Genomic DNA, 227,218 nt, shown 5'->3' with positions numbered 1-227,218 from the left:
TCGGGGCAAGGGTTCGCGGCCGGGTCGGGGCACGGGTTCGCGGCCGGAGCGTCTCCGCGGTGTCCCGCCCGTACGGGGATGCCGTTCCGGTACGGGGCTGTCGTCCCGGGCTGCTGTCGTCCCGGTACCGGGGTGGCGTCTCCATGGGGGTGCTGCTCGCGCCCGGGTGCGGTCCGGCGTGGTGTGCGCCGCCCCGAACCGGGTGCCGGCTCCGTGCGGGGGCGTCCTTCCGGTACGGGGTGCCGCCCCCGTACCGGCCCGTACCGGGGCGCCGGCTCCATACGGGGGCGCTCTCCCCGTACCGCGCCGCCCCCCGTACTGGGAGGTGGCGCGGGCCGGAGCCGCCGGTGGCTGCCGTTGCCGCGGCGCGGACGGGGGTGCGGGAGCCGGGCGTCAGGGGCCGGGTACCGCGCCCGTGCCCACGTTCACCGCGGTGTGCAGGACGGCGTCCCCCGGGCGGCCGCCGGAGCGCTCCCTGAGCATGCCGTCCAGGATCCGGCCCACCTCGGCCGCCTGGGGCCCGGAGAGCGCGGCGACCCACCGGGCGCCGAGGGGATTGCTGCCGCGGAGGGTGTCCAGGAGCTCCTGCGACGAGGCGAAGGAGGTGTCCATCACCTCCTGCCGGACCGTCACGCCCGTCAGCCCCGCGTCCCGCAGCACCGTCGCGAAGCGGTCGGGTGCCGCGAGCCGGAAGGGCGGTGGCGGCGGGTCCGCCGGCAGCCCGGCGAAGCCGGGGACCGCGGCGCGCAGCGCTGCCGCCGCCCATGCGAGGAACTCGACCCGCGAGGGCGGGCCGAACGCCGCCACCAGCACCCTGCCGCCCGGTCTGGTGACCCGGACCATCTCCGCGAGCCCGCGCCCGATGTCGGGGAAGAGGCTCACGCCGTTGAGGGACGCCGAGACGTCGAACGCGTCGTCGTCGAGAGCGAGGTGCTCGCCGTCCATGACGAGTGCCCGGACCCCGTGGAGGCCCTCCGCACGGGCGCGGGCGGACAGCAGCCGGACCATGGCCGGTGCCAGGTCGACGGCGGTGACCAGGGCGCCGCGGCGCGCGGCGGGCAGGGCGAGGGCGCCGCTGCCCGCGGCCACGTCGAGGAAGCGGGTGGCGGGGGTGAGGGCCGCCCCGGCGAGGAGGCGTTCGCCGAAGCGGAGGGTGTGCGGGGTGGTGTGGCGGTCGAACGCGGGGGCCAGCGCGTCCCAGGCGGCCCGGTCCCGGTCGGTCGCGTGCTGCTTCGCTGAGGCGGTCATGACGGCGGCTCCTCGTGTCCGGCGCTCTGTGCGAGTGCGGCGTCCAGGGCCGCCACGAGCGCCTCGGGGTGCTCCAGATGGGCGTCGGCGCCGCAGTCGTCGATGACGTGCAGCGGCCAGCCGTACCGGGCCGCGGCCGACTCGCCGAACCGCAGGCGGGCCTCCGGGTCCTGGCGGCCCCAGACGAGGCTGGTCGGGGCGCTGATGCGGGCCAGCTCCTCCTGAGGGATCGGGCGCAGCGCGAACTCCTTGAGGAGGGCGCGTCCCGCCGCTTTGCCGCCCGGGGCGCGTACGCGGTCGAGGACGTAGTCGGCGAGGCCGTCCCAGTCGCCGCCCATCTCCTGCCGCACGCCGTCGAAGTCGACCATGCACCGGCCGAGCATGCGGTCGCGGGTGCGTTCGGTGGTGCGCAGCTGGTATGCGGCGACGCTCAGTGCGAAGCGGGGCTCCGGCCGGAAGGGGCCCAGGCCGAACGGGTCGACGAGGACGAGCGCGGCGATCCGGTCGCCTCGGCGTGCCGCGTGGCGGGCGGCGACGGCGCCCCCGAGGTTGTGGCCGACCACGACCGGCGGTGCGGCGCAGGTGGCCGCCACGAGCTCGTCGAGCCAGGCGGTGACCCGGTCGGCGGTGAGGGGCGGGCCGTCCGGGAGTCCGGAAGCCCCTTGTCCCGGCAGGTCGGGGACGACGAGGGACCAGGACGGCACGAGCCGGGGGACCACGCGGATCCAGCCGAGGGCGGTCTGCCCGATGCCGTGCAGCAGGACCATCGGCGGACCGCTGCCGCCCTCCAGTACGGCGGTCGGGATGCCCGCCGCCACGCGGCGGTGCTCGGTGAGGGGGATCCCCGCCAGCAGCCGCCGGCGGGTGTCGGTCGCGGCGGCCGGGTCCGCCGGTGCGGCCGCCTTCCGGGTGCGTGCGGATGTGCGGGTGGTGTCCATCGCCGTCTCCTCTCCGGACCTCCCCCGTGTCTCTGTGCCTTCAAGGAGAGTCTCGGCGGTGGGCGGCGGTGGCCGCATCGGACGCATCATGTATCCCTCCGCCGGCCGCGGATGGGTCGAATCACCCACGGGGCGGCGGCGCGAGGCCGTGTTCGTACGCGTAGGCGGTCGCCGCCGTGCGGGAGGGGACGTCGAGCTTGGCGAACATGTTGCTCAGGTGCCGGGCCACGGTCTTCTCGCTGATGACCAGGGCGGCGGCGATCTCGCGGTTGGTGGCGCCGGCGGCGACGAGCCGCAGCACCTCCGCCTCCCGCGGGGTGAGCCCGCCGGGGAGCCGGTCGGCGCCCCGGTCCGGTGCCGCGCCGGTCCCGCGGGCCAGGCGGTCCGCGGCGGCCAGGTCCGGGGCGGCCCCGAGGTGGGAGAACACGGCGCGGGCGGCGTCCAGTTCCAGCGCGGCGGTGTCGTGGTCGCCGAGCGCGGCACCGGCCTGCGCCATCAGCAGGCGCACCCGTGCCGCCTCGTAGGGCGCCGCGAGCTGCTGCCACGCCGACCACGCGCGGCGCAGCGCCTCCCAGGCCGCCTGCGGTCGGCCTTCGGCGAGGAGCACCGCGCCGTCGGCGCCTGCCGCGACGGCCCGCAGGTACGGCGACGTGAGCGCGGCCGCGACCCGCGCGAGCGCGTCGGCGGCGGTGCGGGCGGCGCCGGGGTCGCCCGCCGCGAGGGCGATCTCGGCGTAGGCGGCGAGGACGCGGGAGCGCCGCACCTGGTCGTCCTCGGTCTCCGCGGCGACCCTGCGGATCGCGGTGAGGGCGTCGTCGGGCCTGCCCTGGGCCAGGCGGAGCAGGGCGAGCCCGGGTTGCGCCGGATGCCCCCACCGGTCCGCCTCGCGGTAGGCCGCCTCGGCGTCGGCGAAGGCGCCGCGCAGGCGCAGCAGTTCGGCCCGCTGGTAGTGGGCCATGCCGACGGCGGGGTCACCGGACGGCGTGGCGAGATGGGCGCATGCCTGCCGGGCTTCCGCGAGGGCGTCGGCCCAGTCCCCGCGCAGCTGCATGATCTCGGAGCGGTGGACCAGGCACTGGCCGCGGTAGGGCTTCAGGTCGGGCTGGTCGGCGCACCAGCGGCTCAGGGCGGCGGTCCACTCGGCGGCGCGGTGCACGTCGAAGACGTCCCGGCAAGCGATGATCACGGCGCAGTAGACGAGTCCGGCGGCGATCGGGGACACTTCGCCGGCGGTCACGCCGACCATGGCCTCGTCAAGCAGCGCGAGGCCGCGGGCGGTCTCCCCGGAGCCGATGAGTGCCTGGCCCTGGCCGAGGCGGCTGAGGGCGACGAGGTCGGGGTCGCCGAACCGGTCGGCCACGCGGCCGGCCTCGGTGAACCGGTCGCGGGCCGCGGTGTGGTCGCCGGCGCCCATGGCCTGCAGTCCGGCCGGCACCAGCAGGTACCCGCGCTCCACGGGGTCGCCGCCGGCCGCCTCCAGGAGGCGGGCGGCGCGGCCGAACCAGCCGCCGGCGCGTTCGTGGTGCCCGTACCGCGCCAGGGTGAGGCCGAGCCAGAAGGCGCAGCGCACGGCGGGCCCGGTCGCGCCCTCGGCGCACAGGGCGACATGGGCCCGCTCCCAGGCGTCGACGGCCTGCTCCTCGTGCCCGGTGAGGTAGGCGGCCTCCGCGAGCAGGACGAGGTCGGACGCGGTGGGAGCGCCCGGCGCCGGGCCCCCGGAAGGGGCGCCGCGCGCTCGGGGGCGCTCCCCGTGCGCGGCCGCCCCGCGGTCGCGTCGCGGTCGGCGGCCCCGTGGTCCTGGTCGGGGTGGGTCGCCCGGCATCCTGCTCGGGGGTGGGGCGCCCGGCGGGCCCCGCGGGGTCCGCGGCGGACAGCAGGGCGTACGCCTCCGCCCACGCGCGCCGCCGGAACGCCTCGCGGCCCGCCGCGGCAGGATCGGGGACGCGGCGGGCCGGGGCGGGGCGCGGTGTCGGGCGTCCTCCTGCGGGGCGGGTCCCGCCCGCGCGGGGCTCCCGCCGTGCCGCCCCGGTCGTCCGCTCACGGTGTGCCCGGGCTCAGGGGCGCAGGACGACCTTGCTGACGCCGTCCTCCTTGCGCTGGAACATCCGGTACGCGTGCGGCGCGTCGGACAGCGGCAGGTGGTGGGTCGCGAAGTCGTCGACGCCGAGCGGGTCGTCGTCGGTGAGCAGCGGCAGGATCTCGTCGGTCCAGCTGCGGACGTTGGCCTGCCCCATGCGGAGCTGGATCTGCTTGTCGAAGAGGGTCATCATCGGCAGCGGGTCCGCGGCGCCGCCGTACACGCCGGACAGGGAGATCGTGCCGCCGCGGCGCACCATGGCGATGGCGAGCTGCAGGGCGGACAGCCGGTCGGTGCCGGCCTTCCGGTGCAGGCGCGCGGCCCATGTGCGCGGCAGCAGCCCGGCGGCCTGCTGCTGGGCCCGGGCGACGGGGCTGCCGTGCGCCTCGGTGCCGACGGCGTCGATCACGGCGTCGGGGCCGCGGCCTTCCGTGCGGTCGCGGACCGCGGCGACCAGCTCGTCCTCGCTGTCGTACGAGGTGAGGTCGAAGACCTCGACGCCGCGGGTTCGGGCGCGGCCGAGGCGCTCCGGGACGAGGTCCACGCCGAACACCCGGTCGACGCCCTGGTGGAGGGCGATGCGGCAGCTCATCTCGCCGATGGGGCCGAGGCCGAGGACGGCGAGGGTGCCGCCGGGCGGCACGGCGGCGTACCGGACGGCCTGCCAGGCGGTGGGCAGCACGTCGGACAGGTACAGGAACCGGTCGTCGGGCGGCCCCTCGGGCACCTTGATGGGTCCGAACTGCGCCTGGGGGACGCGGAGGTACTCGGCCTGCGCACCGGGCACCGAGCCGTAGAGCCGGGAGTAGCCGAACAGTGCCGCGCCGGTGCCCTCGTCGGTGACCTGGGTGGTCTCGCACTGGGTGGGCAGGCCCTCGTCGCACGCCCAGCAGTGGCCGCAGGCGATCTGGAAGGGGACGACCACGCGGTCTCCGGGTCGGAGGTCCGGTACTTCCTCGCCGGTCTCCTCGACGATGCCGATGGGTTCGTGGCCGAGGATGTCGCCGGGTGTCATGAAGGGACCGAGCACCTCGTAGAGGTGCAGGTCCGAGCCGCACAGTCCGGTGGAGGTGACGCGGACGACGGCGTCGGTGGGTTCCTCGATGCGCGGGTCCGGGACGGTCTCGACGCGGACGTCGCGCTTTCCGTGCCAGGTGACGGCCCTCATGGGTGGGACTTCCTTCCGCTCGCGTCAGCGTCCCCTGCGGGTACCCGTGCCGGGGACGGCGAACCGTCGCACAGCACCGCGGTGCGCGGTTCGCGGGGCCCGCCGGCTGCCGGACCGGCGCGTCCCGGCCATCCCGGGGGACGGCCTGCGGCCGGGGTCCGGCGCCCGGACGGATCGCGCGCCTCCTTCGGCCGGCGGGCAGCGATCACGCGTCCCGTCACCCCGCCACCTCGCCCCCTCCCGCCCCTGGGGACAGCCTGCGTGCGCCCGTCGTCCGTACGCGGCGGTCCCGCTCGCGGGGCGCGGCGTGCCGCGGTACGCGCCGGCAGCCCGGCCGTGGGCAGCGGTGTGCGGTCCGGCGGCACTGCCCTGCCGAGTTGCCTGCCGCCGTCGCGGCGCCCCGCGGTCGGCAGGCGCGGCGGCGTCGCCTCTCTTTCGGACAGAGTTCGCCGCGGGGTCGGGCCGACTCTTCCTAAAAGGTTTAGACCAATGATAGGGATGGTCACCTACACGGCTCATTCAGCTACGCTGAGCGAAAATTGAGGGTTGAACATGGCTGAACCTCACGCTCCCACGGCGATTCCGCTCTACCTCCGGGTCGCCGCCGCGCTCCGGGACGACCTCACGCAACGCAGAATCGCCCCGGGCGCCCGGCTTCCCTCGGAGCGCTCGCTCGTGGACCGCTTCCAGGTGAACCGGCAGACCGTGCGCAGCGCGCTGCGGCTGCTGCGGGAGGAGCGGCTCGTGGTCACCGAGCGGCGCGGCACGTTCGCCGCCACGGAGCCCGGCCCGGTGGGCGGCGGCCCGGTCCTCGGGCCCGGCCTGATGGAGTTCCCCTGCGCGGTCGCCGCGCCCGGCGGCGGCGGGCGGCGCCGTTCGCCGCGGTGGAGGCGACGCTGGCCTGGGAGGCCGCACCGCCCGGGGCCGCGGAACTGCTGGGCCTGCTGCCGGGCGAGCCGACGCTGGTGCACCGGCACCGGCTGCTCGGCGCGGACGGGACGGCCGAGCGGGAGGCCGTGTCGCGGTTCTCCCGGCACGCCCTGGCGGAGGTGCCCGAGCTGGCCCGCTACCGGCGCCACGACGCGCGGGCGGGGCGTCCCGACATGCGGCTGCTGTACCAGTGGATGCACCGGGCGGGGCTGCGGCTGACGCTGCGGGAGTCGATCGGCGTCCACGTCCCCGCGGCCACGGCGTGCCTGACGGTCCACCGGGAGGTGCACGACCAGCACGGGCACGTCCTGGAGGTGACGGACATCCGGTTCGCGCCGGAGTCGGCGCCGCTGACGTACGAGTTCACGGGCTGACCCGTTCAGGGGACGGCGAGGCCGGCGGCGCGGGCGGCGCGCCCCAGGACGTCGGTGAGCATCCCGGGGGTGAGCCTGCCGGTGAAGGTGTTGCGCTGGCTGACGTGGTAGCAGCCGAAGACCGCCAGGTCCCGCGCGCCTGGGCCGGTCGCGGCGAGGGTGGCGCGGGCGCCGTGCCCGAAGGCGGGGCGGGGCCGCGGCACGGACCAGCCCGCCGCGGCCGCCGCCGGGAGCGCCGCCTGCCAGCCGTACCCGCCGAGCACCACCAGGGCGCGCAGGGTGGGGCGCAGCAGGGCCAGTTCGCGCACGAGCCAGGGGCGGCAGGTGTCGCGTTCGGCGGGCGTGGGGCGGTTGGCGGGCGGAGCGCAGTGGACGGGCGCGGTGACCCGGACTCCGGTGAGGCGCAGCCCGTCGTCCCGCGACACGGCGTCGGCCCGGCTGGCGAGCCCCAGCCGGTGGAGGGCGGCGAACAGGGCGTCGCCGGAGCGGTCGCCGGTGAACATGCGGCCCGTGCGGTTGCCTCCGTGGGCGGCGGGGGCGAGGCCCACGACGAGCAGGGAGGCGTCGTCGGGGCCGAAGCCGGGCACGGGCCGGGCCCAGTAGTCCCAGCCCTCGTAGGCGCGGCGGCCCTCGCGGGCGATCTGCTCGCGCCAGGCGACCAGGCGGGGGCAGGCCCGGCAGTGCGTGAGCCGCTCGTCCAGCGCGGGCACGGCGGCGGCGCGCGCGGCCTGGTCGGCGGGGAAGCCCGGCTCGTCCGGGCGTGCGGAGGGCATACGGCCGACGGTACCCCGCCGCGGCGCGCCGGCCGGGGCACACTGGCCTCATGACGGCGAAGCGCAGCGCGGGCCTGCTGCTGTTCCGCACCGCGGCGGGCGGTGGCGCGGAGGTGCTGCTCGCCCACATGGGGGGGCCGTTCTGGGCGCGGCGGGACGCCGGGGCCTGGTCGGTCCCGAAGGGCGAGTACGAGGCGGACGAGACGCCTGAGGCCGCCGCGCGCCGGGAGTTCGCGGAGGAGCTGGGGCTGCCGGTGCCCGGGGGTCCGCTGCTGCCGCTGGGCGAGGCGCGCCAGTCGGGCGGCAAGGTGGTGGCGGTCTGGGCGGTGGAGGCGGATCTGGACCCGTCGCTGGTGGTGCCGGGCACGTTCACCATGGAGTGGCCGCGCGGCTCCGGGGCCGTGCGCGAGTTCCCCGAGGTGGACCGGGTGGAGTGGTGCACGCCCGAGGAGGCCGCGGTGCGCCTGGTGACGGGTCAGCGGGTCTTCGTGGACCGGCTGTTGGAGTACCTCCGCGGACGCGGCGCGGGGTGAGTGTCAGTGCCGTGCGCGACAGTGGGGGGATGACCGTGACCCTGACGCCCCTCGAACGCGCCGCGGCACAGGCGTACCTCCGGCTCCTGGAGACCACGCGCGCCGTCCTGGCGGACCCCGGCCTCGCCCCCATGGCGGCCGTGCACCTGTCGTCACCGATGGCGGAGGCCGACGCCGCGCTGCGCCGTGCGGGCCTCGCGGGCAACGAGGAGCGGCTGCTGCGGCTCGTGTCCGCGGTGCGGATGCCCTGCCCGGGGCCTGGCGGCCCACGGCGGTAGGGCGGAAGCACACTGCCGTGGGGTGCGAAGAGGCGGCGCGCCCGAAGAGGCGGCGCGCCCGTCGGCGGGCGCTGTGTGTGGGGCCTGCCCGCCCGTCGGCGGGCTGCGTGAGGCGCCTGCCCGCCCGCAGGGTGCTCGGTGAGGCGCCTGCCCGCCCGTAAGGCCAGCGCCGCGAGCGGGCGTACGACGCCGGGAACGGCGACCCGGAAGCGGTCCGGCCGCGTGCCCCCGCTCCTCCGGTCAGCGCCCCGCCGAGGCGGCACCGGCGGGCACCCGCGCCGCCCTCGGCCCATCGACGTCCGGCGCACCGGCGTGCAGTGCGCCGCCGCCCCCGGGTGGCGGCCATGAGCACCGGCCCCCGCCTGGGCCGACCTGGTACGCAACCGTCGGCAGCCGGGCTCTCGCGGCAGCCGGCCGCCGCGCCTTGACCCGGTTGACCACCGCGAACGCCACGCGGCCGGGGGGCCGTAGCGGTCCGGCGGGTCAGCCCTCCAGCCAGCCGTGGTGGCGGGCCAGCTCGGTGACGCGGGAGCGCACCCGCTTCAGCTGGGACGTCGTGAGGGTGCCGTCCGCCTCGATGAGCGCCTCCGTCAGCTCCGCCTGGAACTCCGCCGTGGTCAGCACGTCCAGTCCCTCGTCGTCCAGGTCCTCCACCGGGACGCGGTCCGGCACCGCCGCGACCGGGGCGCGGCGCCCCGCCGAGCGGTCCACCAGGCGGATCTCCGACGCCTTGGGGCCCTTGTCGCCCATCTCCAGGTAGAACTCGACCTCACGCCCGGCCTGGTACAGGTACTTGTCGTCCACCAGGTCGTTGGCGTGCATGAAAACGTCCTCGCCGCCCTCGCGGGGGACGATGAAGCCGTAGCCGCGCACCTCGTCGAACCGCAGGATCTTCCCCACCATCAGCACAGCCGTACCTCCACACCTCGCCGCTGCGTGCCGGGCCACACCCTAGTGATCCGCCGGGGCGGCGCCGTCACGGGGTGGGCCCCGGTGCGCCTCGGCCCAGCAGCTCCGCGAGGCCCGGCCGCGTCGCGGCCAGGACGACGCGGTCCTCGGCCCGCAGAACGTACCCGGGGTGCAGGTCCCACACCAAACCGGTGTTGCGCAGGCCGCCGCCCTCGGAGTGGACCGCCGCCAGGTCCGGTCGGCGCTGCTCCGGCGCCGTCGCGTCCAGGGCGACGACCCGCCACGCGCCCGGCCGGAACGCCTCCGCGACGGTGCGGCCCTCCAGTTCGGGGTGCCCCGCCACCACGACCGCGGCGAAGAGCAGCACCCGCCGCTCCACCGGCATGGCCCCGAGGATCTGACGGCCCATCATCGCCCCGGCGAAGGCCGGCGCCGCCAGGTGCGACACGCTGCGGCTGCGGGTGAGGGCCTCGGGGTGCGCCACGCGCAGGGTGCGGTAGACCGCGGTCGCGATGTCGTCGTCGTACAGCCGCAGCACCACCCGCAGGTCGGCGCGCAGGGACCGGGCGTAGAGCACCGCTTCGAGGTTGGTGATGTCCAGGCTGGTGAGGGCCAGCAGCGAGTGCGCCTTGTGGAGGCGGGCCGCCTCCAGCACGCCTTCCTCGGTGGCGTCGCCGAGGACCACGGGCACGCGCAGCCGGCGGGCCGTGGCGATGCCCCGCGCCTCCGGGTCGGACTCCACGCAGACCACGGGGATGTCCAGCTCCCGCAGCCGGCTCAGCACGCGGGTGCCGACCTTGCCGAGCCCGATCAGCACCACGTGGCCGGACAGTCCGCGCGGCGGGCGGCGCAGCGCCGTCGCGGTGCGGAAGGTGCCGAGCGCCTCCAGGATCGCGGCGACCAGGACGGGGAGCAGCAGCAGCCCGACGAAGCCGGACAGGATCTGCAGGACCTGCCGTTCGACGGGCTCCCCCACCGCCGGGTCGCCGATCGCGAACAGGTCGAGCAGCGTCAGGTACGCCGCCCGCAGCGGGCCCGCCTCCCTGGTGGTGAGCCACATGGCGACCGCGATGCCCGCGACGGCGAGCACCAGGCCGGCGAAGGACCAGCGCAGGCGCCGGGAGAAGAAGGAGCGGAGCGGCACGGCACCGGTGCCGAGCCGCTGGGGGCGGAGGGTGGGGCCCGCGTACGAGATCGCCTCCAGCGCCACGATGCCTCGCCCGGGTGCGGCGGCGACCGTCCGGTCGTCGGGCAGCAGCTGCGGACCCTGTTCCCCGCTGCTGTCGGAACCGTCGCTGCCGGCCGGGTCGTTGGCGCTCGACGACAGCAGGGCGAGCGGGCACAGTCCGTGGTCGGCCACCTCGCCGCGGCCGGGCGGGGTGCGTTCGACGGCGCGCAGCAGCAGCCCGTCCGCGTGGATGATCTTGCTGGTTCCGGCGACGGCGGTGGCCGCGAGCGCCGGGGCGGCGGTGTCCGCGTCGGACAGCACGGTGGTGGAGGCGTCGAGGACCTCCGGGTCGATGTCCGGCAGGGCGAGGGCCGCGGCCTGGTCGAGCAGTTCTTCCAGGTGCTGGCCGAGCTTCCGGTTGTACATGCGGATGACGAGCCGCAGCGCCGGGTTGAGGCGGCGTGCCAGCAGCGCGGTCCGGATGTTGGTCTCGTCGTCCTCGTGGACCAGGGCCAGTGCGGCGGCCCGCTCCACGCCGGCGTCGAGCAGGGCGGCCTCGTCGACGTCGGCGACCTCCAGCAGCCGCACGTCGGCGTCCGCGGGGTGCCCGGTGGCGGGGGGTTGCGGGGCCGTCGCGTCCCCCGCGGTCCGGCCGCCGGGCCCCGTCCGGGCGTCAGGGCCAGGGCCGGGGCCGCCGGTCCGGGACACCGCGGCGGACATCCGGCCGAACAGGGCGAACGCGCCGCGGCCCGGCCGGGGAGCCGCCGCCGTGCGCTGCTGCGGTACGGGGGCGGTGCGGCCGGGGACGACGAGGACCACCCGCTCCCGGTAGACGTCGTGCAGTTCGCGCGCGAGGCGGTCCGCCAGCGCGTCGTCGCCGCAGACGACCATGTGTCCGGTGTCGGGGGCGCGGGAGGGCTGCTGAGGAATCGGAAACACCCGCCAAGCATGCCGGTGGTCCGCGCCGCCCCGTCCACGGGGTCGGGTGGGACGGCCGAGCGAGGGCCTTGAGGGGCAGGGCAGTTGGGGGTCGCGGGCCGGTGGCGGCCGCGCCCCCGGGCGGCGGGGGCACCGCCCGGCGTCCCGGGGTCCGCGCCAGCGGATCTCCACCGGGACGCGATGCCGGTGACGCACCATCACCGCCGGCGGCTCCCCGTCCCCGCCGCCCCCGTCCCTGGAGGTCTTTCGTGACGTCGACTGCCGACCGCACCACCGCACCCGCCCGCAGGCGCCCGCGGGCGCTGCCCGCCGCCGCCTGCGCCGCCGCGCTGCTGCTCGCCGCCGGCTGCGGCTCGGACGGCGGGGGGCCCGGCGAGGCGAAGGGAGGGGTGCCGGTGGTGGAGCAGGGCAAGCTGACCACGTGCACGCACCTGCCGTACCCGCCGTTCCAGTCCGAGCGGGACGGCCGGGTGGTCGGCTTCGACGTGGCCCTGGTCGACCTCGTGGCAGAGGACCTGGGGGTCGAGCAGAAGATCCTGGACACGCCGTTCGAGAACTTCAAGACCGGGGCGTTCCTGAACTCCGGCGAGTGCGACCTCGCCGCCGCGGGCATGACGATCACCGACGAGCGGAAGAAGAACGTGGACTTCTCGCTCCCGTACTTCGACGCCACCCAGGCGCTCCTCGCCTCGAAGAAGAGCGGCGCCGCCTCGCTCGCGGACGTCAAGGCGCGCACACTGCGGCTGGGCGCCCAGGCCGGGACCACCGGCGAGAGCCACGCGAAGAGCCAGGGCCTCGATCCGGTGGCGTTCGAGAGCTCCGACGCCGTGCTGAACGGGCTGCGCACGGGGCAGGTCGACGCCGTCGTCATCGACTACCCCGTCGTGCAGGGCTGGCTCAAGGACCCGGCGACCGCGGACGCGTTCCGGCTGGCCGAGGACATCGAGACCGGCGAGCAGTACGGCTTCTCCGTGAAGAAGGGCAACGACGCGCTGCGGGCCGCCATCGACAAGGCGCTGCGGGACGCCAAGGCCGACGGCACGTACGACAAGCTGTACGAGGAGTGGATCGGGCCGCTGCCCGCCTCCGCGAAGGACGCTTCGTGACGGGTCGGTCGACGCGGCGCCGGCGGCAGCGGGCCGTACGGGGCCTGCAGTACGCGGTGTTCGCCGCCGGGGTGGGGCTCGTCGCCGCCACGGCCGACTGGGCGCGGCTGCGGCAGCAGTTCGCGCAGCCGGACCTGGCGCGGCGGCTGTTCCCCGAGATCATCACCACGGCCCTGCTCAACACCGTGGTCTACACGCTGTCCGGTTTCGTGTTCGGACTGGTGCTGGGCCTGGTCGTCGCGCTGATGCGGCTGTCGTCGGTGGCGCCCTACCGGTGGCTGGCGGGCGCCTACATCGAGTTCTTCCGCGGCCTGCCCGCCCTGCTGATCTTCATCTTCGTGGGGGTCGCCGTGCCGCTGGCCTTCCCCGGGACGGAGGTCCCGGGCGGTACGTACGGGAAGGTGGCACTGGGCCTGGGCCTGGTGGCGGCGGCGTACATCGCCGAGACGATCCGCGCGGGCATCCAGGCGGTGCCGCGCGGCCAGTGGGAGGCCGCACGCTCCCTGGGCTTCTCGCAGGCCCGGGCCATGGTGTCGGTGGTCGTCCCGCAGGCGCTGCGGATCGTGGTGCCGCCGCTGACGAACGAGCTGGTGCTGCTGTTCAAGGACTCGTCGCTGGTGCTGTTCCTGGGGGTGACGCTGGAGGAGCGGGAGCTGACCAAGTTCGGCCGGGACCTGGCCGGCCAGACGGCCAACTCCACACCGATCCTGGTCGCGGGGCGGTGCTACCTGCTGGTGACGGTGCCGCTGGGCCTGGTGGTGCGCCGTCTTGAGGCGCGTGCGGGAAGGGGCCGATGAGCATGGGGGGCGCGAGGACGCGGCCGGAGGTCGAGATCCGGGGGCTGCGCAAGGCGTTCGGCGGCACCGAGGTGCTGCGCGGCATCGACCTGGAGGTGGCGCGGGGCGAGGTGGTGTGCGTCATCGGTCCTTCGGGGTCGGGCAAGTCGACGCTGCTGCGGTGTGTGAACCTGCTGGAGGAGCCGACGTCGGGGCGGGTCGTCGTCGGCGGAACCGAGGTCACGGACCCGGATACGGACATCGACGCGGTGCGGCGCGGGATCGGCATGGTGTTCCAGCAGTTCAACCTGTTCCCGCACGTCACCGTGGAGGAGAACCTGACGCTGCCGCAGCGCCGGGTGCTGCGGCGCGGCAGGGCCGAGGCGGTGCGGGTGGCGCGTGAGCACCTGGAGCGCGTCGGCCTGGCGGACCGGGCCGGCGCCTACCCGGCGCAGCTCTCCGGGGGGCAGCAGCAGCGGGTGGCGATCGCACGGGCGCTGGCGATGGACCCGGAGGTGATGCTGTTCGACGAGCCGACCTCGGCACTGGACCCGGAGCTGGTCGGGGAGGTGCTGGCGGTGATGCGGGGGCTCGCCGGGCAGGGCATGACGATGATGGTCGTGACACACGAGATGGGCTTCGCCCGCGAGGTGGCGGACCGGGTGGTGTTCATGGACGGCGGACTGATCGTGGAGGAGGGCCCGGCGGATCAGGTCGTGGGAGCGCCCAGGGAGGCGCGGACCCGGGACTTCCTGACGCGGATCCTGCACCCGGCGGCCGCGGGCGGACCGGGCGGAGGCCGCTGAGCCCCTGCCCGGGACGGGGCCGGCGGCACACGGCTCAGCAGCTCAGCAGCTCAGCAGCACGGCGGCTGGCGGCTGGCTGGCTGGCTGGCTGGCTGGCTGGCTGGCGGCTGACCGTAGACCGCGTACGGGGGAATCGGGCGGAGACCGCGACGCAGGCCACCGCGACGGCCGGGCGGCCCGGCAAGAGGGCCGGGGCGGCCGGCGGCCCGGCGGCCCCGCGAGGAGAAGCGGGAGCCGGCGGCCGGGGGCGGGCCGGTGACCCGGGGGCGGGCCGCCGTGCGGAGCCGTCCGGAGGAGTTCGCGGACCGGGAGGGGTGGAACGCGGCGTTGCGGGTACTCGGGCCGCTCCCCATCCGAGGCGGCCCAATGTGAAGGGGGCGCAAAAAGGTGACACAAGCGCATGAGGCCCAGCGGCGCGGCGGCGCCGGGCCCGCGGGTTCCGCGGAGCTGCGGATCGCGGAGCCGGCCCCCGTGCCCGGCGAGGTGGCAGGCGGCCCGCCGCTGCCACCGGACCGCACCCAGGCCATCCTGGAGGCCACCAAGCAGGTGGCGGGCCTGCTCAAGAGCGGCGGGCACCGCTTCGCGCTCGCAGGGAGCGTCGCCGCGTACGCGCACGGCGTCCCGGCCAGCCTCCAGCACGACACCGACTTCGCCATCCTCCGCGACGACGAGGAGGCGGTGACGCGGGAGCTGGAGCAGGGGGGCATCAAGGTGCGCAGAGCTCCGGAGGACTGGCTGATCAAGGCGACCTGCCGCGGTGAGGAGATCGACCTGATCTTCGAGCTGGCCCGGCACCCGGTCACGGAAGACCTGCTGGACCGCGCGCTGGTGCTCCCCGTCGACTCGGTCCACATGCCGGTGCTGGCCCCCACCGATCTGATGGGCAGCCAGCTCGCGGCGTTCTCGGAGCACCACTGCGACTTCGGTGCGGTGCTGCCGATCGCCCGCGCACTGCGCGAGAAGATCGACTGGGAGGCGCTGCGCCGGGACAACAAGGGGGCTCCCATGCCCGAGGCGTTCCTCTTCCTGCTGGAGCGCCTGCACGTCATCCAGCCGAGGGAGGAACTCCCATGAGCGGCGCCGACACGGCCGAATACCGCATCGCCCACCTGCGGGACCGGCTCGCCAGCGAGGACATCGCGGAACTCGGCGTGCGGATCGAGCAGCGCGGCGCCGGCGTGATGCTGTACGGCACCGTGTCCACGGTCGCCTGCCGCAACGAGATCCTGCGCATCGCCCAGGACGAGCTGTCCGGGCTCCCCCTCCACGAGGACCTGGTGGTGGCGGTCACGGACGCCCCGAACCATCCCGAGGAGCTGTCATGATCCGGGTAGCGGCGGTCGGCGACATCCATCTGTCACCGGACGGCGCGGGGACGCTGCGGCCCGCGTGGGACACCCTGGGCGAGCGCGCGGACATGCTGCTGCTCGCCGGGGACCTGACCCGGCACGGAACGGTCGAGGAGGCGCGGGTGGTGGCCCGCGAGGTGGCCGGGCTCCCGGTGCCCGTCGTCGCGGTCCTCGGCAACCACGACTACCAGAGCGACCTCCAGGACGACGTCACGGCCGTCCTGGAGGAGGTCGGTGTGATCGTGCTGGAGGGGTCGGGGACGGTGCTGTCGGTGGGCGGCACCCGGGTCGGCATCGCCGGTACGAAGGGCTTCGGCGGCGGCTTCGCGGGGCGCAGCGGCGGCGAGTTCGGCGAGCCGGAGATGAAGGCGTTCATCCGCTACACCCGGCGCTGCGCCGAGGGGCTGGCCGCGTCGCTGCGGGCCCTGAAGGAGGCGGACGGCTGCGCCGTGCGGATCGCGCTGACGCACTTCTCGCCGGTGCCGGACACCCTGGCCGGGGAGCCGCCGGAGATCTACCCGTTCCTCGGCAGCTACCTGCTGGCGGAGGCGGTGGACGACGCGGGCGCGGACCTGGCGGTGCACGGCCACGCGCATCTGGGGACCGAGCACGGCATGACCAGCGGCGGCGTGCGGGTGCGGAACGTGGCGCAGCCCGTGCTGGGCAGCGCCTTCGCGGTGTACCACCTGCCGGTGCACGTCTCGCCCACCTCCCTGGTCGCGGGGCAGGAGGAGGCGGTGGCCGTCCGCTAACCGGGCGGGGGCGGGGGGCCGGCGGCCTCGCGGACCGCGGTGTGGACGGCTCGGGCGAGGCGGGCGCCCCACAGGGAGCGCGGGCCCGCGAAGGCGTGGGCCTCGCCGTCCCGGCCGGGGGCGCGGGCGGCGACGCACACGGCGTCGGTGGGGGTGCCGGAGCAGTCGTAGCCCGTGTCCAGCAGCGCCTGGACCTTGGCTTCGGTGGCGGTGGCGACGGCGTTGACCAGCGCGGCGTCGGTGAGGGCGACGGGCAGGGCGACGACGATGTTGACCGTGCCCGGGGCCGCGGGCACGGCCGTGCCCCGGCCGGGTGCGGCGGCCCACCCCCGCACGCCCAGCCCGGCGGTGGCCACGGCCTGCGCGCCGCCGTCCTCGCCCCGGCCGTGGGCGCGGACGTCCGCGGCCGTCATCAGCCCGACGCCCGGGCCCGTCACCCCGGCGGCGCGGGCCAGTTCCGCCAGGTGCCGGGCCGGATCGGTGCGCCGGTAGCCGTGGGACACCTGGGCGTTGAGGACCCAGGACCGCTCGCCCACGCCGCCGCCGAGCACGGCGCTGCTGATCATCCGCCAACCCGCCCCGGCCCGCCACAGCAGGCCGTGCAGCCGCTCGCCGTCCTCGGTACGGCCGAGCCGGTCGACGTGCAGCAGTCCTCCTGCGGTGCGGGGCGGCGGGACGACGGCGGACACGATGCGACTCCTCGGGGGCGGGAACCGACTGATCCTACGCCGTGGCCCGCCGCGGCCCGGTGGCCGGGAGATCCGGTGCCGGGAGCCGGGAGCCGGACGGCAGACGGCAGACGGCAGACGGCAGACGGCAGACGGCAGACCATGAAGGGAAGGCCGCGGACGGCCGACGGCGGGAAGGCGCAAGCGGCAGGAGGCTGTGGCGGAGGCGGCGTCAGGGGCGGCGTCCGCGTACCGGAGGCTGCTGCGCCCACCGGCCGCGCCGGCACCGTTAGGACCAGGCGTCCCGCGGGTAACGGGGGTACGGCACCATCGGGCACACCAGGTCAGGAGTCGCATCGTGACGGACGACAGCCGCAAGACGCCCGCCGGCGGGGGCGGACGGCGTACACCCGCCACCGCGGCGGGCCCCGGCAGGCGGCCGGCCGCCGCGTGACGGGCGCCGTGCCCGCGCCGGCGGCCCGTGCCTCACGGGCGGCGCCAGGCGTCGCTGTCCAGGTGGGAGCCCGCCTGCGGGCCCATCCGCAGCATGCCGCCGTCCACGGTCCAGGACGCGCCGGTGACGTACGAGGCGTCCTCGCCGGCCAGGAACGCGATGACGGCCGCGACCTCGCGGGCGTCGCCCGGGCGGCCGAGCGGGATGCCGGGGCGCTCCCGGGTGCGGACGTCGACGTCCTCCTGGCCGGTCATCGGGGTGGCGATCTCGCCGGGCGCCACCGCGTTGACGGTGATGCCGTGCTCCGCCAGCTCCAGGGCGAGGACCTGGGTGAGCAGGCCGAGCCCGCCCTTGGCGGCGCAGTACGGGGCGGCTCCGACGCGCGGCTGGTGCTCGTGCACGGACGTGACGTTGACGATGCGGCCGCCGTCGCCCTGCGCGATCATCCGGCGGGCGGCGTGCTGGCTGCACAGGAACGGGCCGATCAGGTCGACGTCGACGACGTCCCGTACGACGTCGTACGGCAGGTCGAGGAAGGGCGTGGCGGTTCCGATACCGGCGTTGTTGACGAGCACGTCTACACGGCCGAGCCGTGCGGCGAGTTCCTCGACGGCCTGCGCCGCGTCGGGCAGCGCGGTCAGGTCCATGGGCGCCAGTTCGGCGCGGCGCCCGTGGGACCGGACCTCCTCGGCGGTGCCGGCGGCGCCCTCGTGGTCGCCATGCCACGTGATGCCGACGTCCATGCCCTGCCGGGCGAGGTGGACGGCGGTGGCGCGGCCGATGCCGGAGTCGGAGCCGGTGACGATGGCGACGCGGGCGCCCTGCCGGGCGGGGGTGCGCTGGTTCATGTGTCGGCCGGTACCACGGGCGGCACACCGCAAACGCCGGGCCCGGCGGGGAGGTGAGGTCGCCCGATGGCGAAGGCACACGAGCCGCGGGGCGCCCGGCGGACGCCGGAGGCCCGCGACGCGGTGGTCAAACTGGTGCGGCGGACCACGGAGCCCGTCGCCGCGCAGACGCTGCGCTCGACGGCGGCGGCCGTCATCTCGTACGTGGTGGCGCTGATGTTCCTGCCCGCGCAGCCCGCCCCGCTCACGGCTCCGCTCACGGCGCTCCTCGTGGTGCAGGTGACGCTGTACGCGACGCTCACCAACGGCATCCGGCGGGTGAACTCCGTGGTGGCGGGCGTGCTGGTGGCGATCGGCTTCAGCACGCTGGTGGGGCTGACGTGGTGGAGCCTCGGCCTGACGATCTTCGCGGCGCTGATCGTGGGTCACCTGGTCAGGGTCAGCGAGTACGTCCCCGAGGTGGCGATCAGCGCGATGCTGGTCCTCGGGGTGACGCAGGCCGTGGGGTCGGCCGCCTGGCACCGGGTCCTGGAGACACTGATCGGGGCGGGGGTGGGCCTGCTGTTCAACCTGCTGCTGGCGCCGCCCGTGTGGGTGGAGTCGGCGGGCGCCTCCATCCAGGGGCTGGCCCGCGGCATGGGGAACATGCTCCGCGAGATGGGCGACGACGTGGCCGGTCTCGGCCATGTGCCGGTGGCGCACGCGGCGGCCCGCCTGCACGAGGCGCGGCGGCTGGACCACGACATCGTGGAGGTGGACGCGTCGCTGCGGCAGGCCGAGGAGAGCCTGCGTCTGAACCCGCGGGTCCGGCAGGGGCTGCTGGCACGGGTGGCGCTGCGGACGGGCCTCGACACGCTGGAGATCTGCGCGGTGGTGCTGCGGGTGCTGTCGCGGACGATGACGGACCTGGCGAAGTTCCGGACGGATGAGCGGTTGTTCCCGCCGGACGTGGCAGCCGGGCTCCAGCAGGTGTTCGGCCACATGGCTCGGGCGGTGGAGAGCTTCGCGCAGCTCGTCACCACGCAGGTCGCGGCCCGCGCGGAGGAGGCCGAGGACCGGCTCGGGGAGGCGCTCGCGGCCGGCAGGGCCGCCCGCGACCGGGTCGCCGACCTGCTGCTGGAGGACGTGCAGGAGCATCCGCGGCAGTGGCAGCTGCACGGGGCGCTGCTGAGCGAGATCGACCGGATCCTGGACGAGTTGGACGTCGACAAGCGGACGGAGCGGCTCACGCAGGAGCTCGACCGGCGGGCGGCCGAGCTGGGCGAGCGCTACCCGCGGCTGGCCACGCTGGCCGCCCGGCTGCGCAGGGAGCTGTAGGGGCGACACGCCCTGCCGACGGGCGCCGCCCGCGGCCGGCCGCGGGTGTCCCTGGCCGGCCCGGTCCCCGCGGCGGCGGGCCCGCGCCGGGCCCGCGCCGGTGGGCGGCCCGCCCTGACCCCAGCGGTCGGAGCGGCGGACGAGCACGGCGGCGGGCACCGGCGGCGGGCGGGCGGCGAGCGGCGGGGCACCGGACGGCGGCCGGACGGCGAACGGCGGAGCCCGCGCGCGAGCGAGCGAGGCGCAGCGCACACCGCGCGCAGGAGAGGCGCGGCGGATACCGGGCGCAGGACGGCAGGGGCGGCGCTCGCCGGGCGCGGGACGGCAGGGGGGCGGCGCTCGCCGGGCGCGGGACGGACGGAAGCGCGGCGGAGATAAGGAAGGCCCCGGCTGGACGGGGGAACCAGCCGGGGCACGGCGGACTTGTGAAGGGCCCTTCACAACCGCATAGATGAACGATAAACCATTGGGCCGAGTTCAAGCCAGCCGACCCGGGGGTACCCCGGTGCGATGAGCCTCACAAAGCCGCTCGCCGTGGTCACGGGCGCATCCAGCGGGATCGGCCTGGAGTTCGCGCGGCGCTTCGCGGAACACGGGTGGGACCTGGTGGTGTGCGCCGAGAACCGGGCGCTCTCGCGGGCCGCCGACGACCTGCGCCGCCGCGGTGCCGACGTCCGCCAGGTGCGGGCCGACCTCGCGACCTACGACGGCGTCGAGCAACTCGTCCAGGCGGTGGCCGCGACCCGCCGGCCGGTCGCGGCCGCCGTACTGAACGCCGGGACCAGCGTCGGCGGCGCCTTCCTCGACGTGGACCTGGCCGATACCGCGCGGGTCGTCGACCTCAACGTGTCCTCCACCCTGCACCTGGCCCGCCGCCTGCTGCCCGGCATGGTGGACGCCGGGGCGGGGCGGCTGCTGGTCGTCTCCTCGGTGGCGGCCGAGGTCCCCGGGCCGTACCAGGCGGTCTACCACGCCTCGAAGGCGTTCCTGCTGTCGTTCGCCGAGGCGCTGCGCGACGAGCTGCGCGGCACCGGGGTCACCGTCACCGTGCTGCTGCCGGGCGCCACCGACACCGACTTCTTCCGGCGCGCGGGCCTGGAGAACACACGGCTCGGGCGGCAGCCGGGCAAGGACAGCCCCGCCCTCGTGGCCGCGCAGGGCCTGCGGGCCATGGCCCGGGGGCGCGGGCGCGTACGGGCGGGCTCCCGCCGCAGCAGGGCCGAGGGCCTGGCCGCCCGGCTGCTGCCGCACGCGGTGACCCTGCGCGCGGCGCGCGCCCTGGCCCGCCCCCTCGAACCGCGCCCCGGTGAGCGCCCCGCAGCGGGGTACCCGCCGCGGCGGGAAGCAGCCGAGCAGCCACCCGGAAGGAGGTGAGCCGTGATGGCCGAGAGGCGTTCACCGCAGGACGACGACCGGCAGCGTGAGCGGCGCCGGGCCGACGAGGAGCTGGCGCGGATCCGCGGGCAGGCAGCCGTGGAGTCCGGCGACGACGACTACTGGCCCGTACGCCAGACCACGCCCTCCCAGGCGGAAGGCGAACCGGCGGAGGGAATCCCGGACCCGGAGGACCAGACCAGCAGCACATGAGCACCGGCCGTGCCCCGCCGGGCCCCGCAGCAGTACGGGGCCCGGGCGGGGCACGGCCCTGGCCGGCGGATCGGAGCCGGCCGTACGGGACGGAGGGCCGGCGCCTGCGGAACGGAGGCGGACCGGCGGCGGCCACGGGGCGACCTGCATCCCGGAAAGCCGGACAGCGAGCAGGTGGCTCATGCGCGACCGTGCCGCGTACGCCCTCCTGCGGATCGCACCGTATACGCATAAGGTGATCGATTACGGACAGTCCGCATCACCACGGGAGGCGTCGCCGCATGAGTCCTCCGCCCGCCGCGTACGCCGTGGTCGTCCCCACCGTGGGGCGCCCGTGCCTCGCCGACTGCCTGGCCTCCCTCGCCGCGAGCGAGGGTCCCGAGCCGGCCCGGATCGTCGTCGTCGACGACCGTCCCGGCCCGCCGGCCGCCCCACTGCCGCTGGAGGCCCTCGGCGGCCTCAAGGACCGGGCCGCCGTGCTGCGCAGCGGCGGGCGGGGGCCGCCGCCGCCCGCAACACCGGACTGCGTGCCGTCGGCGAGCCGTGGACGGTCTTCCTGGACGACGACGTACGGGTCTCCCCCACCTGGCGGACGGACCTCGCGCGGGACCTCGACGGGGCGTCCCCCGACACGGGCGGCATCCAGGGGGTGCTGCGCGTCCCGCAGCCCGCCGACCGCCGGCCGACGGACTGGGAGCGCAGCACGGCGGGGCTGGAGCGGGCCCTGTGGGTGACCGCCGACATGGCGTACAGGACGGACGCGCTGCGGGCCGCGGGCGGCTTCGACGAACGCTTCCCCCGCGCCTTCCGGGAGGACGCGGACCTGGCGCTGCGGGTGCTGGACGCCGGGTGGCTGGTCCGGCGGGGGCAGCGGCGCACCGACCACCCCGTGCGGCCCGCCGACCGGTGGGTGTCGCTGCGGATGCAGCGGGGCAACGCCGACGACGCGTTGATGGCGCGGCTGCACGGGCCCGACTGGTGGGAGCGGGCCGCCGCACCCCGGGGCCGCATCCGGCGCCACGCGGCGGTCACGGCCGCGGGCGGCCTCGCGCTGCTCCTGGCGGCGGTCGGCAGGCGCAGGGCGGCGGGCGTCGCGGCGGCCGGCTGGGCGCTGGGCACCGCGGAGTTCGCCTGGGCCCGGATCGCCCCGGGTCCGCGCACCCGGGACGAGGTGCTGACGATGGCGGCGACCAGCACGCTGATCCCCGTCCTGGCCGTCTGGCACCGGGTCTCCGGCGAGGTGCGGTACCGCTCGGCGGGCTGCTGGAACGGCGGCGCCGAGGGGGACGGGGGTGACCGGGCATGACCGCTCCCGCGCCGGGCCGCCGCCTCCCGTCCCCCTCGTCCGCCGCCGGGGCGGACGAGGCCGCCGCGGCTCCCCCGGTGTCCCGGCCGCCGTCCCGTGCCGCGGCCCCGGCGCCCCCGGACGCGGCGTCGCGCCGCCCGGCCGCCGGCGCCCGCTGCCGCGCCCCTCGGTGTCCGCGCCGGACGCCTCGGACCACCCGCGGGCGGTCCTCTTCGACCGGGACGACACCCTCATCGTCGACGTCCCGTACAACGGCGATCCGCGGCGCGTGCGGCTCATGCCGGGCGCGCGGGAGGCCGTGCGGCTGCTGCGGGCGCGCCGCATACCGGTCGGGGTCGTGTCGAACCAGTCGGGCATCGGGCGGGGCCTGCTGACGGAGGCCGCCGTCCTGGAGGTGAACGCCCGGGTGGACGCCCTGCTCGGCACGCCGCTCGACGTGTGGCTGCACTGCCCGCACCTGCCGGAGGACGGCTGCGGCTGCCGCAAGCCCGCCCCCGGGCTGATCCTGGAGGCCGCGTGGCGGCTGGGGGTGGACCCGGAGCGGTGCGCCGTCATCGGCGACATCGGCACGGACATGGACGCGGCCCGCGCAGCGGGCGCCCGCGGGGTCCTCGTGCCGACGACGCGCACCCTGCCCGCCGAGGTGGCGGCCGCGCCCGACGTGTGCCGCGACCTGCTCGGAGCCGTCCGGCACCTGCTGGGGCACCCGTCGACGGTGCGGAGGCCGCTGTGAGGGCGCTGGTGGTGCGGCAGGACAGCTTCGGGGACGTGCTGCTCGCCGGTCCCGCGGTACGGGCGGTCGCCCACCGGGCGGACCGGGTGACCCTGCTGTGCGGGCCGCTGGGGGCGCCGGCCGCGCGGATGCTGCCGGGCGTGGACGAGGTCCTGGTCTGGGAGGCGCCGTGGGCGGGGTTCAGCCCGCCGCCCGTGGACCGCGCGGACGTCGAGCGGACGGTGGACCGGCTGGCGGCGGCCCGGATCGACGCGGCCCTGGTCCTCACCTCGTTCCACCAGAGCCCGCTGCCGGCCGCGCTGCTGCTGCGGCTGGCGGGCGTGCCGTACATCGCCGCGGACAGCGTCGACGCGCCCGGCTCCCTCCTGGACCTGCGCCACCGGCGGGCCCCGCACGCGCACGAGGCGGAGGCCGCGGCGGACCTGGCGGCGGCGGCGGGCTTCCCGCCGCCCCCGGCGACGACGGGCGGCTGCGGGTGCGCCACGAGCCGGACGGCGCCCGCGGGCTGACGGGCCCGGGGCCGTACGTGGTGGTGCACCCCGGCGCGAGCGTTCCGGCGCGCTGCTGGAGCCCGGAGCGGTGCGCCCAGGCGGTGCGGCTGCTGGCGGAGGCCGGGCACCGGGTCGTCGTGACGGGCGGGCCGGCCGAGCGGGACCTCACCGCGTTCGTGGCGGGCGCCCACGGCCTGGACCTGGGCGGGCGGACGTCGCCGCCGGAGCTGGCGTCGGTGCTGGCCGCCGCGGACGCCGCCGTGGCGCCGAACACGGGGCCCGCGCACCTGGCCGCGGCGGTGGGCACACCCGTGGTGTCGCTGTTCTCCCCGGTGGTCCCCGCCGAGCGGTGGGCGCCCTACGGGGTGCCGCACGTGCTCCTCGGCGACCAGGGCGCCGCCTGCGCCGGGACCCGTGCGCGCACCTGCCCCGTGCCCGGGCACCCGTGCCTGGACGAGGTGACGGCGGAGGACATCGCCGCGGCCGTCGGGAAGCTGCTGGAGGACTCCGGCGCACCGGCGGCCCGGGCGGGCGGCCCCCAGGACTCCGGCGCACCGGCGGCCCGGGCGGGCGGCCCTCCGGTCCCCGCCGCCGGAGCGGACGCTCCGCGCGCCGGCGGCCGCGGACGCGGGGCGGACGCCGGAGGGGACGGGGATGAGCCGGGGGATGAGCCGGGCGGCGGACGGCACGGGGCCGCGCATGCTGGTGCTGCGCGCCCTCGGGCTCGGGGACCTGCTCACCGGGGTGCCCGCGCTGCGGGCGCTGCGCCGCGCCTTCCCGCTCCACGAGGCCGTGCTGGCCGCCCCCGCGCCGCTGGAGCCCGCCGCGGCCGCCAGCGGTGCCGTGGACCGGCTGCTGCCCGCCGCCGCCCTGGGCAGGGCCGTGCCGACGCGGCTCGACTGGACGGGGCCGCCGCCCGACGTGGCGGTGGACCTGCACGGCCGCGGCCCGTCCAGCCATCTGCTGCTGGAGCGGCTGCGGCCGGGGCGGCTGCTGGTGTTCGCCCACCCCGGGACACCGCACCTCCACGGGCCGCGCTGGACCGCCGAGGAGCACGAGCGGGACCGCTGGTGCCGGCTGCTGGAGTGGTACGGCATCCCCGCCGACCCCGGCGACCTGCGGCTGCCAGCGCCCGCGGCGCCCTCCCCGCGCCCGGTGCCGTCGTCCTTCACCCGGGGGCCGACTCGGGGGCGCGGCGCTGGCCGCCGGAGCGGTACGCGGCGGTGGCCGGGGAGCTGCGCCGGCGCGGCCGGCGGGTCGTGGTGACCGGCGGTCCGGGTGAGGACGCCCTGGTGGCGCGGGTCGCCGGGGCCGCCGGTCTGGGCCCCGGTGACGTGCTGGCGGGCGGTCTGCCGTACGGGCGGCTGGCCGCGCTGTGCGCCGGAGCCGCCGCCGTGGTCAGCGGCGACACCGGCATCGCGCACCTGGCGGTGGCGTACGGGGCCCCGACGGTGACGCTGTTCGGGCCCGTGCCGCCGCGGCTGTGGGGGCCTCCGCCGGATCCGCGGCACGTGGCGCTGTGGCATCCGCGCCGTACGGGGGACCCGCCGGGGGACCCGCATGCCCGGGCGCCGGACGCGGCGCTGCTCCGCATCCGGCCGGACGACGTGCTGGCCGCCCTGCACCCGCTGCTGGAGGTCTCCCCCCGATGACGTCCCCGTCCCGCACCACCGTCGTGGTGATCACCCGCGACCGCCGCGACCAGCTGCTGCACACCCTCGACCGGTTGGCGGCGCTGCCAGGGCGGCCGCCCGTGATCGTCGTCGACAACGGTTCCACGGACGGCACCCCGGACGCCGTGGCCCGCCGCCACCCGGACGTGACGCTGCTGCTGCCCGGGCGGAACCTCGGAGCCGTCGGCCGCACCCTGGGCGCGCGGCGGGCCGCGACACCGTACGTGGCGTTCAGCGACGACGACTCGTGGTGGGAGCCCGGCGCCCTCGGCCGGGCCGAGCGGCTGCTCGACGCCCATCCGCGGCTGGGCCTGCTCGCGGCGCGCGTCCGGCAGGGCGACGGCGGGCCGGACGACCCGCTCGGCGCGGAGCTGGCCGCGTCCCCGCTGGGGCGGGCCGAGGACCTGCCGGGCCCGCAGGTGCTCGGATTCCTGGCGTGCGCGGCGGTGGCGCGCCGCACGGCGTTCCTGGAAGCGGGCGGCTACCACCCGGTCGTCTTCTTCGCCGGGAAGGAGACGCTCCTGGCCTACGACCTGGCGGCCCGCGGCTGGGGGTGTGCCACTGCCCGGAGGTGGTGGCCGTGCACCGGCCTGAGGGCGGCGTGCGGGAGGGCCGCCGGGCACTGATGCGGCACAACGCCGTGCTGACCACGTGGCTGCGGCGCTCCCCGCGGTGGCGCTGCGGCGCACCGGCGCCCTCGCCGCGGACGCGCTCGTACGGCGGGACGGCGGCGGGCGGGACGCCCGCCTGGCCCTGCGCGGTGTGGCCGCCCGGCTCCCGGCGGCGCTGCGCGCGCGCCGCCCGCTGCCGCCCTCGGTGGAGGAGGCGGCCCGACGCGTGGACCGGGCCGGGCGGCCCGGTCGCGGTGCGCCGCCCGGCGGCGCCGCACGGTCCGCGGCGGAGCGGGAGGCGTCGGTGCCGTGACCTGCCACGACCCCCGTACGACCGTCGTCGTGATCACCCGCAACCGCCGGGACGGGCTGCTGCGGACCCTGCGCGCGCCGGCGGCCCTGCCGGAGCGCCCGCCGGTCGTCGTCGTGGACAGCGCCTCCACCGACGGCGCCGCGGACGCCGTCGCCCGCCACCGCCCGGAGGTCGCGCTGCTGCGGCCCGGCCGGAACCCGGGCGCCGTGGGCCGCGACCCCGCCGTGCGGCGCGCCGGTGCGGGCGTGCGGGGAGGCGCCGGCGGGGCTGCCGCGGGTGCTGCGGGAGCGCCGGGTCGTCCCTCCGGAGGTCGAGGCGCGGTCGAAGGCGCTGTCCCGGGTGCAGCGCTTGTCGAAGGCGCGGCGGTACGTGGGCTGAGGAGGGTGCCGGTACGCGGCTGAGCGGGGGGTGTGCGGCGGCTGGGCCGTTCGGGTGAGGCGCGGCCCCTGCCCGGTACGCCCGGTTCGCCGGGACTATTTCGGGTACCCGGCGGCACATGATCACTGTTGGGGTCGAGGAAGAGTTCTTCCTGGTCGACCCGGTCACCTGCCTCCCCGTGCCGCTCGCCGAAGAGGTGCGCACCGCGGCCGGGCTGGAGCCGATCGTGGACGCCGCGGAGGTCCAGTCGGAGCTCCTGCAGTCCCAGATCGAGGTGGCCACCCCGATCTGCACCGGGCTCGACGAGGTCGGCGGCCACCTGCTGCGGCTGCGGCACGCCCTGGGGACCGCCGCGGAGAAGAACGGCTGCCGGATCGTCGCGGCGGGCACGGCCCCCTTCCGCGAGGCGGCGCCGGTGCCGGTCACGGAGAGCGCCCGCTATCTGGCGATGCGCTCGCAGGCCCCGCAGCTGGTCGAGGAGCAGCTCGTCAACGGCATGCACATCCACGTCGGGGTGCCCGACCGGGCCACCGGCGTCGGGGTCCTCAACCGGATCCGCCCCTGGCTGCCGGTGCTGGTGGCGATGTCGGCCAACTCGCCCCTGTGGGACGGGCGCGACACCGGGTTCGCGAGCTGGCGCACGGTGATCTTCGGCCGGTGGCCGGCGGCCGGGCCGCCGCCGCACTTCGCGGACCTGGACGACCACGACACCCGGATACGGGTCCTGCTGGAGTCGGGGGCGATCTCCGACACGGGTCAGCTGTACTGGCAGGCCCGGCTCTCCGACCGCTACCCGACGGTCGAGGTGCGCTGCATGGACGTGCAGCTGCGGGCCGACACCGCGGTGATGTTCACGGGCATCGTGCGGGCACTGGTCGCCACGGCGCTGCGCGAGGAGGCCGCGGGCGCGCCGCCGCCCGTGTGCCCGCCGGAGCGGCTGCAGGCGGCGAACTGGTACGCGGCCCGGCACGGGCTCAGCGATCTGCTGATGGACCCCGACGGGCGCTGCCGGCGCGCCGGCGACGTGCTGTGCCTGCTGCTGGACGCGGTGACGCCCGCCCTGGAGGAGACCGGCGACACCCGCGAGGTGAGCTCGCTGGTGCACCGGCTGCTCCAGCAGGGAACCCCCGCCGACCAGCAGCGCAGGGTGCTCGCTGAAGGCGGTCCGGCGGCGCTGACCGACCTGCTGATCACCGAGACGGTGGCGCCGTGAGCGGCGGGAGCGGGGTGGTCCCCGGGCAGTGGCCGCCGCTCCGTACCTCACCCGTACGGAGCAGACCGCCGCGCCACCGGACCTCTTCCGCCCAGCCTGGTCACAGGCGCCGCGTCCCGGGGCGGACCGGTGCCGAGGCCGGCTCCCGGTCGGCTTCCTGCCGGTGCGGGCGACCGCCCGCCGGGCGGGGCGGCCCCCGGAGCCGTACGGGAGGCCCCGCGCGGGCGCCTGCCCGGCGCACCCGCCCGCCGGGCGGCGGAGCGACCGGACCGGCGCCGCGCCCGCGGGACCGGCGGAGCCGCCGAGGCCCGCGGATCGCCGACTCTCCCGCCGGACCGCACGCCGCCCCCGGACCGCCCGGCCCACCGGAGGCGTCGGCCACCGCACCGGGACGGCGCCCCCGGCGCCCTACCGCACCCGAACCCCGACGACACGCGGGAGACCCCGGCCGCAGCCGAGGTCCCGCAACCACCCGCAGACCCGCACGACACCCGAGACCCGCACGACACCGGGCCGACGGCCCGGCGGACAGAGGAGGCCCCCGGATGAGGCCCGAGTTCCCGCGCACCTGGCAGCACGCCGTGGTCACAGGCGGCGCCGGCTTCGTCGGCTCCCACCTGTGCACCGCGCTGCTGGACGCCGGTACGGAGGTCACCTGCGTGGACGACTTCAGCACCGGCCGCCGGGCCAACGTGGCCGCCCTGCTCGACCGGCCCGGTTTCCGGCTGCTGCAGGCCGACGTCGCCGAACCCTTCGCCGTGGACCGGCCGCCCGACCTGGTGCTGCACTTCGCCTCGCCGGCCTCGCCCGCCGACTACCTGCGGCTGCCGATCCACACCCTGGAGACCGGCAGCCTCGGCACCCGGCACGCCCTGGAGCTGGCGCACCACGCCGGGGCGCGGTTCGTGCTGGCGTCCACCTCCGAGGTGTACGGCGACCCGCAGCAGCATCCGCAGAGCGAGCGCTACTGGGGCAACGTGAACCCGGTCGGACCGCGCAGCGTGTACGACGAGGCCAAGCGGTACGCCGAGGCGCTGGTGACCGCGCAGGCCGGCACGTACGGCACGGACGTCGGCATCGTGCGGCTGTTCAACACGTACGGCCCCCGGATGCGCGGCCACGACGGGCGGGCGGTGCCGACGTTCATCCGGCAGGCGCTGGCGGGTGAGCCGCTGACGGTGACCGGGGACGGGCGCCAGACCCGCTCCCTGTGCTACGTCGACGACACCGTGCGCGGGGTGCTGGCGGCCGCGGCCCACGGCATGCGCGGGCCGGTGAACATCGGCAACCCGGACGAGATCACCATGCTGGACCTGGCCCGCCTCGTCATCGCCCTGACCGGGTCCGACTCGGACGTCCGCTACATCGAGCGGCCGGTGGACGATCCGGCGGTGCGCTGCCCGGACATCACCCTGGCCCGGGACAAGCTCCAGTGGGAGCCGCGCGTCGACGCCGAGGAGGGGCTGCGGCGGACCATCGACTGGTTCCGCGCCCACTCCGCCGGCCCCGACCCGTCGCCCGGCGCCACGACGGCGGCCCCCCGCCCCTGACACCGCCGTCCGGACCCGCCGCCGGACCCTCCGGTGCCGGTCGCGCCCGTGCCCGTCCCGCCGCACCCCGGCAGGCCGCGGCACGCCGGCCGCCCTCCCCGTACGCGCCCTTCCCTCCCGACTCGCCGAAAGGCGGACGAGCCCATGCGCATCCTCGGTATCAACGCTCTCTTCCACGACCCGGCAGCCGCGCTGGTCATCGACGGGCGGGTGGTGGCCGCCGCGGAGGAGGAGCGGTTCTCCCGACGCAAGCACGGCAAGCGGCCGGTGCCGTTCTCCGCCTGGGAACTGCCGGAGCAGGCCGCCTCGTGGTGCCTGCACCGGGCGGGGCTGCGTCCCCAGGACCTGGACGCGGTGGCGTACTCCTTCGACCCCGGCCTCGCCAGGCCCGCCGCCGACATGGGCCTGGACGACCCGTGGGACCACCTGCGCCTCACCTACGCGCGCGAGGCACCCGGCTTCCTGAAGACGGCGCTGCCCGGCCTCGACCCGGCCGCCGTGCGGTTCGTGCCGCACCACATGGCGCATGCCGCGTCCAGCGCGTTCGCGGCCGACGGCGAGGGCGTCGACAGGGCGTCCGTGCTGGTCCTGGACGGGCGCGGCGAGCGGGCCTCGCACCTGGCCGCCCGCCGCGTGCACCACCGGCTGGAGCCGCTGGCAGCGCAGGACCTGCCGCACTCCCTGGGCCTGGTCTACGAGGAGTTGACGGCCCATCTGGGCTTCCTGCGGTCCTCCGACGAGTTCAAGGTGATGGCCCTCGCCTCGTACGGGCGGCCGCGGATGCGGGACGAGCTGCGGCGGTACGTGTACCCGACGGGCGACGGCGGTTTCCACGCCTCCGGGGTGCCCTGGCACGAGCTGTGCCCGCCCAGGGGGGCGGAGGAGGCGTGGACGCAGGACCACGCGGACCTCGCGGCCAGCGCCCAGGCGGTGCTGGAGGAGACCCTGCTCGACCTGGTGCGCTGGCTGCACGGCCAGACGCACGACTCGGTGCTGACCCTGGCCGGGGGCGTGGCGCTCAACTGCGTCGCGAACGCGCGGATCGCCCGCGAGGGCCCCTTCTCCCGCGTGTGGGTGCAGCCCGCCGCCGGTGACGCCGGCACGGCGCTCGGCGGGGCGCTGCTGCTCGCGGCGGGCGGCGGGGACGACGTGGCGCCGATGGGCGGCGCCGACCTGGGCCGCGAGTGGTCGGACGCGGAGCTGGGCGCCTGGCTGAAGACGGCCGCCGTGCCGTTCGAGCGGCCCCCGGACATCGCGGTGACCGTGGCGGAGGCCCTGGCGGACAACGCGATCGTGGCGTGGTTCCAGGGGCGCTCCGAGTACGGGCCGAGGGCCCTCGGGCACCGCTCGCTGCTCGCCCACCCGGGGCACGCGGGGAACCTGGAGCGGCTCAACGACGTGAAGGGCCGCGAGCAGTTCCGGCCGGTGGCGCCGATGGTGCTGGAGGAGCGGGCGGCGGAGGTCTTCTCGGGCCGGCTGCCCAGCCCGTACATGCTGTTCGTGCACGAGGTGGCGCCGCAGTGGCGGGAGCGCATCCCCGCCGTCGTGCACGTCGACGGCACGGCGCGCGTGCAGACCGTGGACCGGATCGCCGAGCCGCTGGTGGCCCGCATGCTGGACGGGTTCGAGCGGCTGACCGGGCTGCCGGTGGTGGTGAACACGAGCCTCAACACGGCGGGCAGGCCCATGGTGGACGACCCGCGGGACGCGCTGGAGTGCTTCGGCTCCACACCGGTGGACCTGCTGGCGATCGGGCCGTACGCGGTGCGGCGCGGCGCGTTCTTCGCGACGGACGCACAGGACTCCCAGTCCGTGCGCGGGCAGTGAGGGAGGCGGCCGTGAACATCCTGCTGTGGCACGTGCACGGCTCGTGGACGACGGCGTTCGTCCAGGGCCCGCACACCTACCTGGTCCCGGTGCTGCCGGGCCGCGGCCCGGACGGGCGGGGCCGGGCGGCGACCTTCACCTGGCCCGACACCGTGCGGGAGGTGACCCCCGACCGGCTCCGGGAGGAACACGTCGACCTCGTCCTGCTCCAGCGCCCCGAGGAGTTCGAGCTGGCCGAGCGGTGGCTGGGCGGGCGGCGGCCGGGGCGGGACGTGCCCGCGGTGTACCTGGAGCACAACGCCCCGGACGGGAGCGTGCCGGACACCCGGCATCCGTGCGCCGAGCGGCCCGAGGTGACGCTGGTCCACGTCACGCACTTCAACCGGCTGTTCTGGGACTGCGGCCGCGCCCGCACGGTGGTGGTCGAGCACGGCGTCGTCGACCCGGGCCACCAGTACACGGGCCGGCTGCCCCGGGCCGCCGTCGTCGTGAACGAGCCGGTGAGGCGGGGCCGCCACACCGGTACGGACCTTATGCCGGCGCTGGCCGGGGCCGCGCCCCTCGACGTGTTCGGCATGCGCACCGAGGGGCTGGCCGCCCACCTGGGGCTGCCGGAGGAGCGGTGCAGGACCGCCGACCTGCCGCAGCGCGCCCTGCACGCGGCGATGGCGGAGCGGCGGCTGTACCTGCACCCGGTGCGCTGGACGTCGCTCGGGCTGTCCCTGCTGGAGGCGATGCACCTGGGCATGCCGGTGGTGGCGCTGGCGACGACGGAGGCCGTGGAGGCGGTGCCGCCGGGCGCCGGGACGCTGTCGACGCGGCCGGACGTGCTGGCGGCGGCGGCCCGCCGCTACCTGGCGGAGCCGGAGGCGGCCGCCGAGGACGGTGCCCGCGCCCGCCAGGCGGCTCTCGAACGGTACGGGCTCAAGCGCTTCCTCGACGACTGGGAGCGCGTGATCACGGAGGTGCGCTCATGACCCGCGACGGCTCCCGCGGCCCCCGGCTGGGGCCCGGTTCCGAGGGGCCGTCCGGCCCCCTGTCGGTGGTCCTCGTCTCGGAGCACGCGAGTCCGCTCGCGGCGCTCGGCGGGGTGGACGCGGGCGGGCAGAACGTCCACGTGGCGCGGCTGGCCGGGGCGCTCGCCGACCGCGGCCACGAGGTGGCGGTGTTCACCCGCAGGGACGCGCGGCGGCTGCCCGACCGGGTCGAGGTGCGGCCCGGCGTGGTCGTGCACCATGTGCCCGCCGGGCCGCCCGAGGCCGTCCCGAAGGACGAACTGCTGCCGTACATGGGGGCGTTCGGCCGCCATGTCGACGAGGTGCTGCAGGACCGGCCGCCCGACTTGCTGCACTCGCACTTCTGGATGTCCGGCGTCGCGTCGCTGCTGACCGCCCGGACGCTGAAGGTGCCGCTGCTGCACACGTACCACGCGCTCGGCACGGTGAAGCGGCGGCACCAGAAGGCCGCCGACACCAGCCCGCCGGAACGCGTCGGCGCGGAGCGGCAGGTCGGGCTGGGCTGCCACCGGATCATCGCCACCTGCGAGGACGAGGTGCGCGAACTGCTGCGGATGCACATCCCCCGGGAGCGGGTGAGCGTCGTCCCGTGCGGGGTGGACCCGGAGCAGTTCTGCCCCGTCGGGCCGGTCGCCGAGCGCGGCGCGGCCCCGCACCGGCTGCTGCAGCTGGGGCGGCTGGTGCCGCGGAAGGGCGCCGCGGTGTCGGTCACGGCGCTGACCCGGCTGCCCGGCGCGGAGCTGCTGATCGTGGGCGGCCCTCCGCCGGAGCTGCTCGACGCGGACCCCGAGGTGCGGCGGCTGCGGGAGGTGGCGCGGCTCGCCGGGGTCGCGGACCGGGTGCGCTTCACCGGCGCGGTGGCCCGCGACGCGGTGGCGCCGCTGCTGCGCAGCGCGGACGTGGTGCTGTGCCCGGCGGACTACGAGCCGTTCGGGATCGTGCCGCTGGAGGCCATGGCGTGCGGGCGGCCCGTGGTGGCCACCGCCGTCGGCGGCCAGTTGGACACGGTCGCCGACCCGCAGTGCGGGCGGCTGGTGCCGCCCCGCGACCCGGAGGCGCTGGCGCGGGCCGTCGCCGAGTTCCTCGCCGATCCGGCGCTGCGCGCCTCGTGCGGGGCCGCGGGCCGCCGCCGGGTGCTGAGCCGGTACGACTGGGCGCGCGTCGCCGCGGCGACCGAGGCCGTGTACGCGGAGGTGCGCACCGCCCGCGCCGCCCGGGCGGCCGTCTCCGGGGCGGCCTGAGCGCCCCGCTCCCCGGTGTCTCCCCGTCCCCCGTGAACCGAGAAGGAGGTGCGGGACCGCCGCCGCTCCCGAGCGCGCGGCACGCCCGGACGCCATGGACGACTTCCCTCGCACCGCACACGACCCCGCCGGCCGCGACGCACGGGGCCCCTCGCGCCGTGACGTGCGGGACCCGGACCTCCGCCACGACGCGCGGGACTCCCTGGACGGCGGGGCCCGCGGGGCCCCGCCGCGGCCGCGCACACCGCCGTCCGCGAGGCCGCCCGGCAGCACTGCCGGGACCTGCAGGAGGCGGTCGGCCGGCTGCACCGCGACCATGCCGAGCGGCTCGCGCGGTGGGGGACGCGCCTCGCGGCCGTGCTGCCGGGCGGCGGCGGCTGCTGGCCGCGGGCAACGGCGGCAGCGCCGCGCAGGCCCAGCACCTGACGGCCGAACTCGTCGGGCGCTACCGGCAGGAGCGCCCCGCGTACTCGGCGGTGTCCCTGCACGCCGAGACGTCCAGCGTGACCGCGATCGGCAACGACTACGGCTTCGAGCAGGTCTACGCCCGGCAGGTGGCCGCGCACGGCCGGCCCGGGGACGTGCTGCTGCTGCTGTCCACGTCGGGCCGCAGCGCCAATCTGATCGCGGCGGCCGCGACGGCGCGCTCGGCGGGGGTGCGGGTGTGGGCGCTGACCGGCCCGGCGCCGAACCCGCTGGCGGACGCGGCGCACGAGGCGCTGTGCGTGGACGCGGGCAGCACGGCCACGGTGCAGGAGGTGCATCTGGTGGCGGTGCACCTGCTGTGCGAGTGCTTCGACGCGGCGGTGGAGGCGGCGGCGCCGGAAGCGGCGGCGACGCGGTTCGCGTCGGGCCTGTGGAGGGTGTCGTGAGCGGGGCCGGGCGGGGACCGCTGGTCGTCGTCGGGGACGCCCTCCTCGACGAGGACGTCGAGGGGGTGTCGACCCGGCTGGCGCCGGACGCCCCGGCACCGGTCGTGGACGTCACCGGCGACCACCGCAGACCGGGCGGTGCGGGTCTGGCCGCGGTGCTCGCGGCGCGCAGCGGGCGCGAGGTGGTGCTCGTCGCGGCGCTGGGCGACGACCCGGCGAGCGAGGCCGTGCGGCACGGGCTGGCCGGGCGGGCCCACCTGGTGGAGCTGCCGCTGCGGGGCACCCTGCCGGTCAAGACCCGGGTGCTCGCGTCGGGCCGCCCCGTCGTCCGCGTCGACCGGGGCGGCGGCGCTCCGGGCGGCCCGGCGCCGCCGTGCGGGACGCCCTCGCGGGGGCGCACACCGTGCTGGTCGCCGACTACGGGCGGGGCACCGCCGCGGCCGTACGGGACGAACTGGCGGCCGCCGCCCGGCGGGTGCCGCTGGTGTGGGACCCCCATCCGCGCGGGGACGCGCCGGTGCGGGGCGCCCGGATCGTGACGCCGAACGCAGCCGAGACGCGGGCGCTGAGGCCCGACGAGGGCGACGAGTCCCTGCGGGCCTACGCGCAGCGCGGCACGGACCTGGCGGAGCGCTGGCGGGCGGCCGTGGTGGCGGTGACCCTCGGCGACCGGGGGCGCTGCTGACCCGGCCGGGTGTCGCCATGCCCATGCTGGTGCCCGCCCCGTACCGCGCCCAGGGCGACCCCTGCGGGGCCGGCGACTGCCTGGCGGCGGCGACGGCCGCGGCGCTGGCCGGCGGGGCGCTGCCGGAGGAGGCGGTGCAGCGGGGCGTGGCGGAGGCGGCGGCGTTCGTCGCGGCGGGCGGCGCGGGCAACCGGGCGCTGTGGGACAGCCCGATGGCGCCGGCCCGTGAGGAGCCGCCGGTCGCGGACCCGTTCACGCTGGCCGAGCGGGTGCGGGCCCGGGGCGGCACGGTGGTGGCGACGGGCGGCTGCTTCGACCTGCTGCACGCGGGCCACGTCGGGCTGCTGGAGAGCGCCCGCCGGATCGGCGACTGCCTGATCGTGTGCGTGAACTCGGACGCCTCGGTGACGCGCCTGAAGGGCCCGGGGCGGCCCCTCAACCCGCTGGCGGACCGGGTGCGGGTGCTGGCGGGGCTGGGCAGCGTCGACGCGGTGGCCGTCTTCGACGGCGACACACCGGTGGAGCTCCTGGCGCGGCTGCGGCCGGATGTGTGGGTCAAGGGCGGCGACTACGCGGTCGAGGACCTGCCGGAGGCGCGTGAGCTGCGCAGTTGGGGCGGCCAGGCGGTGGTCCTGCCGTACCTGGACGGCAGGTCCACGACCCTGCTCGCCCACCGGGCGGCCCGCTCGACGGCCCGCGGCCGCCGCCCGTAGCGCCGGGCGGGCGCAGACGCGCCGCCCGCTGCGGGGTCCCACCGACGCCACCGACCCCGCCACCCGGCGGGCGGCGGAACGGCGGGCACCCGCCCGCATGGTGGACGGCCGCCGCCGGGCCGGCCTCCGTGGAGCCCCGGGGCGCCGGATGCCCCTCCGGGCGCGCGCGGACACTCCGCTACCGGGCTCCACGAACGCCCCCGAGCCAGACCGGCCGGACCGGCAGCGGACACCCGCTGCGGCGCGCGGCCGCCGCCGAGCCGGCCTCCCGCGGGCTCCGGCCGAGGCGGCGTGCCGCCCGGCGGAAGGCGGCCGCCGCACGTAGCGCCGGCGGGCGCAGGGGGACCTCCTGCCGAGGCGCCGCGGGGCCTGCCACCCCGCCAGGCCGGAGACGGGCACCGCCGCGGGCTACGGCAGCTGCCTGGCCGGCCTTCCGCGGGGCCCAGGTGGAGGCGGCGGCCATGGGACGCCCGGCGGGGCGGACGGCGTACCGGTGCCCGCGCCCAGGGCGCGGTGGCCGTGGGTCAGGCCGCCGTGCCGAGCGCCGGCACCGGCTGCGGCTCGGTACGGAGCGAGACGGGGCGTACCGTCCTGCCGTGCAGCACGTGCCCGGCGAGGACCACCGCGGCGATGGCCAGGCCGCCCGCCACGAGGGCGCCCCGGGCGCCGGCCAGCTCCATGAGCAGGCCGAGCGCGGGCGGCCCGGCGAGGCTCCACACCGTGCGGATGCTGCCCCACACGCCGAGGACCCGGCCGCGCAGGTGCGCCGGAGGATCGGTCTGGAGCACCGTCGTGCCCGCCGTGTCCGAGACCGACTCCGCGACCGCCATCGGCAGGACGAGCACCAGGAGGACGGCCAGGGAGGGCGACAGGCCGGCCGCCGCCTGGAGCAGGCCCCCCGCCGCCGCGAGCACGCCGACCAGGCGCACGGACGGTCTGCGCAGCCGTGCGCCCAGCACGGCGCCTGCGATGCCGCCCACCGCCAGGACGGTCGACACCGTGCCGAACGCTCCGGCGCCGCCCGCCAGCGGACCGGTGACGAGCACGGCGAGGGTGAGCCCGTAGTTGCGGCCGAAGACGGAGCTGACGCCGCTGATCACGGCGAGGCCCACGAGGCGGGGGCGCCGGGCGAAGAAGCGGAGGCCCTCGCGGACCGTCATGCCGTCACCGAAGGTGTCAGGGGCGTCGGGGGCGTCAGGGGCGTCGGAGGACGGGGCGGGGCCGGACGGCGCGCGGGTGCGGGACACCGCGCCGGCGACGGGCCGCAGGAACGGGATGACCGCAGCGACGAAGAGGAACGACACGCCGTTCGCGGCGTACGCGGCCGCCGTGCCGAGGAAGCCGACCGCGATGCCCGCCAGCGCGGCGCCGACGAGGCGGCCCGCGCTGTGGACGAGGGAGCCGACGCCGATGGCCGACGGCACGTCCTCCGGCCGGACCAGGTCGTTGCCGAGCAGTGCGCACGCCGGGCCGTCGACGGTGGCGATGAGCCCGGTGACGGCGGCGAGCGCCATCAGCACGCCCAGGCTGAGCTGGTCGAACGCCACGAGGAACGCCGTGGTGAAGGCGACCGCGCCGAGGAGCGCCTGGCTGACGGCGGCGGTCAGCTTGCGCGGGAAGCGGTCGACGGCCGCGCCGCCCACGAGGCCCATCAGCAGGCCGGGGGCGGCCTGCACCGACAGCGAGAGGCCGGTCGCGGCGGCGGACCCGGTGATCTGCAGGACCAGCAGGTTCTGCACGGTCAGCTGCATCCACGTGCCGGCGTTGGAGACGAAGTTGGCGAAGGACCACCAGCGCATGCTGCGGTACTTCAGCGAACGCCACGGGGAACGGTCGGGGGCAGGGGTGTCTGTCACGGCGAGGTGCTCGCTGAAGGGCTCGGAAGGGGCGCGGCGGGCCTGCGGCACCGGCTGCTCTGCCCGGCCGCCCCACCGGACTCGGTCGGCGCCGCGTATGGGCTGCCGCGGCGGGCCCATGGTGGCAGAGCGGGCCGTGTCCCCGACGTGGCCCACGTCTCGCCGAGCGGTGTGCGGGGCCCGTGGCGGGCGCAACAGCCCTGTCCCGTAAGGGATCCAGGGCTCCCGGTGTGCTTGCTCACAGTGACCGCTCGGGGTGCCTGAGGGTGTCGCCCGGGTCACAGTGGAGCCCTACGGCACCTACGGAAGGCGGCATGGCATGGGCGGCAGGGACTACGTCGACCTGACAGGCAGGCAGGCTCTGGTGACCGGGGGCGCGCGGGGCCTCGGCGCGGCGATCACCCGGCGGCTGGCCGGGGCCGGCGCCTCGGTGCTCGTCGCGGACGTCCGCAAGGAACCGGCGCGGGAGCTGTGCGACGAGCTGAACGGGGCGGGGGGCGACACCCGGTTCGTGGAGCTGGACGTGCGGGACGCGGACGCGGTCGCGGGCGTGTTCCGGGAGCTGGAGCAGGGCGGCGGCGCGGTCGACGTGCTCGTCAACAACGCGGCCGTCGACGTGTCCAAGCCGATCGAGCACCTGACGGCCGACGAGGTGACGCGGGTGGTGGCGACGAACCTGCTGGGGCCGATGTACCTGTGCCTGGAGGCGTACCGGCGGATGGTGGCCCGGGGCGGCGGCCACATCGTGAACATCCTGTCCACGGCGGCGAACCGCACGTGGACGGAGGCGGGCCCCTACTCGGCGGGCAAGTCCGGGCTGCGGGCCTTCACGCACACGCTGTTCAAGGAGGCGCAGCGGGACTGCCCGGGGATCGGGGTGACGGGCATCGTGGCGGGCGGCATGGAGACGCCGTTCATCATGGACCGCTTCCCGGACGCGGACACGTCGCTGCTGCAGAGCCCGGACGTCGTCGCGGACGCGGTCCTGTACGTCCTGTCGGTGCCGGAGGGCAGCGTGGCCGGCGAGCTCGTGGTCGTGCCGCGCCGGGAGCCGTCCTGGCCCTGACCCGTCAGGCGGCGCCGCCCGGCCGGTCGGCCCGCAGCATGCGGAGCACCGCGCGTTCGGCGGGGCCGACGGTGGCGGGCAGCCCGTGCGGTGCGGCGGCCCCGAGGTGCGGCAGGGCGGCGGCGACGGTGACGCCTTCCTCGTACAGTTCGATCACCCGGGGGTTGATGTACGAGTTGCGGCACACGGCTGGGGTGTTGCCGAGGTAGTCGGCGACCTCGCGCACGGCGCGGGCGACGGCGCGGCGGCGGGCGGCCTCCTCGGGGGCGACCGACCGGGACACGGCGAGGCCGACCGCGGCGAGGACGGTGGCGTGCCAGGTCCTGAAGTCCTTGGCGGTGACGTCGAGGCCGGCGAGATCGCGCAGGTAGTCGTTGACGTCGGCGCCGGTCAGGTCGTGCCAGCTGCGGCCGTTGCGGTAGGCGAGCAGGCGCTCGCCGCCGCTGCGGCGGCGCCTCAGCGCGGCGAGGGCGCGGCGGGTGGCGGGGTCCGCGACGGCGTGGACGCGCTGCCGGCCGTGCTTGGCGGGGTAGCTGATCACGATCTCGTCGGCGTGGCAGCCGGCGTGCTCGCGCAGCAGCGTGGTGAGGCCGTACGTCTGGTGCAGGTCCGCGTAGCGCTCGCTGCCGATGCGGAAGAATCCCAGGTCGAGGAGGCGCACGGCGGTCGCGAGGACCCGTGCGCGGGTGAGACCGCCGGTGCCGTCCCCGAGGCCGGCCTCGACGGCTTCGCGAACCTTGGGCAGGGCCTCGGCGACCTCCAGCACGCGGTCGTGCTTCGCCTCCTCCTGCTGGGCGCGGAACGCCGGGTGGTAGAGGTACTGGCGGCGCCCCGCTGCGTCGGTGCCGACGGCCTGGAGGTGGCCGTCGGGGCGGGTGCAGATCCACACGTCCCGCCACGCGGGCGGGATGACGAGGGCCTTGATGCGGGCGACCTCGGCCGGGTCGCGCAGGGGCCGCCCGGCCGGGTCCAGATAGCGGAAGCCGCGTCCGTGGCGGACGCGGGTGTGGCCGGGGTCGGTGGGGCGGACGTGGGTGAGACGCACGGGCTGCCTCTTCGCCGTACCTGCGGTGCCCGCGCTGTCACACGGGCTTGAGCGGGTCGTGGCCGATGTTCATCAGGCCGTGCCGCCAGTCGGTGCCGCCGGCCCGGGGTTCCATGTCGGGCGAGCGCTGGCTGCGCACGATGTCGACGACGCGGCGCATGACGGCCACGTCGTCGTCGCCGAGGTCGGTGCGCCGCTTGCCGAGGATCTCCAGGACGCGCCGTCCGATCGCGGACCCCGCCTGGTCGGGCAGCGCCTCGGTCTGCTCGCCTGCGGCCTCGGTGCTGAGCCACTCCTGGAGTTCGCGCGAGGTCATGTTGACGACGGTGTGGAACTCGTCCCACAGCTCCGGGGTGATCTGTGCGGACGCCTCTGCCATGGCTGCCTCCCGGGGTGAGAGCGGCGAACGGATGCGGTCACCCCACGGGTTGCCGGGGCGGCGGACGGCAAACCCGGCGGGGAAGCGGCGCGGTGCGACGCCGGCGGGGCTCCCGCGCCGACCGCACCCGGCCGGGCCGGACCGCTGGGGCGGGGCCGCGGAGGTGGACGGGGGACACCAGGTGGCAGGGGACGCGTAGGTGGCAGCGGCGGGCCTCCGGTCGCCAGGCCGGTCGGCCGCGCCGCGAAGCGCCCCCACCGGCCCGCCCCGCGGCGGGCCCCGTCGCCCACCGGCCTCGGCCGCCTCAGACGCCGTGGCCGTCCCCGGGTCCCGGGGCCCCTCCGTGCCGCCGGTGCGTGCCGCGAGGAGCAGCGCCACGTCGTCGGGGCGGTCGTGGGAGCGCAGGGCCTCCTCGACGACCCGGTCGGCGAGGCCGGGCAGGGCCGTGTCGGCGTGCGCGGCGGCGAGGACTCGGCGCAGCCGTTCGACGCCCAGGTCGATGTCGGTGCCCGGCTGCTCCACGAGGCCGTCGGTGAACAGGGCCAGGACGGCGCCGGGCGGCAGGTGCAGCTCCGCGACCGGGTAGGCGGCCTCGGCGTCCACGCCGAGCACCACGCCGCCGGGCAGGTCCACCACTTCGGCGCCGCCGTCGGGGCGGCGCAGCAGGGGCGGCAGGTGGCCGGCCCGGACCGCCTGGACGGCGCCGGTCCGGGGGTCGAGCACGCAGTAGCAGCAGCTGGCGAACTGGCCCGGGTCGAGGTCGATGAGCAGTCGGTTGGTGCCGCTCATGACCTCCTGCGGGTCGTGTCCGGCGAGGGCGAAGGCGCGCACGGCGCTGCGGAGCTGGCCCATCGTGGCGGCGGCGGAGACGCCGTGCCCCTGGACGTCGCCGATGACGAGGGCGACGCCGCGTGAGGTCTCGACGACGTCGTACCAGTCCCCGCCGACCTCCATGCCCTGGGTGCCGGGCAGGTAGCGCCCGACGGTGTCGACGTGGCGCAGCCGCGGCAGCCGGTGCGGGAGGAGGGCGTTCTGCAGGCCGCGGGCGAGGGCCGCCTCGGTGTCGAACGCGCGGGCCCGCCGGAGCGCCTGGGCGATGAGGCCGGCGAGGGCGGTGAGGACGGTGCGTTCCTCGGGGCTGAAGCCGCGCGGCCGGTCGAAGCCGAGGATGCAGGAGCCGACGGGTCGGCCGGAGGCGATGAGGGGCAGGAAGGCGCGGGCGCCGACGTGCGCGTCGAGGGGGATGCCCGGGTAGGCGGCGGCGAGGCGCTGCATGGACTCGAAGAAGATCGGCCGGCCGGAAGTGAGGCATTCGACGCCGGGCAGCCGGGCGTCCAGGCCGACGCCGTCGAAGCGGTCGAGGAAGCCCTGCGGGAAGCCGGTCTCCCAGGCCAGGTGCAGGTGGCGTTCGCTCAGCAGGTAGATGGCGAGCTGGCGGCCGCCGAAGGCGGGCAGCAGCTCCTCGGTGACGACCTCCGAGACCTGGCGGGCGGTGACGGCCTCGGTGAGGGCGATGGCCAGGGCGACGGGCCGGTAGAGCACGGCGGCGCGGTCGGCGGGCGAGCCGAGCCCCCCGCCGGGCGCGGCGACGGAGGCCGGGGCGTAGGTGGGTTCCTCGGCGGCGCTGAGGGTGACGGTGAGGCCGTCGTGGTCGGGGTGGAGGGAGACGGAAAGCCAGGTCGCGGAGTCCCGGTGGGCGAGGAAGTGCACGGGGTCGGAGGCGATGAGCGCGGCCCGGAACTGGTCCTCGTACGCGGGCCGGCCGGTCCACGGCAGGACGTCCCACAGGATCCGGCCGACGAGGGCGGGCCGGGCGACGCCGAGGAGGGTCTCGGCGCTGCGGCTCGCGTACGTGATGCGGCCGACGCGGTCGAGGGAGAGCACGCCGGTGGCGAGGCGGTCGGCGGCGGCCGCGACGATGGGGCCGGTGCCGGGGTCGACGAGGAGCCCGGTGAGGCGGGCGGGGTCGCCACCGGGGCGGCGGGCCAGTTCGAGGAGGTGCGGCCGGCCGTCGCGGCCGCCGAGCCACATGCGGCGCGCGGCGGGCCGGTCGGGGTCGGTGCGCTCGGTGATGCGGCGGGCCAGTGCCCACAGGCCGTACACGTCCTCGGCCGAGAGCAGTTCCTCCAGCTCTCCGATGGTGGCGGGCGGGTCGCCGGGCGGGCTGCCGAGGATGCGGGACGCCTCGGCGTCGGCGGTGACGGCGCCGGTGTCCGTCTGCCAGGTGAGCCGTCCGACGCGGACGGGCGGGGTGGCGCCCGCGGGCAGTTGGACGGGGGCGGGGGACCGTTCCCACGAGACCGGTGTGCCGGTGCGCTCCAGCTCGGCGAGGGCGGCGCCGAGGCGGTCCCCGGTGGAGCGCAGCCGCTGCCGGTCGGCGGGGTCGACGGGGCGGCCGGGGGTGGCGGTGCGCAGCACGACGAGGACGCCGTAGCGGTCGGTGCCGTGGGACACCGGGACGTACAGCGACCCGAACGGGAAGGGCAGGCCCGCCATGAGCTGCGGGAAGCGGCGCATGGCCTCCTCGGCGTCCGCGAGGTGGACGGGTTCGCCCGAGCGGAACGCCTCCGCGACGGGGAACGGCCGGTTGACGTGCATGCGCCACCAGGGGCGGAAGAGGCGCACGGGCAGGCCGGCGAGGACGGCGAGGCGGAGCAGGCCCTTCGTACGGGAGCGCAGGTAGACGCCCCCGGCGTAGCCGCCGACGGCCTCGACGGCGCCGACGACGGCGGGCGCGAGCGCCATGGCGAGGGCGTCGGTGACAAGTCCGTCCTCCGTCCCGCTCCCCTGGGCTGGCTCCTGGTGGTGGGGCGGGACGTGCCCGGGAGCGGCACCGAACCACGTCACACAGCAAGGATGCGCCCAGGTCGCCGGGCGGGGCCACCCGGCAGCCCCGCCGCCTCGCCTTTCGCCGGTCGGAGAACCGCGCCGGGGCCCGCCGCGGCCCGGACTCGGGGGCGGTACGCCTCGCCACGCGCCTCAGCGCCGGACCGACCGGCACGCTCCCCGGCGCCCGGAAACCCCGACCACCGGACAACGCGCCGCAGGCCCGCACCCGGCCGACCGACCCCGCCGCCGCACGCGGACAGGGCGGCCCCCGCGCCCACGCCACCCCGCAGTTCGGGCGCCACCGGCCCGTCTCCCCGCGCCCGGCAACCCTGACCACACCACCGGACAGCGCGCCGCAGGCCCGCACCCGGGCTCGCTGAGGGCCCCGCTCCAGGGCGTGCCCCCGCGTCCACGCGGCCCGGCGCACACGACCGGCCGGCCCGTGCGCCCGGGAACCGGTGGGCCGGGGCGAGGTGCCCCGGGTGAGCTATCTTGTGCGGAATTGGGACAAAAGAAGGAGGCGCATCGTGCCATCAGTGCCATCGGGCCAGCAGGCACGCGCACAGGCGGCGGCGATCACCCCGGGCCGTCAGGTCCCGGAGGCCGAGCCGACACCGGCCGAGCGGGTGCGGGCCCTGTTCGGCGGCCACCGGCTGTCCCCCGGGCAGCGGCGCATCGCGCAGTACCTCGTCGACCACCTGACGGAGGCGGCGTTCCTGTCGATCACGGACCTCGCGGAGCGCGTGGGCGTGAGCCAGCCCTCCGTGACCCGGTTCGCCGGCGCGCTCGGGTACAGCGGCTTCCCGGCGCTGCGGGAGGCTCTGCAGCCCATCGCGCTGAGCGCGGTCGCGGGCGCGCAGGACACCCGCGAGGTCCGCCGCAACGAACTCCAGGCGGCGATCGACACGGAGATCGAGAACCTGGAGAACCTGCGGCGGGGGCTCGGGGACCCGGGGCGGGTCCTGGAGGTGGGCCGGGAGCTGGCGCGATCAGTGCCCTTGACGGTGCTGGGTTTGCGGATCTCGGTGTCGCTCGCGGAGTACTTCGCGTATGCGGCCCGCCGCATCCACCCCGACGTGCGGCTGGTGACGCGCGGCGGCAGCGTCGCCTACGACACGCTGCTCCAAGCGGGCGAGGCGGGCGGCGGATGGGTGCTGGCCTTCGCGATGCCGCGGCACGCGAACGAGACGCTGTCGGCGCTGCGCGCGGCGCGGCGGGCCGGTCTGCGTGTGGCGCTGATCACTGACCTGACCATGGGTCCCCTGGTCGAGGCGGCCGACGTGGCGCTCACCGCACCGACCGGTTCACGCCTGGTCTTTGACTCCTATGCCGCGCCCGGGGTGCTCTGCGCGGCCGTGCTCCAGGCGATGGCCGACGCCGAACCGGAGCGTACGCAGGCGCGGTTGGAGAGGTACGAGCAGGTCGCCATGCAGCACGAGTTCTTCCTGGACGACTGAGGCGCGGAGCGCGCGGAGGCGCCGGCAGGAGGCTTCGGTGGGTCCGGCACGGCCGGATGGCACCGAACTTTTTCGGCCGTCTCGCAGCATGAAATTTTTCATGCCCTTGCTTACTCAACGGTATATATATTTACTGCTCGCACGGCCCTCGCGGCACCGGCAGGTGCAGCGGGGCGCCCGATGATCGAACACAGTAGGGCGGCGCTCCCTCCTCGCGCCGCCCTGCGTGTTCGCTGCCGGGTCCTCCGCCCTCCCCTGCGGATCCCGGGTGGCGGCCCCGGTCTACCCCTGGTCCGGGGCCGCCGACTTCCTCAGCCCGCGGTGGCGGCCAGGCGCGCCCGGGCGGCGGCCAGGGCCTGCTCCAGGTGACGCGTGCCCGTGGTCACGCACAGCGTGTACGTCACGTCTTCCAGGCGCCGCTTCAGGTCCGGGGCGACGACCCGTTCCTGAGCCGCGGCACAGAGGGATTCGTACCGGGCCACGAGCTCGCTGAGCACAGCGGGATGCGCCAACAGCATGGGGCGTACCTGCCTTTCCGACGCCATGAGATGGGGAGGGGACGGCGCTGCCCGTCCTTGTGGGTGTGACGTGAGCGAGGGCCGGGCGGCGCGTGAGAGCGGCCGGATCGGGCATCGAAGGATGCCGTCCCGCACAGGGTTGTGCCCGGACTGCCCGACCTTCACACGACATTGTGATGCAACCGTGATGGGTTCGCCCCACGGGACGCGATCCGGTGTGACAGCGGACCCCCGTGGTACTCGGCCGCCATGACCGTGAACCCCATCGAAATGCAGAAGAACCTGGGCGGCGTCCACTACCCCGCCTCCAAGCAGGAGATCGTCCGGCAGGCGGAGGAGCACGGCGCCGGCAAGAAGATCATGGAGGCCCTGAAGTCCATACCGGACAAGGAGTACGACTCACCCGCGGCCGTCAGCAAGGAGGTCGGCAGAGGCTGACCCTGCCCACGCGCACGGCCCGCGCCGCCCCGGCAGTCAGCCGGGGCGGCTGGCAGCGTTCGATCCACTGCCGGTCCTTGGGCTCGATGCCCTGCTGCCCGTCTCCGAGGAGTTGGTCGAGGACGCGTGGCCACACTGCGGCAAGATCAGCAGGTACGTCAGCCACGGGGCACGCTCTCTCACGGGTCCCACGAATGTGTGCTTCTTGGGACGGGATGGAAGGACAGGCAGGAAAAGAATCCGAGTTCAGCCACGGTAGTCGCGGCGCCTCACGTGGTTCAAGTTGTTGTCCACAGCCTGTGTACAGCGGCGTGCGCCAGGACCCGCCCGGCAGGGCGCCGTACCCGCGATGGGGTGCTGGTTTGACCGGATGACGCGGCCCCGCGTACCGTAACCAGGTCGAGTTGTCGATGGCTGCTGCCGCCTGCCTCCGATGGGCAAAGGTCACTACCGGTGATCGTATAGCGGTGCACTCGGGCGTATTGCGAGCTACTCGTGGGCGCACGGTGACAGCCAGGCGATGCCCCGCAAGACGAGTCATTTCTGGAGCCCCCGAGTGAGCAAGCGCACCTTCCAGCCGAACAACCGCCGTCGCGCCAAGACCCACGGCTTCCGCCTCCGCATGCGTACCCGTGCCGGCCGCGCGATCCTCGCGTCCCGCCGCAGCAAGGGTCGCGCCCGCCTGTCCGCCTGATCGCGGTCAGGTCATGACGTGCTGCCTACCGAGAATCGGCTGAGGCGGCGCGAGGACTTCGCGACCGCGGTACGGCGGGGCCGCAGGGCCGGCCGTCCGACCCTCGTGGTCCATCTACGCAGCGGTGCAACGGACCCGCACGCGCCAGGGGAGAGCGCTCCCCCGACGCGTGCGGGTTTCGTCGTCAGCAAGGCCGTGGGTGGTGCTGTCGTCCGTAACCGGGTGAAGCGTCGTCTGCGTCACCTCATGCGTGAGCGGCTGGCGGTGCTGCCCCCCGGTAGCCTGGTGGTAGTACGAGCGCTGCCCGACGCGGGCGACGCCGACCATGCACAGCTGGCCCGAGACCTGGACGCCGCCCTGCAGCGGCTCCTGGGAGGGGGCGCGCGATGAAGTACCCGCTGCTGGCCCTGATCAAGATCTATCAGTGGACGATCAGCCCACTGCTGGGCCCCGTCTGCAGGTACTACCCCTCGTGTTCCCACTACGGATATACGGCCATCGACCGGCACGGCGCCATCAAGGGCACGGCCCTGACCGCCTGGCGGATCCTGCGCTGCAACCCGTGGTCGCCCGGCGGGGTGGACCACGTGCCGCCGCGCAAGCGTCCCCGCTGGCACGAACTGCTGCGCGCACGGCTGCGCGGCGCCGGCGGAGACGAGGGCGGGCACTCCGCCGAGACCAGACCGGCCGCAGAGACCTCGCCCAATGCTCAAGGAGCCTGATTAGTGGACACGATTGGAAATCTGTTCAGCTTCATCACGGGACCCGTCTCGTGGATCATCGTGCAGTTCCACAAGCTGTACGGGGCGATCTTCGGGCCTGACACGGGCTGGGCCTGGGGTCTGTCCATCGTGTCCCTGGTGATCGTCATCCGCATCGCCCTGATCCCGCTCTTCGTGAAGCAGATCAAGTCGATGCGGAACATGCAGGCGCTCCAGCCGAAGATGAAGGCGATCCAGGAGCGCTACAAGAACGACCGGCAGCGCCAGTCGGAAGAGATGATGAAGCTGTACAAGGAGACGGGCACCAACCCGCTCTCCTCGTGCCTCCCCATCCTCCTGCAGTCGCCGTTCTTCTTCGCGCTGTACCACGTGCTGAGCAAGATCGCTTCCGGTGACACCATCGGCAGCCTCAACCAGCAGCTCGTCGACAGCGCCCGCGAAGCGCACATCTTCGGCGCCCCGATCGCGGCCACCTTCACGGACTCCGCCGCCGAGGTCGCGGCGCTGAACGCCGACATCACCGACGTCCGCATCGTCACCGCGATCATGATCGTGATGATGTCGGCATCGCAGTTCTTCACCCAGCGCCAGCTGATGCAGAAGAACGTGGACCTCACGGTGAAGACGCCGTACATGCAGCAGCAGAAGATGCTCATGTACATCTTCCCGGTGATCTTCGCCGTCATGGGCGTCAACTTCCCGGTCGGTGTCCTCGTCTACTGGCTGACCACCAACGTGTGGACCATGGGCCAGCAGATGTACGTGATCAACCAGAACCCGACTCCCGGCAGCAAGGCCCAGGACAGCTACCTCCAGCGGCTGCTGAAGAGCGTCGACCACCATGGCGAGGTGCGCGGCCGGCGCCGGCGCAACGTGGTCCAGGCGATCGTCGCCAAGGGCCCGGACCGCAACGAGAACGAGCGGCGCTTCATCAGCGGCCTGGCCAAGGCCGGCTACACCGCGCAGGCCGACGGCACCGTCACCAAGGTCGACCCCGCGGTCGCCGAGGCGGAGGCCGCCGCGGCCCGGCGCCAGCAGCCCAAGCGCCAGACCAAGGCCAAGCGCCAGGCCACCGGTTCCTCCCAGGCCCCGGCCAAGACCTCGCTGGAGAAGACCGAGCAGCCGAAGGGCGAGGAGTCCCAGGAGGAGCGGACCAAGGCGTCCTCCGGCTCCGCTCCCCGAGCCAAGTCCGGACAGCGCAAGGGCCAGCAGCGGCCCAAGCACCCGTCGTCCAAGAAGTAAAAGGAGTCCATCCGTGACGGAAGGCACCACGTCCGCCGCCCAGGGTGGCGACACCCTGACCCGCCTGGAGCAGGAAGGGGAGATCGCGGCTGACTACCTTGAGGGTCTGCTCGACATCGCCGACCTCGACGGCGATATCGACATGGACGTCGAGGGCGACCGGGCCGCGGTCTCGATCATCAGCGACGCGAGCAGCGGGGATCTGCAGAAGCTCGTGGGCCGCGACGGTGAGGTGCTGGAGGCGCTGCAGGAGCTCACGCGTCTCGCCGTGCACCGGGAGACCGGGGATCGCAGCCGGCTCATGCTGGACATCGGTGGCTTCCGCGCCCGCAAGCGCGCCGAGCTGACGGAGCTGGGTGCCAAGGCCGCCGACGAGGCCAAGAACACTGGTGAGCCGGTGCAGCTCAAGCCGATGACCCCGTTCGAGCGCAAGGTGGTGCATGACGCGGTTGCCGCCGCGGGCCTGCGCAGCGAGTCCGAGGGCGAGGAGCCGCAGCGCTTCGTCGTCGTGCTCCCCGCCTGATCCTCCACGTAGCGTCGGCCCCGTCTGTTGCGCAGGCGGGGCCGATCCTTGTCAGCCTGATAGTCAGCCACCCAGTTGCGGTAGTGCGGTATGGAAGGACGGGTTCCCGTGACGGAGGCAGAGGAGCTTCCCCCTGCGCCGGATGAGGCGTGCACGGTCTTCGGTGAGTTCTTCCCGGAGGCGGTTCGGTATGCGGAGTTGCTCGCGGACGCGGGAGTCAAGCGCGGTCTGATCGGTCCACGGGAGGTGCCCCGGCTGTGGGAGCGGCACCTGCTGAACTGCGCCGTTCTCTCCGAGGTCGTGCCCGACGGGGTCACCGTCTGCGACGTGGGCTCGGGCGCCGGACTGCCCGGCATCCCCCTGGCGCTGGTCAGGCCGGACCTGAAGATCACCCTGTTGGAACCGCTGCTGCGCCGCACCACCTTTCTCCAGGAAGTCGTCGAGCTGCTCGGCCTGGACCATGTGACGGTGGTGCGCGGCCGCGCCGAGGAGATGCTCGGGAAGCTGCCTCCCGTCCACGTGGTGACGGCGCGGGCCGTCGCCCCGCTCGACCGGCTCGCCACCTGGGGCGTACCCCTGCTGCGTCCGTACGGTGAGATGCTGGCGCTCAAGGGGGACACGGCCGAGGAGGAGATCCGCTCTGCTCGTGCGGCGCTCAGCAAGCTGGGAGTCGTCGGGGCGTCCGTCCTCCAGGTCGGTGAGGGGGTTGTGGATCCCCTGTCGACGGTGGTCCGGGTCGAGGTGGGAGAGAGCCCCGGGGGTGTCCGGTTCGCCGCCAAGCGGGCCAAAGCTGCTCGGCCCTCCCGCCGTCGCCGCTGAGGCCTCCGATCGGACCGTTCGGGTGGGCCGCAGAGGGCCCACCCGAAGGCGGATCCGGTTTGATCCTCATACGTACCTTTTTCGGAGTGTCGTGAGGCCCTGACCCTGCGGCGCGTGCATCGTGTTTCACGTGAAACGTCGCTCACTGCTGCAGGGGATCATCAGCCGCGGCCGTGCGGCTGCCACGCCACGACACCGCAGGTCGCTCATGAGGGCTACGGAGTTGTCCACAGAAGTGGATTCCTCCACAGAAGCAGGGGCCTCGCTGGTTCACGAGCCCGAAAGCATGGCAGGCTCTCTCCATCGTGAGCCTGAAGCCGAGGAGAGTGAATCCTTGCGGTCCGACGCCAACATCGCGGGACCGATGACCGAACCGGTCCCTGGTCCCCGCAGTGAATCGCCCGGGGGCAATGTTTCACGTGAAACACAGCCCTTGGTGGATGAGACCCCTATCGGCCGGGCCGCCCAGCTCGCAGTGGCAGCTCTGGGTCGGGCCGGCGAGGGCCTGCCCCGCCCCGAGCAGACCCGCATCATGATCGTCGCCAACCAGAAGGGTGGCGTCGGGAAGACCACCACGACCGTCAACCTGGCTGCCTCCCTGGCACTGCACGGTGCACGGGTGCTGGTGATCGACCTCGATCCGCAGGGCAATGCTTCGACGGCTCTCGGCATCGACCACCATGCCGAGGTCCCCTCCATCTATGACGTTCTGGTGGACAGCAAACCGTTGTCCGACGTGGTGCAGCCGGTCCAGGACGTCGAAGGTCTCTTCTGCGCCCCAGCCACCATCGATCTCGCCGGTGCGGAGATCGAGCTGGTGTCGCTGGTGGCGCGGGAGAGTCGACTCCAGCGGGCGATCCACGCGTATGAGCAGCCGTTGGACTACATCTTCATCGACTGCCCGCCGTCACTCGGTCTGCTGACGGTCAACGCCATGGTCGCCGGTGCCGAGGTACTCATCCCCATCCAGTGCGAGTACTACGCACTGGAAGGTCTCGGTCAGCTGCTGCGCAACGTCGACCTGGTGCGGGGCCACCTCAACCCCGCGCTGCACGTCTCGACGATCCTGCTCACGATGTACGACGGCCGCACGCGGCTGGCCTCACAGGTCGCAGAGGAGGTGCGCAACCACTTCGGGGAGGAGGTGCTGCGCACCAGCATCCCGAGATCGGTCCGCATCTCTGAGGCGCCGAGCTACGGGCAGACGGTCCTGACCTACGACCCGGGGTCGAGTGGTGCGCTGTCCTACCTGGAAGCGGCCCGTGAGATCGCCCTGCGGGGCGTCGGGGTGAGCTACGACATCCACCACCACGCCCACCTGGGCGGCCAGCACCACCAGCACAGTCAGCACAGCATGTCGGAGGGGATCCAATGAGCGAGCGACGGAGGGGCCTGGGACGCGGGCTGGGTGCGCTGATCCCCCCTGCTCCCCAGGAGAGGAGGGCCACCGCGGTCGGCCCCGGCTCGACATCGCCCGGGGCCATCCCGCCGCTGTCTGGTGACCGCGGTGTCGCCGCTGCCAAGGTGACCACTCTGCCTCCGGGGTCCGTGTCGTCGGTAGACGACAGCGTGTCGCTGCCGGAGCAAGCGGAGGCGCCTTCACTGCCCGAGGCTCCGGCAGGGGCGCACTTCGCCGAGCTGCCACTCGCGGCGATCACTCCCAATCCGTGCCAACCGCGTGTGGTCTTCGACGACGACGCACTGGCCGAGCTGGTGACCTCCATCAAGGAGGTCGGTCTGCTCCAGCCGGTCGTCGTACGGCAGGTGTCGCCCGGCCGCTATGAGCTGATCATGGGTGAGCGCCGTTGGCGGGCATGCCGGGAGGCGGGCCTGGACCGCATTCCCGCCATCGTGCGTGCCACCGAGGACGACAAGCTTCTGCTCGACGCCCTGTTGGAGAACCTGCACCGGGCGCAGCTGAACCCGCTGGAGGAAGCAGCCGCCTACGACCAGCTGCTGAAGGACTTCAACTGCACGCACGACCAGCTGGCGGACCGGATCGGCCGGTCCCGTCCGCAGGTCACCAACACGCTCCGCCTGCTGCGGCTGTCTCCTCCGGTGCAGAAGAGGGTCGCCGCCGGTGTGCTCTCAGCCGGGCACGCACGGGCACTGCTGTCCGTGGAGGACGCGGACCAGCAGGAGCACCTGGCATCCCGCATCGTTGCCGAGGGGCTCTCGGTGCGGTCGGTCGAGGAGATCGTCACGCTGATGGCGTCCGAGCCTCACAAGCGGCCCAAGGCACGGGGGCCGCGCGCCGGTGGCCGGGTGTCCCCCGCTCTCAGCGAGCTCGCCACCCGGCTCTCCGACCGCTTCGAGACGAGGGTGAAGGTCGACCTCGGTCAGAAGAAGGGCAAGATCGTCGTCGAGTTCGCTTCCATGGAGGACCTCGACCGGATCCTTGGGACGCTGGCCCCGGGTGAAGGACGGGTCCTGCAGAAGGGCCTCGCCGAGCAGGAGACAGACGGCGAGGGCTGACGACCGGCTTCCGCCAGCCATCCCCTTCCCGCCGAAGTCAGGGCGGACCTCACCCCCGTGTTCATCAGGGCGAGGTCCGCCCTTTGGCCTTTTCCTGTATGCGACTCATCACCCGATCGGTACGATGCGTTCGGGTATGCGCATCCGCACGGTCCAACGTGGAGGGAGCCAAACCATGCGCGAGGTGAGCCGCGGTCAGCTGATGACCGCGGGGCTGGGACTCGGTGTGGTGGGCGGGTTCATCGGCGGCCTGCTGCGGGAGCGGAGTGCGCTGGCAGCCGCCCGTGGCGCGGCGACGGGCGAAGGAAGTGAGGAACAGCCTCCATGGGGCGACGGCTCGTACCGCTCACACTGGACAACCTTCAGGACCTCCCCAAGCGGTGCCGCACCTGCGTCTTCTGGGAGCTCGACCCCGTCAGCGGGGAAGCCGCGCTGAAGGCGGGTACTCCCGAACTGGAGAAGGAGGCGTGGATCTCCGCTGTCCTCCTCGACTGGGGATCGTGCGGCCGCGTCGTCTACGTGGACGAGGTGCCGGTGGGGTACGTGCTCTACGCGCCGCCCGCCTACGTGCCTCGCTCCTCCGCCTTCCCCACCAGCCCGGTCTCGCCCGATGCCGTGCAGCTGATAACGGCCTGGATCTCCCCCGGGTACCAGGGCCAGGGGCTGGGCCGCGTGCTGGTGCAGACCGTGGCGAAGGATCTGCTGCGACGGGGGTTCAAGGCCGTCGAGGCGTTCGGTGACGCACGATGGAAGGAACCTGCCTGCGTGCTGCCTGCCGAGCATCTGCTCGCGGTGGGTTTCAAGACGGTTCGCCCCCACCCGGCGTATCCGCGCCTGAGGCTGGAGCTCCGCAGCACGTTGTCCTGGAGAGAGGACGTGGAGCTCGCTCTTGATCGACTGCTTGGCGCGGTACAGAAGGAACCGGCACTGCGCCCCCTATGAGGTGGCGGACAGCGAAAACGGCCCATCCTTTCGGATGGGCCGTTCCGGTGTTTCACGTGAAACGGTGTTTCACGTGAAACATGGCCTCAGACCGCGGCCTCGTCGCTGATGAAGTCGGCCAGGTCGCGCAGGATGGCGGCCTTGGGCTTGGCACCGACGATGGTCTTGGCCACCTCGCCCGCCTGGTAGACGTTCAGGGTGGGAATCGACATCACGCCGTACTTGGCGGCCGTGGCAGGGTTCTCGTCGATGTTGAGCTTGACGATCTCGATCTGATCACCGTACTCCGCGGCAATCGCCTTCAACGACGGAGCGATCTGCCGGCACGGTCCGCACCAGGCGGCCCAGAAGTCCACCAGCACGGGCTTGTCGCTCTTGAGGACGTCCTCCTCGAACGAGGCGTCGGTCACTTCCTTCAGGTCGCCGGCCACGGCGGCCTCCTTCTCAGTGCGGGGTGTTGGGGGTGGGGATTCGAGGTTCCCGATCAGACCGCGGGGGTCTTCTCGGGCTCGGCCAGCGTCTCCGCGTGGGAGAGGGCGGCGAGGAAACGCTCGGCGTCGAGCGCCGCGGAGCAGCCGGTGCCTGCGGCCGTGATCGCCTGGCGGTAGGTGTGGTCGACAACGTCGCCCGCCGCGAACACGCCCGTGACGTTGGTACGCGTGGACGGCGCGTCCACCTTCAGGTACCCCTCGTCGTCCAGCTCAAGCTGGCCCTTGAAGAGCTCGGTGCGGGGGTCGTGCCCGACGGCGATGAAGAGACCCGTCACCGGAAGTTCGGAGGTCTCGCCGGTCTGCGTGTCGCGGAGGGTCAGGCCCGTGAGCTTCTGGTCACCGTGGATCTCCGCGACCTGGCTGTTCCAGGCGAAGCGGATCTTCGGGTCGGCGAAGGCGCGCTCCTGCATCGCCTTGGAGGCGCGGAGGGTGTCACGGCGGTGCACGATGGTGACCGACTTGGCGAAGCGGGAGAGGAACGTGGCCTCCTCCATGGCCGTGTCACCACCGCCGATCACGGCGATGTCCTGGTCCTTGAAGAAGAAGCCGTCGCAGGTGGCGCACCACGAGACGCCGCGGCCGGAGAGCGCGTCCTCCCTCGGCAGGCCCAGCTTGCGGTGCTGGGAACCGGTGGCCACGATCACGGCGCGCGCCTGGTGCACCGTGCCGGCGGTGTCGGTCACGGTCTTGATGTCCCCGGTGAGGTCGACCGAGACGATGTCATCCGGGATCAGCTCGGCGCCGAAGCGCTCCGCCTGGGCGCGCATGTTGTCCATGAGGTCGGGGCCCATGATGCCGTCACGGAACCCGGGGAAGTTCTCCACGTCGGTCGTGTTCATGAGGGCGCCACCAGCGGTGACGGCTCCTTCGAAGACCAGCGGCTTCAGCGACGCGCGCGCCGTGTAGAGCGCTGCCGTGTAACCGGCGGGCCCGGAGCCAATGATGATCACGTTGCGGACGTCGCTCACGGGATTCTTCCTCGTCTCTGCAGACTGCCAACTGCTGCTTGGGGGGCCAGGTCGTGCACCGTCACTCCACCCAACGGATCCTAAGGCGCTGGCATTCCCGAGCTGTCCGGCCCTCCATAGCGACCCGTCGGTCACTTACGGGGGACAGCCTGCTTGAGCAGCGCGTTCGCTGGATTCGCTGCACTATCCGCTGTCGTACAGGAGGCGTCCATGATGTAGACGTCCACCTGCCCGGGATCCCCTGACCGCGGCAGGACGACCAGATAGGCGGGCCGGCCCTCGTACTCGCCGGCTTCGGACGCCAGGGGCTGCTCGTTACGCCCGACCCCGTCCGCTACACACGAGGGCAGCGCACCCGGGCTCTGCAGAGCCCGGTGGGGACCTTGGCTGTCCTCGGTCTGCGCTCCGGGCTGGAGCCGGGGCAGAGCGCTGTACGGGGTCGTCTCCGTGGGGGTGAGGAGCGCGCGTACCTTGTCGGGCAGCGTCGCCCCCGAGAACCGAGGGTCGGCGTGGTGGACTGCGGCGGTGTCGGCCTGAGCGCCGGCGGTGGTGTCCGCCGTTCCCGTGAGGCCCCGGAAGAGGACCATGCCCAAACCGGCGATCGCGATGCCGCAGACGGCGCCGAGGGCGACGCGTCGGCGCCGCCGCGAGGGCGACAAGCCGCGTCCTGGCCCTGTGGCGACGCTGCGCCGACCGGGCGGCCTGCCTGTCGGTGGCTCGGTGCGGGCCGACCGCCGGTCTCCGGAGCCACTCGGTGTCGGCGTCGCTGTTTCACGTGAAACGTCGGCGGCGGCTCGGGGTGCGGTGGCGTCGAGCAGCGCCTCGGCGGCCAGGGCTGCGTCGATACGCTCCGCGATGTCGGCGGGCATGCGCGGCGGACCGGGGAGGGTGCCCAGCAGACTGCGGATCTCTTCCAGCGAAGCCTGCACATCGGTGCAGATCTCGCAGCTGTCGAGGTGGCGGCGTACGTCAGCCGTCCTGGACGGCGGGAGAAGCCCCTCGGTCAGATCGGAGATCTCCGAGACGTCCGGGTGCTGGGTTGTGTCGGCCGCGGAAGTCACGCGCGTCCACCTCCGCCCTTCACAGCAGCAGGACCATGTGGTCCTGGATCCCTCGGTCCCGATGCCGGTGGGACGGATGTCCCCGGCGTCCGGTTCCTTCCCCCTTCGGCGTCACCGTTACCCCCGGTGTCACCGCGCAGATGAGTGAGCATGGGGACAAGACGGGCACGTCCCCGGGCGCATCTGCTTTTGATCGTTCCGACGGGTACATCGAGCATGCGCGCCGCCTCGGCCACGGCGTAGCCCTGCATGTCGACGAGGACCAGAGCTGCCCGCTGGTCGGGGGGAAGCTTCGCCAGGGCGGCGAGAAGCTCGCGGTGGACGTCTTGGCGCTCGGCTGGGGCCGCGGCCGACTCGTGGGGCTCCAGGAGCTGCTCCAGGCGCTCCATGTCATCCACAGGGGCGGTCCTGCGGGAAGCGGTCCTGCGGGCGCGGTCGAGACAGGCGTTCACCGTGATGCGGTGCAGCCACGTCGTGACGGCCGACTGCCCCCGAAAGGTGTGGGCAGCACGGAAGGCCGACACCAAGGCGTCCTGGACGGCGTCCGCCGCCTCCTCGCGGTCCCCCAGGGTCCGGAGGGCGACGGCCCACAACCGGTCCCGATGCCGCCGCACCAACTCGGCGAAGGCATCGCCGTCACCGGCGACGTGCCGAGCAAGGAGCTCGTGGTCGCTGTCGACGTCCAGCGTGGGTTCTTCCATGCCCGCAACCCTCCCTGGCGCGACAGTACGTGCTCACCGGGCCGCACGACAGACACCGGGACGGGTCAGCCGAGAACCCTGATCTCCGAGATCCCGCCGCGGAAGCCGGAACCCTCCGGTGGCAGCTCGGTGATGTGCACCAGCAGGAACTGTGTGCGCACGGGCTTGTCCAGGGGCACTTCCAGCATGCTGCCCACCGTCTTCAGTTCGGTGAGGCGCTGCGAGAAGTCCGCAAGCGCGCTCGCGCCCGAGGCGCCTTCCGCTGCGGCGAGGACCTGGGCCTTCTGCCCCCCTCGGTACATGTGCACCACGACACCGGACACATCGCGGACACCGCCGAGGTCCACGATGATGCCGCTGCCCTGCTTCCGGTAGGGCAGGTTGCCGAAATTCGCGTAGCCCTCGTACTTGGGCGTGATCCAAGCCGTGCCTTCCTGGCCGTCGACGGCCAGCGGGACGAGGTTCGTCTTGATACCGGAGCCGCCGGGCATGAACTCCTGCGCGCCGGCGATGTCCAGCGGCTTGGCCGGCTTCTCCGCCTTCTCGTCGCCGGTCTCGCCCGGTGTCGGCTGGGTGATGCCGGGGTCGCTGGTCTGCTGGTCCTGTTCGAGCAGGCGGTCGGCGATCTGCCAGCTTCCGAGGCCCAGGGCGGCGATGAGCAGCGCGGACACCGTCCACTTCAGGGCACGGCCCGTGCGGCTCTGGAGGGGCGGTGGCGGAACGATGACGGGCTGGGTGACCCCGGCGCCGGAGTGCGGCGTCGGCCGGCCGTAGCTGCCCTGCTGGTACGTCGTGCGCTGGAACTCGGGTGGGGGCGTGGAGAACACCGGCTCCGGCGGGCGGATGCGCGGCATCGCAGCGACGGCCTTGGCCAGTTCGTCCGGCGTCGTGCAGGCGGGTTCCTGGCGGGACGCGGTGGCGCCGTCGTTGGCCAGGGCGCGCATGGCGAGCTCCGACAGCCCGCGGTGCACTCCCGCGCGCACCTGGTCCGGGGCGATCAGCCCCACGCCCTTGGGCAGGCCGGAGAGGCCGTGCGCGTCGTTCTCGTACGGCCAGCGCTGCGTCAGGGCCGCGTACAGCAAGGCACCGATGGCCTCGGTGTCGGTGAGCTGGGGCCGGTCCTCGCGGATTCCGCGCAGGGCGGCGTTCACCGCCAGGCCGCGGATGCGGTACTGCCCCGTGGACGTGCGCAGCACGGCACTCGGTGTGAGCCGCAGATGGGCCAGGCCCTCGCGGTGAGCGGCCGCCATGGCCTGGGACACCTGGCTGACCAGCTGGTAGGCGTCGTACGGCTCAAGGGGCCCGGCGGCCAGCAGCGTGGTCAGTTCGGTGGCGTCCGGCAGCCATTCGTGTACGACGTAGACGAGGTCGTTCTCCTCGACCGCGTCCAGGACCTGGACAAAGCGGGGGTCCCCGAGCAGTGCGGCGGAGCGCGCCGCGGCCAGCACGGAACGTGCGCGGGGGTGGTCCGCGGGCAGCACGTGGACGCCGACCGCCCGGCGCAGCTTCTCGTCCACGGCGCGCCAACTGCTGAACCCGTCCAGACGGGTGACGCACTCCTCGAGGCGGTAGCGCCGCGCCAGCTTGTGGCCGCTGTGGAGCTCCGGTGTGGTGAAGGAAGGCTGTTCGTCGGTTCCCTGTTCGCCGTCCGTGGTGTGGGCAGACGTGCCCCTTGCGTCCTGCGCTTCCGCCGCCCCGTCGGCCGTGGTCCCGTCCGCCTTGGCGGTCAGCGGGTCGTCACCGCTGTTGTCGGCCACGTCGACGGCAGCCGTGCTACGTTCCGCCACCGTCGTTCCTGCCTCCCCATCCATTGCGCCACATCCAACAGCCAAGCCAATTGTGCCCACAGTCCGCCGCCATGCACGACACACGGCGGTCGGCGATGGTTGTGCGAGGACCTCGTGTTCTAGCGGCCGAGGCGGCCCCGGACCATGCCGACCATGGCGTTCAGCTCCGCGATGCGCATCTTGCGGGCGGCGACGTAGAACACGCCGAGCAGGACGACGCCACCGGCCACCAGGGCGGCCAGCGAACCGAGAGCGTCCTTGCCCAGCAGGGAGAGGATCCCGAAACCGGCTGCTCCGGCCAGCAGCGCGGCGGGCAGCGACGCCATGCACAGGCGGGCGTACGTACGGACGACGTGGGCGCCGTCGAGGTCGCCGCCGAGGCGGTTGCGCAGTCGGCGCCACGCGACGCCGACACCGACCATGTAGGCCAGTCCGTAGGAGGCGGCCATGCCGACGACGGCCCAGCGGGGCGGCAGCACGACGTAGCAGACAGCCGACGCTGCCGCGTTGACGGCGGCCACGATGACCGTGTTGTAGAACGGCGTCCGCGTGTCCTCGTAGGCGTAGAAGCCGCGCAGGACGACGTACTGCACCGAGTAGGGGATCAGGCCCAGGCCGAACGCCATGAGGATGAAGCCCATACTCGTGGCCGCTTCGAGGCCGCTCGACGCGTAGAGCAGGGTGCACAGGGGGACGCCCAGCGCGAGGAAGCCGAAGGCGACGGGGACGATCGCGACGGCCGAGTTCCGCAGGCCCTGCGAGATGTCGTCCCGGACGGCTCCCGGGTCGTTGTCGTGGGCCGCTCGGGAGATACGGGGAAGCAGCGCGGCCATGACGGAGACGGTGATGATGGCCTGCGGCATGCCCCAGATGAGCTGCGCGTTGGAGTAGGCGAGGATGCCGGCGCCGTCCGTGCCGGAGGCCTTGCCCGCGGCCGTGGCCAGCTGGGTGACGACCACGACGCCCGCCTGGTTGGCGAGGACGAAGAGGACCGTCCACTTGGCGAGCCGGACGGTCTTCCCGAGGCCCTGGCCCTTCCAGTCGAACCTCGGCCGGAAGCGGAAGCCCGCCTCGCGCAGGTACGGGATCATCGCCAGGGCCTGGACCACCAGGCCCAGCAGCGTGCCGATGCCCAGCAGCCGGACGCCTTCGTCGGGGATGACGTCCACGCCCATCCGGGTCTCGGAGTAGGCGCCGTACACGAAGATGAAGAGGCCGAAGGTGGCCATCATGACGATGTTGTTGAGGACCGGGGTCCACATCATCGCCCCGAACCGGCCCCGCGCGTTGAGGATCTGACCCATCACCACGTGCACGCCCATGAAGAAGATCGTGGGCAGGCAGAAGCGGGCGAAGGCCACGGCGACGCTGTTGGCGTCGGGATCGCCGGCGATGGTCGGGGACATCGCGTGGACCAGCAGCGGCGCGATGAGGACCGCGACGCCGACGATGAGGCCGAGCGCGACCATGACGAGGGTCAGCAGCCGGTTGGCGTACGCCTCGCCGCCGTCCTCGTCGTTCTTCATCGCGCGGACGAGCTGCGGGACGAAGACCGAGTTCAGGCCGCCGCCGATGGTCAGGATGTAGATCATCGTCGGCAGCGTGTACGCGACGGTGTAGGCGTCGCCGAGGGTGGCGGCGCCCAGGGCGCCGGTGATCACCAGGGTGCGCAGGAAGCCGGTCAGGCGGGAGACGAGGGTGCCCGCCGCCATGACCGCGCTCGACTTCAGCAGACCGGAGGCCCGGCCGCCGGACTTCTTCGGCGGCGGGGGCGGTGCCTCCTCCTCGGCCGGCTCCGGAACGGCGGCCGGCGGCGGAGGCGGGGGCGGGGGCGTGGTCAGGGGCGCGTCCACCGCCGGGGCCGCGGGGCGGCCCTGCACCTGCTGGTCCGCGTAGAGGTGCGCGAAGGCGTCGGCCGGTGCCCGCTCCCCGCCGGCCCGGCTCACCAGGTCGTCGACGCCGGTGAACTGCACGGTCCGGGCGTCGTCGCCGTACGGCAGGTGGCGGGACGGGCCCTCCGGCTCGGGCGGCGGCGTCTGGGCCCAGATCCGGGGGTCAGGGGCGTACTGGGGAGCGGCGGGCTGCTGGTAGAGGGGGCGGGGCTCCTCGTAGGTCCCCGGCGGGGGCGGCGGGTGCGCCGCACGGTCGTACAGCGCCTCGCCGACCGGGTCCTGGGCGGTGAGGTCGTGGGACCGGTACGGGTCATGGGCGTAGGCGTCCTGGACGTACGGGTCCTGGGGCGGCTGCCCGGGGTCGTCGGCGGGTGGGGGCACCTGGCCCGGTGTGCCGGCCGGCGGCGTTCCGCCCGAAGGCGCACCGGTGCCCGGGCTCTGGCCGCGGTCACCCTCGTACGGCGCGTTCATGGTTACCCCACCTCATCGTCCCGGGCCGGCCGGCCACGACATTCGCTCGCTCAACGGTTCACTCTCTCACCCGGGCCGGACGGGCCTCCGCTTTCCGGTCCGGTGTCCGCCGCCGGGTCACTCGGCTGCGCTTCGTCGTCGCTCTCCGCGACCACGGAATCCGCCTTCGCGGTTCCGCTCCCGGGCTCCCCGTCGGTGCCGTCGGCTGTCGCGGCCTCGGCCGCCTCGTCCTCCGGAGCCTCGCCCCCGGCGGCCTCAAGGGCCGCGGCGCGCTTGCGCTGGGTGTACATCCTGATGCCCGCCAGCACCAGGAGCAGCACGCCACCCGCGATGACGAGCATGACCGCGGAGGTGATCTCCGAGACCTTCACGGTGAACTGCATGGGCTTGCCGTAGGCACGGCCGTCCTCGGTGAAGAGCTGCGCCGTCATCGGGACGGGGCCGTTGGCGTTCGCCGACGCGGTGAACTTCACGGACTGGCTGTGCCCGCCCTCGATGCGGACCGGAAGCTCCGCCACGGCTGCTCCGCCGTTCAGCTTCAGACGCGTCGGCTTGGTGGACTCCAGCCGCAGCACCAGCCGGTCCACGCCCTGCAGGAGCTTGTTCTGGACCGTCACGGGGATCGTGGCGCTGCGTCCGGACAGCGTCAGATCGGACTTGTCGATGAGCTGCACCTCGTCGGTGAGGCTCTTGAGGTCCTCCAGCACCCGGTGCCGGTACGGCTGGGCGTCCGCCGGGCGGCCCCGCCAGGAGGCCGACATCTCGCGGTTGATCGCGTTGCCGAACGGCGTCACGACCCGCCTCCGGTCGGTGAGGATCACCGTGAAGTTGTCCAGCGTGGACTGCGTGGTCCTGATGTCCAGGAACGCCGCCCTGAGCAGTTCCTTCTTGCGGAGCTCCTTGGGGTAGCGGCTCGGTGCGGGCACCTGCGTCGTCGCTGCGGGGTCGGGCTTGACCGCGGTGGCGGCGACCAGGTCCGAGGGCTGCGACCAGCGCTGGTGCGCCAGTCCCCGGACGGCTCGGGCCAGGGAGTCGGCCTGGGACGCGGTCGGCATCCGCTGCGGGGCGATGACGATGCTGCGCGCCGTGCCGGGCCGCTCGTGGGTGATGGCCAGCGTGTGGGCGAGGAAGCGCTGCACCGCCGGCGTGGAGGCGCCTGCCCGGGTCATGTCGTCGTCGAACGCCGTGGACAGGATCGCGTCGGACACGACGGCGGTCGTTCCGCCGCCGACGGGGCGGGCGGCGTTCGGCGTGTAGGACAGGTTCTCCCGCATGCTGTCGCTGCGCGTGATGACCTTGTCGGCTCCGGCGGAGGTCGCCACATCGATGATCGAGGGGTCCACCGCCCCCTCCACCGGCCAGGCGAAGTCCACGGTCGGCTTCACATGGAGGATGGTCTCCACCGTGGACTGCGCGACCTCGGTGGCCGGGCGCAGGTGCCTGAGCGAGCCGGACACCTCCCGGCCCCTGTGGGCCAGCGACGCCAGGTCCGGGTCGCCGTAGGGCAGGGCGACGACCTTGTCCCCCTGGACGGCCTTGTCGAGGGCGTTCAGCCACTGGTTGGCGACGGACTGGTTCTTCCCCTGGACGGTGGTGTCGCCGCTGCGGACCAGGTAGGGGCCGGTCATCGCCTCGGCGGTGGCCAGCAGGTCCGGGTCGATCACCCAGGTGACGGGGAGGTCGGCGCCGAGGGCCACGAGCCGCTCCAGGCGGCCCCCCGGAGCGAGCTCGGCGGCGAGGTCGTCGTCCTCGAAGACGGGGGTCTGCTGTGCGTCGGAGCCCGTCTCGGCCGACAGGTGCACCGACGAGATGAGCGGCCAGAGGACGGTGGTCTGCGTCTTCTTCTTGGCCGCCGCGGGCTGCCAGGGGAGGAACGTCCTCTCGATGCCGAGCACGCGGTCGTCACCGGAGCTCGGCGTCCTGCCGGAGAGGGAGACCCCGATCTGGTAGACGCCCTCGTCGTCCATGCCGAGTTCGTCGACCGGGACGGTGATCGTGAAGTCCCGGCTGCCGCCTGCGGGAATCGCCGGGATCGCGACCGTGTACGCCCCGCCGAGGGCCGCGCCGTCCTCGGTCGGGGAGTAGCCGGTGCGGCGGGCGGCGTCCTCGATCGCGCCGCGGCTCGAAAGGCGTGAGCCCAGGCGTACGTCGACGTGCGCGGCGCTGACCGACCGCTTACCTGTGTTGGTCACGGTGCCGCTGAGCGTGAGCGTGTCGCCCTTCACCGGCGCGCTGGGCTGGACTGTGTCGAGAGACACATCGACCGTGCGGGATCCGGCGGCTTCCGCGGCACTCGCGAGAGAGGCGCCGGGCAGGTGGAGCAGTCCCGCCAGCAGCGGTCCGCCGGCGGCCGCCGCCGCCATACGGCGCAGCCAGCGGCGGGCAGGGGAGCGACGCATGCTCTGGAAGTCTGCCGCCTCGGCCACGCGCTCGTCCGTCCCTCGTCATCTGTTGCCGTCGGTCCCTGCCGGTTCCCGCGTCCACGCATGGTAACGAGGCGCGCTGGCGCGGAGTGCTGCGGAGGTGAGCCACAAGATCGGGCGACAGTACGCGGCAGAGCGGCGGTGCCGGAAATCCGCGACGCTGCCGCGGTCGCGGGCACGTACCCTGTTCTGTCGTGCCGAACGCCAACGAAGACACCCCGACTGCCCTGAGCCAGGCGCAGCGCCGCGCGGTCACCGAACTGCTGCGCGTCGCCCCCGTGGCCGATGATCTCGCCCGCCGTTTCAAGGAGGCGGGATTCACCCTCGCCCTGGTCGGCGGGTCGGTGCGGGATGCGCTGCTGGGCCGGCTCGGCAACGACCTCGACTTCACCACGGACGCCCGCCCGCAGGACGTCCTCAAGATCGTCCGCCCATGGGCCGACGCCGTGTGGGAGGTCGGGATCGCCTTCGGAACGGTGGGCGCCCAGAAGGACGGCTACCAGATCGAGGTGACGACGTACCGATCCGAGGCGTACGACCGCACCTCCCGCAAGCCCGAGGTGTCCTACGGCGACTCCATCGAGGAGGACCTCGTCCGCCGTGACTTCACGGTCAACGCCATGGCGGTCGCGCTGCCGGAGAAGGAGTTCATCGACCCGCACGGTGGCTTGGAGGACCTGGCGCACCGTGTACTGAGGACACCGGGCACTCCGGAGGAGTCGTTCTCTGACGACCCGCTGCGCATGATGCGCGCGGCTCGCTTCGCCGCTCAGCTCGACTTCGAGGTCGCTCCCGAGGTCGTGACCGCCATGACGGACATGGCCGGGCGCCTCGACATCGTCTCGGCTGAGCGGGTGCGGGACGAGCTGAACAAACTCATCCTGTCCGCGCACCCCCGCAAGGGGCTCGGCCTCCTCGTGGACACCGGTCTGGCCGCGCAGGTGCTGCCCGAGCTGCCGGCCCTGCGGCTGGAGAGCGACGAGCACCACCGGCACAAGGACGTCTACGAGCACTCGCTGACGGTGCTGGAGCAGGCCATCGAGCTGGAGCAGGGCGAGCCCGACCTCGTTCTGCGGCTGGCGGCGCTCCTCCATGACATCGGCAAGCCGAGGACCCGGCGCTTCGAGCCGAACGGCCGTGTCTCTTTCCACCACCACGAGGTGGTCGGGGCGAAGATGACCAAGAAGCGGATGACCGCGCTGAAGTACTCCAACGAGATGATCAAGGACGTGTCCCGCCTGGTGGAACTCCACCTGCGGTTCCACGGTTACGGCTCCGGCGAGTGGACCGACTCGGCCGTGCGCCGCTACGTCCGTGATGCCGGGCCGCTTCTGGAGCGGCTCCACAAGCTGACCCGTTCCGACTGCACGACGCGCAACAAGCGCAAGGCAGCCGCGCTGTCGCGTACGTACGACGGGCTTGAGGCGCGTATCGCGGAGCTCAAGGAGCAGGAGGAGCTGGACGCGATCCGGCCCGACCTCGACGGCAACCAGATCCAGGAGGTGCTGGGGGTCGGCCCGGGGCCGGTCGTGGGACGCGCCTACAAGTTCCTCCTGGAACTGCGTCTGGAGCACGGACCGATGCCCCACGACGAGGCGGTAGCCGCTCTCAAGGAGTGGTGGGCCGCTCAGAGCTGAGAGGAGCCCGCGTCACCGCGCCGTCGTGTTTCACGTGAAACACCCGGCGCGATGACGTGGAGGGCTGTTTCACGTGAAACATCGCCCGTACGTCAGGGACGCCAGCGGAAGAGCGTGAGGGCGGAGAGGGTGTACAGCCCGGCGACGACGAGGACGAGGGTCGTGGACCGGCCGTCGGGCGGCAGCATCAGTGCTGCCATGCCGGCCGCGGCGACGAAGGCGACGTTGAAGAGCATGTCGTACAGCGCGAAGACCCGTCCGCGGTAGGCATCGTCCACCGTGCGCTGTACCACCGTGTCGGTGGCGATCTTGGTGGCCTGGGTGACCAGTCCCAGCACGTAGGCGGCCATGAGCGTGGGCACCGGAGCGAAGGGGAGGCCGAGCGCCGGCTCCAGCACCGCGGCCGCTGCCGCGCACACGGCCATCCAGCGTCCCGTCCCCAGCCTCTCCACCGCCCACGGGGTGACAGCGGCGGCCGTGAGGTACCCCGCGCCCGACACGGCGACCGCCACGCCGAGCAGGGCGAGCCCCTCGGATTCCGTGGAGGTCCAGGCGTAGCGGGCGAGCATCAGTACGGTCACGGTGAGGGCGCCGTAGCAGAAGCGGGCGAGGGTCATCGCCGCGAGCGCGCGGGCAGCGGACCGCCTCTCCCGCAGATGCAGCAGCCCGCTCCACAGGCCGCGGGCCGTGGAAGCCAGTGCGGCGGTGATCCTCGGCAGTACCAGGTCCGGGTCCGGGCCCAGGAGCTCGCGCCCCATGCGCAGGGCGGCCAGGGCTGAGGACAGGTACAGCGCGGAGCCCAGCAGGACGACGGCGGCGTCGGACCCGGCGGCGCCCAGCTGCACGAGCAGAGCGAGGCCGCCGCCCGCCGTGGCCGCGAGCGTCCCGGCGGTCGGCGACAGGGCGTTGGCCATGACGAGCCGGTCCGGGTCCACCACCCGCGGCAGGGCGGCGGAGAGACCGGCCAGCACGAACCGGTTGACGGCGGTGACGGCCAGCGCGGAGGCGTAGAAGAGCCAGTCCGGAGCCGACCCCAGCATCAGCAGCGCCGTGCCCGCGGCGAGCACGGCGCGCAGCAGGTTCCCGTACACGAGGACCTGGCGGCGCCTCCACCGGTCGAGCAGGACGCCGGCGAACGGCCCCACGAGCGAGTACGGGAGCAGCAGCACCGCCATCGCGTAGGCGATGTCCGCGGGTGTGGTCTGTCGCTCCGGGGAGAAGACGACGTACGCGGCCAGGGCGATCTGGTAGACGCCGTCAGCGCACTGCGACAGCAGCCGTACGGCCAGCAGGCGGCGGAAGCCGCTGAGGCGCAGCAGCACGCGCAGGTCACGTACGACAGGCATGGCAGCAAGCGTCACACATGGCGAAGGCCCCCGGGCAGATGCCACGGGGGCCGACGTCGGTCGGCGGGGGCGACTCACGAGAGTCCCCCGGAGGGCGCCGGCGCCGCCTGCCGATGCGGTGCGTGCCGGTGCCGCTCACTGCCGCCTGGGGCTCAGCGCTCGACCTCGCCCCTGATGAACTTCTCGATGTTGTTGCGGGCCTCGTCGTCGAAGTACTGGACCGGCGGGGACTTCATGAAGTACGAGGACGCGGAGAGGATCGGGCCGCCGACGCCGCGGTCCTTGGCGATCTTCGCGGCGCGGAGCGCGTCGATGATGACACCCGCGGAGTTCGGGGAGTCCCACACCTCGAGCTTGTACTCCAGGTTCAGCGGGACGTCGCCGAAGGCGCGGCCCTCAAGGCGCACGTACGCCCACTTGCGGTCGTCCAGCCAGGCCACGTAGTCGGAGGGGCCGATGTGGACGTTGCGCTCGCCCATGTCCCGGTCGGGGATCTGCGAGGTGACGGCCTGCGTCTTGGAGATCTTCTTGGACTCCAGGCGCTCACGCTCCAGCATGTTCTTGAAGTCCATGTTGCCGCCGACGTTCAGCTGCATCGTGCGGTCCAGGATTACGCCCCGGTCCTCGAACAGCTTCGCCATGACGCGGTGCGTGATGGTGGCGCCGACCTGCGACTTGATGTCGTCGCCGACGATCGGGACACCGGCCTCGGTGAACTTGTCCGCCCACTCCTTGGTGCCCGCGATGAACACCGGGAGGGCGTTGACGAAGGCGACCTTGGCGTCGATGGCGCACTGCGCGTAGAACTTGGCAGCGTCCTCCGAGCCCACCGGCAGGTAGCAGACGAGCACGTCGACCTGCTTGTCCTTGAGGACCTGGACGACGTCCACGGGCTCCTCGGAGGACTCCTCGATCGTCTGGCGGTAGTACTTGCCGAGACCGTCCAGGGTGTGGCCGCGCTGCACGGTCACGCCGCTGGCGGGCACGTCGCAGATCTTGATGGTGTTGTTCTCGCTGGCGCCGATGGCGTCGGCGAGGTCCAGGCCCACCTTCTTCGCGTCCACGTCGAAGGCGGCGACGAACTCGATGTCACGGACGTGGTAGTCGCCGAACTGGACGTGCATCAGTCCCGGCACCTTGCTCGCCGGGTCGGCGTCCTTGTAGTACTCGACGCCCTGCACCAGCGAGGCGGCGCAGTTGCCCACGCCGACGATGGCTACGCGAACCGAACCCATTCCGGTTGCTCCCTGTTTGATCTCGACAAGTCCCTGCGGCGCAGGGATTCAGTTGGTGGTGTCGTCGGACGGATCCGGCCGGGTGCTGCCCCCGCGCCGGGGCAGGCCGCCCGTCTCTCCGGACGTGCCGTTCCGGCCCGCGGGCCCGTCGGAGTACGCCGCGCCGGACTGCTCCGGGCCGGCATGCCCCGGGCCGGATCGTCGCTGATCCCGCCCGGCCCGCTCGCTCTCGATGAGCTCGTTGAGCCAGCGCACTTCACGCTCCACGGACTCCATGCCGTGGCGTTGGAGTTCGAGCGTGTAGTCGTCCAGCCGCTCGCGCGTCCGCGCGAGTGAGGCGCGCATCTTCTCCAGCCGTTCCTCGAGGCGGCTGCGGCGGCCTTCCAGCACGCGCATGCGCACCTCGCGCTCCGTCTGCCCGAAGAAGGCGAAGCGTGCCGCGAAGTGCTCGTCCTCCCAGGAGTCGGGACCGGAGTGGGAGAGGAGCTCTTCGAAGCGCTCCTTCCCCTCGGCCGTCAGCCGGTAGACGATCTTGGCGCGGCGCCCGGAGAGGGAGGTGGTGAGGACGTCCTCCGGCTCGTCTCCCGGCTCTTCCGCCAGCCAGCCGTTGGCGACCAGCGTCTTGAGGCACGGGTAGAGGGTCCCGTAACTGAAGGCACGGAAGATGCCGAGCGAGGTGTTGAGCCGCTTGCGCAGCTCGTACCCGTGCATCGGTGCCTCCCGGAGCAGGCCCAGGACGGCGAACTCGAGGATGCCGGAGCGCCTGCTCATCAGTCCCTTCCTCCTCCGTACCGCCTCGTTATACCGCTCTGATGTATCGGTCCGATACATCATGACGATAGAGCGGCACTGGGGTGCCGACAAGTGGGGTGGTCGTGAACGGCGTCACATCCTCAATTCGCAGTAAAGGACTTGCCTGGTTTGGGGTGAAGTCGGAATCAAGGGGTGTTTTGGCCGTGCGTAGTCTTTGCCGCATGCACACCACCGGGAACCAGGGGACGACGGGGGACGTCATCGTCGTGGGTGCAGTGGCGGACGGGCCCGAAGGGCGTGTCCGAGCCATTTCGGGGGGACCGGAACTCAGCTGCCGCTTCCAGGCGTACGCGCCTGCCCGAGGAGTAGTCGTTCGATGAGCGAGCACCGTCGTAAACCGCCGCAGCCGCAGGGTGGCGGCCGTGCCGCGGCCCGGCGCGCTGCCCAGCAGCCCCCCGGCCGCCGGTCGGCCCGGGCGCAGGATGTCAGTACAGGGTCCCCTTCCGAGCCCTACGGCGAGCCGCGCGCCTACGGCGGCCGCGCCGAGGCCCGCCGGGCCGCCCAGCGAGGCGGTCGGCGGCGCGCCGCGGACGGCGCCGGCGGCTCCGGAGGGCACGGCGGCGGACGCCGGGGAGCGGCAGGCGGTCACGACGGGGGCGGCCGCGGCGGCAGGCCCCCCGGCAGGAAGCGGCTGATCGACTACCCGCGCCACGACAAGTACGGCTGGCGCCGCTGGGTGCCGTCCTGGAAGCTCGTGACCGGACTGCTCCTGGCCCTCACGGGCTCCCTCATGGGCGCCGCGACCGTGGCGTACTCCATGGTGGTCGTGCCGAACCCGGACGAGGCGGCGACCGCGCAGAACAACGTCTACTACTGGTCGGACGGCACCCAGATGGCCGCCACCGGTGGTGAGGTGAACCGCCAGATCGTCGGGATGGGCAGCATCCCGCGCGACATGCGCTACGCGGTCATCTCGGCCGAGGACAAGACCTTCGAGAAGAACTCCGGCATCGACCCCATGGGTATCGCCCGCGCCTTCTTCAACATGGCGCGGGGCCAGCAGACGCAGGGCGGCTCGACGGTCACCCAGCAGTACGTGAAGAACAACCGCCTGAACGACCAGGCGCAGACGCTGGACCGGAAGTTCAAGGAGCTGTTCATCTCGATCAAGGTGAACAACCAGCTCACCAAGGACGAGATCATGGCCGGCTACCTGAACACCGCGTACTACGGACGCGGTGCGTACGGGATCCAGGCCGCGGCGCGCACCTACTACGGCAAGGACGCCAAGGACCTCCAGACCAGCGAGTGCGCGTTCCTGACCTCGCTGCTCAAGGGCTCCACGCTCTTCGACCCGCACGGCGCCACCGAGCTCAACCCGTCCGCCACCCCGGAGGCCAACCTGAAACGGGTCACGGAGCGGTGGAAGTGGATCCTCGACGAGATGGTCGAGGACGGCCACCTCGACCCGGCGAAGCGCGCCGAGATCACCGACTTCCCGATGCCGGACCCCCCGAAGAAGCAGGCCCAGCTGAGCGGCCAGGTCGGTTACCTGGTGGACCTGGCCAAGGCGTACTTCGTCAACAACAACGACCAGGGCATCACGGCGGACGACCTCTCCCAGGGCGGCTACGAGATCCACACGACCTTCGACAAGAAGAAGGTCAAGGCGATGGAGGACTCCGTCAAGGCGGTGTACGACAAGCACATCGACCCGGTGAAGCGGCCCAAGTACGACACCCACGTGCAGTTCGGCGGCGCCACCGTCGACGTGGAGACCGGCGCCATCCTCGCCATCTACGGAGGTACGGACGCCACCAAGCACTTCACCAACAACGCCGACACGACCGGAGCCCAGGTCGGTTCGACGTTCAAGCCGTTCGTGCTGGCCGCCGCCATGCGAGACGGCGTCCGCGACCCCGCCAAGGGACCCGACCAGGGACCGGACACCCGCACCCTGGTCGACCCGGACAAGGCGGTCTACAACGGCGACAACAAGCTCACGATCCGGAACTACGACCGCACGGTCTGGCACGACGAGGACGGCAAGGAGTGGCGCCAGGTCAACGACGGCGACGCCGACTACGGTGACATCGACCTCCGTGAGGCGATGGTCCACTCCGCCAACTCGCCGTTCGTGCAGCTCGGCATGGACGTGGGCATCCCGCAGGTCCGGCAGGCAGCCATCGACGCGGGCCTTCTGGAAACCAGCCTCGCCAAGGGCAACGTCCCGTCGTTCTCGATCGGTACCTCCGAGCCCAGCGCCATCCGCATGGCCAGCGCGTACGGCACCTTCGCCGCGAACGGCGAGCAGCGGGACCCGTACTCGGTCACCAAGGTGCTCAAGAACGGCAAGGAGATCTACAAGCACGAGGACAAGGTGAAGCAGGCCTTCACCAAGGCCATCACCAGCAACGTCACCGACGTGCTCGTGGACGTCGTCAAGAAGGGCACCGGCACGAAGGCCGCTGTCCCGGGCCACCAGATCGCCGGCAAGACCGGTACCACCGACGGCAACAAGTCGGCCTGGTTCGTGGGCTACACCCCGAAGTACGCGACGGCGATCGACATGTACCGGCTGGACGACGACGCGTCCAACAAGAACCGCAAGTTCGAGGAGATGTTCCACACGGGCGGTGTGCCGAAGGTGCACGGCTCGGGCTTCCCGTCCCAGGTGTGGAAGTCGTACATGTCGAAGGTGCTGGAGGGCGAGACCCCGCTGAAGTTCCCGGCACCGGAGAAGCTGGACACCGAGCCCGTGTACGGCGGCGGCGCGAAGAGCCCCGAGCCGACGCCGAGCGACACCCCGGAGGCGAGCCCGTCGCCGGAGCCGAGCACCGAGTCCCCGAGCCCCTCCAGCGACCCCGAGCCGAGCAAGGAGCCCAAGCCCGACAAGGACTGCGGCGTGTTCGACTGGGACTGCGAGACGGACGGGGGCGCTGACGGAGGCGGCGGCCAGGACGGCGGCGGCACCACGACCGGCACCACCGACGGCGGGACGACCACCGACGGCACCACCGACACCGGCGGGACCACCGCCACGGACGGCGGGACGACCACCGACGGCGGGACCACCGGCACCGACGGCGGGACGACCACCACCGACGACGGAGGCGGCGGCAACGGCAACGGCAACGGCGGCAACGGCGGCTGGTTCGGCTAGCCGCCGCCCCGCCCCGAGCGGCCGCCGGTCGCACCTGGCGAAGAGGGCCGCCGCACCCGGTACGCGCACACCGCGTGCCCCGGTGCGGCGGCCCTCGGCGCGTTCGCGGCGGGGTGCGGCAGGATAGCCCCCATGCCGAGCCCACAGCACACGACTGCGCCACCGGACCGGTCCGTCGTGGCACCCACCCACCAGGACGAGGTCGCGGCCGCCGGCAGCGAGCTGATCGGCGGCCCCGTCGGCCGCTGGGCGCGCCTCGGCCGCAGCCGCCTCTCCCCTGTGCACGTCGTGGCCCTGACCGCCATCGGGATGTTCGCCCTCGGCATGGTGCAGAAGCTGCCCTGCTACAACTGGGCCTGGTTCCGCGGAGCCGCCTCGCAGTACACCCACGCCTGCTACTCGGACATCCCGCACCTCTTCGTGGGCCGCGGCTTCGCGGACGGGCTGATCCCGTACTTCGACCGGTTCCCGGGCGACATGCAGTACCTGGAGTACCCGGTGCTCACGGGGCTCTTCATGCAGGTCGCGGCCTGGCTCACACCGGGCGGCGGCGATCTGCAGTACCGCGAGCAGATGTACTGGACGGCCAACGCCGGCATGCTGCTCGTCTGCACCGCCGTGATCGCGGTGTGCGTGGCCCGCACGCACCGCCGCCGCCCCTGGGACGCCCTGCTCGTCGCCCTGGCCCCGGCGTTCGCGCTGACCGCGACCATCAACTGGGACCTGCTGGCGCTCGCGCTGACGGCCGCCGCGATGCTCATGTGGAGCCGGGGCCGGGCGCTGGCCTTCGGCGTGCTCCTCGGCCTCGCGACGGCCGCGAAGCTGTATCCGTTCCTGCTGCTGGGACCGGTCCTGGTGCTGTGCTGGCGCGCCGGGAAGTGGCGGGAGCTCACGCTCGCCGTGCTGGGCACGGCCGGGGCGTGGCTCGCCGTGAACCTGCCCGTGATGCTGCTCGCCCCGGAGGGCTGGAAGCGGTTCTACGTCTTCAGCCAGGAGCGCACCATCGACTTCGGTTCGGTGTGGCTGGTCCTCACGCAGCGCTTCGGCATGGACATCGACGTCGAGGCGGTCAACCTGTACGCGACCGTCCTCATGGTCCTGGCCTGCGCGGGCGTCGCCGCGCTCGCCCTGGCCGCACCGCGGAGGCCGCGCTTCGCACAGCTGGCGTTCCTCGTGGTGGCCGCGTTCATCCTGACCAACAAGGTGTACTCGCCGCAGTACGTGCTGTGGCTCATCCCGCTGGCCGCGCTCGCCCGGCCCCGCTGGCGGGACTTCCTGATCTGGCAGGCCTGCGAGGTCTGCTACTTCCTCGGCATCTGGATGTACCTGGTGTACGTCACCACCGACCACAAGCAGGGCCTGCCCCCCGAGGGCTACCACCTGGCGATCGCCCTGCACCTCGCGGGGACGCTGTTCCTGTGCGCCGTGGTCGTACGCGACATCCTGCGGCCGGACCGGGACCCGGTACGGCGGGACGGCTCGGACGACCCGTCCGGGGGCGTCCTGGACGGGGCGAAGGACGTCTTCGTGGTGCGGCGCGCGCCGGCCGGGGACGGGCAGCAGGCCCTCGCGGGCGACGGCCGCGGCGGCTCCGGTGGGCCCGGGCCCGGTGGGCGGCGCGTGGGCGGTCAGCCGCCGGTGTAGCGGCGGGCACTCCTGCGGGGCCGCCGCACCGCGGCTGCCGCCCCGCAGGGCTGCTAGCGGTCGACGAGCCGGTCGTACTGCGTCGTCGTGTGGCGCAGGTGCGCCACCAGCTCGTCGCCGACCTTCGGCTCCTGCGCGTCCGCCGGGACGAACAGGAGGGAGACCTGCATGTGCGGCGGCTCGGCGAACCAGCGCTGCTTGCCCGACCACACGAAGGGCGAAAGGTTCCGGTTGACCGTCGCCAGCCCGGCGCGGGCCACGCCCTTCGCCCGGGGCATCACGCCGTGCATGGCCTTCGGCGCCTCCAGGCCCACGCCGTGCGAGGTGCCGCCCGCCACCACGACCAGCCAGCCGTCGGACGCGGCCCGCTGCTGCCGGTAGCCGAAGCGGTCCCCCCTGGCCACCCGGGTGACGTCCAGGACGGCGCCCCGGTACTGGGTCGCCTCGTGGTCGCCCAGCCACAGCCGGGTGCCGATGCGGGCACGGAACCGGGTCTGCGGGAACTGCTGCTGGAGCCGCGCCAGCTCGTCGGCGCTCAGGTGGCTCACGAACATGGTGTGCAGCGGCAGCCGGGCGGCCCGCAACCGCTCCATCCAGCCCATGACCTCCTCGACGGCGTCCGAGCCGTCGGTGCGGTCGAGCGGCAGGTGGATCGCGAAGCCCTCCAGACGGACGTCCTCGATGGCCGACTGCAGCCGCCCCAGGTCCGCCTCCGAGACGCCGTGCCGCTTCATGGAGCTCATGACCTCGATGACGACCCGTGCGCCGACCAGGGCGTGCACCCCGTCCACGGACGACACGGAGCGGATGACGCGGTCCGGCAGCGGCACCGGCTCCTCGCCGCGGCGGAACGGGGTCAGGACGAGGAGGTCGCCGCCGAACCAGTCCTTCATCCGCGCCGCCTCGTAGGTGGTGCCCACGGCGAGCATGTCGGCGCCGAAGCGGTTCACCTCCTCGGCGAGCCGCTCGTGGCCGAACCCGTACCCGTTGCCCTTGCACACGGGCACGAGCCCCGGGAACTGGTCGATCACGGACTTCTGGTGCGCCCGCCAGCGAGCGGTGTCGACGTAGAGGGAGAGCGCCATGACCGGTCCGGACCCTTTCTTCGGCGGTGAGTGTCGGTGTACGAGACGCGTACGAGCCTACGGAACGTCGGCGGGCACGACGCGTCAGCGGCGGGACATGTAGATGTCGAGGGCCTTGTGCAGCAGCTTGTTCAGCGGGAAGTCCCACTCGCCGAGGTACTCGGCCGCCTCGCCGCCCGTACCGACCTTGAACTGGATCAGGCCGAAGAGGTGGTCCGTCTCGTCCAGCGAGTCGGAGATGCCGCGCAGGTCGTACACCGTCGCGCCCATGGCGTAGGCGTCGCGCAGCATCCGCCACTGCATGGCGTTCGAGGGGCGGACCTCGCGGCCGATGTTGTCGGAGGCGCCGTACGAGTACCAGACGTGGCCGCCCACGACGAGCATGGTGGCCGCCGCCAGGTTCACGCCGTTGTGGCGGGCGAAGTACAGGCGCATGCGGTTGGGGTCCTCGTGGTTGAGGACGGTCCACATGCGCTGGAAGTACGACAGCGGGCGCGGCCGGAACTTGTCGCGCACCGCCGTGATCTCGTAGAGGCGCTGCCACTCGCCGAGGTCGTCGAAGCCGCCCTGGACGACCTCCACCCCCGCCTTCTCGGCCTTCTTGATGTTGCGCCGCCACAGCTGGTTGAAGCCCTTGAAGACGTCGTCCAGCGAGCGGTTCGCCAGCGGCACCTGGTACACGTAGCGGGGCTGCACGTCCCCGAAGCCGGCGCCGCCGTCCTCGCCCTGCTGCCAGCCCATCTTGCGCAGCCGGTCGGCCACTTCGAAGGCACGCGGCTCGATGAACGACGCCTCGACGTCCCGCAGCCTCTTGACGTCGGGGTCCTGGATGCCGGCCTTGATCGCGGGCGCGTTCCAGCGCCGGATGACGACCGGCGGGCCCATCTTCACGGAGAAGGCGCCCTGGTTCTTCAGGTGCTGCAGCATGGGCCGCAGCCAGTCGTCGAGGTTCGGCGCGTACCAGTTGATGACCGGGCCCTCGGGGAGGTAGGCCAGGTACCGCTTGATCTTGGGGAGCTGCCGGTAGAGCACGAGGCCGACGCCCACCAGCTCGTTGTTCCTGTCGAACCAGCCCAGGCTCTCCGAACGCCACTCCGTCTTCACGTCCGCCCACGCCGGGACCTGGCAGTGACTCGCCGCGGGCAGACTCTGGATGTAGGCCAGATGCTGCTCTCGGCTGATGGTCCGCAGGGTCAGGCTCATGTGGGGCGCTCCTCGGCTGGTAAGTCCCCCATTGGTCAGGGGTTCCGGCTCTCGCGCCGAAGCCTACTGGCAGCGAGGAGCGCCCCGGAGGGGCGTACGCCCGGAGGGTTCAGCCGAACACGCCGCCGAAGAGCCCGCCGCGGGCCATCCCGAGGAAGAACCCGACCGCCGAGGCGCCCAAGCCCACGACCAGGAAGGTGCGTTCGCGCGTCGTCTCCGAGATGAACTGGCCGTAGGCGCCGGTGAGGATGCCGACGAGCCCGGCCCAGGACGCGATGAGGTGGAGGCTGTGGAACTGGGCGGTGACGACGGCCAGCACGCCCAGCACCAGGGTGACGCCCATGAGCGTGTCCTGGAGCGGATGCGGCTTGCCGTCCGTGGCGAACAGGGACGAGGAGGGATGACGCTGGAACACGTGAGCCATGGGGCACCTCCTGGCTGTGCCGGAGGGCGCCGCACTGTAGCGCCGCCCGTACCCGTTGCTGTCCAGGGTGCGTCCCCCGGCCGCCGGATTTCAACCGGAAGCGGGTGTGCGGGTACTCTGTACCGTCTGCACAGGTGTCTGCCCATGCCCGGGTGCCATCGTCACGCCACGTGACGGATGGCGGTCGCGGGCCGACGCTGACGGCCAGAGGGCTGTCGGCGGGGCCGGATACCGTGCGTACGCATTACGACCCTCCTGCCACGGAACGACCGTGGCCGCTGAGTCCAAAGGAGGTGGGTTCCACATGCGTCACTACGAGGTGATGGTCATCCTCGACCCCGATCTTGAGGAGCGCGCTGTCTCCCCGCTGATCGAGAGCTTCCTCTCCGTCGTCCGCGAGGGCAGCGGCAAGGTCGAGAAGGTCGACACCTGGGGCCGTCGTCGTCTCGCTTACGAGATCAAGAAGAAGCCCGAGGGCATCTACTCGGTCATCGACCTGCAGGCCGAGCCTGCGGTCGTCAAGGAGCTCGACCGCCAGATGAACCTGAACGAGTCGGTCCTCCGGACCAAGGTGCTCCGTCCCGAGACCCACTGAGCCTTCCGCTCACAGGTCATCGGGTCCGAGTAGCAGCAAGCAGCCAGCAGCAATCCCGCCGAGAGGTTCACCCATGGCAGGCGAGACCGTTATCACGGTCGTCGGCAACCTGGTCGACGACCCCGAGCTGCGCTTCACGGCGTCCGGTGCGGCGGTCGCGAAGTTCCGCGTCGCGTCGACTCCCCGCACCTTCGACCGCCAGACCAACGAGTGGAAGGACGGCGAGAGCCTGTTCCTGACCTGCTCGGTCTGGCGCCAGGCGGCGGAGAACGTCGCCGAGTCGCTTCAGAAGGGCATGCGCGTCGTCGTGCAGGGCCGACTGAAGCAGCGGTCCTACGACGACCGCGAGGGCGTCAAGCGCACGGTCTTCGAGCTGGACGTCGAGGAAGTCGGTCCGAGCCTCCGCAACGCCACGGCCAAGGTCACCAGGACCACCGGCCGGGGCGGGCAGGGCGGCTACGGCGGCGGCCCGCAGGCGGACAGCGGCCCGTGGGGCGGCGGCCAGCAGGCTCCGCAGGGCGGCGGCGGTCCCGCCGGCGACCCGTGGGGCGGCGGCCAGCCGTCGGGCGGCCCGCAGGGCGGCCCGAGCTCCGGTTGGGGCGGCGGCGGCAGCGGCGGCGGCTACTCGGACGAGCCCCCCTTCTAGGAGCCCAGTGCTCCTGGGGATAGCTCCCCACTTCTTGATCACACAGGAGAAACACCATGGCGAAGCCGCCTGTGCGCAAGCCCAAGAAGAAGGTTTGCGCGTTCTGCAAGGACAAGGTCACGTACGTGGACTACAAGGACACGAACATGCTGCGGAAGTTCATTTCCGACCGCGGCAAGATCCGTGCCCGCCGCGTGACCGGCAACTGCACGCAGCACCAGCGTGACGTCGCCACGGCCGTCAAGAACAGCCGTGAGATGGCGCTGCTGCCCTACACGTCCACCGCGCGCTAAGGAAGGGTGACCTACTGATGAAGATCATCCTCACCCACGAGGTCTCCGGCCTCGGCGCTGCCGGCGACGTCGTCGACGTCAAGGACGGTTACGCCCGCAACTACCTGGTCCCGCGCGGTTTCGCGATCCGCTGGACCAAGGGTGGCGAGAAGGACGTGGCGCAGATCCGCCGCGCCCGCAAGATCCACGAGATCGCGACCATCGAGCAGGCCAACCAGATCAAGGCCCAGCTCGAAGGCGTGAAGGTGCGTCTGGCCGTCCGCTCGGGCGACACCGGCCGCCTCTTCGGCTCCGTCACGCCGGCCGACATCGCTTCGGCGATCAAGGCCGCGGGTGGCCCGGACGTCGACAAGCGCCGCGTCGAGCTCGGTGCGCCGATCAAGAGCCTGGGCGCCCACCAGGTGTCCGTGCGTCTGCACCCCGAGGTTGCTGCCAACCTCGGCGTTGAGGTCGTCGCCGCCTGAGTGTCGCCTCAGCCTCGCTGAGCACAGCGAAGGGCCGTACCCGCATGGGTACGGCCCTTCGTCATGTTTCACGTGAAACTGCGCGATCTAGTACGGCGACGTTTCACGTGAAACCGCGCATGGCCCGGTCAGCGCGTGGCGCCTGTGACGATCCAGCGGCCGGAGCGGCTCCGGAGCCAGAGCGTCAGCATGCGGACCAGCATCATCAGGGTCATGGCCCACCACAGGGCTGTGAGGCCGCCGCCGAGAACGGGGATAAGGAGGGCAACCGGAGTGAAGACAGCCAGGGTCACCACCATCGCACCGGCCAAGTACGGTCCGTCCCCCGCGCCCATCAGCACGCCATCGAGGACGAACACGACCCCGGCAATCGGCTGCGACAGGGCGACGACCAGCAGTGCGGGCAGCAAGGTGTCGTGAACTGCTTCGTCGCTGGTGAAGAGCGGAATGAACAGCGGCCGGGCGGCGATGACCAGGACGCCGAGCACAAGTCCCGAAGCGATGCCCCACTGCACCATGCGTCGGCAGGCGGCTCGGGCACCCTCGGTATCGCCGGCGCCCAGATACCGCCCGATGATGGCTTGCCCGGCGATCGCGATGGCGTCCAGCGCGAACGCCAGCAGGCTCCACAGGGACAGGACGATCTGATGGGCGGCCGCATCGGTGTCGCCCAACCGAGCCGCGATGGCCGTGGCGATCAGCAGGACGGCACGGAGGGAAAGCGTGCGAATGAGCAGCGGCACACCGGCCTGGGCGCTGGCCCGAATGCCGGCGGGATCGGGTCGCAGGGACGCGCCGTGGCGCCGGGCGCCTCGGAGGACGACCACGAGGTAGGCCGCCGCCATGCCGCACTGGGCGATCACCGTGCCCCAGGCGGATCCCGCGACGCCGAGCCCGGCTCCGTACACGAGGAGTACGTTGAGCAGCGCGTTGGCGCCGAAACCGGCGATGGCGACGTACAGGGGAGTCCGGGTGTTCTGCAGACCGCGCAGCACACCCGTCGCGGCGAGCACGACGAGCATCGCCGGAATGCCGAGGCTGGAGATGCGCAGGTAGGTGGTGGCATGCGGGGCGGCCGTGGCCGAGGCTCCGAACGCCTCGACGACCCAGGAAGCCGTGGGCAGGGTGACGGCGACGACGGCGAGGCCGAGGAACAGGGCCAGCCAGATGCCGTCCATTCCCTGGCGGAGCGCCGCGGGCAGGTCGTTGGCGCCCACGAGCCGTGCGACCGCCGCCGTGGTGGCGTAGGCGAGGAACACGAAGATGCTCACGGCGGTGGACAGCAGGGCCGCAGCGACTCCGAGGCCGGCCAGTTGGGCTGTTCCCAGATGGCCGATGATGGCACTGTCCGCGACGACGAAGAGCGGCTCGGCGACGAGGGCTCCGAAGGCGGGGATGGCGAGGGCGATGATCTCGCGGTCATGCTGGCGCCGGGTACGCGGCGGTGCCGGGGGAGCCTGGGTCATGCGTCCAATGTAATGTCCACAGGTAATGGACGCAATGGCATATTGATCCTTACGCGCTGGCCCCTTCGTGTGGCTCGCAGGAGGACGTTGCGCCGAACTCGCGCTGCCTGGAGAAGTTTTTCTCCCCCACAGCCCGTGGAAGGAAAGCGCGCAGGTCAGCCAGGGTGCCATGGAGGGGCTATGAGTTTGTCCACATCGCTTTCCCCTGGTCCGTGCACAGGATCGGCAGGGTTCTCCACAGCATTGGGCTGTTCATGCACAGGCCCTGTGGATAACCAGATTGGCTGACGCCCTCCAGGGGCCTACCGTTGTGCGGCGCCCGAGTGGGCGGCATGGCAAGGTCCGCCGGTGCGGACGGGAGGAGGTGGGCCGGTGAGCATCCCCGAGCCCTTGGACGACCCCTGGACCGACAGCGGGCCCAGCGACCGCCTTCCCGTCTCCCGCCGGCACGGTGACGGGCTTCCGGGGGAGGGCCGCGGCGGTGCCCGCGGCGGCCGCGGTCGGGGGCGCGAGGAGCAGCACGAGCGGGGCGGCGACGGCGCGGCCCCCTGGGACACCGGTGCGGCCGGCTTCGAGCGTGTCCCCCCGCAGGACCTGGACGCCGAGCAGTCCGTACTGGGCGGCATGCTGCTGTCCAAGGACGCCATCGCCGAGGTCGTCGAGGTCATCAAGAGCCAGGACTTCTACCGGCCCGCCCACGAGACCATCTACCAGGCGATCCTCGATCTCTATGCCAAGGGAGAGCCCGCCGACCCGATCACGGTGGCCGCCGAGCTGACCAAGCGCGGCGAGATCACCCGGGTGGGCGGCGCCTCGTACCTGCACACCCTGGTGCAGACCGTGCCGACCGCGGCCAACGCCGCGTACTACGCGGAGATCGTCCACGAGCGGGCGGTGCTCCGCCGCCTCGTGGAGGCGGGCACCAAGATCACGCAGATGGGATACGCCGCCGACGGCGACGTCGACGAGATCGTGAACCAGGCGCAGGCGGAGATCTACGCCGTCACGGAGCAGCGCACCAGTGAGGACTACCTGCCGCTGGGCGACATCATGGAGGGCGCCCTCGACGAGATCGAGGCGATCGGCTCCCGCAGCGGCGAGATGACGGGCGTCCCGACCGGCTTCTCGGACTTCGACGCGCTGACGAACGGGCTGCACCCGGGGCAGATGATCGTCATTGCCGCCCGTCCGGCCATGGGCAAGTCGACACTGGCCCTGGACTTCGCCCGTGCCTGCTCCATCAAGCACAACCTGCCGAGCGTCATCTTCTCCCTGGAAATGGGGCGCAACGAGATCGCGATGCGCCTGCTGTCCGCGGAGGCCCGGGTCGCCCTGCACCACATGCGCTCCGGGTCCATGACGGACGAGGACTGGACCCGGTTGGCCCGTCGGATGCCGGACGTCTCCCAGGCACCGCTCTACATCGACGACTCCCCCAACCTGTCGATGATGGAGATCCGGGCCAAGTGCCGTCGCCTGAAGCAGCGCAACAACCTGAAGCTCGTCGTCATCGACTACCTCCAGCTGATGCAGTCCGGCGGCTCCCGCCGGGCCGAGAGCCGGCAGCAGGAGGTCTCCGAGATGTCGCGAAACCTGAAGCTGCTGGCGAAGGAGCTGGAGCTCCCGGTCATCGCCCTGTCGCAGCTGAACCGCGGCCCCGAGCAGCGCACCGACAAGAAGCCCATGGTGTCGGACCTGCGCGAGTCCGGCTCGATCGAGCAGGACGCCGACATGGTGATCCTGCTGCACCGCGAGGATGCCTACGAGAAGGAGTCCCCCCGCGCCGGCGAGGCCGACCTGATCGTCGCCAAGCACCGTAACGGCCCCACGGCGACCATCACGGTGGCCTTCCAGGGCCACTACTCCCGCTTTGTCGACATGGCCCAGACCTGACCGCTTGGTGTCGGGCCTCAGATTTCGTGGCCAAATCTCACGAGCGATGGCATATCTGACACGAATCTGAGACTGGCAGGTCAAGTCGCTCACTCGTATGGGTGGCTGGGCTCTGATGCTGGTGCCTCCGAGGGAAGCTCGCTGACACCGTGGGCTCATCCCACCCTCACCGAAGCAGCCCAAGACCTCGGCATCCACCAGTCGGCCCTGGTGACCCAGATCAACCGCCTCGAACGGGACCTCGGAGAGGCACTGCTTGAACGCGCGGAACGCGGCCGGGCCATGAAGCTGACTCCCTTCGGCGAGAAGGTCATCGCGGCCATCAGCACCATGCAGGGTCAGATCGCGAGTCAGCCCCGACGCTGATCGTTTGCAGTGCCTGCGGCAGCAGGCCCGCAGTTCGCCGGAAGCGCCCCCACCACCATGGAGATGGCTGCAGCCGCGCTGTCGCCTTCACCGATGACCGTTCCACGAGAAGGACCGCAGACGCGATATCGACCGTCGCTCAGCGGATCGATGAACGGCACGTCCCATGAGTACGGGAACCCGGTGCAGGTCGTGAAGTGCAGCGACCAGTGGCTGGTGAACGGATACAACTGCCGCAGCTTCGGTTCGGCGAACGCGGCCTCGGCGAGCGCCAGTGTCTGGCGGGCGAGGTCGAGTCGATCGGCCTCCCGGCGCAAGTCCTCCAAGAGAAGTCGCCACTGCACGGTGACTGCCTCGGCCGGACCGCGTTCATGCGCTTCGGCCAACTCGCTCACCTCGATGAAGGAAGAATCACCCTGGATCTCACGGAGCCTGGCCCCGTCACGCCAACCTGCCGCAGCTCGGGCCAGCTCGCCCAGATCGGAAGTCGATCCCGAGAGCAGCTGAACCCCTTGGCACGGGCCATTGATGTTGAACCAACGGCTCTCCGACCCTATAAGAATCCAGCAGGGCTCCCGGCCAGGGGCTGTGCTGGTGACGCTGGCTGTCTGAGCTGACCCCGGTTTCGTGGAGTCCCTGAAGCCAGGCTTATGATCCTGGCCCGAAGGAGAACCACGAGCAGTGCCAGCACCACGTAAGTACCCGGACGAACTCCGCGAGCGGGCCGTCCGCGAAGTCCGCACCACCGGCCGTCCGATCGCGCATGTCGCGAAGGACCTGGGCATCCACAAGGAGGCCCTGCGCGGCTGGGTCCGCCAGGCCGAGGCGGACAGCGGCAAACGCGACGACCGGCTGACCGCCGCAGAGCACGAGGAGCTGAAGCAACTTCGCAAGGAAGTAGCGGAGTTGAGGCGGGCGAACGAGATCCTCAAAGCGGCGAGTGCGCTTTTTGCCCGGGAGCTCGACCGTCCCCGGACGAGGCCGACCAGGTGATCGACAGCCTGAAAGAAGACGGCTTCGGGGTCGGGCCCGTATGCCGGGTGCTCGGCTGGTCCGAGTCCGCCTACTACGCCCGCAAGAAGCGGCCGAAGTCCGCGCGCCGGCTCCGTGACGAGCAGCTCATGCCACTGATCGAGCAGGTTCACTCCGAGTCCGGCGGCACCTATGGGGTTCGGCGGATCACCCGTGCGCTGCGGCGCGAGGGTGTGGTGGTGGCCCGCTGCACCGTCGAGCGGCTGATGGGCGAGCTGGGCCTGGAGGGCGTGATCCGCGGGCAGCGGCGGCGGACCACCGTGCCGGAGCCGTCGGCGCCCCGCCCGCCGGACCTGGTCGACCGGGATTTCACCGCCTCGCGGCCGGACCAGCTGTGGGTGGCGGACATGACGTATGTGCGCACCTGGTCCGGCTGGGCGTACGTGGCGTTCGTCCTGGACGTGTACTCGCGGATGATCGTCGGCTGGCAGGTCGCGAACCACATGCGGACTGAACTGCCGTTGGATGCCCTGGAGATGGCGTTGTGGAGGCGGAGGATCAAGAAGGGCTCCGGCCTCATTCATCACAGCGACCGCGGGTCGCAGTACGTATCCATTCGGTATACCGAGAGGCTGTCCGAGATCGGGGCTTCGGCCTCGGTCGGCTCGGTCGCGGACAGCTATGACAACGCGATGGCCGAGGCGTTGAACGGCACCTTCAAGGCCGAGCTGATCGAGATGCAGGGCCCTTGGCGGGACGTCGACCAGGTCGAGCGGGCGATCTTCCAGTGGGTCGCGTGGTACAACGAGGAACGGCTCCACTCAGCCCTCGACTACGTACCGCCCGCCGAGTACGAACGCGCCTGGCGTCGACAACAGGAAGCCACCCCGCAGTCCGCCTGAACAAGATCACCAGACTCTACGAAACTCGGGGCAGCTCACCCATCCGCCCAGCCCACGTTGCTTCCAGCATCCGAGAAGCACGGAACCGAGGCTGGGAACCAACGAGGGCCGGGTCTCCTTTTCAGCTCGACCGATCCTCAGGGTTCATCGCCCAGCCATGAGACAGAGCGAAGAGGGGCAACCCATCTCGGCCGAACTGCCGCAGAGGCTCCAGGCATGGTTGGCCGAGCATGAGGACCGCTTGCAGTCCTGCGGAATCACGGGTCCCATCCAGCAGTCGCCCGAGGACGGCCGAACCAAGACCAGCACCTGGATGACGCTCGAGAACGATGAGTACGTCGCCGTGCTCATTGTCTGGAGCAGCGGGGAAGCCGAGCTTGAGTACGGGGACGTGGCAACAGGCCAGGTCCGACAACAGCACCGGGATCTCTGCACTGTCCAGGACCTCCTCGACGCCATCGAGACCATCCGTGAATGGATCCGCACGAGGGCGAGCCATCCCTAGAAGGGTGACCCCCGGCGAGTTTGAGGAGCCTGGGCAGATTGCAGCCCGACCCCCGCCGACCTCTCGGTGTTCCGAGGGCTTCTTGGCATCATCTCGGCATGGCCCCAGTTCTTCCCCGCACTGTCCGAGCCGTCGACACCGCTCAGCTCCTGGACCTGGCCCAGGAGGCCGCCATGCACAGCTTCAGCCAGCGACTCCCGGTCGACTGGCTCCGGGAGCACCTCGCCGCAGATGCGACGCACTACCTGTTCCCGACGATCGTGCAGCGGCTCACGCACCGCCCTGAGACGCCGCTGCAGTGGCGGTGCCAGCAACTGCTGACCGTCAACACCGGCGAACAGGTCTGGGGTCTCCTCGATGTCCTTCCCGACACCTTCGACAAGATCCCGGAGACCTTGGACACGGCGTCCCAGAAGGACATCGTCAGCCGCATCGAGCGAGCAGTGAAGGTGCGCGAGTGGATGGAACGAATGGGTGTCGAAGCAGGTTCGTGATGTCCCTGGGTAGCGGTGCAGCCTGCTGGACAGTCTGAGGAAATGACACCGATCTGAGACAGCCGGCGGCCGACACGTCGTGAGACTGAAGAGGAACGTCCAGCTCACAGCGTCGGCGCATGACACCGAAAGTGAGAACCTACATTCTGGGACGCCTGGTGTCGGTCGTGGTGTTCCAGGGCCGGCACGTCGTCAGGCGGGCTTCCCGATGTAGGTGGCGCGCGGACGTCGACACGGCGGTCCTCGGGCACGGCGATCCGGTCGTCCTCGACGCGGCCGGCGCCCTGCGGGGAGCGGTCGCCGCGCCGAGGTGACGAGGGCCTTCTTCGCGGCGTGGGCTCAGTCGAGTTGCTGGGCCAGTGCGACGACGCCTCTGGGGCCGTGCAGGTGGCGGAGGCGGTAAATGGGTTGCCCCATGAGTGGGCGGTCCCCAGGATGCCGCCCATGAAGACGATCCTCGGTTCGCCGGCTCTGCTGTCCCCTTCTGGCGCCTCCGCGTACATCCGGCAGCAGCAGTCGGGCCTCTGTCGGAGTGCGGTATTCATGGTCTTGTGATGGGCGCGCTGATCGCCGGCCTTGTGGCGGGGTACGGCATCGCCGTACCGGTCGGGGCCGTCGGGGCTTACCTGGTGTCGCTCACCGCGCGGGCGGGGCTGAAGGCGGGGCTGTCCGCTGCGCTCGGGGTGGCGGCGGCCGACGGACTGTACGCGCTGGTGGCCGCGGCAGGCGGCGCCGCCCTCGTGCCGGTTCTCCAGCCGGTGCTGCTGCCCCTGCGCTGGGTGGCCGCCCTCGTCCTGGTCGGGCTGGCCGTACGGAGCGGGATGACCGCGATCCGCCAGTACCTGCTCGTGCAGGCGCAGGGCGGCCGCGCCGAGGAGGGCGGGGCGGCCGTGAGCGGAGGCCGTGCCTTCTTCGGCTTCCTGGGGATCACCTTGATGAACCCCGCGACCATCGTCTACTTCGCCGCCCTTGTGCTCGGCGGTCAGGCGGTGTCCGATCCCACCGTCCTGGAGCAGGTGCTGTTCGTCGGCGGCGCCTTTGCTGCCTCCGCCAGCTGGCAGTTGCTGCTGGCCGGCGGGGGAGCGCTCCTCGGCAGGGCGCTCACCGGCCGGCGGGGCCGCCTGGCCACGGGCCTCACGTCCAGCACGGTCATCGTGGCGCTGGCCCTGCACCTCCTGGTCACCGCGGGCTGAGCACTGCGGCACGGCCCTGCAGGGCCTCTGTTTCACGTGAAACATTGCCCAGCCCCTCGGGCGTCCCCGTCGTCCCCCCGTGGTGTCACAGGGTGAGCTTGAAGCCGACATGGGAGGCGACGAAGCCCAGCCGTTCGTAAAAGCGGTGGGCGTCGGTGCGGGAAGCGTCGGACGTGAGCTGGACGAGATGCACACCCTGCCGGCGTGACTCCGCGATGGCCCACTCGATCAGCTGGGTGCCCAGACCGCTGCCGCGCGCGTCTGCGTGGACGCGTACCGCCTCGATGAGCGACCGCGTGGCGCCGCGTCGGGACAGCCCCGGCACGATCGTCAGGTGCAGGGTGCCGATCACCTGGGCGTCGCGGACCGCGACCACGAGCTGCTGGTGCGGGTCGGCGGCCACGCGCGCGAAGGCGGACAGGTACGGGGAGAGGTCGTCCGGTGTCTCCCGCTGAGCGCCCAGGGGGTCGTCCGCCAGCATCGCCACGATGGCGGGCACATCGGCGGTGGTGGCCTTGCGTATCTCAAGATCGCTCATGGCTGTGACGTTACTGGTCGCCGAGGAGGGGGGCGCCTTTCGGGAGCTCCGGCCGGCAGGCAGCCGCTCGCCGCCGCGGGCGCGGTCGCGATCTGTGGGCGTGCCCGCGGGAGGAGCAAGGCCGACCGGGGCGGGTGTGTGCGAGGGGGCGGCAGCTCAGCCGAGGGCGGGTGCGGGCAGGTCGGCCGGGGGCGGTGTGCGTGTGAGGGGGGCGGCAGGTCAGCCCAGGTCGGGTGCGTGCATGGCGCGGACGCCCTCGATGTTGCCGTCGAGGTAGTGCCGCAACGACAGGGGCACCAGGTGGACCCCGGCGATGCCGACCCGCGTGAATGGCACGCGGACGATCTCGTACTCACCGATCGGCTCGTCGACCTCGGGGCCATGGCGTTGCCCGGGGTCCATGGACTCCAGGCGGCAGACGAAGAAGTGCTGCACCTTCACTCCGGAGACCCCGCCGTTCTCGATGTGCTCGACGGTGTCCACGAAGCACGGCACCACATCCGTGATCTTCGCGCCGAGCTCCTCGTGGACCTCCCGGTGAAGGGCGTCCACGACGGTGGCGTCCCCCGGCTCCACACCGCCGCCCGGAGTCAGCCAGTAAGGATCCATCCCGGGCTTCGTCCGCTTGATGAGGACGAGGTCGTCCCCGTCGAGCAGGATGGCGCGTGCGGTGCGTTTGACCACTGGACGTTCGGTCATGGCTTCACCATCGCCCGCCTCGGACCGTCTGAAACGCGGCAGCGGATCCCACCACTCCGTGTCACCAGTCGGCGGCTGCCTGCAGCAGCAGGTTCTGGGCCCGCGCGATGTGCGTGTGGGAGGGCGTCCCGGCCCGTACCACGAGGAAGTACGTGCGCAGCGGCGGCACGGGCGGCTGGAGCAGCGCCACCAGGGTGCCGGCGGCCAGCGCCTCCTCGCAGAGGTAGCGCGGCAGCACGGCCAGCCCGGCGCCGAAGGACGCGGCCTCCAGGACGGCCCGCAGGTCGGGGACCACGACCGTGGCCGTCGCCGTGGGTTTGGACTCGAAGACGGCGGCCCAGTAGCGGCTGACGAACGGCAGGGACTCGTGCACCTCGATCACCGGGAGCCGGTCGAGCAGGGCGGCACCCCGGCTCGGCAGTGCCTCGGTGGCCGGCCGGGCCCAGCGCGGTGACGCCACGAGCACATGCTCCTCGTCGCACAGCGGGGTCGCGGTCAGCAGCCCTCCGCGCGGCCGGGCGGTGGCGATCGCGAGGTCGTGGCGGCCGGCCGCCAACCCGTCCAGGCTCTCCTCTGCGGCGCCGAAGAGGGACGCGCGCATCATGAGACCCTCCGACACGAGGGGCGCGAGCGCGGGTAATGCCCGCAGGGAGAGGAACTCGGGCGGTCCCGCCAGGTGGAGCGTCCGCGCCCCGACCCGTCCGTGCAGCCCCGCCTCCGTGATCTCCACGAGGGCGTCCAGGTGCGGCGCCGCCCGGTGCGCCAGCTCGTCGCCGATGGTCGTCGGGGTGACGCCGCGCGCCCGGCGCAGGAACAGAGGGCGCCCCAACTGCCGCTCAAGCGAGCGGATCTGACTGGTGACTGCCGGTTGGGACAACCCGAGGAGGGCGGCGGCACGGGTGAAGGAGCCGGCCCGGTGCACCGTGACGAAGGTCCGCAGCAGGCTCAGATCCATCTCCCGCCCCACCCCTCCCTTCACTGCCCGGACGCGCCGCGGTCGTCGTCCGCGTCCTCGAAGGACGCCGTGTCCCAAGAGTCGTACAAGCCGTAACTATAAATATGTCGATAGGTCGCTGTCGTCGGTGTGATTGGACACTGACGTAGGGTCAACTAGCCTGGTTCGGAAGCGGCACAGGCAGACAAAGCAGGACGGTCCGAGCCACGAGGGGGGAGGCTCGGACCGTCCGTTCTGCGTACGCTCCCTACTGCGCCGCTGCCGCCTCCAAGGCGTGCAGCACGTCGGCCAGCAGGTCCTCCGGATCCTCGGCTCCCACCGAGAAGCGGATGAACCCCTCGGGCACGTCGTCACCGCCCCACCGGCCGCGCCGCTCGGCTGTCGACCGCACGCCACCGAAGCTCGTGGCGTCGTCGACCAGCCGCAGCGCCTCCAGGAACCGTTCCGCGCGCTGCCGGTCCGGCAGCGTGAACGACACCACGGAGCCGAAGCGCCGCATCTGACCTGCGGCGACCGCGTACGACGGGTCCCCGGGCAGTCCCGGGTACCGCAGACCCGCCACGTCGGACCGCTCCGCCAGCGCCGCGGCCAGCGCCAGGGCGTTCGCGCACTGACGCTCCACACGCAGGTGGAGGGTGGCCAGGGACCGGTGCGCCAGCCAGGCCTCCATGGGCCCGGGGATCGCCCCGACGACCTTGCGCCAGCGCCGTACGGCCGCAGCGAGCCCCGCGTCCCGGCAGGTGACGTGGCCGAGCAGGACGTCGCCGTGCCCGGTCAGGCCCTTGGTGCCGCTCGCCACGGAGAAGTCGGCGCCCAGCTCCAGCGGCCGCTGGCCGAAGGGGGTGGCGAGCGTGTTGTCGACGGCGACCAGCGTGCCCTGGCTGTGGGCCGCCTTCACCAACCGCCGTACGTCGCACACGTCGAGCCCCGGGTTGGACGGCGTCTCGATCCACAGCAGGCGCGCCCCCTCCAGGACGTCCAGCTGGGCGTCGCCACCCGTCGGAGCGGTCCGCACCTCGATGCCGTACGCCTCCAGCTGCTCGCGCAGCAGGGCCAGGGCCTGGTAGCCGTCGCTCGGCAGGACCACCACGTCACCGGATCTGAGCTGCGAGAACAGCACGCCGGAGAGGGCGGCCATCCCGGAGGCGAAGACCACCGTCTCGACTGCCGAGCCCGGATCCGGAGCCTCCAGCTCCGCGATGGCGCGCTCCAGGTGGGTCCACGTCGGGTTCTCGTCCCGCCCGTAGGTGTACGGGCCGGTGGGTTCGCCGGGCAGGTGGTAGTGCGCGGCGAAGACCGGCCCGGGGAGCGCTGCGGCGTACTTCTCGGGTTCCGGCAGCCCGGCCCGCACGGCTCTGGTGCCGTCGCCCCAGTCGTGCGCCATGGCGGTCAGTCCCTGCCGTCGGGGAGGACGACGTTCAGCGCCCACGACACGACCGAGATGACCAGGCCGCCCAGGACGGCGGTCCAGAAGCCCTCGACGTGGAAGGCGAGGTCGAGCTTCTCCGCGAGCCACGAGGTGAGCAGCAGCATGAGGGCGTTCACGACCAGCGTGAACAGCCCGAGTGTCAGGATGAACAGCGGCATGGTCAGCAGCTGCACGATCGGCTTGACGAGGGTGTTCACCACACCGAACAGCAGCGCCACGAGAAGCAGCGTGAGCGCCTGTCGGCTGGTGTCGTCCCCGGTCAGCGTGATGTCGTCCAGCAGCCAGATCGCGACCGCCAGTGCGCCGGCGTTCGCGAGCGTCTTGACGAGGAAATTCAACATGTGTCTGATCGTGGCAGACCCGATCGGTACAAGGCAGGGGCGAGGGCGAACGGTATGAAGGCATTCCGACTGGACGAGCTGGAGGCGGAGCGCGTTGCGAACAACGGTGCGTACCTGCAGTTCCTGCGCGAGCGGACCATGTCGGTCGGGCTGTACGCGTTGGACGCGGGGGACTTGGACCCGCAGCAGCCGCACAAGGAGGACGAGGTCTACTTCGTCGTGAGTGGCCGCGCCTCCATCACGGTGGGCGCGGAGACACAGACGGTCGGACGGGGCAGCGTGGTGTTCGTCCCGGCCGGCGTGCCGCACAAGTTCCACCACATCACCGAGGACCTGCGGGTGATGGTGGTGTTCTCGCCACCCGAGGGCTGACCGCCCGGGCCCGGGAGGGCGACGGCAGCCCGGTCCCCACGGCAGCCGCAGCACCCCGGGCTCCTTCGGGAGCACGACGGCAGCCCCGTCCCGTCGGGGCGGCGCGAACGGCGGCCCGCGCCCCTGGGGGTGCGGGCGCACCGGGTCTCCCTAGGGGAAGGCTCAGGGGACTTCAAGGGATGCCAGACCCCCGCGGGCGCGGTCGCCCCGCCTAGCATCGAGAGCGTCGAAGCAGTGAAGCGGCGGATGAAGGAGTGTGACCGGCGATGGCGGCGATCAAGGAACTGCTCGCGGGGCTTCCCTGGTGGGTGAAGTGGGTGGCGATACCGGTCATCGCGGTGGCCGTCTTCGGCGGAATGATCACGTCCGCGGTCTTCTTCGTGGTGGGTCTGCTCTTCAAGGTGCTGCTCTTCGTGGCCCTGGTCGGCGGACTGATCTACGTCGTACGGAAGTTCACCGGGACATCGTCGTCCTCGTCTTCGTCCTCTCCGTCGTCGCGCTCGGAGTGGTGAGGCCGCCGCTCCGTTAGCCCGGCCGGGGGAACGCCCCCGGCGGAACCCACCCCCGAACGGAGGCTGCCATTAGAGTGGCAGCGCTTCCGCGGCCCTTGGAATCAGGGGCAGAGTGAACGCCTGACCAGCGGTTTGTATGACTACCGCTGTGGGCGAATGCCTGGGGGTGACCTATGGTCATGGCTTCGACTTCCGCTGCCCCGACGCTGATCGGCTCCGTGCAGCGGGCACTGAGACTTCTGGAGGCCGCGGGGTCCCATCCCGGAGGGGCTCCGGCCAAGCAACTGGCGCGCGAGACGGGCCTGGCCCTCCCGACGGCGTACCACCTGCTGCGCACCCTGGCGCACGAGGGCTACCTCCTGCGCGACAAGGGCGTGTTCATGCTCGGGGAGTCGGCACGGCGGCTGGCCGATGCCGGAGCCCTGCAGAATCGTCGCAGCAAGATCAAGAACTCCTTAGCGGACTGGCGGGACGCCATCGGCGTACCCGTCTACTTCGCCGTCTACCGGGACGGCGAGATCCAGCTCGTCGCCGTGTCCGACACCCCCGCGGCGCCCGCCGTCGACGAGTGGGCCGACTTCCGCGAGACCGGCCATGCGCATGCAATCGGCCAGTGCCTGCTGGGCCAGCTCGACAAGCCCTCCCGCGAGGACCACCTCGACCGCTACCCCGTTCAGGCGATCACGCCGTATACGGTGCGTGACCGCCGGGCGCTCCTGGAGCGGCTGAGCCGGCGGCCTCCGACGCGGCCGTTCATCGAACGCCAGGAGTACGCGCTCGGCACCGTCTGCGCGGCCATTCCGATCACCGCGGGCGACACCGCAGCGGCGATGGCCATTTCTCTCCCCCTCCACGAGGAGCACCGACTGCTTCCCGCGGTCGAACAACTACGCAATGAGATCGGAAAGCTCCTAGGTGCGGTCGCGCTCTCTATCAGTATCTGAAAAATCACTCCTTGTGATCTGAGGGCGGGTGCAGGACCATTGCGGCACGAGGGCCAGGAGCGATCAATCCTGGCCGTTTTCACACCATGGCTTACACGGCACCAGCGGGGTACAGATGCGCGAGTCGGTTCAGGCCGAAGTCCTGATGAGCTTCGTCGTCTCGGAGGAGCTGTCCTTCAGGATCCCGGTCGAGCTCCGGTATGAGGGAAAGGATCCGTTCGCGGTCCGGATGACGTTCCACCTGCCCGGAGACGCCCCGGTGACCTGGGTGTTCGGGCGGGAGCTGCTCCTGGACGGCGTCAACACCCCCAGCGGTGAGGGTGATGTGCGGATCGAACCGGCCGACGCCGGTGACGAGCTGTCGGATGTACTGATCCGGTTGTGCGTGGGCGCCGACCAGGCCGTGTTCCGGGCGAGCGCCCCGCCCCTGATCGCGTTCCTGGACCGCACCGACAGGCTGGTGCCGCTGGGGCAGGAGACCACGCTGGGTGACCTCGGAGGTGATCTGGAGGCCGCGCTCGGCCGCATCCTCGCGGAGAACGCGGGCTGAGCCGGCCGCTCCGCCCGTACGCCACCTTGCCCGCACGGCACCTGTCCGGGCGGGCTGCCGCCGCCGTACGCTCGCGGCCGTGCCGCCGTGGGCCGTAGCGCCGCTGCCGTACAGCGCCGCCGCCGTACAGCGCCGCAGCGGCAGGCGCCGCAGCAGAACGGGGACACCGCAGTACAGGGACACCGCAGTACGGGCACACAGCAGTACGGCACACCGCCGTGAGGCGACGCGAGGCCGGCCGGCGCGGGCGGGCGCCGGTCAGCGCTTCCGGCGACGCCCGCGCCCGCTCCTCGCCGCGGGAGCCCCGCCCCCGCCCTCGCCCGCCGGCGGCCGGTCGGCCGACACGACCAGAGCGGCCAGCCCCGTGGTCACCGGTACGGACGCCACCAGGCCGATCGAGCCGACCAGCGTCCGTACGATCTCCTGGGCGACCAGCTCGCTGTTGGCGACCGTGCCCACGCTGCTCTGGGCGATGGAGAACAGCAGGAGCAGCGGCAGGGCCGCGCCCGCGTACGCGAGGACCAGCGTGTTCACGACCGACGCGATGTGGTCCCGCCCGATCCGGATCCCCGCCCGGTACAGCGCCCGCGGCCCCATCCTCGGGTCCGCCTGGTGCAGTTCCCACACCGCTGACGTCTGCGTCACGGTCACATCGTCGAGCACGCCCAGGGAACCGATGATGACCCCGGCCAGCAGCAGACCCGACATGTCGATGCCGGGGTACAGGCCGTGGATCAGCCCCGTGTAGTCGTCGGTGTTGCCGGTCAGGCTCGCCCAGCCGATGAACAGCGAACCGAGCAGTCCGATCAGCAGCAGCGAGATGAGCGTGCCCAGCACCGCCACCGAGGTGCGCGCGCTGAGTCCGTGGCTCAGGTACAGCGCGATCAGCATGATGGCGCTCGCCCCGACCACCGCCACCACCAGCGGGTTCGAACCCTGCAGGATCGCCGGCAGGATGAAGAACGTCAGGAAGAGGAAGCTCGTTCCCAGCGCGACGAGCGCCATCACCCCGCGCAGCCGCCCGACCGCGACCACGGCCAGGGCGAAGATCACGGCCAGCAGTGCGAGCGGGAACTTCCGGTCGACGTCCGTCACCGAGTACTGGAGCTCCTCCGGGGCGTCGGGGGCGTACGCCACGACGACGCCCTGGCCCTCCTCCAACTGGCGGGGCGCGTCGGGCTGCACGACCTCCGTGAACGTACGGCCCTGGTGGGGGCCGGTCGTCACCTCGATGGTGGCGCGCTTGCACTGGCCCTGCTGGGCCCGGACCGCCTCCCTCCCCTCCGGGGTGCTGGTGTCGCCGGTCGGCGGCACCTGGGCCACGTTCACGTCCTTGCAGTCGACCTCTTCGACCTGGACGACCCTGCCCTGCTCGGTCTGCCGGTCGAAGCCGACGCCGCTGCGTTCGTGCGCCGGGGCGCCGCCCGGCCACAGGGCGACGAGGCCCACCAGGACGGCGGTGGCGAAAGGAATCAGCACGGCTGCGATGACCTTGCGCAGGTGCTGCGAGACGGGCGCTGCGGGGCCGTGGGCGTGCGTGTGGACATGCGCGAGCGCGTCGCCGCCGTGTCCCCGGCCGTCGTCGTGGGCGTGCCGGGATCCCGGGCCGCGGCCCTGGTGGGGGCCGTGATCCGGGTCCTGGTCGGGGCCCTGGTGCGGGTCGTGCTCCGGGTGCTGGTGCGAGGAAGTCACCGACCGATCATCGCAAGAACGCCAGGGGCCCCCTGTTCAGCATGGCCGGAAGGGCGCTAGCGTGGTGGCACCTTTGCACACGCGGGAGCTCGGAGCACCGGGCTGAGAGGGCGCTGACCTCCGTAGATCCGTACGGGAAGAGCTGCGCCGACCGCCGAACCTGTTACCGGGTAATGCCGGCGTAGGGAGTAGGTCAGGATGACCGTTCAGGACGCACGCACGCCTGCCTCCAGCAGCTCCAGCACCGAGGAGAGCGGGAAGTCCATCGGCTGGCACAAGGGCTACGTCGAGGGTTCGCGCCCCGACATCCGGGTGCCGGTCCGGAAGGTGCACCTCACCAACGGCAAGGACGTCACGCTGTACGACACGTCCGGGCCGTACACCGATCCGCAGATCGAGACCGACGTACGCCGCGGACTGCCACCCCTCAGGGAGAACTGGATCATCGCCCGCGGCGACACCGAGGAGTACGCGGGCCGACCGGTCCGCCCCGAGGACGACGGCATCAAGCACACCTCGCCGCGCGGCGGGCTGCGCAACCTCGACGCCGTCTTCCCGGGCCGCCCCAGGCAGCCCCGGCGGGGCCGCGAGGGGCAGCCGGTGACCCAGCTGGCGTACGCGCGCCGCGGTGAGATCACGCCGGAGATGGAGTTCGTCGCGGTACGCGAGAACGTCTCCGCCGAGGTCGTGCGAGAGGAGATCGCGGCCGGCCGGGCGGTGCTCCCGGCCAACGTCAACCACCCGGAGATCGAGCCGATGATCATCGGCAAGCGGTTCCTGGTGAAGGTCAACGCCAACATCGGCAACTCGGCCGTCACCTCCTCCATCGAGGAGGAGGTGGAGAAGATGACCTGGGCGACCCGCTGGGGCGCCGACACGGTCATGGACCTGTCCACCGGGCGCAACATCCACACCACGCGCGAGTGGGTGCTGCGCAACTCCCCCGTGCCGATCGGGACCGTGCCGCTGTACCAGGCGCTGGAGAAGGTGGACGGCAAGGCCGAGGAGCTGACCTGGGAGATCTACAAGGACACGGTCATCGAGCAGGCCGAGCAGGGCGTGGACTACATGACGGTCCACGCCGGCGTGCTCCTGCCATACGTGCCGCTGACGGCGCGTCGGAAGACCGGCATCGTGTCGCGCGGCGGCTCGATCATGGCCGCGTGGTGCCTGGCGCACCACAAGGAGAACTTCCTCTACACCCACTTCGAGGAGCTCTGCGAGATCCTCGCGCGGTACGACGTCACCTACTCGCTGGGCGACGGGCTGCGGCCGGGATCGATCGCGGACGCCAACGACGCCGCGCAGTTCGCGGAGCTCAAGACGCTCGGGGAACTCAACCGGATCGCGAAGCGTTACGACGTGCAGACCATGATCGAGGGCCCGGGACACGTCCCGATGCACAAGATCAAGGAGAACATCGACCTGCAGCAGGAGATCTGCGATGAGGCTCCGTTCTATACGCTCGGCCCGCTGACGACGGACGTCGCTCCGGCGTACGACCACATCACGTCCGGTATCGGCGCCGCGATGATCGCCTGGTGGGGCACGGCGATGCTCTGCTACGTGACGCCCAAGGAGCACCTCGGCCTGCCCAACCGCGACGACGTGAAGACGGGTGTCATCACGTACAAGATCGCGGCTCACGCGGCGGACGTGGCCAAGGGCCACCCCGGCGCACAGGAGTGGGACGACGCGCTGTCGGACGCGCGGTTCGAGTTCCGCTGGGAGGACCAGTTCAACCTGGCGCTCGACCCGGACACGGCACGCGAGTTCCACGACGAGACCCTGCCGGCCGAACCCGCGAAGACGGCGCACTTCTGCTCGATGTGCGGGCCGAAGTTCTGCTCCATGAAGATCTCGCAGGACATCCGCCGCGAGCACGGCGGCGACCTGAAGGCGGACGAGATCGAGGCCGGGATGGCGGAGAAGTCGCGGGAGTTCGCGGAAGCGGGCAACCGCGTGTACCTGCCGATCGCGGACTGAGGCCGCCGGCCGGCGCCCGCAGCCGGTCGCCCCAGAGCCGGCCGGCGGGACGGTGTCCCCGCGGTCGGTTGGCGGACCGTCTCCGCGGCCGGTCAGCCGGTCATCCGCTCAGCCGGCGGCGCCCGGCGTCGGTCGGGCGCGGACGCCGTCCCACCGGCCCGGGCGCCGTGCGCCCGGGCGCGGGTGGCGTTCTGCTCTGCCGTGCGGCGGCTTCTGCCGCCGTGGCCGGGCGGGCGGGCGGAGCGGCGGACTGGCGTGGCGGAGGCGTGCGGTCGGCCTGCGCTGGTCACAGCCGGTCGGGCTGACGATGCCCGGCGTCAGTCGGCCCCGGCGCCGTCCGACCGGCCCCGGCGCGGGAGGGGTCCGCTCGGCGGCGTGGCGGCTTCTGCCGCCGTGGCCGGGCGGCTGTACCGGCGGACCGGTGTGCTGGCGGACAGGCGTGCGGTCGGCCTGCGGCGACGTGCGGCGACGTGCGGTCGGTGGGTGTCCCGGTGCGGGTCAGTCGGGTCTCGGGCCCGGGCCCGTCGGTTCCCGCTCGGCCGGCCGCTGGGCGCGGGGTTCGCCGGACGCGGGGTCGCGGCTCGCGGGGTCCGCTTCGGGGATGGGCGCGCGGTCCGGGCAATGGCCCGCTTCGAGGGCGGGGCGCGGCGGGCACGGCGGTGCCGGTTCGGCGAGGACGTCCCGGAGGAACGGGAGGATGCCCCGCTCCAGCAGGGCGTTCCGCCACGCCTCGCGGGCGCGGGCCGTCTCGTCGAGCGGGCCGTGCCCCGCCCCCGAGGCCGCCGTGACCTCGTTGGCGCGGTTCCGCAGGGCCGTGACCAGGATGCCCACGATGGCCGCGCCCAGCCCCGCGGCGGCGACGGCCGCGAAGAACCAGCCCGCGCCGAGAAGCGGAGCCGCCACGTCCGGGGGCGGGTCCAGCATTTTCAGGACGTACCCCACCAGCAGCAGGACGACCGCCGCCGACCCCGAGAGGATCGGTGCGAGCACGGTCACGACGACACCGAGGCCCGCGCCGGGCATGGCCCCGTCGGCCGGAGCGCACGGGGCGGGTGCGGCGACCGCCCCGTGCCGTCTGCGGTGCTCCTCACGGACCCGTACGAAGTGGTCGTACTCGGCCGCGGCCGCGGTGCTGATGACCGCTGCGGCGTCCAGGGCCATGGCGCGGAGCTGCCCGGCCGTGAGGCGGTGACCGGTCCCGGCCAGGGCCGGGTGGTCCTGCGCGGTGCGCAGGACGGCGTCGAGCAGTCGCTCGAAGTCGGCGCGATCCTCCGGCAGCAGGTGCGGAGCTCTTTTCACAGGCGATCCCCCGAGACTCCCGTGGGGCGTGGAACGCCCGCGTAGAACGGCAGTTGGGCACGCCGATCGTAGAGCCGCCACGGTGAGCCGTGACAGTGGGTTTGCGGAAATCGCCTGGGGCGGATGCGCTCAGTCAGGCAGCGGGAGCTCTTGGACGAGAAGCTTTCTCGCCATGGTGACGCCGCCGTCCATGGCGATGGCCAGCCCGTCGGCGTACACGTGCGGGCCCTCCACCACGGGCCCGCTGCTCTCGTCGGGGCCGTCCTCGGTGCCGACCTCTCCGAGCAGGTACGGGATGGGGCTGTGGCCGTGCACCACGCGCTGCCCGCCGTACGCCTCCAGCAGTTCGCGCACCGCCGCGGCGCCGCCCTCGTCGCGGAACGCGAACCGCTTGGTGAACTTGCGGAACAGGTCCCAGCACTCGTCCGCGTCGTTGCGGGTGAGGATCTCGTGGACGGTGTCGTTGACGTCCTCGACGGTCTGGCCGTACTCCAGGTAGGCGGTGGTGTCCGAGTGCAGGAGGAGGTGGTCGTCCTGGACGGTGACCGCGTCGAGGCGGGACATCCACTGGAGGTGGACGTCCTGGAGGCGGTCCATGTCGCTCTTCTGGCCGCCGTTGAGCAGCCACGCCGCCTGGAAGGTGGCGGTCCCGGCGCCGGAGTTGACGGGGGTGTCGGCGAACCGCTTGGCGCCGAGCAGCAGCAGTTCGTGATTGCCCATCAGGGCCTTGCAGTAGCCGCCCGCCGCGGCCGCCTCCGCGGACAGCCGCATCACGAGGTCGATGACCCCGATGCCGTCGGGGCCCCGGTCGGTGAAGTCGCCGAGGAACCACAACCGGGCCGTGCCGGCCGCCCAGTGGCCCTCTGCGTCGATGAGGCCCCGCTCGCGCAGGGAGACGAGCAGCTCGTCGAGGTAGCCGTGCACGTCGCCGACCACGTACAGCGGGCCGGGGGTGTGGCCGCCGGGCGCCGCCGCCGGGGCGGTCGCGGGGACCGGCGGGACGGTCATGGGGACCTGGACGGTGTCACCGCGGTTGATGACCGGCAGATCGCGCTCCGTGGGGGTGTACCCGTCGGGGTAGGCGCCCTCGGGGAGGGCGTTGCCGGGGTGGCCGCTCTCCGCGGTGGCCGGGTCCGGCAGGCCCGCTGCGGCGGGCGGCTGCGGAGGAGGAGGCGCGCCGTGCTCCTGCACGGGCACCTGGGCGTACGGGGGTACGCGGAAGTCGCGCAACGTCGCTGTCCGCACCACGGGTCCCTGACCGGCCCCCTGAGTCATCGACCCCTCCACCACCGTCGCGACGCCCTACACCTCGCGGACCGGCCTGGTCGCGGCGGCCCGCGGTGTCGTGCGCCCATCATAGGAATGAGGCTTGTGCTGTGTGACGCACCAGGGGTGGTGAATCAAGGTGCACGCCTGCTTCACCGGCTGTTTCGCCCGAATTGAGCAGGTCTTGGCCGGGGGTTCAGGTCCGGACCGGGGCGGCGGGGCGCCGACCGGCTCCCCTCCTGGCTTGCCCCGGGGCCCTCGCCGGCACGCGTGCCCCTTTCGCCGGGTCTGCGACCGGTGCGTCCCGCGGACGCGTAAACCGTTCCCCCGGCCTGGTGCAGCCGGTGCCCCGTGCGGACGCGTACCCGTCCGCGCCCGGCCGAGGGGGTCCCCGGCCGGACGTCCCCGCCTCGCCCCGCCCGCGTGCGCGGGCCGCTCCGCCGGGTGCCCCTGGCGGGGCGGCTCGTCACTCCGGCCGGGGCGACCGGGGCGGGCTGACCGTCGTGCGGGGAGGCCGCCGCTGCGACGACGTCCGGACGATCAGCTCCGTCGGTATCACCTGCTGGATCGGCCAGTCGCCGTCGAGCCCCTCGATGGCGTCGATCAGCAGCTGGACGACCGCCGTGCCGATCCGGCGCGGCTTCAGCGAGAGCGTGGTGATGGGCGGCTCGGTGGCGGCGTACACGGCCGACTCGCTGCAGCAGACCAGCAGCAGGTCGTCCGGGACCCGCAGTCCGTACCGCCGCGCCGCCGCCAGCAGGTCCGTGCCGTTGGGGTCGAACAGTCCGTAGACCGCGTCCGGCCGGTCGGGCCGGGCCAGCAGCCGGTCGGCGGCGACCGCGCCGGCGCACGGGTCGTGGGCCGGGTACGACTCGTACACGGGATCCTGCCCGACGCGTTCGCACCAGGTCAGGTAGGCGGTCGTCGACAGCCGGGTGTACGTGTCTGTGGAGGTGCCGGTGAGCAGGCCGATCCTGCGGGCGCCGGCCTCGGCCAGGTGGTCCAGCAGGCCCAGGACGGCGGCCTCGTGGTCGTTGTCGACCCAGGCCGTGACCGGCAGGGTGCCCGCGGGCCGGCCGTCGGAGACGACGGGCAGCCCTTGCCGGACCAGCTCGGCCACGACGGGGTCGTGGTCGGAGGGGTCGATGACCACGGTGCCGTCCAGTGCCACGTTCGACCAGACGTCGGCGGGGCTGCGGCGCGAGGTCGCGGGCAGGATCACCAGGGCGTAGCCGCGGGCCAGGGCGGCGGAGGTGGCCGCTCTGGCCATCTCCGCGAAGTAGGCGAACTCGGTGAAGGTGAAAGGTTCATCCCCGTACGTCGTGACGGTCAGGCCGATGAGGCCCGACTTGCCGGTACGGAGGGTGCGTGCGGCCGCGGAAGGGCGGTAGCCGAGCCGGTCGGCGACCTCGCGCACGTGGCGACGGGTGGCGTCGGGGAGTCTGCCCTTGCCGTTGAGCGCGTCGGAGACAGTCGTGATGGAGACGCCCGCCGCGGCGGCCACGTCCCGGATGCCCGCGCGCCCCTGCCGGCTTCCCCGGGTCTGTGCCCGGCTCACCTGGTGCTTCCCTGCTGCTGTCATGGCGAGCCGATAGTAGGGGGACGGCGGGTGGCTGGGACGGTCGCATATTCACTCGTTGACAGGCACGTTTCTGCAAGGCCGGGTGATGCCAACCGTATGGAATCGCAAGTCAGTTGCGGGGTCTGCGGGCATGCCGCCCGTCGTCGGCGCGCATGTGCCAGGGCTCTGGACGAGGTTTCGAAGAGCCTGCAACTCACCTCTACGGGGGATGCGCGCCACGGCGCAAGCCACCGGCGCTCGCCGCATCCGCGCGCGCTCCCCGGTCGAGGTACGGAAGGCGGACGGGGCGGTGCCTCCCCGGTCGGCCGTTCGGTCGGCCATTCGCAGGAAAGCGGAATCCTCATAAGGTGTGCAGTATCGGTTGGGACATACGGTCGAGGAGGACCACAGTGAGCGAGACCAGCCCCAAGCTGCGCGCCGTGCTGGACGGCATCCCCACGTACAAGCCGGGCAAGCCGGCGGCCGCCGACGGCACGATCGCCTACAAGCTGTCCTCCAACGAGAACCCCTACCCGCCGCTGCCGGGTGTGCTGGAGAGCGCCCTGGCGGCGGCGCACGGCTTCAACCGCTACCCGGACATGGCCTGCACCGGGCTGATGAACGAGCTGTCGGAGCGCTTCGGGGTGCCGGTGACGCACCTGGCGACCGGCACCGGTTCGGTGGGCATCGCCCAGTCGCTGGTCCAGTCCACGGCCGGCCCCGGCGACGAGGTGATGTTCGCCTGGCGGTCCTTCGAGGCGTACCCGATCATCACGCAGATCAGCGGCGCGGCTTCGGTGAAGGTGCCGCTGACGGCGGACGCCGTGCACGACCTGGACGCGATGGCCGGCGCGGTGACCGACCGCACCCGGCTGATCTTCGTCTGCAACCCCAACAACCCCACGGGTACCGTGGTGCGCCGGGCCGAGCTGGAGCGGTTCCTCGACCGCGTGCCGTCCGACGTCCTGGTCGTGCTGGACGAGGCGTACATCGAGTTCATCCGCGACGACGAGGTGCCGAACGGCATCGAGATCTACCGGGAGCGCCCGAACGTGGCGGTTCTGCGGACCTTCTCCAAGGCGTACGGTCTCGCGGGCCTGCGGGTCGGCTTCGCGATCGCGCACGAGCCGGTGGCGGCGGCGCTGCGGAAGACGGCGGTCCCGTTCGGTGTGAGCCAGCTGGCGCAGGACGCGGCGGTGGCGTCCCTGCGGGCGGAGGACGAGCTGCTGGGCCGGGTCGGCTCCCTGGTGTGCGAGCGCAACCGCGTGTACGAGGCGCTGGTGGACCAGGGGTGGACGGTGCCGGTGACCCAGGCCAACTTCGTCTGGCTGGGCCTGGGGGAGCGGACGGTCGAGTTCGCGGCTGCCTGCGAGGCGGCCGGTGTGGTGGTCCGGCCGTTCCCGGGCGAGGGCCTCCGGGTCACGATCGGCGAGGTGGAGGCGAACGATTTGTTCCTGCGGACCGCCGAGGCGTTCCGCAAGGAGAAGTTCTGAGGACCTGAGGGCGGCGGCCGGCCCGCGGAGCCGTCTGCGGTCCTGGTTGACCGTACGGATCGGGCGGTCGGCCGGGTGCTGTCGACCACACGGACCGGGCGGGCTGGCCGGGTGCTGTCGTCCGTACGGTCCGGGCGGCCTGGCTTGGGTGGTGTCGTCCGTACGGATCGGCCGTCCGGGCTGGTGCTCAGGTCAGTCGTACTCAGCTGCCGACCAGCTCCACGCGGATGGGGTCGCCGTCGCGGACCGTGGCGAGGATGTCCGGGTCGTCGTCGAGCCGGCCGAGGACGTTGCACGGGCTCGCCAGCCGGCATTCCTCCCCGCGTGAGATCGGCGTCGGGCCGTAGGGCAGGGCCAGCGCGTCGCCCTCGGTCCAGAACGCGACCGTCCCCGGCTCCACCACCTGGCGCGCGCCCGCCTCCAGGGCCGTGGTGACCGGTGTGTCGAAATACACCTCCTGCCCCCAGGTACGGGCGGTCGAGGTGATCGGGAGAGCCCCCGCGAGCGCCTTGCTCGTGGGGGTTTCGTCCAGGGTTGCCGTCGTATGACCGGCGGGCCAGGTGATGTGGATCTGCATCCCTGAATTCAACAAGATGTTGAAGTTCGACGGAAGAGGGGCGCGGTGGGACCCCCGGTTCCTGCTGCGGATTTCGTGTAGGCCATAATGGCTTGTGATTGTGAACGCATTCACAAGCGCGCCTGTTTCCTCCTGAGATCAACTGGTATCCACCGGAAGCGCAGAGGGCCGAACGGGCGACGTGAGGACCCGGTCGTGCGGCGGGGTCCGCAGCCCCGGCCACCCGCCGGGGTCCAGGGCTCCGGCCACCCGGCCGGGGTGCAAGGCCACGGCCCCGAGGCCGGGTGCAACGCTCCGGCCGCCGGGTCGGGGTGCAAGGCAGGGCTGCCGCCCGCGCAGCCCGTAAGGAGAAGATCGTCGTGGACCTGGCTCTGGCGCCAGAGACGCTGGCGCGGTGGCAGTTCGGTATCACCACCGTCTACCACTTCCTCTTCGTCCCCCTGACCATCTCACTCGCCGCCCTCACCGCCGGTCTGCAGACGGCGTGGGTGCGCACCGGCAAGGAGAAGTACCTCCGGGCGACCAAGTTCTGGGGAAAGCTCTTCCTGATCAACATAGCCATGGGAGTCGTCACCGGCATCGTGCAGGAGTTCCAGTTCGGCATGAACTGGTCGGACTACTCCCGCTTCGTCGGTGACGTCTTCGGAGCCCCGCTCGCCCTCGAGGCGCTGATCGCCTTCTTCTTCGAGTCCACCTTCATCGGCCTGTGGATCTTCGGCTGGGACAAGCTGCCCAAGCGGATCCACCTGGCCTGCATATGGATGGTCTCGATCGGCACCATCCTCTCCGCGTACTTCATCCTGGCCGCGAACTCCTGGATGCAGCACCCGGTGGGCTACCGGATCAACGAGGCCAACGGCCGGGCGGAGCTGACCGACTTCTGGGCCGTCCTCAGCCAGAACACCACGGTCACCCAGGTGTTCCACACCCTGACCGCGGCCTTCCTCACCGGCGGCGCGTTCATGGTCGGCATCGCCGCCTACCACCTGGCCCGCCGGAAGCACATCCCGGTGATGAAGACCTCGCTCCGGCTCGGCCTGGTCACCGTGGTCATCTCGGGCATGCTGACCGCGGTCAGCGGCGACATCCTCGGCAAGGTCATGTTCCGGCAGCAGCCCATGAAGATGGCCGCGGCGGAGGCCCTGTGGGACGGCGAAGCGCCCGCGCCCTTCTCCCTCTTCGCGTACGGCGACGTGGACGAGGGCCACAACAAGGTCGCCATCGAGATCCCCGGTCTGCTGTCCTTCCTCGCCAACGACGACTTCGAGTCGTACGTGCCCGGCATCAACGACACCAACGAAGCCGAGCAGAAGAAGTACGGACCCGGCGACTACCGTCCCAACATCCCCGTCACGTACTGGTCCTTCCGCTGGATGATCGGCTTCGGCATGGCGTCCTTCAGCCTGGGCCTCCTCGGCCTCTGGCTGACCCGCAAGAAGTTCCTGCTCCCGCGGGCCCACCGGGTCGGCGAGGAGGAGGTGCCGCACCTGGTGCTCTTCAGGCAGCCCCTCAGCCCGAAGCTCACCCGGATCTACTGGCGGGTCGCCCTGTGGACCCTCGCCTTCCCGCTCATCGCCAGCTCCTGGGGATGGATCTTCACCGAGATGGGACGCCAGCCGTGGGTGGTCTACGGCGTGCTGCGCACCCGTGACGCCGTCTCCCCCGGAGTCTCCCAGGGCGAGGTGCTCACCTCGATGATCGCCTTCTCCCTGCTCTACGCCGTCCTCGCCGTGGTCGAGGTCAAGCTGCTGGTCAAGTACGCCAAGGCCGGCCCGCCCGAGCTCACCGAGGCCGACCTCAACCCGCCCACCAAGATCGGCGGCCACGACCGCGATCCCGACCGGCCCATGGCCTTCTCGTACTGAGGGAGGGGAGACGGAACATGGAACTGCCCGACATCTGGTTCGTCCTCATCGCCGTCCTGTGGATCGGCTACTTCTTCCTGGAAGGGTTCGACTTCGGGATCGGCGTGCTGACCAAGCTGCTCGCCCGCGACCGGGCCGAGAAGCGCGTCCTCATCAACACCATCGGACCCGTCTGGGACGGCAACGAGGTGTGGCTGCTCACCGCGGGCGGTGCCACGTTCGCCGCCTTCCCCGACTGGTACGCCACCCTCTTCTCCGGCTTCTACCTGCCGCTGCTCCTGATCCTGCTCTGCCTCATCGTGCGCGGCGTCGCCTTCGAGTACCGCGCCAAGCGGCCCGAGCCGCAGTGGCAGCACAACTGGGAGCAGGCGATCTTCTGGACCTCCCTCATCCCGGCCGTCCTGTGGGGTGTGGCCTTCGGCAACATCGTGCGGGGCGTGAAGATCGACGCGTCGAAGGAGTACGTCGGCACGTTCTTCGACCTGCTCAACCCGTACGCGCTGCTGGGCGGCCTCGTCACGCTGACGCTGTTCACGTTCCACGGAGCGGTCTTCGCCGCCCTCAAGACCGTGGGCGACATCAGGGAGCGGGCCCGCACCCTCGCCTTCACCCTCGGGCTGGTCACGGCCGCCCTCGCCCTGGGCTTCCTCACCTGGACACAGGCAGCACGGGGCGACGGCAGCAGCCTGATCGCGATGGTGCTCGCCGTGACCGCTCTCGTCGGGGCCGTGGGCGCCATCAAGGCAGGCCGCGAGGGCTGGTCCTTCGCCCTGTCGGGCGGGGCGATCGCCGCAGCGGTGGCGATGCTGTTCCTCACGCTCTTCCCCGATGTCATGCCGTCGTCGCTGGATCCGGCGTGGAGCCTGACGGTGGCGAACGCCTCGTCCAGCCCGTACACCCTGAAGATCATGACCTGGTGTGCCGCGATCGCCACCCCGGTGGTGCTGCTCTACCAGGGGTGGACCTACTGGGTGTTCCGCAAGCGGATCGGTACGCAGCACATCGCGGCAGACCCGCACTAGCGGCGGCTGCGCCCCCCGAGAACCAGCGGTCTTCAGGGGGCCGTTCAGGAGGAGATGTTTCACGTGAAACCGATCGACCCGCGCTTGCTTCGATACGCCCGAGCCACCCGCTTCTTCCTGGTGGCCGTGGTCCTCCTCGGGCTGCTCGGAGCAGCTCTGGTCATCGGTCAGGCGATGCTCATCGCCGAGATCGTCGTGGGAGCGTTCGAGCGCGGGATGGACGTGTCCGCGCTCGGCACCCCGCTCGTGCTGCTGGCGGCGGTCGCGGTCGGCCGGGCCGCGGTCTCCTGGCTGACCGAGCTCGCCGCACACCGGGCGAGCGCCGCCGTGAAGTCGGAGCTGCGCGGACGGCTGCTGGAGCGGGCCGGCGCGCTCGGGCCGGGCTGGCTGAGCGGGCAGCGGACCGGCTCCCTGGTGGCACTGGCCACCCGGGGCGTGGACGCACTGGACGACTACTTCGCGCGCTACCTGCCGCAGCTGGGCCTCGCCGTGGTGGTCCCCGTCGCGGTGCTGGCGCGGATCGTCACCGAGGACTGGGTCTCCGCCGCGACGATCGTGGTCACCCTGCCGCTGATCCCCCTCTTCATGGTGCTCATCGGCTGGGCCACCCAGACGCGGATGGATCGGCAGTGGGCGCTGCTGTCCCGGCTTTCGGGGCACTTCCTCGACGTGGTGGCCGGACTGCCGACCCTGAAGGTCTTCGGCCGGGCCAAGGCCCAGGCGGAGTCGATCCGGGCCATCACCTCGGACTACCGGCAGGCCACCCTCCGCACCCTGCGGATCGCGTTCCTGTCGTCGTTCGCCCTGGAACTGCTGTCGACGCTGTCCGTGGCCCTGGTCGCCGTCGGCATCGGCATGCGCCTGGTCCACGGCGACCTGGACCTGTACACGGGGCTGGTCATCCTGATCCTCGCCCCCGAGGCGTACCTGCCGCTGCGCCAGGTGGGCACCCAGTACCACGCGGCGGCGGAGGGCCTTTCCGCAGCCGAGGAGGTCTTCGCCGTGCTGGAGTCCGCTCCGCCGCGTCCCCCGGGCAAGGGGGCGCCGGTGCCGGAGGGGCCCGCGCGGATCGAACTGGACGCTGTGACCGTCCGCCACGAGGGCAGAGCGGAACCCGCTGTGGACCGGGCTTCGCTGGTCGTGGAACCGGGGGAGACGCTCGCACTGGTCGGCCCCAGCGGGGTGGGCAAGTCCACCCTGCTCGACGTCGTGCTCGGCTTCACCGTCCCCGAGTCCGGGAGCGTGCGGGTGAACGGCACCGACCTGGGAGCACTGGACCCGGAGCGGTGGCGTGAGCGCATCGCGTGGGTGCCGCAGCGGCCGTACCTGTTCGCGGGGACCATCGCGGAGAACGTCCGGCTGGCCAGGCCGGACGCCGACGCAACCGCGGTGGCCGCCGCACTGCGCGACGCGGGAGCCGACTTCGTGGCGGAGCTGCCCGACGGAGCCGACACCGTGCTCGGCGAGGACGGCGCGGGGCTGTCCGCAGGGCAGCGGCAACGGCTGGCCCTGGCCAGGGCGTTCCTCGCCGACCGGCCGGTGCTGCTGCTGGACGAGCCGACGGCCGCACTGGACGGTGCCACCGAGGCCGCCGTGGTGGACGCGGTACGCCGACTGGCGGCAGGGCGGACCGTCCTGCTCGTCGTCCACCGGCCGGCCCTGCTCGCAGTGGCCGACCGCGTGGTCACCCTCCTGCCTGGCGGCGGGCGGCAGCCGCGGGAGGCGAGTGAGACCGACGGCGCCGCGCCCGCGGGCCGGGTGCCGGCCGACCTCTCCGTGGGCGGCGACATGGTCGATGACGCCTTCGGCGTCGTGGGCGGCCTGCGGTCGGGGCAGGCGGGGGCCGCCCCAGCACCGGCCGGGGGATGGCAGGACGTTCCGTACGCCGCGCAGGATGGTGCTGCTTCGGAACAGCCCCGGGCGCTGGCCCGGGTGCGGGCCTCCGCCGGAGCACTGCGCGGGCGGCTCCTGCTCGCGCTGCTGCTCGGCAGCCTCGCCCTCGGATCGTCCGTCGGCCTCATGGCGGTGTCCGGATGGCTGATCTCCCGCGCCTCCGAGCAGCCACCCGTCCTCCACCTGATGGTGGCGGTCACGGCGACGCGCGCGTTCGGCACCGGGCGGGCCGTCTTCCGGTACGCCGAGCGGCTCGTGTCCCACGACGCCGTGCTGCGCATGCTGGCCGACCTGCGGGTCGCCGCGTACCGCCGGCTGGAGCGGATCGCTCCGGCGGGGCTGCGCCGCAGCCGCCGTGGCGACCTGCTGTCCCGGCTCGTCGCCGATGTGGACGCCCTGCAGGACTACTGGCTGCGCTGGCTGCTGCCCGCGGGGACCGGGCTCGCCGTGGGCGTCGGCGCGGTCGCGTTCACCGCCTGGCTGCTCCCCGAAGCAGGGGCCGTCCTCGCGGTCGGGCTGCTGGTCGCCGGCGTCGCCGTGCCGGCCCTGGGCGCGGCGGTCTCCCGGCGCGCCGAGCAGCGGCTTTCCCCGGCACGCGGGACCCTGGCGGCGCGCGTCGTGGAGCTGCTGAGGGGGTGCGCCGAGCTCACCGTGGCCGGTGCGCTGCGCGGCCGTCTCGACCGCGCGCGGGAGGCGGACGGCGTACTCACGCGGATCGCGGCCCGCCAGGCGACGGCGACGGCTCTCAGCGGCGGCCTCGTCGCGCTGGTCACCGGGCTCACCGTGGCGGCTTCCGCCCTGGTCGGGGTGCAGGCGGTACGGGACGGCAGGCTCGCCGGGGTGGCGCTGGCCGTGGTCGTGCTCATACCGCTCGCCGCGTTCGAAACGGTCATGGGCCTGCCGCTCGCCGTGCAGTACCGGCAGCGGGTGCGGCGCAGCGCGGAGCGGGTCCACGACCTGCTCGACGCGCCCGCCCCCGTCCAGGAGCCGGAACGGCCCGCGCCGCTGCCCGACGCCCCCTTCCCGCTGGAGCTGCGCGGGGTCTGCGCCCGCTACCCCGGGCAGGAGCGGGACGCACTGCACGGCTTCGACCTGCGGCTGGAGGAGGGGCGGCGGGTCGCCGTCGTCGGTGCTTCGGGCTCCGGCAAGACCACGCTCGCGCAGGTGCTGCTGCGGTTCCTCGACGTACGCGACGGCACCTACCGGCTGGGCGCCGGCGGCGCGGACGCGACGCGGCTCGACGGTGACGGGGTACGGCGGTTCGTCGGCCTGTGCGCCCAGGACGCCCACCTGTTCGACAGCTCCATCCGGGAGAACCTGCGCCTCGCCCGGACCGGTGCGAGCGACGAGGAGCTGCGGCGGGCACTCGCCGAGGCGCGGCTGCTGGACTGGGTGGACGCGCTGCCCGAGGGGCTGGACACGCTGGTCGGCGAGCACGGGGCGCGGCTCTCGGGCGGCCAGCGGCAGCGGCTCGCGCTGGCCAGGGCCCTGCTCGCCGACTTCCCGGTGCTGCTGCTCGACGAGCCGGCCGAGCATCTGGACCTCGCCACGGCGGACGCGCTCACCGAGGACCTTCTGCGGGCCACACGGGGACGTACGACCGTGCTGATCACCCATCGGCTGCGGGGCATCGAGGCGGCCGACGAGGTCGTCGTGCTCGATGCGGGCAGGGTGGTCCAGCGCGGCCCGTACGCGGAGCTGGCCCCGGCGGACGGGCCCCTGCGCCGGCTGCTGGAACAGGAACGCGCGGCGGACGCGGAGGCGCTCCGACCCACGTCCTGAGGGCGCGGACGGGCGCGGACGGACGCGGTGCCAGGTGCAGGGTGCCGGTGCCGGGGCACCCCGGCGGGGCACCTCGGCGGGGCCTGGACCAGGGGGAGGCGGGCCGCCGTCGGTGCCGCAGGGCGGGGCGCGGTGGGTGCCGCGGTGCGGGGCGGTTTGCGGTGGGGCACGGTCGGTGCCGTGGCGGGCGTCGCGCCGGGCCGCGGTGTCGGCGGCTCGGCGACAAGGTCCGGATGGCCGTACGGAGCTGGGCCGGATGGCGGTACGGCTGTAGGCCGCACGGCGGTACGGCGGTGGCGCGAGGCCGCCATGTGCCGCGCAGGAGCAGCCGAGGGGCCACCATCCCACGGTGTGCCTCTCCCACGATCGGCGCTCGCTGCTCGTGCCGACGCCGTCCGCCCCGCCCGCCGTCCTCCTCGTGGCCCTGATCGCCCTCCTGGCGCTGCTCGGCCCCCGTCCCCCGCGGCCGCCGGGCCGGCGGCGCCGGCGGGCGGCTCCGACGGGCCGGCCATGAGCAGCCGCGTGGCGGCGCTGTACGCGGAGGCCGCCCGGATCGCCGAGGCGTACGAGGAGGGCCGCCGTGCGGCCGACGCCGAGCGGACCCGGGCGGGACTCCTGCGGCAGGAACTGGACGTGCGGCGGCGCGAGGTGAGGCTTCTTCGGGCCCGGGCGGGCGAGGTGGCGAGAGCCCAGTACCGCGCAGGGGGGTCCCTTGCGGTGACGGCGCGTCTGCTGACGGCCCCGGACCCGGAATCCGCGCTGCGCGCCCAGGGCTCCGCACGTCAGGCCGGTCAGGCGGTGGACCGGCTCATGGACGCGGCGCGGCGGGCCGAGCGGCGGCTCACCGTGGCGGAGCGGCAGGCGCGGACGGCGTGGCGGGACCTGGAAGTGAGGCGGACACGGCTCGCGGAGGTCCGGCGCGACCTGGAAACGCGTCTGGAGCAGGCGCAGTGGCAGCTTCAGGCGGAAGCCGACCGGAAGGTGGCGGCGGGGCGCTGCCCGCGCACGGCGCGCCTGGACCAGCCCGACACTCCCCGGCGGACCGGCCCTGGGTGGCGCCGGTGGCAGCGCGCGACGGCTACCGCTTGTCCGCGGGCTTCGACCGGGCGGGGGCGCACTGGGCGCACCGGCACACGGGGCAGGACTTCGCCGTCGCCATCGGGACGCCGGTGCGGTCCGTCGGGGCCGGGCGGGTCGCATCCGTGTCCTGCGGCGGCCCGTTCGGCATCGAGGTGATCGTGCGGCACGCGGGCGGCTGGTACTCCCAGTACGCCCACCTGGCCGCGGCCGCGGTGGAGCGGGGCCAGTCGGTGGCGGCCGGGCAGTGGATCGGCCAGGCGGGGACCACGGGGAACTCGACGGGGCCCCACCTGCACTTCGAGGTCCGGCTCACTCCGCAGCTCGGCTCGGGCGTCGACCCCGTGCGCTGGCTGCGCGACCACGGGGTCGAGGTGGGCGGAGGCGACCGCTGAGGCGGGCGGGTCGTCGCGGCCGGGGGTGGGCGGCTGCGGACCGGGGCGGCGGGGGCTGAGGAGGCAGCGCGGCGGGCGGGGCAAGGGAGGCAGCGCTGCGTGCGGGGCGCGGGGCTGAGGGGTGAGGGTGAGGGGCGCCGGGAGGAGGTGCGGCGGCCGGCGGGTGGGCGGCGGGCCTGCCGGGCCCTCAGCCGGCGGCGAGGATGTCCTCGATCACCGCGGCGACGCCGTCCTCGCTGTTGGCGGCGGTGCGGCCGGAGGCGGCGGCGAACACGTCGGGGTGGGCGTTGCCCATGGCGTACGAGGTGCCGGCCCAGGTCAGCATCTCGATGTCGTTCGGCATGTCCCCGAACGCGACGACCTCGTCCGCCGAGATGCCGCGCTCCGCGCAGCACAGTGCCAGGGTGCTGGCTTTGGAGACGCTGGTGTCGCTGACCTCCAGCAGGGCGGTCGGGCTGGACCGGGTGATGGCGGCGTGCCCGCCCGCAGCGGCCCTGGCGACCGTGAGGAAGCCGTCGGGGTCGAGCTCGGGGTGGAACGCCAGCAGCTTGAGCAGGGGGAGGGGATCGGTTTCACCGCCGTGCTCTCCCTCCACCTCCTCCAGCAGTTTCTCGGCGGGTCCGATGACGCCCGCCGGGTCGAAGTGGAGCGGGGGGTAGTCCGGCTCGTGGTGGAAGCCGCTGCCGAACTCCATGGCGAAGGCCGTGCCCGGGGCGGCCTCGCGCAGCGAGTGGACCACGTGCAGTGCCTTCTGCCGCTCCAGGGCCCGTGCTTCGACGATCCGGCATCCTGCGTGCAGGTCGACCACGGCGGCCCCGTTGGAGCAGATCGCCAGGCCGTGGCCGTGGACGTGCTCGCTGACGACCTGCATCCAGCGGGCGGGACGGCCCGTGACGAAGAAGACCTCGATGCCTGCCTGCTCGGCGGCGGCGAGCGCTGCGACCGTGCGGTCCGACACCGTCTTGTCATCGCGCAGAAGCGTTCCGTCAAGATCGGTGGCGATCAGTCGGGGACGCCTGCGGGGCAGAGGACGGGGGCATGCGGCGGCTGTCGTCGTCGGTGAGGTCACGCCGCTCATTCTCCCGTACGGTCACCGCTCGAAGTGCACGGACGTGCGAAAGGGTGCGCATTTGAGCCGTGCGATCTCGGGAACGCACACGTGGGAGGAAACGGGGGAAACACCAGTAACCGCCCGGTGCCCGCCTTGGCCGCGAGGCTCATGCGACCCCTGCGACCCCTGCGACCCATGGGGCACCCGTAGGCTTTCGGGTAGGAGTCTGCGCCTGAGTACCGTCATCCTGCCCGTGCGCCGCCGGGACGACGGGGGCCGCGAGCGGTGGACACGCGCCGAGGAGCGCGGCTTTCACGCCGCGTACACCTGTGACCACCTGTCCTGGCGCAGCTTCCGTGGCGGCCCGTGGTTCGGCGCGATCCCGACGCTGGCCGCCGTGGTCGCCGCGACGCGGCGCATGCGCCTCGACATGCTCGTCACCCCGGTCGCGCCTCGTTCGCTCATGACGCGCTGACCTGGGGAAACACGCCAATGGCTGGGGAAGGGCCGAGGTCGGCGCTCAGATCGGCTCGACGGCGATGCGAGGGAGGCACAGTCGGCGGAGATCGGTCGTGTCACTCGTGATCACGGTGACGCCGCCGCGCTCCATATGGGCCGTGGCCGCGAGCATCGCATCGGTGCCGTACTTGTGACCGTGCAGCCTTTCTGCGGCGAGCAGTCTGCTTGCCGCACGTGCGAGCTCCTCCGTGACCGGGCGCACCTTGGCCAGGGAAACGGCATGGTCGAACGCCGCCTGCGGCACCTTCGGTGACTACCGGCGGCCGGCGACGAGCGTGCTGAGGCGGTCGCCGATGACCGAGACGCCCGGACGGGGCTCGCTCTCGTAGTACCAGGGCTTGCGTCGGCGCAGCAGCGCCTCACCATGGTCGCTCCAGGTGAATCCGGGTTTCCGCAGGAGCTTCCGGAACACCTCATCAGCGGTCTCCGGGTGAGCGGCGGCCAGACGGCGGATCGGCAGCGGCGCGATCGACTCCTCGCGCAGGTACGTGCGCAGCAGGTCCTGGTGCTCTCTGCGGCCTGCGACGGCGGGGTCCGCGAAGAGGTCCCGCAGCATCCCGTAGTCGGCGTAGAAGTTGAGCCCGTCGACCTGGTCATAGATGACGCCGACGGTGTCCGAGTCGGCCAGTTCTGACGGCAGCGCGAAGAAGGGCAGGTCCGGGCCGGGGTGCCGCCTGCGCCGGGCACCGCTGGGCTGTGCGGCGACGGCGGCCTGTTGGCGGTGACGGTAGTAGGCGTTGAGGAGGTCCTCGGCTTCGGCAGGTGGAAGGACCAACTCGTCGCCGCCGCAGAACTCGACGAACGCTGCCCGGTCCTCCCGCATCCGCTGCCACCCCTGCTCGATCTTCTGAGGGTTGCGGAAGACCAGCTCGGGTCGGCTGGTGGCCAGTTCGAGCGCTGCCTGGGCGATGTCGGGGGCACTGGACCTGGGGTAGTACGACATCGCCCCGGACACCAGCCACGCCCCGCCGGTCGACTGAACGGGCACCAGGCAGGTGTGGAGGAATCCCCCCTTGGACACTCCGCGGAACGCCGCCCGTCCGGCATTCGAGTAGGTGCGGTATTCCAGGTCGCTGACCAGATCGAGCAGGACGATGGCATCCCCGTCCTTGCGCTGGATCTCGAAGATGCCCTCGACCGGGTCACGCCAGCCGAGCAGCATCTCCCGTTCGGCCGCGGTCAAGTCCTTCCGTCCGGCGACGAACCGGTCCACCACGGTCGTACCGTCCGGCAGCCGGTACCGCAGGATGAAATGGTCGGTGATCCGGACCGCCTCACCCTCGTCCAGTTGCCGTGCAGGCCCGGCGGCCTCCAGCAGGAGAGGCGTCAACCACCAGTCGAAGCGGGCGCTCTGAGCGAAGGCGACCAGCTTCTCCTTCAACTCGGCGCTGCGCTCGATGAGATCGGCCAGCGACGGTTCAGGGGCACCCAGATGCGTGCCCGGTACGGCCTCAGCCACGTTCAGCCCTTTCATACGAACCAGTTCCGCGTGAAGTGAGAGGTGTCCGGTCTCCACCTGCCCAGTGGCGGTACGCCTCGATCCAGTCCGCCCCTCGGGCGCCGGGCTGGGCAACGGCAGGTCCAGGATTCCCATCGACGGCCCGACGCGGCCACGAGAGCACAAGGCGACGATCGCGCCGTCGGGCGTGAGGTCGACGCCGTGCACAGTTACCTCGCCGCCGAGAACCACGGTGGCGAAGGGCAGATCGAGGTACTCCCAAGCATGGTGAACAAACCGGTCCGCTGCTCGTCCTCGCCATAGGCGTCCACCGTCGCCTCTTCGCTCATGGCCTCAAGCCCGGTCCTACCCAGCGTGCCCATGACGCCACGGTAGCGGCCCCCATCGCGACGCCCGCATGGCGTCCCGAATCTGCTCCGTCGGCATATCCGAGGCAGCAGGAAGCCCGCGTATCGTCGAGGTCATGCGTCTGAGCACGGTGATCCTCCCCATCCACCGGTGGGCCGAAGGACAGAAGATCTGGCGGCGGGCCGAAGACCTCGGGTTCCATGCCGCATACACGTACGACCACCTCTCCTGGCGGAGCTTCCGCGAAGGGCCGTGGTTCGGTGCCATCCCCACGCTCACGGCCGCCGCGACGGTAACGCAGAGTATGCGATTGGGTACTCTCGTGACGTCGCCGAACTTCCGGCACCCCGTGACCCTCGCCAAGGAGCTGATCTCCCTCGACGACATCTCCGGCGGCCGGGTCACGCTCGGTGTCGGTGCGGGCGGCAACGGCTTCGACGCCACCGCGCTGGGCCAGGAGGCGTGGTCGCCGCGCGAGCGCGCCGACCGGTTCGCGGAGTTCGTGCCGCTCCTGGACCGACTCCTCACGGAGGGCGCCGTCACGCAGGAAGGGGTCCACTACTCGGCCCACGAGGCCAGGAACGTCCCGGGCTGCGTGCAGCGGCCGCGCATCCCGTTCGCCGTCGCCGCCACGGGGCCCCGCGGAATGCGGCTCGTCGCGCGGCACGGGCAGGGCTGGGTGACCACCGGCGACCCCAAGCTGTACGAGGACGGGACCCCGGAGCAGTCGCGGGAGGCGCTGCGGCGGCAGATCGAGCGGCTCGGCAAGGCCTGCGCCGACGAGGGGCGGGACGTGGCGGAGCTGGAGAAGGTGCTGCTCACCGGGTTCACCCCGGACCGCGGTGCACCGCTGAGCTCCCTGGACGCGTTCGTGGACTTCGCGGGGAAGCACAGGGACCTCGGCTTCACCGAGATCGTCCTGCACGCCCCCATCCCGGACTCGGACTTCGCCGCGGACCAGGAGGTCTTCGAGCGGATCGCCACGGAGGGCCTGGCTCAGCTGGGCTGACCTGCGCCGGGCCGTGGCGGTCACTCCCGGAAGCGGAGGTATCCCGGGGGTACCGCGTCGGTGAGCCACACGCGGTTGGCGCTGACGTGGAAGACGTGGCCGTCCTGGTGCATGGCGCCCGCCGCCACGGTCAGTACGACGGGGCGGCCGCGGCGCGCACCGACGCGGGCCGCGGTCTCCCGGTCCGGCGACAGGTGGACATGGTGGCGGGCCATCGGGCGCAGCCCTTCGGCGCGGATCGCCGCCAGGTTGCGGGCCACGGTGCCGTGGTGGAGCCAGGCGGGCGGGGCGGCCCGGGGCAGGTCCAGGTCGACGGCCACGGTGTGCCCCTGGGCGGCCCGGATCCGGTCGCGGTCCGCGTCGAGGGTGAAGCGCCGCTTGTCGTTCACGGCGACGACGTGCTCCAGCTCGGTGCGGCTGATCCGCATGCCGTGCCGCTCCATCGCCTGGAGGAGGTCCGTGACCGCCGCCCAGCCCTGCCGGTCCAGGGTCAGACCGATCCTCTCCGGCTGGTGGCGCAGGTGCTTGGAGAGGTACTTCGACACCTTCACGGCGCGGTGGTCGTCCATGGCGGCAGCGTGGCACCAGCTGCCCTTCGGCGCTATCGATATGCGGTGTCGGGAATCACACGCCGGAGACAGAGATTTCCCCCCGGTCGAGGTTTGGTCCACAGTCAACTACCGTTATCCACAGCCGCAGGGGCCGGTTCTGTGGACAACTCACCCCGCCTACAGCTCCCTTCCCCGCTCCTTGTGCAGCGCGTCGTGCGGCCCCCTGCCCTCCGGGTCGCGTCGGGCGTCGCGGCCTGCTTCGGCGAGCGCGTCCAACGTCCTTGCCCGCACCTCGCGTTCGGTCGCCGCGGCGACGAACGCCGCCACGTGCTCGGTGCCCACCAGTTCCTGTACGGCGCGGACGGTGTCCGCCGGGAGGGCCACGCTCCGCGGCTCGCCATCCGGCCCGGTCGGCGCGCCCGGCGCGAGGTGCCGCTGCAGGTGCCGCGGGGCGAACGTGCGCATCGCCCGCGCCAGTTCCGCGTCCACGGTCTGCTGGGCCAGCGGCCGCAGCCGCCGTACCAGCTCCGCCGCCTCGGTCGCCTCCGCGTCGCTGGGTGGCCGGTGGCCGAGGTAGCGGGCGAAGACGTGCTCGGTGGTGAACTCCAGGAACCGGGTCGCGATGTGCTCCACCTGCGCCCGCAGCTCGCGGAGGTGCCCGGCGACGGCCAGCAGCGGGACACCCGCCGCGTACAGCTCGACGGCGACGGACAGCTCCTGCGGGCTGGGCACCAGGAACTCGTCGTCCCGGCCGGGCACCGGCTCCAGCACGCCGAGGGCGACGGCCTCCCGGACGGCGCGCTCGTCCGGTACGCCGCCGAACCGCTCGTCCAGCTCCGCGCGTGTGATCCGGTCGGCCTGCTCGTCCGTCCACGGCCCGTTCACCTCGGCCACCAGGCCCAGCACCCCGCCGAGACCGCGGCCCGCGTCCCAGGCTTCCAGCAGCTCCTTGATCGAAGCCAGGGTGTACCCGCGGTCGAGCAGGTCGGCGATCTGCCGCAACCGCGCCAGGTGGGCGTCCCCGTACACGTTCGCCCGACCGCGCCGCTCCGGGCGGGGCAGCAGCCCGCGGTCCTGGTAGGCACGGATGGTGCGCACCGTGGCGCCGCTGAGATGCGCCAGGTCCTCGATCCGGTACTCGGCCGCGCCCGGCCGCTTCCCGGTAGGCGCTTCCGCTGCTTCCGCGTCCGGCCGCGCCCCGCTGGGGGCTTCTCCTGCTTCCGCGCCCGGCCGCTTCCCGGTGGGCGCTTCCGCTGCTTCCGTGCCCGGCCGCTTCCCGGTAGGGGCTGCCGCGCCCGGCCGCTCCCCCGTGGCCGCTTCCGGTGCTCGGCGTGCGTCCGCTGCTTCCGTGCCCGGCCGCTCGACCGCCGGTGTTTCCGGTGCGCGCGGCACGTCCGCTGCTGCCGCGTCCGGCTGCGGCCGCGCGGCCGCAGCCGACCCGCCGCCGCCGGCTGCCTGCCCGCCCGGTCCCCGTCTGCTGGCTGTGCGGACACGTCCACTCCCTACTGCCCCGGTCCCTCCTCCCAGGGATGGTACGTACGGTCCCGCGGGCGCCGCCGGGCGCGCCCGCGGCGGGGGCGGCTCACTGCGGGGGGTCCAGCCGTGCCAGGGCCCGCAGCGCGGCCGGCGCGAACCGGGATATCAGCTGCGCGCCCCGCGCCTCCGGCGTCACCGGCACCACCGCCCGGTTCTCCGCCACGGCCCTCAGCACCGCGTCGGCGACCTTCTCCGGCGGGTAGTTCCGCAGGCCGTACAGTCGGCTGGTCCGCTCCCTGCGGCTGCGCTGCTCCTCCTCCGACACCCCGGCGAACCGGGCGGTGGCCGTGATGTTCGTGTTCACGATGCCCGGGCAGACCGCCGTCACGCCGATGCCCTGCCCGGCGAGCTCCGCGCGCAGGCACTCGCTGAGCATCAGCACCGCGGCCTTCGACGTGCCGTACGCCGACAGCACCTTCGACGGCTGGTACGCGGCGGCCGACGCCGTGTTCACGATGTGCCCGCCCTGGCCGCGCTCCGCCATCTGCCGTCCGAAGACCCTGCAACCGTGGATGACACCCCACAGGTTGACGTCGAGGACCCGCTTCCAGTCCTCGCTGGTGGTGTCGAAGAACGAGCCGGAAAGGCCGATGCCGGCGTTGTTCACCAGCACGTCGACCACGCCGTACTCCGCAGCGACCCGGGCGCCGAGTTTCTCCATGGCCTGCTCGTCGCTCACGTCCGCCACCTCCGGCCACGCGGCCGGCGCCCCCACGAGCCGGGCGAGTTCCGCGGTACGGGCCGCGCTCTCCGCGTCGCGGTCGACGGCGACCACCCGGGCACCCGCCTCGGCGAACGCGAACGCGGTGGCCCGGCCGATGCCGCTGCCCGCCCCCGTCACCAGTACCAGCCGGCCGCCGAACCGGTCCGCGTACCGCCGGCCGGAGGCGACAGGCTCCGGCAGCCCGGGCCCGCCCTGCTCCCGCGGGTCGTGCTCCACCGCGAACTCGGCGATCCACGCAGCCAGCTGGTCCGGGTGCGTACGGGGCGCCCAGTGCTTCGCCGGAAGCGTGCGCCGCACGAGCCGGGGCGCCCACTGCGCCAGGTCGTCGTAGAGCCGCTCCGAAAGGAAGGCGTCGCCGGTCGGCGTGATCAGCTGTACCGGCACGTGCGCGTGGGCGTCGTCGCGCGGCCTCAGCAGCCGTGAGCGGACGTTGTCCCGGTACAGCCAGGCGCCGTGCGCGGCGTCCGCGGGCAGGGAGGCCGTCGGGTAGCCGTCGTCCGCGACCCCTTCGACGCGCCGCAGCAGGCCCGGCCACCGCCTGCCGAGCGGCCCCCGCCATGCCGCCTCCGGCAGGACGGGCGTGTGCAGGAGGTACACGTACCAGGACTTGGCGCCCTGCCCCAGCAGATGGCCGACCCGCCTGGGGGTCGGACGCGCCGTGCGCCGCTTGATCCAGTGCCCGAAGTGGTCCAGCGAGGGGCCCGACAGGGACGTGAACGACGCGATGCGGCCCTTGGTCCGCGCGACCGTGGCGAACTCCCACGACTGCACCGATCCCCAGTCGTGTCCCACCAGATGCACCGGCCGGCCGGGGCTGACCGCGTCCACGACCGCCAGGAAGTCGTCCGTCAGCTTCTCCAGGGTGAAGCCGCCGCGCAGCGGCACCGGCGCCGTGGACCGGCCGTGGCCCCGCACGTCGTAGAGGACCACGTGGAACCGCTCGGCGAGCCGCAGGGCGACCTCCGACCAGACCTCCTTGGAGTCCGGGTAGCCGTGCACCAGGACGACCGTCGGCCGGTCCGGGCTGCCCATCTCCGCGACGCACAGGTCGACGCCGCCCGTCGTCACCCGGCGCTCCCGCGCCCCCCTCAGCAGGCTCATGCCTCTGCTCCCTCCGCGCTCCAGCGCCGCACGTGCGGCAGGTCGTCGTCCAGCCAGAAGGCGCTCTCCTCCGGGTCCCGCGAGTCCGTGACCACCAGGAGCTCCTCGAACTTCGCCCCCGTGCCGCGGAACCCGAGGTGCGGCTCCACCGCCCACAGCCCCGGCCTCGGGGGATGGTCGGAGAAGCGGTAGGGCGACCACAACGGTGACCAGCCCTCCCGGTGCCCGTGCAGCGCGTCGCTCGCCAGGCCCCTGAGGGACTGCGTGCCGAACCCGAACAGGGTCGGTGCCCAGCGCCGCTCCCGCACCCGGTCCACCTTGTGCGCGATCACGCCGAACGGGTAGGCGCGGTGCCGGTTGGCGTATCCCTGCCGCACCATCAGCCGGTCCACGTCCTCGTAGATCTCCCGCAGCGGGCGCCGCTCCCGCACCTCGCGCAGGATGAGCTCGCGGTGCTGCCGCAGGTCGGCCGTCAGCTTGTCGTGCAGGGGGTGGGGGCCCAGGCAGCCGGAGTAGCCGATGTCGGCGGTGAAGCCCCGGTGGATCGGCGCCATGTCGAGGATGAACGGCATGCCGTGCTCCAGCCGCCTGTTCGTCGGGAAGAACTGCAGCGGTATGCGGAAGCCCGCGAAGGCGGTGCGGTCACCGAACCAGGCGAACGGCAGGTGGAACCAGTCCCGCACGCCCCGCTCGCCCAGCCAGTCCCGCTGCATCCGAGCCGCCTCGCGCTCCGTCACCCCCGGCCGCAGCTGCGCCGCCACGGCTTCCGCGCACGCGTACGCGAGCCGCTGCACCTCTCTGAATCCGCGCAGATCCGGCGGTGTCGCCGTGTCCGCTGCCCCTGTCGCCATGCCGCCCACCCTCCGTAGCCGACCTTCGCGGTACGTGTCCGTAACGTGACATCAATGAATGTGACAATGCCTGGCGGCTGAGTCAAGAGGCGTGCACGGCCTGTGGAAAACCCTCCCCGAGGGGATCGCCTCCCCCTCTCGTACGGGGCCGCGAGCCCCGCCGTACGCCTGGAGTCGGAGACGGATCCAGCCGCCAGGGCTGACGCCTGCTGTGGCCCGCGCCACTACGGTCGATTCGTGACTGTGATCGCGACCGAAAGCCTCAGCAAGCGGTTCCCCAGGGTGACCGCGCTCGACCGGCTGTCGCTGGACATCGGGCCCGGTGTGACCGGCCTGGTGGGCGCCAACGGAGCCGGTAAATCCACCATGATCAAGATCTTGCTCGGACTGTCGCCGGCGACCGAGGGCCGCGCCGAGGTCCTCGGTCTCGACGTCACCAGCCACGGCCCCGCCATCCGCGAGCAGGTCGGCTACATGCCCGAGCACGACTGCCTGCCGCCCGACGTCTCGGCCACCGAGTTCGTCGTCCACATGGCGCGCATGTCGGGACTGCCCCCGGCGGCGGCCCGCGAGCGCACCGCCGACACCCTGCGCCACGTCGGCCTGTACGAGGAGCGCTACCGCCCCATGGGCGGTTACTCCACCGGCATGAAGCAGCGCGTGAAGCTCGCCCAGGCCCTCGTCCACGACCCGAAGCTGGTGTTCCTCGACGAACCCACCAACGGCCTGGACCCCGTCGGCCGCGACGACATGCTCGGCCTCATCCGCCGCGTCTGGACGGAGTTCGGCATCTCCGTCCTGGTCACGTCCCACCTGCTCGGCGAACTGGAGCGCACCTGCGACCACGTCGTCGTCATCGACGGCGGCCGCCTCCTGCGCTCCAGCTCCACCAGCGACTTCACCCGGACCACCACCACCGTCGCCGTCGAGGTCACCGACTCCGACACGCACCCCGACGGCACCGCCGCCCTCCGCACCGCCCTCACCGCCGCAGGAGTCGCCCTCCACACGCGCGGAGAGGAAGGACTGCCGGGCGCCGGCCACATCCTCCTCCTGGAAGCGACCGGTGAGGAGACCTACGACATCGTGCGCGACACCGTCGCCGACCTGGGCCTCGGCCTCGTCCGCATGGAGCAGCGCCGCCACCACATCGCCGAGGTGTTCCGCCCCGAGGCGGCAGCCGCCGGCACGTCCCCGGAGGTGCGGGCCTGATGAGCGCCGACACCCGCGGCGGGCAGCAGCCCGCCTCCCAGACCCGCATCCACAACATCGGGTACCGCAACTACGCAGGAGCCCGCCTCGGTCGCTCCTACGCGCGGCGCTCGCTCTACGCGCAGTCCCTCCGCGGCGCCTACGGGCTGGGCCGCAGCGCCAAGTCCAAGGTGCTGCCCATGATCCTCTTCGGCATCATGTGCGTCCCCGCGCTGATCATCGTGGCCGTCGCCGTGACCACCAAGATGAAGGACCTGCCGGTCGAGTACACCGAGTACGCGCTGATCATGCAGCTCGTGATCGCGCTGTTCGTGGCCGCGCAGGCACCGCAGTCCGTCTCGCGGGACCTGCGCTTCCGCACCGTACCGCTGTACTTCTCCCGCCCCATCGAGCACACCGACTACGTCGTCGCGAAGCTCGGGGCGATGGCGTCCGCGCTGCTCCTGCTGACCGCCGCACCGCTGCTCGTGCTCTACATAGGCGCGCTGCTCGCCAAGATGGACTTCGCCGAGCAGACCGGGGGATTCGCCCAGGGCATGGCGTCCGTGGCCCTGCTGTCGCTCCTCTTCGGCGGCCTGTCGCTCGTGGTGGCCGCCCTGACGCCGCGCCGCGGATTCGGCGTCGCCGCCATCATCGCGGTGCTGGTCATCTCGTACGGCGCCGTCACCACCGTCCAGGCCATCGCCTGGTCGACGGACCACCTCGACGCCGTCGCCTGGCTCGGGTTGCTCTCGCCGGTGACGCTCATCGACGGCGTCCAGACCGCGTTCCTCGGCGCCGCCTCCGCCTTCCCCGGCGGGGAGGGCCCCGGCACCGGAGTCGGCGCGGTGTACCTGCTGGTCGTCCTCGCGCTCATCGCCGCCTCGTACGGCATCCTGCTGCGCCGCTACCGAAAGGTCGGGCTGTGACCACCCTCAACATCGACCATGTCTCGCGGTGGTTCGGCAACGTCGTCGCCGTCAACGACATCACCATGACCATCGGCCCCGGCGTCACCGGCCTCCTCGGCCCCAACGGCGCCGGCAAGTCCACCCTCATCAACATGATGGGCGGCTTCCTCGCCCCCTCCACCGGCTCGGTCACCCTGGACGGCCGACCGGTCTGGCGCGACGAGTCCGCGTACCGCCACATCGGCGTCGTCCCCGAGAGGGAGGCGATGTACGACTTCCTCACCGGCCGCGAGTTCGTCGTCGCCAACGCCGAACTGCACGGCCTGGGCGACGCCGAGGCGCAGCGGGCCCTGGCCACCGTGGAGATGGAGTACGCGCAGGACCGCCGCATCGCCACGTACAGCAAGGGCATGCGGCAGCGCGTCAAGATGGCCTCGGCCCTGGTGCACGAGCCGTCCGTGCTGCTGCTCGACGAGCCGTTCAACGGCATGGACCCCCGCCAGCGCATGCAGCTGATGGAGCTGCTGCGTCGCATGGGCGCCGAAGGCCGCACCGTGCTGTTCTCCTCCCACATCCTGGAGGAGGTCGAGCAACTGGCCTCGCACATCGAGGTCGTCGTCGCCGGCCGGCACGCGGCGAGCGGCGACTTCCGCAGGATCCGCCGCCTCATGACCGACCGCCCGCACCGGTACGTGATCCGGTCCAGCGACGACCGGGCCCTGGCCGCCGCGCTCATCGCCGACCCCTCCACCGCCGGTATCGACGTCGACGTCCGCGAAGGCGTCCTGCGCGTCCAGGCCGTGGACTTCGGCCGCTTCACCGAACTGCTCCCGCGGGTGGCCCGCACCCACGGGATCCGGCTGCTGACCGTCTCGCCCTCGGACGAGTCGCTGGAGTCGGTCTTCTCGTACCTCGTCGCGGCCTGAAGGGAGCCCCACGACCATGTACCACCCCACCGTCGCCCGGCTCACCTACCGGGCCCTGCTGGGCCGCCGCCGCGCCGCGGTCCTCTTCGTCCTGCCCGGGCTGCTGCTGTTCCTCGCAGCCGCCGTACGCCTCCTCAACGGCCCCGACGACCAGATCGCCGCCGACGTCCTCGGCGGGTTCGCCCTCGCCACGCTGGTGCCCCTGATCGGGGTCATCGCCGGCACCGGCGCCATCGGCCCCGAAATAGACGACGGCTCCGTCGTCTACCTCCTCTCCAAGCCGGTCAAGCGGCCCACGATCATCATGACCAAGCTGACCGTGGCGATCGCGGTCACCATGGTCTTCTCCGCGCTGCCCACCCTCATCGCCGGGTTCATCCTCAACGGCAACGGCCAGCAGATCGCCGTGGCCTACACGGTCGCTGCGCTGGTCGCCTCCATCGCGTACAGCGCGATCTTCCTGCTGCTGGGCACGGTCACCCGGCACGCCGTCGTCATCGGCCTCGTCTACGCCCTGATCTGGGAGGCGCTCTTCGCCGGCCTCATCTCGGGAGCCCGCACCCTCAGCGTCCGGGAGTGGTCGGCGGCCGTGGCGCAGAAGGTCACCGGAGGCGACAGCGTGGTGTCCTCCGACGTCGGCCTGCCGCTCGCGGTGGTGCTGCTGATCGCGGTGACCGCGGGCGCCACATGGTTCGCGGGCCACAAGCTGCGCACGCTGACGCTGGCCGGGGAGGAGTAGCCCGCGGCCCGTGGCACCGGGGCGGGTGGCGGCGTTGTCCGCCCGTGGAGCCGGGAGGGGTGGCGGAGTTGTCCACAAAGCCCCGCCCGTCCACAGAGGAGACGGGCGTCGCAGCGGTCCGCGCGCCCCGGGATTACTGTGGGCACGGGCGCGACCTCACGGCCCGCACGACCCGCACTCACATCTTGGGGAGCCAGCCATGACAGACCGCTTCGACGTCGTCGTACTCGGAGCAGGCCCCGGCGGATACGTCGCCGCGATCCGTGCCGCCCAGCTCGGAAAGCGCGTCGCGGTCGTCGAGGAGAAGTACTGGGGCGGCGTCTGCCTGAACGTCGGCTGCATCCCCACCAAGGCCCTGCTGCGCAACGCCGAACTGGCGCACATCTTCACCCACGAGGCGAAGACCTTCGGCATCAAGGTCGACGGCCAGGTCTCCTTCGACTACGGGGAGGCGTTCCGCCGCAGCCGCCGGGTCGCCGACGGCCGGGTCAAGGGCGTCCACTACCTGATGAAGAAGAACGGCATCACCGAGTTCGACGGCCGGGGCAGCTTCGTCGACGCGAACACCCTGCAGGTCGCCCTCTCCGACGGCACGACCAGCACCATCGCGTTCGACCACTGCATCATCGCGACGGGCGCCACACCGCGGCTCCTGCCGGGCACGAGCCGCAGCGACCGCGTCGTCACGTACGAGGAGCTGATCCTCACCGAGGACGTGCCGCAGTCCGTCGTGATCGCGGGGGCAGGCGCGATCGGCATCGAGTTCGCGTACGTGCTGCACAACTACGGCGCGAAGGTCACCATCGTCGAGTTCCTCGACAGGATCGCGCCGCTGGAGGACAAGGACGTCTCGGCGGAGCTGGCCAAGCAGTACCGCAAGCTCGGCATCGACGTGCTGACGTCGACCCGGGTCGACTCCATCGACGAGTCGGGCCCGCAGCTGCGCGTCACGGTCACCACCAAGGACGGTTCGCAGCAGGTCCTGGAGGCCGACAAGGTCCTCCAGGCCATCGGATTCGCTCCGAACACCACCGGGTACGGACTGGAGAACACCGGGGTCAGGCTCACCGAGCGCGGCGCCGTGGACGTCGACGCCCGCTGCCGCACGTCCGTGCCCCACATCTACGCCATCGGTGACGTCACGGCGAAGCTGATGCTGGCGCACACCGCCGAGGCCATGGGCGTCGTCGCCGCCGAGACCCTCGCGGGCGCCGAGACGATGGAGCTCGACTACCCGATGATCCCGCGCGCCACGTACTGCCAGCCGCAGATCGCGTCCTTCGGCTGGACCGAGGAGCAGGCCCGGGAGAAGGGCTTCGACGTCAAGGTCGCCAAGTTCCCGTTCAGCGCGAACGGCAAGTCGCACGGCCTCGGCGACTCGACGGGCTTCGTGAAGATCATCAGCGACGCGAAGTACGGCGAGATCATCGGCGCGCACCTGATCGGACCGGACGTGACCGAGCTGCTCCCCGAGCTGACGCTCGCCCAGCAGTGGGACCTGACGGTCCACGAGGTCGCGCGCAACGTCCACGCCCACCCGACGCTCGGCGAGGCGGTCAAGGAGGCCGTGCACGGCCTGGCCGGCCACATGATCAACTTCTGAGCCGTATTTCGGTGGCGTACCGCCGGCCCTCCCCGGCACAGTGGTGTCCGTACCGACGCATGGACATCACGAGCCGGGGAGGAGCGAGACGTTGACCCGAGAGAGCACGAGTCCGTCGAGCTCCCCTCAGGGCAGCACGCGGCAGGCACCGGAGTAGTCACCCGACTCCCGGGCCCGCCCGCAGCAGCTGCCCGGGGCGGCCGCTTCGAGCGCGCGTACCTGCGGGTGCGCGCGGGCCGCCCCTCCCGGAGGATTGGCCGAGTGGTAAGGCACCGGCTTGCTAAGCCGTGGTCGGGGGTCTCCCCGCGCGCGTTCGATCCGCGCATCCTCCGCTGGAAGCCCGGAAGCCCGGAAGCCCGGAAGCCTGGAAGCCCGGAAGCCGACTGGGCTGGTCCTGTCCGGGAGCGCCGTGCTGCCGGGCGCCCGGGTGCGGGCTCAGCGGGCGAGCAGTTCCTCCAGCACGAGCGCGATGCCGTCGGCGTCATTCGACGCGGTGACCTCGTCGGCGACGGCCTTCAACTCGTCGTGCGCGTTGGCCATGGCCACACTGTGCGCCGCCCAGGCGAACATCGGGATGTCGTTGGGCATGTCCCCGAACGCGATGGTGTCCGCGGCCTGGACCCCCAGGCGGCGGGCCGCCAGGGACAGGCCGGTCGCCTTCGTGAGCCCCATGGGCAGGATCTCCACGACGCCCGGACCGGCCATGACGACGTCCACCAGACCGCCGACGACCTGCCGGGCCACCGCCGCCAGGGAGTCGTCGTCCAGCTCTGGGTGCTGCAGGTACAGCTTGTTCAGCGGCGCGGCCCACAGATCGGCCGGGTTCTCGTACGGGACGTACGGCAGCGGTCCCTCCTGCACGAGGTAACCGGGCCCGACCAGCACCTCGCCGTCCAGGCCGTCGCGGCTGGCGGCCACCGCCAGCGGACCCGTCTCGGCCTCCAGCTTCGCCAGGGCGAGTGCCGCCAGCTGCCGGTCCAGGGTGACGGAGGTCAGCAGGCGGTGCTCACCGGCGTGGTACACCTGCGCGCCCTGCCCGCACACCGCGAGGCCCTCGTATCCCAGGTCGTCCAGTATGTGCCGGGTCCAGGGCACGGACCGGCCGGTGACGACGATGTGCACGGCGCCCGCCTCCATGGCGGCGGCGAGCGCGTCGCGCGTGCGCTGCGAGACCGTCTCGTCGGGCCGCAGCAGCGTCCCGTCGAGGTCGGTCGCGACGAGCCGGTACGGGAAGGGCCTCACGGGTGCGGTGCTCACCGGGCGACGGGCTCCAGCAGCTCACGTCCGCCCAGGTACGGGCGGAGGACCTCCGGGACCCGCACGGAGCCGTCGGCGAGCTGGTGGTTCTCCAGGATGGCCACGATCGTGCGCGGCACGGCGCACAGCGTGCCGTTCAGTGTCGCCAGCGGCTGCACCTTCTTCCCGTCGCGCATGCGCACGGACAGGCGGCGCGCCTGGAAGCTGTCGCAGTTGGACGCCGAGGTGAGCTCGCGGTACTTACCTTGCGTCGGGATCCACGCCTCGCAGTCGTACTTGCGGGAGGCGGAGGCACCCAGGTCGCCGGTGGCGACGTCGATCACCTGGAACGGCAGCTCAAGCGAGTTCAGCCACTGCTTCTCCCACTCCAGCAGCCGCTTGTGCTCGGCCTCGGCGTCCTCCGGCGCGATGTACGAGAACATCTCGACCTTGTCGAACTGGTGGACCCGGAAGATGCCCCGGGTGTCCTTGCCGTACGTGCCGGCCTCGCGCCGGTAGCAGGGGGAGAAGCCGGCGTACCGCAGGGGGAGCTTGTCGGCGTCGAGGATCTCGTCCATGTGGTACGCGGCGAGCGGCACCTCGGACGTGCCGACCAGGTAGAAGTCGTCCTTCTCCAGGTGGTAGACGTTCTCGGCGGCCTGGCCCAGGAAGCCGGTGCCTTCCATGGCGCGCGGCCGGACCAGGGCCGGGGTGAGCATCGGGGTGAAGCCGGCGTCCACGGCCTGGGCGATGGCGGCGTTGACGAGCGCGAGTTCCAGGAGGGCGCCGACGCCCGTCAGGTAGTAGAACCGCGAGCCCGACACCTTGGCGCCGCGCTCCACGTCGATGGCGCCCAGCGCCTCGCCGAGCTCCAGGTGGTCCTTGGGGGCGAAGCCCTCGGCGGCGAAGTCGCGGATGGTGCCGTGCGTCTCCAGGACGACGAAGTCCTCTTCGCCGCCGACGGGGACGTCCGGGTGGACGAGGTTGCCCAGCTGCAGCAGCAGGCGCCGTGTCTCCTCGTCGGCTTCGTTCTGCTCGGCGTCGGCGGCCTTCACGGCGGCGGCCAGATCGCCCGCCTTCTTCAGCAGCTCGGTCTTCTCGTCGCCGGCGGCCTTGGGGATCAGCTTGCCGAGCGCCTTCTGCTCGGAGCGCAGCTCGTCGAAACGGACGCCGGACGACCTGCGCCGCTCGTCGGCGGAGAGCAGTGCGTCGACGAGGTCGACGTCCTCTCCACGGGCGCGCTGGGAGGCGCGAACACGGTCGGGGTCCTCACGGAGCAGGCGAAGGTCAATCACCCCCCCAGGCTACCGGTGTGGACTCCCGCCACGGCACCGCATTGGATCGTGCGCGGCAATTCGTCCTGAATGCCGGTATTGAAGGCTCTTGCTGGGGGCGTGGTACAGGGTCGACCGGGAGGCGCGCGGAGCTCTTGTCCACAGTCCGCCGGAGGCTGCCCCCTGTTATCCACAGGCTGTGTGGATAACAGGGGCTCGGAAATCGATCCTGCGGAAAGCGGGGCGCACATCCTGTGTTTGCTTGATCAAACCCCTAGTATCCACTCATTTGAGTGGGAATTCCTCGCCCTAAGGGACTGATCTAAGGAAGTGAGGTGACGGGAGTGGGCATAGGGCGGCATAGGGGTGCCTGGGGTCACTACACCGATTTATCGACCTTGTCCCGATCGGCTCTGTCTGCTGCCGACGCGGGATATCGACTTGTCCCCAGGGAGAGAAGGCGCCCTGTGGATAACTCCGCGGAGCCCCGGTCGTCCGGCCGGTGGCGCTTCCCTGCTCCTGGTCCGAGGGGGCGCTCGTCCCCCCGCGCGACGGTCCGGCGGCCGGCCATGCGGCCGGCCCTGGGACTGGTCCGGGGACCTGTACGGGGACTGGAGGGCCCTACGGAGCCATGCCGGGTGGTCCCGCCCTGCGCCCGGGGCTGAGGGCCCCCGGCCCTGGCTTCGTCCGAGCCGGCACGATTCCGCCGCAGCGATGTCCGGGCCGCATCGCACGGCGCCGCAGCGGTGTCCGGGCCGCATCGCACGGCACCACACCGCACCGCACCGCCGCGTCCCGCCGCCGCAGGGTCCGCTACGGGCTATCCGCTGGTGTTCCTGCCCGAGCCGCGCTCCTTCGGTGCCATGTCCGAAGCCTCCGCCACGGCGTATCGGTGCGGAAGGGCGGCCTCCTCGCAGCCGCCCGCAGGTATGCCGCCCGCAGCCGCGCCGGAAGGTGGGCGACCCCACCGCAGCCGCGCCGGAAGGTGGGCGACCCCACCGCAGCCGCGCCGAAAGGCTCATGCCTCGCCGCCGCTGCCGGACGCTACGCGCCCCGGCCGTCCTGGCACCGCGCCAGCCAGTCCGCGGCAGCGGTGAAGTCCTGGTCCGACGTGCCTTCCCGCAGTGCACGCACCTGCTGCGGGGTGACCCCCGCCCGGGGGTACGAACCCAGGAAGCGCACCTTCGGGCAGATCCGCTTCAGCCCCATCAGCGCCTCGCCCACCCTGCGGTCAGAGATGTGGCCCTCCGCGTCGACAGCGAAGCAGTAGTTGCCGATCCCGGCGCCCGTCGGCCGCGACTGGATCAGCATGAGGTTCACACCCCGGACCGCGAACTCCTGCAGCAGCTCCAACAGGGCGCCCGGGTGGTCGTCGCGCAGCCAGATGACCATGGACGTCTTGTCGGCGCCGGTCGGCGCGGCCGGCCTCGCCGGACGCCCCACCAGGACGAAGCGGGTCTCCGCGTTCTCCGCATCGTGGATGTCGGTGACCAGCGCCTCCAGCCCGTACGTCGCCGCCGCGAACTCGCCCGCGAACGCCGCGTCGTACCGGCCTTCCTGCACCAGCCGCGCTCCGTCGGCGTTCGATGCGGCCGACTCCCATACGGCCTCCGGCAGATGGGTGCGCAGCCAGTTCCGGACCTGGGGCTGGGCCACCGGGTGCCCCGTGACGGTCTTGATGTCGGACACCTTCGTACCGGGGCGCGCCAGCAGGGCGAACGCGATCGGCAGCAGCACCTCGCGGTAGATCATCAGTGGCTCGCCCGACGCCAGCTCATCGAGAGTCGCCGTGACCCCGCCCTCCACCGAGTTCTCGATCGGTACGAGCGCGGCGGCCGCGTCGCCGTTCCTTACGGCGTCCAATGCCGCGGGCACCGAGACCATCGGCACCAGCTCCCGAGTCGCCGCCTCCGGCAGGGTGCGCAGAGCGGCTTCGGTGAAGGTGCCCTCGGGGCCGAGGTAGGTGTATCGCGTGGCCGACATACCGGTCACCCTAATGCGCCAGAGCATCCGGGGTCCGGCCTCCGGGCTTTCCGTTTCACGTGAAACAACGGCTCGGCGCGGTTTCACGTGAAACCGTCCTTACGCCTCCAGCAGCCGCTGACCGACGTACTCGCCTTCCGCGGGGCCTCCCGGGACGGCGAACAGGCCGCTGGCCTCATGCCGGATGAAGTCGGAGAGTGCATCGCCCCGGTCGAGCTTCCGCTGCACCGGAACGAAGCCCTTCAGCGGGTCGGCCTGCCAGCAGATGAACAGCAGCCCCGCGTCCGGTGCCCCGTCCGGGCCGATCCCGTCATGGAAGGAGAACGGCCGCCGCAGCATGGTCGCGCCCCCGTTCTGCTCCGGGGCCGAGATCCGGGCGTGCGCGTCGGCGGCGATGACAGGGCTGCCGTCCGGCCCCAGCTTGTCCAGGTCCGGCTCCGTGGTCTCCGTACCGCCCGTCAATGGTGCGCCGTCCGCCTTGCGCCGGCCTATGACGCCTTCCTGCTGCTTCAACGACAGCTTGTCCCAGTCGTCGAGCAGCATCCGGATGCGGCGCACGACTGCGTACGACCCTCCCGTCATCCACGGCTGCTCCCCGCCCGGTGCCACGAAGATGTGCCCGTCGAACCCGGGATCGGTCGGCTTGGGATTGCCGGTGCCGTCGACCTGGCCCATGAGGTTGCGGGTGGTCATGGGATGCGCGGTGGCCCCCGGCGAGCGGTTGAAGCCGTTCATCTGCCACCGGACGGCCGCCGCGCCGCCCGCTTCCTTCTGGAGGGTCCGCAACGCATGAAAGGCCACCAGTGCGTCGTCGGCACCGATCTGGACCCACAGGTCGCCGTTGGACCTCTTCGGGTCGAGTTGGTCCGCCGAGAACGCCGGGAGCGGATCCAGCTGCCGGGGCCTTCGAGGCGCCAGCCCCGTACGGTCGAAGAAGCTCGCCCCGAAGCCGAACGTGACGGTCAGCGAGCAGGGACCCGCGTCCCGGGCGACCCCGCCGTCCCCGTCGCCTACCGGTTCACCCGCCATCAGCCGCTCGGCCGCCGCCGACCAGCGGCGCATCAGCGCGGCGGCCTCCTTGCGGCCGGCTCCCGGCGCCAGGTCGAAGGCCAGCACGTGGCCGCACGCCTGCAGCGGCTGGAGAATGCCGGCCTGGTGGGCGCCGCGGAAGGGCACCCGGGCGGCACCGACGGTGGCCAGCGCGGCACCGTCCCCGCTGCCGGAGCCCCCGAAGGCCGCGTAGCCGCCCGCACCTGCGGCTGCGCCGACCACCAGGCCGGTGGCGCCTGCGGCACCGACGGTTCCGAGCAGCTTCCGCCGCGAGATCTGCAACGTGCCGTGGTTGTCGCTCGTGTCGTTCATGTGCGGGTCAGCCGATCTTGACGTTCTTGTCGATGGTGGTCTGGTCGATGTCGGACGTGCGCACGGTGACCCGGACGCGCCAGTCGCCGGGCATGGGCAGTTGGGCGGCCGTGGCCTGCCACTGCCCGGTCCCGGTGCGGTTCAGCTCGACGGGCAGCGGCCCGATCTCCTGCGCGTCGAGAGTGAAGGACACCTTCAGCTCGGGCAGGTCGCGGGGTTTGTCGCCCTTCCCCGTCACGAACACCCGCAGTGTGTTCCCGCCGGACCGGCCGGGGTCCAGGGTCAAGCGGACCGTTCCGACGCCGTCCGGCCCGCCTGTGTCGTACGGCAGGCGCACGTCCACCGGGCGGTCCGGTACGGCCGTCGAGGACACGGCCTTGGCCTGGTCGGCCTGTTCCTGGCTCCGGCCGGGTTCGGTCCCGGTCAGGGCGGTCGTCACGGCGAGGACGACGACAGCCACTGCGGCCTCGGTGACGACCGAGCGGCGCAGTCCGGCCCGGGCCGGATCCCCGTCCCGGAGGCGCTGCCGGCGGGCGGTGGCCACGGCCGCCCGCTGCCGGGCGAGCTGAGCGGCCCGCACGGGATCCTCGCCGCCCGGTGCGGACTCCCCACCGGTCCCGGTCCCGGTCCCAGTCCCGTCGCCGGTGCCGGACTCCCCGCCGGTGGCGGGAGGCTCCTCCGCGCCGGTCCCGCCGCCGGTACCGGGAACCTCGTCGAGCACGGCCGTCCTGCTCGTCCCGCTGCCGCGGTCCTCGCCTTGCCGCCGTTCGTGCGACGTGCCTGCCTGCTCGCGCAGACTCTCGACCCCGGCAGGTTCCTCCCGGAGCCGGGAGGACGGATCGGCCAGCAGGCCCGTCCAGCGCCGCGCCGCCCAGGCGACCGCGAGCAGGACGGCGATCAGCGCCACCTTGAGCAGCAGCAGCCGCCCGTACGCCGTGCCCGTCAGTGCCGACCAGGTGCCGACCTGCCGCCAGGACTGGTAGAGCCCGGTGACGGCCAGCACCACCACGGCTCCGAACGCGAGCCGCGAGAACCGCCGTACCGCCTCCCGCCCGATCCGCGGGGGTGCCGAGGCGTCACCGTCCGCCGCGGGCGAGGCGTACAGCGCGACCAGCAGCGCCGCGAGCCCGCCCAACCAGGCGGCCACGGCCAGCATGTGCAGCACGTCCACGGGCATCGCCACGCCCGGCTGGAGCCCTGTCGACGCGTGCTCCGACAGGGCCCAGGTCCCGGCCAGACCGGTCGCGACGACGGACCCGCCGACGGCCAGGCCGAAGCCCAGGTCCTTCTTCTTCTCCGCGTCCTGCCCCCGCCGTGCGTACGCCCCGAAGAGCACGGCGACGAACAGCGCCGCCGCACCCAGCAGGAGGAGCCGTGAGGACAGCGCCGCACCGGTCTTCGTGTCCAGGACCGACTGCAGCCCGCCGAGGTCCAGCGCGTCGCCCAGCTCACCCGATCCGGTGTACGGGTTCCGCAGGAGCAGCAGGGCCAGGGTGGCCGCCGTCAGCGTCACCCACCCGTACGCGACCAGCCGCTGCACGGGCCGGGACGCCGCGCCGCGCGGCCAGCAGGCCAGCACGAAGACGCCGCCGCCGACCAGCGCGGTGAAGCCCGCGTAGGACACGTACCGGCCGATGTCGTAGAGGACACCGACCAGTCCGCCGCCGGCCTGCTGCGCGGGCAGCGCGACCGCCGTCTCCGAAGGCGCCCCGATGGAGAAGGTGAACGCCCCGGAGATCGGGTGGCTGTCGGCGGACACGGCCTGCCACGCCACGGTGTAGGTGCCGTCCTTCAGCCCGGCCCGCAGGCCGACGCCGTACTGCACGACCGAGCCGCTGCACAGGTCCTGGAGCTCTCCGACGTCGGCACGCTTGCCGCTCGGTTCGAGCACCCGGATCGAGTTGTCGCCCATGGCGACCTGCTCGGAGAAGGTGAGGGTGACGCGCTGCGGCGCCGTGGCGACCACCGCCCCGTCCTTCGGGTCGCTGCCGGTCAGCGTGGAGTGCGCGGACGCCGCGCCCGACAGCACGGAGCCGAGCAGCGCCACGGTGAGCACCAGCAGCACCGGCAGCCGGGACAGGACCGGGAACGCTGTGAAGCGAGAGGCGGTGGCCGTCATCAGGTGGCTCCCTCAGTCCCTCAGTGGTGCTGCGCCGGGTTGTGGGTCCGGGCCTCGACGGGGACCTCCACGGTGATCGTGTCGGACTCCTTGAAGCGCAGCTCCACGCGGACCTTGTCGCCCTGCTTCAGCTCCCGCTTGAGCTCCATGAACATCAGGTGGTCGCCGCCGCGCTGCAGTTCCAGCGATCCGTTGGCCGGCACGTCGAAGGACGTCACCTGCTGCATCTTCTGGTCCTTCGTCTCGTGCAGCTGCACGTCGTCGGAGACGTCGCTCGTGACGGACGTGAGGGTGTCGGCGGCTCCTCCGGTGTTCGTGACGGTGAGGAAGCCGCCGGCCATGTCGCGGTTGACCGGCTCCGGTATGAAGGCGCCGCTGACCTTGAGCTCCGGGGCGCTGCCGCCGCCCGCCGACGCGTCGGCGGCGGAGCAGCCGCCCAGGGCGAGCCCGGAGACCAGGGCGAGCGCGGCGGCCAGGGAACGTGCGGGGGTGGTGCGGTGGTTCACGGGTTCTCTCCACGGATGAGCTTCGGCAGGTCTGCGGCGTACTCCTGGACGGAGGTGTCCTCGCCGTAGAGGACGTAGCCCTGGTCGGTCTTCGGTGAGAAGGCGATGACCTGCGCGCCGTGCATGGAGACGACCTTCCCCTCCTTGTCCTTCGTGGGCGGGTCGATGCCGATGCCCATCTTCCGGGCGCCGGCCTGGATGGTCGCGAAGTCGCCGCTGAGCCCGATGAAGGACGGGTCTCCGGCTGCGGGCAGCCACTTGGCCAGCTCGGCGGGTGTGTCGCGCTCCGGGTCGGTGGTGACGAAGACCACCTGGAGCTTGTCCCGGTCCACCTGCGGGAGCTCCTTCATCGCCGTGGCGATGTTGCTCATGGTGAGCGGGCAGACGTCGGGGCAGTGGGTGTAGCCGAAGTAGACCAGGGTCGGCTTGCCCTTGGTGCGCTCCCGCAGGTCGAACTGCTTGCCCGTGGTGTCCGTGAGGACGAGGTCCGGCTTGGCGAACGGCCGGTCCAGGACGGTGGCCGCCTTGGTGGCCGCCGGGGCGACGGACACGTCGGCGACCGGCTGGCCGCCCGGGGTCCGGGTGGTGCCGCAGGCGGACAGCGCCAGGGCGGCCGACGCCGTGACCAGCGCGGCCGTGAGCAGCGGGGAGCGCCGGGCCGCGCGGCGGGGCCGCGCGGCGCGGGTGAGCTTACGCATCGGGTTCTCTCTTCGAGGGTGCGATCGTCGGGTGCGGGGCCCGGCAGGACGTCATGCGGAGCGGCGGCGCCCGGCGAGGACGCCGAAGGCCACACCGGCGGCACCGACCAGGATGCCGACGATGCCGAGCACACGGGCCGTGGTGTCGCTCGCGTCGCCGGCGGAAGCCGCGGCCTGCTCGCCGCTGTCCGTCTTCTGCTCGTCGGCCGCGTGGTCGTCCGCCTTCTTCGCGTCCGACGCCGTGCCGTGGTGGCCTTCCGAGGCGGCCCCCAGCTTCAGGACGGGGGCGGGCGACTCCGGCTCGGGCCCGCCGTCCTTCGGCGGCTCCTCGATCCACCGGACGACCTCGTCGTTGTCGTACGTCTGGAGCGCCTTGAAGACGAGCAGGTCGGTGTTCTCGGGCAGGCGGCCCAGGGACACCGGGAACTGCTGGAACTGCCCGGGCGCGATCTTGGAGCCGTCGGCCGTCCACGTGATCTTGGACGGTGCCTCGGTGATCTTCTTGCCGTGCATGTCCAGCGGGGTGGTCAGCTTCGCCTTGTCGACCTTGACGGTCCAGCCGGGCACGGGCTGCGGCATCACGGAGGCGATGGGGTGGTCGGTGGGCAGGGTGACCTCGACCTTCACGGTGGAGGCGTTGTCCCGCTCGTTGGGCACCTTGAAGTTCACCGTGGCGAAGCCGCCCTTGGCGGCCTCTCCCTGCGGCTGGACGGTGACGTGGGCGTACGCGGAAGGGGACAGCAGCAGGACGGACGACGCGGCCAGCCCGCCGGCGACGGCGAGGCGGCCGGCCACCGCGAGGCGGCGGGAACGGCGTGAGGCGTTCGTGTTGGAGCTCATGGCTGAAGACACTCCACAAGTCGGGTAGCGGTGGGACGCCTGTGCGCACCGTGGAGACGGCATGCGGGTAGGCGTGGCGGCCCGCCCCCTGTCGGGCGGGTCGCGTCAGGCTGCGAGGTGGTATACGGCTGGGGGGCCGCGCCTGATCACCGTGTGGTGGAGTGCGTCCGCAGCGGTCGGCAGCGGGACGTCGTCGTCGCCGTGCGGAGCCCGCAGCACCGCGGTCGGCGCCGCGTGCGCCGCGCAGGCCAGGAGGCGTACGAGTACGAGGGCGGCGCGCAGGGACCGTACGAGGCCCTCGGCGGCGCCGCGCGCCGACCAGCGGGCCAGTCGGGCCAGGCGCAGCAGCGCCAGGTCACCGTGGCGCAGCAGCCAGCCCGAGACCAGCGCGGCCAGCAGGTGGCCCAGCAGCATCGCGAGGCTGGGCAGCGTCGCCAGCGACTGCGGGTCGACGGCCGCGGCCGTACCCGCCGCGGGAGAGGCGGCCGCGGCGGCCCGCTCCGGGTCCAGCCCCGCCGCCGTGATGATCCGGTGCGCTTCGCCCGGGGTCAGCCGGGCCGCACCGGCACCGCAGACCAGCCGGGCGGCTGCACGGATCAGGGCGTCGCCCCCGGATCCCGGGGTGCCCGCGGTGACGGAGGCCGCCGCGTGCTGCTGGCCCACGCCGAACACGGTGTGGAGCGCCAGTTGGCCGACGACGAGCGCGGAGGTGATGGCGGGAAGGGAGCGCTCGCGGCCCGTGAAGGGCAGGGCGAGCACGAAGACGGCGGCGAATCCTGCGCTCAGCGTCCACCACGGGACGGCCTCGCACGCGGCGAGCACATGGCCCAGCGCGGACAGCACGACGCAGACCGCGGTGAACACCGCGGCCCTCAGCAGTCGCGGACCGGTGAGCGCAGACATGGCCGGGCCATCATCCCACCACGCTCACGCCCTCCGTACGGCAGGTCCGCAAGGTCGGCTTTGCCGCCGGAATTCCCCCATACGTAGCCGGCCGAAAGGGGGATCGTCCGTCAACTCCACGCTTACTCGCCGCGTATGTGGCAATACGTACCGATATGTCGAGCCGCGGCAGGAGGCTGCGCATGAGCATCTGGTGGTCCCTCCATTTGCGGCGCGAGGCTGCGAGCGTTCCGCTCGCCCGGCGGCTGCTCCTCGGCACCATGGAGACCGCGGGAGTCGACCCGGACACGTCCTACGATCTGTCGCTGGCCCTCGGCGAAGCCTGCGCGAACGCCGTCGAGCACGGTGGCGAGGAGTCGGCGGAGTTCCGGGTGACCGCCTATCTGGACGGGGAGAAGTGCCGGATCGAGGTGGCTGATTCCGGTCCGGGTTTCCCGGTGGGCCCGCTTCATGCGGTCCCTCGGGAACCCGTACCCGGCGATGCGGAGAGCGGACGCGGCCTGCGCCTGATCGAAGAACTCGCCGACCACGTGCACTTCGGCAACAGAGCCGGCCGGGGCGGGGCTGTGGTGAGCTTCGACAAGATCCTCAAGTGGCGTCCCGGCGCGCCCCTGGCTCTGACGAGCTGATTCGGACGGGCCGGCGCTCACGAGTTGGTCCCGACGGGCTGAGGCTCACGAGTTGGTCCCGACGGGCCGGCCTGCGCCGGGGCGTCCCTCGCGAGCTGTTCCCGAGGGTCGGATGGCGACGAGGTGTGTCCCTCGCGGGCCGATCCTGACGGGCTGACTGTCATGACGGCTCGTGTTTCACGTGAAACGTCCCCCGCCGGGGCCGGCGGGGGACGTTTCGTGGCGCAGAACCGGGCGCGAGGCTCGCGTGGGGGGACCGACGCCCGTGAGGGACGCCGGTCCGGCGCGGTGCCGCGTCCGGGGGCCAGCCGGTGACGGCCGGTGCGGAGCCGCCCGGTGTGCTGGGCGGCGGCGTCAGGCCTTGAGCCGGGCCATCCACGCCTCGACCTCGTCGGAGCGGCGGGGCAGGTCCGCGGACAGGTTCCGGTTGCCGTCCTCGGTGACGAGGATGTCGTCCTCGATCCGGACGCCGATACCGCGGTACTCCTCCGGCACTGTCAGGTCGTCCGTCTGGAAGTACAGGCCCGGCTCGACCGTCAGGCACATGCCCGGCTCCAGCGTGCCACCGACGTACGCCTCCGTCCGGGCGGCCGCGCAGTCGTGGACGTCCATGCCCAGCATGTGGCCCGTGCCGTGCAGCGTCCAGCGGCGCTGGAGGCCCAGCTCCAGGACGCGCTCGACCGGACCCTCGACGAGACCCCACTCGACGAGCTTCTCGGCGAGCACGCGCTGGGCCGCGTCGTGGAAGTCGCGGAACTTGGCGCCGGGCTTCACCGCCGCGATGCCGGCCTCCTGCGCCTCGTACACGGCGTCGTAGATCTTCCGCTGGATGTCGGTGAACGCGCCGGAGATCGGCAGCGTCCGCGTGACGTCGGCGGTGTACAGCTCGGTGGTCTCCACTCCGGCGTCGAGCAGCAGCAGGTCGCCGGAGCGTACGGGGCCGTTGTTGCGGACCCAGTGGAGGGTGCAGGCGTGCGGGCCGGCGGCGCAGATGGAGCCGTAGCCGACGTCGTTGCCCTCGACCCGGGCACGGAGGAAGAAGGTGCCCTCGATGTACCGCTCGGAGGTGGCCTCGGCCTTGTCCAGGACCTTCACGACGTCCTCGAAGCCGCGGGCGGTGGAGGCGCACGCCTTCTCCAGCTCGGCGATCTCGAAGTCGTCCTTCACGAGACGCATCTCGGAGAGGAAGACCCGCAGCTCCTCGTCCCGCTCTGCCGTCACCTTGTCGGTGAGCGCCTTCTCGACGCCCGCGTCATGGCCGCGGACGACCCGGACGGGGCCGGTGGCCTCGCCGAGCTTGGCCGGCAGCTCACGGACGTCCCCGGTGGGGATGCCGTACAGCGTGGCGGCCTCGGTCAGCGAGTGACGGCGGCCCACCCACAGCTCGCCCTGCCCGGACAGCCAGAACTCGCCGTTCTCGCGGTTGAAGCGGGGCAGCAGGTACAGCGTCGCGTCGTGCCCGTCGCCCCCGCTCCTCGGCTCCAGCACGAGGACGCCGTCCTCCGTCTGGTTGCCGGTGAGGTACGCGTACTCGGTGGCGGCGCGGAAGCTGTACTCGGTGTCGTTCGACCGGGTCTTCAGGTTGCCGGCGGGGATGACGAGGCGCTCGCCGGGGAAGCGGGCGGACAGCGCCGCCCGGCGGTCGGCGGTGTGCGCTGCCTGGGCGACAGGCTCCAGGTCGCGCAGCTCGGTGTCGGCCCAGCCCGACTTCATGTTCGCCGCGAGTTCGTCGGACACGCCCGGGTACAAACCGTTCTTGCGCTGCTCGATCGGCTCTTCTTCGCTCTCCGGGGTCTCCGGCGTGAGCTCCTCGGCCACGGGTCCGCCTCCTTGGGTCGATGAAAACAGAACCCCCATCTCATCGTACGGGCGGGTGGAAGGGGCACTGTCGGCGGACCGCGGCCGGAACACGCGGCAGCACGTGCCCCCCGGGCCGGCCGGAACCCGCGGCGGCGGGCGCCGCCCGCCGGACCGGCAGGACCCTCCGGCGGCGGGTGCCGCCTGCCGAGCCTCGCGGTACGGGCGAACCCGCCGCGGCCGGGGTGGCTGCCCGAGGGCGCAGCGGCTGCGTAGGCGACCACCCGAGGATCGCCGCGTCCGCCGCGTCCGCCGCGTCCGCCGCGTCCGCCGCGGACGGTGGGCGGCAGGGGCGCCCGCGAGGGCCGTACGCAGGGACGGCCCCCCGGCGGGTGCGCGCGTGTCAGTCGAAGAGCGCGGCCAGCATCACCACGTCCTCGGTGGGCTCGCCGGCCTCACCCGGGCCGGCCGCTTTGCCGAGCGCCTCGGGCAGGACCGTCCGCAGGACGTGGTCCGCGACCGCCTCCGGTTCGGCGCGGTCGGCCTTCGGCACGCTCGCCGCCGCCGCGTGCAAGCGGGCGAAGGCCCGGTCCACCGGTCCGCCGATCCTCCGCAGCAGCCCGTCCGTGTAGAGTAGCAGCGTCTCGCCGGGCTCCACGACGAGCTCCACACTCGGTGCCTCCCAGCAGGAGAGCATGCCGAGCGGTGCCGACAGCGACGTCTCGACGTACTCCGTCCGCCGGGCGCCGACCACCAGCGGCGGGGCGTGCCCGGCCCCGGCCAGCACGAGTCTGCGCAGGGCGGGCTCGGCGTACGCGAAGAGCGCCGTCGCGGAGCGTGCGGGCTCGGTGAGGCGCAGCAGCAGCTCCAGGTCGGACAGGACGGCGACCGGGTCCTCCCCTTCCATGACGGCGTAGGCCCGCAGCGAAGCCCGCAGCCGACCCATCGCGGCCAGTGCGCTCGGCCCGGAGCCGCAGACCGAGCCGACGGCCAGCCCGAGGGCGCCTTCCGGCAGCGCCAGCGCGTCGTACCAGTCGCCGCCGCCCTCGGAGCCGGGCACGTGGCGCCCGGCCAGCCGGACACCGGGTACACGGGGCAGCCTGCTGGGCATGAGTTCTTCCGCCAGCGTCGCGAGCTGGGCCCGGCCGCGCTCCAGCTCCAGCAGGCGGGCCAGGTGCTCGGAGGCGTACTGGCCGTAGAGGCCGACGAGGTGGCGGCGGCGTTCGGTCGGCTCGGCGGGTTCGTCGTACAGCCACACGGCGGCGCCGAGCCTTCCGCTGCCGTCGGTGACGAGCGGTACGGCGTAGCTCGCGGCGAAGCCGAGACGTGCGGCGACCTCGCGCTGCCGCGGGTCCAGGTCCTCGTCCCCGAGCAGGTCCGGCACCGAGACGGAGCGGGGCGGCTTGCCGGGCGCGTGCTCCCGGCCGCCGCTGTCGCCGTCGGCGGCCCTGGCGGGTGGCAGGCCGTCCAGGATGCGTCCGTAGGACGTGGCGCTGCGCGGGACGGTCTCGATGGTGCCGAGTTCGGCGTGGGCGAGTCCGAGGCCGATCGTCGCGCGGGGGCCGTGCCCGTCGGCGGGTTCGAGCACGGCCATGCCGCGGCGGGCACCGACGAGTGCGGCGCCAGCCCGCAGCACTTCGTGCAGGGCGTCGTCGAGCGTGCCGGTCCTGGCGAGCCGCTCGGTCAGTTCGTGCAGGGTGGTGAGGTCGGAGACCCAGCCTGCCAGCCGGTCCTGGATCAGGGTGCCGGGTGCGGGAGCCGCGGCGGGGATGCCCGGGAGAGGCGTTGCAGTGTGCGCAGGAGCGGGAACCGTCGGATCGATTCCAGCCACTTTCGGCAGGTGAGGGGTGCTCATGGCAGCCGGCTTCCCGGCTGTGTCTCTTTGCTCAATAGCATCGCAAACCCCCATGTCAATCCGCATGTCATGCTGCGCCGCTATCACTGCATCCACATGTACACGCACTGGGAAGGGGATGTCCAGCATTGTCCAGCGGGACGCGTGGTGTTTGTGCGATGCTGAACTTGGCCAAAAATTAGCCCCGATGGGGAGGTTTTGCGGTCGACTGAGCGCGTTCGGCAAGGGGGCACCACCCGGGGCGACACCACACCGACTCGGGCGGAGCGTCATTCCGGACGTGCGGGGTACGTAATCGTTGGTGGCCAGGGGAAGTTGGGGCCGGCCCGGAACCCGGCGGGAAGGCCTCGCGTCCTCATCACCGAGAGCGCGCCCCGTCCTGGCGGACGGAAGACGATTCGCCTCGCGCGCGCCACCCCTCGCCAAGCGCTAAACGGACTCAGCCGACGCTCTGCCCCTGGCGGTGTTGCCTGCCGCGCCGGAAGCGGGATTCCCCGTGCCGCCTCCGGGTGGCAGGGGCGGTGATGCGCCGCCTCGTACGCACAGTGAAGTAATGCGCACGTGTTGTGATCTGGACCTCGGCGTTCAACGGAAAGGAACGAGCGCTCATGCGCGAGATCCTCGGAAGGCGACGCAGGCTCCTGTTCGGGCGGAAAAAGGGCCCTGACCACCGTGAAGCGGCGCTGCTCTGCGCCACCCGGTGGCACTGGCCCGTCCTCCCCGGAGTGGGGCTCAAGGCGGCGGAGGCAACGGAGTCAGCGAACGCGAAGGAGCCGGCGAAGCCGGCGCAGGCGAACCGGCCCGCGAAGACGTCCCGAGGTGCGCGGACGCCCTGGGGGGCGGAAGCGACCGGAGCGCCCGGAGCGACCGAAGGGCCCGCCGGGCCGGAAGCACCCGGAGTGGCAGGGGCGGCGGAAGCGCCTCGCGGGGCGGAAGCGAACGGAGCGACGGGACCGGCGGAGGCGGCGGAAGCGCCTCGCGGGAGGCATGCGACCGGACCGGCAGGAGGCACGGAAGCGGCTCGTGGGACGGAAGCGCCTGGAGCGGTGAGCGCGCACGGAGCGGCGCAAGCTCCTCAGGCGGGCAGGGAGCGGCGGGCCGGCAGGCAGTGGCGGGCAGGCAGGGAGCGGCGGGACGCCGAGGCGCCCGGGCTGCCGACGGCCGCCCGGGAAGAGGCGCGGGGGCGGCGGAGGGTGCACGGCGGCCCGTCTGCGCCTGCCCCGACCCTGAATGCGTGGTTCCCGGAGCGCACCCCTTCGACCCCGGGCTCCTGGCGGCCACCACCGACCCCCGCATGGTCCGATGGTGGTGGACCCAGCGGCCGGACGCGCCCGTCCTCCTCGCGACCGGAGGCCGCGCGCCGTGCGCGGTGAGCCTGCCCGCCGCCGCCGGTGCCCGCGCCCTCGCCGTACTCGACCAGCGCGGCCTGCGGGTCGGCCCTGTCGTGGCGACCCCCACGCGCTGGTCGCTCCTGGTCGCGCCGTACGGCCTGGAACGCCTCGGCGAGCTGCTGTACGCGCTGGACCGGGTGCCCAGCTCGCTGCGGTTCCACGGGGAGGGTGGCTACCTGGTGCTGCCGCCGTCCGAGACCGGCACGGGCGGCGTGCGGTGGGAGCGGCCCCCGGTCGCGGGCACCGCGCCCCGGGCCGGCGCTGGCACGGGGCCATGGCTGCCGGAGGTCGAGTCGGTGGTCGACGCCCTCGTCGAGGCGAGCGCGAGCGTGCCGGACGTCGGCAGCCGCCTCAGGTACTGAAGGCACCGGCACCGGCGGCTCCGCCCGCGCCCCTGCCTTCCGCGCCGGCTGTGTGGATAGGCGCGCCGTCTTGGTACCGGCTCCGTCGGTAGGCGCTGGGGGCGCGCGACGGCCGGGTCCTGGGCGGCGAACGTGCCGTGGGGCGCGCGGACCGGCTTCCGGGCCGGGCCTGGCGCGCTGCGTGACGGCCGGGCCCTGCACGGACCGCCCCCTGCACGGACCGCCCCTTGTACCGGCCGTCCTCTATAAGGGCGGGCCCCCACAGAGGCCCGCCCTTATAGAGGACGGCGGTGCCGAAGCGTCGGCGTGCGGACGCGAGGTCACTCGTACGAGTGTGTACGCAGGCCTCCTTGTACGGAGAACGGGCGCGCGGCGCGAAGGGCGCGGGTCTTTCGCCGCTATGGTCGGCGCACCGTCGCAACCCGGAAGACACTCCATGAACCTGCGCATGACCGGTCTGGGCGCGGCCGTGGCCGTCGCCGCGCTGCTGCCCTTCGTGGCGACCGCCGGACCTGCCGCCGGCCCCGAAGGGGCGGCTCTCGCCGTCGACGGCGGGCCCGGCCCTGCGATCCGCCCGATGGCGCCTCTGCCCGTCCCGCTGTCCGGAGCGGGTGCGGGGCCCGGGCGGCGGCGGCGACACCCAGGCACCCGAAGGCCGTGCCGCGGGCGGGTCCGGCAGGGTGGCGGGGGCTCCCGGCGGTTCCCCCGCACCGTCCCACCCGGCCTCGGCGCCCGGTGCGTCGTCCGGCGCGCCGCTTCTGGCCGAAAGTGACGGTCGTCAGGGTGTACGGCCTTCCGGCGCGGCGGGCGGCCCCCAGGGGCGTGCCGCCCGCTGCGGCCCCCCGTTGGTCTCGCCCGGCGGTGTGGAAGCCCAGACGTGCGTGCTCACCGAGGGCGCGGAGACGTGGGGCCGTACTTACTACCGCAACACCAGCGGTGAGGCGCTGCGTGCCGTCCTCAGCCTCATGGGGCCGGCCGGGCGCACGGTGCGCACGCACTGCGCGATTCCTCGGGGCGACGAGCCGGGTGCGTGCGAAACCCCACGTGAGAAAGGCCGCGGACCCATCGAGGAGTATGTCGCGGTCGCCGAGTTCGCGTCCGATGGCGACCCCGAGAGCCCGCTGTTGCTGCGCTCCGGCAGCAACCCTGCTCCGCCGCCGCGAAGTTGACGAATGCAACGACCTGGCAAGGCGGCGGGCGGAAGATCGGATTCCGGATCCAATGGAGAAACCCGGTCGCTGGCGACGGGGGATGCACCAGCGACCGGGCTTCCAGAACGGTAACAAGAGATCCGCGGTTCGCAAATTCGATCTCTCTTATTCGGACAGCTATTTACCCGTCGGTACGGGTAGGTCGAGCCGCCCGGACGGCAGGCTGAGAGGGCGTCGCGGCGGAGCCCCCTCGCGCCTTCCGGCCGGGCCGCGGCCGACTCAGCTGAGGGTCACCTGACGGTTCGTCAGGCCACCCCGCGCCCGACGCTCGTCCGCGGTCAGCGGCGCGTCCGAAGCGAGTGCGCCGGCCAGCCGCTCCGCGAACTCCGCGGCGGGCTTCTCGCAGTCCTCGGCGGTCATGGCGCTCGGCAGGTCCCACACCGGGACGACCAGTCCGTGGGCCCGGAACGACCCGACGAGGCGGGTGCCCTCGCCCAGCGACGACGTGCCGGCGGAGTGCAGCCGGGCCAGCGCGTCGAGCAGGTCCTCCTCCGGGTGCGGCATCACCCAGCGCAGGTGGTTCTTCTCGGGCGTCTCGCACCAGTACGCCGCGTCCACGCCCGACAGCCGCACGGTCGGGATGGCGGCGGCGTTCGCCCGCTCCAGGGAGGCGGCCACCTCCGGGGAGGCGCTGTCGGCGGAGTCCGGCACCCAGAACTCGAAGCCGGAGTGGACGGTCGGCTCGAAGCCGGCGTCGCCGTCCAGCAGGTCCTGGAGGCGCGGGCCGTCGGCCGGGACCCTGCGGGCCGCGACCGGCGAGCCCGGCTGGACGGCCAGGGCGCGCTGCAGCGTGTCCGCCATGTCACGGCTGAGGTCGCCGGAGGAGGTGTCGTTCTGCAGCGCGAGGAGCACGGAGCCGTCGTCGCGGCGCAGGGCCGGCCAGGCCATCGGCAGCACGGTGGCCAGCGTCACGGACGGCACCCCCTCGGGAAGCCCGCCCTTGAGGTGCAGCGGGGCGGTCGCGGCGGGGACCAGCTCGCGCAGCGCGACCCAGTCGCACTCGCCGGGCAGGCCCTCGAACGGACGCTGCACCAGTTCGGTCGCCGCGTGCGCGGCACCGCGGCCGTGGCAGGCCTTGTAGCGGCGGCCCGAACCGCAGGGGCAGGGCTCACGGGCGCCGACGACCGGCACCTCCCCGTCCGTCACCTGTGGCTTGCCGGCGGCCTTGGTCTGGGGGCGCTTCTTGGCCATGCGAGGGTTCTCCCGTTGGAACGCGATGCTGTGTCGGCCGCGAGCCTAGCCCCACCGGGCCGCCGAGGCGCCAGCCGACGCTGCGACGCCATGACGGCGCGAAGCCGCGACGCAATGACGCTGCGGCGCCATGAGGGGCGGACGGCGGCCGGATACGTATTCGGGGGCGAAGCCCGGGCGGCGGGGTGGCAGGCGGGCCGCTGCTTGGGCGGTGGGCGATGGGCCGTGGGCCGGTGACCGGGCTGCGCGGTGCGCCCCCTGGCCTCGGCCGCAGCCTGGCAGGCCCGCGACGGGGCTGCGCGGTGCACCCGTGGTCTGTCGGCGGTGTTCGTGCAGCCGCCCGTTGCCTTACGCGCCCTACAAGCCTTACACCCGCCGTACGAGCCGTACACCCGCCGTACGAGCCGTACGCGCGCCGTACGAGCCGTACGCGCGCCGTACGAGCCGTGCGCGCGCCGTTCGAGCCGTACGCACGCCGTTCGAGCCCTACGAGCCGAAGGCCCCGTACGAGTCCCAGGCGTCGCACGCGCCGTACGTGCCGATGTCCTCGTACGCGCCGAGCAGCCCCAGGTCTCCGTCCCGCGGTGCCGACCGGGTCGGCGTGTCGCCGGTGTCAGGGCCGGGTACGGGCGTGGTGACCTGGCGGGACCTGCCGTTGCGCGGTACCCCGTTCCGTGGCGTACCGTTGCGTGGGCCGACCCCAACTCCCGTACCGTCGGCGCCCGTTGGTGTGACGCGCGTAGCGAGAGGGTCATGCCGAGGCACCGTTCCGGTGACCAGGACCCACACCGTGACTTCGCCGCCGGCGCCGTCCCGCACGCCCCAGTCCTGGGCGAGCGCGCTGATGATGTTCAGCCCCCGGCCGCCGCGTGCGGTGACGGAAGGGGTGGAGGGGACCGGGCGGGTGGGACCGCCGCCGTCCGTCACCTCGACGGTCAGGGCGCCCTGGTCGTCGACCCGCCAGGCGGCCCGCACGGCGCCGTCACCGACGTCGGCAGCGTCCAGCGGTCTGCCATGCCGGCAGGAGTTGCTGAGCAGTTCGGAGAGGATCAGTACGGCGTCATCGACGACGGACTCGGCGACCCCGCCGCGGCGGAGCTCCTTGCGCATCCGGCTTCTCGCCTCGCCCACGCCCGCAGGGCCGTGGGGTACGGCCATGCTCGACGACGTCGGCACTTCCTGTGCCACCACCAACGCCACCCCCGAGACCTCCTTCGCCCCACGCCACGGTGTGGATGCCCCCTTGGTCTGGGCCGGAAACCGGTCAGTCCGCATACAGTGACGCATTCGACACACAGGGATACGGAGCGAACGCGCCGGAGCACTCCATGTAACTACTGGGGTGTACGACCCAGTTGGGACAGGACGTGTTTGGGGCGATTCGTGATGATCGCGTCCACGCCCAGGCGGACGCACAGCTCCACGTCCTCCGGCTCGTCGACCGTCCACACATGAATCCGGTGCCCCGCCCGCTGGAGGCGTGCCACGTACGCGGGGTGGTTCCTGATGATCCTCACGGACGGCCCCGCGATCCTGGAGCCGGCCGGCAGGCGCCCGTCGCGCAGCAGCGGCGAGAGGAACTGCGTGAGGTAGACGGTGGGCAGGGTCGGCGCGGCCGCGGTGACGCGGTGCAGCGAGCGGGCGGAGAAACTCATGATCCGTACGGACGAGTCGTCCGGCGTCGCCGGGTCGGCCAGCCCGAACCGCCGCAGGAGCTGCACCAGCCGCTCCTCGACCTGTCCGCGCCAGCGGGTCGGGTGCTTGGTCTCGACGGCGAGCTCGACGGGCCGCCCCGCGTCGGCGACCAGCTCCAGGAGCCGTTCGAGGGTGAGGACGGAGGTGTACTCGGGGTCGCCCCAGTCAGGGCTCTCCCGCGCGTCCTTCCACGAGCCGAAGTCGAGCGCCGCAAGATCGGCGAGTTCCAGGCTGGAAACCGCCCCGCGGCCGTTGGAGGTGCGGTCGACGCGCCGGTCGTGCACGCAGACGAGGTGGCCGTCCGCGGTGAGCCGCACATCGCACTCCAGGGCGTCCGCCCCGTCCTCTATGGCCTTCACGTAGGCGGCGAGGGTGTGTTCCGGCGCGTCCTCGGACGCGCCGCGGTGGGCGACCACCTGGATGGTGTGCGGGCGTGTGTGGGTCACCGCGTCATGGTGCCACCTTTGCACGGCCCTCTGGCAGGCAGTCTGGATTATCCGGGATGTCCGTAGATAAGGGAGACGCGGTGGACGCACAGGTCCCGCTTACAGTGGCCTGACGAGCTGTGGGAAAAGCTGGGTACGGACCGCGTGACGATGCCGCCGCGGCCCCCCGCCCCCAGACGACGACGTGGACAGACGCGGAAACCGAGGAGAGACGAGCTGTGAGCACCGAGAACGAGGGCACTGCGGTCCCGTCCGCCCCCGACGCCCCGCCGGAGGCTCCCTCACAGGCGGCCGCTCCCGCCCCGGCAGGCTCGGAACAGGCCCCCGCGGCACCGGGCGCCCCCGACACGACCCCGGCGGCCGGGGCCCCCTCGGGCCCTGGCGTCCCCGAACCGGCCCCGACGACCCCCGCCCCGCCCGCAACCCCCGCCCCGCCCGCAGCGTCGGCCGGTGCCGACCGGCCCGCACCCGGACGTACCCCGGACGCCCCGGCCCGCGACCACGGCACCACTGCACCCGCGCACCAGCCGACTCCGCCCACCGGCGCCTCCGCGTCCGCGCCCGGCCCGGAGGCCGGCCACGCGCCCGGCCCAGAGGCCGCCATGCGCCCGGTCACGTGCCGGCGCACCCGGGGGCGGCCGCGCCCCGCCGCCGCCGGTACCGCCGGCCCTCCCCCGTACGGTCCCGACGGCGGCGCGTACGGCTGGGGCGCGCACCCGCAGGGCGGGGCGCAGGACGCGGCCGCCCACGGTGCGACGGCCATGGGCACGCCGCCCGGTGCCGTACCGGGTACGACCGCCCCCGCCCAGCCGCGGAAGCGTTCCGGCGGCCTCATCGCCGCCGTCCTGGCCGCCGCCCTCCTCGCGGGCGGCGTCGGCGGCGGGATCGGCTACTGGGCGGCGGACCGCCAGGGCGGCTCCACCGGCGGCTCCACCGTGGCAGCGGCCGGGGAGGCGCCCGCCGACTTCAAGCGCGACCCCGGCACGGTCGCCGCCGTGGCGGCCCAGGCGCTGCCGAGCGTCGTCACGATCGAGGCGAAGTCGGGCCCGGAGGGCCAGGGCGGCGGCACCGGCACCGGCTTCGTCTACGACAAGGAAGGCCACATCCTCACCAACAACCACGTGGTGGCCTCGGCGGCGGATGGCGGCAGGCTCCGGGTGACGTTCCCGGACGGCAAGAAGTACGAGGCGGAGGTCGTGGGCCGGGCACAGGGCTACGACGTGGCGGTGCTGAAGCTGCGCGACGCGCCCGCCCAGCTCGCCCCGCTGCCGCTGGGCGACTCCGACAAGGTCGCGGTCGGCGACTCGACGATCGCGATCGGTGCGCCGTTCGGCCTGTCCAACACGGTGACGACGGGCATCATCAGCGCCAAGAACCGCCCGGTGGCCTCCAGCGACGGTTCCGGCAGCCGCAGCTCGTACATGAGCGCCCTGCAGACGGACGCGTCGATCAACCCCGGCAACTCCGGCGGCCCGCTGCTGGACGCGCGGGGCGCGGTCATCGGCATCAACTCGGCGATCCAGTCGCCCGGCTCGGGCCCGCTCGGCCAGGCGCAGGCGGGGTCGGTCGGCCTGGGCTTCGCGATCCCGATCAACCAGGCGAAGTACGTGGCGCAGCAGCTCATCAGGACCGGCCAGCCGGTGTACCCGGTGATCGGCGCCACGGTGAACATGGCGGAGAAGGGCCAGGGCGCCAGGATCGTCGAGGACGGCGCGAGCGGCTCGCCGGCGATCAGCCCCGACGGCCCGGCGGCGAAGGCCGGACTGCGGCCGGGCGACGTGATCGTACGGTTCGGCGACCGGGAGATCGACAGCGGACCGACGCTGATCAGCGAGATCTGGACGCACCAGCCGGGCGACACGGTGGCGCTGACCTACGAGCGCGACGGCAAGAAGCAGGAGGTCAAGGTCACCCTGGGCGAACGCAAGGGGGACTGACGCCGCACTCGCCGCGGCGCCTTCCGCAACGGGGCGCCCGTGCGAGGCCCGAGGCCGGGCCTCGCACGGGCGGCTGCTCTGACGACGCTGACGACGGGGCTGCTTCCGCCCGCCACGGGGGTTCGTTCCGCCACGGTGGCTGTTCCGAGGGCGGGGCCCGTCCCGCCACGGCGGCTCTTCCCGCCGGGGCGGCTCTTCCCGCCGCGGGGTGCCCCTCCACCAGGGCGGCGCTCCCGTACGGGAGGCCAGGCCCCGGTGTCCACACGGACGCCGGGGCCTCGTCGTCGGCACGAGGAACCCGCTGCGAACGGGGGCGGGCCCGGAGCCGTACGGACCTCACCGCCGCCCTGCGGGTCGCATCGGCAGGGCCGTTGCCGCGGCCGCGGCCCGGAGACGGCAGGGCGCTACGCGTCGGTGAGGGAGAACGCCGCCATCTCCCCGAAGCAGCCGACGGCGAGGACGGTGAGGGTCCCGATCAGGGCCGACAGCGAGAACCGCGCGCCGTCCCCGAACACGGCCGCTGTGACCTGCAGCGCGGCGAGCACCAGGCAGGTGCCCCACATCATGGCGCGCGGAAAGAAGCGGGCGCTGCTGGCGGTGGCCTCGCCGACCAGATGCGGGACGACCGCGAGCAGGGCGATCAGTGCGAAGGCGACGGACACGAAGAACGCGGCGGGCCCTTCCCAGTCGCGGTAGTGGGCGAGGGTGTACGTCATCGCGCCGAGGTAGACGACGGCGGAGAGTACGGCGCAGGAGCCGGCGGCGAGGAAGGACACCGTGTGCTCGCGCGACCCGTGCGCCAGCCTGGTGGCGGAGATCGGCGCGGCGGCCCGCCGCATGCCATGAACACCGGCCACGGGAACCGTCATGGAAGCCTCCCTTGCGTCTGATCCGTGAAGCCAGAGCGTAGGACCGCGCGTACGAGGACTGATCACTCCGCTTCACGGCTGCCACACCCGGCCGCCCCGACACACCTGCCGCTGCCTGCCCTTGGGCGGCAGTGCGGCGGCACCGTCGCGCAGGCCCCCATCACCCCTCCGGGTGACCGCCCCTGCTGACCACCCGCGATGGACACCACGGGGCCAGGGGGCATGACGGGGGGCGTTCGCCGCCCTGGGCATTGAGACCGTCGGTGGTCCTGAGCGCCGAGCCGGGGCACCGCACGTACCCCGACCCGTCCGTGGGCACACGCCGACGCCCGCGGCGCCCGTCCCGAAGCCCCGCCACCCCCCGGCCGCCCATGAGACCCGCCCCGCTTCACTCCCTCCCCTTGCCCTCCGCGCCCAGGAGCGCCGGAAGCCGCCGAGGGCCCCGGAAAGGAAACCCCAGCACCGGCCGCCAGCCGGTAGGCTGTAGCCGCTCCGCGCCAGGTGAGGCGGGGCGCGGGTGGGTTGCCCGAGCGGCCTAAGGGAACGGTCTTGAAAACCGTCGTGGCGCGAGCCACCGTGGGTTCAAATCCCACACCCACCGCAGCAGGTCAGCATACGTGCTGGTCAGAAGGGGTGCCCTTGGTTCGGGGGCGCCCCTTTCGCATGGGGCCTGTCTCACCTTGATCCGCCTCTGTCACGCCGTCGACCAGCGTGTGTGGACCAGGCGTGGACCAAGATCACACAGCTTGGGGCTAGGAACCCGCAGGTCACGGGCGTGCCGTGGACCCGCCCGTGGGCCAGTTTCCCTGGCAACGAGAAAGGCGCCACCCCGACCCGGGTTGGGGTGGCGCCTTCGTAGTTGGTCGGCTCTCTCTTACTCCTCCTCGGCGGCCTCCAGGGCGTCTTGGATCTGTTGGTTCGAGCGGTTCTGGTTGCCGTGGATGGCCTTGGCATAGAAGCGGAAGAGGACGGCGATGCTGTGGCCCGCGCGGCGGGCGACCTCTGCCGGGGCCACGCCGGAGGCCAGCCAGAGGGACACCCCGGCGGCCCGCAGGCAGTACGGGACCTCAGCCAGCGGCGATGCTTCCTCGGCTTCTGTCAGGACCGCCTGACGGGCGGCCTTCCAGACCTCTCCGTACTCCTTGGAGAGGAGGTGGCCGCCCTGGACGGCGCGGAACAGGCGACCGTCGTCCGCCGTGCCGAACTCCTTGATGTGCTCGCGGACCATGCGGACCAGGACCGGCGGGATGGGAACCGAACGAGTCGCCTTCCTCGCGCGCTTCTTCAGGCCGCGCGTGTCGAAGGACTCGCCGGTGTCGGTCCAGCCGGAGCCGACACGAGGAGTGCTGGTGGAGAGAAGCACCTCTCCCCAGCCTTCCTCGGGGAGGACGAAATCAGTGTCCCGCAAGTTGGACGCTTCACCCGGGCGGTTCGCCGCGTAGTAGAGGCAGCCGAAGAACGTCTTCAGATGCCGCCCGCGTTCGCCCTGGTTGCCCACGGCGGTGATCAGCTTGCCCGCCAGCTTCGGGCCGGGGACGAACCGGAAGTCGATCTCGTCGTCCGTTTCCGGGGGCGTCCAGTCCACGTTGCCCAGTGGCAGCGTCGGCAGCAGCTCCCGTTCGACGGCGTAGCGCAGGCAGTTGGTGAAGACGGTGTACTTGCGCTTCACCGTGTTCTCGGCGGCGGCCTTGCCGTCCAGACGGAGCTTGAGCGCGTTCAGGGCCGTACGGATGGCGGACGGCGTTTCGAGATCGGAGATCTCCACGGACTTTCGGCTGATCCAGTCCAGCGCGGCCTTGATCTCCACCGGGGCGTCCTTCACCTCGACACGGGGCCGAAGTACACCATCGCCATCAACGGCGAACTGGAACGCCCACGAGTAGAGCGCCCTCCGCAGCACCCTGGGCGCAGGGGCCCCGCGGTCGTCTTTGACGAGCCGTTGTGTCACGGTGGCCAGGGCGTCCGCGATGCTCGCGCGGTGCTTGGCGGAGGCGTCCGGCCACTTCATCTGGGCGTAGTCCCGTACGTGGTCGTACCAGGTCGGCTTGACCTCCTGGGCGGCCCGAAGCGCTTCCAGCTCCGACGCGGGAATGCCGGTTTCCGTGTCGAACTGCTCGCGCTGACGCAGAGCTGTCAGCAACTCCGCGCGGCGTCCATCGGCCTGTGCCTTGAGTTTGAAGCTCTTGGAGAAGGGCTGGGGGCCGACCCGCCAGCGGAGTTGGTAGGGCTTGGCGCGGTTCTCGCGCTTGCGGATGCCCCAGATCTGCACGTCGTACGTCAGCACGGGGACACCTCGCACGCTTCGAACCAGGCGTCGAGGTCCGCGCGGCGTATCCGTATCTGGCCGTTCGGAAGCTTCAGACACTTCGGGCCGTTGCCACGGGCGCGCAGTCGGTAGAAGGCGGCGCGGGACATCCTGATCTCCGCGAGCGCTTCCACCAGTGTGAGCTTCTGGTTCGCTGATGCGGTCATGGAGTTCACGGGTGGAGGTCCCCTTCCTTCTTGAGGCGTTCGTGATGGGTGCGGTCGTGGCGTACTTGGGCGGCGAGGAGTTCTTCGCCGGGGCGGTAGCCGGAGGAGAGGTAGGCCCAGGCGGATTCGGTGACGAGGGTGGTGTTCTCGTCGGGGGCGGGGTGGCCGGCGTGGGTGCGGGCGGCTTCGGCTTGTGCGGTTCGCCAGGCTCGGCGTACGTCGCGCAGGGCGGTGAGGGTGGTGGAGTAGGCGCGGGACTTGGTGGAGAAGTGGCCGCGGAAGCCGAGCATGTGGGCCCACTTCCAGAGCTTGAGGTGGGCGAACTCGGGCAGGTGGCCGAGGGCCCAGGCGGTGCGGATCATCTGCCGGACGTGCTGCTGCACCTGGAGGTCGCGGAGGGGTTCGGCCTGGCCGGTGCCGTCGCAGTCGGCGCACAGGTCGCGGAAGCCGTCGGGGCCGCATGTGTAGCCGCGTCCGCCGCAGGGACGGCAGACAAGAGTGCGGTCGACGGTGCCGGAGCCCTCGGCGCTCTTGGTGGCGTACTTGGCGACGTAGGCGGCCACCTTCTGGTCGGTGAGTTCGCCATCGCCCAGGCCCTTGATCTCCCGCACGTCGATGCGGTCGCCCCAGGCGATGACGCGTTCCCCGACGGCATCGGATTCGACGGTGACGCGGGCGCGGCGGGCGGCCTGGAGTGCGGCGCGGTCGAGGGCGTCGAGGGTGGCCCAGGGCGGGGGCGGTGTGGTGTGTCCGTCGGGGCCGTCGAGGCGGATCACGGCGTGGAAGTGGACCAGGCCGCGCTTCTGGTACTCAGCGACCTTGGCGAAGGAGATCCGCAGGGCAGCCTTCAACGCCTTCTGTGTGATGCCGAGTTGGGCCGCAAGTTCGCGGCGGAGGTAGATGGTGAAGCGTGCCCACAGGGCTCCGGCGTGGGCGTTCCACAGCACGGCGCCGGTGTAGTCGTACGTGGCGGGGGTGAGCGGCGTGCCCAAGGCAGGGTCGCCCTCGGCGTGGCGCTGCCCGCAGCGGCAGTCCAGAACCTTGCCGGAAGAGGTGGTGGGGCGGTTGTGGACGGGGCCGAAGGACGGCGCGGTGAGAGTGACGAAGACGCGCGGGTGGGCACGTACGGACTGGTCGACGGTCTTGCCGCCGGAGAGTCCGGCCTTGATCAGGTGGTAGGTGTCGGCGGCGTAGACGCGGGAGCAGGCCGGGCAGCGGGAGACGCGGCGGTTGCCGCATGCGGTGAGGAGGCGGCCGGTGGGTTCGTCGGCGGTCGAGTAGGAGCGGACCACGGTGCGGGTGGCGGCGTCGAGGGTGGCGGTGTGGCCGACGAGGTTGACTGGGCGGGTGCAGCCGCGCACGTTGCGGACTTGCTCCACCACGCGGTCGAAGTCTTGGAGGTTGGCCAGCTCGATGAGGTCCCGCAGGGCCAGGCTCTTGACGTGGCGCAGGTCGAGGGGGCGCTTCATGGGGCGGGGTCTCCTTTCTGCTGGTGGGTCGGGCCCCGAGCAGCACCGACGTAGGGGTGGGTGCTGCTCGGGGCATGGCGGACCGAGCCCTGTTGGGGCTTGGGTGGGGGTGTGTGCCGGAGATGCGGCGGAGGAGTCAGGCCGTCAGGGCCGTGTGGAGGGCGTTGGCCATGGGGAGGCCGACGCCGAGCCGCAGTTTGAGCTGTGCGGCGGTGATGGGTTCGCCGTGCTGGGCGTGGTGGGCGTCCGCGATGGAACGGGCCTCGTTCAGCAGCGGCTCAGGCACCTTGACCGCAGGCGCAGGCGCAGGTGCGGCTGCGGGTGCGGGTGGTGCCGGAAGGGGCACAGGTGCCGGGGCAGGAGCCGGTTCTACTGGTGCCGCGACCGGGGCCGGGTCGACGGAGACCGGGGCAGCAGCCACGGGTTCGGCTTCGGGCTGCGGCGCGGTTTCCGGCGCCGGTTCCGCCGGGGCGTCCGCAGGAGCCGGAGCGACTGTGGCCGGGGTGACGGCGCGGAAGGCCCGGAGGAGCTGTGGGCCGACGGCGCCCCAGCCGAGGAGCAGCAGTGGCGCCACGGCGTCCACGGCGGCGCGGCCGTAATGGCCGGCGACGATGGGTTCGGCAATGTTGAGGGCCAGGGTCAGCAGGCCGGAGAAGTGCATCAGCCGCGTTGCCGCCTTCATCTGCTCCGGCGGGACGCCGCGCAGGGACAGGTACCGCAGGGCGACCAGGAGGCCGACCACGGACAGGTCCACCATCGGGGCGATCAGGGGTGCGATGGGCTCGGGGACGCCGAGCCGCAGGGCGAGGGCCCAGACGTTGCCGAAGGAGAACACGAAGGCCAGAGCGGCGATGACGACCATGACCACGGTCACGGTGCGCTGAGTGATCCGGTCCTCAGACATAGGGGGTTCACCTCCTCTCGAACGAGTCGCGGGTGGGAGGAAGGGGCGGGGGTCAGGCCGCGAGCGGCATGCCGTCGTCGTCCGGGTCCTCGTCCTTGGTCAGGTCGATACCGGCTGGGAGCTGTGCGGCGAGCAGGGCGGCGGGGTCGGCGGTCAGGTGCGCGGTCGCGGTGGCGATGCGGGCGGCGTCCTCTTCCTTGACGTACGGGGTACGCAGGCGGGTGAAGCCCGCTTTGCCGGGGCTGTTCATCACGGCGACGCCGACGTACGCGGGGTCCTGCAACGTGGTGGGGTTGGCGTCGGGCCATTCGCGGATGTCGTCCCCGAGGGCGGCCACGGCCGCGTCGGCGGTCTTCTGCGCAAAGCTCATGCCGACTGGGCACACGTCGCGGATGAACGTGGGGATGGCGTCGCCCGTCGACTTCTGCGTGGCCAGGATGACCAGGATGCCGACACTGCGGCCCTTCTTGACCAGCTCTTCCACCAGGCGTGCGTTCTCGGCAGCGAGGGCGGACAGGCGCTTGGACTCCTTGTCCGAGCCCTTGTGGTCACGGAAGTAGGTGTGCGCCTCATCGATGATCAGCACCACCCACGGCCAGGAGCTGGAGGGGCCGCCGTGCCACATGTCCTTGCGTCCCAGCACGTACTTGATGGCGGACGACCGGTCACGGCGGAGCTTGACCAGGCGCTTGAACAGGGCGTTGGCGTCGTCCAGGTCGTCACCGACGAAGGCGAACAACCGGCCGATCAGGTCGGCATAGTCGCCCTCGTGTGCGGCGGACACCTTGCCGTCCGCCACCGCGATCTGCACTGCGGGCGAGGGTGCACAGTCGCAGATGAAGCGGTTGATGGTCGAGGTCTTACCGAAGCCGGGCAGGCCGGCGATGGTGACACCGGGAACCTCAGCCAGGTTCACGGCCACGGGCTGCGCGTACTCGTCCACCCCGAGTTCCCACCGCACCAGCGCTTCCGGCACTTCCCCCGTGGGGACGTGCGCGGTCGGAGTCAGGAGCGGATCGACCCGCACACCACGGATCACCACTTCACCGGGCTTGTCCTGCACCACAGACACCCGCGTACAACGCCACGCATCGGCCAGGTACGGGGCGGCCTTTTGGAACTCCTCCAGGCCCACCTTCGGCAGGCAGTTGGCTCGCACGACCACCCCGTACCGGTCCGGCGTCACCTTCAGCGCGGGGATGAGGACCCGCGGCTTGGGCGGCTTCCCATCGGTGTTCGCCAGCGAGGCTAGCGCGGGCGGCGTCTTGTCGGTGACCGACAGCCCCGCCATGGGCGCCAGACGCTTCCACGTCCAGCGCACCCGTATCGCCTGACGGATACTCGCCCGCGTCATCGTGTCCGCCAGCGCGTAGCGAACCACCCAGACCACCGCCCACAGGGTGATGAGGGCGAGGCCCGCCCCGACCACGATCGGGGCGTAGCCCATCACCTCCTGAACCGTCACGTCGTCTCCTTGTGCTTGTAGAGGAAGGCCGCAAGGGCCGATTCGAGGCCCGCCCAGTCCTCCAGGGACTCAAAGGGCGGGTAGCCGTAGCCGACGAGGACGGCGGCCACGGAGCTGATCAGGGATTCGGAGAACCGGGGGTCCGGTCCGGCGTGAGCGATCGGGTAGATCCGCTCAGCGCCGAACCGGAACCCGACGGCGTCCGTCACGCGGCGATCTCGGACGGCTCGTCCACAACCGTCGGCGCGGACACGGCCAGCAGCTCCAGGCCCGAGGCCCGGTAGGCCACACCGTCCTGAAGCTGACCGTTGAAGACCCGCGCCCACGGCGTGGCGAACAGGTTCAGCGGCCGCACGAACGAACCGAGGTTGAGACCGTTGGGCAGGCCGCTCTTCGGGACGGTGACCTTGATCGTCTCCGCCCGCTCGTCCTCCATCACGAACAGCGTGATGGTGTACAGCGGCTCACCGGTCTCCCGGTCGGTCGCGATCTGGGTCTTCTCCATGTCGGTGAACTTCGGGGTCTGCAGCATGCCGACCATGTGGCGGGTCGTGCTGGTGAAGCCAACGCGGATACGCGAAGCCATAGGGGACTTCCTTTCAGTCGAGGCCGCTTGTCGCGGCGTGATGACAACAGTGCACTAGGCCCGCCTCCCCCGTCAAGCACCTAGCGCACCCTGAGGAAAGGTGCGCTAGTGGAGCGCTGGGTGGGTGGCGGGTTTGGGCGGCCCGATGCGGCGGGTGTGCTAGGCCCGCTACCCTCGTCGCATGAGCCTGCCGAAGGATTCCCACATGCCGCCGTACCGGCTGGTCGCGGACAAGATCCGCCAGCAGATCCGGTCCGGCCGCATCAAGCCGGGTGAGCGCGTCCCGTCGTCCCGTGACCTCGAAGCCGAATACAAGATCGCGAACATGACTGCGCGCTCAGCCCTGCGCGTCCTGCGGGATGAAGGGTGGATCTACTCGAAGCCCGGCGTGGGCAACTTCGTCACCGACACCCCACCCACCGCCGGCCAAGCCGCGAGCGAGGAAGTAGCCGGGCGCATGCCCACGCCGGAATACATCGAGCTGTCCGAGCGCCTGGACGCCGTCAACGCTCGGATTGACAGCCTTCTGGCCGTCTTTCAGCAACTCGCCGGGGTCACCGAGAAGCCGAAGAAGAAGTAGCAGCCAGGCGTTCAACCAGGCGCCGCGCAAGCTCCTCCAGGCGGTCGAGCTTGTCTTCCATCTCCACCAGGCGAGCCCCGATCTCCGCCACCTCGTGCGCTTCCATCCCTGCCCCGTTCATCTCGTGCCGTTCCTTGCCAACGCACCTCATCGAACCCACCGGGGCTTGCCCGAAGGCTTGCCCACGGCTTACCGAATCGCCCCCGAGGGCTTGCCCATCCCAGCGGGCAAGCCGGATGCTCAGCCGGGCAAGCTCACCGGTCATCAGCGGCCGGTCCTCCAGGTCTAGCGAGCCCTGCCGCCTCATTCCCGCGCCGTCGCCGACACGTGCCATCAGACGGGAAACGACCTGCACACCCGTCCCGCCTGACGGGATCTCCCGTACGACCACACCACGCTCCTCTCGCTCGTCCCGGGCACAAATGGTCCGGAGAATCGCCGGTTTGGCTAACCGGCGATCGTTGGCTATGTTTCGCCGCCGCCCACGCGGCCCAGCGCCTATCTGTGCATCGCCTATAGAGGTGCGACCGAGCCCCGATGTGTGACTCGGGAGACGAGCCCCTTCTTATGGCTTGGATCACACATCCCTCCTCCATCGATTGGTGGCGCATCCAGGCGCACTTCCCCCACGCACCCAAGGAAGGGGAGGGCCCAACCCCGTCTTGTGACACCCCCGGGGTGACTTTTTCAGCGACCCGGTCACATGCACTCCTCTCCAGCCCGTTCACAACGGCGCCATGCCACCACCAGAAGCGGACACCTCCGCCGGACGGTTTCCGGCCCGTCATCTGCTACGGGTGCCTCCACCCCCCTTCCGTGTGACAGGGGGTGACGGGCGTCACTCGCGAGTTCAGTGCAGCACCGGCCACTTACCACCGGCCTTACCAAGACGACTTCCCGCAGGACACGAAACGGCCACGATGCCCCGTGGTAAGCGCCAGGCCCGCTTACCAAGGACAGCTTGAGATCCCCAGCCTGTGGATACGGACCAGCAGCCAGCGGGACGAACACCGGAAACGCCGCCAACAGGGCAAAGCGGATTATCGGAAGCCGGAAAAGTGGAAGACTGTGCCGGAATGTTTCTTCAGGAGCCGCCAAGACCGCACAGTCAGCGGGGCTGTTAAGAGTTTCTTTACTGGATCAAGGGCGGCCCGCCACGGCGGGCCGCCGCGCGCTGGCGGCCCGCGCCGCCGCCGCTCCTTGTCTCCGCCACCGCTCCGGCGGCGCCCGCCGCTCAGCGCGCAGAACCGAGCCAGGCAGGACGACGGGACCCAGGGAGCAACCCCTACCGCCCGCAGCCACCCCGCCAGGTGCGCTAGGCAGAGGGCCCCGGCGCAGCCCCACGTTCAGGCGCCCGCATCTGGCAGGCCCGTCGAGCCGATCGGGGTCGGTGCCTAGGCCCGGGACCGCCATGCGTCAGGGGGCCCTGGCTGCGGGGCCAGCGTCCACGGCGCGCAGGGGTCGGCTGCTCCTCAGCCCTGGCGGGCTTGCGGTGCCCCGACGGGGTGGCCAGCCGCCATGGGCGACCGGCGGGACCGTCGGGGCCAGTAAGCGAAGAAGCGTGGCTGAGCCCGGCACGGGGTTGCTGGAAGCACACGCGCGCCTGACCGGTCGGCTGCGGGCATCGTCGTGGCTGACTTTCTGTGGTGCAGGTAGAGAACGAGCCGTGGGAGCTACGGACGCCCGAGCAAGCCGCTGACGCACGAGGACCCCGGTACGGCGAAGGCGTACCGGAGTCCGAGCGGGCCGAAGTCGGTCAGGTGGTGATCTCGGTCCGGGCGGCGACCGGCGGGCGTACGCCGGTCAGCTCCTCCGCGCGTCGGCGTAGCAGCGGGGCCAGCTCCGCGTACCAGCCGCGGCCGACGGCCTGGAGCATCTCGGCAAGGGCGATCTGCTCACCGATCTGTCCGGCAGGGGTGTCGAGGACGTGGGCGAACTCGGCGCGGATGCGGTCAGCGACGGCGGGGACGCGGAGGCTGTTGACGTAGAGCATGGCCGGGTCGTAGCCGAAGGGGACGGCTCCCCAGCGCTCCCAGTCCAGGATGACGAGGGGGTCGTGGGTCAGGTTGGCCCACTGGAGGTCGGCGTGGCCCGTGACGCGTTCGCTGATGGCCGGCGCGGGGATGCCGAGGAACTCGGGGAAGACGCGGTCCGCCCAGGACTGGCGGATGGTCTCGCGGGGCGGCGCGGCGGTGCTGAGCGCGTCCAGGCTCTCCCGCAGCGTCGCCCACCAGGAGTCCGGCAGGCCGGGGTCCTTGGTCAGATCGGGGGTCTCCGGGGAGATGACGGGCTGGGCGATGTAGTCGATCAGCTCCGCCTCGAAGACGTACTCCCCGCCCTCCCAGCGGAACAGGTCGTGGAGATGCGGGCGGGACACCTTGTCCGACACCCGTTCCTCAGCGAGCGCGATGCCCTCGTTCCGGTGTGCGGGTGTCTTGGCCGCTTCGCCGCAGTGGACGCGGAGCCAGTGGCCGCCCTCGGTGCGACTGCCGATGGTGCGGCCCAGCCATCCCCACGCCGGTGCTCCGGTCGTCGTGGTGGACAGCCTGGCGGCGGCGTGAGCCAGGGCGCCCTCCATGCGTGCCCTGGTGGTCTCATCCTTGGGCGAGTACATCGGTGACCTTCCTGAGCTGGCCCGGGTCGAGCGGGGAGGCGATGGCCTCCTTGGCGGCGTTCCAGTGCTGTGCGGTGCTGGCGGATAGCAGTACCACGTCCAGGCTCGGGCAGGAGGCCGCAGCGAGCAGGCAGGCGGTGGCCGGCGAAGCCCCGGGGCGGATGAACTCGGCTAGTTCGGGCGTCACGAGGGCGGGTAGCTCCCCACCGTGCAAGGGCGCGGAGCCGAAGCTGATCAGGCCAGCCGCACGGGCCTGTACCAGGGGGCCCCGACCGTCGAGGGCGAGAGCGATCGGCCGGGCCATGACGAGGCTGACAGGTTGCTGGATGGCCCGGAGGTGATGTTCACCCGATCCGGCGGCTTCCTTCGCCAGGCCCAGAAGTTCGGGGACGGTGAAGGCACCGTGCTGGAACCCCGACCAAGTGGCCACACCGTACCCGCCGATTCTGCCTGCCGTGGCGAACTCCTCCAGGACGGCGAACACATCACGCATCCGCTCGCGCAGATCTGCGCCGTCCAGGTGGGCGCGCTCCGGGTTGTGGACGAACACCAAGTCCGCCCGGCCCAGTACGGCAAGAGAGCGGTTCGTCTGCCAGCGGGTGAAGGCCGGGTGGAGGCTGTGACCGCCCGCCGCCTGTCCGGAAGTGAGCAGCCCGTCCCGTACCGCATCCTCACCCTCGGACCTGGTGAAGAAGCCCGTCTTCGTCGCCACCATGGCTCGCGGGTGGCTGGCGATCACGGGGCCGAGCAGCCGGTGAGCGTCCGAGTAGTTGGGCGCGGTGTCGATCCACACCGTTCCGTCGGCGCACGCGGTGCGCGCCGCCTGTTCAACGGCGCGCACCCGGTACGTCCCCAGTCCCAGGGAGGCGGTCACTCGGCGCTCCCGACGACGGCGACGGCTTGACCCAGGACCAGGATGGTGACCACCTCAGCCGTCTGCTCGATGGTCAGTCCCGATTCGGCGGTCAGGGCGTCGAGCGTGATTGCCTCCCCGTCGGCCAGGAGTCGGAGCACCGGGGCGACGGGACGGGCGAAGGTCCATTCGTTCCCCGACCCGGAGAACGTCACAGTCTCCGCGTCCTGATCGATGCGGGCGCGAGGAGCGGTGAGCTGGACGGTGATGCCGGGCTCGGGCGGAACGGCGACGACGTGCGGCAGGGACAGGCGCGGACGCCCGGGGTGTGTGGTGTCCAGTGACCTTTCCCAGCGGTCGAGAACCACCGGGTCCTCCAGGGCCGCCAGCACCTCCTTCCGTATGGCGGCCAGGTAGTCCGCCCGCTGCTGGTGGGTGCCGAAGCGGGGAACGTCGGCGCGGACAGTCGTGCTGGCCCGTAAGCCGTCGCACAGCCAGCCGAGGAACTCGGCGCCGGTCTGCGTGGCGAGTCCGAAGGTGAGGTGCAGTGAGGCGCTGCCCTGGTCGGCGCTCACGGCGTGCCACCAGCCGCGCGGCAGATAGAGCAGGTCGCCGGGCGTCAGGACGGTGTCCGCGATCGGCTCACCCGTCGGGACCTCAGGGGCTTCGACGTCGCGCCAGGCCGGGGCCTGGCGGGTGGGTCCGAAGATCTTCCACCGCTTGGAGCCTTCGAGCTGGAGGACCACCACGTCATGGTCGTCCCAGTGGGTGCCGAACCCCTCCTCGGCGGTCCACGAGGCGTACGCGTTGACCTGCACGGGGGTGCGGAAGAACCGTTCGAGGCCAGCGGCGGCTTGCCGGACGGGCGGGTGGATCTGGTCGATCGCGTCGATGACCAGGGACGCGCCCTCGGCCAGCCGGGCGTGGAACTCGGCAGGCTGCGGCTGGTACCAGGACACCCCGCGACGGTTGGTGCGGAGGATGGAGTACGCCGTGGCGGGGACGGTCTCCCCGGCGCGGGAGAGCCGCATTCGGGGCGGTTCCAGCCGGTGCGCGGCCACGATCTCGTTCAGGTCGTCCCAGGTCAGCGGCGACGGTAAGGCGGCGCCGTTGGAGCGGATCACTTTGTGGGCACGGAAGCACGTCTGGGCGAGGAACGTGTCCCCGCCCAGACGCTGCGCCCACGATGCGGAATCAATCACCGTGGGTCTCCTCGGTCGATCAGGTGTCGTTCATGTCCGACTTGCCGCCGGTGTTGTCCGAGGCTTCCTCGGCACGCGAGCGGGCAGCGGTGATGCGGCGGACACCGAGCAGCAGACCGCTGCTCTGTTCGGCGGGAGCGTTCTCGTTCATCTCGTCCTCCTTCCTGGTTCTCGATGGGTCCCGCCGGGGTTCCGGCGGGAAGCTTGAGGCGGACACCGGGCGCTACGAGAGGGCGTAGAGGCCGGCGAGGTACAACACGACCGAGCCGACGACCATGGCCAGGTAGAGAGGCCCAGCGAACCGACAGGCGAGACGGAGGACCGACCTCAAACCCGACCCCAGGGAGCCGTGGCCCGTTCCCAGTCGCGGTAGACCCGCAGCCGTTCCCTGACCGTGACCGGCGGCAGATCAGCGAACGCGACACGACGGTGCCGCTGGCCGGGACCGACGGCGCGCAGGTCCAGAACGGGCCGTCCCGCGCCGTCGCTGAAGGGGACGTAATCCCCGATCTGTAACTCCGTCGGCAGCACGTCCATCGCGATGGACCGGACCGGCGGCCGGCGCAGCCTGTCCGCGACGACGGGAAGGCGCCGGGACGCGTCCCGCCGGGGAGCAGGAGGAACGATCCACTCCCGCTTCACGACGACCTCCCCACTCCAGTGGGCCCGTGGACGCAGCGCGGGCATCGACACGCCGGGAAGCTGAGCGGGTCGGGGTCGATCTGAACGTCACCTTCGTGGACGGCCGTCGACTGCATCCACGTCTTCCCGGAGTCCCGGGACACCCGGATCGTCATGAGGACGCGCTTGTCCGCCCCCGGCTCACCAGTGCTCGTAGGGCGCTTCCCTCGGAACGCGGCCACAGTACGCGTGGTCATACCAGTGCCCCCTGGTCATCAGCGTCTTTGCCGTGACTCAACCTTCGGGGCAGTCACGAAGCGGCACTAGTGTGATTCGTAGTGTGAAGTCGCCTTGGATCGGGCGTAGTTGCCTGCCGCCGTGCGATCTTCGGAGGAGGATGGACCGCATGCTGATTGGCGAGCTGATCAGGGAGTTGCGCAAGGCCCAAGGGTGGTCTCAGGGGCGGCTGGCGGACGAGGTGAACAAGGTCTGCGGATCGAACATCTCGCGGGAGTACGTCAGCAACTGGGAGCGTTCCAAGGTCACGCCCGGCCCGTTCTACCTCCGGGCGCTGTCCGCCGTGCTCGATGTTCCCCTAGCCGTACTTGAGGACGCAGTGAAGCGCAGGACCTTTCTCACCGATGTGGCGGGCGCTGCCATAGCCCCCGCCGTCGCCTCCGAGCTGCTGACGCTCGGCTTCTCCGCCCGCCTGCAAAGCGGCCCCTCCACTGACGCATGGGAAGCCAAGCTCGCCACCTATGGGACGGACTACATGTCCATGGGGGCCGCAGAGATCCAGCGACGCGTGACCGGAGAGCTGGTCACGGTGCAACAGCAGTTGGACGAGCCCCGGCTCTGGTCGGTGGCGTCACGGCTGATGACCCTCTACGCCAAGACCTTCCCAGGGAGCGACGGGGCGAAGGCGGTGCACTGGTACCGGATGGCAGCCGAGGCGGCCGACCGGTCCGGGGACGACCAGGCCCGCGTCTGGGTCCGGGGCCGCGCGGCCATCGCGCTCGGGTACGAGGGAGCCTCACTGGGCGTGGCCGACGTGCTGGCCGACCAGGCCATGGCCATCAGCGACAGGCCGACGCTCGGCCTGCTGAACGCCATCATGGGCAAGGCCCACGCCGCAGCCATCCGGGGCGACCACGACACGGCGCTGTCACTGGCCGAGGAGGGCCGCCGCGTGTTCGACAAGGCCGGCTCGTACGAGCAGACGTCCGACTACGCCGTGCCCTGGTGGCGCATGAACGTGTTCCTGTCCCTCCTCCTGGCCAGGCTCGGAGACGAGAAGGGCGCCGTCGAGGCCCAGGAGCAGGCGGCCCGCGAGCTGCCCGCGACGCTGCCCAGGTTCGCGACCCACCTGGAGATGCACCGCGGCTTGATGCTGGCCCGAGCAGGCGACCCACGCGCCGGAGCGGCGCACGCCCGCGCGGCACTGGACGCGTTGCCGCCCGAGAAGCACTCGCTCACGCTGCGGTTGCTCATGGGGGAGATCGAGAACGCCTAGACAACGTCGCCTTGGGGATGCTCCAGGCGTGGCTTTCATGATCTGGACCCTGTGTGGACCATGCCGCCACCGCAGGCCCGCGTGTGAGGGTAAATCAGCAGGTCAGAGCCACAATGAGCCGCCATGCCAGCACCCTCTTGAAAACCGTCGTGGCGCGAGCCACCGTGGGTTCAAATCCCACACCCACCGCAGCGGGCCGGCGTATGTGCTGGTCAGAGGGGCGCCCCCGGTTCCGGGGCGCCCCTTTCGCATGGAGCCTGTCTCACCGTGTCTCGCCTGTGGACCATCTGCGACCAGTGGTCGTCCCCCAGGCGTCCCCCAGCAATTAGCGAGCGGAGAGCCGCCTGCGACCCCTTGAGGTACGACCTTCTCTGCTGGGTTCAAGGCACCCGCCGCGCATCGTCCGCGCTGCTCCGCTTCGTTGCGGCGCTTGTGCTTCTCCTTGTCGAAGCCGGTGGGCCTGCCGCCCTTGCTGCCTCGGCGTCTTCGATGCGCCCGCCGGTCCCTGGCTTGGGGATGGTGCGTTTGATCTGGCGTCTGCTCAGGTAGCGGTGGTCTCGGCGGGAGGAGTACGTCGTGTCGCCGCCGACGTGATCGGGCCGGTTGGGTGTATTCCCACCTGCCGGCCGGGAACGGGCGCGTTTGAGGACCGGGATGAGCCGGGGCATCGCCCCACTGGGCCGGCGTGATCAGCAGGGCCAAGGGGTGGCGGTCGTCTTCGCCGGCGGGGTGGATTTTGGAGGTCAGTCCGCCCCGGGGCCTTCCAGGCCCCTTGTCGGGGCAGGGACGCCGGGGCGTCGGCCGCGGCGATCGTGCGGTCGAGTGCCGTCGGGTCGCAGCAGCCGGTGTCGGGCCGCTCGGCCTGCCCGAGCCGAGCCCTGGAGATGCCCCCGAGGAGCCCTACGGAGACAGGGCGCGGTGACCGCATCGTGAACGCCTGCGGCGTCCAACTCCGGTTGTGGTTTTCTTGTTCTGCCGAACTGCGTCATCGGATTGGCTTGACCCGTACCGCCCTGACCGCTGCTAATCTCCACCCTTGCTTGATCGTTTACAGACCGTCCACCGGGGGGAGACGGCATGTCGCCTCATACCCCTATGAACTGAGGACTGAGGATGAAGATCGGCAAGACGGCGACTTCCGCGCTGCTGGCGGGGGCGCTGCTGGGGGCCCTGTCGGGTTGCAGTTCCGACGGTGGCACCACCGGCGACGACAGACCTCACAAGGGTGGCGCCAAGGGTGGGGATGGCGCCTCGCTGCAGAGCCGGATCTCGGCCCCCGACGCCTTCGACAGCACGAAGGGCTGGGAGGTCAAGGCCGACTGGCTACCCCCCGGCCAGCCCCTGCCCTACGCGGTCTCGGGGAAGACCGGCGCCGTCGCGTACCTCGACAAGACCGAGCAGGGCTTCGTCCTGAACGTCCGCGATGCGTCGACCGGAAAGGTGCTGTCGACGAGCGCGCCGTGGAAGGCCCCCAAGCTCACCGAGGAGCAGAGTGAGGGGCAGTCCCGTGAGCTGGCGGTCCCGCAGATCACGCTGATCCCCGGCGAGCAACGTGAGTACTTCGCGGTGTGGGCGCGCGGGGAGGCCCGCAAGGACGAGCTCCACGAGTACCAGGACGTGGTCGCCGCCGCCTTCTACCCGGCCGATGCGTCCGGGGAGAACGTGGCACCGCTCGGCACGGGAAACGCCGAGCTGTCGGACAGTGCGTACGACCGGTACTTCGTCTTCCCCGGGCCGGGGGGCTCCTCGTCACCACGGAAGGCCATGACCGCATCCTGATGTCCCCCGAGGGCAAGGTCACTGACACCAGTGACGCGAAGGTCGTGCTCAACGGGGAGACGGTCGATCCCGACGATTACATGGCGATCCCGGGGCCGAAGGGGCTGGTGACCAACGGCAAGGGCAACGAGGACGGTGGCTTCGGCGCAGATGGCGGCTGGCAGAGCACGAAGGTGGCTCCGCCTGGGGTCGAGGCCGTCCGTAAGATCGAGAACGTGGGCTTCGGCACGAAAGAACGGCCGAACGGCCGCATCATCGGTGCCGTCGGCAACCACGTGATCGCCTACTGGAGCAAGGAGTCCGACGGACTCTCCGCCATCCACGACCTCACGACCGGAGCCATCCAGGCCACCGTGCCTTGCCGGACCGAGGAGACCGACTACGAAGCGGACATTCCGAGTCCGCGGAGTGTGGTGGCGCCGCAGCCGGCTCTGTCCCCCAACGGACGCTTCCTGGTCAAGGGCGGCAACGTCTTCGACCTGAAGACCGGCAAGGGCACGTGCTCCGACCGCGGCGAGGGCGCCAAGAAGATCGCCCTCGCGTCCGTCGACGACGACGGCACCGCCTACGGCCTGGCCGGCAATGACCATCCTCGAACCCCAGTCTCCGTCTCCGCCACGACGGGCACCGCCAAGGCACTGCCGGAAACCACCAGCACCCCGGTCGCCGTCGCCAAGGGCGCGGGCGTGTTCGCCACGTATGCCGACGCGGACACCATGCGCCTCATCGTCCTCAACCTGAAGGACTGAAGCGGGCTCCCCTCCCGTCGGCCCACTGACCAGGTGCCACGCGCTGAGGACGGGAGCCCTCGCGGACACGCGGTACGGGTCCGAGGGGCGTGGTCCTGGTCTGCGGCCAATGCCGGTCGGCGGCGGCAGCCGGCCGCCGTCCGCGACAACCCTGGTCGGGCCTGCGTCGCTGTTTTCCGTGGATGTACCGTCGGTGCTCGGCCCGGTCCTGCAAGGTCACGTACGGGTGCGTTTGACGTAATGGCGCACCGGGTGTCCTGTCGTGAAGCCTTCGGTTTCGTAGAGCGCCTGCGCGGAGGTGTTGTCCTCCGTGGTGGCCAGCGTCACGCGGACGACTCCCTGGCTGCGGGCTGCTTCAGTAACGGCACGTACAAGGGCTCGACCGGCTCCGAGGCGCCTTGCGTGCGGGGCGACGTACAGATCATTGAGGATCCACACGCGTCCCATCGAGACAGAGGCGAACGTCGGATATGCCCGGGCGAAGCCCAGGCCGGTCCCCTCTGTGTTCCGGGCGATGAAAATCAGCGAGTCGGATTTGGAGAGCCGTTCCGTGATGAATGACTCGGCCGTTTCCCTTGGGGCTGTGGACTTGTAGAAGTCCAGGTATCCGAGAAAGAGGTCGGTGACGGCTTCTTTATCGCTTATGTCGGCCTTGTCGATAAGGATCGGTGTGATGGGTGCGGTGTCCACAGGGACTCCCTCCGTGCGTTCTGATGGGTGGACAGCAGGGCTTGCCGGCCGGCTGCGGGAGTTCCACGAGCAGCCGGGCCCTTCCGCTGTGAACCGGTCGCGGGGACGTGGAGCCATGCCTCTGGGAGCTGGTGTGCCGTCAGGTCAGCGGTTCGGCTCGTTCATGGGGACGTGCGGCAGTCCGGCCAGGGAGCCGCCTGAGGGTCTCGTGCCGGTCGATCATGTCCCGCAGGGCGGAGAGCGGGAGCCTGCCCGAGGGTGTCCGACTGCCGCTGCGGCTCCTCTCAAGCAGCTTTTCACACCGCAGAGTTGCCGGTCGCCAGGCGGGGCGAGCGCATTCCGCGGTCAGGGTGTCACCGGTGGAATGCTCACTCCTGCTCGGAGGCGGCTGCGAGGTGGCCGAGGCAGATGCGAGGCGGGGGCTGTGCGGCTCGTCGTGGCGTCGCCTCGGCTTCCCGTGGCGATCTGGCCGAACTGGGCGGCGGTTCACGGCGGGCGCGGCTCCGGTGGTGCGGAGGGGCGGGGCGGCGCGCGGGACGGGTCACGGTGTGCGGAGCAGGGCCAGGGCGGGTTCCACGAGTGTGCGGTGCTGGTGTCGCGCGGGGGACGGCAGTCGGCGCAGCGCCGCGTCCTGCAGGGCGCGGGCCGGGCCGTTGTGCCAGTGGGAGGCCCCGGAGGCGGGCGCCCCGGCTTCCGCGTGTCCGAAACGTCACGTCCGGCGGCGCCTCAGGTCGGCAGGCAGGTGCGGAAGAGGTGCAGCAGGTCGAGGGCGGCGCCGGTGAGCCGCGCCGTTCCGGCGGCCGGGGGATGTGACTGGGGTCACAGTAGAGGGGGGTGGGGCGGCGATGAGTTCGGGGCGGGTGGCTGGTCTTCTTTCCGTACCGACTGTGGGACGCGTGTGAGGAGAGGGTCGGAATGCGAGTCGTGATCAGTGAGTTCGTCAGTCTGGACGGTGTCGTGCAGGCGCCCGGGGGGCCTGGGGAAGACACCGACGGCGGGTTCTCCCACGGAGGGTGGACGCATCCGTTCTTCGATCCCGAGGTCGTGGGCGGCGCCTTCGACGAGGCCCTCGGGAAGGCCGAGGCGCTGCTCTTCGGCCGCAGGACCTGGCAGACCATGGCCGCGGCGTGGCCCGAGCGGGCCGGCGACCCCTTCGCCGACCGGATGAACGCCCTCCCCAAGTACGTCGTGACCGACACCCTCCGCGATGGCGAGCTGACCTGGAACAACACCACGCGCATCCCCGGCCCGGACGTCGTCGCCCGGGTCCGTGCGCTGCGCGAAGCGCCCGGCGGGGACCTGCTCGTCATGGGCAGCTCCGTCCTCGCGCGCACCCTGCTGGGCGAGGGGCTGGTCGACGAGCTGCGGCTGATGGTCATGCCCGTACTGCTCGGCGGAGGCAAGACGATCTTCCCCGACGACGGCGGGCTCCGCACGCTCCGGCTGGTGTCGGCCGTCACCAGCGGCGCAGGCGTCCAGGTGTGCACCTACCGGGTCGTCCACGACGAGTCCTGAGCCGGCGGCTCGCCCCGCTCGGCCCCCGCGGCGGCGGCCCCTCGGGCCCGAGGTCCGATTGGGCCGGCGGGGCCGGTGGGGCGGCCGGCGGGGCCGGTGGGGCCGTCCCTGTCCGCGTGCCCGTCGGCAAGGCTCATGCGCGGAGTCCCTCCGGCGGGGCCACCTCGCGGACCAGGCGGGATGTCCAGGGGCACCAGTGGCCGCCCGGGAGGAAGGCGCCCCCGACCTCGTCCACGTGCTCCTCCGCGTACGGGATGGTGGCGTCGCAGACCTCGACGGCGTAGTGGAAGAAGTTGATGGTGTCCGGGGCCAGGTGGTAGCTCCAGCGGGCGTTGTACGGAGCGCGGCGTTTCACGATCCTGCCCATGACGTGCTTGTCCTCGCCGCTCGTCAGCAGCGCCCGGGCCTCTCCGATGCGCGCGGGGTCGGTCAGCTTGATGACGAACCGCTGCCGGGACATGTCGGTGAACTCGAAGTACGCGGCAGCCGCCTGTGCCCTGCCCTGTGCCGGGGGCGGCGGCGTGAACGCCATGAGCGCGGTGGCTGCCAGGGCGCTGATCCTCTGGGTGATACGACGCATGAGCGAGCACCTCCGAGTGCGGGTCCTCACGGAACGTAAGTGTTCGGACGCGGAAGGTGGCTGCTGTGGTGGCTAAACCGCACCATCGGTGGAAAGCGCAAACCGGCGTCGCCTTCCGCGCGTCCTCCCGGTCGTCAGGGCGGGGGCGGGCGACCCGCGGGGGCGTGGACGGGGGGCGTCATGCACGGGGACGGCAGCGGCCGGTGGTGCGGCACGGGTAAGCGGAGACCGACGGCCCGGGTGCTTGCGGAGGCGGGGCGGCAGTTCGTGCGGTTCGGCGTCCTGCAACTGCGCTGCTGCGCCTTCGCCCTGGCCCTGGTCGCCGGCATCGCGGCGTCCCGGCTCCTGCCCGAGGGGCTTCCCGTGGCGCGCTACGACCTCGTCTTCGCCTACGGCGTCCTGCTGACCGTGCTCGCCCGGCGGGTGGGTTGGGACAGCGCCCGCGACACCGGCGTCATCGCGGTGTGCCACGTGATCGGGCTGCTCTTCGAACTGGTGAAGGTGTGGCTGGGTTCCTGGAGCTACCCGGAGGAAGCCGTCCTGAAGATCGCCGGCGTGCCGCTGTACGGCGGGTTCCTGTACGCGGCGGTCGGCAGCTACGTCTGCCGGGCCTGGCGGTTGTTCGGGCTGCGGCTGTCCCGGTACCGCGCCGGGGCCACCGCCCTGCTGGCCGCCGCCATATACGTCAACTTCTTCACCCACCACTGGCTGCCCGACGGGCGCTGGCTGCTCGCCGCGGGGCTGCTGGCCGCCACCGCGGGGACATGGGTGTGGTTCACGGTGGGTGGTCGGCACTACCGGATGCCGCTCGCCCTCTCCTTCGGGCTGATGGGCTTCTTCCTCTGGATCGCCGAGAACGCCGCCACCTATGTCGGCGCCTGGAGTTACCCGCACCAGCTGGGCGACTGGCAGCCTGTGGCGCTGTCGAAGTTCGGGGCCTGGGCCCTCCTCGTCAGCGTGACGTTCGTCCTGGTCGAACGCGCCGCACGACGGGAAGACCTCGGCGTCGGGGCCTGCGGGGCCCGTGGTGTCTGCGGGGTCTGCGGTGTCCGTGGAGCTGACGGTGTCTGCGGTGTCTGCGGGGCCGACGGTGTCTGCGGTGTCTGTGGGGCTGATTGTGCCTGCGGGGTCGGCGGGGCTGACGGTGTCTGCGCTGCACCTGGACAGCCCCCGGCGGGCCCCGGCGGCCGGGCGGGCGGCGCGGGGCTGCGCGACCTGCCGTCAGGGTGCGCCCTGCGGGCCGTCGGCCGTCCCGGGGAGCGCCCCGCCCCCGCCACCTGGAGGACCCGCCCCTGACCCCGCCCGTCCGGCCCTCCACCTTCAGGAGGTGGAGGGCGCCGCGCCCCTCCGACCTGAGAGGGACGCCGGTTCGGGACCTGGGGGCGATCCGGCGGGCCGGGCCCGCTCCTAGCGTTGATGCCATGACCGCGACTTCTGGGCCCGTCTGCGTCGGTGCCTCCGCACCCGTCACCGCCAGTGCCACCGGACACCCCTCGTTCTCCTCGTACGTACGAGCCCGGGGGCCCCACCTGCTGCGCACCGCCCGGTCGCTCACCGCGAACCCGTGCGACGCGGAGGACCTGCTGCAGACCGCCCTCACCAAGACGTTCGTCGCCTGGGAGCGCATCGAGGACCACCGGGCCGTGGACGGCTACGTGCGCCGCGCCCTGGTCAACACGCGTACGTCGCAGTGGCGCAAGCGCAAGGTCGACGAGTTCGCCTGCGAGGAGCTCCCCGAGCCGGTCGGCCACCCGGGGCAGCCCGACCCGGCCGACCGGCAGGCCCTGCGCGACGCGATGTGGCGCGCGATCATGCGGCTCCCGGACCGGCAGCGTGCCATGGTCGTCCTGCGGTACTACGAGGACCTCAGTGAGGCCCAGACCGCCGCGGTGCTGGGCGTCTCCGTCGGCACCGTGAAGAGCGCCGTCTCCCGCGCCCTCGGCAAACTGCGCGACGATCCGGAGCTTGCCCCGGCAAGAGGCTGAGAGCGGTACGTGTCGAGCGGTACGTGCCCAGCGGTGCAGTCAAGCGGTAGAGGGCCTGGGCAGACGCCGCGTCGCCTCGGCCGCCACCCGAGGGGCCGTGTCGCCACGCAGCGTCGGCCGCCACCAGGGCGTCAGCCCGTACGCCTTGACTTCCGCCCGCAGTGACCGCGAGGCTCGCCCTGACGGCACAGCACGAGGGCACGGCTCCCGACAGCATCGCCCCGCAGCACAGACGGCGGCACGGACGACAGCGGCACAGACGAGTCACGCACCGCAGCGCGCACCGCACCGTGGCACGGCACGGCACGGCACGGCACCGCACGGCACCGCAGCACGCACCGCGCCGCGCCGCAGCACGCACAGCACAGCAGCGCGCACCGCACCGCGCCGCAGCACGCACCGCACAGCCCCGTGGCACGCACCGCGCCGCCCATCGCGGCATGCTCCGCAGCGCGCGGGCCGCGCGCATAACCTGCCGTGAACTTACTCCCAGGTAGTGACATACCGCTCGGTATGGGCGCAGAATCTGCACACCCACCTGGCTACCGCCGCGTAGCGAGCCGCGCCCATTCGGGAGGACGCCGTGCTGAGCACCATGCAGGACGTACCGCTGACCGTGACCCGCATCCTGCACCACGGGATGACGATCCACGGGAAGTCGCAGATCACCACCTGGACCGGTGATCCGGACGCCCCCCGCCGCCGCAGCTTCGCCGAGGCCGGGGCGCGGGCGACCCGGCTCGCGGGCGCCCTGCGCGACGAGCTCGGAGTGGCCGAGGGGGACCGCGTGGCGACTCTCATGTGGAACAACTCGGAGCACGTCGAGGCATACCTCGCCATTCCCTCCATGGGCGCCGTGCTCCACACCCTGAACCTGCGGCTGCCCGTCGAGCAGCTGGTCTGGATCGTCAACCACGCCGCGGACCGCGTCGTCCTCGTCGACGGCTCGCTGCTGCCCCTGCTGGCCCCCGTCCTCCCGCACCTGCCGACCGTCGAGCACGTCGTCGTCTCCGGGCCGGGCGACCGCTCCCTCCTCGTGGACGCGGACTCCGGGGCCCGCGTCCACGACTACGAGGAGCTCATCGCGGACCGGCCCGCCGCGTTCGACTGGCCGGAGCTGGACGAGCGCCAGGCCGCCGCCATGTGCTACACGTCGGGCACCACCGGCGACCCCAAGGGCGTCGTCTTCTCCCACCGCTCCATCTACCTGCACTCCATGCAGGTCAACATGGCCGAGTCCATGGGCCTGACCGACGCCGACACCACCCTGGTCGTGGTGCCGCAGTTCCACGTGAACGCCTGGGGGCTGCCGCACGCCACCTTCATGACCGGCGTCAACATGCTCATGCCGGACCGCTTCCTCCAGCCGGTGCCCCTCGCCGACATGATCGAGCGGGAGCGCCCCACCCACGCCGCCGCCGTCCCCACCATCTGGCAGGGCCTGCTCGCCGAGGTCACCGCGAACCCCCGCGACCTGTCCTCCCTCGGCAACGTCACCATCGGCGGCGCCGCCTGCCCGCCCGCCCTGATGGAGGCGTACGACAAGCTCGGCGTGCGGCTCTGCCACGCCTGGGGCATGACCGAGACGTCCCCGCTCGGCACGATGGCCCTGCCGCCCGCCGGGCTCACCGCGGAGGAGGAGTGGCCGTACCGCGTCACGCAGGGCCGCTTCCCCGCGAGCGTCGAGGCGCGGCTGGTCGGGCCGGGCGGTGACGTGCTGCCCTGGGACGGCGAGTCCGCGGGCGAGTTGGAGGTGCGCGGGCCCTGGATCGCGGGCGCCTACTACGGCGGCACGTCCGGCGAGGCGCTGCGCCCCGACGACAAGTTCAGCGCCGACGGCTGGTTGAAGACGGGCGATGTCGGGGTCATCAGCCCGGACGGCTACCTCACCCTCACCGACCGCGCCAAGGACGTCATCAAGTCCGGCGGCGAGTGGATCTCGTCCGTCGAACTGGAGAACGCCCTGATGGGCCACCCGGACGTCGCGGAGGCCGCCGTCGTCGCCGTACCGGACGAGAAGTGGGGCGAACGACCGCTCGCCACCGTCGTCCTCAAGGACGGCGCCGACGCCGACTACACCGCGCTGCGCGACTTCCTCGCCGGGGCCGGCATCGCCAAGTGGCAGCTCCCGGAGCGCTGGGCGCTCGTCCCGGCGGTGCCGAAGACCAGCGTCGGCAAGTTCGACAAGAAGGTGATCCGCCGCCAGTACGCCGACGGCGAGCTGGAGGTCACCCGCCTCTGACCGGGGCCCTGCGGCGGTGCGGGGCGGCGGTCGTGCCGCCCCGCACCGCCGTCAGTTCGTGCCGATCTTCGCCAGCAGGTCCACCAGCCGCTGCTGCACCTCCGCGCTCGTCGCCCGCTCGGCGAGGAACAGCACCGTCTCCCCCGACACCAGCCGCGGCAGCTCCGCCTCGTCGAGGCCCGCCGCCGTGTAGACGACCAGCGGCGTCCGGTTCAACTGCCCGTTCGCGCGCAGCCAGTCGATGATCCCCGCCCGGCGCCGGCGCACCTGCATCAGGTCCATGACGACGAGGTTCGGCCGCAGCTGCGCGGCGAGCGCGACCGCGTCGGTGTCCGCCGCCGCGCACTGCACGTGCATGCCGCGCCGCTCCAGAGCGGCCGTCAGCGCGTGCGCGATCTCGTCGTGCTCCTCGATGAGCAGGACCCGGGAAGGGTGCTGCTCGCTGTCGCGCGGCGCCAGCGCCTTCAACAGGACGGCGGGGTCGGCGCCGTACGCCGCCTCCCGCGTCGCCGAGGCCAGTCCGGCCGCCAGCAGCACCGGCACCTCCGCGGCGACCGCCGCCTGGCGCAGCGACTGCAGCGCGGTCCGGGTGATGGGCCCGGTCAGCGGGTCCACGAACAGCGCGGCCGGGAACGCCGCGATCTGCGCGTCCACCTCCTCGCGGGAGTGCACGATGACCGGGCGGTAGCCGCGCTCGCTCAGCGCCTGCTGCGTCGCGACGTCCGGGGCCGGCCACACCAGGAGGCGGCGCGGGTTGTCGAGCGGCTCGGGCGGCAGCTCGTCGTCGACGGGCTGCGGCTGCGGCTCGTTGGCGACCTCAACGGCGCCTCCGGGGCCGTCCAGCGGCTCCGGGCCCTCGTCGGCGCCCGCGTCCGGTGCCCCTATCTCGTACGCACGACCGCGCCCCTCGCTCGGCGCCGGACCCAGCAGCGGCTGCGGGTGGGGGCAGGTACGGGGGCGGCGCCGGGAGCCGGCACCGGCGCGGGACGGGCGGGCACCTCCCCGGCGGCGCCGGGCTGGCGGTCGCCCTCCGGCGGCGTGGCCAGCTTGCGGCGGCGCCCCGAACCTGACCCGGGGACGGGAGCTCCACCGGCAGGCGTTCCCCCGGAGGGCGTGCCGCCGACGGGCACGCCTCCGGCGGGCGTCGCAGTGGAGGGTGTGCCTCCGGCGGGCGTTGCGGCGGAGGGTGTGCCTCCGGCAGGGGTGGCGCCGGCGGGCGTCGCGGTCCCTGCGGGCGTCGCGGTCCCGGCGTCAGGAAGCTGCTGGGCGAACGGCACGCCCTGACCGAGCGTACGGACGCTGAAGGCCCGCCCCTGCGTGGACGGCGACGCGTCCGGCCGGCGTGTACCCGCGGCCGGAGTGCCGGCCGCCGCCGGGGCCGGGGCGGTGCCAGGAGCCGGGAGGGCGGCCCCGGGCAGCGGGTGCGGCTGCGGCGGTGTGTGGTCCGCGCCCGGAGGGGTCCGTACGGGATCGTGCCGCCGTCGCCCTCCGGCGGCTGCCGGTGCGCGTGCGGGGCCTGGCCCTCGGGAGTACGGTCCGCCGCGGCGGGCGGCAGCGCGAAGGCGGTCCGGGCCTCCCCGCCTTGGGCGGCCGCGGTCCCGTCCGGCTCCGCACGGTCCTGGGCCGGGGCGAGTGCCCGCCGCGCCCGCCGCCCGACCGGCTGACCGGCCTGCTGCACAGGCGGGACGGGTGAGGCGGGCGGTGCGGGCGAGGACGCAGGGGCCGGGTGTGCGGGCGCGGCGGGGTGCGGGGCGCCCTCGGCGGGCGGTACGGCACCGGGCGCGCCACCCTGCGTGGGGGGACGAGCGCTGCGGGCGGTACGGGTGCGCCGGCCGGGGCCGGTGCGGGGGCTGCGGGTGCCGGGGGCAGGGCCGCCCTGGCGCCTTCCGGAGCGGTGGCGCGCCGCGCCCGCCTCCCCGTGCCCTGCGGCGGCACCGGAACGGGAGCTTCACCGTGCGGCACGCCCTGGGGCGGCACCGTGCCGCCGAGCCCCGCCGGGCGCGACTGCGCGGTCTCGCCCGCCATGACGACCGCGCCCTCGGCCGGGACGCCCGACCGGGCCGCAGGGGCGAGCGGCGCCGGGGCCTGGGCGACGGGGGCCTGCGGGCTGAGGGCGGGCGCGCCGGTGGTCTCCGCGGGGCTGGGCCTGCCGCGGCGCCGACCGGTCGGCTCCGGAAGGGCACCTTCCGCCGACGGGTCGTGTGCGGGGGCCTGCGCGGGCACCCGCTGCTCGCCGGCTCCGTCCGTGCCGTCCCCGGCGGCGCGACGCGCCCGCCGACGCCCGGTCGGCTCGGCGGCCACGGGGTCCTCGGCCCGTACGGGACTGTCCAGGAACGCATCCGTCGACGCGCGCCGCCCCCGTCGCCGCCCGCCTCCCCCGGCGGTGTCACCGGACTGCTGCGCGGGCAGGGCGGCGGCAGCTCCCGGCGTCACGGCAGCTCCGGGCGCCACTTCAGTCCCGGAGGCACCCGCACTCGGCAGCCCCAGCCCCAGCCCCAGCCCCAGCCCCAGCCTCAGCCCCAGCGCCAGCAGCACCAGCGGTAGGCGCGCCGGAAGCCGGTGCGCCGGAAGCCGTGGTGCCGGGGGCCGGGCCACCGGCGGGAGTCACCGCGTCGGCGGGGGCACCGGCACCGGGCGCACCGGCCGCCGGTGTGCCCGCGGCCGGGGTGCCGGGCGCCCCCGGAACCGGCGGCGGCGCGGCCCCGACCGGCACGGCACCCGAGGCACCGCCCACGGAGGCGTCACCGGCAGCGACCAAGGAAGGCGCCCCTCCCACAGCGGTCACGGCGGCCCCGCCAGGCATACCGTCTCCCTCGTGGGCCCCGGCACCGTCCTCGCCGGTCCCGCGCCCGCCGTCCGCACCGCCGGGAGCGGCCGCCGCGGAGTCCGCGGGCTTCCCGGGCACGGCCGGTCGGACGGCGCCGCCGGTCACGCGCGCGGCGGCACCGCTCCCGATCGTCCCGACGGGCACCTCCAGCACGAACGCGCTGCCGCCCGGCCCGGGCACCTCGTGCGTCTGCAGCACACCGCCGTGCGCACGGACGATGCCGCGCACGATCGGCTGGTGGACCGGGTCGCCGCCGCCGTGCGGGCCGCGCACCTCGATCCGCACGACGTCGCCGCGCTGGGCCGCGGCCACCACGACGGTGGAGTCCACGTACCCGCCGCCGCTCGCGATCCGCGACGTGCCGGTGGAGTCGACGCCGGCCACGTCCGCGATCAGATGGGCGAGGGCGGTGGCGAGCCGTGCCCCGTCCACCTCCGCCGCGACGGGCGGCGCGTGCACGGCGAACTGGACGCGTCCCGGCCCGATGAGCTCCACCGCCCCGTCGACGCCGGCCGCCACCACGCCGTCGAGCTGCACGGGTTCCTTGCGCAGCCCGTCCTCACCGGAGTCCAGGCGCTGGAAGCAGAGGACGTTGTCGACGAGCGTGGTCATCCGGGCGTACCCGGCGGCCAGGTGGTGCAGGATCTGGTTCGCCTCGGGCCACAGCTGTCCCGCCGGGTCGGCGGCGAGCACGCCCAGCTCGCGGCGGAGCTCCTCCAGCGGCCCGCGCAGCGACGGACCGAGCACGGCGGTGAGCTGGGCGTGCCGCACACCCAGCGCGTCGTACCGCCGGGCCGCCTCCGCCAGCCGCTCCTCGTACGCCGCGGCCTCCGCCGCGTGCTCCTCCTCCGCGGCGGCCACCTCCGCGGCGTGCTTCTCCTCCAGCGCCGCGAGCTCCGCGGCGTGCCGCTCGGCGAGCTGCTCGTACGGCCGCCGGTCGGCGAAGGTCATGACCGCCCCGACGAGCTGGTCCCCGTCGCGGACCGGAGCCGTGGTCAGGTCGACGGGCACGGGGGAGCCGTCCTTGGCCCACACGACCTGCCCGCGCACCCGGTGCTTGCGCCCGGAGCGCAGGGTGTCGGCGAGCGGCGACTCGTCGTACGGGAAGGGCTCGCCGTCGGCCTTGGAGTGCAGCATCAGGGCGTGCAGCTCCTTGCCGCCCAGGTCGCTGGCGCGCCAGCCGAGGATCTGCGCGGCGGCCGGGTTGACCAGGACGATGCGCCCGTCGGTGTCGGTGCCGACGACGCCCTCGGAAGCGGCGCGCAGGATCATCTCGGTCTGGCGCTGGGAACGGGCCAGCTCGGCCTCGGTGTCGAGGGTGCCGGACAGGTCGCGGACGACGAGCATGAGCAGCTCGTCTCCGCTGTAGCCGACGCCGCCGCCGTACGAGTCGTAGGCCTCGCGGCCGTCCTCCAGGCTGGCGCTCGTCACCTCGACGGGGAACTCCCCGCCGTCGGTGCGGCGGGCGACCATGCGGGTGGGCTTGGTGCGGCCGTGCGGGTCCGTGCTGGCGGGCCGGCGCATCGACCCGGGGATGAGACGGGAGTCGAACGCGGGCAGCAGGTCGAGCAGCCCCCGCCCCACCAGTGCCGTACCGGGCGTCTCGAACATTTCGAGGGCGATGGTGTTGGCGTTGACGACCGTGCCGTTCGTGTTGACGAGGACGAGCCCGTCAGGCAGGGCGTCGAGTATGGCTGCGAGGCGAGCAGCGCCTCGGGATGGCCTGCTGCTCACGACGACGCTTCCTCCCAATGACCTACTGCCGCGCTTACGGGAGGGAGTCTAAGGGCTGGGGGTGCGGACGCGACCGCGGATGAGGGGGAGGTCTCCCCGAGGGCGTGTGCACGAGGCGCGCGCCCCCGGCGCGCGCCGGTGTGTCGGGGGACGGCCCCGGGACGCCCCGCGGCCGTGCCGGTCAGGGCGGGTCCGGTTCAGGACCGGGTCATGGGCAGGACCGGCCGGAGGTTCTCCCACCGGGCGATCTCGCACCCGTCGGCCCGGGAGAAGCGGGCGTCGACCGGCCGGCCGTGCCAGGTGCCCTCGACGCGGGCGGTGGCGGGGCCGCCGTACTGCTGGGTGCACACCCGGTCCTCGGGGAGCGGCGCGAAGGGATCGCGGCCGCCCTTGGACAGCTCCTCCAGCCGGGCGCAGGCCCGCTGGGCGCGCGGATGGGTGCCGGTGGCCCGCTCGGGGCCGCACTCCAGGCGGAAGGTGCCGTCCGCGGCGGGGTTGCCGGACCGCTCGACGGTGATCGTCAGCGTGTCGGAGCGGGACAGCAGCGGGATCGGCACGGGCAGCGGCCCGGCGGCGGCACCCGCGGCGGGCGCGGCGGCGCCGAGGGCGGCGAGGGAGGCGGCGGAGGTGACGGCGAGACGACGCAGCATGCGAACTCCCTGAGGGTCGGTGTCACGGCGGGTGGGTTTCCCGGCAGGTCGGTTTCACGGCCCGGGCGGCCGGGGACGGCACCGCGGACGGCCGGCGGCCCACCCGCGGACGGCGCCCGCCCCGGCACCCTCACCCCGTTAACGCGGCACCGCCCGCCACGTTGCGCGGCCGGGCCCCCGGAAGCCTTTGCCCTGCGCCCCTCGCGCCTAGTACCGTGGACGGCGATTGGTGACGCACCCCTGGGCTGTGTCATCATCTGCACGCACCACTCGCGCACGCGGGTGGAGGGAGGCGTCGCCTAGTCCGGTCTATGGCGCCGCACTGCTAATGCGGTTTGGGCCTTAAAGCCCATCGAGGGTTCAAATCCCTCCGCCTCCGCAGCAAGAACCGAAGCCCCGGCCCCACGGCCGGGGCTTCGGCCGTTTCCCCACCGTTTCCCCACCGCTGCCGCTGCCGCTGCCGCTGCCGCTGCCCGCTGGCGGACCCGGACCGGCGTTTGGCCTCACCCCTCACCCCTCGCTCTTCGCTTCTCGGCCCCCTCGGCCCCCTCGGCGCCCCTTGCGCCTCGGCCCTGGTGCCCGCTCCGCGCTCCGAGTCCGCCGTCTCGGTCGGCTGCCGGCTGTGCGGGGGCGGTGCTTCGGGCGAAGGGCGCCGGCGTGCTGCCGGGAGCAGCCGCCGTGGTCCAGGTGACCCGGGCGCTCATGCCGAGTCGCCGGGGCACCCTTCCCGGTGTGCCGTACCGCAGCCGCCGCCTGAGGTACGGCGCCGACGCCGCGTTCCCAGGCCACCCGGGCCCTCGGTGCCCGCTTTGCCCTGATTGATCATGCTGTGGCCAATGGATTTCGCATGGCGGCGGGGTTCATGTAATGTTGTTCCCGCAACGCCGACCGGGACGAAAAGCCCGGGAGGAAAAGTCAGAGAGTAAGATCACTGACACGCACTCGTAGCTTAACGGATAGAGCATCTGACTACGGATCAGAAGGTTGCAGGTTCGAATCCTGCCGAGTGCACAGCAAGCCAGAGGCCCTGTGGAGTGATCCACAGGGCCTCTGGCTTTTGCCTTGACGGCAGTGTTTGACGGCAACCGCCTCAGAGGGCGCGCACGGGGCCGATCAGACGGCTACCGGCGCACCGGCCGCGCCGTCGTCATCGTCCGTCCCGTTGCCGTCACCCCTCAGGGCATCCCCGACGCGGTCGAAGGCGGACCGCTGGGAATCCAGCCGCACGAAGGTGTAGATGTCCATGGTCACGCGGATCAAGGGCGGCCCGCCACGGCGGGCCGCCGCGCGCTGGCGGCCCGCGCCGCCGCCGCTCCTTGTCTCCGCCACCGCTCCGGCGGCGCCCGCCGCTCAGCGCGCAGAACCAAGCCAGGCAGGACGACGAGAGCCAGGAAGCAACCCCTACGGCCGCAGCCACCCCGCCAGGTGCGCTAGCCGGAGGGCCCCGACACAGCCCCACGACCAGGCGCCCACACCCAGCAAGCCCGTCGAGCCGAACCGGCGGTCGCCTGCGTGCGGCTCGGCATGCGGCAGGCGTCCCGTGGCCGGGGGTGGCCGGCTTGCACGGCTTTACCCACCTCCCCGGTTCGGGTCCCGCGTCGGGCAAGGCCAGGGGGCCACTCGTGCAAATTCCGGGCAGGCTCACAGACCTGCCCGAGTTGCCGGGCCAGCGTACGGCCCCCTGACCATGCCCGACCCCAAACCGGGCAGGACACCGGCCAAAGCCGCTCCAGCCGACCACGTGCCCACGCGCACCTCCCACGGCGCCCTGTCGCCCGCTTCGGTATCCGCAACCCCAGGCCCCTCCCTCTCGGTAACTCGGCGTTAAATCAACACCGTTGAGGCTGGGTCGAGCGGGAGCACGACGACAGCCCCGGTACCATCGGCACCGGGGTCTGCAAGATCCCTAACCGACCGGACCACCCCGTGTGCTGCCCAGGCCCAGGGTGGTCCGGTCGTTCGTCGTCGCTGTTCAACCCGTGGCGGGCACTTCGTGGTCAGGTCGGTCGAGCCACGGGGTGTGGGTGCCGTCCGGGGAGACCGTCAGGCCGAAGCGGCCAGGGCCGGGGCTGCCGGCCTCGCGCCACCAGGCATGGGCGGCCTCCACCTCGTTCCACAGCCGCCGGGGCCCGTACTGCCACACGGTGAACCGTTCGTCGTCCTGGCCGTCCCAGTCGACCGCCGCCCACGAGGTGGCGTCCGTGGTGGCCAGCCACAGCCGGGACGCCACGCCCTCCACGTCGGGGTCGTCGTGCCAGGCCCGCCACACGTCCCGCGTCTGGAGGCCGATGGCGAACTGGGCCGCCCAGTCGTCCCCCGTCACCGCCCACGGAGACAGCGTGGTCACGGACTCGTCCGGTACGTGTTCGTCACGCACCACGTCCCGGAAGATCCGCAGGTTCGTGCGCTGGCTCCGCATCAGCATGAACGCGGAGTGGGGGTGGAACCAGCCGGACGCCGACCCCTCACCGTCGACGACCAGGCGCAGCAGCCCGTAACAGAGCCACGGGGTCTCCCATGGGGTAAGGATCACGCCACCCGGAGCGGCCTGCCGCAGCCACGCCGTGGGCACCTTCCGCACGGAACAGGTGGCGATGATCCGGTGGTAGGGACCGCCGTGGGGGTGTCCGGCAGCACCATCGCCGGTGACCACGGCCGGTTCCAGACCGACGTTCTTCAGGTTGGACGCGGCCTGTGCGGCAAGGGCCGGGTCCACCTCGATCGTGGTCACGTTCTCCGCGCCGACACGGTGAGCCAGCAGGGCGGCGTTCCACCCGGTTCCCGTGCCGACCTCGAAGACCTTCTGGCCGTCGCTCACGTCGAGCATGTCGAGCATGCGGAAGACGATGGAGGGTGCCGAGGCTGAACAGGAGGGCCACCGGTCGTCGTCGCCCACGTCCTGCCCGTCGTTGACTTGAGTGATCACCGGCTCGTCCTCGTACGCCCACCGCAGCCACGTCTCATGCGCCGCCGTCCGGTCGCACGGCTCCAGGCGGTCTCCCACCCACACGCGCTCAGGCAGGAACCGGTGGCGAGGCACCGACCAGAACGCCCGCTCCCACACCTGCGGCAGAGGTTTGCCCAGGTTCTCGCTCACCGCGCCGACCAGGCCGCGCATGGCGATCTGTTCGGCGGCTGCACTGTCTGTGCTCATGCCTAGCCCTTCTTGTGCTTCGGGTCGGGCTTGGGGGTGTTGGTGTCCGGCGACGGCTTGGAGTCGCTGGGGTCCTTCTTCCCCGAGTGCTTCCCGTCGCCCCCGCCGCCGCCCTTACCGGTTCCCCATCCCATGACTACTCCCTCATGTCGTGGTGTGTGTGAAGTGGTGGTGCCGTAACCCGCCCCAGACCCTTGTCCGGACAGTTCAAGGACCCCAGGGCGGGAGTCTCAACGTGTGAAGGCCACGGCCAGTACGAAGCCGATCCCCGCGGCGTTCACGAACACGTACACAGGCCCGGCAACCCGAGCCGCCAAGCGGCAGACGACCCTCACGTCCGCCCCCACATCGCCGCAGCGCGCTCCCAGTCCCGGTAGACCCGGACCCGCTCCCTGACCGTGACCGGCGGCAGGTCAGCGAACGCCACCCGACGGTGACGTTGCCCAGGGCCCACCGCCCGCAGGTCGATCACCGGGCGCCCCACACGGTCGCTGAAGGGCACCCAGTCCCCGACCCGCAGCTCACCGGGCAGTACGTCCATCGGCACCGAGTTGACCGGAGGGCGGGGCATCGAATCGGCGATGACCGGGAGCCTGCCCGCCCTTGTCGGCTTGGGCGCCGGCGGCACGACCCACGGGCGCTTCACCACGAAGGGCCTGCCGTCGCCACCGGCCGCAGCGCTCGCGCCGCCACCGATGCCCGGCCGCCACAGCGTGCGCATTCACAGGCGGGGAACCGCATCGGGTCGGCCAGAATCCGCATCGGGTCCCCCTCGCGAACCGCCGTCGTCTGCACCCACGTGCGGCCCGAGTCGCGCGACACCCGAATCGTCATCAGCGTGCGCTGCTCGGCACCCAGATCGAGCGTGGGCGTCGTCTGGCTGCCGAAGTACCGTCCGGACACCGAGGGCACCACGATGGGTGCCCGCTCGTGTTGGAATGCTTCCGCGTTCCGTCTCCCCATGTGCCAACGCCCCTTCGGCAACCACGGTCAGTTGATCAGGCCGTGCGACGTGATCAGTTCGTACGACCAGGCAACCGGAAGAGCGCCTACGGGAGTACCGTCGGAGGGGTGTCGAAGGGTGTTGTTTTCACTACGGGCCGTCGCTGGAGGCTGTGGGCATGAAGACGCCGAACCGCAAGTTCGAACAGTGGTTAGACCGTTCCGGCATGAGTCGGGGAGAGTTGGCGCGGCGGGTGAAGTCGAAGGCGGCGGAGTGGAAGCAGCCTCACATCTCGCCGGACGCGACGCGGGTCCGGTGTTGGATCAAGGGGGAGACGCCGCGACCGCCGATCCCGGCCATCCTTGCCGACGTGTTCTCGGAGCACTTCGGCTTCCGTGTCACGACCTACGATCTCGGCTTGGGGGACGGAAGTTCCACTGACGCCGCACTCGTGTACAACCCTTCGTACACGGCTACCGTGGATGTGGTTGCCGACTTGGGGAGAGCTGACGTGGACCGACGAAAACTGCTTGCAGCGGCGCCGTGGGCAGCCGTGGCCGGGGTGGGCCCCTCGCGTGACTGGTTGATGAACACGCTCGACCAGCAGCCCGAGCCAGGCCCCCGGGTACGCCTCGAAGACGTGACCGCCGTCAAGAACATGTTCAGCACCTTCCAGCGCATGGACATCTTCCAGGGCGGCGGATCAGGGCGCCTCGTGCTGGCCCAGTACATGACCGAACACGTGTACCCGCTACTCCGCCGCAGCAACACGGAGGATGTGCGTCGGGCCCTCTGCGAGGCCGCAGCCGAGCAGACCTATCTTCTCGGCTGGATGGCGTACGACAACGGCGAACACGGCACCGCACAGCGCTACTTGATCCAGTCACTCCGCCTTGCCGAGGAGTCCAAGAACGTCGCCCTGGGCGCCCACGTCCTGGCAGGCATGGCGGACCAGGCAACGCTTCTGGGCAACCCCGGGGAAGGCCGACGCCTTGCCCAGGCCGGGCGTCACGGACTGTCCCGCGCGGATTCGCCGGCCTGCCTCGCGGACCTTTGGTGCCTGGAGGCACGGGCGCTTGCCCTCCTCAAGGACAAGAAGGCAGCCGCTCACGCCGTCGCGCAGTCCGAGAAGGCGTTCGAGGCTGTCAAGCCCGAGCGCGAGCAGACATGGGCGGAGTTCATCGATCCGGCCTACCTCCACGGGGAGCACGCGAACACCTTCCGCGACCTGGAGGACGCGAAGGCAGCCCAGGAGCACGCCCGTGTGTCCATCGACCACGCGCGCAAGCAGAAGCGTGCCCGGAGGGGCGCCATGTCGCACGCGGCACTGGCCGTCTCCCACCTTCAGAACAAGGACCTCGAAGCGGCTCACGCGGCGGGCGTCCGCACCCTGACGCTCTCCCGTCAGGTGAAATCTTCGCGGTGCGTGGAGGCTGTACAGGACCTGCAACGGCGCATGCAGCCCTTCGGCCGGAACCGGCTCGTGGCGGACTTCAACGAGCGAGCCCGCGAACTGACGACTGCGGCGTAGCCAGGCCGGAGACGGCCCCTTTCAAGATCGGGGATTGACGGCAACTCTGACGGCAACGACGCCACACAGAGGCGCATGATCGCTAAGTAGCTGTTGTCGTTCCGATCTTGAGGGGTGGGCGTCGAACGGGAGTCTCGATCGGGTGATCGCGGCCGGCCGTGGGCATGAAGGCAGGGCCTCTTGGTAGCTCGGGGTTGCGAAGCCGACCGAGATCCAGGAGACCCTGTTGCCGCAGTTGTACGTGCTCGCGCCGGTGGAGTTCAACTCGGCTGCTCCGTCGTGTGATTGCGTCGCTCACCGGTTCGGGAATGCCGCCGATCACCCGGAACGTGTTCGGAGGTATCCCTCGGACATGACGGACGCGGAGTGGGCCGTGGTCCGGCCACTCCTGCCGGTGCCGGGCTGGCTGCGGGGCCGGGGCGGGCAGCCGGAGGCGTACTGCCACCGGGCGATACTGGACGCGATCCGCTATCTCGTGGACAACGGCGTCAAGTGGCGTGCTATGCCAGCCGACTTCCCGCCGTGGGACCGGGTCTACGCCTTCTTCCGCCGCTGGCGCGACCACGTACTGGTCAGGGAGTTCCACGACCGGCTGCGCGACCGGGTCCGCCGGAAGGCGGGCCGGGATGTGGAGCCGACGGCCGGTGTGATCGACTCGCAGTCCGTCAAGGCAGACGCCGTCGTCGGTGCCGACAGCCGTGGCTTCGACGGCGGCAAACTGGTCAACGGCCGCAAGCGGCACGTCGTGGTCGACACCCTCGGCCTACTGCTGGGCGTCATGGTCACAAGCGCGGACATCGGAGACCGTGCCGCCGCGAAGGTTCTGCTCGCCCAGGTCGCCGACGCCCGCCACCGGCTGGAACTCGTCTGGGCCGACGGCGGCTACACCGGCAGCCTCGTCGGGCACTGCCTGGCCGCGTTCGCACTGGTTCTGGCGATCGTCAGACGCAGCGATGACGTCAAGGGGTTCGTGGTGCTGCCCAAGCGGTGGATCGTCGAGCGGCTCTTCGCGCACCTGATGCGAAGCCGCCGCCTGGTGCGCGACTTCGAACGCCGCACCACCAGCGCCGAGGCGATGGTCTACTGGTCGATGACCATGATCATGACCCGCCGTCTGGCCCGGCCACACTCCGTGCGAGGGTGAACCGGCCCGGCGCGGACTCGGCCAGCCAGCCGCGCGCGACCAGCCGCTTCGCCTTCGACCGCAGCGCCTCCACCTTGGCCGGCACCGCGTCCAGGCCGAACAAGACAGCCATCTCCTGGCAGGTCACAGGCCCTTGGTGGAGGCGATGCCGGTCCGCGAGGGCCTGCAGGATGCGCTGGTAGTCCATCGACAGAACGGACACCTCCAGCCCCTCACGCCACACCGGCACCTGCGACTTCGGCTTCGCCGCCATCGACACCGATGATGCCTCCCCTGCCTGCCCCTGGGCCGGCACTGCCCGTTCGGTCCGGGCGTAGTCCTCGGTCTCGTCCACCGGACCCAGCACCTCGCCGACCCGCGAGCGGGCGATGACCCACTCCTTCCATTCCCGCTCGGCCACGACCAGCTCGGCCTGGACGCGGTCGGCCTCCTCCCGCAACTCGTCCACGCGACGGCGAGCACCCAGCTCACGCTGTTCGAGCAACCCCACGACCGACGGCATCCACGGCCTCCCCAGGAACGATGACACGACAGGCCACCCCTCCCACGGGAGCACCGAACCTATGCCTGACCAGCGAAAACACCGCCCTCAGGTTCGGTACGACAACAGCTACTAACATGAGCGATCGGAGTTGGTGGCCACAGGCACTCCTCATGGTGCGGTGCCCGATCCTACGGATCAGAAGGTTGCAGGTTCGAATCCTGCCGAGTGCACAGCAAGCCAGAGGCCCCGGAGAGATCCGGGGCCTCTGGCTTTTGCCGTGGTGGCAGTGTTTGACGGCAACCGCTTCGAAGGGCCGCTGCCGGACCGATCAGACGGCTATGAGGGCGCCGGCTGCTCCGTCGTCATAGTCCGGCCAGTCGCCGTCACCCCTCAGCGCCTCCCCGACGCGGTCGAAGGCGGAGCGCTGGGAGTCCAGCCGCAAGGCGTGAGGAGCGGGCAGCCGGACCTGCGAAGCACCCCGCCAGCTGACCCACGCGAGCATGGCCAGCCGGAGCGGGACGCATGCCGAGTCCGCACCGGACACCGCGGATCGACGTTCAACCCGTCGTGATCCGGTTGGCCGGCCTCTTGCCCACCGTCAGGCGAGGCTGGCAGCAGCGCTCAGGATGCAACGTGGCCGAGACCGTGACGGACTGGGGAAGCGTGGCCGGAGCCGGTGGGTGGTTGCTGGAGACACACGTGGTGGGTGGTCTGTCGGCGCACCCGCCGTCGTGGCTGACTTTCTGTGGAGGTCGCCAACGGCACGGGGCAGCTGCCGGACACCTCAAGGAGTTCTACGAGCAGTTGGAGCCCTTTCGCCGGGAACCGGCCGCAGTGGCGTTCGAGCCGTGTACATCGAACACGGCGAGCCGCCGGTGTTGTGAGGCACGGTTCCAAGATCTGGCCCCTGCGTGGACCACGCACCGGCCCGCGACCACTCGGCTGCTGGAGGTCCGCCTGCGCAGGGTCTTGTCAGTCGTGGCCGCTACAGTCGCCGCCATGGGGGGACAGACGCGTGTGAGGCAGTGCAAGGAGTGCAGGCGTGCGCTCGACGGGCGGAGGTGGCGGCGGCCGAAGCGGTTCTGCCGCAGGTGGCATCAAATGAAGTACTGGGTGAAGGAGCTCGTGGAGTTGGTGGCGAGTTAGTCGGCCGTGGTCCCGCGCTGCGGGGTCGTGTCCGGGGGAGGTGTACGGGGGGCGCGCCGGCCGACGGCATGGTGGGCGGTGTGTGTCGTGTGCCTGCGGGGCTCGTGGGGGTTTCTGGCCGGCCGGTTGTGCGGTGGTGTCCCGTGCGAGCCGCGGTCAGGTCCGTGGGGGTTCCCCGGCGGTCGCGGGTGGTGCAGGACCGGCTCCGTGCGGTCGGTTGCGGGCCGACACCGCGACGGGCCGGGCCGTGGCGGGTGCCGGGGTGGCGGGTGTACGGGCGGGACGCCGCCGGAAGCGGCGGGTGGTGTCGCGGGCGGCGGGGGCGGAGCGCGCGGTGTGTGGCACAGTGGCCGCGTGTTCGTGTCGCCTGAGAACCGGCGCTTCCTGCCGGGTACGCCACCTGTCCTGCTGCTGGGCGGCGCCGCCCTCCACGACCTGCTGCCCGTTCCGGATGTGACGGGCGGGCGGATGCCGGTGTGCGAGGGCTGGTCCGTCGCGGCCATGGTGACGCTCTGCGTCGTCGACGGGCCCGGGGACGCCGGGTGTGTGACGCCCGCGGCCCTGTCCCCGGCGGAGCTCGACGCCGTCGGCGACTGGGCGCAGGCGGTCAGGGACGCGGGCGGTGCCCTCGTCGTGTCCCTGGAGGGGGTGGTCGGGGAAGCCGCCGGGGAGGAGCAGGAACGCGACTGGACGGGACTGCTCGGTGGCGGGCGGGCTCGCGGGGGGTTCATGCGTGCCCTCGGCTAGAAGGCCGATGAAGATCTTGTTGGGGGGCTGTCCGGCCGTAGGCCGGGCGGCCCTTTGGTCTATGTGGTGGTGGGGGTGAGGGTCCAGGTGGTGCCGGTGTGGGTGAGTCCGAGGTTGATGAGGCGGCGGAGGTTGAGGGCGGCTGCCCGGTTGTGGAGCCAGGTGTTGTTCTTGAGGACGCCTCGGTAGGGGACGCGGCGGTTGCCTTTGGCGACGAGCCAGGCGATGGCGCGTTCGACGGGTGGTCGCCAGCGGCGGTACTCGTCCTGCCATTCCTGGCTGGTGGCGGCCTGGTCCCGGGCGGTTTTGAGGAGGTCGTACTGGGGATGGACGCTGAAGACGCGTCCGGTCTTGGACCTGGTGCAGCGTTCGCGCAAAGGGCAATCGAGGCAGAGTTTTTTGAACTGGGCCTGGCGGTTGCCGCCCGAGAGGGGGCGGCCGAGGGCTTTGGTGTGGCCGGCCGGGCAGGTGACGTGGCCGGCCTGGGTGTCGACGTGGAAGTCGTCGGTCGTGAAGCCGCCGGGGATGGCCTGCCGCAGGGGCGGGGGCTTGATCACGAGGGTGTGGCCGTCGGCTTCGAGGGCTTCGCGGAGTTCGCCGGTTCCGTAGGCGGTGTCACCGAGGACGGTCAGGTCCTGGTCCTCGTCGGCGAGGAGGTCTTGGGCGACGGCGGCCTCGTGGTTGCCGGCTCCGCTGCCGGCGGTGAGAGCGACCTCGGTGAACAGTCCCGCCTCGGGCTCGAACGCGGCATGCGCACGGAAGCCCTCCTGGTGGCGGGTCCGGTTCTTGTGGATGTGCCGGGCCTCGGGATCAACCGTGGAAACCACGCGGTCGGGTGCGGTCCCCCGGGTGATGCGCCAGCGTCCGTCACGGCCGTCGGACTCCTGGGCCGGTTCGACGTCCTGGCCTGCGACCAGGGCCAGCAGGCCGGCCGCGTTCGCGGCCTTCTCGCCGAGTTCCTGTTCGGGCAGGTGGCCCAGCAGCCGCAGTGCGTCACCGACGAGGGCGTCCACCAGGTCCGCCCTGGCCTGCCGGTCGTTCCAGGCGATCCTCGGTTTGCCAGGGTCGCTGTAGTCGTGGGCGGTGCACTGCACGGCCGCGGCAGGTCCGGCGCCGGGGACCTCACGGATCACCGCCCGCACGGCGGAGATCAGCTGGGTGACGGTGTCCTGGGTGGCCACCGCGTCATCGAGGACGGTGGAGTCCAGTGCCCGCCGGTGCTTTCCCTTCAGCACGCCGGTGGCCTTCACGACCTCGCGCACCGCCTCGAAGACCCGGTTCGGGCAAGCCGAGCGGGCCAGACGACGGCGGAAGTAGGCCAGCAGCGAAGGATCGAACGCCATATCGTGCAAGCCGAGCCCGCACGCGGCCTTCCACCGCAGGTCACAGCGTAATTCCTGGACCGTCTCGAAGTCCGACATCCCATGCAGGGCCTGCAGCGTGATCGCCGCGGCCAGGACCTGCGGAGGCATCGACGGACGGCCGTTCGCCGACGGATACATGTCCTCGAACATCACCGCGGGAAACAGCTGCCCACGATGCTCGGCCAGGAACGCGAAGACACTCCCAGCCGGGATCAACTCCCGGCAGGTCTCCCACACATCCGGCCCGATCGTCTCCCCAACCCACTCCCCTTGCACCACAAGACGAGTCTGGCCCCGCCGCTGACGCGGCGAGGCCAGAACCCAACATTTTCAGCAGTCTTCTAGATGAATGAGTCCGATGTCTTCAGTGGTCGTAGGCGATCAGTGATCGCTTGACGGGGGCGTTGGTGGCCCAGTTGTGCCAGATGCCGGCGGCGAGGGCGAGGAGTCGTTGGCCGGTGCGGGCGAAGACTCCGGCCGGGGTTCTGCCGCCGTGCTGTTCGAGGCTGAGCTGGCCCTTGAGGGTGTCGATGACGGCTTCGATCCACTGCCGGACCCGGGCGATCTTTCCGTGCCGGGCCGGTTCGTCCTCGCGGTCCGGCCGCACCAGATGAACCCCGAGCCGCTCGGAGCAGAACGCTTCGAACTCCTTCCCGGCGAAGCCCTTGTCGGCGAGGATCACCTGTCCTTGGCGGACGAGGTGGTGGTCGCGTTCGAGTAGCGCGGCCATCACCTCCCGTTCGCCGATCTTGGGGTTGGCCAGGCACCAGGTGACGGGCATGCCTTCGGCGGTGGTGACCAGGTAGAGGCGGAAGCCCCAGAAGAAGCGGGAGTGGCTGCGGCAGTAGCCGTACCCGCAGTGTCCGGCCAGGTCGGAGCGTTTGACGGTCTCGCGGGAGGCCGCGCAGGGCAGCGGGGTGGAGTCGATCAGCCGCAGGTCGTCGTTCCAGGTCGGCACCTGCCGGGCCAGTGCCTCGATCACGCGGCTGATCAGGGGGCCTGCGGCGTTGAGGCGCTTGTTGTAGGCGGACTGCTGGGGCAGGTAGCGGAACAGGTGGCCGAGGCGGGCGTGGGCGAAGCGGATCCAGTGCCGGGCCGAGGGAAAACCGAGCAGGACCTGGGCGACCGCCAGGCACAGCAGTTCGGCGTCCGTCAGTTTCGGGGGTCGCCCGATCCGGCGACAAGGCGCCACATGGTCGTCGATGAACACGTACAGTGCCGCCAGAAGGGCGTCCAGGTTTGTCTTCACACACTGACCAACGGGCGCCCTTCGCCATGGTCGCGACCAGCACGAACATCGGACTCATTCATCTAGCGGTCGCGGGAGCGCCTGGCGGTGCCGGGGGGTGCGCTGGGTGTCCGGGCGGGCGGTGTGGGCCTGGGAAGGTGGGCGGCGCAGTGACCTGCCCTACGGGGGCGCCCTCGGCTTCGGCGTGGTCGGCGAGCGGCGGTGCCCCGGGGCACGGGGCAACCCCTGTCCGGTACGAGGAATTCTGGACCCGCGCGCCACGGGTGGCCTCTGCGCGGAGTGCGCGCGGCTCGACCGGATGGCGTCCGTCGCGGCCGACACGCTCAGCGACGACCCGCGGGTCTTCCGCGTGTACCTCGCGTGGTTCGGGCCCGGCCTGGTCAAGGTGGGGATCACCGCGGAGGAGCGGGGCGGCGCCCGGCTGCTGGAGCAGGGCGCCGTGGCCTGCACCTGGCTCGGCCGCGGGGCCCTCATGGCGGCGCGGCGGACCGAAGCCGTGCTGGGCGCGGCCCTCGGACTGCCGGACCGGATCCCGTACGCGGCCAAGCGCGCCGCCCGGGTGGACCTTCCCGGACCGGAGGTGCGGCGCGGCGCCGTCGAGGCGCTGTACCGGGACGCCCTCGGCGCGGGCGGCTGGGGCGAGACCCTGGAGCGTCTGCCGCTCGACGTGCAGGACCACGGGGAGGAGTTCGGGCTGCGGCGGCTGGGCCGCCTCGACGGGGTGGTGCGGTCCTTGGCCGCCGGGTGCGTGGTCCGCGGCACCCTCCTCGGGGTCGCCGGACCCGACCTGCATCTGCGGCTGTCGGAGGACGGGCGGCACGTGGTGCTCGACAGTCGGCTCGTCGCGGGGTGGGAGCTGGTACGGGCGGGCGCCGCGGACGGGCCGGAGCTGGTGGTGGGACCCGTCGGCACGGGAGAGCAGGACGGGCTGTTCTGAGGCGGTGGCGGGGGTGTCCGGTCGGCAGGCGGCGGCTCGGCGTGCTTCTCGGCACCAGCACACGACCGCCGCTGTACGTGGGCGCTTTCCGGCCGGTGCCGCATGACCGCCGCTGTACGTGGGCGCTTTCCGGCCGGTGCCGCACGATCACCGCTGTACGCCGATGCCTTCCGGCCGGTGCCGCACGGCCGCCGCTGTACGTGAGCGCCTTCCGGCCGGTGCCACACCACCACTGCCCCGCGCGCAGCCCCTCCGCCCCACGCCCACACCACCACCCACACGGACGTCCCGCCCCACGCCCACAGCCCCACCCCACGCGGGTGACGCGCTGGGCCGGTGGTGTGCCCTTCAGGGTGCTGCCGGTCCCGGGCCGATCGCCGTACGGAGGGCATCCGCCAGCCAGTCGTGCGCCGCGCCCGGGGTGACCGTGCCCGGAGGGGACAGCTCGGCCACGAGCCGCCAGTAGCCGTCGAGGCGCGGCTCGCCCGCCAACTGGCGGTGCAGAGCACGGCGGAACGCCGGCGTGTCACGGCGGCTCGCCGCGCCCGCGTACGCCGCCACGAAGCAGTCCAGGGCCTCCCCCGGCCCGGGCCTGCCGGCTTCCCGTACGGCGGTCGAGGCCAGGGCGAACGCCTCGGTCAGCCCTTCGTACAGCACGGCCGGGCGCTGCCCCGCCTGCCGGCGGTGTGCCGTCGGCTGGCTCTGCGGCTTCGCCGGGTTCAGCGCCGCCACCAGGGCGTGCAGCCGGGCATAGGCCAGCACCTGATCGGGTGTCGGGTCCGGCGGCGGCTCGGGGACGGCCCGGTCCAGTACCAGGCCGGCCACCCGGGACGGCAGCCCCGGCGGCAGCCAGCGCCGCCAGAACGACGCCAGCGCCGCCGTGTCGGGCGGGGTCCGCAGCGCACCGACGAGGGTGAGCCGCTCGGCGAGCTCCGCGGGCGGGCTCTCGTGCAGCAGCCGTAGCGCCGCCTCGCGCCAGCGCAGCGCGGCCAGGTCGCGGCCGAGGTCCCGCAGATGCGCCGCGAGCACGTCCCGTACCGCTTTGTCGTCGCGGTGATCGGTGCCCTCGATGTACCGGCCGACCTGCGGGACGGGCAGGTCGAGTCCGCGCAGCGCCCTGATCAGGCGCAGCCGCTCCAGCGCCTCGGGGCCGTACCGGCGGTGGCCGCCGGCGCTGCGTGACGCCTCGGGCAGCAGCCCCCGGTCCGAGTAGAAGCGGACCGTCTTGACGGTGGCGCCGGCCCGCTCCGCCAGCTCGCCGATGCTCCACGACCCGGCGGCTTCCGGCATGGCTTGGCCCTCCCTCAGGGGGAGTTCCTACCGTACCGGCCTGCCCGCAGATGCCTGAGTCAGGGAGGGTTCGTGATCGCATTCGTGCTGGTGCCGGAGCTGTTCACCGGCGGAGGGATCTGGCGGGACGTGGCCGCACGGCTGCGGGACGCGGGCGCCGAGGCGCATCCCGTGACGCTCACCGGGACACCGGACGCCGATCTGGAGACGCACGTACGGGACGTGCTGCGGGTGGTCGACGGGGTGGTGGACCGACGGGGGCCGTACGCCGAGCTGGTCCTCGTCGGGCACGGGTACGGCATCCACCCGGTGCTCGCCGCCGCCGACCGGCGCGCCGGACTGCGGCCCCGCGTGGTCCACCTGGACGCGGGGCTGCCGCGCGACGGGGACCTGCCGCTCGCCCTCGTACCGGACGAGCACCTCCGCCGGCGGCTGGGCGGCGCGGACGGCGGGCCGACCGCTGCCGGTGGGGAGGGGGCGGTGCCTTCGGCGAGTGAAGGCGACGGCCGTACGGCAGCGGCGGGGGCGGTGGCACGGGCGGTGCCGAGCGTCGTACGGGTGAGGCAAGGGGTGGTACGGGAGGTGCGGAGCGTCGTACGGCAGCGGCAGGCGGCGACGCGGGAGGTGCGGGCTGCCGTACGGGTGAGGGGGCGGGCTCGACGCGGGTGCGGGGTGGCCGGGCGGTACGGCGGCCGGCATCGGCGGGGGCCGCGGTGGCGGCGTGGTCGCGCCGCCGTCCGACGCCGACGGCTGGGCGCGCTACGGCAGCACCGCCGGTTTGCGCCCGGGAGACCTGGAACGGCTGGTACGGGAGGCGGTGCCGCAGCCCGCACGGTCGCTCACCCGGCCGCTGCGGCTCTCCGGCGCCGTGCACGCGCTGCCGAGCACCGGCGTGCTGTGCACCCACAACGGAGGGAGCATCGAGCTGCTCCAGCACCTGGTCCGGCTGGGCGGCCCGGACGTGCGGACGCTCACCGAGGCACGGGTGACGTTCTTCGAACTCGACACCGGCCACTGGCCGATGCTGTCCGAGCCGGCCGGGCTCGCCGGGGTGCTGCTGCGGGCCGCCGCCGGGGAGGGGCACCGCCTGGAGCCCGCAGGCGACGAGCCTCCGCCGCACCTGCGGCCCTTCCTCCTCGACGCGCCCGAGCCGCTCCTGCCGCAGGAGCGCACCGACCGCCTCGCCCTGCACCTGCCCACCGCCGATGGCCCGCGGCCCGCCGTCGTGTTCGTGCACGGCGGCCCCCTGCCGGCGGAGACGCAGCCGTCGCCGCTCGACTGGCCGGCGTTCCAGGGCTACGGCCAGTACGTGGCGCGCCTCGGGGCGGTCGCCGCCGTCGTCCACCACGGGCTGCACGGGCTCGACGCGTACGGGGCCGCCGCCGACGACGTGGCGGCGGCGGTCGAGCGCGTACGGGCCGATCCGCGGGTGGACGGGGACCGCGTCGCGCTGTGGTTCTTCTCCGGTGGCGGGCTGCTGGCCGCCGACTGGCTCACGGCGGCCGCGCCGCCGTGGCTGCGCTGCGTCGCCGCGACGTACCCGTTCCTCGCGCCGCTGCCGAACTGGGGCCTCTCGGATGCCCGGTTCCGGCCCGCCGACGCGGTGCGGGCGGCGCGGGGCGCGGCACCGCCGGTCGTTCTGACGCGGGTGGAGCGGGAGATGCCGGAGATCGCGGCCACGGTGGCGGAGTTCCTGGCGGCCGCGGGGGAGAGCGGCGCCCGGGTGGAGGTGGTCGACGTGCCGGGCGGGCACCACGGGTTCGAGACGGTCGACCACTCGGATGCCGCGCGTCGGGCCGTGCACCGCGCGGTCCGCAGCGTCCTGCGGCACCTCGAACGGCACGGGGACGCGGCCGGGGCGCCGGGCGGTAGGGCCTCTGCGGCTCGTGACGGCGGGGCCTGCGTGGCCTCTCGGGGCGCTGCCGACGGCGGTGGCGGAGGACGTGGCAATGGCGGTGGCAGTGGCAATGGCAGAGGCAGTGGCGTCGGCGCCGGCGCGGCCGATTCTCAGGAGATTCACAGGAACGGGTAAGCCCGCTCTCAGGGCGCGCGGCGAGGGTGGCGACCATGACCGCCACCTCGCTTTCCCCGCGTACCGGGACGCTCCGCGCCGACGGCAGGCCCGTCCGCGTCCTCGTCGTCGTCGACGAGGCGTCGCTCGCCGGGCTGCTGTCCCTCGCCCTCCGCTACGAGGGCTGGGAGGTGCGCAGCGCGGCCGACGGCGCCGGCGCGCTGCGTGCCGCGTGCGACTGCCGGCCCGACGCCGTCGTCCTCGACGCGGTGCTGCCCGACATGGACGGGCTGAGCGTGCTGCAGCGGCTGCGGCGCGAGCACGCCGACGTGCCCGTGCTGTTCCTCACCGCGAAGGACTCCGCGAGGGACTCCGCGAAGGGCTCCGCGAAGGGCTCCGCGAAGGACGCGGGCAAGGACCCGGTCGGGGACACGGGCAAGGGCTCGGTCGAGGACTCCGGCAAGGGCTCGGTCGAGGACTCCGGCAAGGACTCCGGCAAGGTCGCGGCGGCGGACTCCGTCGGGGGTTCCGCGAGGGACTCCGTCGAGGACCGCATCGCCGGGCTGACGGCCGGAGGAGACGACCACGTCACCAAGCCCTTCGGCCTGGAGGACGTCGTCGCCCGGCTGCGGGGGCTCATCCGGCGGTCGGGTGCCGCCTCCGCCCGCAGTGCGTCGGTGCTCGTGGTGGGGGACCTGACCCTCGACGAGGACAGCCACGAGGTGACCCGCGGCGGTGACGGCATCCATCTCACCGCCACCGAGTTCGAGCTGCTGCGGTTCCTCATGCGCAACCCGCGCCGCGTCCTCAGCAAGGCCCAGATCCTCGACCGCGTGTGGTCCTACGACTTCGTGGGCCACGCCAACGTGGTGGAGCTCTACATCTCCTACCTGCGGCGAAAGATCGACGCCGGGCGCTCCCCGATGATCCACACCCGGCGCGGCGCCGGGTACCTGCTCAAGCCGGGTGAGTGACCGCGGCCGCGGCCGACGGGTCCCCGGCGGGCCCGGCGGGAACCGCCGTACCCCGCGACCGCCGTGTACCCCGCCCATGCCGACGGCGGGACGGAGGCGACGATGAGCGTCCGGCTGGACGACGGCAGGGCCGCCGCGCGGCGCGGGCAGCGCTCGCCCGTCGGTGGTGCGCCGGGGCCGGACCGGGACCGCAGCACGGCGGCGACGGTGCGGCTGCCGGTCGCGGAGGGCCTGCCGAAGTTCTCCGTGCGGCGCCCGGCGGCCGACTTGGGGGCGACGGCCATGTCGCTGTACTGGTACGTCGGGCGCCCGGCGAACCCGTACCGGGCGCACCTCGACCCCGTACCGGGCACATGGCGAAGGGGCCGGTACGAGCGCGACGCTCGGACCGGCCCCTTCGCTTCGTTCGCGGGTGTCAGCCCTTGACGGGGTCGAGGCAGAGCACGAACTTCTCGGAGTTCCACTGCTGGGCGAGCGCCGACTCGCCGCTCTGGCCGCACCGTTCGACGTCGAAGGTGCCGTCGACGACCTTCACGACCTTGTACAGGTCGGGGCCGCTCTCGGAGCACTCCTTCTTCTCCACCTCGGGGCTGTTGTCGGGCCCGGTCACCTGGACGCAGTCACCGGCCTCGGCGTGGGTGGGGCCCGCCAGCACGTACGGGATGACCAGCTTCACGGCGATCGCGACGACGATGAGCGCGAGGACACCCAGGATCTTCTTGCCGATGCTCTTCTTCTTCGGCTGCTCGGGCGCGCCGTGCTGCCCCTCCGGGAACGGCTGGCCGGGAACCGGCTGGCCCGGGAAGGGCTGCCCCGGGAACGGCTGTCAGGGCTGGGCGGGCTGTCCGGGCTGACCAGGGGCGTTCTGCGGCGGCGTCGTCATGGGGCTTCCTTCGAGCGTCAGTGCGATGATGCGACTTGACGCGAACGCTACATGCCCCGGATAGGGCAAACCGGACGTCGGGTGACGACCCCTCGATGCGTTGCGGAGTCGTGACTCTGTCGGTCCGTCAGCACCGCCCACTCCGCCGGGAGCCGACGGGCAGGGGCGGCCAAAGGCGGTGAATCCGGGCCCAGTCGCCTGGTCCGGCGCGCTCGCAAAGGGATGGGGCCCCGGGGGCGGAGCGCGGGCGTCCCCTGCCCTGCGCCCGCCACCGGGGCCCTGTGCACCGGGCCGCCGCCCTCCGCTCAGGGGCGGCGGCCCGGAGTCCGGTGGGGTGCGGCGCCGCTATGAGGCGGCGCCCTTCAGGGGGACCTCCTTGATGAACAGCGTCACCAGGAGCGCCAGCAGGGCGAACGGCGCCGAGTAGAGGAAGATGTCGCCCACACCGTGGCCGTACGCCGCTTCCATGACCGTCCGCACGGGCACCGGCAGGGCGTCCAGGTCCGGGATGCCGCCGCCCGCCGCGCCGCCGTGCCCGAGCGACGGGGCCCGCGGGCCCAGCTCCGCGAGGCCGTCCTTCACGTAGTCCGTCACCTTCGAGCCCATCACCGCGCCCAGCGCGGAGACGCCCACGGCGCCGCCCAGTGAGCGGAAGAACGTCACGACGGAGGAGGCCGCGCCGAGGTCCCGCGGCGCCACCTGGTTCTGGGTGCACAGCACCAGGTTCTGCATCATCATGCCGAGCCCCAGGCCCAGGAGCGCCATGTAGACCGCCACGTGCCAGTAGGCCGTGTCGTACCGGATCGTGCCCAGCAGTCCGAGGCCCGCCGTCACCAGGGCGCCGCCCGCGACGAGCCACGCCTTCCAGCGGCCCGTCGCGGTGATGACCCGCCCGGACACGGTGGAGGACACGAACAGGCCCGCGATCATGGGGATGGTGAGGACGCCCGACATCGTGGGCGACTCGTTCCGCGCCAGCTGGAAGTACTGGCTGAAGAAGACCGTCCCCGCGAACATCGCCACACCCACGAACAGCGACGCCAGCGACGCCAGCGCGATCGTGCGGTTGCGGAAGAGGCGCAGCGGGATGACCGGGTCGGCGGCGCGGTTCTCCACCCGTACGAACAGCGCCGCCAGGGCCAGCGAGCCGCCCGTCATCACGTACGTCTGCCACGACAGCCACGCGTACTTGTCCCCGGCGAACGTCACCCAGACCAGCAGCAGGGACACCGCCGCACTGACCAGGGCCGCGCCCGTCCAGTCCACCTTGACCTCCCGCCGCACGACCGGCAGGCGCAGCGTCCGCTGGAGGACGACGAGGGCCAGCAGGGCGAACGGGACGCCGACGTAGAAGCACCAGCGCCAGCCGAGCCAGTCCGTGTCGGTGATGACACCGCCGAGCAGCGGGCCGCCCACCGTCGCCACGGCGAACGTCGCGCCGAGGTAGCCGCTGTAGCGGCCCCGTTCCCGGGGCGCGATCATCGCGGCCATGACGATCTGGGCCAGCGCCGACAGCCCGCCCACGCCGACGCCCTGCACCACGCGGCAGGCGATCAGCATGCCCGGGCTCTGCGCGAGGCCCGCGACGAGGGAGCCCGCCACGTAGATGACCAGGGCGAGCTGGACGAGCAGCTTCTTCGAGAAGAGGTCGGCCAGCTTGCCCCACAGGGGGGTCGTGGCCGTCATCGCGAGGAGGGAGGCGGTCACCACCCACGTGTACGCGCTCTGGCCGCCGCCGAGGTCGGAGATGATCTGCGGCAGGGCGTTGGAGACGATCGTCGACGACAGGATGGCGACGAACATGCCGAGCAGCAGCCCGGACAGTGCCTCCATGATCTGTCGGTGCGTCATGGTGCCGCTGGGCGGGGCGGCGTCCTCGGCGTCGCCGCGCCGCACGGCGGCGGGTGTGGTCGATGTCGGCATGGTTCCTCTGCGTCTGCGTCTGCGTGTCGGTCGTCCGGCTGCGTGTGCGTGTGCGTGTGCGTGTGCGTGCGTGCGTGTCCGTGGGCGGGCGGGTGTCCGTCCGCGCCTGCGGGTGCCTCTGTGCCTGCACGTCCGTACCGGCCTTCTGCTCCCCGTCCGCGCGCGGGTGTGTCCCGTCGCGGTCGGCGGTGCCGCGCGGGTACGGCTACGGCTACGGCAGGTGGGCCGTGGCCCGGCAGTCCCCGAAGTCCGCGCGCAGGCGGGACAGCAGGGCGACCAGCGAGCCGAGTTCGTCGTCCGTCCAGTCCGCCAGGCGCTCGGCGAACAGGTCGGCGGCCCGTCTCCCCAGGCCGTCCAGCACGGCCCGGCCGGCCGCCGTCAGCCGCAGGATGCGGGAACGGCGGTCGTGCGGGTCGGCGGAGCGCTCCACCCAGCCCCGCTCCACGACGTGGGCCACGTGGCGGCTGGTCACCGACATGTCGATGCCGAGCAGCTCGGCCAGGCGGCTCAGCCGCATCTCGCCGTACCGGTCCAGCAGGGCGAGCACGGCGGCCGCGCCACCAGGGCACTCGGTCGGCAGGACGCGGGTGAGGCCCCGCTTCACGGCACCTACGGCGCTGAGCTGGCGGGCCAGTTCCTCGTACTGGCTTCGGGCAGCCACGCACCCCTCCTATTGGTTGCTTAGGGCAACGATAGAAGAGGATGGTTGCTACAGGCAAGCTAAAGGAGGGTGTGCGGGACAAAGGCTTGGCAAAGCCCGGCGGCGGACGGGCTCGGGAGGCCACCGGACGGCGGCCTCCAGGGGCGGGGGAGCGGTGGCCTCCCGGGGGCGGGGGGCGGTGGCCTCCCGGGGGCGGGGAGCGGTGGCCTCCCGGGGTGGGGGAGCAGCTTCCGATTCGCTAGGGTCCTGCTCCATGGCACACAACCCGCAGGGCCCTCAGGGCAACGGCTCGCACGACCCCGCCGGCTCCACCCAGATGTTCCGCGCCTTCGTGGACGAGGGCGCCCCGCAGCGCCGGCAGGAGACGTCCGCCACCTATTCCTCCGGCCCCCGCGTCGGGGTCATCGTCGGCGTCGTCGCGGCCATCGCGGTCATCGCCGCCGTGGCCTGGCTCGCCCTGGCCTGACCCGCCGCCCGCGCCTGGTGCGGCGGGCGCGGGCGAAAGGAAAGCCGGTCCGTCGGGTGACGGACCGGCTGCGTTCGTGCCGCGGCCCCGGCGGTCGGGGGCGCGGTGATGGGCCGACGGGGCGTCAGTCGGAGATCAGGCCCTCCCGCAGCTGCGCGAGCGTGCGCGTCAGCAGCCGCGACACGTGCATCTGCGAGATGCCCACCTCCTCGCCGATCTGCGACTGCGTCATGTTGGCGAAGAAGCGCAGCATGATGATCTGCCGCTCGCGCGGGGGCAGTTTGGCCAGCAGCGGCTTCAGCGACTCCCGGTACTCCACGCCTTCGAGCGCCGTGTCCTCGTACCCCAGCCGGTCGGCGAGGGAGCCCTCGCCGCCGTCGTCCTCGGGGGACGGCGAGTCGAGCGACGACGCGGTGTAGGCGTTGCCGACCGCGAGCCCGTCGACCACGTCCTCCTCCGACACGCCCAGCGCGGTGGCGAGTTCGGGCACGGTCGGGGAGCGGTCGAGCTTCTGTGCGAGCTCGTCGCTGGCCTTGGTGAGCGCCAGCCGCAGCTCCTGCAGGCGGCGCGGCACCCGCACCGACCACGAGGTGTCGCGGAAGAAGCGTTTGATCTCACCGACGACCGTCGGCATCGCGAACGTCGGGAACTCGACGCCCCGTTCGCAGTCGAAGCGGTCGATCGCCTTGATCAGGCCGATGGTGCCGACCTGGACGATGTCCTCCATCGGCTCGTTGCGGGAGCGGAAGCGGGCGGCCGCGTAGCGCACCAGGGGGAGGTTGAGCTCGATCAGGGTGTCGCGTACGTAGGTGCGCTCCGGGCTGTCCGTGCCGGCTCCGGCGGCGTCGAGCGCGCGGAGGCGGAGGAACAGGGAGCGGGACAGTGTGCGCGTGTCGAGGGCCCCCGCCGGAGGGCTCACCTCCGCTGCGGCGGCCGGTGCCGCGGTGGTCGGCTCCGCCTGGCCCGCCGGCCCCGCCTGGGCGGGGATCACCGGAGCGGGATCCGCCGGGGCGGTCAGCGTGGCGGTCGGTGCGCACTTGGTGAGCGTGAGCACCTTCGAGCTGCCCTGTTCTACGGACATGCCACCCCCTTGAGGTCGCGGACGGTCGCGGAGCCGCGACCATCGGAGGAACGCAGCCTCCACCTGAATACCGGAGCCGAGACTGCGGCAAACGCAGTTCCAGCAGAATGTCACATGTCGGCAACACGCTGTAGTGACTTGTCGACATGTAGAGGGGTGGTCTGTGCTGGAAACAAGGGGTGTGCGGCTTTTGGAACGGCTGATTGTGGGCCAAACGGGTCTACCCGATCCGGCTACGCTTCGATCCTGTTTGCGGATCGCAGTCGGGCGAAGCTCCGTGCCAGCAGCCTTGACACGTGCATCTGGGAGACCCCGAGTTCCTGGCTGATCTGGGACTGCGTCAGGTTGTTGTAGTAGCGGAGCATCAGGATCCGCTGCTCGCGCTCGGGGAGCTGGACCAGCAGGTGCCGGACGAGGTCGCGGTGCTCGACCCCGGCGAGCGCGGGGTCCTCGTAGCCGAGCCGGTCCAGCAGGCCCGGCATCCCGTCGCCCTCCTGCGCGGCCTCCAGGGAGGTGGCGTGGTAGGACCGGCCGGCCTCGATGCAGGACAGGACCTCCTCCTCGGAGATCCTCAGCCGCTCGGCGATCTCGGCGGTCGTCGGCGACCTGCCGTGCAGTGTCGTCAGGTCCTCCGTGGCGCCGTTGACCTGCACCCACAGCTCGTGGAGGCGGCGCGGTACGTGCACGGTGCGGACGTTGTCCCGGAAGTAGCGCTTGATCTCGCCCACGACGGTCGGCATCGCGAAGGTGGGGAACTGCACGCCGCGGTCGGGGTCGAAGCGGTCGATGGCGTTGATCAGGCCGATGGTGCCGACTTGGATGACGTCCTCCATCGGCTCGTTGCGGGAGCGGAAGCGGGCGGCCGCGTACCGCACGAGGGGCAGGTTCGCCTCGATCAGGGCGGTGCGGACCCGGCTGTGCTCCGGCGTTCCGCGCTCCAGCTTCTTCAGCTCTCCGAAGAGGACCTGGGTGAGGGCTCTGGTGTCCGCCGCCCGGCGCGGGCGGGGGTGGGGGTGGCCGGGAGGCCTGTTGTCGTCGGACTCGTTCTGGGGTGGTACCTGCTGAGGCGTGGTACTGGCCGGCACGTTCACGCCACCCCTTCACGGTCAGGCGGTCAGGTTCGGTCAACTCGTCCCTCAAAAGCGGTCATAGCATCACAAGACATGTCCACTGTGTGCAAGCACCGCATAACCCCGTGTTGAGGTGCGGAACGGACATGACGGAGGGGCTCCACACCCTGCGGTGCGGAGCCCCTCCGTCGTCGCCGCGCGGCGCAGCGGCCCGGCCTGCGGCCTGCTCCGTGGCCCGGTCTGCGGTCTGCGGCCTGCGTCCCGGCACGGCCGGCAGCGCGGCCTGCGCTCCGGCTTGCGGTCTGCTGTCCGGCGCGGCCGGTGGTCCGGTCTGCCGTCTGCTCTCCGACCCGGCCTGCGGTCTGCCCCGCCCCGACCTGCGGTCTGAGCGGTCTGCTTCGAGGCGCGGCCGGCGGTCTGCTCTCCGGTCCGGTCTGCGGTCCGGTCTGCGGTCCGGGCCGCGGCGCGGGTGCGCTCAGAACTCGTAGTCGGCGATCACCCACGTGGCGAACTCGCGCCACTGCGCGGCGGCCGCCTGGTGCGCCGGGTGCTCGACGTACCGTCGCAGGGCCTCCTGGTCCTCGACGGCCGAGTTGATGGCGAAGTCGTACGCGATGGGGCGGTCCGAGATGTTCCACTCGCACTCCCAGACCTTCAGCTCCGGGATGACGCCGCCCAGTTCCCGGAAGGCCCTTACGCCGGCCTCGACGCGCGGCTCCTCGCGCTGCACACCCTCGTTGAGCTTGAAGAGGACCAGATGGCGGATCACGGCGAACTCCTAGCGGGTGTCCTGGACGACCGGGCTGCTCGGTTCCGCCTGCCCTAGTTGATGAGCGCGGTCATGAACTGACCGACGGCTTGAGCAGCACTCGAAATGCCCTCGAAGCCTATCTGCACCAGATCGGCGGAGCGCTCGGGGGACGTGACGATGGTGTAGAGCACGAAGACCGTGAGGGCATACAGCGTGATCTTCTTCGCCTGTGCCATCGGCCTGTCTCCCCGTTTCTCACCTGTGCTTCCTCGGCGGTCGGGTGAGTCTAACCGAGCGCTTCCGGGACCAAGGCCCCGCTGATCCGGGCCCTTTGCCGCCCTCTGGAGACGCCGGGAGGCCGCAGGATGGTTCCGGGTCCGGGACCTGGCAGGAATCCCGGATCCCGGGACCGGTCCCCACTGCGGGGCCCGCACCGCCGGGCTCTCCCCCGATGCGCGGCGCGGGCACGAGGACCGGTTCACACCGGGGGAGCGGCGGGTGTCCCCCCGTCTTCGCCGTTCCCCCGTCCGGCACGCAGGAGCCCCGGGCCCTCACCCCGGGGCTTCTGCCGCGCGCGGCATCCTGCCGGGGCGTTCACCGGTCCGGTACGAGCGAAGGGCCCCGGCGCTTTCGCACCGGGGCCCTTCGTCGAGAGCGGTAGCGGAGGGATTTGAACCCTCGGTGACTTGCGCCACACTCGCTTTCGAGGCGAGCTCCTTCGGCCGCTCGGACACGCTACCGAGAGAGAGCTTAGCCCAAAGGGGCCCCGACGCTGAAATCCGTATGCCCCTCGGCTTGGAGGCCGTGTCAGGGGCCGCGGCGACGGCCCCGTCCCGCGCCTGTCCGGCATCTGCCGGATGCCGGACGCGCCGGTACGGCCCCTGGGGAGGTGGGCGGCGCCGGCGGCGCGGGTGCGGTCGTGAGCCGAGGGCAGAGCGTGGGAGGGCCCGTGCCGAAGCAGCGGAAGGCACCCGGGCGCGGGCCGCGGCAGGGCAGCGGGTGCGGGCCGCGGCGGGTCAGCGGGCGCGGAAGAAGCGGGTCAGCAGTGCCGAGCACTCGTCCGCCAGGACGCCCTGCACCACCTCCGGCCGGTGGTTGAGCCGCCGGTCGCGCACGAGGTCCCACAGCGAGCCCACCGCACCCGCCTTCTCGTCCATGGCCCCGAAGACGACCCGGTCCACCCGCGACTGGACGAGTGCGCCCGCGCACATCACGCACGGCTCCAGGGTCACCACCAGCGTGCAGCCGGTGAGCCGCCACGCGCCGAGCCGCCGCGCCGCCCGGCGCAGCGCCAGCACCTCGGCGTGCGCCGTCGGGTCGCCGTCGGCCTCCCGCTCGTTGTGACCGGTCGCGAGGACCTCGCCGTCCGGGCCCAGCACCACCGCCCCGACCGGCACGTCCCCGCTCCGCGCGGCCCGTTCCGCCTCCGCCAGGGCATGCCGCATGGGCCCCCGCCACGGATCCCGTACGGGGTCGGGGGCGGGGGCCTGCGCGGCGTCCTCCGCGGGGGCCGCGCGGGTCGGTTCCCGGTCCGGTAGGGCAGCGTGCACTAGCGGACGGCCTCCAGTACCTCCGCGGCGCCCAGGGCCTCGGCGATCTCGGACAGCACGTCGGTGTCGAGGGCCAGCAACTCCTTCTCCGCCAGGCCCAGGTCGTCCAGGATCCGCCGGTCGCCCAGCGGCGCGGCGGGCACCGCCCCGGTCTCCGTGTCCTCCTCGGTCTCGTCGTCCGGTTCGCCGTCCTCGGTCCCGTCGAGGTCCAGCGCGTCCAGGTCGGGGGCGTCGGCCGGGTCGTCCCCGAGCAGTTCCCTGGTGAGGATCTCCCCGTACGAGGAGCGCGCGGCGGCGGCGGCGTCCGACACGTAGATGCGAGGGTCGTCCTCGCCCTCCACGCGGACGATGCCGAACCACGCGTCCTCCTGCTCGATGAAGACGAGCACCGTGTCGGCGTCCGGCGAGGCGTCGCGGGCCAGGTCGGTCAGATCCGCCAGGGTCTCCACATCGTCGAGCTCTGTGTCGCTCGCTACCCACCCGTCTTCGGTGAGCGTGAGCAGTGCGGCGAAGTACACCGTGACTCTCCCACTGATCAGAGGTGTGACGATCGAAGGGCGGCACGCTCCTGAATGGCCCGCCCACTCGGCATCGTGGCAGATGCGGGGCCTGAAGGAGGAGTGTTCCGCTCTTGCGTCGTGCACCAGTCTGAGGCCGGGCCCCCGGTCGGCGTCACCTGCCCCCCGTCCCGGACGCGGCGTGGCGCGGTGCGCCTCGCCGGCCCGTCACTGCAGGTCACAGCGGTCGGAGAATGATCACGCCGAGTGAGCGGGTGTCACCACCGGAAGGTCCGCATCCGCAGCGCGTGGCGCATCCGTGCCGCTCGGGCGCGGCGCGGCTGGACGCGGTCGCGCAGGGCCTTCGCCTCGTGCAGCTCGCGCAGGAACTGCGCGCGGCGCCGCCTGCGCTCCGCGTCGTCGGCCGCCTGGCGTTCGGCCGCTTGCCGTTCGGCCGTCCGCCGGTCGGTCGCCTGCCGTTCGGCCGTCCGCCGGTCGGGCTCGTCCTGGTCGGGCATCGCCACACCACCACCCCACGGCTGGGTTCTTCCGAGTCCACCTTCCCGCGGCTGCGTGGGTTGATGCCAGTGCGGGCTACTGTTGTGGGCATGCGGATCCACGTCGTCGACCACCCGCTGGTGGCGCACAAACTCACCACGCTGCGCGACAAGCGCACCGACTCCCCCACCTTCCGGCGGCTCGCCGACGAGCTGGTCACCCTGCTCGCGTACGAGGCCACGCGGGACGTGCGCACCGAGCGGGTCGGCATCGAGACGCCGGTGACGGCCACCGAGGGCGTGAAGCTGTCCCACCCGCGTCCGCTGGTGGTGCCGATCCTGCGCGCCGGGCTCGGCATGCTCGACGGCATGGTCCGGCTGCTGCCGACCGCCGAGGTGGGCTTCCTCGGCATGATCCGCAACGAGGAGACCCTGGAGGCGTCGACGTACGCGACGCGGATGCCGGAGGACCTCTCGGGGCGGCAGGTGTACGTCCTCGACCCGATGCTGGCCACGGGCGGCACGCTGGTCGCGGCCATCCAGGAGCTGATCAAGCGGGGCGCCGACGACGTCACGGCGGTCGTGCTGCTGGCCGCGCCGGAGGGCGTGCAGGTGATGGAGCGGGAGCTGGCGGGGACGCCGGTGACCGTGGTCACCGCGGCGGTGGACGAGCGGCTCAACGAGAACGGCTACATCGTGCCCGGCCTCGGTGACGCGGGTGACCGCATGTACGGAGCCGCGGAGTAGGTGGCGGCGCCGCCGTCGGGGCGCCGAGGCTCGGCGGCGGGTCGGCGGCAGCCTGGAGGCAGGCCGGAGACGGGCCGGGAGACGGGCTGGGGGCAGGCCGTAAGCGGCCCGGGCCGGATGTCAGGCGCCCGCGGCCAGGTCTGAAGGAGGCGGCGGGGTTCTGCTGCCCCGGCAGTCGCGGGGCGGACCGGGGCCTCGGCCGGAGCTTTCGTCCCGGACGGACCGGGGGCTGCGCGGCCGTCGGTGCGGGTCCGGGGAAGATCGTTCCGTTCGCGTGCGGGGCGGGCGCAGGTACGGCGTGGGAGCCGGTTCAGCGCCGGTCGAGCGCCGACAGCGCCGGGCGGTGCGGTCCGCCTGAAGGGGCCGGGGAGCGCGGTCCGCGGGAAGCGGCCGGGGGGTGCGGTCCGCGTGAGGGCGTCGGGGCGGTCAGGTCACCGGGCCGGGGCGCGGCCGGGGTTGGTACCCGGAGCACCTCACGCACAGCGGGCCGGTACCCGGAGCGCTTCACGTACAGCGGGCTGGTAGCCGGAGCGCTTCACGTACAGGTGGACGTCTTCGGCTTCGGGTGCAGCAGGGCCGTCATCGCGGCGGTGGCGTCCGACGGGGTGGCGAGGGCGGTGAAGCCGGAGCCGATGATGAGGTCGACGTCCGCGGTCTCCCGCGTGTCGGTCTTCGTCTCGGCGCCCTTCACCTGGGTGCCGAGCACGGGGAACGCGCCTTTGGCGGCCGCCTGAGCGCCGAGCAGTATGCCGGGACCCGCGATCTTCTTGTCGTACGCGGCCGGGGCGTTGCCGATCTTGCCGATGGTGAAGCCGCGCTTCTTCAGCTCGTCGGCGGTGGTCTTCGCCAGTCCGGAGCGGGGCGTGGCGTTGTAGACGTTGACGGTGATGTCGGCGGGGCGGGGCAGGGCGACTGCCGCGACGGGCGACGGGCTGGCGGCCCGACAGGTGGACCCGGCGGCGGGGCGGCGCGCGGTGTCGGTCGTGCCGCCGCCGCCGAAGACGTCGATGAGCTGGACCGTTCCCCAGCCGGCGAGGCCCAGCGCGGCCGCTGCGGCGATGCTCGCCGAAGCGATACGGCCACGGCGGCGAGGGCGTCGCATACGGGGGTACGTGGTGCCCGTCACGCGGTACTTACCGCCCATACCGGGGGGAGTGAGCATGCTCATGGGCGCAGCGTAATGCGGCCCGATGACTATGCCTACTAAACGATCAGCAGCTCAGGGCCGGACGGGTGGGAAAACGGCCCGGAAGGTGCAGCGGGCGGAATCGGCGGTCCCGGAGGGCCCTGCGGAGGAGCGTCGTCCGGGAGCGGAGGAGCGTCGTCCGGGAGGCGCGGCGGCGCCGCGGAGCGCCGCTGCCGGCGGAGCGCCACTGCCGGCAGGTGCGGCCGGGCGGTGCGGCCGGGCGCGCGCCGGGCGTCGGCTAGTCGAGTTCGAGCACCCGGGCGTGCAGCACCTGGCGCTGCTGCAGGGCCGCGCGGACGGCGCGGTGCAGCCCGTCCTCCAGGTAGAGGTCGCCCTGCCACTTCACGACGTGTGCGAAGAGGTCGCCGTAGAAGGTGGAGTCCTCGGCGAGGAGGGTCTCCAGGTCCAGCTGGCCCTTGGTGGTGACGAGCTGATCGAGGCGGACCGGACGCGGCGCGACATCCGCCCACTGCCGGGTGCTGTCCCGGCCGTGGTCGGGATACGGCCGCCCGTTACCGATGCGCTTGAAGATCACACGGAAAGCCTACCGGGCAAGCCCCTCCCAGCGCAGCCGCGCGACACCGGCAGCCTGTCCGGCGCCGCGCGGCAATTCGACCCATAGTGGCAGTTTCCGGTACGTGCCGCCGAACGGGTTCCGGTACGGATCCCTGTCGGCGGCACACCCTCCCCGAAGGTTCTGCCGGTCTCCGAGCCCCTTACTCGGTGACGACGCGGTCCTTACTCGGTGGCCTCGTCGTGGTCGTGGTCGTCGTGCAGGCCGCCGCCGCTGCCCGCGTCACCGTCGGTCGGGACGAACTCCACCGGGGTGCGCAGCGAGCTCAGGTCGTGCGCGTAGGTGCCGACCGCGTTGGCGATGACGTCGATGTTCGCGTCGAAGGCCGTCATGCTGATGTTGTCGATGTCGTCGCACGCGGCGTGGTAGCACGGGTCGTACGCCTGGCCCGCGGTTCCGCCGAACCTCACGGCCTGCGCCTCGGTCTTGATGCCCTCCGCGCCGGTGAAGGTGCCGCCGGCCGGGATGCCCGCGGCGATGAACGGCCCGTAGTCGGAGCGGCCCGTGAAGTCCGTGCCCGCGTGCGGCAGGCCCTTCTCGTCCATGAACGCGATGATGTCCCGCTCCAGCTGGGCGGAGCCCTCCGGTCCCGCCGGGGCGCCGACCTGGTCGGAGTCGTTGCCGTCGTACACGAACAGGCCGTAGTTCGGCGAGGCGATCATGTCGAAGTTGAGGTAGAGCTTGATCTCCTTGAGGCCGAGGTCGTCGAGGTTCTCGACGTAGTGCTCGGACCCGAGGAGGCCGTTCTCCTCCGCACCCCACCAGGCGAACCGCACCTTGTTGGTGGTCTTGTGCTTCTGCTTGGCGAACTTCAGCGCCACGTCCAGCAGGCCGGCCGAGCCGGAGCCGTTGTCGTTGATGCCGGGGCCCGCGGTCACCGAGTCCAGGTGGGAGCCGAGCATCACCGTGTTGGCGGCGTTGCCCCGCTGGGTCTCGGCGATGACGTTGCGTGTGGTCCGCTGCTCCTGGAGCTGGCGGATGTCGAGGGTGACCTCGACCGGGCCGGCCGCCAGGTCGGCGGCGAGCTGCTCGCCGTCCGCCAGCGAGATGCCGCCCGTCGGGATCTTGCCCTCGCCGGGGGCGCCGAGGGTGCCGCTGAGGATGCCCTCGGTGTTGTTGTAGATGATCGCGCCGACGGCGCCCGCGGCGGCGGCGTTCGCCTGCTTGGCGGCGAAGGTGCAGCCGCCGCGCTTGATCAGGGCGACCTTGCCGCTGAAGGTGTCGGTCGCGAAGTCCGTCGGCTCGCAGCCGTTGGAGCCGTCCGCGTCCACCGGGGCGGCGGCGAGGGCGGCCGTGGTGCCGCCGACCGGCGAGGACGCGGTGTAGGTCATCGCCCGGATCTCGACGTCGCGGGGCGCAGGAGCCACCACGGAGAGCTTCTCCGCCTGCGTCTCGGTGTAGAAGAACTCGAACTCCTGGTACGACACGTCGTACCCGGCCTTCTTGAGCTGCTGGTAGACGTACGCCGCCGAGGCGTCGTAGCCCAGCGTGCCGGCGGCGCGGTTGCCTCCGGTGGTGTCGGCTATCTGCTGGAACTTTCGCAGGTGCTTGTGTGCGCTCTCGGCGGAAGCCGCCCTCACCAGGCGGTCGGCCAGCTTCGCGGCGTTCTTCGCCGGATCGTGCTTGCCGGCGGAAGCCGGGGAGGCGGAGGCCAGCAGAAGCGGGGTCGCGAGTGCGGCTGCGGCCAGGGCGGCCACGGCTCTGCGATGGGATGAGTTCACAGAGGTCCTTCCCGTGCGGACAGGGTCGAAGGGAAGCTAGCGATCAACTCGGCCGCTGTGAACAGATGTGCCACAAGTCGCGTCATTCTTCGTATGAATCGCCGTCGCTGTGGATGGTTGGCCGAGAACTTCCGCGGAGTTGGGCATAGTTGAACTGGTTGCGGCGATTGGGCCGGTTTGGCGGAAGGGGGGTGCGGGTCGTGGTCGGCTGGTTCGTGACGGCGGGGACGCTGGGCTACTTCGTCCCCTTGGCGCCCTTTGCAGCCGTGTCCGCCTGGGCGCTCTTGGCCTCCTTGGCGGCACGCTTGGCCTCCTGCTTGTACGCGCGCACCTTGGCCAGCGACTCGGGCCCGGTGATGTCCGCCGCGGAGCGGTACGCCCCGGCCTCGCCGTACGGGCCCGCCGCCTCCCGCCAGCCGTCGGGGCGGACGCCGTACTGCTTGCCCAGCAGCGCCAGGAAGATCTGGGCCTTCTGCTTCCCGAAGCCGGGCAGCGCCTGGAGCCGGGCCAGCAGGTCCTTCCCGCTGCCCGCACCGGTCCACACGGCGGCGGCGTCGCCGTCGTACTCGTCCACCAGGTACTGGCACAGCTGCTGGATACGGCCCGCCATCGAGCCCGGGTAGCGGTGCACGGCCGGCTTGGCGGACAGCAGCGCGGCGAAACCCTCTGGATCGTGGGCGGCGATGGTGTGGGCGTCCAGGTCGTCGGTGCCCAGGCGCTGGGCGATCGTGTACGGCCCGGCGAACGCCCACTCCATGGGGACCTGCTGGTCCAGCAGCATGCCGACGAGCGCGGCGAGGGGGCTTCGGGACAGCAGCGCGTCGGCTTCCGGCTGCTGGGCGAGACGGATGGCGGGGCTGGGGGTGTTCATGGAGCGATGATCGTCCCCCGGCGGACGCCCCGCACGACGGGGTCAGCCGTACGGCTGTCGCCGCGCGCACCCCGACGTCCCCGCGCACCACGAGCAAGGGGGTGGTCAGCGGGGGGTGCTGCGGCCTACCACCGTGCCTGCGCGGTCGATGCAGACGACGTCGACCACGACGGGTGCTCCCCTCAGGACCTCCAGTGCCTGGTCGCGGGCTGTCTCCGCGACCCGGTCGCCCAGGGGGACGCCCTGCTCGGCGCACAGGTGCAGGGCAGCGAGGCCCGTGTTGGCGGCGGCCACCGCGGAGGCCAGGACCTCGTCCGCGCCCGCGGACCGGGCCAGGTCCGCCAGGAAGCCCTTGTCGACCTGGGACCGCGCCGAGTGCAGGTCCAGATGGCCCGCCGCCAGTTTGGACAGCTTCGCGAAGCCGCCGCAGATGGTGAGGCGGTCCACGGGGTGGCGGCGGACGTACTTGAGGACCGCGCCCGCGAAGTCGCCCATGTCCAGCAGGGCGTCCTCAGGCAGCGAGTAGAGGGAGGTGACCGTCTTCTCGGACGTCGAGCCGGTGCAGCCGGCGACGTGGGTGCGGCCCGCGGCCCGCGCCACGTCCACGCCACGGCGGATCGAGTCGATCCACGCCGAGCACGAGTAGGGCACGACGACACCCGTCGTGCCGAGGATGGAGAGTCCGCCCAGGATGCCCAGGCGCGGGTTCCAGGTGGAGCGGGCGATCTCCTCGCCGTCGTCGACGGACACCGTCACCTCGACGTCCCCGGTGGCGCCGTGCTCCGCGGCGACCTTCGCCACGTGGTCCCGGATCATCTGGCGCGGGACGGGGTTGATGGCGGGCTCGCCGACGGGGAGGGGCAGGCCCGGGCGGGTGACGGTGCCGACGCCGGGCCCGGCGCGGAACACGACGCCCGAGCCCGGCGGCAGCAGCCGCACCGTGGACCTGACCAGGGCGCCGTGGGTGACGTCCGGGTCGTCGCCCGCGTCCTTCACCACGGCTGCCATGGCGGAGGACCCGCCGTGCTCCTCCCGCGCCAGGGCGAAGGACGGGGTCTGGCCCTTGGGCAGGGTGATCGTCACGGGGTCGGGGAAGTCCCCGGTGAGCAGCGCCGTGTACGCCGCGGTCGTCGCCGCCGTCGCGCAGGCACCGGTCGTCCAGCCGGGGCGCAGACCGGTGTGCTTGAGTTGGGCGCTGCGCCCACCGCTCGTACTCATGGACGGCTTCCCGGACGGTTACGGATGACGATGCAGCATGTGTTGATCCTCGGCGGCACCACCGAGGGCCGCCGGCTCGCCGAGACCCTGCACGGCGCCGGCGTGCGGGTCACCAGTTCGCTCGCCGGGCGGGTGGCGAGCCCGAAGCTGCCGCCGGGGGAGGTCCGCGTGGGCGGGTTCGGCGGGGCCGAGGGCCTGGCGCGCTGGCTGCGCGAGCACCAGGTGGACGCGGTCATCGACGCCACTCACCCTTTCGCCGGGACGATCAGTTTCCACGCGGCGCGGGCCGCCGCCACCTCCCATGTTCCCCTGCTCGCCCTGCGGCGCCCCGGGTGGTCCCCCGCGGAGGGTGACGACTGGCACGGGACGGCGTCCCTGGAGGAGGCGGCGCGGGCGGTGCCGGCGCTCGGGCGGCGAGCGTTCCTCACGACCGGGCGCATGGGCCTCGCCGCCTTCGCGGACGTCGCGGACGTGTGGTTCCTGGTCCGGTCCGTGGACCCGCCGGAGCCGCCGTGCCCGCCCCGGATGGAGGTGCTGCTTGACCGGGGGCCGTTCACGCTGGACGGGGAGCGGGAGGTGCTGCGCGCGTACGGCATCGACGTGCTGGTCACCAAGGACAGCGGGGGCGCGGCGACAGCGCCGAAGCTGGTGGCCGCCCGGGAGGCCGGCATCCCCGTGGTGATCGTGCGCCGCCCGCCGGCTCCCGACGGGGTGCCGGTCGCCGCCACCGTGGAGGAGGCCGCGGCGTGGGTCTCCCGGCGCGACGAGGGGAGGGCCGGAGGCGGGGGCTCCGCGGGTGCGCAGGATGATCGCGTACGGTGAATCCGCTGCCTGCGCCGGGTGGTTCCGCCTACGGTGCCCTTATGGCTGACCATGATCTGCTGGACTCCCCGTTCGACCTCGATGCCTACCGCGCCCGTCTCGGGCACACCGCCGAGGTGCGGCCCGACGCGGACACGCTGCGTGCCCTGCACCTGGCGCACATCCGGACCATCCCGTTCGAGAACCTGGACGCCCTGGGCGGCACCGTGCCGTCGCTCGCCGCCGAGGACCTGGCCGCCAAGCTGCTCGGCGGGCGGCGCGGCGGCTACTGCTACGAGCACAACACCCTCTTCGCCCTGGCGCTGGAGGCCGCGGGCTACGGGGTGACCCGGTTGACGGCCCGCGTGGTCCTCGGCGCCGAGCGGTTCACCTCCCGGCCGCGCACCCACATGGCACTGCTCGTGCGGATACCGGGGGAGGCCGAGCCGTACCTGGCCGACGTGGGTTTCGGCGCCTCCACCGGCCTCCTGCACCCCCTGCCGCTGGTGGCCGGCGCCGAGGCGGAGGCCGCCGGGCGGCGCCACCGGCTTGTGCACGCGCCGCACCCCGGACCCCTGGACCTGTGGGTCCTGGAGGCGTACGACGCGGGGAAGGGCGAGTGGCAGGCACAGTACGCCTTCACGGTCGAGCCGTTCGTGCACGCCGACTTCGAGATGGTCAACTTCTATATCGCGGCCAGCCCGCGCTCGCCGTTCTCCCGCCGGCTCTACGCCCTGCGCACCGCCGCCGACCGCCATCTGGTGCTCGACGACCGGCGGCTGACCGTGACGGCCGCCGACGGCACCGCCACCACGCGGGAGCTGGCCGACGAGGCGGAGGCCCGTACGGTCCTGGCGGAGGACTTCGGGATCACGGCGCCGGAGGGCATGACGCTGCTGAAGCCGCGGGTGGCCGGCGAGGGCAGCTGAACGAGCGCTGCGCGGGCTCACGTCGGCGCGGACCGCTTCGGGGCCCCGCTGCCGCGGCCGCAGGCGGCCTCGGGCCGGGCCCCCGGCTCGGGCCCGCGCTGCTGCGGCCGCGGGCCGCCTCGGACCGGGGCCGCCCTCTTGCCCGGGCCGCCTCCGGCGCGGGTCGTCTCCGGCAGGGGTCGACGTCGGCGCGGGCTGCCTCCTGGTGCGGGCTGCTCCGCATGTACCGGACGTGAGCCTTACCTCAGGTGTGCGCTTCCCCCGGCGTGCGCCTCGCCTCACGTGTGCGCCTCCCCTGGAGACGGCGCCTCGCCTCACGCTGTGCGCTTCCCTTGGAAACGGCGCCTCACCTCGGACATGGGCCTTTCTGGGAGCGGCCCTCCCCTCGGGTGGCCGCCCGCAGGCGTGCACCTCCTGCGGGGGCGGCCTCCCCTGGGCGTGAGCCTCCCACGAGCGTGGCACCTCGCCTCGCCCGTGAGCCTCCCCCGGCGCGCACCTCCCGCGGGGGGCCTGCTTCAGGCGCGGACCTCCCCCGGGCGGCCTCCCCCTCGGGCATGAGCCGCCGTTGCCCGCGCCCCGCCGTTGCCCGCGCCCCGCCGCTGCCCGCGGCCGCCGCGCCTGGCCACCGCTCCCGGCCCCCGCTGCGCCGTGGCGGCGGCGGCGCAGCGGGCGCCGTCGCCGTGTGCGTACGGTGTCCGGTGGGGCCAGCGGTCCCACGACCCCCAGGCCCCGAGGCCCCGAGGCCCCAGAGGCCCCCAGGCCCCCAGGCCCCGAGGCCCCCGAGGCCCCCGAGGCCCCCAGGCCCCCAGGCCCCCAGGTCCCGACCGCCGCAGGGGGCCGGAGTCCCGTGGGCGGCCGGGGCGGCTTCGTGGGCCGGCGGGTTCAGGAGCCGGGCCGGGGTGCCTCCGGATACCGGCGGGGCGTCCACGCCACCGTGGTGCCGTCGCCGCGGCGCACCGCCTGCGTCTGGGACGAGCCGATCAGCAGCAGGGTGCGCATGTCGACCTCCGACGGGTCCAGGTCCGCCAGCGCCAGGACGCGCACCGACTCCTCGGGCCCGCCCACGTCCCGCGCCACGACCACCGGGGTGTCCGCGGCGCGGTGCTCCAGCAGCAGGTCCCTGGCCTGGCCCACCTGCCAGGTGCGGCTGCGGGAGCCGGGGTTGTACAGGGCCAGCACGAGGTCCGCGGCGGCCGCGGCGCGCAGCCGCTCCGCGATGACCTCCCAGGGCTTCAGGCGGTCCGACAGGGAGATCGTGGCGTAGTCGTGGCCCAGCGGGGCCCCCGCCTTCGCGGCGGCCGCGTTGGCGGCGGTGACGCCCGGCAGCACGCGGACCGGCACATCCGAGTACGCCTCCTGCGCCGCGGCCTCCAGGACGGCCGTCGCCATGGCGAAGACGCCCGGGTCGCCGCCCGACACCACCGCGACGCGGTGCCCGCGCAGCGCCAGGTCCAGGGCGAACTCGGCGCGCTCCGCCTCCACCTTGTTGTCGGAGCCGTGCCGCTGCTGGCCCGGCCGCACCGGCACCCGGTCCAGGTACGTGGTGTAACCCACCAGGTCCGTCGCCGAGGCCAGTGCGCCCCGCGTCTCCGGGGTGAGCCACGGCGCGCCCGCCGGTCCGGTGCCGACCACCACGACCTCGCCCCGCTCCGGGGCCGCCGGGCCCGTGTCGACGCGGGAGGGCAGCACCGCCACGGAGAAGTACGGCACCGAGTCCGCGGCCACCTCGGCGAGCGGCGCCGTGCGCTGGCCCTCCATGGTGGCGCGCTCCACGTAGTGGGCGTCCGCCAGCCGGTCCGTACGGGCCAGGGCGCGCCGCACCGCCGGGAAGGTGCGGCCCAGCTTCATCACGACCGCGGAGTCCGCGGCCGCGAGGCGGGCCGTCAGCTCGTCCTCCGGGAGGGTGCCCGGAATGATCGTCAGCGTCTCCTCGGCCTCCACGAGCGGCTTGCCGATCGCGGCCGCGGCCGCGCTGATCGAGGTGACGCCGGGGATGACCTCCGTGTCGTAGCGGTGCGCCAGCCGCTTGTGCATGTGCTGGTACGAGCCGTAGAAGAGCGGGTCGCCCTCGGCGAGGACCGCCACCGTGCGGCCCGCGTCCAGGTGCGCGGCCAGCCGGGCGGACGCCTCCTCGTAGAAGTCGTTCAGCGCACCCCGGTAGCCGCCGGGGTGGTCCGTGGTCTCCACGGTCAGCGGGTACATCAGGCGCTCTTCGACGTGGTCCGTGCGGATGTGCTTCGCCGCGATGGAGCGGGCGATGGACCGGCCGTGGCGGGCGCAGTGGTACGCCACGACGTCGGCCTCCGCGATGGCCTCGGCGGCCCGCAGGGTCATCAGCGACGGGTCGCCGGGGCCGAGCCCGACCCCGTACAGCTTGCCCCGCCCGCCGGGCGTCGTTTCACGTGAAACGTCCGTGCTCATTCCGCCTCGCTCGCGATCGCGTTGATCGCGGCGGCCGTCATGGCACTGCCGCCGCGCCTGCCCCGTACGACGATGTGCTCCAGGTCCGAGGCCGCCAGGGCCTCCTTGGACTCGGCGGCCCCGATGAAGCCCACCGGTATGCCGAGCACCGCCGCCGGACGCGGGGCGCCCTTGGCGATCATCTCCAGGAGGTGGAACAGGGCCGTCGGGGCGTTGCCGATCGCGACGACCGAGCCTTCCAGCCGGTCCCGCCACAGCTCCAGGGCGGCGGCGCTGCGGGTGGTGCCCAGCTCCGCCGCGAGACCGGGGACGGACGGGTCGGAGAGGGTGCAGACCACGTCGTTGTCGGCCGGCAGCCGCTTGCGGGTGACACCGCTGGCCACCATCTGCGCGTCGCACAGGATCGGGGCGCCGGAGCGCAGGGCGGCGCGGGCGCGGGAGACGACCTGCGGCGAGTACGCGAGGTCGCGGACCAGGTCGACCATGCCGCAGGCGTGGATCATCCGCACGGCGACCTGGCTGACGTCGGCGGGCAGTCCCGCGAGATCCGCCTCGGCGCGGATCGTGGCAAAGGACTGGCGGTAGATCTCCGCGCCGTCCTTCTCGTAGTCGAACACTGTGCTCTCGCTCATCTCTGCGCGCTCATCTCTGTGCGCCGTTGTCTCGGACCGTGATGTCGTACGTGCCGTCGCCGGTGGCCAGGACGTCCACCCACGCCCCCTGCGGATGGCCGCAGCGGCGCTCGCAACCCGACCAGTGCACCGGCAGCCCGCCGTACCGCGCGGGCTCCGGCGGCCGGACGTCCGCCCGGACGTCGGCCAGCGACTTGGCGCATCCCGGCCTGCCCGTACAGGCGCTGACCCGGAGCCAGGGGGAGTCGGCCCGCGTCAGGAAACCGGCCTCCTCCAGTGCGGCGAGCCGGGCCTCGGCGGCCGCGCGGTCGGGCAGACCCGTCACGACGAAGCCGCGCCACGGGGTGACGCGGACCTCGCCGGCGGGCAGGAGCGCCCGGAACTGGCTGCTGCTGACGCGCCCCAGCGGGGCCGTCACCGACACGGCCCGGCCGCCCGCCACCACGCCCGGCTCCGGCGGCCCGCTCCGGGGGAGCGGCTCCGGCGCGGTGCCCTCGGCGGGTACGCCCGCGCGGCGCAGGCAGGCGTCGGCGGCCTCCCCGAGGTCCCGCAGCGCGTCCGCGGGGCCTGTGGCCCGGTCGGCGCCCGCGTCCGCGGCGGAACCCGGACCGCGGCCGGTCTCCGGGGCGGCGGCTCCGGGAGCGGGGGCGCCGGCCGCCGCGAGGTCGGCCACCCGCCAGGCGCCCGAGCCCTGTGCGCGGACGACCGCCAGGAACGCCTCGGCCACCGCCAGCGCGGCGCGCGGGGCGTCGGCCGCCGCCACCCGCCACGCATGGCCCCCGATCCGTACCAGAGCGCGGCCCTCCGGCTCTGCGAGCAACGTCACATCGCCGCCGAGCCCCGCCACGTCGCCCCGCCCGTCGTCCACGGCGAACAGGAAGCGCCCCGAGAGCGCCGTCGCCCACGCCTCCGCGCACAGCAGCGCGTCCAGCTCGCGGGCCCACGCCGGCGCGTGCCCGTGCCCCCGCCCGTCCACGCCCGCCAGCGGCGACACCACCGTGTTCCGGACGCGCTCGTGCGCCGGGGAGGGCAGCAGGCCGGCTGCCGACAGGCGCTCCGCCAGCGCGCCGCCGCAGTCCTCGTCCAGGCCGCGCAGGTCGAGGTTGCCGCGCGAGGTCACGCCGAGGTGGCCGTCGCCCAGCAGGTCGGCCGCGTCGGCGAGGGCCTCGACCTGAGAAGGCGTCAGGGAGCCGGTGGGCAGCCGCAGACGGGCCAGCCCGCCGTCGTCGGCGCGGTGCAGCCGCAGGGCGCCCGGGCATGCGTCACCGCGATCCCTGGCGCGGGTCCGGACGGGGTCTCCCGCACGGTCCCGTATGGGTGGATCGCCCCCGTTCCGGGGCTTTGAGGAGCTGGGCGGCATGGCGGCGAGCATACGCGCAGCCTCTACTATGCAACCGGCACAGGGTCCCAGACCCTAGGGAGGAAGCCCGGTGCGAATCCGGCGCGGTCCCGCCACTGTGATCCGGCCCCTCGCGGGTCCGGTGAGTCAGGAACTCCCGCCACCCACGACCACCCGGGGCGAGGACACCCCGAGGAAGGCTTGTGCACGCCGTGATTCTGCTGCTGTCGCACTCCGACACCGACCTGCTCAGCGCCCGTGCCGCCACCGCCGCCGGCGGCCCGGTCCCCTACCGGTACGCCAACCCCTCCCGGCTGCCCCTGGACGACCTGCCCGGGCTGCTCGACGGCACCGACCTCGTCGTCGTACGCCTCCTCGGCGGCGTCCGCGCCTGGGAGGAGGGCATCGAGGCCCTGCGCGCCCAGGACCGCCCGGTGGTCGTCCTCACCGGTGAACAGGCCCCCGACGCCCAGCTGATGGAGGCGTCCACCGTCCCCATCGGCGTCGCCACCGAGGCGCACGCCTACCTCGCGCACGGCGGCGCCGGGAACCTGGACCAGCTCGCCCGCTTCCTGTCCGACACGGTCCTGCTGACCGGCCACGGCTTCGAGCCCCCGGCGCCCGCGCCGACCTGGGGCCCGCTGGAGCGGGAGTCCCGCGGCGGCGACGGCCCCGCCATCGCGGTGCTCTACTACCGCGCGCACCACATGAGCGGCAACACCGGCTTCGTGTCGGTCCTCTGCGACGCCATCGAGGACGCAGGCGGCCGGGCCCTCCCCCTGTACGTCGCGTCCCTGCGCGCCCCCGAAGCCGAGCTGCTGGAGCAGCTGCGGGGAGCGGACGCCGTGGTCACCACCGTCCTCGCCGCGGGCGGCACCAAGCCCGCCGACGCCCAGGCGGGCGGCGACGAGGAGGCATGGGACGCGGGCGCCCTCGCCCAGCTCGACGTGCCGGTCCTGCAGGCCCTGGCCCTGACCGGCCCCCGGAGCGCCTGGGAGGAGAACGACGAGGGCCTGTCCCCGCTGGACGCCGCCAGCCAGGTCGCCGTCCCCGAGTTCGACGGCCGCCTCATCACCGTCCCGTTCTCGTTCAAGGAGATCGACGAGGACGGCCTCCCGGCGTACGTCGCCGACCCCGAGCGCGCCGCCCGCGTCGCCGGGATCGCCGTCCGGCACGCCCGGCTGCGCCATATCCCCAACGCCGAGAAGAAGCTGGCGCTGGTCCTCTCCGCGTACCCGACGAAGCACTCCCGCATCGGCAACGCCGTCGGCCTCGACACCCCGGCGTCCGCGGTCGCGCTGCTGCGCCGGCTGCGCGCCGAGGGCTACGACTTCGGGCCCGAGCAGGACATACCGGGCCTGGTGTCCGGGGACGGCGACGAGCTGATCCGGGCGCTGATCGACGCCGGCGGCCACGACCAGGACTGGCTGACCGAGGAGCAGCTCGCCCGCAACCCCGTCCGCATCCCGGCGGCCGACTACAAGCGCTGGTTCGCGACGCTGCCGGAGGACCTGCGGACCGAGGTCGAGGAGAGGTGGGGCCCGGCGCCCGGCGAGATGTTCCTCGACCGGTCCCGCAACCCCGAGGGCGACATCGTCCTCGCGGCGCTGCGGCGCGGGAACCTGCTGATCGTGATCCAGCCGCCGCGCGGCTTCGGCGAGAACCCCATCGCGATCTACCACGACCCGGACCTGCCGCCGTCCCACCACTACCTGGCGGCCTACCGCTGGATCGCCGCGCCCGCCGAGGACGGCGGTTTCGGCGCGGACGCCATGGTCCACCTCGGCAAGCACGGCAACCTGGAGTGGCTGCCCGGCAAGAACGCCGGCCTGTCCGCGTCGTGCGCGCCCGACGCGGCCCTCGGCGACCTGCCGCTGGTCTACCCGTTCCTGGTCAACGACCCGGGCGAGGGCACGCAGGCCAAGCGCCGCGTGCACGCCACGCTGATCGACCACCTCGTGCCGCCGATGGCCCGCGCCGACTCGTACGGCGACATCGCGCGCCTGGAGCAGCTGCTCGACGAGTACGCGCAGATCTCCTCCATGGACCCGGCGAAGCTGCCGGCGATCCGCGCCCAGATCTGGACCCTCATCCAGGCCGCGAAGCTCGACCACGACCTGGGCATGGAGGAGCGCCCGGACGACGACGGCTTCGACGACTTCCTGCTGCACGTCGACGGCTGGCTGTGCGAGGTGAAGGACGCCCAGATCCGCGACGGCCTGCACGTCCTCGGCTCGGCCCCGGCCGGCCCCGAGCGGGTGAACCTGGTCCTGTCCATCCTGCGCGCCCGCCAGATCTGGGGCGGCACCACCGCCCTGCCGGGCCTGCGGGAGGCCCTGGGCCTGGACGAGTCCGCGGCGACCCGCACGGCGGCCGACGAGGCCGAGGCCGCGGCCCGCGCCCTGGTGGAGGCCATGGAGGCCGCCGACTGGGACCCGGCGGCGGTGCCCTCGGTCGCCGAGGGGCACGGCGAGCAGGTCGCCGCGGTGCTGGACTTCGCCGCCCGCCAGGTCGTGCCGCGCCTCGACGCGACGACGGCGGAGCTCGACCATGCGGTGCACGCGCTGAACGGCGGGTTCGTCCCGGCCGGCCCGTCCGGCTCCCCGCTGCGCGGCCTGGTGAACGTGCTGCCGACCGGCCGCAACTTCTACTCCGTCGACCCCAAGGCCGTGCCCTCGCGCCTGGCGTGGGAGACGGGCCAGGCCCTGGCCGACTCCCTGCTGGAGCGGTACCGCACCGACAACGGCGAGTGGCCCACGTCCGTGGGCCTGTCCCTGTGGGGCACGAGCGCGATGCGCACCAGCGGCGACGACGTCGCGGAGGCGCTGGCGCTGCTCGGCGTCCGCCCGGTGTGGGACGAGGCGTCCCGCCGGGTGAAGGGCCTGGAGGCGGTGCCGCTGGAGGAGCTGGGCCGGCCCCGCATCGACGTGACGCTGCGCATCTCGGGCTTCTTCCGGGACGCGTTCCCGCACACCGTCGCCCTGCTCGACGACGCGGTGCGGCTCGCCGCCGGACTGGACGAGCCCGCCGAGTCCAACCACGTGCGGGCGCACACGCAGGCCGACCTGGCCGTGCACGGGGACGAGCGGCGCGCGACCACCCGCATCTTCGGCTCCCGGCCGGGGACGTACGGGGCGGGCCTGCTCCAGCTCATCGACTCCCGCGACTGGCGCACCGACGCCGACCTGGCCGAGGTGTACACGGTGTGGGGCGGCTACGCCTACGGCCGCGGCCTGGACGGCCGTCCGGCGCGCGACGAGATGGAGACGGCGTACAAGCGGATCGCGGTGGCCGCGAAGAACACGGACACCCGCGAGCACGACATCGCCGACTCCGACGACTACTTCCAGTACCACGGCGGCATGGTCGCCACCGTGCGCGCGCTGCGGGGCACGGCTCCCGAGGCGTACATCGGCGACTCGACCCGCCCGGAGTCGGTCCGCACCCGCACGCTCGTCGAGGAGACGTCCCGCGTCTTCCGCGCCCGCGTGGTGAACCCGCGCTGGATCGAGGCGATGCGCCGGCACGGCTACAAGGGCGCCTTCGAGCTGGCGGCGACCGTCGACTACCTCTTCGGGTACGACGCGACGACGGGCGTGGTGGCCGACTGGATGTACGACAAGCTCACCGAGGCGTACGTCCTGGACCCGCAGAACCGGGCGTTCCTCCAGGAGGCCAACCCGTGGGCGCTGCACGGCATCGCGGAGCGGCTGCTTGAGGCGGAGTCCCGCGGCATGTGGGCGAAGCCGGACCCGGCGGTGCTGGAGCAGTTGAGGCAGGTCTTCCTGGAGACCGAGGGCGACCTTGAGGGGGAGAGGGACGAGTGAGGCTCACGACGGGCGGCGAGGACAAGGACTTAGCCGGCCTGCTGGACGAGGCGCTGACCGCGTTCAACGCCGAGGCCACCGGCGCGCACGACGGCGAGGAGCTGTCGGTGCGCGCCGAGGACGGCGACGGGGCGGTGGTCGGCGGGCTCACGGGCTGGACGTGGGGCGACAGCTGCGAGGTGCACATGCTGTGGGTCCGGGAGGACCGCCGCGGCTCCGGCCTCGGCACCCGGCTGATGCGGGCGGCCGAGGCGGAGGCCCGGCGGCGGGGCTGCCGCCACATGGCGGTGTCGTCGTACACGTTCCAGGCGCCGGGCTTCTACGAGAAGCTCGGCTACACCGTGACGGGCCGGACGCCGGGCGTGCCCGGTGGCCACGAGGACGTGCACCTGTATCGGTCGCTGGAGCCGTAGGGGGCGCGGCTCAGGGGGCGGCCGCCGGGCGCCACGCCTCCTCGGCCGCGTCGAGCGCCGCCTCCCACGGGAAGGCGGTGTCCGCTCCGTGCAGCACGTGCACCCCGGCGCTCCGCAGGGTCTCCACCGACCGGTCGTACTGCGGGTGCCGGACGTGCGCGGCGTTGACGCAGGGCGCCGCCACGAGCGGGACGCCCCAGCCGAGCGCCTCGGCGGCCACACTGACGACGAACGTGCCGGTCAGGCCCAGTGCCCACTGGTTGACCGCGTTGAAGGTGGCGGGCGCGAAGAGGACGACGTCCGGCGCGGGCCACGGGTCCGGCTCGCCCGGCCGCTCGTACGTGTGGCGCACGGGGTGGCCGGTGAGCGCGGCGAGCCCGTCGGTGTTGGGCTCCAGCCAGAGGGCCGCGGTCGGGGTCAGCCCGAGGCACACGTCCCAGCCGCGTGCCTGAGCGTCCTCGACCACCCGGGCCACGTCGAACACCGGCGGAGCGGCGGCGCAGAACAGGTAGAGGGTCCTCGTCATGACCCCATCTGATCACACATGATCACTACGGATCGGGTGTGGTGGAGGGATCGCGCCACCCCGGCACACGTCCGTCCGGCACCCGGGCGCGGACGCGCGCGGCCCCCGCGCCGGGGCGCCCGCGCATGCGGGAGCGGGAGTGCCGGGGCGGGGGCGGGTGAGATCAGCGGGGCGGGTGAGAGGTGAGGTCAGCGGAGGCGTACCAGGACGGCGAGGGTCGCGTCGTCGTACGGGCGCGGACCGGCTCGTAAGGCCAGCCGTTCCTCCGCCGCCTGCCGCTGTTGCTCGGCGAGGGCGGCGCGGCGCGACGCGTCCTGCCGGGTCCTCCTGCGCGACGTGGTCATGATGCTCCCTTCGGAAGTCCACCGGACGCCATGACCGTAGGACCTCGACTTCGCTTGAGGTCAAGGCGGATGGCGGCGTGGTGGGGTCGTCACCGAACGTACGTGGGTAGTGCAAGCACCTCAACCGGATTTCCGGCCCCCCTGCCGGAGCCGCAGGCCCCGGCCCACTGCGGGCCCCACTGCCGGCCCAGCAGGCCCGGCCCACTGCCTGCCCCCTTGCAGCCCCGGCCTTGCAGCAGCAGCAGCCGCCGGCCCGCCCGCTCCCGGGGGCCGCTCCCGATCGGACCGGCTCCCGATCGGACCGGCTCCGGGTGACGGCCGCCCCGGGGTGGCCGAGACTGCGGGCATGAGCGCACCGACAGGGGTCATCGCCGTCACCGGGGCCGGTGGGCGCGTCGGAGGGCGGGTCGCGCGGCGGCTCGCCGACCAGGGCGTCCCGCTGCGGCTCCTCGGCCGGGATCCCGCGCGGCTCCCCGAGCTGGCCGGCGCGGTCAAGGCCCCGCCCGCCGCCTACGGGGACGGTGAGGCCATGCGGGCGGCGCTCGACGGGGCCGACACCCTCTTCCTGGTCTCCGCGCACGAGTCCCCCGGCAGGGTCGGCGAGCACCGCACCGCCGTGGACGCCGCGGTCGCGGCCGGCGTCGGCCGGATCGTGTACCTGTCGTTCCAGGGCGCGGCGCCCGACGCCACGTTCACCTTCGCCCGCGACCACTGGCACACCGAGCAGTACCTGCGGGCCCACAACGGACTGGAGTGGACGTTCCTGCGGGACAACTGGTACCTGGCCGGTATCCCGGCCATGACCGGCCGCGACGGGGTCCTGCGCGGCCCCGCCGGCAACGGCCGGGTCGCCGCCGTCGCCCACGACGACATCGCGGACACGGCCGCGGCCGTCCTCCTCGCGCCCGGAGCGCACGACGGCCTGACCTACGACGTGACGGGCGGCGAGGCGTTCACCCTCGCGGAGGCCGCCGAGGAGCTGTCCCGCGCCACCGGCCGCACCATCCGCTACCTCCCGGAGACCCGCGACGAGGCGTACGCGTCCCGCTCCGGCCTCGGAGCACCCGAGTGGGAGGTCACCGGGTGGGTCACCTCGTACGAGGCGATCGCCCGCGGCGAGTTGGGCGCGGTCTCCGACACCGTGCGGCGGCTGACGGGGCACGCGCCCATGACGCTGCGGGACTACCTCGTGGAGCACCCGGGGAGCCTGGCCCACCTGACGCACTGAGCCCCGGGCGCACCGGCAGGCGCGCGGTTCAGTCCTCGCCCAGCACGATGTTCCACTCCTGCGCCGGGTCCTCCGGTTCCCGGTCCGTGCGCGCGGGTCTGCACGTGCGCACGCGGCCCTGCACTTCGCGCGCGAGGGAGACGGGTCGCGAGGACCCCTGTTCCTGGCTGTGGCCGCCCGGGGCGGCTGTCTGGGTACTCATGGCGACCGGGTACCCACGCAGCGCGGACCAAACGGGTAATCGGATGCACCCTGCACGAACCTCCCGTACGGTGCCCTCACGTGGACCCATTGACCGAGAAACAGATCCGCGGCTCCTTCGTCAACTGCTCCAAGGGCGAGGCTGCCCGCATGCGGCTGCCGGCCGACTTCGGCGAACTCCCCTGGGAGGACCTCGACTTCCTGGGCTGGCGGGATCCGGGCGCCCCGCTGCGCGCGTACCTGGTCGTGCCGGCCGCGGCACCCGGCGGCGCACCCGCCGGCATCGCCCTGCGGGTGCCGGAGAGGTCCCGCACCAGCGCGGTGCAGTCCAGCCTGTGCCGGATCTGCCTGACCGGGCACGCCGCGTCCGGGGTCACCCTCTTCTCCGCGCCCCGCGCGGGCGCCGCGGGCCGCGGCGGCAACACCGTCGGCCTCTACGTGTGCGCCGACCTGGGCTGCCCGCTGTACGTGCGCGGCAAGCGCCAGCCCGCCCTGCGCAGCGCCCGGTACGAGGAGTCGCTGACCGTGGAGGAGCGGATCGACCGGATGCGGGACAACCTGTCGGCGTTCGTCGCGAACGTCCTCCAGCCGTCCGGCACATGACGGCCGAAGGAGCGGGCCCGGCCGGGCCTGCGGCCGGGCGGCACCCGTGGGGGGAAGCCCGCGCCCAGGTCCCGCCGGCGGCCCTGCATCCTTCGATGTAGCGGCGGTTCCTCCCCCGTCACGACGTGGACGGCCGGTGCCGTGCCGACGATGGGACGTATGACCACGACGACGGGGGCGGGCACCGGACCGACGGACCCGAGGGACGCGGCAGAGCGGGCGGAACGGGCGGGGACCGTCGGGGAACGGGCTCCGGCAGGGGCGGGACCGCATGAGCGGCCCGCGCACGCCGGGCCGGCGGGTGCGGGTGCCGGTGCCGGTGAGGGCGCCGGGCGGCGGCTGGCGCTGCTGGACGTGCTGCGCGGGGTGGCGATCCTCGGCACCCTGATGACGAACGTGTGGATCTTCACCGCTCCGGGCGGCGAGTGGGGCCTGCTCAGCGGCACGGGCGGCGCTCCCGGCTTCGCGTCGGGCTCGGTCGGGGACGCGGCGGAGACCGTCTTCCGGGCGGTCGCGGACGGCAAGTTCCTGTCGCTGCTGACCATCCTGTTCGGTGCCGGCATCGCCATCCAGTACGCGGCGGCCGAGCGGCGCGGGATGCCGTGGCCGGGGCGGTACCGGCGGCGGGCGCTGTTCCTGTTCGCGGAGGGCACCGTGCACTTCGTGCTGGTCTTCGCCTGGGACGTGCTCATGGGGTACGCGGTGACCGGGCTGTACGTCGCCTGGCTGCTGTCCCGCTCGGAGCGGGCCCGGCGGCGCGCGATGTGGTGGGCGGGCGGGCTGCACCTCGCGGTGATGCTCCTGCTGACGGCCGCGCTGGCGCTGGGCGGCGCGGCGGCCGGGGCGGCCGGGTGCCGCAGCGCGTCGTGGACCTGTACGCGCACGGCAGCTGGCTCGACCAGATCGCGTTCCGGCTGCAGAACGCCGTCGTCCTGCGCGTCGAGCCGGTGCTGACCTTCGGGCTGCTGGTGTTCCTCCTCCTGCTGGGCGTGCGGCTGCTGCGGGCGGCGCCTTCGGCGCGGACGGCACCGGGCGGCGGTTGCGGGCGCGGATGCTGGCCTGGGGCCTCGGCCTGGGCGTGCCGCTGAACGCGGCCTGCCTGCTGGCCGGCGACGCGGGCTTCCTGCCGGGACGGTACGTGGCGGCGCCCCTGGTGGCGGTCGGCTACGCGGGCCTGGTCGGGCTGCTCGTGGACCGGGTCCGGCGGCCGGGCCCCCTCATGGCGGCGTTCACGTCGCTGGGGCGGGCCGCCCTGTCCGGGTACGTGCTGCAGAACGTGCTGTGCGTCCTCGTCGCGTACGGCGTCGGGCTGGGGCTTGCGGCCCGGCTCGGCGACACGTGGCGGCCCTGGTGGGTGATGGGCCTGTGGGCGGCGGTGAGCCTGGTGCTGCTGGCCGGCTCCCGCCTGTGGCTGCGCCGCTTCGACTCGGGCCCTCTGGAGGCCCTGCAGCGCCGGGCCCTGCGCCACTGAGCCCGCGCGCGCCCGCCGCTGCGCCGGCGGCTGCCCGGCCGGGCCCTGCGCCCGGGGCCCCGCCGCCCCGCGCCGGCCTTCGAAGCCGCGGCTGCGCGGGCGGACCCGGCCCGGCGCGGGGCCCGGCGGCGTCCCGGCCGGCGGCTGCTCAGTCGGTCCCCGCCCGGCGGCGGGCCAGCCGCCGGGCCCTGCGCCACTGAGCCCGCGCGCGCCCGCCGCTGCGCCGGCGGCTGCCCGGCCGGGCCCTGCGCCCGGGGCCCCGCCGCCCCGCGCCGGCCTTCGAAGCCGCGGCTGCGCGGGCGGACCCGGCCCGGCGCGGGGCCCGGCGGCGTCCCGGCCGGCGGCTGCTCAGTCGGTCCCCGCCCGGCGGCGGGCCAGCCACAGGGCCCCGGCCGCGACGCAGGCCGAGCCGACGAGCAGGACCGGCAGGACGGGGCTCGGGGCCGCGCCCGCGCCGGCGGCGCCCGCCGCCACGGGCGGGCGGCCCGGCCCCGCGCCGGACGGCGCGGCGGCCCCGGGAATCGGACCGCCCGCCTCCGGGCCACCCGGCGGGTCCGCGGGGAGCGCCCGGCGGACGGCCGTGCTCCGCCCGCGGGGGCAGCGCCCTGCGCCGTACCGGCCGAGGGGCCGGCGGAGGCGGGCGCCGCGCCGCCGAGGCCCGGCCCGCGCCCCGGCCGACGCGGAAGCGCCCGCGGAGGCGCCGGCCGACGCGCCTGCCGAAGCGCCTGGGGAGGGCGCCGCCGAGTGGGTCAGCGCCCGCGGAGCGGGCGGCAGCAGGGACCCCACCGGGCGGACTTTCGCGCCGGGGCCGAACCCCCAGTCGAGGAGGTCGCGGGCCTCCTCGTACACCGCGCGGAACCCGCCGGACTGCGGGTTCATCACCGACACGACCAGCGTCCGCCCGCCCCGCCGGGCCGCCGCGATCAGGGTGTGCCCCGCCTTGCTGGTGTAGCCGTTCTTCACGCCGATGATGCCGGGGTAGCGGCGCACCCCGTCCTCGCCCGTGAGCAGCCGGTTGGTGCTGCGGATGCCGTACTTCCAGCCGCCCGCGGGGAACGCGGCGTACGGCAGGGCGCAGTACCGCGCGAAGTCCGGGTCGCGCAGCCCCTCGCGGCCGAAGACCGCCAGGTCGTACGCCGAGGAGACCTGGCCCGGCGCGTCGTAGCCGTCCGGGGAGACCACCTTCGTGTCGTGGGCGCCCAGTGAGCGGGCCACCGCCTCCATCTGGCGGGCGGTCCGCTGCCAGCCGCCGTTCATCCCCGCCAGGACGCGCACGGCGTCGTTGCCGGAGTGCAGGAACACCCCCCGCCACAGGTCCGCCACCTCGTACGTGACGTCCTCCTTCACCCCGACGAGGCTGCTGCCGGGGCCGATGCCGGTCAGTTCCTCCTCGCGGACCGTGTGCCTGGCGTCCTGCGCCAGCCGCGGCAGGACGGTCAGGGCGAACAGCGCCTTGAGGGTGGAGGCGGGCGGCAGCCGCCGGTGCGCGTCGTGCGCGGCCAGCACGTCCCCGGTGGCCGCGTCCGCGACCAGCCAGGACAGCGCGGACAGGTCCGGCGGGCCCGCCACCCCCGGGGGCAGCCGCACCTGCGTGCCGGGGCGGTGCAGGTACGAGGGGTCGACACGGGCCGCGGGCCGCGGTGGCATCGGCTCGCCGGGGCGCGCGTCGCCCTCCGCCACCCGGCCGGCGGACGGGGTGGCGGAGGCCGCCGACGACAGGACCAGCAGGGGAAGCAGCAGGCACAGCAGCAGGAGGGCCGACGCGCCGGCCGCGATCCGGGCCGAAGAGCTGACGATCATTCAGCCACGGTAGGAAGCGGCGGCCCGGTTCGCCCGCGCAGTGCGCCGACCGGCCTACGCGTTTGCGCGCGTACGGACGTTCACCACCCCGTCCGGAGGTGTACGGAGTGCGCCGGACGCGCCGGGCTGCTCGTTATGGGAGCGTCGGCCCGGCTCCCCCGCCCGGCCGCGGACGGTCCTCCTCGTCACGTCCGCGGGCCGGAACGGAGCCGGGTCCGGCGGCGTCTTCCTTCCTGACCGCTCATCGCGCACACCGGGAGTCCCCATGACCGAGACCGTCGTCGGTGTCATCGTGGCAGCCGTGCTGGTCGGCTACCTCGCTCTGGCCGTCGCCTACCCGAAGCGCTTCTGACACCGGGCGGCCCCGCACGCCGCCGGGCGGCCGCCCACCGCCGCCCGCCTGCGCCTTCGCGCCGGCCCGCGGCGCGCCCGGCAGCGGGGGCGGGGCCGCCGGGGGCAGATTCACGGGGGCGGGATGGTAGCCGACGGGTTCGCGGGGCACTGGGGAGGCGTACTGCACCTCACACGACGCGGCTCAGGGAGGCCCCTGTGAACACCGTCCTGCACGACAAGCTCTTCATGCGGCTGCGCGACCTGCCGGTGCTGGCCCACGTCTCGTACGACGAGGACGACCCGTACGCGGTGCGCATGGCGTTCACCGACGGCATGCGGGTGTACGCGGAGTGGCGCCTGGACCGGGACATGCTGCGGGAAGGCATACGGCACGAGGTGGGCGAAGGCGACGTCCGGGTCTGGCCGGAGGACGGCGTGCACATAGAGCTGTGCGGGGAGGCGGACTTCACCGTCGGCCAGGCCGCACTGGAGCGGTTCCTCGACCGGACGTACGACGCGGTGCCGGAGGGCGAGGAGCAGGTGGACGTCGACGCCCTGGTCTCCCGGCTGCTCGCCACCAGCTGACCCGCAGGCCCGCACCCTGTGCGCCGCACCGCCGGGGCACCCGCCGGTGGTCGCCCCCCTGCGGACACCTGCCTGACGCCTGCGATCCGCGCCGCGTGATCCGCGAGCGTGTGCCGTGTGCCGAGAGCGCGTGCCGTGTGCCGTGCGCCGCGAGCTGCCGGCCCGGCGACCGACCGCCGACTCACCGTCGACCACCGGCCGAGGACCGGCCGTCGGTTACCGGCCGAGGACCGGCCGTCCACTGCCGGCCGAGGACCGGCCGTCGATTGCCGGCCGACGCTCGGCCGATGGCCACT

General features: G+C 73.0%; 198 protein-coding genes, 5 tRNA genes, 15 pseudogenes and 2 riboswitches. Of the genes and pseudogenes, 105 read left to right on the top strand and 113 right to left on the bottom strand.

The genetic code is table 11. The features are described 5' to 3' along the window. Positions 1-393: 393 nt before the first annotated feature. From L6E17_RS19925 to L6E17_RS19910, 4 genes are all read right to left on the bottom strand, one after another. Positions 394-1,248 carry a class I SAM-dependent methyltransferase gene (locus tag L6E17_RS19925; protein ID WP_236242085.1) on the bottom strand — a complete coding sequence of 285 codons (855 nt, stop codon included), beginning with the start codon at positions 1,246-1,248 and terminating at the stop codon, positions 394-396. Continuing rightward, the gene (locus L6E17_RS19920) at positions 1,245-2,186 is read right to left on the bottom strand and encodes an alpha/beta fold hydrolase (protein WP_236242084.1); all 942 of its coding nucleotides are present in this window, start codon (positions 2,184-2,186) and stop codon (positions 1,245-1,247) included. The genes L6E17_RS19925 and L6E17_RS19920 overlap by 4 nt, the downstream gene beginning before the upstream one ends. A gap of 121 nt (positions 2,187-2,307) precedes the next feature. Next, a complete protein-coding gene (locus L6E17_RS19915) occupies positions 2,308-4,008 on the bottom strand; it encodes a helix-turn-helix transcriptional regulator (RefSeq protein ID WP_236242083.1) in 1,701 nt (566 codons plus the stop codon). Positions 4,009-4,240: 232 nt separating this feature from the next. Further along, positions 4,241-5,431 carry a zinc-dependent alcohol dehydrogenase gene (locus L6E17_RS19910; protein WP_236242082.1) on the bottom strand — a complete coding sequence of 397 codons (1,191 nt, stop codon included), beginning with the start codon at positions 5,429-5,431 and terminating at the stop codon, positions 4,241-4,243. Between the two features lie 552 nt (positions 5,432-5,983). Here L6E17_RS19910 and L6E17_RS31085 point away from each other — a divergent pair. Together L6E17_RS31085 and L6E17_RS31080 are read left to right on the top strand one after the other, a co-directional pair. Then, positions 5,984-6,136: pseudogene (locus L6E17_RS31085) on the top strand (GntR family transcriptional regulator); the annotation flags it as partial. Between the two features lie 179 nt (positions 6,137-6,315). Next, complete coding sequence (locus tag L6E17_RS31080) at positions 6,316-6,735, top strand: hypothetical protein (protein WP_236242149.1); 420 nt, start codon at positions 6,316-6,318, stop codon at positions 6,733-6,735. 5 nt (positions 6,736-6,740) lie between these two features. Here the strand turns inward: L6E17_RS31080 and L6E17_RS19895 are convergent, their stop codons facing one another. Beyond that, the gene (locus L6E17_RS19895; RefSeq protein ID WP_236242081.1) at positions 6,741-7,508 is read right to left on the bottom strand and encodes a uracil-DNA glycosylase; all 768 of its coding nucleotides are present in this window, start codon (positions 7,506-7,508) and stop codon (positions 6,741-6,743) included. A 50-nt stretch (positions 7,509-7,558) separates the two neighbouring features. On the opposite strand from L6E17_RS19895, the gene L6E17_RS19890 reads away from it, so the two are divergent. Together L6E17_RS19890 and L6E17_RS19885 are read left to right on the top strand one after the other, a co-directional pair. After that, positions 7,559-8,041 carry an NUDIX domain-containing protein gene (locus L6E17_RS19890; protein WP_236242080.1) on the top strand — a complete coding sequence of 161 codons (483 nt, stop codon included), beginning with the start codon at positions 7,559-7,561 and terminating at the stop codon, positions 8,039-8,041. A gap of 29 nt (positions 8,042-8,070) precedes the next feature. Then, positions 8,071-8,319 (top strand): hypothetical protein, encoded by a 249-nt coding sequence (locus L6E17_RS19885; RefSeq protein ID WP_236242079.1) that lies wholly within the window; start codon positions 8,071-8,073, stop codon positions 8,317-8,319. Positions 8,320-8,802: 483 nt separating this feature from the next. Here L6E17_RS19885 and L6E17_RS19880 read toward each other — a convergent pair whose 3' ends face one another. Next, positions 8,803-9,228, bottom strand: a complete 426-nt coding sequence (locus tag L6E17_RS19880) for a cold-shock protein (protein WP_236242078.1) — start codon at positions 9,226-9,228, stop codon at positions 8,803-8,805. 67 nt (positions 9,229-9,295) lie between these two features. After that, on the bottom strand, positions 9,296-11,287 hold the full coding sequence (locus L6E17_RS19875) for an NAD(P)-binding protein (RefSeq protein WP_236242144.1): 1,992 nt from the start codon (positions 11,285-11,287) through the stop codon (positions 9,296-9,298). A 296-nt stretch (positions 11,288-11,583) separates the two neighbouring features. Here L6E17_RS19875 and L6E17_RS19870 point away from each other — a divergent pair, with 296 nt between their 5' ends. The 6 genes from L6E17_RS19870 (at position 11,584) to L6E17_RS19845 (ending at position 16,124) form a co-directional block, all read left to right on the top strand. Beyond that, positions 11,584-12,441 (top strand): transporter substrate-binding domain-containing protein, encoded by an 858-nt coding sequence (locus L6E17_RS19870; RefSeq protein ID WP_374109094.1) that lies wholly within the window; start codon positions 11,584-11,586, stop codon positions 12,439-12,441. After that, the gene (locus L6E17_RS19865; RefSeq protein ID WP_236242077.1) at positions 12,438-13,238 is read left to right on the top strand and encodes an amino acid ABC transporter permease; all 801 of its coding nucleotides are present in this window, start codon (positions 12,438-12,440) and stop codon (positions 13,236-13,238) included. Before L6E17_RS19870 ends, L6E17_RS19865 begins: the two co-directional genes overlap by 4 nt. Next, positions 13,235-14,023 carry an amino acid ABC transporter ATP-binding protein gene (locus L6E17_RS19860; protein WP_308315909.1) on the top strand — a complete coding sequence of 263 codons (789 nt, stop codon included), beginning with the start codon at positions 13,235-13,237 and terminating at the stop codon, positions 14,021-14,023. Before L6E17_RS19865 ends, L6E17_RS19860 begins: the two co-directional genes overlap by 4 nt. A gap of 387 nt (positions 14,024-14,410) precedes the next feature. Next, positions 14,411-15,097 (top strand): hypothetical protein, encoded by a 687-nt coding sequence (locus tag L6E17_RS19855; protein WP_374109093.1) that lies wholly within the window; start codon positions 14,411-14,413, stop codon positions 15,095-15,097. Further along, positions 15,094-15,348 (top strand): hypothetical protein, encoded by a 255-nt coding sequence (locus L6E17_RS19850; RefSeq protein WP_236242076.1) that lies wholly within the window; start codon positions 15,094-15,096, stop codon positions 15,346-15,348. The genes L6E17_RS19855 and L6E17_RS19850 overlap by 4 nt, the downstream gene beginning before the upstream one ends. After that, a complete protein-coding gene (locus L6E17_RS19845) occupies positions 15,345-16,124 on the top strand; it encodes a metallophosphoesterase (RefSeq protein WP_236242075.1) in 780 nt (259 codons plus the stop codon). Before L6E17_RS19850 ends, L6E17_RS19845 begins: the two co-directional genes overlap by 4 nt. On the opposite strand, the gene L6E17_RS19840 is transcribed toward L6E17_RS19845, so the two are convergent. Both L6E17_RS19840 and L6E17_RS19835 read right to left on the bottom strand, forming a co-directional pair. Next, positions 16,121-16,813: an adenosylcobinamide amidohydrolase gene (locus L6E17_RS19840; RefSeq protein ID WP_236242074.1), complete on the bottom strand. Its 693-nt coding sequence runs from the start codon at positions 16,811-16,813 to the stop codon at positions 16,121-16,123. The two genes, L6E17_RS19845 and L6E17_RS19840, sit on opposite strands and share 4 nt — an antisense overlap. A gap of 465 nt (positions 16,814-17,278) precedes the next feature. Continuing rightward, complete coding sequence (locus L6E17_RS19835) at positions 17,279-18,094, bottom strand: SDR family oxidoreductase (RefSeq protein ID WP_236242073.1); 816 nt, start codon at positions 18,092-18,094, stop codon at positions 17,279-17,281. Positions 18,095-18,160: 66 nt separating this feature from the next. Between L6E17_RS19835 and L6E17_RS19830 the strand changes: the two genes are divergently transcribed. The 16 genes and pseudogenes from L6E17_RS19830 to rfaE2 all read left to right on the top strand — a co-directional run bounded on the left by L6E17_RS19830 (position 18,161) and on the right by rfaE2 (position 35,620). Next, positions 18,161-19,411: an aromatic acid exporter family protein gene (locus L6E17_RS19830; protein WP_236242072.1), complete on the top strand. Its 1,251-nt coding sequence runs from the start codon at positions 18,161-18,163 to the stop codon at positions 19,409-19,411. A 510-nt stretch (positions 19,412-19,921) separates the two neighbouring features. After that, entirely contained in the window at positions 19,922-20,785 is an 864-nt protein-coding gene (locus L6E17_RS19825; RefSeq protein ID WP_236242071.1) for an SDR family oxidoreductase, read from the top strand. 6 nt (positions 20,786-20,791) lie between these two features. Next, positions 20,792-20,998 (top strand): hypothetical protein, encoded by a 207-nt coding sequence (locus L6E17_RS19820; protein ID WP_236242070.1) that lies wholly within the window; start codon positions 20,792-20,794, stop codon positions 20,996-20,998. A 281-nt stretch (positions 20,999-21,279) separates the two neighbouring features. Continuing rightward, a pseudogene (locus L6E17_RS19815) lies at positions 21,280-22,304 on the top strand (glycosyltransferase family 2 protein). Positions 22,305-22,473: 169 nt separating this feature from the next. After that, positions 22,474-23,037, top strand: coding sequence for an HAD family hydrolase (locus L6E17_RS19810; RefSeq protein ID WP_308315908.1), 564 nt, complete (start codon positions 22,474-22,476; stop codon positions 23,035-23,037). Beyond that, positions 23,034-24,031: pseudogene (locus L6E17_RS19805) on the top strand (glycosyltransferase family 9 protein); the annotation flags it as partial. The gene L6E17_RS19810 and the pseudogene L6E17_RS19805, both read left to right, overlap by 4 nt. Positions 24,032-24,194: 163 nt before the next feature. Then, a pseudogene (locus L6E17_RS19800) lies at positions 24,195-25,180 on the top strand (glycosyltransferase family 9 protein). Continuing rightward, positions 25,177-26,125 (top strand): annotated as a pseudogene (locus L6E17_RS19795) (glycosyltransferase). The pseudogenes L6E17_RS19800 and L6E17_RS19795 overlap by 4 nt, the downstream one beginning before the upstream one ends. Next, positions 26,122-26,358 (top strand): annotated as a pseudogene (locus L6E17_RS19790) (glycosyltransferase family 2 protein); the annotation flags it as partial. The pseudogenes L6E17_RS19795 and L6E17_RS19790, both read left to right, overlap by 4 nt. A 263-nt stretch (positions 26,359-26,621) precedes the next feature. Continuing rightward, complete coding sequence (locus L6E17_RS19785; RefSeq protein WP_236242069.1) at positions 26,622-27,716, top strand: glutamate--cysteine ligase; 1,095 nt, start codon at positions 26,622-26,624, stop codon at positions 27,714-27,716. A 545-nt stretch (positions 27,717-28,261) separates the two neighbouring features. Then, a complete protein-coding gene (locus L6E17_RS19780) occupies positions 28,262-29,266 on the top strand; it encodes an NAD-dependent epimerase/dehydratase family protein (RefSeq protein ID WP_236242068.1) in 1,005 nt (334 codons plus the stop codon). Between the two features lie 144 nt (positions 29,267-29,410). After that, the gene (locus L6E17_RS19775) at positions 29,411-31,093 is read left to right on the top strand and encodes a carbamoyltransferase C-terminal domain-containing protein (RefSeq protein ID WP_236242067.1); all 1,683 of its coding nucleotides are present in this window, start codon (positions 29,411-29,413) and stop codon (positions 31,091-31,093) included. A gap of 11 nt (positions 31,094-31,104) precedes the next feature. Continuing rightward, the gene (locus tag L6E17_RS19770; RefSeq protein ID WP_236242066.1) at positions 31,105-32,070 is read left to right on the top strand and encodes a glycosyltransferase; all 966 of its coding nucleotides are present in this window, start codon (positions 31,105-31,107) and stop codon (positions 32,068-32,070) included. Then, positions 32,067-33,350 (top strand): glycosyltransferase, encoded by a 1,284-nt coding sequence (locus L6E17_RS19765; RefSeq protein ID WP_236242065.1) that lies wholly within the window; start codon positions 32,067-32,069, stop codon positions 33,348-33,350. The genes L6E17_RS19770 and L6E17_RS19765 overlap by 4 nt, the downstream gene beginning before the upstream one ends. A 282-nt stretch (positions 33,351-33,632) precedes the next feature. Continuing rightward, positions 33,633-34,222: pseudogene (locus L6E17_RS19760) on the top strand (SIS domain-containing protein). Then, positions 34,219-35,620 (top strand): annotated as a pseudogene (rfaE2, locus tag L6E17_RS19755) (D-glycero-beta-D-manno-heptose 1-phosphate adenylyltransferase). Before L6E17_RS19760 ends, rfaE2 begins: the two co-directional pseudogenes overlap by 4 nt. Before the next feature lie 524 nt (positions 35,621-36,144). On the opposite strand, the gene L6E17_RS19750 reads toward rfaE2, so the two are convergent. Then, entirely contained in the window at positions 36,145-37,419 is a 1,275-nt protein-coding gene (locus L6E17_RS19750; RefSeq protein WP_236242139.1) for an MFS transporter, read from the bottom strand. A gap of 376 nt (positions 37,420-37,795) precedes the next feature. Here L6E17_RS19750 and L6E17_RS19745 point away from each other — a divergent pair, with 376 nt between their 5' ends. After that, positions 37,796-38,542: an SDR family oxidoreductase gene (locus L6E17_RS19745; RefSeq protein WP_236242064.1), complete on the top strand. Its 747-nt coding sequence runs from the start codon at positions 37,796-37,798 to the stop codon at positions 38,540-38,542. A 4-nt stretch (positions 38,543-38,546) separates the two neighbouring features. Here L6E17_RS19745 and L6E17_RS19740 read toward each other — a convergent pair whose 3' ends face one another. The 3 genes and pseudogenes from L6E17_RS19740 to L6E17_RS19735 form a co-directional block, all read right to left on the bottom strand. Then, positions 38,547-39,587 carry a DNA topoisomerase IB gene (locus L6E17_RS19740; protein WP_236242063.1) on the bottom strand — a complete coding sequence of 347 codons (1,041 nt, stop codon included), beginning with the start codon at positions 39,585-39,587 and terminating at the stop codon, positions 38,547-38,549. Between the two features lie 37 nt (positions 39,588-39,624). Continuing rightward, positions 39,625-39,912, bottom strand: a pseudogene (locus L6E17_RS30625) (DUF3140 domain-containing protein); the annotation flags it as partial. A 384-nt stretch (positions 39,913-40,296) separates the two neighbouring features. Beyond that, positions 40,297-42,813, bottom strand: a pseudogene (locus L6E17_RS19735) (SpoIIE family protein phosphatase); the annotation flags it as partial. Positions 42,814-43,331: 518 nt separating this feature from the next. Here L6E17_RS19735 and L6E17_RS19730 point away from each other — a divergent pair. Continuing rightward, positions 43,332-44,252, top strand: coding sequence for a MurR/RpiR family transcriptional regulator (locus L6E17_RS19730; RefSeq protein ID WP_236242137.1), 921 nt, complete (start codon positions 43,332-43,334; stop codon positions 44,250-44,252). A 311-nt stretch (positions 44,253-44,563) separates the two neighbouring features. Here the strand turns inward: L6E17_RS19730 and L6E17_RS19725 are convergent, their stop codons facing one another. Then, positions 44,564-44,770, bottom strand: coding sequence for a DUF5133 domain-containing protein (locus L6E17_RS19725; RefSeq protein WP_236242062.1), 207 nt, complete (start codon positions 44,768-44,770; stop codon positions 44,564-44,566). Positions 44,771-45,019: 249 nt separating this feature from the next. On the opposite strand from L6E17_RS19725, the gene L6E17_RS19720 reads away from it, so the two are divergent. From L6E17_RS19720 to L6E17_RS19670, 10 genes are all read left to right on the top strand, one after another. Then, positions 45,020-45,208 carry a DUF2795 domain-containing protein gene (locus L6E17_RS19720; RefSeq protein WP_236242061.1) on the top strand — a complete coding sequence of 63 codons (189 nt, stop codon included), beginning with the start codon at positions 45,020-45,022 and terminating at the stop codon, positions 45,206-45,208. A gap of 556 nt (positions 45,209-45,764) precedes the next feature. Beyond that, positions 45,765-45,902, top strand: a complete 138-nt coding sequence (gene rpmH, locus L6E17_RS19710; protein ID WP_003956500.1) for a 50S ribosomal protein L34 — start codon at positions 45,765-45,767, stop codon at positions 45,900-45,902. Positions 45,903-45,920: 18 nt separating this feature from the next. Further along, positions 45,921-46,292: a ribonuclease P protein component gene (rnpA, locus tag L6E17_RS19705; RefSeq protein WP_236242060.1), complete on the top strand. Its 372-nt coding sequence runs from the start codon at positions 45,921-45,923 to the stop codon at positions 46,290-46,292. Then, on the top strand, positions 46,289-46,624 hold the full coding sequence (yidD, locus tag L6E17_RS19700; RefSeq protein WP_236242059.1) for a membrane protein insertion efficiency factor YidD: 336 nt from the start codon (positions 46,289-46,291) through the stop codon (positions 46,622-46,624). The genes rnpA and yidD overlap by 4 nt, the downstream gene beginning before the upstream one ends. A gap of 3 nt (positions 46,625-46,627) precedes the next feature. After that, positions 46,628-47,866, top strand: coding sequence for a membrane protein insertase YidC (gene yidC / locus L6E17_RS19695; protein ID WP_236242058.1), 1,239 nt, complete (start codon positions 46,628-46,630; stop codon positions 47,864-47,866). A 13-nt stretch (positions 47,867-47,879) separates the two neighbouring features. Further along, complete coding sequence (locus L6E17_RS19690; RefSeq protein ID WP_236242057.1) at positions 47,880-48,389, top strand: R3H domain-containing nucleic acid-binding protein; 510 nt, start codon at positions 47,880-47,882, stop codon at positions 48,387-48,389. A 108-nt stretch (positions 48,390-48,497) separates the two neighbouring features. Next, the gene (gene rsmG, locus L6E17_RS19685; RefSeq protein WP_236242056.1) at positions 48,498-49,208 is read left to right on the top strand and encodes a 16S rRNA (guanine(527)-N(7))-methyltransferase RsmG; all 711 of its coding nucleotides are present in this window, start codon (positions 48,498-48,500) and stop codon (positions 49,206-49,208) included. Positions 49,209-49,494: 286 nt separating this feature from the next. Beyond that, entirely contained in the window at positions 49,495-50,583 is a 1,089-nt protein-coding gene (locus tag L6E17_RS19680) for a ParA family protein (RefSeq protein ID WP_236242136.1), read from the top strand. After that, the gene (locus tag L6E17_RS19675; RefSeq protein WP_236242055.1) at positions 50,580-51,683 is read left to right on the top strand and encodes a ParB/RepB/Spo0J family partition protein; all 1,104 of its coding nucleotides are present in this window, start codon (positions 50,580-50,582) and stop codon (positions 51,681-51,683) included. The genes L6E17_RS19680 and L6E17_RS19675 overlap by 4 nt, the downstream gene beginning before the upstream one ends. Positions 51,684-52,007: 324 nt before the next feature. Then, positions 52,008-52,625, top strand: a complete 618-nt coding sequence (locus tag L6E17_RS19670) for a GNAT family N-acetyltransferase (protein WP_236242054.1) — start codon at positions 52,008-52,010, stop codon at positions 52,623-52,625. A gap of 86 nt (positions 52,626-52,711) precedes the next feature. On the opposite strand, the gene trxA is transcribed toward L6E17_RS19670, so the two are convergent. From trxA to L6E17_RS19635, 7 genes are all read right to left on the bottom strand, one after another. Next, positions 52,712-53,056: a thioredoxin gene (gene trxA / locus L6E17_RS19665; RefSeq protein ID WP_236242053.1), complete on the bottom strand. Its 345-nt coding sequence runs from the start codon at positions 53,054-53,056 to the stop codon at positions 52,712-52,714. Between the two features lie 53 nt (positions 53,057-53,109). Further along, complete coding sequence (gene trxB, locus L6E17_RS19660) at positions 53,110-54,084, bottom strand: thioredoxin-disulfide reductase (RefSeq protein WP_236242052.1); 975 nt, start codon at positions 54,082-54,084, stop codon at positions 53,110-53,112. A gap of 131 nt (positions 54,085-54,215) precedes the next feature. Continuing rightward, complete coding sequence (locus L6E17_RS19655) at positions 54,216-55,145, bottom strand: hypothetical protein (RefSeq protein ID WP_236242051.1); 930 nt, start codon at positions 55,143-55,145, stop codon at positions 54,216-54,218. Beyond that, on the bottom strand, positions 55,142-55,846 hold the full coding sequence (gene sigM, locus L6E17_RS19650) for an RNA polymerase sigma factor SigM (RefSeq protein WP_236242050.1): 705 nt from the start codon (positions 55,844-55,846) through the stop codon (positions 55,142-55,144). Before sigM ends, L6E17_RS19655 begins: the two co-directional genes overlap by 4 nt. Positions 55,847-55,911: 65 nt before the next feature. Beyond that, positions 55,912-57,633 (bottom strand): protein kinase family protein, encoded by a 1,722-nt coding sequence (locus tag L6E17_RS19645; RefSeq protein WP_236242049.1) that lies wholly within the window; start codon positions 57,631-57,633, stop codon positions 55,912-55,914. A 119-nt stretch (positions 57,634-57,752) separates the two neighbouring features. Next, positions 57,753-59,996, bottom strand: a complete 2,244-nt coding sequence (gene murJ / locus L6E17_RS19640) for a murein biosynthesis integral membrane protein MurJ (RefSeq protein WP_236242048.1) — start codon at positions 59,994-59,996, stop codon at positions 57,753-57,755. A 50-nt stretch (positions 59,997-60,046) separates the two neighbouring features. Then, the gene (locus L6E17_RS19635) at positions 60,047-62,422 is read right to left on the bottom strand and encodes a DUF6049 family protein (protein WP_236242047.1); all 2,376 of its coding nucleotides are present in this window, start codon (positions 62,420-62,422) and stop codon (positions 60,047-60,049) included. Between the two features lie 191 nt (positions 62,423-62,613). On the opposite strand from L6E17_RS19635, the gene L6E17_RS19630 reads away from it, so the two are divergent. After that, positions 62,614-64,056, top strand: a complete 1,443-nt coding sequence (locus tag L6E17_RS19630) for a CCA tRNA nucleotidyltransferase (protein ID WP_236242046.1) — start codon at positions 62,614-62,616, stop codon at positions 64,054-64,056. Between the two features lie 92 nt (positions 64,057-64,148). Here L6E17_RS19630 and L6E17_RS19625 read toward each other — a convergent pair whose 3' ends face one another. The 3 genes from L6E17_RS19625 to L6E17_RS19615 all read right to left on the bottom strand — a co-directional run bounded on the left by L6E17_RS19625 (position 64,149) and on the right by L6E17_RS19615 (position 67,408). Next, the gene (locus tag L6E17_RS19625; RefSeq protein ID WP_236242045.1) at positions 64,149-65,402 is read right to left on the bottom strand and encodes an MFS transporter; all 1,254 of its coding nucleotides are present in this window, start codon (positions 65,400-65,402) and stop codon (positions 64,149-64,151) included. A 152-nt stretch (positions 65,403-65,554) separates the two neighbouring features. Then, complete coding sequence (locus L6E17_RS19620) at positions 65,555-66,637, bottom strand: inositol-3-phosphate synthase (protein WP_236242044.1); 1,083 nt, start codon at positions 66,635-66,637, stop codon at positions 65,555-65,557. A gap of 48 nt (positions 66,638-66,685) precedes the next feature. Continuing rightward, positions 66,686-67,408: a PadR family transcriptional regulator gene (locus L6E17_RS19615; protein WP_236242043.1), complete on the bottom strand. Its 723-nt coding sequence runs from the start codon at positions 67,406-67,408 to the stop codon at positions 66,686-66,688. Between the two features lie 358 nt (positions 67,409-67,766). Here L6E17_RS19615 and L6E17_RS19610 point away from each other — a divergent pair, with 358 nt between their 5' ends. Both L6E17_RS19610 and L6E17_RS19605 read left to right on the top strand, forming a co-directional pair. Further along, positions 67,767-70,553 (top strand): transglycosylase domain-containing protein, encoded by a 2,787-nt coding sequence (locus L6E17_RS19610; protein ID WP_236242042.1) that lies wholly within the window; start codon positions 67,767-67,769, stop codon positions 70,551-70,553. Positions 70,554-70,685: 132 nt separating this feature from the next. Continuing rightward, positions 70,686-72,197, top strand: coding sequence for a glycosyltransferase family 87 protein (locus tag L6E17_RS19605; RefSeq protein WP_236242041.1), 1,512 nt, complete (start codon positions 70,686-70,688; stop codon positions 72,195-72,197). A gap of 53 nt (positions 72,198-72,250) precedes the next feature. Here the strand turns inward: L6E17_RS19605 and L6E17_RS19600 are convergent, their stop codons facing one another. The 3 genes from L6E17_RS19600 to L6E17_RS19590 all read right to left on the bottom strand — a co-directional run bounded on the left by L6E17_RS19600 (position 72,251) and on the right by L6E17_RS19590 (position 74,909). After that, positions 72,251-73,282: an alanine racemase gene (locus L6E17_RS19600; RefSeq protein ID WP_236242040.1), complete on the bottom strand. Its 1,032-nt coding sequence runs from the start codon at positions 73,280-73,282 to the stop codon at positions 72,251-72,253. Between the two features lie 84 nt (positions 73,283-73,366). Continuing rightward, on the bottom strand, positions 73,367-74,485 hold the full coding sequence (locus tag L6E17_RS19595; RefSeq protein WP_236242039.1) for a peptidoglycan bridge formation glycyltransferase FemA/FemB family protein: 1,119 nt from the start codon (positions 74,483-74,485) through the stop codon (positions 73,367-73,369). A 109-nt stretch (positions 74,486-74,594) separates the two neighbouring features. Next, the gene (locus L6E17_RS19590) at positions 74,595-74,909 is read right to left on the bottom strand and encodes a hypothetical protein (protein WP_236242038.1); all 315 of its coding nucleotides are present in this window, start codon (positions 74,907-74,909) and stop codon (positions 74,595-74,597) included. 304 nt (positions 74,910-75,213) lie between these two features. Here L6E17_RS19590 and rpsF point away from each other — a divergent pair, with 304 nt between their 5' ends. The 4 genes from rpsF (at position 75,214) to rplI (ending at position 76,907) form a co-directional block, all read left to right on the top strand. Further along, a complete protein-coding gene (gene rpsF / locus L6E17_RS19585) occupies positions 75,214-75,504 on the top strand; it encodes a 30S ribosomal protein S6 (RefSeq protein ID WP_236242037.1) in 291 nt (96 codons plus the stop codon). A 73-nt stretch (positions 75,505-75,577) separates the two neighbouring features. Further along, complete coding sequence (locus L6E17_RS19580; protein WP_236242036.1) at positions 75,578-76,150, top strand: single-stranded DNA-binding protein; 573 nt, start codon at positions 75,578-75,580, stop codon at positions 76,148-76,150. Between the two features lie 56 nt (positions 76,151-76,206). Continuing rightward, the gene (gene rpsR, locus L6E17_RS19575; protein WP_003949403.1) at positions 76,207-76,443 is read left to right on the top strand and encodes a 30S ribosomal protein S18; all 237 of its coding nucleotides are present in this window, start codon (positions 76,207-76,209) and stop codon (positions 76,441-76,443) included. Between the two features lie 17 nt (positions 76,444-76,460). Then, entirely contained in the window at positions 76,461-76,907 is a 447-nt protein-coding gene (rplI, locus tag L6E17_RS19570; RefSeq protein WP_236242035.1) for a 50S ribosomal protein L9, read from the top strand. A gap of 128 nt (positions 76,908-77,035) precedes the next feature. On the opposite strand, the gene L6E17_RS19565 is transcribed toward rplI, so the two are convergent. Continuing rightward, positions 77,036-78,373 (bottom strand): MATE family efflux transporter, encoded by a 1,338-nt coding sequence (locus L6E17_RS19565; RefSeq protein ID WP_236242034.1) that lies wholly within the window; start codon positions 78,371-78,373, stop codon positions 77,036-77,038. A 372-nt stretch (positions 78,374-78,745) separates the two neighbouring features. Between L6E17_RS19565 and dnaB the strand changes: the two genes are divergently transcribed. Next, positions 78,746-80,266, top strand: coding sequence for a replicative DNA helicase (gene dnaB / locus L6E17_RS19560; RefSeq protein WP_236242033.1), 1,521 nt, complete (start codon positions 78,746-78,748; stop codon positions 80,264-80,266). A 21-nt stretch (positions 80,267-80,287) separates the two neighbouring features. Further along, the gene (locus L6E17_RS19555) at positions 80,288-80,632 is read left to right on the top strand and encodes a LysR family transcriptional regulator (RefSeq protein ID WP_308315912.1); all 345 of its coding nucleotides are present in this window, start codon (positions 80,288-80,290) and stop codon (positions 80,630-80,632) included. Here the strand turns inward: L6E17_RS19555 and L6E17_RS19550 are convergent. Beyond that, complete coding sequence (locus L6E17_RS19550; protein ID WP_236242031.1) at positions 80,617-81,027, bottom strand: DUF6193 family natural product biosynthesis protein; 411 nt, start codon at positions 81,025-81,027, stop codon at positions 80,617-80,619. The two genes, L6E17_RS19555 and L6E17_RS19550, sit on opposite strands and share 16 nt — an antisense overlap. 286 nt (positions 81,028-81,313) lie before the next feature. Between L6E17_RS19550 and L6E17_RS19545 the strand changes: the two genes are divergently transcribed. The 5 genes from L6E17_RS19545 to L6E17_RS19525 all read left to right on the top strand — a co-directional run bounded on the left by L6E17_RS19545 (position 81,314) and on the right by L6E17_RS19525 (position 84,698). Next, positions 81,314-82,506 (top strand): IS3 family transposase gene (locus L6E17_RS19545; RefSeq protein ID WP_374109074.1). Its coding sequence is split into 2 segments (ribosomal slippage): positions 81,314-81,578 and positions 81,578-82,506, totalling 1,194 coding nucleotides; the frame shifts between segments, so codons are not numbered across the junction. 157 nt (positions 82,507-82,663) lie between these two features. After that, on the top strand, positions 82,664-83,011 hold the full coding sequence (locus tag L6E17_RS19540; RefSeq protein WP_236242030.1) for a hypothetical protein: 348 nt from the start codon (positions 82,664-82,666) through the stop codon (positions 83,009-83,011). A 98-nt stretch (positions 83,012-83,109) separates the two neighbouring features. After that, complete coding sequence (locus tag L6E17_RS19535; RefSeq protein ID WP_236242029.1) at positions 83,110-83,505, top strand: hypothetical protein; 396 nt, start codon at positions 83,110-83,112, stop codon at positions 83,503-83,505. Positions 83,506-83,636: 131 nt separating this feature from the next. Next, positions 83,637-83,819 carry a hypothetical protein gene (locus L6E17_RS19530; RefSeq protein WP_236242028.1) on the top strand — a complete coding sequence of 61 codons (183 nt, stop codon included), beginning with the start codon at positions 83,637-83,639 and terminating at the stop codon, positions 83,817-83,819. Positions 83,820-84,056: 237 nt separating this feature from the next. Further along, positions 84,057-84,698 (top strand): LysE family transporter, encoded by a 642-nt coding sequence (locus L6E17_RS19525; protein ID WP_236242027.1) that lies wholly within the window; start codon positions 84,057-84,059, stop codon positions 84,696-84,698. 85 nt (positions 84,699-84,783) lie between these two features. Here the strand turns inward: L6E17_RS19525 and L6E17_RS19520 are convergent, their stop codons facing one another. The 5 genes from L6E17_RS19520 to L6E17_RS19500 form a co-directional block, all read right to left on the bottom strand. Beyond that, the gene (locus tag L6E17_RS19520) at positions 84,784-85,236 is read right to left on the bottom strand and encodes a GNAT family N-acetyltransferase (RefSeq protein WP_236242026.1); all 453 of its coding nucleotides are present in this window, start codon (positions 85,234-85,236) and stop codon (positions 84,784-84,786) included. Between the two features lie 219 nt (positions 85,237-85,455). Further along, positions 85,456-85,935 carry an NUDIX domain-containing protein gene (locus tag L6E17_RS19515; protein ID WP_236242025.1) on the bottom strand — a complete coding sequence of 160 codons (480 nt, stop codon included), beginning with the start codon at positions 85,933-85,935 and terminating at the stop codon, positions 85,456-85,458. Between the two features lie 61 nt (positions 85,936-85,996). Beyond that, complete coding sequence (locus L6E17_RS19510; protein ID WP_236242024.1) at positions 85,997-86,890, bottom strand: LysR family transcriptional regulator; 894 nt, start codon at positions 86,888-86,890, stop codon at positions 85,997-85,999. A gap of 247 nt (positions 86,891-87,137) precedes the next feature. Continuing rightward, positions 87,138-88,274, bottom strand: a complete 1,137-nt coding sequence (locus L6E17_RS19505) for a cystathionine gamma-lyase (protein WP_236242023.1) — start codon at positions 88,272-88,274, stop codon at positions 87,138-87,140. A gap of 5 nt (positions 88,275-88,279) precedes the next feature. Continuing rightward, the gene (locus L6E17_RS19500; protein WP_236242022.1) at positions 88,280-88,660 is read right to left on the bottom strand and encodes a phage holin family protein; all 381 of its coding nucleotides are present in this window, start codon (positions 88,658-88,660) and stop codon (positions 88,280-88,282) included. Between the two features lie 54 nt (positions 88,661-88,714). Here L6E17_RS19500 and L6E17_RS19495 point away from each other — a divergent pair, with 54 nt between their 5' ends. The 4 genes from L6E17_RS19495 to L6E17_RS19480 all read left to right on the top strand — a co-directional run bounded on the left by L6E17_RS19495 (position 88,715) and on the right by L6E17_RS19480 (position 91,038). Next, a complete protein-coding gene (locus tag L6E17_RS19495) occupies positions 88,715-89,032 on the top strand; it encodes a cupin domain-containing protein (RefSeq protein ID WP_236242021.1) in 318 nt (105 codons plus the stop codon). Between the two features lie 275 nt (positions 89,033-89,307). After that, positions 89,308-89,544, top strand: a complete 237-nt coding sequence (locus L6E17_RS19490; protein WP_236242135.1) for a DUF5326 family protein — start codon at positions 89,308-89,310, stop codon at positions 89,542-89,544. A gap of 173 nt (positions 89,545-89,717) precedes the next feature. Beyond that, positions 89,718-90,488 (top strand): IclR family transcriptional regulator, encoded by a 771-nt coding sequence (locus L6E17_RS19485; protein WP_236242020.1) that lies wholly within the window; start codon positions 89,718-89,720, stop codon positions 90,486-90,488. 115 nt (positions 90,489-90,603) lie between these two features. Further along, positions 90,604-91,038, top strand: coding sequence for an SsgA family sporulation/cell division regulator (locus L6E17_RS19480; RefSeq protein WP_236242019.1), 435 nt, complete (start codon positions 90,604-90,606; stop codon positions 91,036-91,038). A 258-nt stretch (positions 91,039-91,296) separates the two neighbouring features. On the opposite strand, the gene L6E17_RS19475 is transcribed toward L6E17_RS19480, so the two are convergent. Then, positions 91,297-92,730: a YibE/F family protein gene (locus tag L6E17_RS19475; protein WP_236242018.1), complete on the bottom strand. Its 1,434-nt coding sequence runs from the start codon at positions 92,728-92,730 to the stop codon at positions 91,297-91,299. A 71-nt stretch (positions 92,731-92,801) separates the two neighbouring features. Next, a riboswitch (TPP riboswitch) is annotated at positions 92,802-92,935 on the top strand. Here L6E17_RS19475 and thiC point away from each other — a divergent pair. After that, a complete protein-coding gene (gene thiC, locus L6E17_RS19470; RefSeq protein WP_236242017.1) occupies positions 92,929-94,716 on the top strand; it encodes a phosphomethylpyrimidine synthase ThiC in 1,788 nt (595 codons plus the stop codon). Its footprint overlaps the riboswitch before it by 7 nt. Positions 94,717-95,214: 498 nt before the next feature. Here the strand turns inward: thiC and L6E17_RS19465 are convergent, their stop codons facing one another. From L6E17_RS19465 to L6E17_RS19455, 3 genes are all read right to left on the bottom strand, one after another. Then, the gene (locus L6E17_RS19465; protein WP_236242016.1) at positions 95,215-96,015 is read right to left on the bottom strand and encodes a hypothetical protein; all 801 of its coding nucleotides are present in this window, start codon (positions 96,013-96,015) and stop codon (positions 95,215-95,217) included. A gap of 129 nt (positions 96,016-96,144) precedes the next feature. Then, positions 96,145-97,290, bottom strand: coding sequence for a metallophosphoesterase (locus L6E17_RS19460; RefSeq protein WP_236242015.1), 1,146 nt, complete (start codon positions 97,288-97,290; stop codon positions 96,145-96,147). A 457-nt stretch (positions 97,291-97,747) separates the two neighbouring features. Then, entirely contained in the window at positions 97,748-98,863 is a 1,116-nt protein-coding gene (locus tag L6E17_RS19455; protein ID WP_236242014.1) for a LacI family DNA-binding transcriptional regulator, read from the bottom strand. 389 nt (positions 98,864-99,252) lie between these two features. Between L6E17_RS19455 and hisC the strand changes: the two genes are divergently transcribed. After that, positions 99,253-100,335, top strand: coding sequence for a histidinol-phosphate transaminase (hisC, locus tag L6E17_RS19450; RefSeq protein WP_236242013.1), 1,083 nt, complete (start codon positions 99,253-99,255; stop codon positions 100,333-100,335). 202 nt (positions 100,336-100,537) lie between these two features. On the opposite strand, the gene L6E17_RS19445 is transcribed toward hisC, so the two are convergent. Beyond that, complete coding sequence (locus L6E17_RS19445; protein ID WP_236242012.1) at positions 100,538-100,912, bottom strand: cyclophilin-like fold protein; 375 nt, start codon at positions 100,910-100,912, stop codon at positions 100,538-100,540. A gap of 359 nt (positions 100,913-101,271) precedes the next feature. Here L6E17_RS19445 and L6E17_RS19440 point away from each other — a divergent pair, with 359 nt between their 5' ends. The 4 genes from L6E17_RS19440 to L6E17_RS19425 all read left to right on the top strand — a co-directional run bounded on the left by L6E17_RS19440 (position 101,272) and on the right by L6E17_RS19425 (position 108,946). After that, positions 101,272-102,777 (top strand): cytochrome ubiquinol oxidase subunit I, encoded by a 1,506-nt coding sequence (locus L6E17_RS19440; protein ID WP_236242011.1) that lies wholly within the window; start codon positions 101,272-101,274, stop codon positions 102,775-102,777. A gap of 17 nt (positions 102,778-102,794) precedes the next feature. Further along, positions 102,795-103,799, top strand: coding sequence for a cytochrome d ubiquinol oxidase subunit II (gene cydB / locus L6E17_RS19435; RefSeq protein WP_236242010.1), 1,005 nt, complete (start codon positions 102,795-102,797; stop codon positions 103,797-103,799). 54 nt (positions 103,800-103,853) lie between these two features. Next, the gene (cydD, locus tag L6E17_RS19430; protein ID WP_268985355.1) at positions 103,854-107,474 is read left to right on the top strand and encodes a thiol reductant ABC exporter subunit CydD; all 3,621 of its coding nucleotides are present in this window, start codon (positions 103,854-103,856) and stop codon (positions 107,472-107,474) included. A 1,061-nt stretch (positions 107,475-108,535) separates the two neighbouring features. Beyond that, positions 108,536-108,946, top strand: coding sequence for a M23 family metallopeptidase (locus L6E17_RS19425; RefSeq protein ID WP_236242008.1), 411 nt, complete (start codon positions 108,536-108,538; stop codon positions 108,944-108,946). Between the two features lie 187 nt (positions 108,947-109,133). Here L6E17_RS19425 and L6E17_RS19420 read toward each other — a convergent pair whose 3' ends face one another. Next, positions 109,134-110,024: an HAD hydrolase family protein gene (locus L6E17_RS19420; protein ID WP_236242007.1), complete on the bottom strand. Its 891-nt coding sequence runs from the start codon at positions 110,022-110,024 to the stop codon at positions 109,134-109,136. A 199-nt stretch (positions 110,025-110,223) separates the two neighbouring features. Here L6E17_RS19420 and L6E17_RS19415 point away from each other — a divergent pair. Then, positions 110,224-110,439, top strand: a pseudogene (locus L6E17_RS19415) (LLM class flavin-dependent oxidoreductase); the annotation flags it as partial. A 78-nt stretch (positions 110,440-110,517) separates the two neighbouring features. On the opposite strand, the gene L6E17_RS19410 reads toward L6E17_RS19415, so the two are convergent. The 3 genes from L6E17_RS19410 to L6E17_RS19400 all read right to left on the bottom strand — a co-directional run bounded on the left by L6E17_RS19410 (position 110,518) and on the right by L6E17_RS19400 (position 112,337). Then, entirely contained in the window at positions 110,518-110,760 is a 243-nt protein-coding gene (locus L6E17_RS19410) for a hypothetical protein (protein ID WP_236242006.1), read from the bottom strand. Positions 110,761-110,769: 9 nt separating this feature from the next. Further along, the gene (locus L6E17_RS19405) at positions 110,770-111,975 is read right to left on the bottom strand and encodes a hypothetical protein (RefSeq protein WP_236242005.1); all 1,206 of its coding nucleotides are present in this window, start codon (positions 111,973-111,975) and stop codon (positions 110,770-110,772) included. A 209-nt stretch (positions 111,976-112,184) separates the two neighbouring features. Further along, complete coding sequence (locus L6E17_RS19400; RefSeq protein ID WP_236242004.1) at positions 112,185-112,337, bottom strand: hypothetical protein; 153 nt, start codon at positions 112,335-112,337, stop codon at positions 112,185-112,187. A 101-nt stretch (positions 112,338-112,438) separates the two neighbouring features. Here L6E17_RS19400 and L6E17_RS19395 point away from each other — a divergent pair, with 101 nt between their 5' ends. Next, entirely contained in the window at positions 112,439-113,332 is an 894-nt protein-coding gene (locus L6E17_RS19395) for an LLM class flavin-dependent oxidoreductase (protein WP_236242003.1), read from the top strand. 20 nt (positions 113,333-113,352) lie between these two features. Here L6E17_RS19395 and L6E17_RS19390 read toward each other — a convergent pair whose 3' ends face one another. From L6E17_RS19390 to L6E17_RS19375, 4 genes are all read right to left on the bottom strand, one after another. Continuing rightward, a complete protein-coding gene (locus L6E17_RS19390) occupies positions 113,353-113,901 on the bottom strand; it encodes an RNA 2'-phosphotransferase (protein ID WP_236242002.1) in 549 nt (182 codons plus the stop codon). A gap of 159 nt (positions 113,902-114,060) precedes the next feature. Then, entirely contained in the window at positions 114,061-115,014 is a 954-nt protein-coding gene (locus L6E17_RS19385) for a MerR family transcriptional regulator (RefSeq protein ID WP_236242134.1), read from the bottom strand. A gap of 451 nt (positions 115,015-115,465) precedes the next feature. After that, a complete protein-coding gene (locus L6E17_RS19380) occupies positions 115,466-117,244 on the bottom strand; it encodes an SDR family oxidoreductase (RefSeq protein WP_236242001.1) in 1,779 nt (592 codons plus the stop codon). Then, positions 117,241-118,095, bottom strand: a complete 855-nt coding sequence (locus L6E17_RS19375; RefSeq protein WP_236242000.1) for a M24 family metallopeptidase — start codon at positions 118,093-118,095, stop codon at positions 117,241-117,243. The genes L6E17_RS19380 and L6E17_RS19375 overlap by 4 nt, the downstream gene beginning before the upstream one ends. A 243-nt stretch (positions 118,096-118,338) precedes the next feature. On the opposite strand from L6E17_RS19375, the gene L6E17_RS19370 reads away from it, so the two are divergent. From L6E17_RS19370 to L6E17_RS19345, 6 genes are all read left to right on the top strand, one after another. Beyond that, the gene (locus tag L6E17_RS19370; protein ID WP_236242133.1) at positions 118,339-119,307 is read left to right on the top strand and encodes an ABC transporter ATP-binding protein; all 969 of its coding nucleotides are present in this window, start codon (positions 118,339-118,341) and stop codon (positions 119,305-119,307) included. After that, a complete protein-coding gene (locus L6E17_RS19365) occupies positions 119,307-120,215 on the top strand; it encodes an ABC transporter permease (protein WP_236241999.1) in 909 nt (302 codons plus the stop codon). The genes L6E17_RS19370 and L6E17_RS19365 overlap by 1 nt, the downstream gene beginning before the upstream one ends. Further along, positions 120,212-121,123: an ABC transporter ATP-binding protein gene (locus tag L6E17_RS19360; RefSeq protein WP_236241998.1), complete on the top strand. Its 912-nt coding sequence runs from the start codon at positions 120,212-120,214 to the stop codon at positions 121,121-121,123. Before L6E17_RS19365 ends, L6E17_RS19360 begins: the two co-directional genes overlap by 4 nt. 16 nt (positions 121,124-121,139) lie before the next feature. Beyond that, positions 121,140-121,862, top strand: coding sequence for an ABC transporter permease (locus L6E17_RS19355; protein ID WP_236241997.1), 723 nt, complete (start codon positions 121,140-121,142; stop codon positions 121,860-121,862). 199 nt (positions 121,863-122,061) lie between these two features. Continuing rightward, positions 122,062-123,465: a dihydrolipoyl dehydrogenase gene (lpdA, locus tag L6E17_RS19350; protein ID WP_236241996.1), complete on the top strand. Its 1,404-nt coding sequence runs from the start codon at positions 122,062-122,064 to the stop codon at positions 123,463-123,465. Positions 123,466-123,712: 247 nt separating this feature from the next. Further along, a tRNA-Ser gene (locus L6E17_RS19345) sits at positions 123,713-123,797 on the top strand. A 103-nt stretch (positions 123,798-123,900) separates the two neighbouring features. On the opposite strand, the gene L6E17_RS19340 is transcribed toward L6E17_RS19345, so the two are convergent. The 9 genes from L6E17_RS19340 to L6E17_RS19300 all read right to left on the bottom strand — a co-directional run bounded on the left by L6E17_RS19340 (position 123,901) and on the right by L6E17_RS19300 (position 134,386). After that, a complete protein-coding gene (locus L6E17_RS19340) occupies positions 123,901-124,707 on the bottom strand; it encodes an HAD family hydrolase (protein WP_236242132.1) in 807 nt (268 codons plus the stop codon). A gap of 11 nt (positions 124,708-124,718) precedes the next feature. Beyond that, complete coding sequence (gene serS / locus L6E17_RS19335; protein ID WP_236241995.1) at positions 124,719-125,996, bottom strand: serine--tRNA ligase; 1,278 nt, start codon at positions 125,994-125,996, stop codon at positions 124,719-124,721. 1,023 nt (positions 125,997-127,019) lie between these two features. Continuing rightward, positions 127,020-127,958, bottom strand: a complete 939-nt coding sequence (gene pheA, locus L6E17_RS19330; RefSeq protein WP_236241994.1) for a prephenate dehydratase — start codon at positions 127,956-127,958, stop codon at positions 127,020-127,022. Between the two features lie 99 nt (positions 127,959-128,057). After that, the gene (gene efeB, locus L6E17_RS19325) at positions 128,058-129,320 is read right to left on the bottom strand and encodes an iron uptake transporter deferrochelatase/peroxidase subunit (protein ID WP_236241993.1); all 1,263 of its coding nucleotides are present in this window, start codon (positions 129,318-129,320) and stop codon (positions 128,058-128,060) included. 7 nt (positions 129,321-129,327) lie between these two features. Then, on the bottom strand, positions 129,328-131,439 hold the full coding sequence (locus tag L6E17_RS19320; RefSeq protein WP_236241992.1) for a copper resistance protein CopC: 2,112 nt from the start codon (positions 131,437-131,439) through the stop codon (positions 129,328-129,330). A gap of 20 nt (positions 131,440-131,459) precedes the next feature. Next, entirely contained in the window at positions 131,460-131,945 is a 486-nt protein-coding gene (locus L6E17_RS19315; RefSeq protein ID WP_236241991.1) for a copper chaperone PCu(A)C, read from the bottom strand. Continuing rightward, entirely contained in the window at positions 131,942-132,643 is a 702-nt protein-coding gene (locus tag L6E17_RS19310; protein ID WP_236241990.1) for an SCO family protein, read from the bottom strand. Before L6E17_RS19310 ends, L6E17_RS19315 begins: the two co-directional genes overlap by 4 nt. A gap of 51 nt (positions 132,644-132,694) precedes the next feature. After that, on the bottom strand, positions 132,695-133,483 hold the full coding sequence (locus L6E17_RS19305; protein WP_236241989.1) for a YcnI family protein: 789 nt from the start codon (positions 133,481-133,483) through the stop codon (positions 132,695-132,697). A 105-nt stretch (positions 133,484-133,588) separates the two neighbouring features. Next, entirely contained in the window at positions 133,589-134,386 is a 798-nt protein-coding gene (locus L6E17_RS19300) for a hypothetical protein (protein ID WP_236241988.1), read from the bottom strand. 182 nt (positions 134,387-134,568) lie between these two features. Here L6E17_RS19300 and L6E17_RS19295 point away from each other — a divergent pair, with 182 nt between their 5' ends. Beyond that, a complete protein-coding gene (locus L6E17_RS19295; RefSeq protein WP_236241987.1) occupies positions 134,569-135,015 on the top strand; it encodes an ATP-binding protein in 447 nt (148 codons plus the stop codon). Between the two features lie 354 nt (positions 135,016-135,369). Here the strand turns inward: L6E17_RS19295 and L6E17_RS19290 are convergent, their stop codons facing one another. Together L6E17_RS19290 and L6E17_RS19285 are read right to left on the bottom strand one after the other, a co-directional pair. Further along, positions 135,370-136,833, bottom strand: coding sequence for an aminopeptidase P family protein (locus L6E17_RS19290; RefSeq protein ID WP_236241986.1), 1,464 nt, complete (start codon positions 136,831-136,833; stop codon positions 135,370-135,372). A 382-nt stretch (positions 136,834-137,215) separates the two neighbouring features. Beyond that, complete coding sequence (locus L6E17_RS19285) at positions 137,216-138,796, bottom strand: PP2C family protein-serine/threonine phosphatase (RefSeq protein WP_236241985.1); 1,581 nt, start codon at positions 138,794-138,796, stop codon at positions 137,216-137,218. 979 nt (positions 138,797-139,775) lie between these two features. On the opposite strand from L6E17_RS19285, the gene L6E17_RS19275 reads away from it, so the two are divergent. Continuing rightward, positions 139,776-140,420, top strand: coding sequence for a bifunctional DNA primase/polymerase (locus tag L6E17_RS19275; protein ID WP_236241984.1), 645 nt, complete (start codon positions 139,776-139,778; stop codon positions 140,418-140,420). Between the two features lie 863 nt (positions 140,421-141,283). After that, entirely contained in the window at positions 141,284-141,589 is a 306-nt protein-coding gene (locus tag L6E17_RS31075; RefSeq protein ID WP_308315907.1) for a hypothetical protein, read from the top strand. A 261-nt stretch (positions 141,590-141,850) separates the two neighbouring features. Here L6E17_RS31075 and L6E17_RS19265 read toward each other — a convergent pair whose 3' ends face one another. The 3 genes from L6E17_RS19265 to L6E17_RS19255 form a co-directional block, all read right to left on the bottom strand. Then, complete coding sequence (locus L6E17_RS19265; protein ID WP_236241983.1) at positions 141,851-142,822, bottom strand: DUF5926 family protein; 972 nt, start codon at positions 142,820-142,822, stop codon at positions 141,851-141,853. Positions 142,823-143,308: 486 nt separating this feature from the next. Continuing rightward, the gene (locus L6E17_RS19260; protein WP_374109092.1) at positions 143,309-144,022 is read right to left on the bottom strand and encodes an ATP-binding protein; all 714 of its coding nucleotides are present in this window, start codon (positions 144,020-144,022) and stop codon (positions 143,309-143,311) included. Between the two features lie 134 nt (positions 144,023-144,156). After that, positions 144,157-144,963, bottom strand: a complete 807-nt coding sequence (locus tag L6E17_RS19255) for a glycerophosphodiester phosphodiesterase (RefSeq protein WP_236241981.1) — start codon at positions 144,961-144,963, stop codon at positions 144,157-144,159. Positions 144,964-145,724: 761 nt separating this feature from the next. Between L6E17_RS19255 and L6E17_RS19250 the strand changes: the two genes are divergently transcribed. Then, entirely contained in the window at positions 145,725-146,900 is a 1,176-nt protein-coding gene (locus tag L6E17_RS19250) for a trypsin-like peptidase domain-containing protein (RefSeq protein WP_308315906.1), read from the top strand. A gap of 404 nt (positions 146,901-147,304) precedes the next feature. Here L6E17_RS19250 and L6E17_RS19245 read toward each other — a convergent pair whose 3' ends face one another. Beyond that, on the bottom strand, positions 147,305-147,769 hold the full coding sequence (locus L6E17_RS19245; RefSeq protein WP_236241979.1) for a hypothetical protein: 465 nt from the start codon (positions 147,767-147,769) through the stop codon (positions 147,305-147,307). A gap of 516 nt (positions 147,770-148,285) precedes the next feature. Between L6E17_RS19245 and L6E17_RS19240 the strand changes: the two genes are divergently transcribed. Continuing rightward, positions 148,286-148,370 (top strand) — tRNA-Ser (locus L6E17_RS19240). Positions 148,371-148,643: 273 nt separating this feature from the next. On the opposite strand, the gene L6E17_RS19235 is transcribed toward L6E17_RS19240, so the two are convergent. The 7 genes from L6E17_RS19235 to L6E17_RS19205 all read right to left on the bottom strand — a co-directional run bounded on the left by L6E17_RS19235 (position 148,644) and on the right by L6E17_RS19205 (position 154,665). Then, positions 148,644-150,053 carry a site-specific integrase gene (locus tag L6E17_RS19235; RefSeq protein WP_236241978.1) on the bottom strand — a complete coding sequence of 470 codons (1,410 nt, stop codon included), beginning with the start codon at positions 150,051-150,053 and terminating at the stop codon, positions 148,644-148,646. After that, positions 150,047-150,241, bottom strand: a complete 195-nt coding sequence (locus L6E17_RS19230; protein ID WP_236242131.1) for an AlpA family transcriptional regulator — start codon at positions 150,239-150,241, stop codon at positions 150,047-150,049. Before L6E17_RS19230 ends, L6E17_RS19235 begins: the two co-directional genes overlap by 7 nt. Before the next feature lie 5 nt (positions 150,242-150,246). Beyond that, a complete protein-coding gene (locus L6E17_RS19225; RefSeq protein WP_236241977.1) occupies positions 150,247-151,710 on the bottom strand; it encodes a replication initiator in 1,464 nt (487 codons plus the stop codon). A gap of 136 nt (positions 151,711-151,846) precedes the next feature. Beyond that, positions 151,847-152,614: a DUF2637 domain-containing protein gene (locus L6E17_RS19220; RefSeq protein ID WP_236241976.1), complete on the bottom strand. Its 768-nt coding sequence runs from the start codon at positions 152,612-152,614 to the stop codon at positions 151,847-151,849. A 52-nt stretch (positions 152,615-152,666) separates the two neighbouring features. Next, a complete protein-coding gene (locus L6E17_RS19215) occupies positions 152,667-154,079 on the bottom strand; it encodes an FtsK/SpoIIIE domain-containing protein (RefSeq protein WP_308315905.1) in 1,413 nt (470 codons plus the stop codon). Further along, positions 154,076-154,288, bottom strand: coding sequence for a hypothetical protein (locus L6E17_RS19210; protein WP_236241975.1), 213 nt, complete (start codon positions 154,286-154,288; stop codon positions 154,076-154,078). Before L6E17_RS19210 ends, L6E17_RS19215 begins: the two co-directional genes overlap by 4 nt. After that, complete coding sequence (locus L6E17_RS19205) at positions 154,285-154,665, bottom strand: hypothetical protein (protein ID WP_236241974.1); 381 nt, start codon at positions 154,663-154,665, stop codon at positions 154,285-154,287. The genes L6E17_RS19210 and L6E17_RS19205 overlap by 4 nt, the downstream gene beginning before the upstream one ends. A 181-nt stretch (positions 154,666-154,846) precedes the next feature. Here L6E17_RS19205 and L6E17_RS19200 point away from each other — a divergent pair, with 181 nt between their 5' ends. Beyond that, positions 154,847-155,245, top strand: coding sequence for a GntR family transcriptional regulator (locus tag L6E17_RS19200; protein ID WP_236241973.1), 399 nt, complete (start codon positions 154,847-154,849; stop codon positions 155,243-155,245). Here L6E17_RS19200 and L6E17_RS19195 read toward each other — a convergent pair. The 6 genes from L6E17_RS19195 to L6E17_RS19175 form a co-directional block, all read right to left on the bottom strand. After that, positions 155,220-155,636 carry a hypothetical protein gene (locus L6E17_RS19195; RefSeq protein WP_236241972.1) on the bottom strand — a complete coding sequence of 139 codons (417 nt, stop codon included), beginning with the start codon at positions 155,634-155,636 and terminating at the stop codon, positions 155,220-155,222. The two genes, L6E17_RS19200 and L6E17_RS19195, sit on opposite strands and share 26 nt — an antisense overlap. Positions 155,637-157,001: 1,365 nt before the next feature. Next, entirely contained in the window at positions 157,002-157,859 is an 858-nt protein-coding gene (locus L6E17_RS19190) for a hypothetical protein (RefSeq protein WP_236241971.1), read from the bottom strand. After that, positions 157,840-158,733: an aldo/keto reductase gene (locus L6E17_RS19185; protein ID WP_236241970.1), complete on the bottom strand. Its 894-nt coding sequence runs from the start codon at positions 158,731-158,733 to the stop codon at positions 157,840-157,842. Before L6E17_RS19185 ends, L6E17_RS19190 begins: the two co-directional genes overlap by 20 nt. Further along, positions 158,730-159,914, bottom strand: a complete 1,185-nt coding sequence (locus tag L6E17_RS19180) for a JmjC domain-containing protein (RefSeq protein ID WP_236241969.1) — start codon at positions 159,912-159,914, stop codon at positions 158,730-158,732. Before L6E17_RS19180 ends, L6E17_RS19185 begins: the two co-directional genes overlap by 4 nt. 19 nt (positions 159,915-159,933) lie before the next feature. Next, positions 159,934-160,065, bottom strand: a complete 132-nt coding sequence (locus L6E17_RS30620) for a hypothetical protein (protein WP_268985353.1) — start codon at positions 160,063-160,065, stop codon at positions 159,934-159,936. Positions 160,066-160,241: 176 nt separating this feature from the next. Continuing rightward, entirely contained in the window at positions 160,242-160,607 is a 366-nt protein-coding gene (locus tag L6E17_RS19175; RefSeq protein WP_236241968.1) for a hypothetical protein, read from the bottom strand. Between the two features lie 334 nt (positions 160,608-160,941). On the opposite strand from L6E17_RS19175, the gene L6E17_RS19170 reads away from it, so the two are divergent. Beyond that, positions 160,942-162,048: a helix-turn-helix domain-containing protein gene (locus tag L6E17_RS19170; protein ID WP_236241967.1), complete on the top strand. Its 1,107-nt coding sequence runs from the start codon at positions 160,942-160,944 to the stop codon at positions 162,046-162,048. A 408-nt stretch (positions 162,049-162,456) separates the two neighbouring features. Here the strand turns inward: L6E17_RS19170 and L6E17_RS19165 are convergent. Next, positions 162,457-162,888 (bottom strand): annotated as a pseudogene (locus tag L6E17_RS19165) (IS5/IS1182 family transposase); the annotation flags it as partial. Positions 162,889-163,161: 273 nt separating this feature from the next. Here L6E17_RS19165 and L6E17_RS19160 point away from each other — a divergent pair. Both L6E17_RS19160 and L6E17_RS19155 read left to right on the top strand, forming a co-directional pair. After that, entirely contained in the window at positions 163,162-163,827 is a 666-nt protein-coding gene (locus L6E17_RS19160) for a hypothetical protein (RefSeq protein ID WP_236241966.1), read from the top strand. Continuing rightward, entirely contained in the window at positions 163,827-164,576 is a 750-nt protein-coding gene (locus L6E17_RS19155; protein ID WP_236241965.1) for a hypothetical protein, read from the top strand. Before L6E17_RS19160 ends, L6E17_RS19155 begins: the two co-directional genes overlap by 1 nt. Before the next feature lie 216 nt (positions 164,577-164,792). Here L6E17_RS19155 and L6E17_RS19150 read toward each other — a convergent pair whose 3' ends face one another. Further along, a complete protein-coding gene (locus L6E17_RS19150; RefSeq protein ID WP_236241964.1) occupies positions 164,793-165,266 on the bottom strand; it encodes an N-acetyltransferase in 474 nt (157 codons plus the stop codon). Between the two features lie 915 nt (positions 165,267-166,181). On the opposite strand from L6E17_RS19150, the gene L6E17_RS19145 reads away from it, so the two are divergent. Then, positions 166,182-166,781 carry a dihydrofolate reductase family protein gene (locus L6E17_RS19145; RefSeq protein WP_236241963.1) on the top strand — a complete coding sequence of 200 codons (600 nt, stop codon included), beginning with the start codon at positions 166,182-166,184 and terminating at the stop codon, positions 166,779-166,781. Between the two features lie 133 nt (positions 166,782-166,914). Here L6E17_RS19145 and L6E17_RS19140 read toward each other — a convergent pair whose 3' ends face one another. Next, positions 166,915-167,361, bottom strand: a complete 447-nt coding sequence (locus L6E17_RS19140; protein ID WP_236241962.1) for a calmodulin-binding protein — start codon at positions 167,359-167,361, stop codon at positions 166,915-166,917. Positions 167,362-167,541: 180 nt separating this feature from the next. Between L6E17_RS19140 and L6E17_RS19135 the strand changes: the two are divergent. The 3 genes and pseudogenes from L6E17_RS19135 to L6E17_RS19125 all read left to right on the top strand — a co-directional run. Then, positions 167,542-168,360: pseudogene (locus tag L6E17_RS19135) on the top strand (DUF817 domain-containing protein); the annotation flags it as partial. A gap of 422 nt (positions 168,361-168,782) precedes the next feature. Further along, positions 168,783-169,346, top strand: a complete 564-nt coding sequence (locus L6E17_RS19130) for a SigE family RNA polymerase sigma factor (RefSeq protein ID WP_236241961.1) — start codon at positions 168,783-168,785, stop codon at positions 169,344-169,346. A 583-nt stretch (positions 169,347-169,929) separates the two neighbouring features. After that, positions 169,930-171,588 (top strand): long-chain fatty acid--CoA ligase, encoded by a 1,659-nt coding sequence (locus L6E17_RS19125; RefSeq protein ID WP_236241960.1) that lies wholly within the window; start codon positions 169,930-169,932, stop codon positions 171,586-171,588. Positions 171,589-171,639: 51 nt separating this feature from the next. Here L6E17_RS19125 and L6E17_RS19120 read toward each other — a convergent pair. Both L6E17_RS19120 and L6E17_RS19115 read right to left on the bottom strand, forming a co-directional pair. Further along, positions 171,640-176,149 (bottom strand): annotated as a pseudogene (locus L6E17_RS19120) (PAS domain-containing protein). Between the two features lie 197 nt (positions 176,150-176,346). Further along, complete coding sequence (locus tag L6E17_RS19115; protein ID WP_236241959.1) at positions 176,347-176,799, bottom strand: SSI family serine proteinase inhibitor; 453 nt, start codon at positions 176,797-176,799, stop codon at positions 176,347-176,349. A 288-nt stretch (positions 176,800-177,087) separates the two neighbouring features. Here L6E17_RS19115 and L6E17_RS19110 point away from each other — a divergent pair. Beyond that, positions 177,088-177,178 (top strand) — tRNA-Ser (locus tag L6E17_RS19110). Positions 177,179-177,737: 559 nt separating this feature from the next. Further along, positions 177,738-177,810, top strand: a tRNA-Arg gene (locus tag L6E17_RS19105). Positions 177,811-177,912: 102 nt separating this feature from the next. On the opposite strand, the gene L6E17_RS30615 is transcribed toward L6E17_RS19105, so the two are convergent. The 5 genes from L6E17_RS30615 to L6E17_RS19090 all read right to left on the bottom strand — a co-directional run bounded on the left by L6E17_RS30615 (position 177,913) and on the right by L6E17_RS19090 (position 180,856). Further along, a complete protein-coding gene (locus tag L6E17_RS30615) occupies positions 177,913-178,044 on the bottom strand; it encodes a hypothetical protein (RefSeq protein WP_268985352.1) in 132 nt (43 codons plus the stop codon). A gap of 727 nt (positions 178,045-178,771) precedes the next feature. Beyond that, positions 178,772-179,953: a methyltransferase domain-containing protein gene (locus tag L6E17_RS19100; protein WP_236241958.1), complete on the bottom strand. Its 1,182-nt coding sequence runs from the start codon at positions 179,951-179,953 to the stop codon at positions 178,772-178,774. A 2-nt stretch (positions 179,954-179,955) separates the two neighbouring features. Then, the gene (locus L6E17_RS30610) at positions 179,956-180,087 is read right to left on the bottom strand and encodes a hypothetical protein (RefSeq protein ID WP_268985351.1); all 132 of its coding nucleotides are present in this window, start codon (positions 180,085-180,087) and stop codon (positions 179,956-179,958) included. A 197-nt stretch (positions 180,088-180,284) separates the two neighbouring features. Then, complete coding sequence (locus L6E17_RS19095) at positions 180,285-180,524, bottom strand: hypothetical protein (protein WP_236241957.1); 240 nt, start codon at positions 180,522-180,524, stop codon at positions 180,285-180,287. A gap of 71 nt (positions 180,525-180,595) precedes the next feature. Beyond that, positions 180,596-180,856, bottom strand: a complete 261-nt coding sequence (locus tag L6E17_RS19090; protein ID WP_236241956.1) for a hypothetical protein — start codon at positions 180,854-180,856, stop codon at positions 180,596-180,598. A 218-nt stretch (positions 180,857-181,074) separates the two neighbouring features. Between L6E17_RS19090 and L6E17_RS19085 the strand changes: the two genes are divergently transcribed. Next, entirely contained in the window at positions 181,075-182,427 is a 1,353-nt protein-coding gene (locus tag L6E17_RS19085; protein ID WP_236241955.1) for a transcriptional regulator, read from the top strand. A gap of 352 nt (positions 182,428-182,779) precedes the next feature. Beyond that, positions 182,780-183,571 (top strand): IS5 family transposase, encoded by a 792-nt coding sequence (locus tag L6E17_RS19080; protein ID WP_236241954.1) that lies wholly within the window; start codon positions 182,780-182,782, stop codon positions 183,569-183,571. Here the strand turns inward: L6E17_RS19080 and L6E17_RS19075 are convergent. After that, positions 183,528-184,073, bottom strand: coding sequence for a hypothetical protein (locus L6E17_RS19075; protein WP_236241953.1), 546 nt, complete (start codon positions 184,071-184,073; stop codon positions 183,528-183,530). The genes L6E17_RS19080 and L6E17_RS19075 overlap by 44 nt on opposite strands. Before the next feature lie 310 nt (positions 184,074-184,383). Continuing rightward, positions 184,384-184,599, bottom strand: coding sequence for a hypothetical protein (locus tag L6E17_RS19070; RefSeq protein ID WP_236241952.1), 216 nt, complete (start codon positions 184,597-184,599; stop codon positions 184,384-184,386). A 956-nt stretch (positions 184,600-185,555) separates the two neighbouring features. Between L6E17_RS19070 and L6E17_RS19065 the strand changes: the two genes are divergently transcribed. Further along, positions 185,556-185,948, top strand: coding sequence for a hypothetical protein (locus L6E17_RS19065; RefSeq protein ID WP_236241951.1), 393 nt, complete (start codon positions 185,556-185,558; stop codon positions 185,946-185,948). Positions 185,949-186,007: 59 nt separating this feature from the next. Here L6E17_RS19065 and L6E17_RS19060 read toward each other — a convergent pair whose 3' ends face one another. Both L6E17_RS19060 and L6E17_RS19055 read right to left on the bottom strand, forming a co-directional pair. Continuing rightward, on the bottom strand, positions 186,008-187,588 hold the full coding sequence (locus tag L6E17_RS19060) for an IS1182 family transposase (RefSeq protein ID WP_236239647.1): 1,581 nt from the start codon (positions 187,586-187,588) through the stop codon (positions 186,008-186,010). 88 nt (positions 187,589-187,676) lie between these two features. Then, positions 187,677-188,561, bottom strand: a complete 885-nt coding sequence (locus L6E17_RS19055) for an IS982 family transposase (RefSeq protein WP_236238908.1) — start codon at positions 188,559-188,561, stop codon at positions 187,677-187,679. A gap of 298 nt (positions 188,562-188,859) precedes the next feature. Here L6E17_RS19055 and L6E17_RS19050 point away from each other — a divergent pair, with 298 nt between their 5' ends. Continuing rightward, positions 188,860-189,498, top strand: a complete 639-nt coding sequence (locus tag L6E17_RS19050) for a DUF2797 domain-containing protein (RefSeq protein ID WP_374109091.1) — start codon at positions 188,860-188,862, stop codon at positions 189,496-189,498. A 348-nt stretch (positions 189,499-189,846) separates the two neighbouring features. Here the strand turns inward: L6E17_RS19050 and L6E17_RS19045 are convergent, their stop codons facing one another. After that, entirely contained in the window at positions 189,847-190,788 is a 942-nt protein-coding gene (locus L6E17_RS19045) for a MerR family transcriptional regulator (RefSeq protein ID WP_236241950.1), read from the bottom strand. Between the two features lie 72 nt (positions 190,789-190,860). On the opposite strand from L6E17_RS19045, the pseudogene L6E17_RS19040 reads away from it, so the two are divergent. The 4 genes and pseudogenes from L6E17_RS19040 to L6E17_RS31535 all read left to right on the top strand — a co-directional run. Beyond that, positions 190,861-191,262, top strand: a pseudogene (locus L6E17_RS19040) (alpha/beta hydrolase); the annotation flags it as partial. 247 nt (positions 191,263-191,509) lie between these two features. Continuing rightward, a complete protein-coding gene (locus L6E17_RS19035; protein WP_374109090.1) occupies positions 191,510-192,820 on the top strand; it encodes an alpha/beta hydrolase family protein in 1,311 nt (436 codons plus the stop codon). A 35-nt stretch (positions 192,821-192,855) separates the two neighbouring features. After that, positions 192,856-193,773, top strand: coding sequence for a response regulator transcription factor (locus L6E17_RS19025; protein WP_268985350.1), 918 nt, complete (start codon positions 192,856-192,858; stop codon positions 193,771-193,773). Positions 193,774-193,875: 102 nt separating this feature from the next. Then, the gene (locus L6E17_RS31535) at positions 193,876-194,199 is read left to right on the top strand and encodes a hypothetical protein (RefSeq protein WP_374109089.1); all 324 of its coding nucleotides are present in this window, start codon (positions 193,876-193,878) and stop codon (positions 194,197-194,199) included. On the opposite strand, the gene L6E17_RS19015 is transcribed toward L6E17_RS31535, so the two are convergent. The 3 genes from L6E17_RS19015 to L6E17_RS19005 all read right to left on the bottom strand — a co-directional run bounded on the left by L6E17_RS19015 (position 194,189) and on the right by L6E17_RS19005 (position 197,240). Next, positions 194,189-194,449: a hypothetical protein gene (locus L6E17_RS19015; RefSeq protein ID WP_236241949.1), complete on the bottom strand. Its 261-nt coding sequence runs from the start codon at positions 194,447-194,449 to the stop codon at positions 194,189-194,191. The two genes, L6E17_RS31535 and L6E17_RS19015, sit on opposite strands and share 11 nt — an antisense overlap. A gap of 552 nt (positions 194,450-195,001) precedes the next feature. After that, a complete protein-coding gene (locus L6E17_RS19010) occupies positions 195,002-196,579 on the bottom strand; it encodes an MDR family MFS transporter (RefSeq protein ID WP_236241948.1) in 1,578 nt (525 codons plus the stop codon). A gap of 211 nt (positions 196,580-196,790) precedes the next feature. Beyond that, positions 196,791-197,240 carry a MarR family winged helix-turn-helix transcriptional regulator gene (locus tag L6E17_RS19005; protein WP_236241947.1) on the bottom strand — a complete coding sequence of 150 codons (450 nt, stop codon included), beginning with the start codon at positions 197,238-197,240 and terminating at the stop codon, positions 196,791-196,793. Positions 197,241-197,493: 253 nt separating this feature from the next. Here L6E17_RS19005 and L6E17_RS19000 point away from each other — a divergent pair, with 253 nt between their 5' ends. After that, positions 197,494-197,706 carry a hypothetical protein gene (locus L6E17_RS19000; RefSeq protein WP_236241946.1) on the top strand — a complete coding sequence of 71 codons (213 nt, stop codon included), beginning with the start codon at positions 197,494-197,496 and terminating at the stop codon, positions 197,704-197,706. A gap of 124 nt (positions 197,707-197,830) precedes the next feature. On the opposite strand, the gene L6E17_RS18995 is transcribed toward L6E17_RS19000, so the two are convergent. The 8 genes from L6E17_RS18995 to L6E17_RS18960 all read right to left on the bottom strand — a co-directional run bounded on the left by L6E17_RS18995 (position 197,831) and on the right by L6E17_RS18960 (position 203,173). Further along, positions 197,831-198,787 (bottom strand): RNA polymerase sigma factor SigF, encoded by a 957-nt coding sequence (locus tag L6E17_RS18995; RefSeq protein WP_236241945.1) that lies wholly within the window; start codon positions 198,785-198,787, stop codon positions 197,831-197,833. Between the two features lie 233 nt (positions 198,788-199,020). Further along, complete coding sequence (locus tag L6E17_RS18990; RefSeq protein ID WP_236241944.1) at positions 199,021-199,872, bottom strand: RNA polymerase sigma factor SigF; 852 nt, start codon at positions 199,870-199,872, stop codon at positions 199,021-199,023. 460 nt (positions 199,873-200,332) lie between these two features. After that, positions 200,333-200,626, bottom strand: a complete 294-nt coding sequence (locus L6E17_RS18985; RefSeq protein ID WP_236241943.1) for a Dabb family protein — start codon at positions 200,624-200,626, stop codon at positions 200,333-200,335. 53 nt (positions 200,627-200,679) lie between these two features. Further along, entirely contained in the window at positions 200,680-200,844 is a 165-nt protein-coding gene (locus L6E17_RS18980; protein ID WP_236241942.1) for a hypothetical protein, read from the bottom strand. A 419-nt stretch (positions 200,845-201,263) separates the two neighbouring features. Beyond that, positions 201,264-201,348, bottom strand: a tRNA-Ser gene (locus L6E17_RS18975). Positions 201,349-201,624: 276 nt separating this feature from the next. Further along, entirely contained in the window at positions 201,625-202,053 is a 429-nt protein-coding gene (gene tadA, locus L6E17_RS18970) for a tRNA adenosine(34) deaminase TadA (protein ID WP_236241941.1), read from the bottom strand. 104 nt (positions 202,054-202,157) lie between these two features. Continuing rightward, positions 202,158-202,676 (bottom strand): hypothetical protein, encoded by a 519-nt coding sequence (locus L6E17_RS18965; protein WP_236241940.1) that lies wholly within the window; start codon positions 202,674-202,676, stop codon positions 202,158-202,160. Between the two features lie 257 nt (positions 202,677-202,933). Beyond that, positions 202,934-203,173 carry a hypothetical protein gene (locus L6E17_RS18960; RefSeq protein WP_236241939.1) on the bottom strand — a complete coding sequence of 80 codons (240 nt, stop codon included), beginning with the start codon at positions 203,171-203,173 and terminating at the stop codon, positions 202,934-202,936. A gap of 90 nt (positions 203,174-203,263) precedes the next feature. On the opposite strand from L6E17_RS18960, the gene upp reads away from it, so the two are divergent. Then, a complete protein-coding gene (upp, locus tag L6E17_RS18955; protein WP_236241938.1) occupies positions 203,264-203,899 on the top strand; it encodes a uracil phosphoribosyltransferase in 636 nt (211 codons plus the stop codon). Positions 203,900-204,434: 535 nt separating this feature from the next. Here upp and L6E17_RS18950 read toward each other — a convergent pair. The 5 genes from L6E17_RS18950 to L6E17_RS18930 all read right to left on the bottom strand — a co-directional run bounded on the left by L6E17_RS18950 (position 204,435) and on the right by L6E17_RS18930 (position 209,469). Beyond that, the gene (locus L6E17_RS18950; protein ID WP_236241937.1) at positions 204,435-205,067 is read right to left on the bottom strand and encodes a LytR C-terminal domain-containing protein; all 633 of its coding nucleotides are present in this window, start codon (positions 205,065-205,067) and stop codon (positions 204,435-204,437) included. A gap of 256 nt (positions 205,068-205,323) precedes the next feature. Beyond that, positions 205,324-205,620 carry a type II toxin-antitoxin system VapB family antitoxin gene (locus L6E17_RS18945; RefSeq protein ID WP_071268372.1) on the bottom strand — a complete coding sequence of 99 codons (297 nt, stop codon included), beginning with the start codon at positions 205,618-205,620 and terminating at the stop codon, positions 205,324-205,326. Between the two features lie 203 nt (positions 205,621-205,823). Continuing rightward, positions 205,824-207,356: a M28 family metallopeptidase gene (locus L6E17_RS18940; RefSeq protein WP_236242127.1), complete on the bottom strand. Its 1,533-nt coding sequence runs from the start codon at positions 207,354-207,356 to the stop codon at positions 205,824-205,826. Positions 207,357-207,615: 259 nt separating this feature from the next. Continuing rightward, positions 207,616-208,251 carry an HhH-GPD-type base excision DNA repair protein gene (locus L6E17_RS18935; RefSeq protein ID WP_236241936.1) on the bottom strand — a complete coding sequence of 212 codons (636 nt, stop codon included), beginning with the start codon at positions 208,249-208,251 and terminating at the stop codon, positions 207,616-207,618. A gap of 105 nt (positions 208,252-208,356) precedes the next feature. Then, positions 208,357-209,469, bottom strand: coding sequence for a cobalt-precorrin-5B (C(1))-methyltransferase (locus L6E17_RS18930; RefSeq protein ID WP_236241935.1), 1,113 nt, complete (start codon positions 209,467-209,469; stop codon positions 208,357-208,359). A 24-nt stretch (positions 209,470-209,493) separates the two neighbouring features. On the opposite strand from L6E17_RS18930, the gene L6E17_RS18925 reads away from it, so the two are divergent. Continuing rightward, positions 209,494-210,291 (top strand): cobalt-precorrin-6A reductase, encoded by a 798-nt coding sequence (locus tag L6E17_RS18925; protein WP_236241934.1) that lies wholly within the window; start codon positions 209,494-209,496, stop codon positions 210,289-210,291. A 41-nt stretch (positions 210,292-210,332) separates the two neighbouring features. Next, positions 210,333-211,199 (top strand): arylamine N-acetyltransferase, encoded by an 867-nt coding sequence (locus L6E17_RS18920; protein ID WP_236241933.1) that lies wholly within the window; start codon positions 210,333-210,335, stop codon positions 211,197-211,199. 882 nt (positions 211,200-212,081) lie between these two features. Here the strand turns inward: L6E17_RS18920 and cobJ are convergent. From cobJ to L6E17_RS18905, 3 genes are read right to left on the bottom strand one after another with little or no spacing between them, the layout of a single operon-like run. After that, on the bottom strand, positions 212,082-213,620 hold the full coding sequence (cobJ, locus tag L6E17_RS18915; RefSeq protein ID WP_236241932.1) for a precorrin-3B C(17)-methyltransferase: 1,539 nt from the start codon (positions 213,618-213,620) through the stop codon (positions 212,082-212,084). Further along, complete coding sequence (locus L6E17_RS18910) at positions 213,617-214,252, bottom strand: precorrin-8X methylmutase (protein WP_071265167.1); 636 nt, start codon at positions 214,250-214,252, stop codon at positions 213,617-213,619. The genes cobJ and L6E17_RS18910 overlap by 4 nt, the downstream gene beginning before the upstream one ends. Before the next feature lie 10 nt (positions 214,253-214,262). Then, positions 214,263-215,612: a cobalamin biosynthesis protein CobG gene (locus L6E17_RS18905; RefSeq protein WP_374109088.1), complete on the bottom strand. Its 1,350-nt coding sequence runs from the start codon at positions 215,610-215,612 to the stop codon at positions 214,263-214,265. A 24-nt stretch (positions 215,613-215,636) separates the two neighbouring features. Next, positions 215,637-215,767, top strand: a riboswitch (cobalamin riboswitch). Between the two features lie 36 nt (positions 215,768-215,803). Here L6E17_RS18905 and cobN point away from each other — a divergent pair. Together cobN and L6E17_RS18895 are read left to right on the top strand one after the other, a co-directional pair. Continuing rightward, positions 215,804-219,418: a cobaltochelatase subunit CobN gene (gene cobN / locus L6E17_RS18900; protein ID WP_236242126.1), complete on the top strand. Its 3,615-nt coding sequence runs from the start codon at positions 215,804-215,806 to the stop codon at positions 219,416-219,418. Next, entirely contained in the window at positions 219,415-219,831 is a 417-nt protein-coding gene (locus tag L6E17_RS18895) for a GNAT family N-acetyltransferase (protein ID WP_236241930.1), read from the top strand. The genes cobN and L6E17_RS18895 overlap by 4 nt, the downstream gene beginning before the upstream one ends. 10 nt (positions 219,832-219,841) lie before the next feature. On the opposite strand, the gene L6E17_RS18890 is transcribed toward L6E17_RS18895, so the two are convergent. Both L6E17_RS18890 and L6E17_RS18885 read right to left on the bottom strand, forming a co-directional pair. After that, entirely contained in the window at positions 219,842-220,357 is a 516-nt protein-coding gene (locus tag L6E17_RS18890) for a flavoprotein (RefSeq protein ID WP_236241929.1), read from the bottom strand. A 188-nt stretch (positions 220,358-220,545) separates the two neighbouring features. Continuing rightward, positions 220,546-220,701, bottom strand: coding sequence for a hypothetical protein (locus tag L6E17_RS18885; protein WP_236241928.1), 156 nt, complete (start codon positions 220,699-220,701; stop codon positions 220,546-220,548). Between the two features lie 346 nt (positions 220,702-221,047). On the opposite strand from L6E17_RS18885, the gene L6E17_RS18880 reads away from it, so the two are divergent. Beyond that, positions 221,048-221,929, top strand: coding sequence for an NAD(P)H-binding protein (locus L6E17_RS18880; protein ID WP_236241927.1), 882 nt, complete (start codon positions 221,048-221,050; stop codon positions 221,927-221,929). Positions 221,930-221,957: 28 nt separating this feature from the next. Here L6E17_RS18880 and L6E17_RS18875 read toward each other — a convergent pair whose 3' ends face one another. After that, positions 221,958-222,131 carry a hypothetical protein gene (locus tag L6E17_RS18875; RefSeq protein WP_236241926.1) on the bottom strand — a complete coding sequence of 58 codons (174 nt, stop codon included), beginning with the start codon at positions 222,129-222,131 and terminating at the stop codon, positions 221,958-221,960. Positions 222,132-222,211: 80 nt separating this feature from the next. On the opposite strand from L6E17_RS18875, the gene L6E17_RS18870 reads away from it, so the two are divergent. From L6E17_RS18870 to L6E17_RS31065, 3 genes are all read left to right on the top strand, one after another. Further along, a complete protein-coding gene (locus L6E17_RS18870; protein ID WP_236241925.1) occupies positions 222,212-222,733 on the top strand; it encodes an FBP domain-containing protein in 522 nt (173 codons plus the stop codon). Positions 222,734-222,892: 159 nt separating this feature from the next. Continuing rightward, a complete protein-coding gene (locus L6E17_RS31070; RefSeq protein ID WP_308315903.1) occupies positions 222,893-223,687 on the top strand; it encodes a hypothetical protein in 795 nt (264 codons plus the stop codon). Positions 223,688-223,784: 97 nt separating this feature from the next. Further along, positions 223,785-224,204 (top strand): DUF418 domain-containing protein, encoded by a 420-nt coding sequence (locus L6E17_RS31065; RefSeq protein ID WP_308315902.1) that lies wholly within the window; start codon positions 223,785-223,787, stop codon positions 224,202-224,204. A gap of 348 nt (positions 224,205-224,552) precedes the next feature. Here the strand turns inward: L6E17_RS31065 and L6E17_RS18860 are convergent, their stop codons facing one another. Further along, positions 224,553-226,004: a D-alanyl-D-alanine carboxypeptidase family protein gene (locus L6E17_RS18860; protein ID WP_236241924.1), complete on the bottom strand. Its 1,452-nt coding sequence runs from the start codon at positions 226,002-226,004 to the stop codon at positions 224,553-224,555. Positions 226,005-226,044: 40 nt separating this feature from the next. Between L6E17_RS18860 and L6E17_RS18855 the strand changes: the two genes are divergently transcribed. Further along, the gene (locus L6E17_RS18855) at positions 226,045-226,356 is read left to right on the top strand and encodes a hypothetical protein (RefSeq protein WP_236241923.1); all 312 of its coding nucleotides are present in this window, start codon (positions 226,045-226,047) and stop codon (positions 226,354-226,356) included. Positions 226,357-226,553: 197 nt separating this feature from the next. Continuing rightward, positions 226,554-226,922, top strand: coding sequence for an SsgA family sporulation/cell division regulator (locus L6E17_RS18850; RefSeq protein WP_236241922.1), 369 nt, complete (start codon positions 226,554-226,556; stop codon positions 226,920-226,922). The last annotated feature ends 296 nt before the right edge of the window (positions 226,923-227,218 follow it).

It is taken from the genome of Streptomyces sp. CC228A (assembly GCF_021390935.1).
Taxonomy (GTDB): Bacteria; Actinomycetota; Actinomycetes; order Streptomycetales; family Streptomycetaceae; genus Streptomyces.
Note: the sequence above shows the minus strand (reverse complement) of the source record. Positions and strands in the feature narration are given on the sequence as shown.

Excerpts from the sequence above, each read along its gene's own strand:
- L6E17_RS19780 (WP_236242068.1), top strand. The coding sequence starts at position 28,262 with ATGAGGCCCGAGTTCCCGCGCACCTGGCAGCACGCCGTGGTCACAGGC.
- L6E17_RS18905 (WP_374109088.1), bottom strand. The coding sequence starts at position 215,612 with ATGCCGCCCAGCTCCTCAAAGCCCCGGAACGGGGGCGATCCACCCATA.
- L6E17_RS19590 (WP_236242038.1), bottom strand. The coding sequence starts at position 74,909 with ATGGCTCACGTGTTCCAGCGTCATCCCTCCTCGTCCCTGTTCGCCACG.
- L6E17_RS18890 (WP_236241929.1), bottom strand. The coding sequence starts at position 220,357 with ATGACGAGGACCCTCTACCTGTTCTGCGCCGCCGCTCCGCCGGTGTTC.
- L6E17_RS19820 (WP_236242070.1), top strand. The coding sequence starts at position 20,792 with ATGGCCGAGAGGCGTTCACCGCAGGACGACGACCGGCAGCGTGAGCGG.
- L6E17_RS19535 (WP_236242029.1), top strand. The coding sequence starts at position 83,110 with ATGGCCCCAGTTCTTCCCCGCACTGTCCGAGCCGTCGACACCGCTCAG.
- L6E17_RS19010 (WP_236241948.1), bottom strand. The coding sequence starts at position 196,579 with ATGCCGACATCGACCACACCCGCCGCCGTGCGGCGCGGCGACGCCGAG.
- L6E17_RS19505 (WP_236242023.1), bottom strand. The coding sequence starts at position 88,274 with ATGGCGCACGACTGGGGCGACGGCACCAGAGCCGTGCGGGCCGGGCTG.
- L6E17_RS19355 (WP_236241997.1), top strand. The coding sequence starts at position 121,140 with ATGTACCACCCCACCGTCGCCCGGCTCACCTACCGGGCCCTGCTGGGC.
- L6E17_RS31065 (WP_308315902.1), top strand. The coding sequence starts at position 223,785 with ATGCTGGCCTGGGGCCTCGGCCTGGGCGTGCCGCTGAACGCGGCCTGC.
- L6E17_RS19520 (WP_236242026.1), bottom strand. The coding sequence starts at position 85,236 with ATGAGCGATCTTGAGATACGCAAGGCCACCACCGCCGATGTGCCCGCC.
- L6E17_RS19445 (WP_236242012.1), bottom strand. The coding sequence starts at position 100,912 with ATGCAGATCCACATCACCTGGCCCGCCGGTCATACGACGGCAACCCTG.
- L6E17_RS19095 (WP_236241957.1), bottom strand. The coding sequence starts at position 180,524 with ATGCCCCGCCCTCCGGTCAACTCGGTGCCGATGGACGTACTGCCCGGT.
- rpsF (WP_236242037.1), top strand. The coding sequence starts at position 75,214 with ATGCGTCACTACGAGGTGATGGTCATCCTCGACCCCGATCTTGAGGAG.
- L6E17_RS19605 (WP_236242041.1), top strand. The coding sequence starts at position 70,686 with ATGCCGAGCCCACAGCACACGACTGCGCCACCGGACCGGTCCGTCGTG.
- yidD (WP_236242059.1), top strand. The coding sequence starts at position 46,289 with ATGAAGTACCCGCTGCTGGCCCTGATCAAGATCTATCAGTGGACGATC.
- L6E17_RS19400 (WP_236242004.1), bottom strand. The coding sequence starts at position 112,337 with ATGGGCACGCTGGGTAGGACCGGGCTTGAGGCCATGAGCGAAGAGGCG.
- L6E17_RS19600 (WP_236242040.1), bottom strand. The coding sequence starts at position 73,282 with ATGGCGCTCTCCCTCTACGTCGACACCGCTCGCTGGCGGGCGCACCAG.
- efeB (WP_236241993.1), bottom strand. The coding sequence starts at position 129,320 with ATGAACGACACGAGCGACAACCACGGCACGTTGCAGATCTCGCGGCGG.
- L6E17_RS18935 (WP_236241936.1), bottom strand. The coding sequence starts at position 208,251 with ATGAACACCCCCAGCCCCGCCATCCGTCTCGCCCAGCAGCCGGAAGCC.
- L6E17_RS19720 (WP_236242061.1), top strand. The coding sequence starts at position 45,020 with ATGACCGTGAACCCCATCGAAATGCAGAAGAACCTGGGCGGCGTCCAC.
- L6E17_RS19615 (WP_236242043.1), bottom strand. The coding sequence starts at position 67,408 with ATGAGCAGGCGCTCCGGCATCCTCGAGTTCGCCGTCCTGGGCCTGCTC.
- L6E17_RS19515 (WP_236242025.1), bottom strand. The coding sequence starts at position 85,935 with ATGACCGAACGTCCAGTGGTCAAACGCACCGCACGCGCCATCCTGCTC.
- L6E17_RS19220 (WP_236241976.1), bottom strand. The coding sequence starts at position 152,614 with ATGTCTGAGGACCGGATCACTCAGCGCACCGTGACCGTGGTCATGGTC.
- L6E17_RS19190 (WP_236241971.1), bottom strand. The coding sequence starts at position 157,859 with ATGTACTCGCCCAAGGATGAGACCACCAGGGCACGCATGGAGGGCGCC.
- L6E17_RS19890 (WP_236242080.1), top strand. The coding sequence starts at position 7,559 with ATGACGGCGAAGCGCAGCGCGGGCCTGCTGCTGTTCCGCACCGCGGCG.
- L6E17_RS19085 (WP_236241955.1), top strand. The coding sequence starts at position 181,075 with ATGAAGACGCCGAACCGCAAGTTCGAACAGTGGTTAGACCGTTCCGGC.
- L6E17_RS18925 (WP_236241934.1), top strand. The coding sequence starts at position 209,494 with ATGACGATGCAGCATGTGTTGATCCTCGGCGGCACCACCGAGGGCCGC.
- L6E17_RS19390 (WP_236242002.1), bottom strand. The coding sequence starts at position 113,901 with ATGGACGACCACCGCGCCGTGAAGGTGTCGAAGTACCTCTCCAAGCAC.
- L6E17_RS19300 (WP_236241988.1), bottom strand. The coding sequence starts at position 134,386 with ATGTCTGCGCTCACCGGTCCGCGACTGCTGAGGGCCGCGGTGTTCACC.
- L6E17_RS19480 (WP_236242019.1), top strand. The coding sequence starts at position 90,604 with ATGCGCGAGTCGGTTCAGGCCGAAGTCCTGATGAGCTTCGTCGTCTCG.
- L6E17_RS18885 (WP_236241928.1), bottom strand. The coding sequence starts at position 220,701 with ATGACCACGTCGCGCAGGAGGACCCGGCAGGACGCGTCGCGCCGCGCC.
- L6E17_RS19620 (WP_236242044.1), bottom strand. The coding sequence starts at position 66,637 with ATGGGTTCGGTTCGCGTAGCCATCGTCGGCGTGGGCAACTGCGCCGCC.
- L6E17_RS19000 (WP_236241946.1), top strand. The coding sequence starts at position 197,494 with ATGGCACACAACCCGCAGGGCCCTCAGGGCAACGGCTCGCACGACCCC.
- L6E17_RS18920 (WP_236241933.1), top strand. The coding sequence starts at position 210,333 with ATGGCTGACCATGATCTGCTGGACTCCCCGTTCGACCTCGATGCCTAC.
- L6E17_RS19915 (WP_236242083.1), bottom strand. The coding sequence starts at position 4,008 with ATGCCGGGCGACCCACCCCGACCAGGACCACGGGGCCGCCGACCGCGA.
- L6E17_RS19080 (WP_236241954.1), top strand. The coding sequence starts at position 182,780 with ATGACGGACGCGGAGTGGGCCGTGGTCCGGCCACTCCTGCCGGTGCCG.
- L6E17_RS18880 (WP_236241927.1), top strand. The coding sequence starts at position 221,048 with ATGAGCGCACCGACAGGGGTCATCGCCGTCACCGGGGCCGGTGGGCGC.
- L6E17_RS19885 (WP_236242079.1), top strand. The coding sequence starts at position 8,071 with ATGACCGTGACCCTGACGCCCCTCGAACGCGCCGCGGCACAGGCGTAC.
- L6E17_RS19835 (WP_236242073.1), bottom strand. The coding sequence starts at position 18,094 with ATGAACCAGCGCACCCCCGCCCGGCAGGGCGCCCGCGTCGCCATCGTC.
- L6E17_RS19610 (WP_236242042.1), top strand. The coding sequence starts at position 67,767 with ATGAGCGAGCACCGTCGTAAACCGCCGCAGCCGCAGGGTGGCGGCCGT.
- murJ (WP_236242048.1), bottom strand. The coding sequence starts at position 59,996 with ATGAACGCGCCGTACGAGGGTGACCGCGGCCAGAGCCCGGGCACCGGT.
- L6E17_RS18930 (WP_236241935.1), bottom strand. The coding sequence starts at position 209,469 with ATGAGTACGAGCGGTGGGCGCAGCGCCCAACTCAAGCACACCGGTCTG.
- L6E17_RS31535 (WP_374109089.1), top strand. The coding sequence starts at position 193,876 with ATGAGCGTCCGGCTGGACGACGGCAGGGCCGCCGCGCGGCGCGGGCAG.
- L6E17_RS19595 (WP_236242039.1), bottom strand. The coding sequence starts at position 74,485 with ATGAGCCTGACCCTGCGGACCATCAGCCGAGAGCAGCATCTGGCCTAC.
- L6E17_RS19875 (WP_236242144.1), bottom strand. The coding sequence starts at position 11,287 with ATGGTCGTCTGCGGCGACGACGCGCTGGCGGACCGCCTCGCGCGCGAA.
- L6E17_RS19680 (WP_236242136.1), top strand. The coding sequence starts at position 49,495 with ATGGCAGGCTCTCTCCATCGTGAGCCTGAAGCCGAGGAGAGTGAATCC.
- L6E17_RS19495 (WP_236242021.1), top strand. The coding sequence starts at position 88,715 with ATGAAGGCATTCCGACTGGACGAGCTGGAGGCGGAGCGCGTTGCGAAC.
- L6E17_RS19925 (WP_236242085.1), bottom strand. The coding sequence starts at position 1,248 with ATGACCGCCTCAGCGAAGCAGCACGCGACCGACCGGGACCGGGCCGCC.
- L6E17_RS19670 (WP_236242054.1), top strand. The coding sequence starts at position 52,008 with ATGGGGCGACGGCTCGTACCGCTCACACTGGACAACCTTCAGGACCTC.
- L6E17_RS19145 (WP_236241963.1), top strand. The coding sequence starts at position 166,182 with ATGCGAGTCGTGATCAGTGAGTTCGTCAGTCTGGACGGTGTCGTGCAG.
- L6E17_RS19850 (WP_236242076.1), top strand. The coding sequence starts at position 15,094 with ATGAGCGGCGCCGACACGGCCGAATACCGCATCGCCCACCTGCGGGAC.
- L6E17_RS19830 (WP_236242072.1), top strand. The coding sequence starts at position 18,161 with ATGGCGAAGGCACACGAGCCGCGGGGCGCCCGGCGGACGCCGGAGGCC.
- L6E17_RS19200 (WP_236241973.1), top strand. The coding sequence starts at position 154,847 with ATGAGCCTGCCGAAGGATTCCCACATGCCGCCGTACCGGCTGGTCGCG.
- L6E17_RS19395 (WP_236242003.1), top strand. The coding sequence starts at position 112,439 with ATGCGTCTGAGCACGGTGATCCTCCCCATCCACCGGTGGGCCGAAGGA.
- L6E17_RS18980 (WP_236241942.1), bottom strand. The coding sequence starts at position 200,844 with ATGGCACAGGCGAAGAAGATCACGCTGTATGCCCTCACGGTCTTCGTG.
- L6E17_RS19225 (WP_236241977.1), bottom strand. The coding sequence starts at position 151,710 with ATGAAGCGCCCCCTCGACCTGCGCCACGTCAAGAGCCTGGCCCTGCGG.
- L6E17_RS19380 (WP_236242001.1), bottom strand. The coding sequence starts at position 117,244 with ATGAGCCTGCTGAGGGGGGCGCGGGAGCGCCGGGTGACGACGGGCGGC.
- L6E17_RS19785 (WP_236242069.1), top strand. The coding sequence starts at position 26,622 with ATGATCACTGTTGGGGTCGAGGAAGAGTTCTTCCTGGTCGACCCGGTC.
- L6E17_RS19050 (WP_374109091.1), top strand. The coding sequence starts at position 188,860 with ATGGCGTCCGTCGCGGCCGACACGCTCAGCGACGACCCGCGGGTCTTC.
- sigM (WP_236242050.1), bottom strand. The coding sequence starts at position 55,846 with ATGGAAGAACCCACGCTGGACGTCGACAGCGACCACGAGCTCCTTGCT.
- L6E17_RS18875 (WP_236241926.1), bottom strand. The coding sequence starts at position 222,131 with ATGAGTACCCAGACAGCCGCCCCGGGCGGCCACAGCCAGGAACAGGGG.
- L6E17_RS30615 (WP_268985352.1), bottom strand. The coding sequence starts at position 178,044 with ATGGACATCTACACCTTCGTGCGGCTGGATTCCCAGCGGTCCGCCTTC.
- L6E17_RS19765 (WP_236242065.1), top strand. The coding sequence starts at position 32,067 with ATGACCCGCGACGGCTCCCGCGGCCCCCGGCTGGGGCCCGGTTCCGAG.
- L6E17_RS19825 (WP_236242071.1), top strand. The coding sequence starts at position 19,922 with ATGAGCCTCACAAAGCCGCTCGCCGTGGTCACGGGCGCATCCAGCGGG.
- L6E17_RS18910 (WP_071265167.1), bottom strand. The coding sequence starts at position 214,252 with ATGAGCGAGAGCACAGTGTTCGACTACGAGAAGGACGGCGCGGAGATC.
- L6E17_RS19455 (WP_236242014.1), bottom strand. The coding sequence starts at position 98,863 with ATGACAGCAGCAGGGAAGCACCAGGTGAGCCGGGCACAGACCCGGGGA.
- thiC (WP_236242017.1), top strand. The coding sequence starts at position 92,929 with ATGACCGTTCAGGACGCACGCACGCCTGCCTCCAGCAGCTCCAGCACC.
- L6E17_RS19310 (WP_236241990.1), bottom strand. The coding sequence starts at position 132,643 with ATGCGTAAGCTCACCCGCGCCGCGCGGCCCCGCCGCGCGGCCCGGCGC.
- L6E17_RS19170 (WP_236241967.1), top strand. The coding sequence starts at position 160,942 with ATGCTGATTGGCGAGCTGATCAGGGAGTTGCGCAAGGCCCAAGGGTGG.
- L6E17_RS19100 (WP_236241958.1), bottom strand. The coding sequence starts at position 179,953 with ATGAGCACAGACAGTGCAGCCGCCGAACAGATCGCCATGCGCGGCCTG.
- L6E17_RS19295 (WP_236241987.1), top strand. The coding sequence starts at position 134,569 with ATGAGCATCTGGTGGTCCCTCCATTTGCGGCGCGAGGCTGCGAGCGTT.
- L6E17_RS19625 (WP_236242045.1), bottom strand. The coding sequence starts at position 65,402 with ATGCCTGTCGTACGTGACCTGCGCGTGCTGCTGCGCCTCAGCGGCTTC.
- tadA (WP_236241941.1), bottom strand. The coding sequence starts at position 202,053 with ATGCGGCATGCCCTGGCGGAGGCGGAACGGGCCGCGCGGAGCGGGGAC.
- L6E17_RS19155 (WP_236241965.1), top strand. The coding sequence starts at position 163,827 with ATGTCCCCCGAGGGCAAGGTCACTGACACCAGTGACGCGAAGGTCGTG.
- L6E17_RS19510 (WP_236242024.1), bottom strand. The coding sequence starts at position 86,890 with ATGGATCTGAGCCTGCTGCGGACCTTCGTCACGGTGCACCGGGCCGGC.
- cydD (WP_268985355.1), top strand. The coding sequence starts at position 103,854 with ATGTTTCACGTGAAACCGATCGACCCGCGCTTGCTTCGATACGCCCGA.
- L6E17_RS19320 (WP_236241992.1), bottom strand. The coding sequence starts at position 131,439 with ATGACGGCCACCGCCTCTCGCTTCACAGCGTTCCCGGTCCTGTCCCGG.
- L6E17_RS19375 (WP_236242000.1), bottom strand. The coding sequence starts at position 118,095 with ATGGCGACAGGGGCAGCGGACACGGCGACACCGCCGGATCTGCGCGGA.
- L6E17_RS19775 (WP_236242067.1), top strand. The coding sequence starts at position 29,411 with ATGCGCATCCTCGGTATCAACGCTCTCTTCCACGACCCGGCAGCCGCG.
- L6E17_RS19205 (WP_236241974.1), bottom strand. The coding sequence starts at position 154,665 with ATGGCTTCGCGTATCCGCGTTGGCTTCACCAGCACGACCCGCCACATG.
- L6E17_RS19485 (WP_236242020.1), top strand. The coding sequence starts at position 89,718 with ATGGTCATGGCTTCGACTTCCGCTGCCCCGACGCTGATCGGCTCCGTG.
- L6E17_RS19500 (WP_236242022.1), bottom strand. The coding sequence starts at position 88,660 with ATGTTGAATTTCCTCGTCAAGACGCTCGCGAACGCCGGCGCACTGGCG.
- L6E17_RS19285 (WP_236241985.1), bottom strand. The coding sequence starts at position 138,796 with ATGCTGGACATCCCCTTCCCAGTGCGTGTACATGTGGATGCAGTGATA.
- rpsR (WP_003949403.1), top strand. The coding sequence starts at position 76,207 with ATGGCGAAGCCGCCTGTGCGCAAGCCCAAGAAGAAGGTTTGCGCGTTC.
- L6E17_RS19580 (WP_236242036.1), top strand. The coding sequence starts at position 75,578 with ATGGCAGGCGAGACCGTTATCACGGTCGTCGGCAACCTGGTCGACGAC.
- upp (WP_236241938.1), top strand. The coding sequence starts at position 203,264 with ATGCGGATCCACGTCGTCGACCACCCGCTGGTGGCGCACAAACTCACC.
- pheA (WP_236241994.1), bottom strand. The coding sequence starts at position 127,958 with ATGTCGGCCACGCGATACACCTACCTCGGCCCCGAGGGCACCTTCACC.
- L6E17_RS19265 (WP_236241983.1), bottom strand. The coding sequence starts at position 142,822 with ATGGCCAAGAAGCGCCCCCAGACCAAGGCCGCCGGCAAGCCACAGGTG.
- L6E17_RS19745 (WP_236242064.1), top strand. The coding sequence starts at position 37,796 with ATGGGCGGCAGGGACTACGTCGACCTGACAGGCAGGCAGGCTCTGGTG.
- lpdA (WP_236241996.1), top strand. The coding sequence starts at position 122,062 with ATGACAGACCGCTTCGACGTCGTCGTACTCGGAGCAGGCCCCGGCGGA.
- L6E17_RS19920 (WP_236242084.1), bottom strand. The coding sequence starts at position 2,186 with ATGGACACCACCCGCACATCCGCACGCACCCGGAAGGCGGCCGCACCG.
- L6E17_RS19565 (WP_236242034.1), bottom strand. The coding sequence starts at position 78,373 with ATGACCCAGGCTCCCCCGGCACCGCCGCGTACCCGGCGCCAGCATGAC.
- L6E17_RS19750 (WP_236242139.1), bottom strand. The coding sequence starts at position 37,419 with ATGCGCTGGTGGTCCTTCGCCAACTTCGTCTCCAACGCCGGCACGTGG.
- L6E17_RS18960 (WP_236241939.1), bottom strand. The coding sequence starts at position 203,173 with ATGCCCGACCAGGACGAGCCCGACCGGCGGACGGCCGAACGGCAGGCG.
- L6E17_RS19115 (WP_236241959.1), bottom strand. The coding sequence starts at position 176,799 with ATGCTGCGTCGTCTCGCCGTCACCTCCGCCGCCTCCCTCGCCGCCCTC.
- L6E17_RS19725 (WP_236242062.1), bottom strand. The coding sequence starts at position 44,770 with ATGCTGTTGGCGCATCCCGCTGTGCTCAGCGAGCTCGTGGCCCGGTAC.
- L6E17_RS19160 (WP_236241966.1), top strand. The coding sequence starts at position 163,162 with ATGAAGATCGGCAAGACGGCGACTTCCGCGCTGCTGGCGGGGGCGCTG.
- L6E17_RS18995 (WP_236241945.1), bottom strand. The coding sequence starts at position 198,787 with ATGTCCGTAGAACAGGGCAGCTCGAAGGTGCTCACGCTCACCAAGTGC.
- L6E17_RS18860 (WP_236241924.1), bottom strand. The coding sequence starts at position 226,004 with ATGATCGTCAGCTCTTCGGCCCGGATCGCGGCCGGCGCGTCGGCCCTC.
- L6E17_RS19845 (WP_236242075.1), top strand. The coding sequence starts at position 15,345 with ATGATCCGGGTAGCGGCGGTCGGCGACATCCATCTGTCACCGGACGGC.
- rplI (WP_236242035.1), top strand. The coding sequence starts at position 76,461 with ATGAAGATCATCCTCACCCACGAGGTCTCCGGCCTCGGCGCTGCCGGC.
- L6E17_RS19230 (WP_236242131.1), bottom strand. The coding sequence starts at position 150,241 with ATGACCGCATCAGCGAACCAGAAGCTCACACTGGTGGAAGCGCTCGCG.
- L6E17_RS18950 (WP_236241937.1), bottom strand. The coding sequence starts at position 205,067 with ATGAGCATGCTCACTCCCCCCGGTATGGGCGGTAAGTACCGCGTGACG.
- L6E17_RS30620 (WP_268985353.1), bottom strand. The coding sequence starts at position 160,065 with ATGAACGAGAACGCTCCCGCCGAACAGAGCAGCGGTCTGCTGCTCGGT.
- L6E17_RS19460 (WP_236242015.1), bottom strand. The coding sequence starts at position 97,290 with ATGACTCAGGGGGCCGGTCAGGGACCCGTGGTGCGGACAGCGACGTTG.
- L6E17_RS19895 (WP_236242081.1), bottom strand. The coding sequence starts at position 7,508 with ATGCCCTCCGCACGCCCGGACGAGCCGGGCTTCCCCGCCGACCAGGCC.
- L6E17_RS19675 (WP_236242055.1), top strand. The coding sequence starts at position 50,580 with ATGAGCGAGCGACGGAGGGGCCTGGGACGCGGGCTGGGTGCGCTGATC.
- L6E17_RS19860 (WP_308315909.1), top strand. The coding sequence starts at position 13,235 with ATGAGCATGGGGGGCGCGAGGACGCGGCCGGAGGTCGAGATCCGGGGG.
- L6E17_RS31070 (WP_308315903.1), top strand. The coding sequence starts at position 222,893 with ATGACCACGACGACGGGGGCGGGCACCGGACCGACGGACCCGAGGGAC.
- L6E17_RS30610 (WP_268985351.1), bottom strand. The coding sequence starts at position 180,087 with ATGGGATGGGGAACCGGTAAGGGCGGCGGCGGGGGCGACGGGAAGCAC.
- L6E17_RS19025 (WP_268985350.1), top strand. The coding sequence starts at position 192,856 with ATGACCGCCACCTCGCTTTCCCCGCGTACCGGGACGCTCCGCGCCGAC.
- L6E17_RS19305 (WP_236241989.1), bottom strand. The coding sequence starts at position 133,483 with ATGAGCTCCAACACGAACGCCTCACGCCGTTCCCGCCGCCTCGCGGTG.
- cobJ (WP_236241932.1), bottom strand. The coding sequence starts at position 213,620 with ATGAGCACGGACGTTTCACGTGAAACGACGCCCGGCGGGCGGGGCAAG.
- L6E17_RS19250 (WP_308315906.1), top strand. The coding sequence starts at position 145,725 with ATGGGCACGCCGCCCGGTGCCGTACCGGGTACGACCGCCCCCGCCCAG.
- L6E17_RS19045 (WP_236241950.1), bottom strand. The coding sequence starts at position 190,788 with ATGCCGGAAGCCGCCGGGTCGTGGAGCATCGGCGAGCTGGCGGAGCGG.
- L6E17_RS19420 (WP_236242007.1), bottom strand. The coding sequence starts at position 110,024 with ATGAGCGGCGTGACCTCACCGACGACGACAGCCGCCGCATGCCCCCGT.
- L6E17_RS19910 (WP_236242082.1), bottom strand. The coding sequence starts at position 5,431 with ATGAGGGCCGTCACCTGGCACGGAAAGCGCGACGTCCGCGTCGAGACC.
- L6E17_RS19365 (WP_236241999.1), top strand. The coding sequence starts at position 119,307 with ATGAGCGCCGACACCCGCGGCGGGCAGCAGCCCGCCTCCCAGACCCGC.
- L6E17_RS19075 (WP_236241953.1), bottom strand. The coding sequence starts at position 184,073 with ATGCCGTCGGTCGTGGGGTTGCTCGAACAGCGTGAGCTGGGTGCTCGC.
- L6E17_RS19130 (WP_236241961.1), top strand. The coding sequence starts at position 168,783 with ATGACCGCGACTTCTGGGCCCGTCTGCGTCGGTGCCTCCGCACCCGTC.
- cydB (WP_236242010.1), top strand. The coding sequence starts at position 102,795 with ATGGAACTGCCCGACATCTGGTTCGTCCTCATCGCCGTCCTGTGGATC.
- L6E17_RS19245 (WP_236241979.1), bottom strand. The coding sequence starts at position 147,769 with ATGACGGTTCCCGTGGCCGGTGTTCATGGCATGCGGCGGGCCGCCGCG.
- L6E17_RS19140 (WP_236241962.1), bottom strand. The coding sequence starts at position 167,361 with ATGCGTCGTATCACCCAGAGGATCAGCGCCCTGGCAGCCACCGCGCTC.
- L6E17_RS19540 (WP_236242030.1), top strand. The coding sequence starts at position 82,664 with ATGAGACAGAGCGAAGAGGGGCAACCCATCTCGGCCGAACTGCCGCAG.